Below are 223,049 nucleotides of genomic sequence, written 5' to 3' on the forward strand. Positions count from 1 at the left end.
AGGCTCCCAGTAGACGACTGGGTTGATAGGCCGGATCTGGAAGCCAGGTAACTGGTGGAGGTGACCGGTACTAATAGGCCGAGGGCTTGTCCTCAGTTGCTCGCGTCCACTGTGTTGGTTCTGAAACCACGAACAGCCCCACGTTGCCACAGCGTGGACGGTTGTCAGTTTCATAGTGTTTCGGTGGTCATAGCGTGAGGGAAACGCCCGGTTACATTCCGAACCCGGAAGCTAAGCCTCACAGCGCCGATGGTACTGCAGGGGGGACCCTGTGGGAGAGTAGGACGCCGCCGAACTCCTTTTACAGCTCCGGCTCTTGGGCACTGCCCAGGGGCCGGAGCTTTTTTGCGTTGGGGTAGGGTCGGGGAGCATCGTTTCGCTCGTTACAGCACAGGAGGCCCCCGGGTGGAGGTCCAGGAGACCCGTGTCCAGACGGACCGGGTGCTCACCATCCCCAACATCCTCAGCATGGCTCGGCTCGCCGGCGTCCCGCTCTTCCTGTGGCTCATCCTCAGGCCGGAGTTCGGCGGCCCCAAGAGCGACGGCTGGGCCCTTCTTGTGCTCGCTCTGAGCGGGATCAGCGACTACCTGGACGGAAAGCTCGCCAGGCGCTGGAACCAGATCAGCAACCTCGGCCGGCTGCTCGACCCCGCGGCCGACCGGCTGTACGTTCTCACGACGCTGCTGGGCCTCACCTGGCGTGAGATCCTCCCGCTCTGGCTGACCGCCCTTCTGCTCGCACGAGAGCTCGTTCTGCTGGTGATGGTCGGCATCCTGCGGCGCCACGGCTATCCGCCGCCCCAGGTGAACTTCCTGGGGAAGGCCGCCACCTTCAACCTGATGTACGCCTTCCCGCTCCTGCTGCTCAGCGACGGAAACGGATGGATCGCGTCACTGGCCGCTGTTTTCGGATGGGCGTTCGCAGGTTGGGGTACAACCCTCTATTGGTGGGCAGGAGTGCTCTACGTGGTACAAGTCCGCCGCCTCGTCCGCGCGGATGCCACGGCCGATTGAGCCCCCTGATTGTCCGGACATAGTGGTCCGATGGCCCGCCGCGCCGAAGTGCGGGACAATCTGGACGGGTGAAGTCGGCTAGACCGTCGTCTCTTTAGGAGGACGCTTCCGACATGAAGGCCGTCGTGATGGCCGGTGGCGAAGGCACTCGCCTTCGCCCTATGACCTCCAGCATGCCCAAGCCGCTCCTGCCTGTGGCCAACCGCCCGATCATGGAGCATGTGCTGAGGCTGCTCAAAAGGCATGGGCTCAACGAGACCGTTGTCACCGTGCAGTTCCTGGCATCGCTCGTCAAGAACTACTTCGGCGACGGCGAAGAGCTCGGAATGGAGCTCACATATGCCAACGAGGAGAAGCCCCTCGGTACCGCCGGAAGCGTCAAGAACGCCGAAGAGGCGTTGAAGGACGACGCCTTCCTCGTCATCTCCGGTGACGCCCTCACGGACTTCGACCTCACCGACCTGATCAATTTCCACAAGGAGAAGGGCGCGCTGGTCACCGTTTGTCTGACCCGGGTGCCCAATCCGCTGGAGTTCGGCATCACCATCGTCGACGAGGAAGGCAAGGTCGAGCGTTTCCTCGAGAAGCCGACCTGGGGGCAGGTCTTCTCCGACACGGTGAACACGGGCATCTACGTCATGGAGCCCGAGGTCTTCGACTACGTCGAGGCCGACGTCTCCGTCGACTGGTCCGGCGATGTCTTCCCGCAGCTCATGAAGGAAGGCAAGCCGATCTACGGCTATGTCGCCGAGGGCTACTGGGAGGACGTCGGCACCCACGAGAGCTACGTCAAGGCGCAGGCCGACGTCCTCGAGGGCAAGGTCAACGTCGACCTCGACGGATTCGAGATCTCCCCGGGCGTCTGGGTGGCCGAGGGAGCCGAGGTGCATCCCGACGCGGTGCTCCGCGGTCCGCTCTACATCGGCGACTACGCCAAGGTGGAGGCCGGCGCGGAAATCCGCGAGCACACCGTCGTCGGCTCCAATGTCGTCGTCAAGAGCGGTGCCTTCCTGCACCGGGCCGTCGTGCACGACAACGTGTACGTCGGTCAGCACAGCAATCTGCGCGGCTGTGTCGTCGGCAAGAACACCGACATCATGCGGGCCGCCCGGATCGAGGACGGCGCGGTCATCGGTGACGAGTGCCTGATCGGTGAAGAATCGATCGTTCAGGGCAATGTGCGGGTCTACCCGTTCAAGACCATCGAGGCCGGCGCCTTCGTCAACACCTCGGTGATCTGGGAGTCCAGAGGACAGGCCAACCTGTTCGGCGCCCGCGGTGTCTCGGGCATCCTCAACGTGGAGATCACGCCCGAGCTGGCCGTACGGCTCGCCGGTGCCTACGCGACCACGTTGAAGAAGGGCTCCACGGTCACCACGGCCCGTGACCACTCCCGAGGCGCCCGCGCACTCAAGCGGGCGGTGATCTCCGCCCTGCAGGCCAGCGCCATCGACGTACGGGACCTGGAGAACGTCCCCCTGCCCGTGGCCCGGCAGCAGACCGCGCGCGGAAGCGCCGGCGGCATCATGATCCGGACCTCGCCGGGTGTGCCGGACTCCGTCGACATCATGTTCTTCGACGGGCAGGGCGCGGACCTCTCGCAGGGCGGCCAGCGCAAGCTGGACCGTGTGTTCGCACGGCAGGAGTACCGCCGGGCGTTCCCCGGTGAGATCGGCGACCTGTACTTCCCGGCCAGCGTCTTCGACTCGTACACGGGGTCGCTGCTGCGGAACGTCGACACCACGGGCATAGCGGAATCGGGCCTCAAGGTCGTGGTGGACGCGTCCAACGGCAGCGCCGGCCTGGTGCTGCCCAGCCTCCTCGGCAAGCTCGGCGTGGACTCGCTGACGATCAACCCCGGTCTCGACGAGTCCCGGCCCACCGAGACCGAGGAGATGCGGCGCAAGGGCCTGGTGCGCCTCGGTGAGATCGTGGCGTCGTCCGGGGCCGCGTTCGGTGTGCGGTTCGACCCCGTCGGCGAGCGGTTGTCGCTGGTGGACGAGAAGGGCCGGATCATCGAGGACGACCGGGCGCTGCTCGTCATGCTGGACCTGGTGGCCGCGGAGCGGCGCAGCGGCCGGGTGGCGCTGCCGGTGACCACGACCAGGATCGCCGAACAGGTGGCCGCCTACCACGGCACCCAGGTCGAGTGGACCACCACCTCTCCCGACGACCTCACGCGCGTGGGACGCGAGGAGGGCACCATCTTCGGTGGGGACGGCAAGGCCGGCTTCATCGTCCCGGAGTTCAGCAGCGTCTACGACGGCACGGCGGCCTTCGTACGGCTGATCGGGCTGGTGGCCCGTACGCAGCTCACGCTGAGCCAGATCGACGCGCGGATTCCGCGGGCGCACGTCCTCAAGCGGGACCTGGCGACCCCGTGGGCAGTCAAGGGCCTCGTCATGCGACGGGTCGTCGAGGCGGCCGGGGACCGGTCCGTCGACACGACCGACGGTGTGCGGGTCGTGGAGACCGACGGGCGCTGGGTGATGGTGCTGCCCGACCCGGCCGAGGCCGTCACCCATCTGTGGGCCGAGGGGCCGGACGACGCCTCGGCGCAGGCCCTGCTGGACGAGTGGGCGGCCGTGGTGGACAGCGCCGGGCGGTAGTGCCGGCGGCTCCGGACGGCGAAAGCGGTCGCACGCGAGCGTGCCGGACCGGTGTCCCCGAGGGGGCCTGTCCGGCACGCCGGTGGGGCCATTCGGAGGTACTGCTCGCGACATGCGACGATGTGCGGCATGCCGCAGCAATCCCCCGTTCGGAGCAGCCTCCCGCGGTCGTCGCGCCCGGACGCGTCCATGTCGCTGATCACCAACGTCATGGACCACAGCCTCGACGACGGCTACGCGGAGGCCGCCGCCCGGCGGGCGGCGCAGGGTGAGGCCGGAGGGCTGCCGAAGACGCTCAGGGCGAAGCTGGGCCTGGCCGCGGGTCTGGTCCTCGCGGCCCTGGTGGTCACCGTGGGAGCGGCGCAGGCGAGGATCGCGGCGCCCGTGGTGGCCAAGGAACGCCAGGAGCTGATCGACCGCATCGACCGGGAGACCGCGGACGCGGACCGGCTCGAGAGCGATGTCGACAAATTGCGCGACGATGTCGACACGCGCCGGCGGGAGGCACTGCGCCACAGCGGCGGAGGCTCCGAGGCCGACGTGGTGGGCGTGCTGTCGGGCGCGACCGCGGTGCACGGCCCCGGCATCAAGCTCGTGGTGAACGACGCCAAGGAGGCCAGCGCCGGCGGCGACGGCTCCAATCCGCGCGAGACCTCCGGTTTCTCCGACACCGGCCGGGTGCGTGACCGGGACATGCAGCGGGTGGTGAACGGACTGTGGGCCTCCGGGGCCGAGGCCGTCTCCATCAACGGGCAGCGGCTGACGGCCCTGTCCGCGATCCGGGCCGCCGGTGACGCGATACTGGTCGACAACAGGCCGCTGGTGCCGCCGTACACGGTGCTGGCGGTGGGGGACGGGCAGCGGCTGAGCACCAGGTTCCAGGACAGCGCCGACGGGCTGTATCTGCACGCCCTGGAGGAGAACTTCGGCATCCGGGCCACCATCTCCACCGAGGGGGACGTCCGCCTGCCCTCCGCGCCGAGTGTGATCGTACGCACAGCACAGCCGAACGACGAGAAGACTGAGAAGGGCACATCGTGATCGCCGTACTGGGCCTCATCGTGGGAGTCGTGGCCGGCCTGTTGGTCCGGCCGGAGGTTCCGGCGGTCGTCGAGCCTTATCTGCCGATCGCCGTCGTGGCCGCGCTGGACGCGGTGTTCGGCGGTCTGCGGGCCATGCTCGACGGCATCTTCGACGACAAGGTCTTCGTGGTGTCGTTCCTGTCCAACGTGGTCGTGGCCGCGCTGATCGTCTTCCTGGGCGACAAGCTGGGCGTCGGGGCGCAGTTGTCCACCGGTGTCGTGGTCGTCCTCGGTATCCGTATCTTCTCCAACGCCGCGGCGATCCGGCGACACGTCTTCCGGGCTTGAGAGCGATGAGCAACCAGGACGAGCGGCCGGAGAACAGGCTGCGCAAGGAACTGCCCGACGAGGTCCCGGCCCCGGCCGCCGAGCCGGAGCGAACCCCCGTCGGGCCGGAGCGGACGCCTGCGGGGCCGCGGCCGACTCCCGCCGAAGGGACCGAAGGAGCGGAGGGCGCCGAGCCCCCGCTCACCGGCCGGCAGCGGCTGCTCAAGGGGGTGTGGCCGCCGCGCGTCACCCGGGCCCAACTCATCGTCGCCGTGCTGCTGTTCGGCCTCGGCTTCGGGCTGGCCGTGCAGGTGGCGTCGAACAGCGACAGCGACAGCGCGCTGCGCGGGGCACGTCAGGAAGATCTCGTTCGCATCCTCGATGAACTGGACGACCGGACTCAGCGTCTTGAGGACGAGAAGCAGGGACTCGACAAACAGCGCCAGGAGCTGCAGAGCAGCTCCGACCAGGCCGCTGAGGCGCGCAGGCAGACGGCCGAGAAGGAGAAGCAACTCGGCATTCTGGCGGGCACCGTGGCGGCGCAGGGTCCCGGCATCACGATGACGATCGAGGACACGAAGGGGACGGTCAAGGCGGACATGCTGCTCGACGCGATCCAGGAGCTGCGCGCGGCCGGTGCCGAGGCTATTCAGGTCAACGGCGTACGCGTGGTCGCGAGCACCTACTTCACCGACTCCGGCAAGAGCGTGAGTGTCGACGGGAACAAGATCAACGCACCGTATCGTTTCCAGGTCATCGGCAAGTCACAGGATCTTGAACCGGCTCTGAACATTCCGGGAGGCGTGGTGCAGACTCTGGAGAAGGAGCAGGCCACGGTGACCGTCGAGCGGTCCGGCAAGATCGTCGTGGACGCCTTGCGACAGGTGAAGCGGCCTGACTACGCTCGGTCGTCCTCCCAGTGAACCGGCGGTGCATGGGGGACGTCCGGCAGGGGCATGAGGTTGCGGGGGGTCGGCGCACCGAAGAAGTGGCGCGTGGTGGAAACTGTCTGGTGGATACGGACGTTGTGAGGATGTCCGGGTCGACCGGTGTAGGCAATCAGGGTTCGTCCTGCCCCACGGGCGGGTCTGTTTCGGTCAAGGGGAATCGCCCGTGAAGTTGTTTGCGAAGTTGTTCGGCAAGAGCGCGCGAGAAGGCAGCGACAACGCGACCGCTCGCCATCGCGCACAGCCTGACGCAGAGGGCCAGCGCCCGCTGTTCCGTGACCAGGTCGCTGGTCCGGGCGGTGACATTTCCGGAGGCCAGGGCGCGGCGTCTGTTGACCCTGCCCAGTCCGGCGGCATAGGTTTCGGGCAACCGTCAACCTCAAGTGCGGGTGGAGGGTTTGCCTCCGACCCCTATGCGTCCAACGCCCCCGCGGGGCAACCGCGGCAGGAGGATCCGTCCATGTCCGTCCTGGTGTGTACGAGGTGCGGTAACCGCAACGCGGAGAACGCCCGCTTCTGCTCCAACTGTGGTGCGCCGCTGCGGCCCGGTGTGGCGCCGGAGCGTGCCTCGGAGACCACGTCCACCATCTCCATCTCCGGCATCGAGGCCTACGACGCCGAGGTGACCGGGCAGACGCAGGTGCCGATGCTCTCGCCCGAGGCGCAGGCCGCGGTCGACGCGCTGCCGCTGGGCTCGGCGCTGCTGGTGGTGCGCCGGGGGCCGAACTCGGGCAGCCGCTTCCTGCTGGACAGCGATCTGACCACGGCCGGCCGGCACCCGCAGAGCGACATCTTCCTGGACGACGTCACGGTCTCCCGCCGGCACGTGGAGTTCCGGCGCTCCCCGGACGGCTCGTTCACGGTGGCCGACGTGGGCAGCCTGAACGGCACGTACGTCAACCGCGAGCGGATCGACCAGGTGCCTCTGTCGAACGGCGACGAGGTGCAGATCGGCAAGTACCGGCTGGTCTTCTACGCGAGCCGGCAGGGCATCTGACCCCCTGGATTCCGTCCGGGGGAACCCAGGGGAAGGTCCATGCTGCACACACCGAGCGGCGGTGCCCGAAGCGGTACCGCCGCCACGGACGGACTGATGAGCATCGGCACGGTGCTGAACGCGCTGCGTGACGAGTTCCCCGAGGTCACCATCTCCAAGATCCGCTTCCTGGAGTCCGAGGGGCTCATCGAGCCGCAGCGGACTCCGTCGGGATACCGGAAGTTCGGCCCCGGGGACGTCGACCGCCTCGCGCACGTCCTGAGGATGCAGCGGGATCACTACCTGCCGCTCAAGGTGATCCGCGAGCACCTGGACGCCATGGAGCGCGGTGAGGCCGTGCAGCTGCCCGTGGTCGGGCGCCAGCGCACCGGGGACGAGCCGCCGGAGCCGTCCGAACGGCCCACGGTGGCCCGGGTCGGGCGTGCCGAACTGCTGGCGGCGGCGGGCATCGGTGAGGACGACCTCGCGGAGTGGCAGTCGTACGGGCTCATCGCTCCACTGGAGGACGGTGTCTACGACGTGGCGGCCGTCACCGTGGCCTCGCTCGTCGCCGAGCTGGGCCGGTTCGGCATCGAGCCGCGCCATCTGCGGGTGATGAAGGCCGCCGCCGACCGGGAGGCGGGCCTGGTTGACCAGGTCGTGGCCCCCCTGAAGCGCCACCGCAACCCGCAGACCAGGACTCACGCCGAGGCCCGCGCGAAGGAGCTGGCGGCGCTCACGATGCGGCTGCACGCGGCGCTGGTGCAGACCGCTCTCGGCGTGCGTCTGCCCTGAACGGCGGGGAGCCCCGGGCGGCCGGATCGGGCACCTGTTCCCGGCCCGACTACCCAAAGGTCCCGGGCACGGCCTAGGGTTGCTGTGTGAACGAGCTCGATGTCGTAGGTGTCCGGGTCGAAATGCCCTCCAACCAACCGATCGTGCTCCTGCGCGAAGTGGGGGGCGACCGCTACCTCCCCATCTGGATCGGGCCGGGGGAGGCGACGGCGATCGCCTTCGCCCAGCAGGGCATGGCCCCCGCGCGACCGCTGACCCACGACCTGTTCAAGGACGTGCTGGAGGCCGTCGGCCAGGAGCTGACCGAAGTGCGCATCACGGATCTGCGTGAGGGCGTCTTCTACGCGGAGCTGGTCTTCGCCAGCGGGGTCGAGGTGAGCGCGCGTCCCTCCGACGCCATAGCGCTGGCCCTGCGTACCGGGACGCCGATCTACGGCAGTGACACGGTGCTGGACGACGCCGGCATCGCGATCCCGGACGAGCAGGAGGACGAGGTGGAGAAGTTCCGCGAGTTCCTCGACCAGATCTCGCCGGAGGACTTCGGCACCAGCAGCCAGTGAGGTGCGGCGGTTCGGCGGCGGTGAGGTGCGAGCCGGTTCCCGGCGCCGCGGCAATTGCCACCGGCCATCCAGAGCGTCATGCGGTCTTCCGCGAGAGCATTCGGCTAGCCTTTCCCCGCGGTGGGGCACGAGAAACCACTCTTAGGGTGATTATCACCCGGCGTGGCGAGTGTGGCGATCGTTGACGCACCCCTGGTGACTGCCTACCGTCGAGAAGGCAGTTCAAGGACGGAGGTCGGCGTGAGAACGAGCGGCGACGGTACGGCTGGGGGTGCCCCCGGACGCGGTTTCGGGGAGAGCGGTCCGTACCCTCCCCCGAGTTCCCAGCCGCGTTCCAGCGGGCAGTACGCATATCCCGGCGGCGCGGTCGACCACGCCCCACAGCGGCCGACGGCGGTGCCGAACGGCGGAGGGGTGGCGTCCATGGCGTCCGAGGAGATCGGCTACCGGGGTCCCACGGCCTGTGCGGCCGCCGGCATCACCTACCGGCAACTGGACTACTGGGCCCGCACCGGACTGGTCGAGCCGAGCGTGCGGCCCGCCTACGGGTCGGGCACCCAGCGCCTCTACAGCTTCCGGGACGTGGTCGTCCTGAAGATCGTCAAGCGGTTCCTGGACACCGGGGTCTCGCTGCAGAACATCCGCACGGCCGTGCGGCACCTGCGGGAACGCGGCTTCCAGGACCTGGAGCGCATGACCCTCATGAGCGATGGCGCCACGGTGTACGAGTGCACCTCGCCGGACGAGGTGCACGCCCTGCTCCAGGGCGGCCAGGGCATCTTCGGGATCGCCGTCGGGGTGGTCTGGCGGGACGTGGAGAGCGCGCTCTCCCAGCTGCACGGCGAGCGGGTCGACACGGGGGAGACCCTGGTCGGGCACAACCCGGCGGACGAGCTGGCACGGCGGCGCAACCGGGCCGTCTGAGCACGCCCCACCGGATCCCACGGGCCGTGCGCCCGGGTTGTCAGTGGTGTGGTGCAGCATCGGAGATGTGAGAAACGCGCCCACGATCCTGCATCTCGACATGGATGCCTTCTACGCCTCGGTGGAGCAGGCGTCCAAGCCGAGCCTGCGGGGCAAGGCCGTGATCGTGGGCGGACTCGGACCGCGCGGTGTGGTGGCCACCGCGTCGTACGAGGCCCGGGTGTTCGGGGTGCACTCGGCGATGCCGATGGCCCAGGCGCGCCGACTGGCGCCGAACGCCGCGTACCTGGTGCCGCGCTTCAACGTCTACCGGTCCGTGAGCGAGCAGGTGATGACGCTGCTGCGGGAGCTGTCGCCGCTGGTGGAGCCGCTGAGCCTGGACGAGGCGTTCGTCGACCTCGAGGCCCTGGAGGCGGCCTGGGACGCGGACTCGGCGCGGCGGGTGGGGACGAAGCTGCGCACCGACATACGGGTGGTCACCGGGCTGACGGGGTCGGTGGGACTCGCGGCCTCCAAGATGCTCGCGAAGATCGCTTCGGAGGAGGCCAAACCCGACGGACTCGTCCTCGTCGAACCCGGCACCGAGCGGGCGCTGCTCGGGCCGATGCCGGTGCGGACCCTGCCCGGGGTGGGGCCGGCGACCGGGGACCATCTGCGGCGGGCCGGGATCACCACGGTCGAGGAGCTGGCCGAGGCCGGCGAGGACGAACTCGTACGGCTGCTCGGCAAGGCGCACGGGCACGCGCTGTACGCGATGGCGCTGGCGCGCGACGACCGGCCCGTGGTCGCCGAGCGGGAGGCCAAGTCGGTGTCGGTCGAGGACACCTACGACGTGGACATCCACGACCGGCTGCGGGTCGGTCTCGAGGTGGGGCGGCTCGCCGACCGGTGCGTGCGGCGGCTGCGCGGGGCCGGGCTGTCGGGGCGGACCATCGTGCTGAAGGTCCGCAGGTACGACTTCTCGACGCTGACCCGGTCCGAGACCCTCAGAGGGCCCACGGACGACCCCGCGGTGATCCGGGAGGCGGCCGAGCGGCTGCTGGACTCCGTGGACACCACGGGCGGGGTGCGGCTGCTCGGTGTGGGCGTCACCGGGCTCGCCGACTACACCCAGGAGGACCTGTTCGCGCAGGCGGCACAGCCCTCGCGGGAGGCATCGGTGCCGGAGGAGGCCGTGGCCGAGACCGTGCCGGAGCGGCCGGAGCCCGTCGAGCGGCAGTGGCGGGCCGGGCAGGACGTGCGGCACGCCGCGTGGGGCCACGGCTGGGTGCAGGGCAGTGGCCTGGGCCGGGTGACCGTGCGCTTCGAGACGCCCCAGTCGGAGCCGGGGCGGGTGCGGACCTTCGGCGTCGAGGATCCCGAACTGGAACCGGCGGATCCGCTGCCGCTGGTGCTGGGCACGGATCCGCTGCCGCGGGTACCGGACGCGGATCCGCCGCCGCGTCTGTCTGGTGCTGTCGACGCCGATCTGTAATAGGTGCCTGTGGTCTGTGTGTGTGGGCTCCGTCGTGGTCGTTCGGGCGGTCCTCCGCGCCCCACGGGGCCGGCGGCGGAGCGGGCTCAGGGTTCCTCGGTGCCCGCGAGCTTGCCGAAGTCGTGGTCCGCGAACGGGGAGGGCGCCGCCACGTCCAGGCCGTAGTGGTGGTAGAGCTGGAGTTCCTGTTCGGGGGAGAGATGGCGGCCGACACCGAAGTCGGGCGCGTCCTTGATGAGCGCACGGTCGAAGGGAACCCGCAGGGCGCCCTCGACGATCTCGCTGGGCTCCAGGGGTACGAAGGCGTCCCGGGAGAAGAGACCGGTCCGTATGGCCGCCCACTCCGGCACTCCGGTGGCGTCGTCGAGGTACACCTCGTCAATGGTGCCGATCTTGGTGCCGGTGCGGTCGAACGCCTTGCGGCCGATCAGGTTGCGCGGATCGATGTCGGTCTGCACGGTCCCTCTCCCTCCACGTGGTCGCAACTCATCCGTAAGCACTACGAAAGAGCACAATCAGGGCGGCGGCCACTCGAAGGCCCGGGCGTTGACCTCGCTGGTAGGCTGACAGCGGCTGCTGACCCCGTGCGGGAGAGTCCTCCGATCACCTCGGAGGCGCCGAAGGAGCAAATCCTCCCCGGAATCTCTCAGGCCCACGTACCGCACGGACGAGGTCACTCTGGAAAGCAGGGCGGATGTCGACGGCGTCCGCCCTCACCGACGGTGAAAGCCGGCGCCCCCGGGCCGCCGGTGAAGCTCTCAGGTCGAGATGACAGAGGGGGAGGCCGTCGGGGTATCCGTACCGGGGTGCCCCTCGAAGGTCGTGTCAGACCAGGAGGCCTCCGCAATGACCGCCCATCGCACCCCGCTCTCCGAGCTCGAAGCGGGTATTCCCTTCGAGCAGCGCCACATCGGGCCCGACCAGGAGGCGCGGGCCAAGATGCTCGCGCACGTCGGCTACGGCTCGCTCGACGAGCTGACCGCCGCCGCGGTCCCGGATGTGATCAAGAACGCCGACGCCCTGGACCTGCCGGGCGCCCGCACCGAGGCCGAGGTGCTCGCCGAGCTGCGCTCGCTCGCCGACCGCAACCAGGTCCTCGGCTCCATGATCGGCCTCGGCTACCACGGCACCTTCACCCCGCCGGTCGTCCTGCGCAACGTCATGGAGAACCCCGCCTGGTACACCGCCTACACGCCGTACCAGCCGGAGATCTCCCAGGGCCGGCTGGAGGCCCTGCTGAACTTCCAGACCATGGTCGCCGAGCTCACCGGGCTGCCGACGTCCGGCGCCTCCCTGCTCGACGAGGGCACGGCCGCCGCCGAGGCCATGGCGCTGTCGCGGCGCATGGGCCGGAACAAGAAGGGTCTGTTCCTGGTCGACGCTGACGCCCTGCCGCAGACCGTCGCCGTCATCGAGACGCGCGCCGAGCCGACCGGTGTCGAGGTCGTCGTCGCCGACCTCTCCGAGGGCATCCCCGCGGAGATCGCCGAGCGCGAGATCAACGGTGTGCTGGTCCAGTACCCGGGCGCCTCCGGTGCCGTCCGCGACATCAAGCCGCTCATCGACCAGGCGCACGAGCTGGGCGCCCTCGTCACGGTCGGGGCCGATCTGCTCGCGCTCACCCTGCTGACCTCGCCGGGCGAGCTGGGCGCGGACATCGCCGTCGGCACCACCCAGCGCTTCGGCGTGCCGATGGGCTTCGGCGGGCCGCACGCGGGCTACATGGCGGTGCACGAGAAGTTCGCGCGCAGCCTGCCCGGCCGTCTCGTCGGTGTGTCCGTCGACGCCGACGGGCACAAGGCCTACCGCCTGGCGCTGCAGACCCGCGAGCAGCACATCCGCCGGGAGAAGGCCACCAGCAACATCTGCACCGCCCAGGTGCTGCTCGCCGTGATGGCCGGCATGTACGCCGTCTACCACGGCCCCGAGGGACTGCGGACCATCGCCCGCCGCACCCACCGCTACGCCACGATCCTCGCCGAGGGCCTGAAGGCGGGCGGGATCGAGATCGTCCACGGCGCCTACTTCGACACCCTCACCGCGCGCGTGCCCGGCCGGGCCGCCGAGGTCGTGGCCGCCGCCCGGGCGGGCGGCGTCAACCTGCGTCTCGTCGACGCCGACCTCGTCTCGCTGGCCTGCGACGAGACCACCAACCGGGCCCAGGTGGAGGCGGTCTTCGCCGCCTTCGGCGTCGACGGCGACATCGAGGCGCTGGACGCGGCGGCCGGTGAGGCCCTGCCCGAGGCCCTGCTGCGCACCGACGACTACCTCACCCACCCGGTCTTCCACGAGCACCGCTCCGAGACCGCGATGCTGCGCTACCTGCGCCGGCTCGCCGACCGCGACTACGCGCTCGACCGCGGCATGATCCCGCTGGGCTCCTGCACCATGAAGCTCAACGCGACCACCGAGATGGAGCCGGTCACCTGGCCCGAGTTCGGCCGGCTGCACCCCTTCGCGCCCGCCGAGCAGGCCGAGGGCTACCTCACGCTCATCCACGAGCTGGAGGACCGCCTGGCCGAGGTCACCGGCTACGACAAGGTGTCCCTCCAGCCCAACGCCGGTTCCCAGGGCGAGCTCGCGGGCCTGCTGGCCGTGCGCGGCTACCACCGGGCCAACGGCGACGAGCAGCGCATCGTGTGCCTGATCCCGTCCTCCGCGCACGGCACCAACGCCGCCAGCGCCGTGATGGCGGGCATGAAGGTCGTCGTCGTCAAGACCGCCGAGGACGGCGAGATCGACGTCGCCGACCTGCGGGCCAAGATCGAGCAGCACCGCGCCGAGCTGGCGGTGCTGATGATCACCTACCCGTCGACGCACGGTGTCTTCGAGGAGCACGTCGCCGACATCTGCGCCCAGGTCCACGACGCCGGCGGCCAGGTGTACGTCGACGGTGCCAACCTCAATGCGCTGGTCGGTCTCGCCAAGCCGGGTCACTTCGGCGGCGACGTCTCGCACCTGAACCTGCACAAGACCTTCTGCATTCCGCACGGCGGCGGCGGTCCCGGCGTCGGCCCGGTGGCCGTCCGCTCGCACCTGGCGCCGTACCTGCCGAACCACCCGCTGCAGCCGGCGGCCGGCCCCGAGACCGGCGTGGGCCCGATCTCCGCCGCGCCGTGGGGCAGCGCGGGCATCCTGCCGATCTCGTGGGCGTACGTCCGTCTGATGGGCGGCGAGGGGCTCAAGCGCGCCACCCAGGTCGCCGTGCTCTCCGCCAACTACGTCGCCAAGCGCCTCGAGCCGCACTACCCGGTGCTCTACAACGGCCCCGGCGGCCTGGTGGCGCACGAGTGCATCATCGACCTGCGCCCGCTGACCAAGGCGACCGGTGTGAGCGTGGACGACGTCGCGAAGCGGCTCATCGACTACGGCTTCCACGCGCCGACCATGTCCTTCCCGGTGGCCGGCACGCTGATGATCGAGCCGACCGAGTCCGAGGACCTGGCAGAGCTGGACCGGTTCTGCGACGCGATGATCGCCATCCGCGCGGAGATCGAGAAGGTCGGCTCCGGAGTGTGGCCGGCGGAGGACAACCCGCTGCGCAACGCGCCGCACACCGCGCGGGCGCTCGGCGCGGACTGGGACCACGCCTACAGCCGCGAGGAGGCCGTCTTCCCGGGCGGTGTCTCGGTCGCGGACAAGTACTGGCCGCCGGTGCGCCGCATCGACCAGGCCTTCGGCGACCGCAACCTGGTGTGCTCCTGCCCGCCGCTGGACGCGTACGAGGACTGAGCCAGCCGTACGTGTGAGCCCCGCCCGTGGACCGGGCGGGGCTTCCCGCTTTTCCGCGCCTCTCAGACCGTGTCCAGCGACACCTCGGTCGCCTTGATCAGGGCGACCACGTCGGACCCCACGAAGAGGCCGAGGTCCTCGGCCGCGTCCCTGGTGATCGCGGCGGTCAGCTCGCCGCCGGTCACGGCCACCTTCACAGAGGCCATGACCTCGCCCCGGGTGAGACGGGTGATCGCGCCGGGAAGCTGGTTGCGGATCGACAGGCCCTCGATCCTGCTCGTCGAGAGGGAGACCTCGGTCGACTTCACCAGGGCACGGACGGCGGTGCCGGGGGCGAGGGCGAGTTGCTCGGCGGCCTCCCGGGTGACGGCGGCCGTCAGCTCCTGGCCGCCGTCCAGGCGCACCTTGACGATCGCCATGACCTCGCCGGGGTGGACCTCGGTCACGTCGCCGGGGAGCTGGTTGCGGATGCTCAGTGTCATGATGACCCACCGTAGAGCTGCCGCCCGGTCAGGCTGGGTATGCGTGGGTCTGCGCCGCCTTCACTGTCGCCCAGACCGACGCACCCGGATGCAGGTCCAGCTCGGCGGCGGCCACTGTGGTGAGGTCGGCGACCAGGGGAAGTTCGCCGGTGAGGTCGGCGCGGATCTGGTCGCCGTGGGACTCCAGGCCCGCGACCTCGCACGCCCACAGGTTGCGGGCGCTGGCGCCGGTGGGCCGGTCCCGGAAGAGGGCGACGGCGGTCGGCGGGAAGGCCACGAAGACGGGGCCGGACAGGTCCTCCGTCGTCGTCACCGAGGGGCCCGCGTCCAGCCGTACGGTGTGCCCTGCGGCCTGTCCGCGGTAGAGGTTGAGGCCGACGAGCCGGGCGATGTAGTCGGTGCGCGGCCGGCGGGCGATCTCCGCGGGGGTGCCCTGCTGGACGACGTGGCCGTGCTCGACGACCACCAGCCGGTCCGCGAGCACCATGGCGTCCAGCGGGTCGTGTGTGACCAGCACGGCGACGGCCTCGAACTCGGCGAGGTGGCGGCGGAGCTGGGCCCGGACCTCCAGGCGGGTGCGGGCGTCCAGCGCGGCGAGCGGTTCGTCCAGGAGCAGCAGCCTGGGCCGGGTGGCCAGGGCGCGGGCGAGCGCGACGCGCTGGGCCTGGCCGCCGGACAGACGGCGGGGCTTGGCCCCGGCGTGCCCGGCGAGGCCCATGCGGTCCAGCCAGGCGGCCGCCTGCGCGCGCGCCTCGGCCTTGCCCGCGCCGTGACAGCGCGGCCCGAACGCCACGTTGTCCAGGGCGGACAGGTGCGGGAAGAGCAGATAGTCCTGGAAGACGACGCCGACCGGCCGGGACTCCGGCGGGGTGCGCTTTAGCGAGGTGCCGTCCAGTCGCAGGTGGCCGCCGGTGAGCGGGAGCAGCCCGGCGAGGGCACGCAGTGCGGTGGTCTTGCCGGCGCCGTTCGGGCCCAGAAGCGCGATGACGTCGCCGGGGGCGGCGGTCAGCGCCACGTCGAGCCGGAAGTCCGCCCGGTCGACCACGAGCCGGGCGTCGAGCCCCTGTTCGCCACCGGTCCTCGGGCCGGTTCCGGCGGGGGCGCCGGTTCCGGCCATGGCGGCCGGCTTTGCCGCCGGAACCCGCGTGGGGTCGGCTTCGGTCCTCACCTCGCCCTCCATGCCCACCTCGCCCGGCCTCCTCACCTGGTCCTCCGTCCCCATCGTGCCCTCATGCCCCCGTCATCCACCGGTCGCGCAGTCCCGCCAGCACCGCGATCGACACGGCCAGCAGGACCAGGCTCAGGGAGATGGCCGCCTCCGGGTCGTTCTGCAGGGCGAGGTAGACGGCCAGCGGCATGGTCTGGGTACGGCCGGGGAAGTTGCCCGCGAAGGTTATCGTCGCGCCGAACTCGCCGAGCGCGCGGGCCCACGCCAGCACCGCGCCGGCGGCGACACCGGGGGCGATCAGCGGCAGGGTGACCCGGCGGAACGCGGTGAACCGCGAGGCGCCGAGCGTGGCCGCCGCCTCCTCGTAACGCGGGTCGGCGGCACGCAGGGTGCCCTCGACACTGATCACCAGGAACGGCATCGCGACGAAGGCCTCCGCGATCACCACACCGGCGGTGGTGAAGGGCAGGGTGATCCCGAACCACGCGTCCAGCCACTTGCCGACCACCCCGTTGCGGCCGAGGGCGAGCAGCAGGGCCACGCCGCCCACCACCGGGGGCAGGACCAGCGGCAGGGTGACCAGGGCCCGTACGAGACGGCGGCCGGGGAAGTCGGTGCGGGCGAGCAGCCAGGCCAGCGGCACGCCCAGCACCAGACTGACCCCGGTCGCCGCCGTGGCGGTGACCAGGGACAGCTGGAGGGCCTGCCACACCTCGGCGCTGGTCAGCTGATCGGGCAGGCTGCCCCAGGGGGCGCGGACGAGCAGTGCGAGAAGGGGCAGCAGCAGGAACGCCAGGGCCACGACACCGGGCACCAGCAGAGGCAGCGGCACCCCGCGCGCGCGTCGGCGCCGCGGCCCGCCCGTGCGGGGGCCGGCCGCGGTGCCGGGCTCGGCGGGCGGGGTCACGGCTGGAGGAACCCGGCCCCGCCCAGGACCCGGCGGCCCTCGGCGGACCGCACCAGCGCGATGAACGCCTTGGCCGCCGCGGCGTTGCCCGCGTTCTTGAGCAGGGCGATCGGGTAGTCGTTGACGGCCTCGGCCGACTCGGGGAACTCCACGCCCTCGACCTTGTCACCCGCCGACTTCACATCGGTCTTGTAGACCACGGCGGCGTCGGCCTCCTTCAGCTCCACCTTGGTCAGTGCGCTCTTGACGTCCTGCTCGTAGGAGACCGGCGTCAGCTTGAGCTTGCTCGCGTCGAGGGCCTTCTGGGCGGCCGCGCCGCACGGCACCGTCCTGTCGCACAGCACGACCTTGAGGCCGGACCTGGTGAGGTCCTTCAGGGAGGACACCTTGCCGGGGTTGCCCGGCAGCGTGGCGATCTCGAGCTGGTTGCGGACGAAGGTGGCGGGGGTGCCCACCGCGTCCTTCTTGTCCGTGACGATCGCCATGGTCTTCGGGCTGGCGGCGGCGAACACGTCGGCCGGCGCGCCGCTGGTGATGCTCGCGGCGAGCGTGTCGCTGCCGCCGAAGTTGAAGCTGACCTTGGTGCCGGGGTGCTGCTTCTCGAACTCCTTGCCGAGGGTCGTGAAGCTCTCCTTGAGGGAGGCGGCTGCGAACACGGTGACCGAGCCGGACAGCTTCGGGGACGCGGAGCCCGAGGTGTCCGAACCGCCGGCCGGCGAGTCGTCGGAGGAAGAGGAGCAGGCGCTGAGCGATATCAGGGCGGCGGCTCCCGCACCGGCCAGCTGCAGCGTCCGCCGGGTCCGGCGCACGGAACGGGTCATCACGGATCTACTCCTCGAGTCCTCGGACGAGCTGTCGCACCCTGCCACGGCCGCTGCCGGCCATGCGTCGATGATACTGCCGCATCTGCAAGGCGTAAGTCTGCTGTCTCTTCGCATGAGCAAGAGAGTTTCGCCGATGAGCTGGCATGTGCGTTTGTACGGAGGGGACGGCTGGGTACGGTCATCCGGGAGGTGGTCGCAGGTGACGCTCGCGGAACTCGCCCTGACCGGTGATCTGTCGCGCCCCACCAGGCTGACCGTGCCGGATCTGCTCGGCCGGCCGCAGCACCGGGTGGCGGTCGGTTTCGAGTGCGCCACCAGTGGCGTCCAGCGTCACCGGTTCAGCGGCCCGCGCCTCCACGACGTCCTGGCCGACGCCGGTCCGTCGTTCGACCCGGCCCGGCGCAAGGACCGGCTGCGCTTCCTGATCGCCGTCACCGGCAAGGACGGCCACCACGCCGTACTGTCCTGGGCGGAGATCGACCCCGACTTCGCCGGGGCCGCCGTACTGCTCGCCGTCACGATCGACGACACCCCGCTGGACGCGGCCGGCCCTCAGCTGGTGCTGCCGCAGGACCGGTGCGGGGCCCGGCACGTCAGCGGCATCACGGCGATCCGGGTCGACGGGGGGTACGGCTTCGGCGCGCCGGGACCGGTCCCGGCCGGTCGCACGCGCACCGGGTGAAGGCGAGGGGGCCGGACGCGCGCGGTGGGATCCGGTCAGACCCGGTCGATGTGCACGTTGGTGGACTTCACGCGCGCGGTGGCCTCCACGCCGACCTCCAGGCCCAGTTCCTCCACGGCCTCACGGGTCAGCAGCGACACCAGCCGGTGCGGGCCCGCCTGGATCTCCACCTGGGCGGCGACGTCGCCGAGCTTGATGGCGGTGACGATGCCGGGGAAGGCGTTGCGGACGGAGGTGTAGGGCGCGTCGTCCTCGCCGCCGCCCGTCCCGGCGAGTTCGACCGAGAACGCGGCGAGGTCCTTGCCGTCGATGAGCCGCCGCCCGGCCTCGTCGCGGTGGGTCGCCACCCGGCCGGCGTCCGCCCAGCGGCGGGCGGTGTCCGGGCTCACGCCGAGCAGCCGCGCGGCCTGGCCGATCGTGTAGGACTGCATGCCGGTCACGATAGGGCCATCACGCGGGAGCCGCGGACATCGGGTCACCCGCCCTGCCTGCCGTACCGCCGGCGGGCCGGTCCTCAGCCCGTGTGCACGCGCGGGCGGCGGGCGCGGTCCGGTTCCGCCTCGCGCAGGACCTCACGGGTGACCGGGGCGACCTCGCCCTGGCCGAAGAGGAAGAACCGCAGGAAGTTCGCGAACGGGTTGCCCTCGGTCCACTCGAAGTAGATGTGCGGGGTGCAGCCGGTCACGTCGCGTATGTGCAGGAGGAGCGCGGCGAGGGCGTTGGGGATGGAGGAGGACTCCACGGTCAGCACGCGGTAGCGGTTGTGCAGGACCTCGCCGCGTACCGTCAGGCCCGCCTCGAACTCGGAGGGGTCGGTGACGGTCACCTCGACGAAGACGAAGTCCTCCTGTTCCGGCATGTCGTTGTCGGCCCGGATCTGCTCGACCTTGTCGCGGTACTCGGCCTTGTCCCGTCCGTCGGGCTGGTTCGCGATGAACCGCATCTTGCGGCTGGCCATGTCCCTGACGAAGCGCTCCGCCATCGGGTCCATGACCACGCTGGTCACGCGCAGCTCGAAGGCGCGGGCCAGCCGGGACAGGAAGGAGACGAGGATGATGCCGGCGATGAAGCAGGCGCCGATCTTCACACCGTCCGGGCGTTCGATGACGTTCACGACGGTCGTGTAGAGGAACACCACCGAGATGACCGCGAAGGCGATGCTCCAGCGATGCTGCCCGGCCCGGCGCGCGGCGATGGTCACCGCGATCGCCGCGGAGCTGATCAGCACCAGCACGCCGGTGGCGTAGGCGCCGCCCTGCTTGTCCACGTTCGCGTCGAAGAGCCAGGTGACCAGGAAGGCGACCAGGGTGAAGACGATGACCATCGGGCGCACCGCCCGGGCCCAGTGCGGGGCCATGCCGTACCGGGGGAGATAGCGCGGCATCAGATTGAGCAGTCCGGCCATCGCCGACGCGCCCGCGAACCACAGGATCGCGATCGTCGAGATGTCGTAGACGGTGCCGAAGGCTCCGCCCAGGTACTGGTGCGCGAGGTAGGCGAGGGCGCGGCCGTTTGCCTGCCCGCCGGGCTTGAACTCGTTCTCCGGGATCAGCAGCGTGGTGATGAAGCTGGTGGCGATCAGGAAGCAGCTCATGATCAGGGCCGCGGTGGTCAGCAGCTTCTTGGTGTCCCGGATCCGGCCGGCCGGCCGCTCCTCGGTGTCTCCCTGCTCGCCCTGCACGTGCGGCATGACGGCCACACCGGTCTCGAAGCCGGACAGGCCGAGCGCGAGCTTGGGGAAGACGATCAGGGCGACACCGATCATCACGAACACGTTGCCGTGCTCCGCGGTCAGGGCACTGCTCCAGTCGGCCACCACGTGCTCGGCGGTGAGCACGTGCCAGAGGCCGTCGGCCACGACGACCAGGTTGAGCCCGAGGTAGATGCCGACCAGGGCGACGGCGACGCCGATGGCCTCGAGGAAGCCCTTGAGGAACACGGCGCCGAGCAGGGCGACCAGGAACAGCGTGATCACCATCTGGTGGCCTTGCAGCGCGCTGTTCAGGTGCGGATTCTCGACCAGGTGGGTGGAGGCGTCGGCGGCCGACAGGGTGATGGTGATCAGGAAGTCGGTGGCCGCGAAGCCCAGCAGGGTCAGCACGAACAGCTTGCCCTTCCAGAACGTCAGGAGCCGTTCCAGCATGGCGATGGAACCCTCGCCGTGCGGGCTCTCCTCGGCCACCCGGCGGTAGACCGGCAGGGCACCGGCCAGGGTCACGATCACCAGGACGATCGTCGCGATCGGTGACAGCAGGCCGGCCGCGAGAGCGGCGATGCCGGGCTGGTAGCCGAGGGTGGAGAAGTAGTCGACACCGGTCAGGCACATCACCCGCCACCAGCGCTGGCCCCGGTGCGGAGCCTCCGGCACGGCATGGGGCCCGGTATGGCCGCCGTGCTTGCCCATGTCGGACAGCCCCTCCAGCATCCAGGCGCGCAGGCGACTGGGAGGCGGGTGCTCGGTCGTGGCCATCGGCGTGCTCCAGGTGTGTGGCTCAGTGGTTTCCGGCCATCACGCGGACGGCGGCACCAGCGTAAGCAGAGAGTGACGTCGTGGCCTCTGGATCGAGGGTCGGGAGGCGTCAATCTTGCGTTAAGACTGGCCCGGCGGGAGCGGGCGAAGCGTCAAGAAGCGGAGGCCGGAGGCCGATGGAGGGGCATGGGAAGGTAGGGGGAGGGATGGCCGCAGGCCAGTGGGTGGCGGCCACCGAGCGTCATCTCGTACGACCCCTCCATGCTGCTCCCGCGCAACAAGATTCGCAGCCGCAGTGAGGTGTCACCCGGCCTCACAAGTCTCTGGTGTCCATGCGCCTGTGCCACGCGTTGCGCCGGTGGACGGCCACCAGGTCCGACTCGAGCGGCGACGGGGGCACCGCCAGCACCGGGCAGCAGGCGTGGGTGAGGCAGTGCCGGCAGACGTGGCCCGAGAAGGCCCGCTGCAGGCCCCGCCTGCCGGCGCCCACGACCAGCAGGTCGCTCTCGCGGTCGGCGGTCGCCACCAGCGCCCTGCCGGGGGTGCCGCGCACGATGACCGCGCGCATCGGCACCCCCGGCCCCTCCTCGCCGAAGACCTCGCCGAGCACCGAGGCCAGCCGCTGCTTGGCCAGCCGCTGCCACTCCTCGACCAGCAGGGCGGCGGCGGGGGAGCGGCGCGCGGTGGCGTCGCCCCCGGGCGGCTCCCAGGCGAGCACCGGCCATAGTTCGGCTCCCAGCCTCCGGGCCAGCGCTGTCGCCCGGCGCAGGGCCGTGACGCTGCCCAGGGAGCCGCTCACGCCGACCACCACACGGGCCGCCGCCGAGGTGTCGTAACCGGACATGACTCCACCGTTCCTCACGGATAGCCGCGGGCTCCGGCGCCGGCCGGGGCCGCGTGCAGGGCCTCCCTTCCATCCCACTCCCTGGTGCGTGACGAGACCAGCCGTACGGACCCTCCGGGCGGCGCCGTCTCAGTAAAATTCGCCGCCAGGTTCGAAACTTTCGACACCGAACTCCCGTGACCCTGTGAGGCGTGCATGCGGACGTACGACAACCCGGTCGTCCCCGGTTTCCACCCGGACCCCAGCGTCTGCCGGGTGGGTGACGACTTCTACCTGGTGTGCTCGAGCTTCGAGTACTTCCCCGGCATACCGCTGTTCCACAGCCGGGACCTGGTCCACTGGCGTCAGGTCGGCAACGTCCTGGACCGGCCGGGGCAGTTGGCGCTGCCCGACGACGTGCCCGCCTCCGGCGGTGTCCACGCGCCGACCGTCCGGCACCACGACGGGCTCTTCCACGTCATCACGACCGCCGTCGGCGCCGGGGGCACCTTCCTCGTCACCGCCGAACGCCCCGAGGGACCCTGGTCGGACCCGGTGTGGATCGACCTGCCCGGCATCGACCCCGACCTGGCCTGGGACGAGGACGGCCGGTGCTGGTGCGCCATGGCCGGCGTGACGGTCGCGCGGATCGACCCCCGCACCGGCGAAGTGCTGGAGGGACCGCTGCCGATGTGGTCCGGCACCGGCCTCAGGGACCCCGAGGCACCGCACCTGTACCGGGTCGGCGACTGGTGGTACCTGCTGATCTCCGAGGGCGGCACCGCGCTCGGCCACGGTGTCTCTGCCGCCCGCGCCCGCTCGCCGCGCGGCCCCTGGGAACCGGCGCCCGGCAACCCGTTGCTGTCCCATCGCGGCACCGGGCTGCCGGTCCAGTGCACCGGTCACGGCGACCTGGTCCGGGCCGCCGACGGCAGTTGGTGGATGGTGCTGCTGGGAACCCGGCCGCGTGGCCACTTCCCGGAGTTCCACGTACTCGGCCGCGAGACCTTCCTCGTGCCCGTGGAGTGGGTGGACGGCTGGCCCCGGCTCGGACCGGTGCGGGAGCGGCATCCGGCGCCGGCCGCCCGGGCGCCCGTCCGACAGCTCCCGGCACGGGACGACTTCACCGGCACGGCGCTGGCGCCGCACTGGATCTCACCGCGCCGCCGGCCGGACGGCTGCTGGTCGCTGACCGAGCGACCGGGCTGGCTGACGCTCGCGGCCACCGGAGACAGCGCCGATCTGCCCGGGCGCACCTTCGTCGGCCGCCGTCAGCAGCACCACGACTGCCGGGCCGCGGTCCTGCTGGACGCCGGGCCGTCGGCGCGGGCCGGGCTGTCCGTCCGCCTGGACGAGGCCCATCACTACGACCTGGAGGTGGCCGGGGGAGTGGCGTCCGTGATCGTGCGAATCGGCCCGGTGCGGCAGCGCGTCGCCGAGCACCCGGTGCCGGCGGGCCCGGTCATCCTGGCCGTCGACATCCGGGCGACCCGGAACGCCCGGCCCCTGAGCGGCCCCGACACCATCGCCTTCTCCATCGAAACTTCCGAAGGGCTCGTCCGGCCGGCCGGACTCGACGGCCGCTACCTGTCCACCGAGGTGGCCGGCGGGTTCACCGGCCGTGTCCTCGGCATGTACGTCACCGAGGGGCGGGCGGCCTTCGACTGGTTCTCCTACGAGCCCGTCAGCTAGTGCGCAACACCTTGACGCTCTTCACGTGCCTTTCTAGAGTCGCGGATCGGAACGTTCGGGAATTGGACCGAATGTTTCGGTCCACCGGAGTGTGCCGAACGAGGTGAGCGCCTGTGGTGGTCCCTGCTTTTTCGCGTCTGGAACCTCTCCGAAGCACTTCCGAAAGTTTCGAAGGAGCGCATGATGGGCGACCCCGCACTGTCCCGCCGCGGCTTCCTGGCGGCCTCGGTCGCCGCCGGCCTCGGGGTGACCGCACTCAGCGGCTGCGGCGGCGACTCGGACGGAGGGTCGTCCTCGGGGACGACCACGATCGAGTGGTGGAACATCTCGACCACCGAGCCGACCAAGACCGTCTGGGCCGGCCTCGCCAAGAAGTTCGAGGCCCAGAACCCCAAGGTGAAGGTGAAGATCGTCCAGCTCGAGAACGACGCCTACAAGTCGAAGATGACCGCGCTGACCGCCTCGGGGAAGCTGCCGGACATCTTCCACACCTGGGGCGGCGGCGTGCTCCGGCAGCAGGTCGACGCCGGTCTGGTCGAGGACCTCACCGACACCACCAAGGCCTGGGCCGACGGACTGCTGCCGGTGGCCAGGCAGCCGTACCTGCTGGACGACAAGGCGTACGGCATCCCGTTCGACATCGGCATGATCGGGTTCTGGTACAACAAGGCGCTCTTCAAGAAGGCCGGTATCAGCACACCCCCCACCACCTGGAACGGCTTCCTCGACGCCGTACGGAAGCTGAAGTCCGCCGGCGTCACCCCGATCGCCCTCGCGGGCAAGGAGAGGTGGCCCGGGATGTACTACTGGGCGTACCTCTCGATGCGGACCGCCGGCGCCGGGGCACTGCGGAAGGCCGGTGACAGCAAGGACTTCACCGGTGCCGACTTCGTCGACGCGGGGCGGCACCTGAAGGAACTGGTGGCTCTCCAGCCGTTCCAGAAGGGCTTCCTCGGAGCCGCCTACTCCACCCCGACCGGCCAGGCGGCCACCGTCGGCAACGGCAAGGCCGCGATGGAGCTCATGGGCCAGTGGGCCCCGGTCGTGGAGGCGGACGCGGGCAAGGGACTCGGCGCGGATCTCGGATTCTTCCCGTTCCCCGAGGTCGAGGGAGGCAAGGGGAAGATCACCGAGGTGTTCGGCGGCGGCGGTGGGCACGCGCTGCGCAAGGGCGCCCCGCAGGCCGCCGTGGACTTCCTGAAGTTCTTCGCGAGCGAGACCACCGACCGCGAACTGGTCAAGAAGACCGGGGTGCTGCCGGTCGTCCCGGCCGCCGAGAGCGTGCTCACCGACGCCAACCTCAAGGCCGTGCAGACCCAGCTGAAGGCCGCCACCGGCTTCCAGCTCTACCTCGACCAGGCCTACGCGCCCGCCGTCGGGCAGGAGGTCAACGACAGCGTCGCCGCGCTCATCGCCGGGTCCAAGTCGCCCGAGCAGGTCGCCCAGTCCATCACCAAGACGGCCAAGGAAGAGCAGTAGCCGCCGATGACCTCCACCTACCTCCCCGACCGGCGCAGCGGCCCGGCCGCCGACCGCCCGCCCCCGGCCGCGAGCGCGGTCCGCGGGCGGGCGCGACGGCGCACGCTGAACTGGCTCACCGCGGTCGGCTTCCAGCTCCCCGCACTGGTGCTGTTCACCGGACTGGTGCTGCTGCCGATGCTGTTCGCGCTGTACGCCGCCTTCTTCCGCTGGGGCGGATTCGGCATGCCCTCCGACTACACGGGCGCGGGCAACTTCAGCCGCCTCTTCCAGGACCCGGTCTTCCTGGGCGACCTGTGGCGCTGCCTGGTCCTGGTCGTGCTCTCGCTCGCCCTGCAACTGCCGTTCGCCCTCGCCATGGCGGTGCTGCTCAACCAGCGGCTGCGTGGCCGGGCGGTGTACCGGATGCTGTTCTTCGCGCCGTACGTCCTGTCCGAGGCCATCACCGGCGTGCTGTTCAGCATGATCTTCGCCCCCGACGACGGGCTCGCCGACCATGTCCTCGGCGCCGTCGGCCTCGGCGCGCTGGGCGGCGAGTGGTTCGCCGATCCCTCCTACGTCATGGCCACACTCTTCCTCGTCATGACCTGGAAGTACTTCGGCTTCCACATGATGCTGTACCTGGCCGGACTCCAGTCGGTCCCGGCCGAGTTGAACGAGGCGGCGCTGATCGACGGCGCCGGGCCCTGGCAGCGCTTCCGCAATGTCACCCTGCCGCTGCTCGCGCCCACCCTGCGCATCAGCGTCTTCCTGTCCGTCATCGGGTCGATCCAGCTCTTCGACCTGGTCTGGGTGGTCACCCAGGGCGGGCCCGACCACCACTCCGAGACGATGGCCGTGACGATGTTCCAGTACGGCTTCAAGCGCTACCAGGTCGGCTACGCCAGCGCGATCAGCGTGGTCATGTTCGGCATCTGCCTCGTCTTCGCCCTCGCCTACCAGCGGTTCGTGCTCCGCCGCGACCTGCAGGGGGCCACCACGACGATGAGGGGAGCCGGCACGTGAGACACCGGACCGTACGCACGCTTCCGCTGCACGTGATCCTCGTCGCGGTCGGCGCGATGATGGTCGTGCCCCTGCTGTACGCGATCCTCTCGGGCTTCAAGTCCACCGACGAGCTGTCCCGCAACCCGTTCGGTCTGCCCGACCGGTGGCTGACCGGCAACTACACCGGCATCCTGCGCTCCGGCGACTTCTGGCGGCTCCTCGGCAACAGCACCCTGATCGCAGTGGCGACGGCCGCGCTGGTGGTCGCGGTGTCCGCGCTCGCGGCCTTCTCCTTCGCCCGGTTCGCCTTCCGGGGACGGGAGTTGCTGTTCACCCTCTTCACGCTGGGGCTGATGTTCCCCTTCGCGGTCGCCGCCCTGCCGCTGTTCCTGCTGCTGCGCTCCCTCGGCCTGCTGGACAACCCGCTCGGCGTGATCCTCCCGCAGGCCGCCTTCGGGCTGCCGATGACGATCATCATCCTGCGCGGCTTCTTCCGGCAGATACCCGGCGAGCTGGAGGAGGCGGCCACGTTGGACGGCTGCAGCGCCTTCGGGTTCCTCTGGCGGGTGCTGCTGCCCATGGCCCGGCCCGCGCTCGGCACCGTCTCGGTCCTCGCCGTGGTCACGAGCTGGAACAACTTCCTCCTGCCACTGCTCGTGTTCACCGACAGCACCTGGTGGACGCTGCCCGTCGGCGTCCAGCAGTTCCAGGGCCAGTACTCGGCGGAGTACGCCCGTGTCTTCGCGTACCTCGTGCTCGCCATGGTCCCCGCCCTCGCCTTCTACTCGGTCGCCGAACGCCAGCTCGTCGGCGGTCTGACCGCGGGCGCCACCAAGGGCTGAGCCGCATCCCCTCGACAGACAGGAGTCGCACCATGCCCAGGACGCGCCTCGGACTCGTCGGCGCCCTCGCCGCCGTCCTCGTGGCCGCCGGTCTCGCCACCGGGCCCGCCGCCGAGGCCCACGAGCGGCAGCCCACCCTCGCCGGTCTCGCCGAGCGGCACGGCCGCTATTTCGGCAGTGCCACCGACAACCCCGAACTCGCCGACAGCGCCTACACGAGGATCCTCGGCAGTGAGTTCGACATGATCACCCCGGGCAACGGGATGAAGTGGTACGCCACGGAGCCGGAGCAGGGTGTCTTCGACTGGACCGACGGCGACCGGATCGTGAGCCTGGCGCGCCGGCACCACCAGCGGGTCCGCGCCCACACCCTCGTCTGGCACAGCCAGCTTCCCGACTGGCTGACCTCGAAGGAGTGGACGGCCGGCGAGCTGCGCGCCGTACTCAAGAAGCACATCACCACGGAGGTGCGGCACTACCGGGGCAAGGTCTACTCCTGGGACGTCGTCAATGAGGCGTTCAACGAGGACGGCAGCTACCGCGAGACCATCTGGTACAAGACCCTCGGCCCCGGCTACATCGCCGACGCGCTGCGCTGGGCCCACCAGGCCGATCCGCACGCCAGGCTCTACCTCAACGACTACAACATCGAGGCCGTCGGCCCGAAGAGCGACGCCTACCACCGGCTGGCCGCGGAGCTGAAGGCGGAGGGCGTCCCACTCGACGGCGTCGGCCTGCAGGCCCATCTGGCCCTGCAGTACGGCTATCCCGCCACCCTGGAGGAGAACCTCCGCCGTTTCTCGCGCCTCGGCCTCGACACCGCCCTCACCGAGGTCGACGTACGTATGCAACTGCCCGCGACCGACGGGAAACTGGCCGAGCAGGCCGCCTGGTACCGGGACCTGACCGAGGCGTGCCTGGCCGTCCGCCGCTGTGTGGGCGTGACGATCTGGGACTACACCGACAAGTACTCCTGGATCCCGGCCTTCTTCCCCGGTGAGGGTGCGGCCCTGCCCTGGGACGAGGAGCTGAACCCCAAGCCCGCCTACTCCGCGCTGCTGGAAGCGCTGCGGCAACGGGCGGTCACCTGACGTAGCCGGCCCCGGACACGGGTCGGGGCCGGTGCGCACCGTATGTGTGCGGCCGGCCCCTCAGGTCACCGGGCGGTGCGGCGGAACCGCCCGGAACGCTCGCCTAGGCGGCGGTCATCACCTGGTCCGCGCCGAGCGGGCGGTGCGGGGCGATGACGCGGCCGTCGGGCAGAAGCTCACCGGTGTCCTCGAAGAGCAGGACGCCGTTGCACAGCAGACTCCAACCCTGCTCCGGGTGGTGCGCCACGAGGCGGGCGGACTCCCGGTCGGCGGACTCGGCTTGCGGACACGGTGGCTGGTGCTGGCACATGGATGGGATCTCTCGCTCTGTCGTGGTCATGTCCGTCCCCCGTGGTGAATAGGTCGGTCGGAACCCAGTGTTGCCCTCCGGGCGTCAATCCGCAGGGATTTCGCGGCACCGCTTCTCACAGGTTCATGACGCGTCACCCGTGCGGACGGTTCATTCCAACTGCACTGTCAGTTCGGGTGGTTCTGGGGGGCCGGATAGGGCTAGTCCGGACGGCAGAGATCCTTTTCCGGCTCGTAGGAGCGGTTTATTGCTCGTACGAGCGAGCGGCTTCCGGAAAAACAGTCGTACCCCGCTTCCCTTCCGGGGAACGGGGTACGCGCGCGTCGTTCAGACAGGGATGGAACCGAGCAGCGGTACGGGAGTCGCCCGATGGGTCAGCACCGGAAGCAACTCGGCGACGCGGTGCGGCCGGTGGGCCGGGATACCGGGTGGCGCCGGGGCCAGTGGTACGAGCAGGTCGGTGGCGGCCGGATGCCCCTCGGCGGCGTCGGCGGTGACGTCGCCGTGCAGCCACAGGGTGAGCATGTACAGGCCGGGCACGGACAGCAGACGCGGCTGGTACGGCTGCGTCAACGCCTCGGCCTGCTGCAGGGCGCGCTCGGTGGAGGCGATCCAGGGGCCCTCGAAGAAGTGCGAGAAGGCCCATCCGTCCGGGGTCAGCTTGGTGTCGGCGGCGGCCACCGCGCGATCGCCCGCGCGGATCACGAAGCGCCAGCCGGCCGGCCTCGTCGCGGACATGCCCTGGGCGGTGATCCGGTCCAACACATGTACCGGGAGTGGGAGTTCGGGCGTCGTGGGTCCCTGAGCGGCGCGCAGGGAAGGAGTTCGGGCCTCGCGGACCGCGGTGGGGGAACCGAGGGCCGTGAGGACGGAACGGAGTGCGGGCGCGGGTGCGGCGGGCGCGTGCAGGGGCATGGTGGGTCGCCTCTCGTTCGACAGGCGCGGCGGCGCGAGGAGGGTGGGGCGGACGGCGCTGTCAGCTCACGGGTGGCCTGAGAGGTGGGGCCCGGTTCGATGAACGAGGGTGCGGCTGTGGTCTGCCGCTGAATCTACGGCAGGAACACGACAGAAACCTGGACCGCGGGCACCAACCTTAGGCCTTGTTCGCGAAGTTTATACGACGCGTGTTCAGACGATGTTTCGTCTACCGCATTCCGGCCGACCCGGCAAGGCGTCATTCAGCCGCTGATTCGCATGCATACATCCCGCTTTTCGCTCCCAGGAGGCCTCGCTGACCTCGCTGTACGCCGTCATCGCGGTCGGCCGATTGTCGTCGGCGTTTTTCACGAGGCGATCGGGGCACACGAACGTGCGTGATGCGGCATGCCCCGTGAATGTGCCGCCGGGAACATTCCGACAGAGTAGCGGGCGCCGGTCCCGCGCGGGACGTTATCGATCGCTTCCGCTGGGCATCATCCAGACCCGGGACCCCGGCGGCCGGTCTGCGGCCCGCCCATCCGAGGAGGGAAACCCAGATGGGGGAGAAGGTCGTGGCAGGGCAGTTCGACCTGTCCGATCGCCAGCGCTACCGCGAAAAGCTCCAGAAGTGCCTGACAGGACTCGAGCGGCTGCTGGACGAGAAGCGGTTCGACCGCGCCAAGAACCTCATGGGCGTCGAGATCGAATTGAATCTCGCCGGCCGTGACGGCATGCCGAAAATGTTGAACGGGCAGGTACTGGAGCGCATCGCGAGCCGCGATTTCCAAACGGAACTCGCGATGTTCAACCTCGAGGTGAACATCGCCCCGCACCGGCTGGGCGGCCGGGTTTTCGACCGGCTCGCCGAGGAACTGCGGACGTCGCTGGCGTACGCCGACCGAAAGGCCGGCGAGGTGGACGCCGGCATTGTGATGATCGGCATTCTGCCCACGCTCGACCGCGACGACCTCGTCTCCTCGAACCTCTCCGAGGTGGACCGCTACACGCTGCTCAACGACCAGATCGTGGCGGCGCGCGGTGAGGACTTCCGGCTCGACATCGATGGCGTGGAGCGCCTGAGTTGCACCTCGAAGTCCATCGCCCCCGAGGCGGCCTGCACCTCCGTGCAGCTCCACCTCCAGGTCACCCCGGCCCGCTTCGCCGATGTGTGGAACGCCGCCCAGGTGGCGTCCGCGGCACAGATCGCGGTCGGTGCCAACTCACCGTTCCTGTTCGGGCGCGAGCTGTGGCGCGAGTCCAGGCCGCCGCTGTTCCTGCAGGCCACCGACACCCGCCCGCCGGAACTCCAGGCGCAGGGCGTACGGCCGCGCACCTGGTTCGGCGAGCGGTGGATCTCCTCCGCCCACGACCTGTTCGAGGAGAACCTGCGCTACTTCCCGGCGCTGCTGCCGATCTGCGACGACGAGGACCCGCTGGAGGTCCTCGACGCCGGGGGCATACCGAAGCTCGCGGAACTGGTGCTGCACAACGGCACGGTGTACCGCTGGAACCGGCCCGTCTACGACATCGCGGACGGCGTGCCGCACCTGCGGGTGGAGAACCGGGTGCTGCCGGCCGGGCCGACCATCACCGACGTGATCGCCAACGCTGCCTTCTACTACGGCCTGGTGCGCGCCCTCGCCGAGGAGTCGCGCCCGGTATGGACCCGGCTGCCGTTCGAGGCGGCCGAGGCCAACTTCGACGCGGCCTGCCGGGACGGCATCGACGCCCGCTTCGTCTGGCCGCGCCGGGGCCGCTACGGCGGTACGGGCGAGGTCGACGCCGTCACCCTGGTCCGGGACGAACTGCTGCCGCTCGCCTCCGCCGGGCTCGACGCGTGGGGTGTGGAGGCCGCCGACCGCGACCTCTACCTGGGCGTCATCGAGGAGCGCTGCCGGCGCCGGGTGAACGGGGCGGCCTGGCAGTCGGCCACCTTCCACCGGGCCCTGGAGCAGGGCCTCGGCCGCGGGGCCGCGCTGGCCGCGACGACACGCCGCTACGCCGAGCTGATGCACGTGGGCGAGCCGGTGCACACCTGGCCGGTGGGGCTTCCGGAGCCGGTGCCGCTGGGCTGAGGAGAGGGCACGGCCGTCCGCTCCCGCGTCGAGCCGGGCCCGGCCAAGCGCTCCACGAGGCGATCCGGCATGCTGTGAGCTCGCACGGCCGGAGCGACGACAGGAGTGCACGTGGAGGCGGACCCGGCGGCCTACGGCCCTTCGCGGGGGCGGTTCCCGCGGCGGATCTTCCGGGACGAGACACTGCTCGTGCTGGCGCTCTCGCTCGGCGCGAGCGGGGTCTCCGCGCTGATCAGCTTCGTCGGGTCGGTCACGAAACCGGGCGGGCTCAAGGACCAGGCGGCCACCCTCAACGCGTCGGCCGCGCCGGGGCGTCCCTGGCTCGACCTGGCCTGGCAGCTCTTCGGCATCGCCTCCGCGCTGGTGCCCGTGGCCCTGGTCGCCCACCTGCTGATGCGCGAGGGCGAGAGCCTGCGCACGCTGGGCTTCGACCGCAGCCGCCCCTGGCCCGACCTCGGCCGGGGCGCGGGCGTCGCCGCGGTGATCGGCAGCACCGGGATCGCCTTCTACCTGGCCGCCCGCGGCCTCGGCTTCAACCTCACCGTGGTGCCCGAGGCTCTGCCCGAGGTGTGGTGGAAGTACCCCGTGCTCATTCTGTCCGCGGTGCAGAACGCGATCCTCGAGGAGGTCATCGTCGTCGGCTATCTGCTGCGCAGGCTGGGGCAGCTCGGCTGGACGGCGGGGACCGCGCTGGTGGCCAGCGCGATCCTGCGCGGCTCGTATCACCTCTACCAGGGCATCGGCGGCTTCATCGGCAACATGGTGATGGGTGTGGTCTTCGTCTGGCTCTACCGCCGCTGGGGCCGGGTCGGGCCGCTGGTGGTCGCCCACTCCCTGCTCGACATCGGCGCGTTCGTCGGATACGCCCTGCTCGCAGGCAAGGTGGACTGGCTGCCGACGGCCTGAGGGCGGGCCGGCCCGGGCCGGTCAGGCGAGCAGTTCACCCTCGATGACGGTGACCGCGCGGCCGGTCAGCAGGGTGCGGTCGCCCCGCAGACCGGTGCGGACCAGGCCGGAGCGACGGGAGGCCTGCAGCCCCGTGAGATCGTCCCGGCCGAGGCGGGCGGACCAGTGCGGGGCCAGCGCGGTGTGGGCGCTGCCGGTGACCGGGTCCTCGTCGATGCCGACGTTCGGGAAGAAGCAGCGCGAGACGAAGTCGTGTCCGAGGGACGGGTCGTCGGCGCGGGCGGTGGCGATGATGCCCCGCGTGGAGTGCGCCATCAGGGCCTTGTGGTCGGGGGCGAGGCCGAGCACCGTCCGCTCGTCGGCCAGCTCCACCAGCAGGTCGCCGACGTGGGGCCCGGTGTCGTAGGCGGCGAGCGGGTCGGCGCCCAGCGCCTTGCCGACGCCGTCCGGGATCTCCACCGCGGTGAGCGGGGCGGTCGGGAAGTCCATGGTGATCCAGCCGTCCGGGCCCGGCGTGGCGACGAGGACACCGCTGCGGGTGGCGAACCGGACCGGCCCCTCGTGAGCACCGGTGGTGTGCAGGACGTGCGCGGTGGCGAGCGTGGCGTGTCCGCACATCGCGACCTCGGCGACGGGCGTGAACCAGCGCAGCGCCCAGTCCGCCTCGCCGCCCGCGGGCAGCCGGTGCGCGAACGCCGTCTCGGCGTGGTTCACCTCCATGGCGACGTTCTGGAGCCGGTCGTCGTCCGGGAAGACGTCGTCCAGGAGCAGGACGCCGGCCGGGTTGCCGGCGAAGGGGCGGTCGGTGAAGGCGTCGACGATTCGGATGCGCATGGCGCAGACGCTAGGGCCGTGGCAGGCGGGTCACCAAGGCCAATCCGCGAGTCCTGGACCGATTTCGGCCGGGGGGCGCGGGCGGCGGACCCGTGGGACGCCACTTTTCGGACGGGTGCGGGAGGGCCTTGTCGTCCGATCGGTTCCGATATATCGTTGAGGCATCGCGTAAGAACGCGATGCGAACGTGACAGATCAGCGATGGAATGGAGTGATCACGATGCGCGGCCACGGATTTGAGCGTGGACATCGTCAGGACGGCCCGGGCCGGCACGGCCGGGGCGGGTTCGGCGGCTTCGAGGGGCGGCGGGCCGCCTTCGGGCCCTTCGGCCCGGGTGGCCCCGGCTGGGGACCCGGCGGGCCCGGCTTCGGACCGGGACAGTGGGGGCCGCGAGGGCGCGGCGGACCGAGGGGGCGGGCGCGGCGCGGTGATGTGCGCGCCTCGATCCTGGCCCTGCTCAAGGAGCGGCCCATGCACGGCTACGAGATGATCCAGGAGATCGCCGAGCGCAGCGGCGGCGCCTGGAAGCCCAGTCCCGGCTCGGTCTACCCCACCCTCCAGCTGCTGGAGGACGAGGGTCTGATCGTCAGTGAGAGCGAGGGCGGCAAGAAGCTGTTCGCCCTGACCGACAGCGGCCGCACGGCCGCCGAGGACGGCCCGGAGGCTCCCTGGGAAGAGGCCTCGCGCGGGGTCGACTGGGAGGCCCTCGGTGAGATCAGGCAGGCCGGCATGGGGCTGATGCAGGCCTTCGGGCAGGTGTGGAACACCGGGACCAAGGAGCAGCGCGAGAAGGCGCTGGCCGTCGTCACCGACGCCCGGAAGAAGCTCTACCTCATCCTCGCCGACGAGGACTGAGCCAGGTACGGCACCGGGGCGCCCCGCGGAACCTCCGCGGGGCGCCCCGGTGTCGACGGCTTGATCTCCTCCCTGAGGATGAGATCCCGGCGGGGGATGTCCACTCCGTGCGGGACGCGAAGATGGTTCCCCTCGCGGATGACCGGGCCGCCCGGGACTGATGAGGTGGCGGTGTGCATCCCCGTACAGCCCGCTGGAGCATCCCCGAGCAGGGAGTCCCGCACACGGACGACGATGCCGGGCTCGGTGCCGAGCTGGCGGCGGTGGTCGCCGGTGCCCGCCGCCGCGCGGTGCGAGACGGGGACCGCCAGATCGACACCGCCCACCTGCTGCACTCGCTCCTGGAGCACGACCCCGAGGTGCGGGCCGCCGTCGGAGGGGCCCCGCGGCTCGCCCGGCTGTTCGGCTACCTCGTGCAGCGCAGCATCGGCTACGGGCTGCGCTGGCAGAACGCCGTGGAGGGCTCCGGCGCGCTCGCCGTCGTACCCGGTCCCGCCGCGCGGGGCGGCGAGCGGGCGGGCGGCGGCGCGCACCGCGACACCGGTCACTGGTCGCCCGTCGCGGCCGTCGCCGTCGAGGAGGCCCGGCGGCGCGCACGGCGGCGCGGGGCGGCCCGGACCGGCGGCACCGACCTGCTCGCCGGGCTCGTCGTGGACCCGCGGTCCCGGGCGGTCGAGGTCCTCGAGCGCGCCGGCGTCCGGACCCGCGAACTGAGCGCCCGGCTCGACGGCCGGGCGGCGGACGTCGGGCCGTGACACCGTCCACTCGCTGAGACAGGTGTCAACGGGGGTGACGCTCATGTCAACGCCTGTCATCATGTGCCGGTGCCTATATCTGCAAGCAGCCGGGGCAGCCACGGCAAGGGCGTCGGGCTGGGTCTCGCGCTCCTTTCCGCGCTGGCCTTCGGCGGGTCCGGAGTCGCGGCGAAGCCGCTGATCGAGGCGGGGCTCGACCCGCTCCACGTGGTGTGGCTACGGGTGGCGGGCGCCGCCGTGGTCATGCTGCCGCTCGCCGTGCGGCACCGCACGCTGCCGCTCCGCCGTCCCGCGCTGCTCGCCGGGTTCGGGCTGCTGGCCGTGGCCGGCGTCCAGGCCTGCTACTTCGCCGCGCTCTCCCGCATCCCGGTCGGCGTGGCGCTGCTCGTCGAGTACCTGGCCCCCGCCCTCGTGCTCGGCTGGGTCCGGCTCGTGCAGCGGCGGCCGGTGACCCGCGCCGCCGCACTCGGTGTGGTCCTCGCGGCCGGCGGTCTCGCCTGCGTGGTCGAGGTGTGGTCCGGGCTGAGCTTCGACGCGTTCGGCCTGCTGCTCGCGCTCGGCGCCGCATGCTGCCAGGTCGGCTACTTCGTCCTGTCCGACCAGGGCAGCGAGGCGGGCGAGCAGGCGCCGGACCCGCTCGGCGTCATCGCCTACGGCCTGCTCGTCGGCGCCCTCGTGCTGACCGCCGTGGCCCGCCCGTGGACGATGGACTGGTCGGTGCTGACCGGCTCCGCGCGGATGAACGGCACCACCGTCCCGGCCGTCGCCCTGCTGGCCTGGATCGTCCTCGTGGCCACGGTCGTCGCGTACATCACCGGCGTGCTGTCCGTGCGCCGGCTGTCCCCGCAGGTCGCAGGGGTCGTCGCGTGCCTCGAAGCGGTCATCGCGACGGTGCTGGCCTGGGTGCTGCTCGGCGAGCACCTGTCCGCGCCGCAGATCATCGGCGGAGCGGTGGTCCTCCTCGGCGCGTACATCGCCCAGTCCTCCGCCCCCGCGAAGGGCGCGGGGGAGCCGGTGGCCGCGGGCGGTGGCGCGGAACGGGAGTTGTCGGCACGCGGAACGGCTGCCTAGAGTGCTGGTCATGACGTCCTACGCGCTCGTCCTTTCGCCGCCCGCCGCCTGAGGCGGGCCTCCGGAACGCACGCCCGGCGCGCAGCGCCGGGCGGGACGGTGCTGCCCGCAGACGAAGTCCGCGCGCCCCGCTGAGCCGGGCCGCCTTCCGAACTTCCGCACTCCGGTGCGCTTCTGCGGAGAGAATCCTCGTGTCGAACCCTGTCTCGGGCCTGCCCGTCGGGCGTGGCCTGCTCTATCTGATCGTCACCGGTGCCACCTGGGGCACCGCGGGCGCCGTCGCCTCGCTGGTCTACCGGACCAGCGAGATGGGTGCCTTCACCCTCTCCTTCTGGCGCTGCGCCGTCGGACTCGTACTGCTGCTGGCCGGCCGGCTGCTGCGCGGCCGCACCCGGGCGGCCGCGCCCGAACCGCTGCGCCGCAGGGCCGCGAAGGCCGCCGCCACCGGCATCGGGCTGGCCGTGTTCCAGACCGCCTACTTCGCCGCCGTGGGGTCGACCGGGCTCGCCGTGGCCACGGTGGTCACCCTGGGCGCGGGCCCGGTGCTGATCGCGCTCGGCGCCCGGCTCACCCTGGGGGAGCGCCTCGGCGCGGGCGGCGCCCTCGCCGTCGCCGGAGCGCTCACCGGGCTGGCCGTGCTCACCCTCGGCGGCTCCGCCGCGACCGTCCGGCCGCTCGGTGTGCTGTACGCGCTGGCGTCGGCGGCGGGCTACAGCGGCATGACGCTGCTGACCCGCCGCTGGGGGCGCGACGGCGCCGCCGACGCCTCCGGCACCACCATCGGCGCCTTCGCCGTCACCACCCTGTGCCTGCTGCCGTTCGCCCTGGGTGAGGGGCTGTTCCCGCACACCGGACACCCGGTGCGGCTGCTGGTCCTGATCGCGTACATCGCGTCCGTGCCCACCGCCCTCGCCTACGCCCTGTACTTCGCGGGCGCCGCCGTCGTCCGGTCCGCCACCGTCTCCGTGATCATGCTGCTGGAGCCGGTGACCGCGGCCGTGCTCGCCGTGGCACTCCTCGGCGAGCACCTCACGGCGGCCACCCTGGCCGGCACGCTGCTGATGCTCGGCGCCGTCGCGGGCCTGGCACTGGGCGAGGCCCGCGAGGCCGGTCGCCGCGAACCGGTCCCCCTGACCTCCTAGCTCACTGCGTCAGATAGTCCGGGAGCCCGATGCCGGGGGCCAGGTCCGGGTTGGGGACGGGGGCCTCGTAGCCCTTGCGGAGCGGCACTACCCCGGCCCAGTGCGGCAAGGACAGGTCCTCGGGCTCGTCGTTGGCCCCGCCGGTGCGGATCTTCGCGGAGACCTCGTCGAGGTCGAGGCGGATGACCGCGGTGGCGGCCAGCTCCTTCTTGTTCGCGGGCCGGGAGTCGGCGGCCCGGCCCGGTACGACCTGGTCCACCAGCGCGTCCAGGGCCAGCCGCCGCTCCTCGGGGTCGGTGACCTCGTGGGCGGTGCCGTGCACCACCACCGAGCGGTAGTTCATCGAGTGGTGGAAGGCGGAGCGGGCCAGGACCAGCCCGTCGACGTGGGTGACCGTCAGGCACACCTCGAGGCCGGGATCCGCCTCGCCGGTCATCCGCAGCGGGCGCGAACCGGTGGACCCGTGGACGTACAGCCGTTCGCCGACCCGGCCGTACAGGGTCGGCAGCACCACCGGCGCGCCGTCGCGGACGAAGCCGAGGTGGCAGACGTAGCCCTCGTCGAGTATCGCGTGCACCACGTCCCGGTCGTACGACGCCCGGTTCGCGGAACGCGTGGGCACGGTCCGGTCGGTCGGCGTGTACGCGACGGACGGCGACGAGGCTTCCCGGGTCCCCTGCATGGCGGTCTCCATTGCACTAGTGCATACTTGGTTTTGTGCTAGGAGAGTATCCGATCCAGGGCCGGGGCGCAGCGGAGATCGCGGCCAGTGTCGAGCGGGCGGTGGGCGCCGGGGAGCTGGAGCCCGGCCGGCATCTGCCGCCCATGCGGGACTTGGCGACCCGGCTCGGGGTGAACCCGAACACGGTCGCGGCCGCCTACCGCACCCTGCGCGAACGCGGGGTGATCGAGACCGCCGGTCGGCGCGGCAGCCGGGTACGCCCCAAGCCGGCCACGACGGGACGCGAGCAGATCCGGGTGGAGGTGCCGGCGGGCGTGCGGGACGCGGCCGACGGCAACCCGGACCCCGCGCTGCTGCCCCGCCTTGCGGCCGCATTCGCGGCGGCCGCCGCGCACGGCGACCGGGAGCCGGTCCTCTACGGGCACGATCCGGTGGAGCCGGAGCTGGCCCGGCTGGCCCGCGCCGCCCTGGACGCCGACGGGGTGCCGGACGGCCCCGTGGCCGTGGCCTCCGGTTCCCTGGACGTCATAGAACGAGTGCTAGCGGCCCACCTCAAGCCGGGCGACCGGGTGGCGGTGGAGGACCCCGGCTGGGGCAGCGTGCTGGACCTGGTGCCGGCGCTCGGCCTGCGGACGGTCCCCGTCGGCGTCGACGACGAGGGGCCGCTTCCCGGCGACGTCCGCGGCGCGCTGGAGTCCGGGGCGCGGGCGCTGATCGTCACCGACCGGGCGCAGAACCCGACCGGCGCCGCGCTGACCGCTACGCGCGCGCGTGCGCTGCGCGCGGTCCTCCGGGACCACCCCGCGACCCTGCTGATCGAGGACGACCACGGCCACGGCATCGTGGATGTGCCACTGCGTCCGCTGGCCGGTGCCACCCGCCACTGGGCCTTCGTCCGCTCCGTCGCGAAGGCCTGGGGGCCGGACCTGCGGCTCGCGGTTTTCACCGGGGACGCCGTCACCGTCGACCGGGTGCGCGGGCGCCAGCGGCTGGGCCCCGGCTGGGTGAGCCTGCTCGTGCAGCGGGCCGTGGTCGAACTGTGGCGCGGCGGCGCGGTGGACCCCCGCGAGGTGGCGGCCTCGTACGGCGCCCGCCGGGAGGCCCTCGTCGAGGCGCTGGCCGCGCGCGGGGTGGCGGCGCACGGCCGCAGCGGCATGAACGTCTGGGTGCCGGTCCCCGACGAGACGGGCGTGGTGGCCCGTCTGCTGCACGCGGGCTGGGCGGTCACCCCGGGCGCGCGGTTCCGGCTGGGCTCGCCGCCGGGCATCCGCGTCACGGTCTCGGCCCTCGCCCAGCGGGACATCGTCCCGCTGGCGGCGGCGGTCGCGGCGGCGGTACGCCCTTCCCCGGCCCGCTCCTACGGCTGAGGACCGCGCCGGGGGCCGGGTGGCGGCGGCTCAGGCCCTGGGCCTGACCTGGGTGAGCGCGGCCCCGGCGAGCACGACCACCGCACCGACCGGAGTGGTCCAGCGCAGCGACTCCCCGAGGATCGCCACGCCCGCCGCCGTGGCGATGACCGGGATGAAGTACGTGACCATCTGCGCCGTGGTGGGCCCGACCTCGGCGACGAGGCCGTACTGGATGAGCACCGCCAGCCCCGTGCCCAGAGCGCCCAGCGCGGCCACGGCCAGCAGCGGGACCACCGGGAAGTGGTCCGGGAACGGGGTGAACAGCGGGGTCACGACGGCCAGTTGCACCGTCGCCAGCAGGAGCTGGGCCCCCGTCATGGACAGATGCGAGTTGCCGGTCCCGGCCAGGGTGCGACGGACGTAGATCCAGCCGATCGGGTAGCTCAGCGAGGCGAGCAGCGCCATCGCCGTACCCGTCGCGTCCAGCCCGTGGAAGCCCTGCCAGGCGCCCAGCACCGTCAGTACACCGAGGAAGCCGAGGCCGAGCCCCGCGACGCGCACCCGGGTGGGCCGGTCCTCGGAGAGCGCGACCATCGACAGGGCCATGCCCCACAGCGGCGAGGTGGCGTTGCAGATGCCGGCCAGCGTGGAGGGGATGGTCAGCTCCGAGTACGCGAAGAGGGAGAACGGCAGGGCGTTCAGGAAGAACGCGGCGACCGCCATGTGACCCCACAGCCGGGCCCCGCGCGGCAGCCGCTCCCGCTTCACGGCCATCGCCGCCGCCAGCACCGCCGTACCGAAGACCAGCCGGCCGAGGGTGACCTGGAACGGCGCGTAGCCGTCCGTGCCCACCTTGATCAGCAGGAAGCTGAAGCCCCAGATCAGCGAGAGGGCGCCGAAGCGCAGCCGCCAGTCGAGGCGGGCGCGGGGCGGGGCGGGAGTTTCGGGGGACTGCGTCCGGGGTGAGGTGACCGTGCTCATGGCGTCAACGATGCGGTACCCAACCTCGTAGCACAATCGAGAATTTTCACCGGGTACCTCTTAGAATCCCTTACATGTTGAACCTGGAGCGCCTGCGCACCCTGGACGCCCTCGCCCGGCACGGTTCGGTCAGCGCCGCCGCCGACGCCCTGCACGTCACGACGTCCGCGGTCTCCCAGCAGCTCCGCAAGCTGGAGCGGGAGGCCGGGCAGCGGCTGCTGGCGAAGAACGGCCGGGGTGTCCGCCTCACGGACGCCGGGCGGCTGCTGTCGGAGCACGCGGCCCGCATCCTGTCCCAGGTCGAACTCGCCCAGGCCGATCTCGAGGCGCACCGCGGCCAGGTCGCCGGCGAGCTGCGTGTCTCGGCGTTCCCGACCGCGGCCCGCGGCCTGTTCCCCGCCGCGCTCGCCGACCTGCGCGGCCGGCACCCGGGCCTGAGGGTGCGCTCCAGTGAACTGGAGCCGGAGCACGGCATCGCCGCCGTCGTGCGCGGCGACCTCGACCTGGCCGTGGTCCTCGACTGGTACAACAAGCCGATGCCTGTGCCCGACGGCCTGGTCAAGGCGCCTCTGCTGGACGATCCGGCAGATGTCGCCATGCCGGCCGGGCATCCGCTCGCGGACCGGGACGAGGTGGACCTCGCCGAGTTCGCGGAGGACGAGTGGATCACCTGGGGCGAAGGCGAGTTCTGCCACGAGTGGCTGATGTTCACCCTGCGCTCCAAGGGCATCGAGCCGATCGTCGGGCACCGCGCCGGCGAGACCCACACCCAGCTCGGGCTGGTCGCCGCCGGGCTCGGCGTGTGCATCGCGCCGCTGCTGGGCCGGCACCCGGTGCCGCCGGGCGTCGTCATGATCCCGCTCAGTCAGCGGGTGCGGCGGCACGTCTACGTCGTCTGGCGCGCGGACGCCGACCGCCGCCCCTCGATCCGCGCCGCGGTCGAGGCGCTGCGGGCGGCGGCCGAGCGGGTGAGCGAGGTCTAGGGCCTCGCTTTCGGACCAGGCCGAACGAAAGACCCTGGGTCCGTCCCGGCGCCCCCATGTCCTGCCGGGTTCCGGACCTCACAGACCGCCGAGCTTGCGGAAGTCCCAGGAGACGATCTTGTCCGGGGTCAGCCGGGCCCAGGCGTGCCGGCCGTCGTGCGGCATCTCGTCCAGGCCGAAGTACTTGCGCGCGAACACCGTTTCCGGCGTGTCGAGTTCGGCGCGCAGTTCCCCGGTCCGGGGTACCTCGCCCACGAACTCCACCCGCCCGGACAGCTCGGCCCCGCGCAACTGGTCGTACTCCTCGCCCGAGTCGACCACGACCGCCACCCGGGGATCGCGGCTCAACTGCGCCCAGCGCCTGCTGCGCACCACGGAGTACAGCCACAGCGAGGTCCCGTCCCAGGCGAACCACAGCGCGCTGACGTGCGGTGTGCCGTCCGCCGAGACGGTCGCGACCCGGCAGGTGCGCCGGCTGGTCAGGAAGTCGTCCAGCTCCCCGGGCGTCATCATGATCTTCCGGCCCCGACGCTGCTGCGTCACGGTCATACGGCCCCCTCTTCTCCCACGTCGAACCGGCGGAACCCGCCCCTGGCGTGATCCTCCGAGATCGCACCGGGAAAGGGAACAGGACGGGTCCGCCTGCCTCGTCCGCCCCCGCCTCAGGCCAGCTTGATCTCGTCACCCGAGACGGTGATCTTCCGGGCGGCCAGCGGCTGGGTCGCGGGTCCCTGCTTCACGCTGCCGTCCTCCACGGAGAAGTGGCTGTTGTGACACGGGCAGACGATCGCGCCGCCCGAGATGCTGGACACGGCGCAGCCCTGGTGGGTGCACTTGGCGGAGAACGCCTTGTAGGTGCCCGCCGCCGGCTGGGTGACCACCACACCCCGGTCCTTGAAGATCTTGCCGCCGCCCTCCGGGATGTCCGAGGTCCGGGCCAGGGCCGCGCCACCGGCCGAGTCGCCGGAGCCCGCGGAACCCCCGTCCTGCGACGAGCCGGTGGACCCGGTCGTGCCCGCGGTCCCGGACCCGGTGTCGACGGTGTCCGAGGAGTCGTCGCCCGAACCGCAGGCGGTCAGCGCGGCGGCGAGCCCGGCCGCTCCGGCCGCCGCCACGACGGTACGGCGGGCCGGTCCCGTTTCGGGCTTGAACGATGCGCTGGTCATGACGTGGTTCCCTTCCGCGGAGCGTCTCGTGATCCGTCCAGGGGTACGGTCCCCGGCCGCCGCCTGTTCAGAGGGGCGACCGGATCCTTGCCCTCCGGAGGTCTGGCGGGCATGAAACCACGGCCGCCGGCCGGAAACCGGGAACACCGCCGCGCACCGGCCGCCCGCCCGTCGGCCGGACGGGCCCCCGCCCCAGTAGCCTGGGGCGATGCTCAAGGAAGTCACCGCCACCCGCTACATCACCCCTTTGCGTGAGGGCGGCTCGCTGCCGGGACTCGTCGAGGCCGACGACTTCGGTATGTACGTCATGAAGTTCACCGGTGCCGGACAGGGCCGCAAGACCCTGGTCGCGGAAGTGGTGTGCGGTGAACTCGCCCGCCGGCTCGGCTTCCGGATGCCCCGGCTGGTGACGGTCCGGCTGGACCCCGTACTGGGCCTGGGCGAGCCCGAGCAGCAGGTGCAGGACCTGCTCAGGTCCAGCGGCGGCACCAACCTCGGCATGGACTTCCTCTCCGGCGCCCTCGGTTACGACCCGCTCGCCTTCCCGGTGAGCCGCGCCGAGGCCGGGCGGATCGTCTGGTTCGACGCGCTGATCAACAACGTCGACCGGTCCTGGCGCAACCCCAACCTGCTGATGCACCGCGGCGAACTGTGGCTCATCGACCACGGCGCCACGATGATCTGGCACCACAACTGGCCCTCCGTCGAGGCCTCCGCGGCCCGTCCGTACGACGCCGCCGACCACGCCCTCGCCCGCTTCGCGCCGGACGTCACGGCCGCCGCGGCCGAACTGGCACCCAGGGTCACCGGGGACCTCCTCGCCGAGGTCACCGCCGAGATCCCCGACGCCTGGCTGGCCGACGAGCCGGGCTTCGCCACCCCGGACGAACTCAGGGACGCCTACGCGCGGCCGCTGCTCGCCCGGGCGGCCGTCATCGCCGAGCGCATCACCGGTATCGAGGAGGGCAAGTGAGCGAGCGTCACATCCACATGGCCGGCCATGTGACCGAGCGCCACATCACCCGGGCGGGCCAGGGCGGTGACCGGGACGTGTTCGAGTACGCCCTGCTGCGGGTCGTCCCGCGCGTCGAGCGCGGCGAGTGCGTCAACGCCGGCGTGGTGGTCTACTGCCGCGCCCAGGACTATGTCGGCGCCCTCACCCACCTGGACGAGGCCCGGCTGCTCGCCCTGGACCCCGGGGCGGACGTGGCGGGAGTGCGGGCCGCGCTCGGCGCCGTCGAACGGGTCTGCGCCGGCGGTGAGGAGGCCGGGCAGGCGGCCCGCGACGACGCCGGGCGGCGCTTCCGCTGGCTGATCGCGCCCCGCTCCACCGTCGTGCAGCCGGGGCCCGTGCACACCGGGCTCACCACCGATCCGGCGGCCGAGACCGAGCGTCTGCTGGGCCTCCTGGTGAGGTAATGGATCACACCGGCCCGGTGTCCCGTTGACACCGGGTGCCAGGGCTTCTAGCGTCGCGGGTGCTGAAGGTACTAAGCGGTCGCTCACCGCACCTGCCGGCTCCGCCAGGAGCGGGCACAGGGTTCTCTCAAGGGCGAGGAGAAGCAGCAATGTCCACCACTGAACAGCGGGTCGCGGTAGTCACCGGCGCGGCACGCGGCATCGGCGCCGCCACCGCCGTACGGCTGGCCGCCGAGGGTCGCGCGGTCGCCGTGATCGACCTCGACGAGGCCGCCTGCAAGGACACCGTCGAGAAGATCACCGCGGCAGGCGGCCGGGCGATCGCGGTCGGCGCGGACGTCTCCGACGAGGCGCAGGTCGAGGCCGCCGTCGCCCGGGTCGCCGAGGAGCTGGGCGCCCCGACCATCCTGGTCAACAACGCCGGCGTGCTCCGCGACAACCTGCTGTTCAAGATGAGTGTCTCCGACTGGGACACCGTCCTGAACGTGCACCTGCGCGGCTCATTCCTGATGACCAAGGCGGTCCAGAAGCACATGGTCGACGCGGGCTTCGGCCGGGTCGTCAACCTGTCCTCGTCCTCCGCGCTGGGCAACCGCGGCCAGGCCAACTACTCGGCCGCCAAGGCGGGTCTGCAGGGCTTCACCAAGACCCTCGCCATCGAGCTGGGCAAGTTCGGCATCACCGCCAACGCCGTCGCCCCCGGCTTCATCGCCACCGAGATGACCAAGGCCACCGCCGACCGGGTCGGCATGGGCTTCGACGACTTCAAGAGCGCCGCCGCCACCCAGATCCCGGTCCAGCGCGTGGGCGAGCCCGAGGACATCGCCAACGCCATCGCCTTCTTCACCGGCGAGGCGGCCGGCTTCGTCTCCGGCCAGGTGCTGTACGTCGCAGGCGGACCGCTCGACTAGGAAGTCTGGGGAATCACGGACATGACTGAACTCCCGGAGCTCTCCGGCAAGACCGCCCTCGTCACCGGCGCCAGCCGCGGCATCGGTTACGGCGTCGCCGAGGCGCTCGTCGCCCGCGGCGACCGCGTGTGCATCACCGGGCGGAACGAGGACGCCCTGAAGGAGGCCGTCGAACGGCTCGGCGCCGACCGGGTCATCGGCGTCGCCGGCAAGGCCCACGACCTCGGCCACCAGGCGGAGGCCGTCGAGCGGACCATGGAGGCCTTCGGCCGCGTCGACTTCCTGGTCAACAACGCCGGCACCAACCCCGTCTTCGGGCCCATCGCCGACCTCGACCTGGACGTCGCCCGCAAGGTGTTCGAGACCAACGTGATCTCGGCGCTCGGCTTCGCCCAGAAGACCTGGCACGCCTGGCAGAAGGACAACGGCGGCGCGATCGTCAACATCGCCTCGGTCGCGGGGCTCGCGCCCTCGCCGTTCATCGGCGCCTACGGCGTCAGCAAGGCCGCGATGATCAACCTGACCCAGCAGCTGGCGCACGAGTTCGCGCCCCGCGTGCGGGTCAACGCGATCGCCCCGGCCGTCGTGAAGACCAAGTTCGCCGAGGCGCTCTACGAGGGCCGCGAGGCCGAGGCGGCCGCCTCCTATCCGCTCGGCCGGCTCGGAGTGCCCTCCGACATCGGCGGGGCCGCGGCCTTCCTCACCTCCGGGCAGTCCGACTGGGTCACCGGTCAGACGCTCGTCGTGGACGGCGGCATCTTCCTCAACGCCGGCGTGGGCTGACCGGTACCGTCCGGCCGTCTTTTTCGGGCGCCGTTTCCCAGCGGAACGGCGCCCGAAACGCCGTACAAAACGCGCACAGCGGATTGACAACGTAGTCATCGCGCAATCGATCAAGAAGGCCTGCTCCAGGGGAGGTTCACGGGGCCGGACGCTGCGGTATGGTCTGCCGACCCTTGGTATGGCAGATCGAGGAGCGTGCGCGTGTTCAACCGGAACCGATTCCTGCGGAGAGTCGCGGCGATCGCGTCCATATCCCTGGTGGCCGGCTGCGGCCTGTTCTCGGACGGGGATTCCGACGGCAAGGGCCCGATCGTCGTCGGGACCACCAGCGCGCCCAGCACCCTGGATCCGGCCGGCGCCTGGGACGGCTCCTGGGAGCTCTACCGGAACATCTACCAGACGCTCCTGGCCTACCCGAACGGCGCCACCACGCCCCAGCCGGACGCCGCGCAGAGCTGCTCCTTCACCGGGACCGACAGCCGCACCTACCGCTGCAAGCTGCGCCCGGACATGAAGTTCGCCGACGGCGACCCGCTGAACGCGGAGGCCGTCCAGCACTCCATCAACCGCATCCGCACCATCGACGCGCCCGGCGGCCCCGCCGGACTGCTCGGCAGCCTGGACAGCGTGGAGGCCGTCGGCGACAACGAGGTGGTCTTCCGCCTCAACCAGTCCGACGCCACCTTCCCGTTCGTGCTCGCCACCCCGGCCATGTCCATCGTCGACCCCGACGACTACCCGGCGAACTCGCTGCGCAAGGACAACAAGGTCTTCGGCTCCGGGCCGTACACGCTGCAGTCCTACGAGGAGGGCAAGCAGGCCGTCCTGGCGCGCAACGACCACTACCAGGGCTTCGCCAAGCGGCAGAACAGCGCGGTGACCATCCGGTACTACCAGGACTCGGCCACCATGGTGAAGGCGCTGCGCGACAAGCAGATCGACGTCACCTACCGAGGCCTCGCCGCCGACGACATCCTCACCCTGCAGCGGGCCGGCACCTCCGACCTGCAACTGGTGGACGGCACCGGCACGGACATCAGCTACCTGGTGTTCAACCCCAAGGACTCGTGGACCAAGCAGCCCGCCGTGCGCAAGGCCGTCGCCCAGGTCGTCGACCGGGGCGCGATCGCGCACAAGGTCTACAAGGACACCGTCGTCCCGCTGTACTCGATGGTCCCGGCGGGCCTGACCGGCCACGCCACCAGCTACTTCGACGACTTCGGCGACCCGAGCGTGTCCAAGGCCCGCAGGATCCTCACTGACGCGGGCATCACCCAGCGCGTCCCGCTCACCCTCTGGTACACCACCGACCGCTACGGCTCCGAGACGGCCGTGATGTTCCAGGAGCTGAAGCGGCAGCTCGACGCCTCCGGGCTGTTCAGCGTCACCCTCAAGAGCCGACCCTGGAAGACCTATGTGGTCGGCTACCAGAAGGGTGAGTACCCGGTGTTCGGCCGCGGCTGGTTCCCGGACTTCCCCGACGCGGACAACTTCATCGCCCCGTTCGTCGGCGAGCACAACGCCCTGGGGACGCCCTACCCGTCCAAGCAGATCACCAATGTGCTGCTGCCCCGCTCGCGTGCCGAGAGCGACCGCGGCAAGGTGGTCAAGGACCTGGAGGCCGCCCAGCAGCTCATGGTGAACGACGCCCGGCTGATCCCGCTGTGGCAGGGCCGGCAGTACGTCGCGGCGAACGACGACATCTCGGGCGGCGAGCGCGCCCTCGACCCGTCGACGATCATGATGATGTGGGAGCTGCACCGCAAGACGAGCTGGTGACGGTCCTCCAGCACCCGGCTGTCAGTGGTCGCCTGTAGGTTTCTGAAACCTGAAGTGACCGCACATCGTGAGGACGTTGACGTGACCGACATCGCCATGCTGCCCGAGTCCTGGCGCGGGGTTCTGGGCGACGAACTGCAGCAGCCCTACTTCAAGGAGCTGACCGAGTTCGTCGAGGACGAGCGGGCGAGGGGTCCCGTCTACCCGCCGCGCGAGGAGGTCTTCGCCGCGCTGGCCGCGACGCCGTACGACAGGGTCAAGGTCCTGGTCCTCGGCCAGGACCCGTACCACGGCGAGGGCCAGGGCCACGGTCTGTGCTTCTCGGTCCGTCCCGGTGTGAAGACCCCGCCCTCCCTGCGGAACGTCTACAAGGAGATGAAGGAGGAGCTGGGCCTGCCCGTCCCGGACAACGGCTATCTGATGCCCTGGGCCGAACAGGGCGTGCTGCTGCTCAACGCGGTGCTCACGGTCCGGGCCGGGGAGGCGAACTCGCACAAGGGCAAGGGCTGGGAGAAGTTCACGGACGCGGTGATCCGCGCCGTGGCCTCCCGTCCCGACCCGGCGGTCTTCGTGCTGTGGGGCAACTACGCGCAGAAGAAGCTCCCGCTGATCGACGAGACCCGCCACGTGGTGGTGAAGGGCGCGCACCCCTCGCCGCTGTCCGCGAAGAAGTTCTTCGGCTCCCGCCCCTTCACTCAGATCAACGAGGCCGTGGCCGGTCAGGGGCACGAGCCCGTCGACTGGCGGATCCCCGACCTGGGCTGACCCGATCGGCTCGCGCGGCCCCGTGTCGTACGGGGCCGCCTGCCCCGGATCTCCGGTGCCTGCGGTTAGCGTCGGTGCGGACGGTGACCCGACAGCCGACGACGGCCGGAGGACGCGGTGGCGGAGCGACAGGAGCAGGCGGCGCCGGACGCCGTGCTGACGCGGATCGGGCAGGTCGTGATGCTGCATCACGGCGGCGACCGTGAGGAGGCCCGACGTCGCCTCCTCCTGCTGTGGGCGGAGATCGGCGAGGACGGCGCCCCGCTGCACCGCTGCACCCTGGCCCACTACCTGGCCGACACCCAGGACGATCCGGCCGACGAGCTGGCCTGGGACCTGCGGGCGTTGTCCGCGGCCGAGGAGCTGACGGACGGCCGGGGCGCCGGTGACCCGGTCAGCGTCCTTGCCTTCCTGCCCTCGCTCCACCTCAACCTGGCCGCTGACTACGCCAGACTGGGCCGCGGCGAGGCCGCCCGCAGCCATCTGGGCCGGGCCCGCCGCACCGCCGGCTCGCTGTCCGACGACGGCTACGGCGACGGGGTGCGGGCGGCGATCAGCCGCCTGGAGCTTCGGCTGGGGGACGAGGGCACCCCGGGCGACTCCTGGGGACCGCCGCGGCAGCGGCCCACCGGCTAGCCGGCCCGATGACCGCAGGGATCAGTGACCGTAGGCCTGCTCGCAGATCTCCGACTCGGGACTGCCGCCGTGCCAGCCGCCGTACTGCCTGCCCAGGGCGCACAGGTCCGGGGCCTGCGGCACCGGCTGCGCCGCGCCCGGCAGGCCGCCGCCCCGCTGCCGTGGGCGCTCCCGGTGCGGAGCGGCGGGTGCGGGCGGGGCGGCCGGGCGGTGCGTGACCGGCGGTGCCGCGGGCGTCCGGCGCGGGGCGGCCGGCTCGCCGTGCCGCGGCCGCCGGGACGGGCCGACCATCTCCAGCGCCTCCCGCGCCGGTGCCTGCACCACCCGTGGCACGGCACTGCCGTCCGGGCGGGGCCCCGTCCGCTGCGAGGACACGGTGTCCGACGGGGGGCCGGGGGTCGCCTGGCGCTGTACCGTGACACAGCCGGAGAGGGCCGAGACGGCCACGGTGACCAGAAGCGCTGCGGTGGTCGTCGTTCGATGCACCCGTGCAACTCTGCTGGTTCGGCCGCCGAGTTGACACCGCGTACGGGGGGTTGATGCCCCGCACGGGTGATCTCGTGCCCCGTACGGAGGGCCCCGGCGTCCCCAGGGTGACGCTCAGTCGCCGGTGGCGCCGTCGATCCGCTCGCGGACCAGGTCGGCGTGGCCGTTGTGCCGGGCGTACTCCTCGATCATGTGGGTGTAGATCCAGCGGAGGCTGTGCCGCTCACCGGTGTGCCGGTGCCTGGCCCGGGACGGGTCGTCCAGGGCGAAGCCGGCGGCGTGACGGCGGGCCGCGTCGATCTCGGCCTGCCAGGTGGCGTAGGCCTCGGCCCAGGTGTCCGCCTCGGTGAGCCGGAACTCGCCGTCCGGGTCCGCGTCGCTGTAGTGGAGCGGCTTCGCGTCCTCGTCCGCGAGGACCCTGCGGAACCAGGACCGCTCCACTTCCGCCATGTGCCGCACCAGCCCCATCAGGGACAGCGTGGACGGCGGCACCGAAGCCGTCCGCAACTGCGCGTCGGTCAGACCCTCGCACTTCCATGCCAGGGTCTTCCGGTGGTAGTCGAGCCAGCCCTCCAGCATGGTGCGTTCGTCGGCGTCGGTCGCGGGTTCCCGGCGTTCATCGGTCATTCCCGCATCCTCACCCGACGGCGGCCTTCGCCACCAGGGAATTTCCGGCCCCGGAGCGCTCGCGCCGGAGGGGCGCGGGCCGCCCCCGTATGCTTCCGGCAGGGCATCCGCAGGCAACCGGTAGGGGAGAGCACGTGAAGGTCGGCTGCATCGGACTCGGGGACATCGCGCAGAAGGCGTACCTGCCGGTGCTGGGCACCCGGCCGGGCGTCGAACTGCACCTGCAGACCCGGACGGCCGCCACCCTCACCCGTGTCGCCGACTCGCTCCACCTGCCTGCCGGGCAGCGGCACACCACCCTGGACTCCCTGCTCGCGGCCGGCCCGGACGCGGCCTTCGTGCACGCGCCGACCGCCGTCCACCCGGACATCGTCACCCGGCTGCTGGAGGCGGGCGTGCCCACCTACGTGGACAAGCCGCTCGCCTACGAACTCGCCGACTCCGAGCGGCTGGTGGCGCTCGCCGAGCGCCGGAACGTCTCGCTCTCCGTCGGCTTCAACCGCCGCCACGCCCCGGCGTACGCGCAGTGCCTGGACCATCCGCGCGAGCTGATCCTCATGCAGAAGAACCGGATCGGGCTGCCCGAGGAGCCGCGCTCGCTGATCCTCGACGACTTCATCCATGTCGTCGACACACTGCGTTTCCTGGTGCCGGGCGTGGTCGACGACGTGACCGTGCGCGCCCGCGTCGAGGGCGGGCTGCTCCACCACGTGGTGCTCCAGCTCGCCGGGGACGGCTTCACCGCGCTCGGCGTGATGAACCGGCTCAGCGGCTCGGCCGAGGAGATCCTCGAGGTCTCCGGGCAGGACACCAAGCGCCAGGTGCTCAACCTGGCCGAGGTGATCGACCACAAGGGGCAGCCGACGGTGCGCCGGCGCGGCGACTGGGTGCCGGTGGCCCGGCAGCGCGGGATCGAGCAGGCGGTGCTCGCCTTCCTCGACGCGGTGCGCGCCCGGAAGGTGCTCAGCGCCCGTGACGCACTGGCGACCCATGAGCTGTGCGAGCGCGTGGTACGAGCGGTTCCGGACCGGTCCGCCGGAGCCTGAGCGCCCGGACACCCTCACCCACGCACAGCGCGGCCAGCACCAGCAGCGCGCCGTGCACCGGCCAGTCGCCGTAGCGGGCGTACGGGGTGACCCCGTGGGCCAGCGGTATCTCGTAGACCTGGGCGGTGCTCGCGCCGGTGCCGAGCCACGGGCCGAGGCGCTGCCCGGCCGGGCCGTAGACCGCGGAGACACCGGTCAGGGTCGAGTGCACCATCGGGCGGCCGGTCTCGGCGGCCCGGAGCGCGGCCAGCGAGGCGTGCTGCTCCGGGGCCCAGCTGCCCTGGAAGGACGACGTGGAGGACTGGCCGAGCAGCACGTCCGCGCCGTCCCCGGCGAGCCGCCGGCTCATGTCGGGGAACGCCGTCTCGAAGCACACCAGCGGGCCGACCCGCAGGCCGTGCCCGACGTTCATCACGACCTGCTCGGTGCCGCGCCGCCGGTCCTCACCGGCGGCCCTGCCCACCGAGGTGGCCCAGCCCAGCACGGAGCGGGCCGGTATGTACTCGCCGAAGGGGATGAGCCGCATCTTGTCGTAGCGCTGACCCGTCGGGCCGTGCGCGCCGACGAGGACGGAGCTCTTGTAGATACCGGGCCGGTCGGAGCGGCGTGCGTCCACGTTGACCAGCAGGTCGGCGCCGGTCCGCCGGGACAGCGCGGCGATCCGCCGGGCCAGGTCGGGCCGGTCGTCCAGATCGAAGCCGACGCTGCTCTCGCCCCACACGATCAGGTCGACGCCCTGCCCGGCGAGTCGCCTGGTCAGTTGCTCCTCCCGGTCGAAGCGCCGGTCGGCGCTGTCCGTCCCGCCGACGACGCCCGGCTGGACGACGGCGATCCGCGTCCCGCCGTCGACGTCCGGGCGGGGCGCCCATGCCCAGGCGGCCGACGTGGCGGCGGCGGTGGCGACCAGGGAGGCCACCGCCGGCATCCGCGACTCGCGCACCGACACCAGTACCGCCACCGCCACGTTGACGGCCACCACCAGGAAGCTGAGCAGCCACACCCCGCCCACCGACGCCAGTCGCAGCGCCGGCCCCACCTGCCACTGGCTGGAGCCGAGCATCCCCCAGGGGCCGCCGAGGCCCTGCCAGGAGCGGACCAGCTCCACCGCCAGCCATGCCGAGGGCAGCACCAGCAGCGCGACCGCGCCCCGGCGCGGTGACGCGACGCCGCCGAGGAAGCGGCGGATCAGCCAGCCCCAGGGTGCCCAGAGCACGCCCAGCAGTCCGGCTATCAGGAAGATGAAGACGTGCAGGCTCGGCAGCAGCCAGTGGTGCACGGCCACCATGAACCCGAAGCCGCCGCACCAGCCGTCGTACGCCGCCCGCCGCGCGGTCGGCGCGGAGCGCGCCAGCAGGATCCAGGGCACCAGGGCCACGTACGCGAACCACCACAGCGCGGGCGCCGGGAACGCGAACACGGGTACGGCGCCCGCCAGGGCGGCGACGCCGGAGCGCCGCCAGGGGGAGGTGAGCCAGTGGTCGATCGTCCTCATAAGGAGTCTCCCTACCCAGCACTGCCTCCAGTGTGCGCGCCGGAAGCGATCTCCGACAGGGCGCGCCGGGGCCCGCGGCTCAGCCGGGAACGGCCGCCGGGCCGGGCACGGGCGTCCGGCGCCACTTCTCGTGCGCGACGACCCGGCTCAGCCGCCAGCCGTCCGGCGTGCGCAGCAGCCCGAACTCGTACCGGCCGCCGCACACCAGGTCGGGGCCGCCCGAGCCGCCGTCGCCGGTGAGGCGCATCGGGTTGACGTAGTCGGCCCGCACCCGGGCGGTGTCCCCGGTGTCGTGCTCGTGGATCCCGAACCGCACCCGGCGGTTGACGATCAGATGCTGGCGCGTCCCGAACGACTCCAGGCTCTCGGCGAGCCACCCGGCCACCCGGCCGGCCTCGCCCTCGATGCCGCCGGCGGAGCGGTAGTCGGCCCGCCCGTCCGCCGTGAACAGCCCCTGGTAGGCGGTCCAGTCCCCGTCGTCCACGGCCACCGCGTACTCGGTGACCGTCTCGTCCACGGCCAGCCGGTCCATCACGGTCGCGAGCTCCACACGCTGCGTCATCGGCACAGTGTTGGCCAAGGGAGGCCGGGTGCCAAGTGCGCGGACGATATTGAGGGTGCGCACATATGGTCGAGAGGCGCACCTGGGAGCGGCCCGGCGGACGCGGCGCTCAGTGCAGGAGCGCCAGGGCCGCGGTCAGGTTATGCTCGGCGATCCCCGCCATGGCGGCCCGGTCGGGGAAGTCGCCGTCGAGCAGCCGCAGCGGGCCCGCGACCAGCGAGAGGCGCATCGCGAGGGCGTAGAGGTCCATCCGCCGGGGGTCGAGGCCGGGGCGGGACAGCACGGGGTAGCGGTCGCCGAAGCGGAGCCGGAGGAAGACGTGCTCCCACTCGACGTCGAAGTGCATGACGCCCTCGATGTCGATCAGCACCGCGCGGCCGTCGGCGTCCACCAGGACGTGGTCGGGGCCCAGCTCTCCGTGGATCAGCCCGTACTCGGCGCGCGGCGCCACCCGTGCGGCCAGGTGGTGGAGACGGTCGCGCAGGCGGTCCGCCTCCGCGGCGATCCGGCGATCGCGGCCCGAGGCCTCCGCCAGGTCGGCCAGGGCGCGGTCGAGGACCAGCCGCTCGCAGGAGACCCCGCTCGCGGTGCCGTCCTCCCGCGGCAGGTCCAGCCGGCCGTACCGTGGGGCGCGGTGCCGGTGCATGGTGTCCGTCGCCGCGGCCAGGTCGTCCAGGGCGGCCGCCGCGCGGGCGGGGTCGGCCTCGAAGAGCCTTTCGAGGGTGTCCTCGGAGACGTCCTCGACCACGGCCACGTCCGCCGGGTGCAGGCGTCGTCCGCCGTCCGCCAGCAGCACCCGCGGAACCCGTACGCCCAAGTCGTCCAGAGCGCGCCGGGCGGCCAGGAACGGGACCAGGCCCGAGGCCGGGGCGAACGGGTCGCCCGGGTCGGCACGGGCCTGTCCCGGCCAGAAGTTCTCCGCCTCGGCCCAGCTGTAGACGATCACCCGGGTCACCGGGGCGCCGTCGACCCGGACCCGGTACACGCCCTTCTTGCTGCCGCCGCGCAACCGCTCCACCGAGACCGCGCGGGAGCCCGGCCCGAGCGCCTCACGCACCAGCCCCGACAGGTCCTCGATCTCCGTGAGCCTTCGCATCCGCAGAACATACCGGGGTCGGCGGCGGCGCCCCTCCCGGTCCCGGGCCGTCGCCTCAGGCGGCCTCGATGACGCGGCCGCGGACGGCCTGGGCCCACTCGACCACCAACAGCTCGTACTCCGCGCGTTCCTGAGGCGACAGGGTGCCGCCCGCGCGCAGCCAGAGCGCCCGGATCCGCTCGTTCAGCTCGGCGGCGGAGCGCACGGAACCACGGGGCATGAAATCGGGGGACATGCGGCCCAGCCTAGGGGCAAACACTGACGCTGCGCTACCGAACGGCTACTCATGCCGCGGAGGTTGGCCGGTGCCCGGTGTGCTCAGCTCGCGGATTCGGCCGCGTGCGGGCTCAGTGCACCCGCCGTCACCAGCGCGATGATGACGATGCCGAGGGCGATCCGGTACCAGACGAACGGCATGAAGCTCTTGCTGGAAATCCACTTCATGAACCAGGCGATCACCGCGTATCCCGACGCGAAGGCGATCACCGTCGCGAACAGGGTGGGGCCCCAGGCCACTTCGCCGCCGCCCACCGAGTCCTTCACCTCGAACACGCCGGACGCCAGCACCGCAGGGATGGCCAGCAGGAATGAGTAACGGGCCGCGGCCTCACGCCGGTAGCCCATGAACAGGCCGCCGCTGATGGTGGCGCCGGAACGGGAGACACCGGGGATGAGGGCGCAGGCCTGGCAGAGGCCGAAGATCAGGCCGTCCCTGACGCCCAGGTTCTCCAACGTCTTGCGCTGCTTGGGCGCGCGGTGCCGGCCGCCCTGCTCGTCACGGGCCGCCAGCCGGTCGGCTATGCCTATGACCACGCCGACGACGATGAGCATCGTCGCGGTGATCCGCAGATCGCGGAACGGCCCCTCGATCTGGTCCTTCAGTGTCACGCCGAGCAGGCCGATCGGGATCGAGCCGACGATCACCAGCCAGCCCATCTGGGCGTCGTGGTCCCGCCGCATCGACTTGTCGGACAGCGACCGGAACCAGGCGGAGATGATCCGGCCGATGTCCTTGCGGAAGTAGATCAGTACCGCCGCCTCCGTGCCGATCTGGGTGATCGCCGTGAAGGCCGCCCCCGGGTCCTCCCAGCCCGAGAAGGCCGCGGTCAGCCGCAGGTGCGCGCTGGAGGAGACGGGGAGGAACTCGGTCAGCCCCTGGACGAGTCCGAGGACGAGGGATTCAAACCAAGACATGGAGGTGAGGCGTCCAAGTGCTGAGGGGGTACGTGGTGATCATGTGACGAGGGCAGCGTAGCGGGCGCCGGTGACCGGCAGGGCACAGGGGCTCGGCAGGCGTCCCGGAACCGGGTGTTGACCCGCCAGGGCGCCGCCGCTTACGTTGCGGCAGGGGAGAAAGCGCTTGCTGCGGTCTGTGCGAGGCGCCCGGAACCCGCCGTGTCCGCCGCCGTACCGAGGAGTGCCGAACCCGCCCATGCCCCGCTCTTCTCGCCCGACAGCCCCGTTCACCGGCCGCCCCCTGCGGACCGCCGTCGTCGGCACCGGCGCCATCGCGCGCGGCTCCCATCTGCCCGCCCTGGCCCGCCTCGCCGAGGAGGGCGAGACGGAGGTGGTCGCCGCCATCGACATCGACGCGGACTCCGTGGCGGCGTTCTGCGCCGGCGCCCGGATCCCGCACGCCTACACCGACCTCGACCTGATGCTGGCCGAGCGGCGGCCCGACCTGGTCACCATCTGCACCCCGCCGACGCTGCACCGCGCGCAGACGGTGGCCGCGCTGCGCGCGGGGGCCTGGGTGTGGTGCGAGAAGCCGCCCGTGCCCTCACTGGCGGACTTCGACGCGATCGAGGCGGAGGAGGGCGCCGACGGCGGCCCGTACGCGGCCATCGTCTTCCAGCAGCGCTCCGGCTCCGGGGCGGAGCACGTGCGGCGGCTGATCGCCGGACGGGCGATGGGGCGCCCGCTGGTCGCCCACTGCCAGACCACCTGGTACCGGGACAGCGCCTACTATGCCGTGCCCTGGCGGGGCCGCTGGCACACCGAGGGCGGCGGTCCCGCCATGGGGCACGGCATCCACCAGATGGACCTGCTGCTGGACCTGCTCGGCCCGTGGAGCGAGGTGCACGCCATGGCGGGCCGGCTGGTGCACGACGTGGAGACCGAGGACGTCTCCACCGCGCTGGTCCGTTTCGCGGGCGGGGCGCTCGCGACCGTCGTCAACAGTGTGCTGAGCCCCGACGAGGCCAGCCGCATCCGTGTCGACTGCGAGCGGGCCACCGTGGAACTGACCCACCTCTACGGGCACGCCAACGACGACTGGCGCATCACCCCGGCCCCGGACGTGCCCGCCGCGCAGGCCGCCGCCTGGCGGGACTTCGGTGCCGACGTGCCGAGCTCGCACCTGCCCCAGTTGCGCGAACTCGTGGCGGCGATGCGCGCGGGGCGACGGCCGCGCAGCAGCGGGCCCGGCGGGCGCACCAGCCTGGAGCTGATCACCGCGCTGTACAAGTCGGCGTTCACCGGCACGACCGTACGGGCGGGCGACATCGGGCCGGGCGACCCCTACTACACGGCCCTGCACGGCGGCGCGCCCGGCTGGGCCCCCGCGACGGCCGAGGAGGTCCCGGCGTGAGCGGCGCCCTGCGACTGGTCCACACCCACGGCGACCGGATCACGGTGAGCGAACCGGCCACCGGCGTCGAGCTGTTCGCCTACGTCTACCGCCCCGAGGCGGCCTGGGAGGCGCCCAAGCCGTATCTGCACCCGGTCCGGACCCTCGCCGGAGCCGTGGTCACGGACTACCGGCCGAACGACCACCGCTGGCACAAGGGCCTGTCGCTGACCGCCTCGCACCTGTCCGGCGCCAACCTCTGGGGCGGCAACACCTATGTGCACGGCCAGGGGTACCTCGAACTCCCCGAGCGGGTCGGCTCGATGCGGCACGCCGGCTTCGACGGGGTCCGCGCCGCCGACGGCCGCGCGGTCATCGCCGAGCGGCTGACCTGGCACCCGTACGACGGTGAGGTGTGGGCGGCCGAGGAGCGCCGGATCGAGGTCCACGACGTCGACCCCCGGGCGGGTACCTGGGCGCTGACCTGGACCAGCGCGGTCACCAACCGGCGCGCCGAGCCGCTGCGCCTCGGCAGCCCGACGACCGCCGGGCGTGAACTGGCGGGCTACACGGGGCTGTTCTGGCGCGGGCCGAGGTCCTTCCGCGGCGGCCGGATCCTCGGGCCCGAGGGGGAGGGGACGGAGCTGATGGGCACGAAGGCGCCCTGGCTCGCCTTCTCCGGGGAGCACGACGGCAGGGACGGCCACGCGACCCTCGTCTTCGCGCACGCCCCCGAGAACGACCACGTGGGTGCCCGGGGCGGCCATCCGGCCCACTGGTTCGTTCGTGCCGAGCCGTTCGCCGCGGTCGCCCCGTCCTGGGCCTTCTTCGACGAGCTGGAACTCGCCCCCGGCGCCACGCTGCGGCGCCGCTACCGGGTCGTCGTGGCCGACGGCGCCTGGGACCGGGAGGACGTGGCCCGGTATCTGGAGGCGCATCCGTGGTGAGCGCCGGGGAGTTCACGGGTCTGCCGGGCGTGGCCGCCGGCGCGCGGCGGCCACGACCGGCCCGCCGGCGGAACCCGGCAGGCGCTCCGGGCGCCCCGGCCGCCGCCCGGTCCGGGTGTCTCACACGGTGACCGGTCCGGCGACCGTCCAGCCGGGGGACTGCGGGTGGGCCGTCAGGTCCTCATGCCGGACCGGGTCGCCGCAGGCCCGGCACGTCACCTGGGGGACCAGTTCGCTGCCGCAGCTGTGCTCGACGACCATGGGGAGGTCGACGCCGTCGCGCAGATGGCGGTCGCCCCACTCCTTCAGGGTCATCAGGACCGGTTCAAGCTCCAGCCCCGCCCGGGTCGGCCGGTACTCGAAGCGTTGCGGGCGCTCGCTGTAGACGCGCTTGGTGAGGATCCCGGCGTCCACGAGCCGGCGCAGCCGGGTGGCGAGGATGTCGCGCGGCGCGCCGATGTTGCGCACCAGTTGGTCGAAGCGGCCGTTGCCCAGGCACACCTCCCGCAGCACGAGCAGCGAGTACTTCTCGCCGACCAGCGCGAGGGCGTCGGCGATGGAACAGGGGCGCGGATCCTTCGTGGCGGCCATGCGGCCCAGTCTAGGTGAGGGTTTGATTTTCCAACGTGCCGAGCTATGGTGAGTTGGAAATTCCTACTCACCAGTAGTCGAGCGTGCGAACGCTCAGCCATCGCGGGAGGCCCGCACCATGCGCGACGCAGTCATCGTCGAAGCCGTACGCACCCCCATCGGCAAGGGCAGGCCGAACGGCTCCCTCGCCCACGTCCACCCGGTCCAGCTCCTCGCCCACACCCTGCGCACCCTGGTAGAGCGCTCAGGCGTCGACCCGGCCCTGATCGACGACGTCATCGGCGGCACCGTCGACCAGGTCGGCGAGCAGGCCATGAACACCACGCGGTACGCCGTCCTCGCGGCCGGCCTGCCCGAGACGGTCCCCGCGACCACGGTGGACCGCCAGTGCGGTTCCTCCCAGCAGGCCGTGCACTTCGCCGCGCAGGGCGTCATCTCGGGCGCGTACGACCTCGCCGTCGCCTGCGGCGTGGAGTCGATGAGCCGGGTGCCGATGTGGTCCAACGTGCCGGCCGGCAAGGACCCGTTCGGGCCGGGTGTCGCCGAGCGCTTTCCGGAGGGCCTGGTCCCGCAGGGCATCAGCGCCGAACTCATCGCCGCCAAGTGGTCCCTCACGCGCGCGCGGATGGACGAGTTCGCGGTCTCCTCGCACCACAGGGCCGCCGCCGCGTGGCAGGCCGGCCTGTTCGACGCCGAGGTGGCGCCCCTGGACGGCGTCGCCCGCGACGAGTGCGTACGGCCCGGCAGCACCCCGGAGATCCTCGCCGGTCTCAAGCCCGCCTACTACGACGCCGCCTTCGCCGAGCGCTTCCCGCAGATCGAGTGGAACGTCACCGCGGGCAACGCGAGCCCCGTCAACGACGGCGCCTCGGCCGTGCTGATCACCTCCAGTGAGACCGCCGCCCGCCTCGGCCTGCGCCCGCTCGCCCGGCTGCACAGCTTCGCCGTCACCGGCTCCGACCCGCTGCTGATGCTCACCGGGGTCGTCCCGGCGACCGAGAAGGTGCTGCGCCGCGCGGGGCTCGGCCTGGACGACATCGACCTCTTCGAGGTCAACGAGGCCTTCTCCAGCGTGGTCCTGGCCTGGCAGCAGGAGACGGGCGCCGATCTCGCCCGGGTCAACGTGCACGGCGGCGCCATCGCCCTCGGCCACCCGCTCGGCGCGAGCGGCACCCGGCTCACCACGACGCTGGTCCACGCCATGCGCGAGCGCGGCGCCCGCTACGCCCTGCAGACCATGTGCGAGGCGGGCGGACTCGCCAACGCCATGATCCTGGAGGCCGTCTGACGGCCCCCGCGTCGGCTCAGCCGGCGCGCAGCTGGTGGCGCTTGCGCCAGGCCACCACCGTGCCCACCAGCGCCGGGAAGGCGATGCAGGCCATCGCGATCAGGAAGGCCGGGGAGGTCGGCGCCGAGGCACGGGCGCCGGCCACCGCGTAGGCGGCGGTGTTCGGGATCGAGCCGAGCGCCGTCGCCAGCAGGAACGGCAGCCAGCCCATACGGGAGACGGCGGCACAGTAGTTCGCCGCCCAGAACGGCACGCCCGGGAAGAGCCGGGCCACCATCATGGACCGGAATCCGTGCCGGCTGAGCTGCCCGTCGGCGGCCTTCAGCCAGCGCCCCCGCAACAGCGGCCGCAGCGCCTCCTGCCCGAGCAGCCGGCCGAGCCCGAAGGCCAGCCCGGCCCCGAGCACCGTGCCCGCCAGCGCCGTCGTCACCCCCAGCCCGGAGCCGAACAGCGCCCCCGCCGCGAGGTTCAGCAGCGGCCGCGGCACGAACGCCACCGTGCACAGCCCGTACGCCGCCGCGAACACCACGGCTGCCGCCGCCCCGCCGAGGTGCGGCGGCCAGCCGTGCGTCAGGAGCCGCTGCGGCTCGAACGCCAGCACCCCCGCCGCGGCGCCCGCGAGCAGCACGAGCAGCAGGGACAGACGGGCGTACGGCGACAGCGCCGCGCGGGTGCAACGGACGGCGAACCCCGTGCGGGACAGGGACGGTACGGCTGCGACCGCGGGGACGGCGAGCTCCGTGGCGGCGGCCCGGGGAGAGACCGTGGCGGTGCCCCCAGAGCGGTTGGTGGCATCGAGCATCCGGCGACACTAACCGACGGACACATGTGATCGCCGTATGGTCCGTCTCACCGGCGGCGGGACAGCCGGGTGGCGCAACCCGCCACGCACGACGCGCCGCGCCCCCGCCCGCCGTCGCCACCGCCCCGTCCCGGCCGCGGCGACCGCCGTATCGTTCGGCCCATGACCGCAGCCCCGCCCGCCCCGCCGCACGTGCCGCGCAGCGCCCTGGCCGACGCCGTGCTGGAGCGGCTGACCGCCACCTACGCCGCCGCGGCCGACCCGGAGCGGGCGGCGGCGATGCGGGCGTACATGAAGGACGTGGCGCCCTTCCTCGGCATTCCCACCCCGGACCGCCGCGCGCTGTCGCGCACCGTCCTGGCCGGCACCCCCCGTCCCGACGAGTCCGACTGCGCCGCGATCGCCCTGCGCTGCTGGCGGCTGCCCCAGCGCGAGTACCACTACTTCGCGGTGGACTACCTGCGCCGGCACGCGGCCCGCTGCTCCTCCGCGTTCCTGCCGGTGGCCCGGCACCTGGTCACCACCGTCCCGTGGTGGGACACCGTCGACGCGCTCGCCGCGCACCTCGTCGGCGCCCTGGTCGCGGCCGACCCGGCGCTCACCGCCGACATGGACGACTGGATCGCCGACGCCGACCTCTGGGTGGTGCGCACGGCCCTGCTGCACCAGCTCCGGTACAAGGAGCGCACCGACGCCGTCCGGCTGTTCGCCCACTGCCTGCTGCAGTCCGGGCATCCCGACTTCTTCGTCCGCAAGGCCATCGGCTGGGCACTGCGCGAGTACGCCAAGACCGACCCCGGGGCGGTACGGGACTTCCTGGCGCGGGAGCGGGGCCGGTTCGCCCCGCTGACGGTCCGTGAGGCGCTGAGGAACATCGGGCCCTGACGACCTGGCCTCGCGAGACATCGTGCCCCGAAGGACATCGCGCCCTGACGGCGGCGAGGTTCGCGCGGCACGGAAAACCATTCGACGCCGGACGAACCGTCGGCGATGATCGTCGTCATGTTCCGGTACGCCTTCCTCCTCGCAGCATCCGCCGTCGCGGATGCGCCGAAGGCTGCCGTCCCGCTCCTCGTGGCCGCTGCCGACGGCGCCCGAAGCTGACCCTCTCCGGATCGACCGGCGGACCCCGCAGGGGGAGGGTCGGCCGGTTCCTCGGGGTCCCGGACTCCCTTACGGCTGAGAGGCTTCGAGGTACAGCCATGTCCAAAACGGCATACGTGCGCACCAAGCCGCACCTGAACATCGGCACGATGGGCCACGTCGACCACGGCAAGACCACCCTGACCGCCGCCATCACCAAGGTCCTGGCCGGGCGCGGCACCGGGACGTTCGTCCCCTTCGAGCGCATCGACCGCGCCCCGGAGGAGGCCGCCCGCGGTATCACCATCAACATCGCGCACGTCGAGTACGAGACCGACACCCGGCACTACGCCCACGTCGACATGCCGGGCCACGCCGACTACGTCAAGAACATGGTGACCGGCGCCGCGCAGCTCGACGGGGCGATCCTCGTCGTCTCCGCGCTCGACGGGATCATGCCGCAGACCGCCGAACACGTACTGCTGGCCCGGCAGGTGGGCGTCGACCACATCGTCGTCGCCCTCAACAAGGCCGACGCCGGCGACGAGGAGCTCACCGACCTGGTCGAGCTGGAGGTCCGCGAGCTGCTCAGCGCGCAGGGGTACCCGGGTGACTCGGTACCCGTCGTACGGGTCTCGGGACTGCGGGCGCTGGCGGGCGACCCGCGCTGGACGGCGTCCGTCGAGGCGCTGCTCGACGCGGTGGACACCTATGTGCCGATGCCCGAGCGCTATCTCGACGCGCCGTTCCTGCTGCCGGTGGAGAACGTGCTCACCATCACCGGCCGGGGCACGGTCGTCACCGGAGCCGTGGAACGCGGGACGGTCCGCCTGGGGGACCGGGTGGCGGTGCTCGGCGCGGACGTGGAGAGCGTGGTCACCGGGCTGGAGACCTTCGGCAGGCCGATGGAGGAGGCGCAGGCCGGGGACAACGTGGCGCTGCTGCTGCGGGGCGTGCCCAGGGACGCGGTGCGGCGGGGCCATGTCGTGGCGGCGCCGGGAAGCGTGGTGCCCGCGCGCGCCTTCGTGGCGCGGGTGTACGTGCTGTCGGCGCGGGAGGGCGGCCGTACGACCGCGCTGTCCACGGGCTACCGGCCGCAGTTCTACATCCGCACCGCGGACGTGGTCGGGGACGTCGACCTCGGGGAGGCGGCGGTCGCCCGGCCCGGTGAGACGGTCGAGATGACCGTGGAGCTGGGGCGGGAGGTGCCGCTGGAGCCCGGGCTCGGGTTCGCCATCCGTGAGGGCGGCCGGACGGTGGGCGCCGGTACCGTCCTCTCCGTAGGCCCGTAGGCCCGTAGGAGCCATGGGTCGCGGGGCCCGCGGACCGGTCGTGGCCGGTCGCGCGGCGCCCCGCGGCCCCTCGCGCCAGGGGGTGCCCCGCACCGGTGACAATGGTGGCGTGAGTGAAGCCATACCCGTGACCCGGACCGTCGATCACGGCACCGCCAAGCTGATGCCCGACGTCGACCGGGAGCGGGCCTGGCTGCTGACCGTGGACGGGGCGCCGCAGTCGTACGTCGATCTCGACGAGCCCGGTCACCTGGAGTTCGAGTACGCGCGGCGGCTCGGGTTCGCCCTCGACCTGGTGGACGGGCCCGGGCACCCGGTGGACGCGGTGCACCTCGGCGGGGGAGCGCTCACGCTGCCCCGCTACCTCGCCGCCACCCGGCCCGGCTCCCGGCAGCATGTCGTCGAGGCCGACCGGGCGCTGCTGGAGCTGGTCGTCGAGCGGTTGCCGCTGCCCGAGGGCTCGGGGGTCACGCTGCACCCCGCCGACGCGCGGGCCTGGCTCGAGGCCGCGCCGGACGACTCGGCCGACGTGATGGTCGCCGACGTCTTCGGGGGCTCGCGGGTACCGGCCCACCTCACCTCGCTCGCCTACGCGCGCGAGGCCGAGCGGGTGCTGCGGCCCGGCGGGGTCTATCTGGCCAACCTGGCCGACGGAGCGCCGTTCGCCTTCCTTCGGTCCCAACTGGCCACGTTCGCGGCCGTGTTCGAGCAACTCGCGCTGATGGCCGAGCCGGGTGTGCTGCGCGGGCGGCGGTTCGGCAACGCCATCCTCGTGGCCTCGCACCGGCCCTTCGACACGGCCGGACTGGCCCGTCGGGCCGCCGCCGACGCGTTCCCGGCCCGCGTCGAACACGGCGCGGCACTGCGGGACTTCACCGGTGGCGCGCGGCCGGTCCAGGACGCCGAGGCCGTCGCCTCACCCGAGCCCCCCGACGGGGCTTTCGGCATCGGCTGAGGGAAACCGGGGCGTGCTCGTCCGCGCGGTGCGCCGGGTCAGCGTGCGCACGTCCGGGACCAGCAGCACCAGCGCGGTGACCACGACGACCAGGCCCGCGCAGCCCCACAGCGAGGCCGTCCGGCCGAAGGCGGCCTCCGCCGGGCCGGCCAGCGCGGTGGCCAGCGGCACCAGGGACACCGAGCCGAACCAGTCGTACGCCGAGACCCGGGAGAGCTTGTCCTCGGGGATCTCCTGGTGCAGCGCGGTCATCCAGGAGACGCCGAACACCTCCACGGTCGCACCCGCGACGAACATGACCACGAACAGGACGCCCACCGGCACCGGTACGGCCAGCGCGGCCGAGGGCAGGGCCAGCGGGAACACGCACAGCGTGCCGGCCAGCAGCAGGCGGCGCGGTCTCCAGCGGGTCATCAGCAGGGCGCCGGCCACCGTGCCGGCGCCGAACGCGGCCAGCGCGAGTCCCCAGGGCCCCGCCCCGCCCAGGCTGTCGCGGGCGACCAGCGGGCCGTAGACGGCGTCGGCGGCGGCGACGACCGCGTTGGCGATCGAGAACTGCACGACGATGCCCCACAGCCAGGGCCGCCCCACGAACTCCCGCCAGCCCTCCCGGAGATCGGCCAGCAGGCCCTCGCCCGGCGTGCGCGGCGGAATGTGACCGACGTCGAGGAAGGCGCGCAGCGCTCCGGCGAGGGCGAAGGCCGCCGCGTCGATGGCGAGGACCCAGCCCGGGCCGACGGCCGCGACCAGGGCGCCGCCGAGGGCCGCGCCGCCCAGGGCCGCACCCTGGGTGGCCATGCGGAACAGGGCGAATGCCCGGCCCGCCTGTTCCCCCTGCACGGAGGACATCAGCATGCCCTCGGCCGCCGGGGCGAAGAACGCCTGACCGGTGCCGCCGAGCGCGGTGAGCAGCATCATCTGCCACAGCCGGGGCTCACCGGTCAGCACCAGCACCGCGAAGGCCGCCTGGGAGAGGCAGTTGAGCGCGTTGGCGGCGACCATCACCCGGTGCCGGGGCAGCCGGTCCGCGACCGCGCCGCCGATGAGCAGGAACACCACCAGCGGCAGCGTCCGGGACGCGGCCACCAGACCGACGTCGCCCCCGTCCCCGCCCGCGTCCAGCACCGCGAACGCGGCCGCGATCAGCGACCCGTTGGCGCCGAGGCTCGTCACGATGGCCGCGGTGGTCAGCAGCGAGTAGTTGCGGCCGGCCCAGGCGGGTCTGCGAGTAGGGGTGGTGGAGCCGTCGGCGGAGTTCACCGGGTGACTATCGCCGCTCGCCACCCGGCTTGCCAAACGGATTCCCCGCCCCCGACCGCCGCCGGGGCCGCCGGCTCAGCCCCCCGTCGGGTCGCCGTGCAGCCGCACCGTGCTGAGGATCTTCATGATCGTCTTGGTGTCGACCTCGCCGTTCACGCCCTTGGCGCCGTAGAAGTCGAACGACACGATGTCGTCGGCCGAGTTCTTGAAGGCGAACGACAGTGCCTTGCCGTCGCTCGCGCACTTGCCCTTCTGCGGACTGCCGCTGGAGCGCGCCCACGCGTAGGCGCCCTCGACCCCCGACGCGGTCTTGTACGCCGTGGCCTTCTTGTCGTAGGTGATGGTCTTCTTGTCCGGCTGGGTGTAGCCGCCGTAGACGTACCAGGGCACCCGGGTGACCGCCGCCTGCTCCGGGCTCTTCGCGCCGCTCTCGCCGCGGGTGCCGGCGACCGCCAGCGCGGAGTCCTCGGTCTTGCCGTCCTTGTCGCTGTCGGTCGTGCACCACTTCGACTTGTACGAGGCCGGAGCGGACACGGAGGTGATCAGCTTGTCGTCGTCGGCGTGGTCCTCCATGAAGATGGAGACGTCCGTGGACTCGAGCTCCCAGTCCGCCGGGACGTCGAACGCCGTGCCGAACTTCGGGTTGACGACGACCTTCCACCCCGCGACGGTGGGCTTCTCGGTCGCGTCGCCGCGCGGGTTGTCGTCCGGCGCGGACGAGGACACCGACGGCTCGGGGGCCGGTGACTGGCTGGTCTTCTGCGTGCCCTTGCCGTTGCCGGCCTCGTCGTCCTTCGAGCCCCCGAGGACCAGGTACCCGGTGACGCCGGCCGCGACGACCACGGCGGTGGCCGCGACGATCGCGATCAGCTTCGTCCGGCCGCCACCGCCGCCGCCCTGCGGGGGCTGCGGCTGCGGTGCTCCGGCGGGCCCGGGCTGTCCCCACTGCGGCTGCTGCCCGTACGGGTTCGCCTGCGGGTACTGCTGGTACCCGGGCTGCTGGTACGGATTCGGCTGCTGGTAACCCGGCTGCTGATAAGGGTTGTTCTGCGGGTTCTGCGCGCCCCCGGGCGGCTGCTCTCCTGGCCACATGGCCAGTAACCCTAGTGGGCCGACGGAAACGATTCGGTCACCGGCCCTTGTCAGGGACGTACCGAAACCGCGGCGCCCCTACTCCTTGTAGAGCCGGACCGTCGCCATGATCTTGCGCACGGTCGTGTCCGGGACCTCCTCCGAGACGCCGGCCGCACCGACGAAGGACCACGCGAGGTACGCGCCGTCCGCGTCCTTGAAGGCGAACGTGGTCGCCTTGCCGTCGTAGTCGCACTTGCCGTGCTTCGGCACCCCGGACGAGCGTGAGGTGGCGACGCTGCCCGTGACGCCGGACGCGGTGGTGTACCAGGTGACCGGACCGGTTCTCACCGTCTTGCGGTCCGGCTGGGTGTACCAGCCGTAGACCCAGTTCGCCGACTCCTCGCGGGCCATCTTCGCGGTGCCCGTGGCGTCCTTGTCGCCGCGCGTGCCGACGTTGGCCAGTGGGTCGTAGTCGGTCCGGCCGTCCTTGTCGTCGTCCGAACCGCACCACTTCTCCTTGAGCACGGCGGGGGCCTTCATTCCGGCCAGCACCTTCTCGTCCGGGTCGGAGTCGTCGGTGACGTAGGTGACCCAGGTCTTGGCCCGCACCTGCCACTCGGGGGGAACGTCGAAGGCGACGCCCGTGTCCGGGTTCACCACGACCTTCCAGCCGGCGACGGCCGGCTTCTCGGCGCTGCCGGCCGAACGCGGGTCGTCCTCCCCGGAGGGCGAGGCGGAGGCCGTGGGAGAGGCGGAGGACGCGGCCGGGCCGGGGCGGGCCTCGTCGTCCTTCGAGCCGCCGAGCAGCAGGAACCCGGTGACGCCGGCCGCGACGACCACGGCGGTGGCCGCGACGATCGCGACCAGTTTCGTCCGGCCGCCACCGCCGCCGCCCTGAGGGGGCTGCGGCTGCGGTGCTCCGGCGGGCCCGGGCTGTCCCCACTGCGGCTGCTGCCCGTAGGGGTTGGCCTGCGGGTACTGCTGGTATCCCGGCTGGTGGTACGGGTTGTGCTGCTGGCCGCTTCCTGGCGGCTGTTCCCCTGGCCACATGGGCCGCAACGATACAGCGGTGATCACCACGGCACTGGCCAGCCCTGCTACTCGTGAGTAACATGCCCGCATGAGCGCAGACCAGATGTCGATCGGCGAGATGCTCGCCGCCACCGTGCCGATGGCCCGGACGCTGAACCTGGAGTTCCAGGAGACCTCTCCGGAGCGGGCCGTGGTGCTCCTGCCGGACCAGGGCGACTACCACAACCATGTGGGCGGTCCGCACGCCGGCGCGATGTTCACGCTCGGGGAGTCGGCCAGCGGCGCCATCGTGCTGGCCGCGTTCGGCGACCAGCTCTCGCGCGCCGTGCCGCTCGCCGTCCGCGCCGAGATCGCCTACAAGAAGCTGGCGATGGGCGCCGTCACCGCGACCGCCACCCTGGGCCGCCCGGCCGTCGAGGTCGTGGCCGAACTCGACGCGGGCAAGCGGCCCGAGTTCCCGGTGACGATCGAGATCCGGCGCGCGGACGGGGCCGTGACCGGCGAGATGCAGGTCGTGTGGACCCTGCGCCCCAACCAACAGGACTGATCGGGCACTTGGGGGAGGGGCCCAAGACGTCGGCCGTGGCCCGGTCCGTCCGAACCCCTCTCCTCCCGCGTCGTCTCAGGCCGCCCGGCGCCGCTCCCGGCCGCCGGCCCGGACGGCCCCCCGGTCCGCGCAGTCCTCCAGCGCGGCCACGAACTCCCTGAGCCAGGACCGGAATCCGGGACCGAGGTCGGGGCGGGCGCAGGCCAGGCGGACCACCGAACGCAGATAGTCGGCCTTGTCGCCGGTGTCGTAGCGCGCGCCGTCGAAGACGACTCCGCGCACCGCGCCGGCCGCCGCCAGCTCCCGCAGGGCGTCGGTGAGCTGGATCTCGCCGCCGCGGCCGGGCCGGGTGCGCTCCAGGACGCCGAAGACGGCCGGGTCGAGGACGTAGCGGCCGATGACCGCGTACCGGCTCGGCGCCTCCTCGCGCGACGGCTTCTCGACCAGGCCGGTGACGCGCACGACGCCGTTCTCACCGGGCTCCTCGACCGCCGCGCAGCCGTAGAGGTGGATCTGCGCCGGGTCGACCTCCATCAGCGCCACCACGCTGCCCGCGTACCGGTCGCGGACGTCCAGCATCCGGCTGAGCAGCGTCTCGCCCGGGTCGATCAGATCGTCCCCGAGCAGCACGGCGAAGGGCTGGTCGCCGACGTGGTGGCGGGCGCACAGCACCGCGTGGCCGAGACCGAGCGGGTCGCCCTGCCGGATGTGGTGGATGTCGGCGAGCCGCGCGGGGTCGCGGACGGCGTCCAGGCGCACGGTGTCGCCCTTGGCGGCCAGGGTCTGTTCCAGTTCGAAGGCGTGGTCGAAGTGGTCCTCGATGGCCCGCTTGTGCCGGCCGGTGACCATCAGGATGTCGTCGAGCCCGGCCGCGGCGGCCTCCTCCACGACGTACTGGATGGCCGGCTTGTCGACCACCGGCAGCATCTCCTTCGGCGTCGCCTTGGTCGCGGGCAGGAACCGGGTGCCGAGCCCGGCGGCCGGGACGACCGCCTTGCGCACCGGGCGGGGGGAGGCGGGGGCGGCTGGGGGATGGGGGGCGATCATGCGGCCATGCTGCGGTACGAGGATGAGAGCGCGCCCGGAGAAATCTCGGAGCCCGCTGTGAGTGGCAGTCCGCGGACTGCTGGGGAGCCGGAGATTCGGTGTGTCATCGTCCCTTAGACGCACGGAAGTTGACCGTTGTGCGACCCGGGCTTCACCCATGTCTGTGGATACCGCGGGTAACTAATGTTCATTTCCCGGCCGTTGCCGTCGGGTCCATTCGAACTCCTTGTTTCCTGTGACGCGATTGTGTCAAGGTGAGCCCTCCCTCGAGGGGTAAGGGCCGGAGCCCGAGGCGCGGCCGGACCCTCCAGGTACGCACCGCTACGGTGCCGCTTTCCGACAGGACGCCAATCCGTATGCCGCCGTCCCGCGGCTGGAAAGGAATGGGTTCCGTGCACTCCCCCCACCCCCCGCACCCGCAGTTCCCGTCCCGTCCCGGTTCCCCGTCCGGGGAGTCCGAGTCCGACCACACCCTCGCCGCCCGGCTGGGCGGCCCCCCGGCCGGCCGTCACGATGCCGTCGCCCTGCTGCTGGCGCGGCACTGGCGGGCCACCTTCGACTACGCCGTCGTCTGCCTGGCCGCCGCCGGCCCGTCGGCGCGACTGGTGGCCTCCGCCGCCTTCCAGCAGGTCCTCGGCCGGCCCGCGACCGCAGCGGCCGGCGGCGCCCTGCGCCCGCGACTGCTGGCGGCCGTCCGGGACACCGTCCGCGCCTGGGCCGCCGACGAGGCGGCGTGCGTGGTCCTGCCGGAACTGCGCAAGCCCGCCGGCGGCCGTGGTCTGCGCGCGACGGCGCCCCGCACGCCCGAAAGGCGACGGGTCGCCGAACGCGCTTTCCACGCCCTTCCCGTAGCTTCCCAATGCCTTCTGTGGCATACCGAGGTCGAGGCGGAATCCATAAACATACCCGCTGGTCTGCTGGGTATGGACACGGCCACCGCGGCGACCGGGCTGCGCTCGGCCCGGGCGGAATTCCGGGCGGGCTGCCTGCGCGCACACCGGGAACTCGCGCCCTCCGCGGAATGCCGTTTCTACAACCGTCTGCTGGACGGTTCCCTTCACGAGGGCGGAGCCCCGCTCCCGGATGCGCGGCGGCATCTCACCGCCTGCTCCCACTGCCGGCACGCCGCCGAGCAACTGAGCGCTTTCGAGGGCGGACCCGGCGCCCTGATCGCCGAGAGCGTGCTCGGCTGGGGCGCCCGGCGCTACCTCGACTCCCGTCCCGGCCGCGCCGCCCGCGAGGAGCCGCGAGCGCCGGCGCGGCGCCCGGCGGCGACGATCGGCCGGCCCGGCGCCGCAGCGCGGAGCGGACGCCGTACCACCCTCGCGGTCGGTGTCGGCCTCGCCTCGCTGGGGCTGCTCGCCTCCGTCCTAGTGGCCATGGGCCGGCCCGACGACAACGGTGTCCCGCACCCCGCGGCCACCCTGGGTGCCCCCGCCGGGCGCCCGGAGAGCCCGGCCGCAGCCGGCACACGGCCACGCGTCACTCCCTGGGCCGCCGCCCCGGTCCGGATCGCCCACGGCAACCTGCGCGACCGCCCCACCGGGTCGTGCCCGCGGACTCGCGGGACCACCGGGGTCCAGTCAGGTGCCGGCGTACGGGACCTGCCCAGAACCGCCGTGCTCGCGACGTGCCGGTGCCGCGCTCACAGCGCCTCGGCGCGGATCAGCGCCGACAGCGTCAGGGCGCCCGGCAGCAGCGGCAGCCAGTCGTTCAGCACCCGGTAGCCGATCACGCTCGCGGCGGCCACCGCCGGCACGGCGCCGAACGACACCAGCGTCCAGACCAGGGCCGCGTCCACCGCCAGGCCTCCCGGCGCCGGCACGGCCCCCACGGCGGTGCCCGCCGCGAGATGGGCGAGCACCACCTGCTCCCAGGGCAGCCCGACATTCAGCGAGGTCCCGACACAGACCAGCGTGCCCGCCTGGACCAGCGGCATCGCCACCGACCCGCCCCACAGGGCGAGCACCCGGCAGGGCCGACCGTGCACCGCCCGGACATCGGCGAGGGCGGCCCGCACCAGGCCCGACACCGGCCGCCGCACCGGCCGTACGACCGTCAGCAGCACCCCGGCGACGGCGAGCGCGCCGCCCGCGGCCGCGGCGGCGGGCACCGGCACCGGCCCGTCCGGGACCAGTTCACCGAGCCGGCGGCGGGCCGGGCAGGCCGCCAGGAAGGCCAGCAGTACCAGCGTCCTCGCCACGGACCGCGCCAGCGAGTACAGGCCGATCGACGCGGTCGCCCGGTCCAGGGGCACACCCCGGGTGCGCAGGAAGCGCAGCGTGACGGCGTGCGCGCCGAGGCCGCCGGGCAGCACGTGGTTCGCCGCGCCCCCGGCGAACTGCGAGGCCAGCAGCAGCCCGGGTGGCAACCGGTCCGGCAGCGCGCCCTGCCGTACACAGGCGGCCGCCACCCAGGTGAGGCAGGTGAGGCCGGCCCCGGCCAGCAGCCATCCCGGGTCGGCGGCGGCCAGCCGGGCGGCCCCCTCGGACGCCACCGGCCGGTTGGCCAACGCCCAGCACCCGGCGAGCAGCACGGGGGACAGGCACAGGGCGAGCCGGACGGGCCCGGCCGCGAGCGGGCCGGCGCCGCGCGCGGGAGGGCGCGGCGGCGGGCAGGAGGGCGGAGAGAGAGGCGGGAGCGGGGACGGTGAGGACACGGGGACGACGTCCTTCCGCATCGGGCCCGGCGGAAGAGCGGCGAGGGCCAGGGGGAGGCGGACCGGCAGAACCTCGGGGAGCCTTTCCCTCCCGCGTGACACCGCAGTGGCCGGGAAGCGACGGGGCGAGGGCGCGGTGGTGCCGTGCGGCCCCTGCGCGCAGGCCGCCGTTCACCGCCGACCAGGTAGCCTTCCCATGGGGCGCGCTGCGCAAGCCACGCCCCGCGTTCGGACAGGGAAAGCGACTCGGGAGGAACCGGCGGTGCACGTCCAGGAATGGCTCGACACGGTGCCCGCGGCCGCCGTCTACGCCGTGGTGGCCCTGGTGATCGGTCTGGAGAGCCTGGGCATCCCGCTGCCGGGCGAGATCGTCCTGGTCTCGGCGGCGCTGATGTCCTCCCAGCACACGGGCGTCGACCCGGTCGTGCTCGGCGCCTGCGCGACCGCCGGCGCCGTCATCGGCGACTCCATCGGCTACGCCATCGGCCGCAAGGGCGGACGCCCGCTGCTGGCCTGGCTGGGGAGAAAGTTCCCGAGGCACTTCGGCGAGGGCCATGTCGCCACCGCCGAGCGGTCCTTCGAGAAGTGGGGCATGTGGGCGGTGTTCTTCGGCCGCTTCATCGCCCTGCTGCGCATCTTCGCCGGGCCGCTCGCGGGCGTGCTCCACATGCCGTACTGGAAGTTCCTGATCGCCAACGTCCTCGGCGGCATCTGCTGGGCCGGCGGCACCACCGCCGTCATCTACTACGTGGGCGTCGTCGCCGAGGACTGGCTGAAGCGCTTCTCGTACGTGGGCCTGGCCGCGGCGGTCCTGATCGGGCTGGCGTCGATGCTGGTCATCAAGCGCCGCGCCAAGAAGGCCCAGGCCCAGGCGCAGGAGCCGGTGCCGGCCGGGGACTGAGCCGCCCGGGACCCGTCTACTCGTGCACCCCGCGATGGGTCTTCGCCAGCTCCGCGTACAGCGTGCCGTTGAGGGTGACCCCCTGCCGTTCCTCCTCGGACAGCTCCCGCCTCACCTTGGCGGGCACCCCCGCCACCAGTGACCCCGGCGGCACGACCATCCCCTGCGGGACCAGCGCCTGGGCCGCGACCAGCGAGCCCGCCCCGATCACCGCCCCGTTCAGCACGGTCGCCCCCATCCCGACCAGGCAGTCGTCCTCCACGGTCGCCCCGTGCACCACCGCGTTGTGCCCGATGGAGACCCGCTCCCCGACGGTCACCGGGAAGCCGGGGTCGGCGTGCAGCGTGACGTTGTCCTGCACGTTCGCGTCGGCGCCCACAGTGATCCGCTCGACGTCGCCGCGGACCACGGCGCCGTACCAGACACTGGCCCCGGCGCGCAGCGTGACGTCCCCGATCACCGAGGCCGTGGGCGCCACGAACGCCTCCGCGTCGACCTGCGGTTCCTTCCCTGCGATGCCCACGATCAGCGCCTTGTGCGTCATCACCGTCTCCTCGTCCGCCGTAGTACTGCGCACGGTACGTCAGGACTGGGGCAAAGATCACAGCGGCCCACGCCCTCGCCCGGGGCCCCCGCTGAGTAACGTGAGCCCGTGCCGAAGCGCAAGAACACGTTCTCATCCCGGCGTCGGGGCCTCGCCCAGCGCGCCGTCCACGCGGCCTGGGCGTGGGCGCAGCGCGCCGGGTCCGTCAGCGCGGAGCACCCCGGGCGGTTCCGCTTCGGCTCGCTGGGTCCGGTCACCAGGCTGGCCTTCCCGCTCGGCACCGTCTTCGGCGAGCCCTGGATTCACATCGGCTCGCACTGCATCATCGCCGAGCAGGTCACGCTGACCGCCGGCCTGATGCCGGACCTCGACCTCGGTCCCGACCCGATCCTGCGCATCGGCGACGGGGTCGTCCTCGGCCGCGGCAGCCACGTCATCGCCGACACGAGGGTCACCATCGGCAGCGACTGCTACTTCGGGCCGTACGTCTACGTGACCTCCACCAACCACTCCTACGACGACCCGCACGAGCCCATCGGCAGGCAGTGGCCGCGCATGGAGCCGGTGGAGATCGGCCCGGGCTGCTGGATCGGCACCGGCGCGGTGATCCTGCCCGGTGCGCGGATCGGCCGGAACGTGGTGGTGGCGGCGGGCGCGGTGGTGCGCGGCACGGTGCCCGACCACGCCGTGGTGGCGGGGGCGCCCGCCCGCGTCGTACGGCGCTGGACGCCCGACGGAGGCTGGCAGCCGCCGCTGCGGACCCCGGCCCCGGTGCCGCCTCCGGAGGGGATCACCGCCCAGCAGCTGCGCGTGCTCGCGGACCTGGACGAGGAAGGGGTCGAGGAGCTGGCGCGGCTGGAGGCCGAGGGCTGACGCGACGGGTCGCCGGGAGATACTGCTCAGTACAGTTTGCTGAACCCCGGACATTGGACGGATCGTGTCGGACCTCGAACTCCTGACCCAGTCCCTGGCCCGCAACGTGCGGCACTGGCGCGCCGTGCGCGGCTTCACGCTGGACGTCCTCGCCGCCCGGGCCGGTGTCAGCCGCGGCATGCTCATCCAGATCGAGCAGGCCCGCACCAACCCGAGCATCGGCACCGTCGTCAAGATCGGCGACGCGCTCGGCGTGAGCGTCACCACCCTCCTCGACTACGAGCGGGGCCCGAAGGTCCGTGTCGTCCCCGCCGAGCGCGCCGTACGGCTGTGGCACACCGAGGCCGGTAGCTACAACCGGCTGCTCGCCGGGACCGAGGCGCCCGGGCCGCTGGAGATCTGGGACTGGCGGCTGATGCCGGGCGAGAGCAGCCCCTCCGAGCCGCACCCCGCCGGAACCGTGGAGCTGGTCCATGTCACCGCGGGCGAGCTGACGCTCACCGTGGACGGCGAGGAGTACCGCGTCCCGGCCGGCGCGAGCGCCTCCTTCGAGGCCAATGTGCCGCACCTGTACGGCAACCGGGGCGACGTGCCGATGGAGATGATGATGGCCGTCTCGGTGCCGCCCGTCCTCTGAGACACGGGCACACCGGCCGGGGGCGGCTTGTTAGCGTGCGGCCATGCGCGCACCCATCGGAGACTTCGAGACCGCCGTTCCCGCCCCGGACTGCCTGGACGAGCTCACGGCGCCCGTCGCCGACGCCGTACGCCACTGGCGGGGCAGCGTCCCCGCCGACCGGATCGTCTGGGTGGACACCGACCCGCGCTGGGCCGACACGGCCGTCTTCGTGGAGCACTACGGGCGCGACCTGCTGGAGCGGTCGGCGAACTGCGTGGTGGTCGCGGGCAAGCGGGGCGGTGGGACGACCCTCGCCGCCTGCCTGGTGCTCTCCACCACCCGGGTCGACGTCAACGGTGTGGTGCGCCGGCAGCTCGGCGCCCGCAAGGCCTCCTTCGCCGCGATGGACATCGCGACCGGCGAGACAGGCATGGAGTACGGCGGTATCACCCCGGTCGGACTGCCCGCCGGCTGGCCGGTCCTGATCGACGCGGCCGTGGCCGACCTGCCGTACGTCCTGGTGGGCAGCGGACGCCGGCGCGGCAAGCTGCTGGTGCCGGGCAAGGCGCTCGCGGAACTGCCCGGCGCGGTGGTGCTCGAAGGACTCGGCACCGCCTGAGAAGGGGACGGGCCGGCGTCCGACGCGGGCCCGGTGCCGCCCGTCCCCGCGCTCAGAACGTGCCGGCCGAGCCCAGGTACTGCTCGGCGAAGGCCGCGGCTGCGGCGGGCGAGCCGAACAGCCGGCGCAGCCGGGCCAGCGTGGTGCCGGCCCGGAACGGATCGCCGGACGCCACCCCGTGGTAGATGTCCGACAGCCACTGCGAGAACTCCTGGTAGTCCCACACCCTGCGCAGCGCCGCCGCCGAGTAGCCCGCCAGGCCGCTCCCGTCGCCCCGGGTGACGTACGCGGCGATCGCGTCGCCCAGCAGGAACGCGTCGTGCAGGGCCAGGTTCATGCCCTTCGCGGCGATCGGCGCCGTGAGATGACCGGCGTCACCGGCCAGCAACAGCCGCCCGTGGACCAGGGGTTCGACGACGTAGTGGTGCATGTCCAGCACCCGCTTCTCGATCAGCCGCCCCTCGGTGAGCGGTGGTGCCCCGGCCGCGCCGAGCCGGGTCCGCAGCTCGGCCCAGACCCGGTCGTGCGGCCAGTTCTCCGGATCGTCCCCGGGCGGGCACTGCAGGTAGTAGCGGGTGACCTCGGGACTGCGGGGCATGTGCCCGGCGAAACCGCGCGGATGGACGCCGAACACGACGCAGTCGGCGGAGGGCGGGGTCTCGGCGAGCAGCGCCAGCCAGCCGATGCCGTCGTCCTGCCGGGCGATCCGGGCCCGCTCCGGGGGTATCGCGTCCCTCGTCACCCCGCGCGCACCGTCGCAGCCGGCGACGAAGTCGCAGCGCAGCAGCAGCCGTTCACCCGTCCGCGGGCACTGGTACGACACGGCCGGCCGGTCCGAGTCAAGGTCGTGCAGCGTCACGTCGCTCACTCCGAAGCGGATGTCACCGCCGCGTACGTCGGCGTACTCCCGCACCAGGTCCGTCACCAGCATCGGCTGCGGGTACACGTAGTGGTGATGACCCGTCAGTTCGCCGTAGGGGAAGCGGTACCGCTCGCCGTCGAAGCGGAACTCGCAGGCTTCGTGCGACTCGGCGCGCTCCAGCAGGCGTTCCGCCAGGCCCCGCCGCCCGAGTTCGCGGACCGCCCATTCCTCGATGACGCCCGCCCGGGGCCGGGTCTCGACGAACCGTCTGCTCTCGGTCTCCAGGACCACGCAGTCGACGGAAGCGGCCCGCAGCAGGGCGGCGACGGTGAGCCCGGCGGGCCCGGCACCCACGACGACGACCGTACGGTTTTCCGTACGGCCGTCGCCGGGCGCGGAGTTGAGGTGGGGGGAAGGGTCTGTCACCTCCGCATTATGACGGTGTCCCGCGAGTGGTCAGTGCGCCGGAGCGTCCGTGACCACGACCTCCTCGATGCTGCGCTCGATCGCCTCGGTCTTCGACGCGGTGGCCTTGGCCCAGTAGTAGACGCCGAGCGAGAACGCCGCGACGACCGCGATGTCCCACCACAGACCGATGTAGCCACGGCCGCCGAAGCCGCCCAGCCAGGAGATCGCACCCAGGCCCAGCAGATAGCCGGGGAGCCACTGCGCGGCCTTGAAGTCCAGCCGGGGCGCGTCGGGCAGGTTCTTGCGGATGGCGTACCAGGCGTAGGAGCCGAGCAGCACGTAGCCGAGCAGGATCGCGAAGCCCAGCCGCCACAGGGTGTCCCAGCCGGCCCAGTAGATGATGAGGTTGGCGACCACGAACGACAGCGGCGAGATCACCTTGCCGAAGGGCAGCCGGTAGGGGCGCTCGTGGTGCGGCAGCCGGTCGGCGAAGACGCCGTACGCCAGGGGCGCGCCCGCGTACATCAGCACGCTCGCCGAGGTGATGAAGCCGACCAGCTCCTGCCAGCTCGGGAACGGCAGGAAGCAGACCACGCCGGTCACGAAGGACATGATGAGGCCGAACCACGGCACGCCGCGCGCGTCGGTCTTCGCGAACGCCTTCGGCGCGTAGCCGTTCTTGGCCAGGCCGTAGGAGACGCGCGAGGTGGCGGTCGTGTAGATCAGGCCGGTGCCGCCGGGGGAGATGATCGCGTCGACGTAGAGCACCCAGCCCAGCCAGCCCAGGCCCACCAGGGTCGCCAGACCCGCCCACGGGCCGCTGATGCCGGCGAAGTCCAGCTTGGCCCAGCCGTGCGCGAAGGAGGTGTGCGGCAGCGCGCCGATGAACACGACCTGCAGCAGGATGTAGATCACGGCGCCGATCGCCACCGAGCCGAGGGTCGCCCGCGGCAGGTCGCGCTTGGGGTTGCGGCTCTCGCCCGCGAGCTGGATCGCCTGCTCGAAGCCGAGCAGCGCGAAGATGATGCCGCTGGAGCTGATCGCGCCCAGCACACCCTTGGCGCCGAAGGGCGCGAAGCCCTCCGAGGTGAAGTTGCCGGGGTGGAAGTTGCCCACGGCGATGATGAAGATCGCTCCGAGCGGGACCGCGATCTTCCACCAGGTCGCGGCGCTGTTGGTGTGGGCCAGGGCCCGGACGCCGAAGAAGTTGACGCCGACGAAGACGGCCATGAGGACGACGGCGGTGACGAGACCGCCGGTCGTCAGCGTGCCGTCGGCGTGCTGCAGGCCCTGGGCCCAGCCCCAGTGACCGGCGTAACCGATCATGGCCTCGACCTCGATCGGGGCCACGGTGGCCGCCTGGAGCCAGGCGAACCAGCCGAACGACATGCCCGCCAGGCCGCCGAAGGCGTAGTGCGGGTAGCGGGCGGTGCCGCCGGCGACCGGGAACATGCCGCCGAGTTCGGCGTGCACGAGCGCCAGCAGGACGATGGCGACCGCGCCGATCACCCACGAGACGATCGCCGCGGGGCCGGCCACGACCACCGCCTTCTCGGCTCCGTACAGCCAGCCGGACCCGATGATGGAGCCCACCGAGGCCCACATCAGTCCGATCAGCCCGACGTCCCGGCGCAGACCGCCGCCGGAGTCCGTCGTGGCCTGTGGCACGGCATGGTCGACTTTCACCATGTCTGGTGGCCTCTCAGATCGTGAACGTGGAAATAACGAGCAAGGAGGCCACAGGCTAGGAACGCGTTGCGCCGCCGCAAAAGACTGTTTCCCAAAACTTGACCCGGGATCTTGACTGTCTTGGCAGGAGTCTTCCCGCAGGTCAAGGCCCAGGTGGAATGTCAATATTCAGCGGTGAATTGTGAGAAGAAGGTGAGACAGCTCAATGCAGGCGGGGAATCTCGATCGCCGGGCAGCGGTCCATTACCATGTCCAGCCCAGCGGCCCGGACCCGCCCCCCGGCGTCCTCGTCGACGACGCCGAGCTGGAACCACACCGCCTTCGCGCCCTTCTTCACCGCCTCGTCGGCGACCGCGCCGGCCAGCTCGCTGTTGACGAACACGTCCACGACGTCGACCTCGAAGGGGATCTCCGCGAGGGAGGCGTAGCCCGGCTCGCCGTGCACCGTCTCCGCCTTCGGATGCACTGGCACGATCCGCTTGCCGAACCGCTGCAGCACCTGGGCCACCCCGTAGGCGGCCCGCCGCTGGTTCGCGGACAGGCCGACCACGGCCCAGGTGTCTCCCAGTCCGGTCAGGATCCTGCGGATCGTCGCTTCGTCGCCGTACAAGGCCGCCTCCTCGGGCCGCGGGGAACTGTCGTCCAGGCAACAGCACCCACCCGGTGCTGATTCCCCCCGGTTCCCCGCCACGGTGTCCGGAATCGGCGCAAGGTGCCCGCGTACGGCCGCCGGCGCGCCTACGCTCGGGCCGTGCTGCGCATCCTCGACGCCCGAACCGGTGAGCCCGTCTCCGCCGCCCCCGCCCGCCGCGGCCTGACCCGGATCGAGGCCTACGCCTCCGGCCTGGACCTGACGGCCCTGCGGGTCCTGCTCACCGCCGATGTCCTCGTCCGCGCCCTGGAACTCGGCGGCACCCCCGTCTGGACCATCCTCACCGCGCCCCACCGGCTCGCCGAACTCCGCGCGGCCGCCACCACCCTGTCCATCCGCCCCTTCGAGGACGGCCGCGACCTGGCGTCGGGCCTGGGGGAGTCCCAGGTCCTGCATGTGACGGGGGAGCGGGACGGGGCGCCGGGCGGGGGAACGGTGGTGGCCGTCGCTCCGGTGACCTGGGCGGGGGAGCCGCCGGGGCGGGCCGTGACGGCGCCGTCCGACGCTCCGGCCTCCGACGCGGCGCTGGGTGCCCTGCTCTCCGCCGACGCCGACGCCGACTCCGGCGCCCTCCGCCTGGCCCTCCTCTCCGTCCCGCGCCGCGCGCCCGCGTCGCTGGACGCCGAAGGGCTGAGTGAGGCCGCGCGGACGCTCGCCCGGTGGCGGCGGGCCGTGGCCGGGTGGGCGCGGCAGCCCTCGCGGCCGGTGCCGGAGGAGGTGCGGACCCGGTTGCGGGCCGCCTGGGAGGACGATCTCGACCTGCCCGGAGTGCTGGCCGTGCTGCGCGATGTGGAGCAGGCCCCGGACATCCCGGACGGCGCCCGCTTCGAGACGTACGTGTACGCCGACCGCCTGCTCGCCCTCGATCTCCCGCGGGACCTCGGGAGCCTCGGGTGATCGAGCGGGCGGGCGCGGGCCCGCTGCGGCGGCTGGTCGTGCTGCGGCACGCCAAGTCCGCCTGGCCGGAGGGGGTCGCCGACCACCGGCGTCCGCTGGCGCCGCGCGGTCTGCGGGACGCCCCGGCCGCCGGCCGCGCGCTCGCCGAGGCCGACTGCCTGCCCGACCTCGCCCTGTGCTCCACCGCCCTGCGGGCCCGCCGCACCTGGGAGCTGGCCTCCGCCCAGTGGGGCACCCCACCGCCGGTCCGCCACGACCCGAGGCTGTACGGGGCCGCCGTACCGGACCTGCTGGAGGCCGTGCGCGAGACGCCGCGCGAGGTGGAGACCCTGCTGCTGGTCGGGCACAACCCGGGACTGGAGGAACTGGTCCTCGAACTGGCCGGAGACGGTCTCGACGACACCCTCGAGCGGGTGCGCGCCAAGTTCCCGACCTCCGCGCTCGCCGTGCTGGCCTGGCGCGGCACCGGCTGGCCGGCCCTCGTCCCGGGCGCGGCCCTGCTGACGTCGTTCACCGTGCCGCGCGGGAAGAAGGGGAGGAAGCGGTAGCCCGGAGCGCGCGGCCGGACACCGCGAGCAGGGGCGCGGCGCTGCTCGCATAGGCTGGCGGGATGCAGGACGAGTACCGCACAGTCGCCCGCGCGGGCGTGCACGAGACCGAGGTCAACCGCTCCCGCTTCCTGTGCGCCCTCGCCCCGGCGGCCGACGAACGGGAGGCCCAGGAGTTCCTCGCGGCCGTCCGCAAGGAGCACGCCGACGCCACGCACAACTGCTGGGCGTACGTCATCGGCGCCGACGCGGCCGTCCAGAAGGCGAGCGACGACGGCGAACCGGGCGGCACGGCCGGCGTCCCGATGCTGCAGATGCTGCTGCGCCGCGACATGCGGTACGTGGTCGCCGTCGTCACCCGCTACTACGGCGGCGTCAAACTCGGCGCCGGCGGTCTCATCCGGGCCTACGGCGGCGCCGTCGGCGAGGCCCTGGACGCGCTCGGCACGATCACCCGGCGCCGGTTCCGGCTCGCCACGGTAACCGTCGACCACCAGCGCGCGGGCAAGGTCCAGAACGACCTGCGCGCCACCGGACGCGAGGTCCGGGACGTCCGCTACGCCGAGGCCGTCACCATCGAGATCGGCCTGCCGGACGCCGATGTCGACGCGTTCCGCGCCTGGCTGGCCGACGCGACGGCGGGCACGGCCGTCCTCGAACTGGGCGGGGAGGCCTACGGGGACGCGTGACGTTCACCGCCCTCATAACGGAAGTTCATCCCCAATCGGACATGACGCCCGCCGACGGGGCGGGTAGTGACGGGCCGATACGGGAGTAACCGCCCGTGATGTCAGACCCGGCCGTTAGTCTCGGGGATCATGCGACTCCTGCACACGTCCGACTGGCACCTGGGCCGGGCCTTCCACCGGGTGAACATGCTCGGCGCCCAGGCCGGGTTCATCGGGCACCTCGTCGACACCGTGCGTGAGCACGCGGTGGACGCGGTGGTCGTGTCCGGTGACGTGTACGACCGCGCGGTGCCCCCGCTCGCCGCGGTCGAGCTCTTCGACGACGCCCTGCACCGCCTCGCGGAGCTCGGGGTGCCCACGGTGATGATCTCAGGCAACCACGACTCGGCCCGCCGCCTCGGCGTCGGCGCCGGTCTCATCGACCGCGCGGGCATCCACCTGCGCACCGAGCCGTCCGCCGTCGGCACCCCGGTGGTGCTGCGTGACGCCCACGGGGACGTCGCCTTCTACGGCCTGCCCTATCTCGAACCCGCCCTGGTGAAGGAGGAGTTCGCGGTGGAGAAGGCGGGCCACGAGGCCGTGCTGGCCGCCGCCATGGAGCGGGTCCGCGCCGACCTCGCCGGCCGCGCGCCGGGCACGCGTTCCGTCGTCCTCGCCCACGCCTTCGTCACCGGCGGCCGGGCCAGCGACAGCGAACGGGACATCACCGTCGGCGGGGTGGCCGCCGTGCCGGCCGGGGTCTTCGACGGCGTCGACTACGTGGCGCTCGGGCACCTGCACGGCTGCCAGACCCTCACCGAGCGCGTGCGCTACTCGGGCTCCCCGCTCGCCTACTCCTTCTCCGAGGCCGGCCACCGCAAGAGCATGTGGCTCGTCGACCTGGCCGCCGACGGCTCCGTCACCGCCGAGCGCCTCGACTGCCCGGTCCCGCGCCCGCTGGCCCGCATCCGGGGCACCCTGGAGGACCTGCTCGCCGACCCCGGCCTCACCCGCCACGAGGACGCCTGGATCGAAGCCACCCTCACCGACCCGGTCCGCCCGGCCGACCCCATGGCCCGCCTCGCCGAGCGCTTCCCGCACACCCTCAGCCTGGTCTTCGCCCCCGACCGGGAGGCCGACGACCCGCGGGTGTCGTACGCCCGGCGGCTCGCCGGCCGCGGTGACCAGGAGATCGCCGAGGACTTCGTCGCCCATGTGCGCGGCGCCGGACCCGACGAGCGGGAGGCGGCCGTGCTCCGCGACGCCTTCGACGCGGCGCGCGCCCACGACGCGGTACGGGAGGTGGCGCGGTGAGGCTGCACCGGCTCGACATCACCGCCTTCGGGCCCTTCGGCGGCTCCCAGAGCGTCGACTTCGACGCGCTCTCCGCCGCCGGGCTGTTCCTGCTGCACGGCCCCACCGGCGCGGGCAAGACCTCCGTCCTGGACGCCGTCTGCTACGCCCTCTACGGCACCGTGCCCGGCGCCCGGCAGACCGGCCAGGGCATGAACCTGCGCAGCGACCACGCCGAACCCGGCACGCGCACCGGGATCCGCCTCGAACTCACCGTCGCCGGACGGCGGCTGGAGATCACCCGGCAGCCGCCGTGGGAGCGGCCCAAGCTGCGCGGCACCGGCACGACCGTCGACAAGGCGCAGACCTGGCTGCGCGAGTACGACGCCCCGGCCGGTATCTGGAAGGACCTCAGCCGCTCCCATCAGGAGATCGGCGAGGAGATCACCCAGCTCCTCGGCATGAGCCGCGAGCAGTTCTGCCAGGTGGTCCTGCTGCCTCAGGGCGACTTCGCGCGCTTCCTGCGCGCCGACGCCGAGGCCCGGGGCCGGCTGCTCGGCCGGCTCTTCGACACCCAGCGCTTCGCCGACGTGGAGAAGCGGCTCGCGGAGCGCCGGCGGGCGAGCGAGGCCCGGGTGCGCGACGGCGACGCCGCGCTGCTCGCCGACGCCCACCGCATGCAGCAGGAGGCCGGCGACGCCATGGAGCTGCCCGAGCTGAGCCCCGGGGATCCGGGTCTCGCCGAGGCCGTGCTCGAAGCCGCCGCCCTGGCCCGCAGCACCGCGCGCGAGCGCCTCACCGTCGCCCGGTGCCGCCTCCTCGCTGCCGAGTCCGCCCACGACGCGGCCCGGCACGCCCTGGACGAGGCACGTGAACTCGCCCGGCTGCAGAGCCGGTTCGCCGAGGCCCGGCAGCGGGCGGAACGCCTCCAGGAGGGGGCCGGCGCGCACCTGGAGGCACAGGAGCGGATGGCGCGTGGGCGCAAGGCCGAGACGGTGGCGCCCGCGCTGGACCTGCGGAACGCGGCAGAGGACGAGCACCGCCAGGCCGCCGGAATCGAGGCACGCGCGCGTGTCGGCCTGCCCGGCTCCCACGCCGGCGACGGACCCGCGGGCCTCGCGGCCGCCGCCCGCCGGGCCAGCGAGGAGCTCGGCGGCCTGGAGTCGGCGCGGCGCGCCGAACGGCGGCTCACCGAGGCCGCCGAGGAGCGGGCCGGTCTCGACCAGCAGGAGCGCGCCGACGAGGACGTGCTGCGCGAGGCCGACGCCTGGCTCGCCGACTGGGACACCACCCGCGCGGCCCTGCGGTCCCGCGTCGAGTCCGCCCAGGAGGCGGCCACCCGTGCCGAACAGCTCGCCGTCCGGCGCGAACCCGCGCAGCGGCGCCTCGCCGCGGCACGCACCAGGGACGGACTCGCCTCCGAGCTGGAGCGGGCCCGGGACCGGGCACTGGCCTCACGGCAGCAGGCCGTGGACGCCCGCGCCCACTGGCTCGACCTCAAGGAACAGCGCCTCAACGGCATCGCCGCCGAGCTGGCCGCGCAGCTCACCGACGGCGAGCCCTGCGCCGTCTGCGGAGCCACCGAGCACCCCACACCCGCCGGCAGGGTCGCCGGACATGTCGACCGCGAGACCGAGGAGCGCGCCCTCACCGACTCCCGGCGGGCCGAGGAACGGCACGCCGAGGACGAGCGGCGCCTCGGCGCCGTCCGCGAGGCGCTGGCCGCAGCCACCGCCGAGGCCGGCGACACGCCCACGGAGCGGCTCGCCGCCGAGGCCGACGACCTGGAGCGCGAGCACACGAACGCCCGCCGGGACGCCTCCGCCCTGCACTCCGCCCACGAGGAGCTGCGCCGGGCCGAGCAGGAGCGCGAGCGGCGCCTCGACGAGCGCCAGCGGGCCGCCGTACGCACCGCCGCACGCCTGACCCGGCGCGAGACCCTGGAGCGCGAACAGGCCGCACTGGAACAGGAGTTGATCCAGGCGCGCGGGTCCGCGTCCAGCGTGGCCGCCCGGGCCGCGGAGCTGGAGCGGCTGACGGCCCGGCTGACCGAGGCCGCCGACGCCGCCCGCGCGTCCGAGGACGCCGCCCAGCGGCTCAAGGACGCCGACGCCCGCCTCGCCGACGCCGCCTACCGCGCCGGCTTCGAGACCCCTCGGGCCGCGGCCGCCGCCCTCCTCGACGACGCGGCCCACCGCCGACTCCAGCATCGGCTGGACGCCCGGCAGACCGAGGAAGCGGCGGTACGCGCCGTCCTGGCGGAGGCCGGCACCGCTGCCGCCGCCCAGCGACCCCCCGCCGATCCGGACGCCGCGGAGCGGACGGCGGCCGAGGCGGCACGGCGGCTGCGCGAGGCGGCCTCGGCGCGGGACGCGGCGGACCGCCGCCGCACCGAACTGGACCGGCTCTCCGCCCGTGCCGCCGATTCAGTGCGCCGGCTCGCGCCCCTGCGCGAGGAGTACGACCGGGTGGCCCGCCTGGCCGCGCTCACCGCGGGCACCTTCGCCGACAACGAACGCCGGATGCGTCTGGAGTCGTACGTGCTCGCGGCCCGCCTGGAGCAGGTCGCCGCGGCCGCGACCGTGCGCCTGCACCGCATGTCCTCCGGCCGCTACACCCTGGTCCACTCCGACGACCGCACCGGACGCGGCCGCAGCGGCCTCGGCCTGCACGTCGTCGACGCGTGGACCGGCCGCGAGCGCGACACCGCCACCCTGTCCGGCGGTGAGACCTTCTTCGCCTCCCTGGCCCTCGCCCTCGGCCTCGCCGACGTCGTCACCGACGAGGCGGGCGGCGTCCGGCTGGACACCCTCTTCATCGACGAGGGCTTCGGCAGCCTGGACGACCAGACTCTCGACGAGGTCCTGGACGTCCTGGACACGCTCCGCGAACGGGACCGCAGCGTGGGCATCGTCAGTCACGTCGCCGACCTGCGCCGCCGCGTCCACGCCCAGCTCGAGGTGGTGAAGGGCAGATCGGGGTCCTCGCTGCGGCAGCGCGGCGGCTGACCCCGTCAGCGGCCGAGCGGACGCCGGGGGAGCGGAGAGGAGTACACCACGCTCGTGGTCACCGAGCCCAGCCCGCCGATCCTTCCGGAGATCTCCTCCAGATGCGGCATCGACCGCGCGGCCACCTTGATGACGAAGCAGTCGTCACCGGTCACGTGATGGGCCTCCAGGATCTCGGGCGTCGCCGCCACCAGGTCGTGGAACGGCTTGTAGTTGCCGTGCGGGTAGCGGAGCCGGACGAAGGCGAGGATCGGCAGTCCGAGCCGCTCGGGGTCGACGATCGCCGCGTACCCCTGGATCACGCCGGCCTCCTCCAGCCGGCGCACCCGCTCGGTGACGGCGCTCGGTGACATCGAGACGGCCCGGGCCAGCTCCGCGTAGCCGGCCCGGCCCTCGCGCTGCAGGACGTCCAGAATGCGCCAGTCGGTGGCGTCCGGGGAATACACGGTCATGCCGGATGGATAGCAGGGAAAACACCGGCCGATCAAGCGGAACCCCGGGGATCGTGCCTTCGCCGGACGGGCGCGCGGCCATAGATTTCCGGCATGATCACCGACACCGCGAACCCCGTCCTGCGCGTCGCCCCCGCCGCCCCGGCCGAGGCCGCCGCCCACTTCCGGGCCTCACTGGCCTTCCACGCCGACGTCTCCGACGTCGCCGCCGCACTCGCGGCCGGCGGCGACCCCGGCTTCGTCCTGGTCGACTCCCGCTCCGCCGAGTCCTGGGACCAGGGGCACATCCCCGGCGCCGTCCACCTGCCCACCGCGCTCGTCCCCGAGCAGGCCGAGCGGCTCCTCGACAAGGCCGTGCCCGTGGTGACCTACTGCTGGGGCCCCGGCTGCAACGGCGCCACCCGCGCCGCCCTCGCACTCGCCGAACTCGGCTACCGGGTCAAGGAGATGCTCGGCGGTTTCGAGTACTGGGCGCGGGAGGGCCTCCCCTACGAGACCTGGCAGGGCGGAGCCCGGCGTGACACCGACCCGCTGACCGCGCCGGCCGAAGGCGAATGCGGCTGCTGACCCCGGCGGGTGATCGCCGTGCGTGTAGGTTCTGCCCATGTCTCGAAACGCGGATCCAGGCGCACTGCAGTGGGTGGAGTCGGGCGGAGGGCCCCTGATAGCCGTGCCGGAGACGGTCCTGCCGTTCTGGGCGGGCGCCGACAGCGAGGAGTTCGCCACCGACTACGACCGCGCGTGCGAGGTGGACGGCTACGCCGGCCTGCTCCCGGTCGGCGACAGCGCGGCCCTCGTCCTCGGCGACGAACCCGCCGCCACCGCCTACCTGCCCGGTGAGGGCGTCTTCGTGCGCTGGTCCGCCGCGCACTCCGAGCGCGAACTGCTCGCCCACGTCCCCGCCGCGCTCGGCACGGCGGTGTGGGAACCCGAGGTCCGCTGGCAGGTGCCCGGTCCGGTGGTGCTGTTCGACGCCGCCCGGCCGGGCGGGGCGGTGGACCGCGCGGCACACCTGCGCGTCCCGCTGGCACCGGGCCCGTACGCGGTCGCCGCCGCCTACGCCCAGCCGGGCCCGGAGACCTGGCTCGGCCTGGTCCGGCTCAGACTGCTCGCCCCCTGACCCGGCGGTCCACGGGTCAGCGCCGGTCGTCGAAGGCGATCCGCAGGTGGCGCGGGCCGCGCAGCACGGCGTTCTGCCGGTAGGGCGGCGGATCCTCGACCAGACGGGGGTTGTCCAGCCGCCGGGCCAGTTCGGACAGCGCGATCTGCGCCTCCAGACGGGCCAGCGGAGCGCCGAAGCAGCTGTGGATGCCGCTGCCGAACCCGAGGTGCTGGATGTCGCCGCGGTCCGGGTCGAACCGCTCGGGGTCCTTGAACCGCTCCGGGTCCCGGTTGCCCGCGGCGAGCATCAGCCAGATCCGCGAGCCCTTGGGGATGGTCACCCCGCGCACCTCGATGTCGGCGATGCAGGTGCGCTGCGGCACGATCTGCACCGGCGGCTCGTACCGCAGCAGCTCCTCCACGATGTTGGCCGCGAGGCCCGGGTCCTCCCGCAGCCGCCGCAGGACGTCCGGGTGGCGCAGCAGGGTGAGCATGCCGTTGGTGATGAGGTTGACCGTCGTCTCGTGACCGGCGATCAGCAGCAGCACCGCGGTGCTCATCACCTCCATCATCGTCATCGCGCCTTCCGGTCCCCGGCTGTCCGCGAGGTCGGACAGCATGTCGTCCTGCGGATCCTTGGTGCGCTGCTCGACCAGCCCGGCCAGGTACATGCCGAGCTGCATCCGGGCCTCCTGCGCCGTCTTCACGAACTCCTCGTCCGCGCTCTCGCGTGTCTCGGGGTCCAGGCTGGCGACGAGCGGATCGACCCACGAGCGGAAGCGCGGCTCGTCCTCGCGGGGCACGCCCAGCAGCCGGCAGATGACGGTGACCGGGAACGGGTAGGCGAACTGGTCCACCAGGTCGATCTCGCGCGCCTCTCCGAAGCCGTCGATCAGCCCGCCGACGATCTCGTGCAGCTCACCCCGCATGGACTCGATCCGGCGCGGCTTGTGGGGCGGCCCGAAGGCGCTGTTGGCGATCCGCCGCAGCCGGTCGTGCTCGGGCGGGTCGAGCCGGAGGAAGGACGGGGGCAGTCCGGTGCTCTGCGCCTCGGCCAGCTCGTCCCCGGCAGCGGCCAGGTTGGCGGCGTCGGAGCTGATCCGCGGGTCGTGGAGCAGGCCCTCGATGTCCCAGTACGAGCTGATGACGTACGGGCCGTCCTCCTCCTCGTGCAGCACCGGAGTCCTGCGGAGCTCCTCGTACAGCGGATACGGGTCGGCGCGGTTGGCGAAGTCGGTGATCCGGCGGAACAGGGAGGCCTGCGTCATGACAAGTCCTTGGGGCGTCGGGGCCACGGCGGCGTTCAGTGGTGGGCCGGGGTGAACACCAGCTGCTGGTCGGCCGGTGAGTAGCCGCTCAGGGTCACGGTGGGGCCGTGCGTCGGCAGGGACGGGTCGGGGAAGTCGGCGTCGAGGGGCTGGCGGCCCTCGGGGCGCCGGTCCACCGTCGGGTACTCCACCGGGAACGGCGCGCCCCGCTCGATCTGCCGCTGGTAGAACTCCAGCCAGCGGGTGTTGTCGAAGCTGACGGCGGCGACCACCCGGCCCTTGTGGCCGTAGACGCCGACGAACCGGCGCTCGGCCAGAGAACCCTGCGTGATCATGATCTGGTCGCCCATGGGAGGCACGCCGACGGACTTGATGTTCACCCGGAACTGCGAGGACCAGAAGGCCGGCATCCACAGGTGCGGGCGCCGGTCGGCGCCCCGGCAGATCATGTTGTGCGCGGCGGTGTCCGCCTGGGCGACGGCGTTGCCCCAGTGTTCGAGTGAGAGGAACTGGTAGCCGAACAGCGCGTGCGGCGACCGTGCGACGTCACCGGCGACGAACACGTCGTCGGTGACGATGCCCCGGAAGTCGAAGGCCCGGCAGCCGGCGTCGCAGGCGATGCCCCGCGGTCCCGCGCCGAGTCCGGACCCGGTCAGCCACTCGGTGTTGCGCAGTGAACCGAGCGAGACCACCACGACATCCGCCTCGACCTTGCCCCCGTCGGACAGATGGACGGCACGCACCCGGCCGGCCGGGTCGCCCTCCAGCGCGGTGACCGTGACACCGGTGCGCAGGTCCACGCCGTTCTCGGTCTGCAGCTCGGCGGCGACGGCGCCGATCACCCCGCCGAGCGCGCCCACCAGCGGGGCTCCGGCCCGCTCCGCCAGGGTGACGGCGAGGCCCATCTCCCGGCACGCCGAGGCGACCTCACAGCCGGCGAACCCGGCGCCGATGATGAACACCCGGCGCGCCGACCTCAGCCGCTGCAGCAGCCGGGCCGCGTCGTCGCGGGTGCGCAGCAGGAAGACGCCGTCCAGGCTGCCCTCCTCCTCCTTGAACCACGGCCGGGCCCGTACTCCGGTGGCGATCAGCAGCCGGTCGTACTCCACCTCGTCCCCGTCGGCCAGCCGCACCCGCTTCGCGGACAGGTCGAGGCCGGTCGCCGCCACGCCGAGCCGCCACTTGGCGTCGATCTCCCGGCGGTGGGGCAGGTCGGTGCGGTGCGGGGACGCCTTGCCCAGCAGCACCGCCTTGGACAGTGGCGGCCGGTCGTACGGCTCGTACGGCTCGTCACCGATCATCGTCAGCGAACCGGTGAACCCCTCGGCGCGCAGCGTCTCGGCGGCCCGCAGTCCGGCCAGCGAGGCGCCGACGATCACGATCCGGCCCTCGCGCCGCAGCAGGTCCACGTGGTCAGCGGCCATCGAACGCACCACCCACGGACGCGTCCGCACCGCCGACCGGGCCGTCCAGGCCGTCGGCCGTGATCGCCTGGACCGGACAGGCGGCGACCGCCCGGGCCAGCCGCTCGCGCTGTCCCTCGTCCGCCCGGGGGTTGTAGACCAGCGACTCCTCGCCGTGCATGGCGAAGACGTCGGGCGCCAGGAACGCGCACTGCGCGTACCCCTGGCACTTGTTGAGATCGACGACGAGCCGCATCGATGCTCCCGCCCTTCCGGTGGCCAGGTCCGGTGCTCACCACCCGCCCAGTGCGGGCGCTTCCGGACGGCGGTCATGTCCCGCTGGCCAGCATGGAAGCCGTGCGGGGGCGCCGCGCGCCGGGCAGGCCGTTCGGGTGAGCGGGCTGCCCGGCGCGCGGCGGTTCGGCCGCCGCCTCTCACGCGGCGGCGGGAGCACGGGTCCTCGTGCGCCGGCTGCCGAGGATGTACAGGCTCAGCACCAGCGACCAGGCGGGAAAGGCCAGTTCCGCCCAGGGAACGTTCGACGAGACGAACAGCAGCGTGAACGCGGTGAGGACACCGAGAACCATGAGCCAGCGCGGCAGGACCCCGAGCCGGTGCCCGATCACCGACAGGGAGGACACGAAGACGGCCGCCATGCGCATCGCGTACCCGGTCAGCAGCGAGTAGGCGAGATCGCGGCCGAGGTCCCACGCGGCCATGCCGGGCGTGCCCCCGGAGGAGCGGCCGATCTCCAGCACCGCGGCGGCCGCCGCGGCGCCGCCGAACATCGTGGCGGTGAAGACCAGCCCGCTGCCGAGCAGCACCGTGGCGAGGAACCTGTCCTCCACCTCACCCACGTGAGCCCGTACGGCACCGAGGAACCACAGGAAGAAGATCCCGGCGAACGGGATCAGGTCGAGCGCCCACTGCACCGCGTCCCGCTGCCCGGAGTCGGCGGCCGCCTGCGCGGTGACCGCCTCGGTCCCTTCCGGCATGGCCAGCCTGACCAGCACGATCGCCGCCGCCAGCAGCACCGCGAACACCACTCCCGCCAGCCCGGCGGCCCGCGCCGTCTCCAGCGCCTTCTGCCTCGGTCCCACGTCCCGCATGCCGGCCCGCCTCCCGTCGCACAGCCCGGGCACCAGCAAGCGGCCTCACCGCGGCCCGCGCCACCGGGGACGTCCGTACGGCCGAGCCGGCCGCACGGGACGTGACCGGTGCCCGCGGGCCGGGCCGGCGGGCACCGGAAGGGGGGTCGCGGACGGGAGGCGGGTGCGGGTCAGAGCCGGGAGAGCTCGTCCAGCAGGTCGTCCAGGCCCAGGGAGCCCTGGGACAGGGCGGCCATGTGCCACGCCTTCAGGTCGAAGGCGTCACCGTGCCGCGCACGGGCGTTCTCACGGCCCAGCAGCCAGGCACGCTCGCCGAGCTTGTAGCCGATCGCCTGGCCCGGGATCGTCAGGTACCGGGTCAGCTCGCTCTCCACGAAGTCCGCCGGACGGCTGCTGTGGGAGCCGAAGAACTCCTGCGCCAGCTCCGGGGTCCAGCGCTCACCGGGGTGGAACGGCGAGTCCGCCGGGATCTCCAGCTCCAGGTGCATGCCGATGTCGACGATCACCCGGGCCGCGCGCATCATCTGCGCGTCCAGGTAGCCGAGCCGCTCCTCCGGGTCCGTCAGATAGCCCAGTTCGTCCATCAGGCGCTCCGCGTACAGGGCCCAGCCCTCCGCGTTGGCGCTGACCCCGCCGACCGTGGCCTGGTAGCGGGAGAGGTCCTTGGCCACGTGCGCCCACTGCGCGAGCTGCAGATGATGCCCGGGCACGCCCTCGTGGTACCAGGTCGACACCAGGTCGTACACCGGGAACCGGGTCAGGCCCATGGTCGGCAGCCAGGTCCGGCCCGGACGTGAGAAGTCCTCCGACGGAGCGGTGTAGTACGGGGCGGCGGCACCGCCGGGCGGGGCGATGTGCGACTCCACCTTCCGCACCCGCTCGGCGAGTTCGAAGTGCGTGCCGTCCAGGTCCGCGATGGCCCGGTCCATCAGGCCCTGAAGCCACTCGCGGACCTCGTCCACGCCCTCGATGTGCCGGCCGTGCTCGTCCAGGTGCGCCAGCGCCACCCACGGCGTCCCGGCGCCGGGCAGGATCCTCTCCGCCTCCTGCTTCATCTCGCCGAGGATGCGGTGGAACTCCGACCAGCCGTACGCGTACGCCTCGTCCAGGTCCAGGTCGGTGCCGTTGAAGTAGCGGGCCCAGCGGGCGTACCGCTCGCGGCCCACCGTGTTCGGCGCTCCCTCGACGGCCGGCGCGTACACGTCCCGCATCCAGTCCCGCAGCCCGGCCAGCGCGGCCGTCGCCGTGCGGGCCGCCTCGTCCAGCTCCGCGCGCAGCGCGTCCGGACCGGCCGCGGCGAAGTCCTCGTACCAGCCGCGTCCCTTGCCGTCGGTGTCCGTCCACTCGGAGAGCTGCCCGATGTACGTCGCGGTCGGCCGGGGCGCCGCGTACAGCTTGCGCTCCAGGCCCAGCTCCAGGGACTCCCGGTAGCCCGCGACCGCGGCCGGCACCGCGCGCAGCCGCTGCGCGATCGCCGCCCAGTCCTCCTCGGTCTGCGCCGGCATCACCGTGAACACCTCCCGCACCGAGTGCCCGGGCGTGCTCATGTTGCCGACCGCACGCAGGTGCTCGTCGGCCTCGTGCACGGCCAGCTCGGCGGTCAGCCGCTCCCGCAGCAGCCGGCCGCAGCGGCGCTCCACGTCACTGTCCGCACCGGGCTGCCGCTCGGCCTCGTCGAGCCGCGCGAGCGTCGTCCGCATCAGCTCCGCCAGGGCCTCCTGGCCGGCCGGGGAGTAGTCGGGCAGCCTGGCCGAACTCTCCTTCACACCGAGGTAGGTACCGGTGACCGGGTCGAGGGCGATGAGGTCGTCCACGTATGCGTCGGCGACCTGACGGGGCAGCGGGATCTGGATCTCAGACATGGCGCCCATCCTCATACGCGGACAGTGCCTGCGTCACCCATGCATCCCGGATTCAGCCGGGGGCAGAAGCGGCCCGCAGTCCCACTGCTGGAAGATCAGCCGGGTCTCCACCCGGGCCACCTCCCGCCGCGCGGTGAACCCGTCCAGCACCAGCCGCTGCAGATCGGCCATGTCCGCCACGGCCACGTGCACCAGGTAGTCGTCGGGACCGGTCAGATGGAACACCGTCCGTGACTCCGGCAGCGCGCGGATCCGCTCCACGAACGGCCCCACCAGCTCCCGGCGGTGCGGCCGCACCTGCACCAGCAGCAGTGCCTCCAGGCCGCGTCCCAGCTTGGCCGGGTCGAGGCGCAGTTGGTGGCCGAGGATCACGCCCGCGCGGCGCAGCCGGGTCACCCGGTCCAGGCACGTCGACGGCGCCACCCCCACCTGGGCGGCGAGATCGCGGTAGGTGGTCCGGGCGTCGTTCTGCAGCAGTCGCAGCAGATGAAGATCCACCGGATCCAGTGCGACAGATTCGGCCATGCGCCGAACGTAGCACGGCGTCTCGCCCCCAGGGCCCGTCCAGTGTTCAACCTTCCGCCCATGGACACATCGAGCACCGGTGCCTACGACGCCCTACGCACCGCATCGAGAGCACTGGCCACCGAGGCCGTGCACGCCGGCCGCGACGACCTCGCCCGCCAGGGGCTGCACGCCCCGCCGATCGACCTGTCCACCACCTACCCCTCCTTCGACAGCCGGGGCGAGGCCGCCCGCATCGACGCCTTCGCCACCGACGGCGCCGACCCCGAGGGCCCGCCGATCTACGGCCGCCTCGGCAACCCGACCGTGGCCCGTTTCGAGACCGCCCTCGCCCGGCTGGAGGGCACCGAGTCGGCCGTCGCCTTCGCCAGCGGCATGGCCGCGCTCAGCGCGGTCCTCCTGGCGCGGTCCGCGGCGGGCCTGCGCCATGTGGTCGCCGTGCGCCCGCTGTACGGGTGCAGCGACCACCTGCTGACCGCCGGGCTCCTCGGCACCGAGGTCACCTGGACCGACCCGGCCGGGATCGCCGACGCGCTGCGCCCCGACACCGGTCTGGTGATGGTCGAGTCACCGGCCAACCCGACCCTCGCCGAGGTCGACCTGCGGGCCGTGGCCCACTCCTGCGGCTCGGTCCCGCTGCTCGCCGACAACACCTTCGCCACGCCGGTGCTGCAGCGTCCCGCAGAACACGGCGCACGGCTGGTGCTGCACAGCGCCACCAAGTACCTCGGCGGCCACGGCGACGTCCTCGCCGGTGTCGTGGCCTGCGACGAGGAGTTCGCCGGGCAGCTCCGGCAGATACGTTTCGCCACCGGTGGTGTCCTGCATCCGCTGGCCGGCTACCTGCTGCTCAGGGGCCTGTCCACGCTGCCCGTGCGAGTCCGGGCCGCCTCCGCGAGCGCCGCCGAACTGGCGGGCCGGCTCGCCGCCGACGCCCGGGTGGCCCGTGTCCACTACCCGAAGCTGGGCGGCGCGATGGTCGCCTTCGAGGTGCACGGCGACCCGCACGAGGTGATCGCCCGGGTCGGCCTGATCACCCCGGCGGTCAGCCTGGGCAGCGTCGACACCCTCATCCAGCACCCCGCGTCCATCAGCCACCGCATCGTCGACGCCGACGACCGGCGCGGCGCCGGGGTCAGCGACCGGCTGCTGCGCATGTCCGTGGGCCTGGAGGACGTCGACGACCTGTGGGCGGACCTGGACCGGGCACTGGGGGAGCGGACCCGCACGCCGGTCCCGCTGCGGGACGCCGCCCCCCTCCGGGAGACCGTGGGCTGAACGGGCCCGCACCGACGACGGCGGCCCGGGACGGGGGGGCAGGGCCGCCGTTCCCGACGCGGCCTCAGTCGCGGCGGGCCGCCTCGCCGAGCCGCCCCCCGCGGCCCTCGTGCGACGCCCGGGCGGCGGCGACGGCAGCGCTGTCCAGACGTGCCGTGACGACCAGGGTGCCCTCCTCGATCTGGTAGTCGAGGGGCAGCCCGAGGCCGCGCATCGCCGCGACCATCCCGGTGTTGGAGGCCTGCGTCACGGCGTACACGCTCTCGCAGCCGGCATCCACCGCCATCGCCACCAGTCGGCCGAGCAGTTCGGCGCCGATGCCGCGCCGCTGCCAGGCGTCCTCGACGAGCAGCGCGACCTCGGTCTCGTCGCCGTCCCACAGCAGATGGCCGAGGCCGACGATGCGCCCGGAGGCGGTCTGTGCGGCCAGCGTCCGGCCGAAGCGGGGGCTGAGCAGGTGGTTCAGATAGCGGTCGGCGTCCCCGACCGGCCCGTGGTAGCGCAGGCCGAGGGTGCGCCGCGAGCACCGCTCGTGCATGTCCCTGGCCGCCGCGAGATCGCCGGTGTCCACCCGGCGCACGGTGATGTCGGCGCCCTCGGGCAGCGTCAGCACGTCGTGGCCGTCCGGGATCCGCGGGCCGAGCCGGCTGTCCAGCTCCACCAGCGCCCTGGCCCGCGCGAACTCGGCCGGGGTGAACGGCAGATACGCCCGCTCCACGGTGAGCACGCCACCCTCGGGCGCCCGCAGCCGGATGACGGTGTCCTCCAGAACCCCCTCCGCGGGCACCGGCTCCGGCCCGCGGCCCCCGCCGAAGGGCGTGGAGGGCAGCGAGCGGATCGTGCACCGGCCCAGCAACTGCCTGAGTGCCAGCGGGAGTTCCGCCGTGTCCAGCGCGGTGCGCGCCGCGAGGGCCAGAACCCGGGTCGGGGCGTCCACCAGGTCGTGGGCGTCGGCCCGCTCGATCCAGGTGGACGTGCCGCCGGCCAGCGACACCGTCCGGGTGAGCTCGGTCGCCGTGAGCGCCTCGGGCGCCCGCAGCAGGAACTCGTCCACGGTGCCCTCGGCCAGCGGGTGCGTCTGCAGGCTCAGGATGTCGACCCGCTGTCCGGCCAGCGCCGTGCACAGCGCGGCCAGCGAGCCGGGCTCGTCCCGCACGGTGGTCCGCATCCGCCACAGCGCGCTCGCCCGGGCCGTGCCCGGTGCCGACGCGTCCGGGCCCTGCGCGGGCCCGGCCGGCCGCACCTCGGCGGCCGGCCGGGCACCGGTATGCCCGGCCGGCGGCGCGTGCCCGTGGCGGCGTGCCCACCAGGTGTGGAAGCCCGCCGTCGCGGCCAGCACGACCGCCGAGATCACCAGCAGCGCGGGACCGTCGGGGCCGTGTCCGATCAGGTTGGCCACGCCGTCCGCCACCGCCACCGCGGTGAACAGGGCGGCGAGTTCGACGAGGTCCCGCCGCCAGTGGTGCACGGGCCGGCCGTGCTTCGTCCGGGTCGCTCGAGACATGTCTGAAGTCATGCAGCCACTGTGAAGGAACGGTGTTGCGTGATCACGAACGACTTGTGACCGATGGGTAAAGCATGCTTCCGTCCTTTTTGTTGGATTTTCCAGTACCGGCGCCGGCTCAGGCGGCCGATTCCAGGGCCAGGGCGTCCCGCAGCCGCCCCGCCTGGGTGACCAGACGGGAGGAGCCACCGCGCGCGGCGGTCTCCGCCAGATGCGGCACCTCCCCGCGTGCCCCGGACCGCTCGGCGCACTCCGCCGCCACCTCCAGCAGGTCACCGAGGCCCCGGGCGGCCACGGCGGCCGCCTCGGGACGCGCGGCCGTGAGGCCGGCCAGCGGAACGGGCAGGGCGTGCCGGAGCGTCTCCCATATCGTCGCGTCGGCGCCCGTCGACGCCGCCGTCCGCGCCGAGTCGGCCAGCCGCCGCGCCTTCACGGCTCCGCTCGCCACCAGTTCGCCCAGGTCCGTGCCCAGCCGGACCGCGTCGAGCTGCCCCCGCGCGGCCAGCGCCAGCAGGGCGTCCACGGCGGCCAGCCGGTCCTCCTGATGCCGTGCGCCGAGCCCGTACGCCACGCACAGATGTACGGCGTCGCCGGCCTCGCCGCCCGCCTCGGCGAGCAGTGGCAGCACACTCGCACCCCGGCCGTCCTCCACCGCCGTGTCCGCGAGGTCGGGCAGCAGTCGTGCCGCGACCAGTTCGCGCCGCTCCGGCAGCACGGCGAGCCAGTGCGGACGTATCGAGTCGTCCCAGTGGTGGCAGTGCCGGCGGACGGTGAAGACGGAGACCGGGCGGCCGAGGCCGTGGAACTCCTGCGGGAACCCCTGCTGCAGCTCGGGGACTTCGGCCGTCTCCACCAGAATCCTCGGACCCGTGGTCCGCCGTCCGGCCGCCACCGGGGCGGTGGCGCCGGTACGCAGCCAGCGGGCGAGCCGCGCTCCGGAGGACTCCGTGCCGGCGCCCAGCCGGCGGGCGAGCCGGGCGCCCTCCCGGGTCCCCAGCGCCTTCGCCCGGGCCGCCGCCTCCCGGGCCGCCGCACCGTCGTCCCTGCGCACCCGCAGCAGGGCCTGGCCGAAGTCGGTCGGGCACACCCGCGCGTCCAGACGCCGGTACTCGGCGAGCCGGTCCACCAGGTCACCGGGCTCCAGCAGGCCCGTGCTCCAGGTGGGCGTGGCGAGCAGCAGCGGCAGCGGCTCCGCGCGCAGCCGGTACGCCAAGGCGTGCAGCCTGGCGTCGAAGACCCGGGCGAGAGCGCTGTGCGCGCACCCGCGTTCGCTCGGACCGCGTCTCACGGCATCGAGGAGATCGGCCGTGCGGACCCTGTCGTGCAGGGCCGCGAGGAGCAGGTCGAGGCCTTCCTGGGCGTTGCAGTGGCCGTAGCGGGTGTCGACGGCCAGGTGGTCGCGGCCCGGCCGGTTCGCGGCGGCCCACCAGCGCTGGGCGACCACCGGCGCGAGCGCCTCGCGCAGGGCGTCCGGGTCCCGGTACACGTGGCGCGCCAGGCCGTCGAGGGCCCGCTCGAAGGTGGCGACGTCACCGCCCGTGGCGAGCAGCGCGCCCAGTTCCTCGGCCAGTTCCTCGGCCGTCGCCGGCGCGGATGCGAGCCGGACCGGCTCGGGCACGGGCGGCAGCACCTCCTCGTACGCCGCCCGCGACTCCACCGCGACGTCCAGCAGGACCGCCGCCCGGGTGCGCAACGCCGGTGTCAACTGAAGTGCGGCAGCGGAGAGTCCGTCCCGCAGAACCGGGTCGCCCAGCTTCGCAGGGTGCCGTTCGACCAGCCTGAGCGCCCGTTCCTGCACCTGGGTGTCCTCGTGCCCGAACACCTGCGCCACGACAGGCAGCAGTTCCGCCGCCGCGCCCGGGTCACGCGCGAGGACCTTGCCGAGCAGCACGAGCTGGGCCCGGACCAGCTTCTTCTCACCGCGGAACAGCAGCCCCTCGGAGGCTTCGGTGAGCTGCCGCACGGTCAGCTCGCCGTCCAGCGCCAGCGCGCCGAGGACCGTCTGCGCATGCGTGGCGACGGGGGAGGCAGCGTCCCGCGCGAGCGCCGTCCAGTCGGGGATCCGGGCCCGTTCCTCCTCCCGGGTGAGCCCCAGCCCGGTCAGGACCGGCAGGAGGATCCGGTGGTCGGTGCCGCCGGCGCCGCGCAGCAGCCGGGCCACACAGGCGTCGACGAGGAGCGCGCGGTCCAGCAGTCCCTCCCGGGCCAGCGTCGCGAGCGCGCTCGGCCAGGAGTCCGGTCCGTCGCCCAGCAGCCGGCGGACCTCGGCCAGATCCGTGAGCGTGAAGAGACCGGCGACCAGCGGAGCGAGATTCGGCTCGCGGCGCAGCCGGTCGAGGACCTTGCCGCCGCTCCAACCGCCGCCGATGTGCCGGACCCAGCCGGTCACATAGGCGTCCGTCGCCGGCACCTCGCATCCCGACCGGCTCACCAGCCCGGCCATCAGCTCGTACGGCACGTCAGCGGACACGGGCCGCTGCGCCAGCCGGTGCGCGACATCGGCCAGCCAGCCGGCGGCCCGGGTCTCCAGGGCGCGCAGCAGGGCATCGGCGGGCGCGTGCTGCCGGCGCAGGTCGCCCGCTCCGAGCCAGGCGGCGGCCGCGGCGGCGCCGGTGTGACAGGCGGCCCCGGCCAGGTGCAGCGCCGGACGGACGCGCTGCGAGCGGCTGTCCCACGGGGAGAGCTCCCGCAACTCCTTGCGCAGCGCCTTCAGCCCGGGCAGGCACGCCCGCCGCTCGGCGTCCGTCATGCCCCGCACCACGCACAGCGTCTGCGCCGTCCGCCCGGCCCGTACGGCCTCCAACAGCGCGCTCATCGCAGACCCCCGTCGATTACGGCCGGCGCCGGCTGCGCCGCGGCGCCCCGCCGCGCCATCCGCACCGCCAGCGCGTGCTTGCACGGACCACGCCCGCCCCGGTACTTCGCCCACCAAAGACAGCTGCAGCTGAGCACCCCCGCCGCGTCCCGCACCCGGTGCGCGTGTCGGTCCTCGGCGGTCACCGTGGCCACCGTGCCGTCCAGGGTCACCGCGCCGGCCGCGACCAGCGCCCGGGCCGAGCGCAGCCGTGGGTTGTGCTTCTCGACGCGCCCGGCGTCGTAGGGCAGCTCCCGGTGGAAGTAGGCGGCCTCCGCCGTGTCGTAGCCGACGCGGCCCGAGGTGCCGAGGCGGACCAGGGCCGCGCGAACCCGGTCGGCGGTGAGACCCGAGGCCGCAGCGAGGTCGGCCACCTCGATCCGGGGCTCCCACGCCAGCAGAACCGCGATCAGCTCGGCGTCCCCCGCGGCCTCCTCGGTCGCGAGCGCGTCCAGGACGCCGCCCTCGCCGGAGAAGCCGCGCGAGGCGTCCGGCGACAGGGTCAGCGTGAGCCGCATGCCCGGCAGGACGACCTCCCAGGCGGCGGCCGCACCGGCCGTGCCCGCCGTGCCGCCGACCGCGGGGCCGTACACCCGAAGTGCCGTCGCGTGCCGCAGCATCCGCCGCAGCGCGCCCAGCCGCTCAGGACCCGGCAGGCACACGGCGCCCGGCACCGGCCGGGTCGTCGGCCGGAGCCCGCGGCCTACCGGCACCACCCAGCGCGGCCCGCCGGCGGCCCGCCGCCCCGCGCCCGCGCCGGGCAGCCCGCGCAGGAAGCGCACCGCCTCGCCGGCCGGGAGCTCCGCCCGCAGCTCGAACGCGGCCGCGATCACCTGGGCCTCGGCGAAGCCGCGCAGCCACCGGTCGGGCAGCGGGACCTTCTTCTCCACCACCGGGCCGTCCAGGGTGGTGACCCTCAACTCCTCGGGGCCGACGCGCAGATGCAGCGGATCGTCCGAGCCGATCCGGGACAGGGCCTCGCGCAGCGGGTCGTTGACGTCGACGTTCGTCGTGCCGTGCCCCACCTCGCCGCCGTCCAGGCCGGGGGTGAGGACGTCCAGCCGGGCGTACACCCCACCGCAGCCCGAGAAGGACTCGAAGCGCAGCCGGTCGCCGTTGCCGGTCACCACGGGGTCGAGCGAGGCGCGGGACTGCGGCTGGTAGTAGCGCGCCGCTGCCACGTCCGCCACCGCCAGCAGGGCCGCGGCGCCCGCCTGAGGCGCGGTCAGGAAGCCCGAGAAGAACCGCGGATGGTCCTCCGCGCCCGCGGGCGTCGCGCCGCGGGACGTTTCCAGCCCGAGGCGGCGTCCGTCCACCGCGGACTCCAGCGCGGAGGGTCGCCGGTAGGCCACGGCCTGCAGTGATCGCGTCATGGAAGAACCGTAGAGGCGACCACTGACAACGGGTCTGAGCTGGGAAAACGCTGCCGCGGCGGGGAGTTGGCGGGAGCTCGTGAGCGTGCCGCGCTCCGGGGGATGACGCCGGTGCGCGGCACGACATCGAGGGTACGGGACCCGGCGGCTCCGGTGGGGCCCTACTGACCGACCCGGCCCGGCTGCAGCGTCCGTGTGAACAGCACCGTGCCGTCCTGCTCGCGCAGCCGTACCGTCAGTTCGCCGCTGCCGCCGTCGATGTCGACCTCGCCGAAGAACTGGTAACCGCCGGCGGGCGAGACGTTCGACGCGGTCGGCGCCTTCACGAACACCCGCTCCGGGCCGAACGTGGCGTCCAGCGCGCTGGCCGGGAAGGCGCCGGCGTTCAGCGGGCCCGAGACGAACTCCCAGAACGGCTCGAAGTCGGTGAACGCCGCCCGCGACGGCTGGTAGTGCTGTGCCGAGGTGTGGTGGACGTCCGCCGTCAGCCACACCGTGCCGGTGATCCGGCGGTGCTTGACGAAGCGCAGCAGCTCGGCGATCTGCAGCTCCCGGCCCAGCGGGGCCCCCGGGTCGCCCTGCGCCACCGCCTCGAAGTTCGGCCGGCCCTCCGTGGTGTCGGGCACCACGAGACCGATCGGCATGTCCGCGGCGATCACCTTCCACACCGCCCGCGACCGTGCCAGCTCCCGCTTCAGCCACTCGAGCTGCTCACGGCCGAGGATGCCCTGCGGATCCGTGACCTGGTCGTCGGGCGAGTTGGCGTCGCGGTAGGTGCGCATGTCCAGCACGAACACGTCCAGCAGCGGGCCCTGGCGCAGCACGCGGTGGACCCGGCCCTCCTTCGCTCCCGGCCGCAGTGTAGAGAGCGGGAAGTACTCGCCGAACGCCCGCCGGGCGCGTGCCGCCAGCACGTCGATGCTCTTCTCCGTGTACCGGGTGTCCGAGGAGGCGATCACCTCGCCCGGGTACCAGTTGTTGCGCACCTCGTGGTCGTCCCACTGCACGATGGACGGCACCTGGGCGTTGAACCGCCTGAGGTTGTCGTCCAGCAGGTTGTAGCGGAAGTTGCCACGGTATTCGGCGAGGGTCTCGGCGACCTTCGCCTTCTCCTCGGTGGTGACGTTCCGCCAGGTGCCGCCGTCGGGCAGGGCCTGGGTGGCGGCGATGGGGCCGTCGGCGTAGATGTTGTCGCCGCTGCACAGGAAGAAGTCGGGGTTCAGCTTCGCCATCGCGTCGTAGATCCGGTAGCCGCCGCGGTCGGGGTTGATGCCCCAGCCCTGCCCGGCCAGGTCGCCCGACCAGAGGAACCGCACGCCGTCCCGGCGGTGCCGGGAGACGGTGCGGAAGGTGCCGGTCACCGGCTCGCCGGTGCGGCGCGGGTCGTCCGGGTCGGCGAGCAGCACCCGGTAGTGGATCTGCTTGCCGGAGGGCAGGCCGTGCAGCCGGGTGGTGCCGGTGAAGTCCGTGTCCGGGCCCAGCAGCGGGCCGTGCCACCGGCGCGGGTCGCGGAACGACTCGGTGGCCGAGGTCTCCACGATCATCCGGGCCGACCGGTCCGAACGCACCCACACCAGACCGGAGTCGGTGGTCACGTCGCCTGTCTGCACGCCCCAGTCCGCCGAGGGGCGCCCGGAGCGGGCGAAGGCGGGGGCCGCGCCGAGGCCCACGGGCAGGGTCAGGGCCGCCGACGCGGCGAGGGAGCCGCGCAGCACGCCGCGGCGGCCCGGGAACGGACGGTGGGACATGGCTGTGCCTCCAAGGACGGGATCCGGCCAGTGTGCAGAGCCACACCTACTGGTACGCCGCGGCGCGCGCGCGAACCGCAGGTGAACAATGGGCCGTCCCTGGGGCGTTCAGCCGGTCAGCGGCTGCCGTCGAGGATGACGCGGGCGACCAGCGCCGGGTCGTCGTTCATCGGGACGTGCCCGCAGCCCGGCAGCCGTACGAGACGGGCGTGCGGGATGATCGTCTTCGCCCGGACGCCCTGGCGGCGCATCAGGAGCCGGTCCTGGGCGCCCCAGGCGACGGTGACCGGCAGCCCCGGCAGATCGTCGGTGAACTGGACGGTGGTACCCGCCCGCAGGGTCGCGCCGAAGCCGGTGGCCCCGGCCAGCGCGAGCGTCTCGGCGACCACGGCGTCGGGGGAACGGCGGCCGGGGCGGCGGTAGATGGTGCTGGTCAGCGCGGTGCGCCCGGCCGCGGAGCGCGACAGCCGCTCAACCATCGGCAGCGGCAGCCGCTGGGCCACGCCCCGCATGGTCTGCAGCATCGCGAAGGCGTAGCGGCGTTCGGCCTGGGTCCAGAACCCGGCGGGGGACAGGGCGGTGACGGACCGTACGAGCTTCTCGCGGCCCAGTTCCAGGGCCAGCAGGCCGCCGAGCGAGTTTCCGGCCACATGCGGGCGGTCCAGTTCCAGTGCCTCGAAGAGGGCGGCGAGCACGGCGTTGGTCGTGGGCAGGTCGTAGGGCAGGCCGCCGGGCAGGCCGGGGGACGCGCCGAAGCCCGGCAGATCCACCGCGATCACCTCGCGCTCGGTGGCGAGGATGTCGACCACCGGGTCCCAGGCCTGCCGGTGGTGGCCGATGCCGTGCAGCAGGACGAGTGGCGCACCGCGTCCCACGCGCGCGTAGGAGACGGTCACGTCCCTCGGGCCGTGCGGAGTCGGGACCGGGAAGGTGGCGGTGGCGGACATGGAGTGCTCCTCGTCTGGGCTGCTGACGGACGCCGTAGACAGCTTGTCAGCAATTGCTACCGACGGGTAGCCCTTTGCTCGCTCCCGAAGCCGGCGCGGCCGCTCGCGCCGAGGGTCGCGGCGCGACCGGCTTCTGCGTGCTTCTCCGGGACGTCACACCCGCCCACGTGTGCGAACGCCGCGTGAACGCTGCGCGGTGCCGCCCCTGTGCGTTGCCCCAGGGATCGAGGATTGGTCTTGACCAAGGGTGTGGGCCGCCTTATGGTCGCAGATAAGTGCAACAACCTTTAATAAACAAGGGCGCTAAAAACCGCCGGACCACGGCACTTGCGGAGGACAGGGTGGGGACCACGCAGCTGGAATCGGTGCCGGAGCCGAAGTACTGGCATCTCAAGACCGTGCTCAGTGAGGCACTCGACTCGGAGTTCTCGGTCGGCGAGATCCTGCCCAACGAGCGCGATCTGGCCGCCCGCTTCGGCGTCGCCCGCGCCACGCTCCGCCAGGCACTCGAACAGCTGGAGCTGGAAGGCCGGCTCCAGCGCCGGCGCGGCGTCGGCACGACCGTCGCGCCCCCGCGCGTGGGCGTGGCCGTGGGCACCCGGCAGCACACCTGGCCGGGCTCCGGCGACGACGCCTGGCAGCCCGTGGACTGCGTCCGCTCCGCGCCGCCCGCCGCGGTGGCCGCCGCCCTGGAGACCGGCTCCGGGGAGCCGGTGCACATCGTGCGCCGCTCCCGGATGTCGGGCGGTCAGCGCGTCGCCACCGAACTGCTCCACATCCCCGACGCCGCGGTACCCGACCTGACCGCCATAGACGCCCCGTCCGGCGCGGCACGCGCGCGTGCGGTGCTGCGCGAGCTGCAGCGCCTGGAGCTGGAGGGCCAGGACCGTGCCGTCGAGCTGGGCTCGGCCCGCGCGGACGACGCCAAGGACCTCGACCGGCTGCCCGGCGCGCCCGTCCTCGTCGTCACCACGCGTTTCTTCGCCGAGGGCCGCACCGCCGCGCTCTCCGTGGCGACCTACCGCGCGGACACCTGCCGGCTGACCTTCGGAGACTCGCCCGACGTGGAGATACACCACGACCCCGAGCGGCGCGCCTCCTGAACGACGCACCTCCGCGCGCCCCGGAACTCCACCGGGGCGCGGTCCGGCGTCGGCCTCGCCGGTGGCCGTCGCCGCCGCCCCGACGATCAGGTGCCCGGTCTCACCGCCGCGCGGTGACCGTTCCCTCCACCGCGAACAGCTCCGCCTCGACGTGGTCGAGAGCCAGCCGCAGCGCACCCGTGGCCACGGCCGCCCCGCCGAGCGCGGACAGCGCCACCCTGGGCGGGCGCAGGCAGTAGCGAGCGAGCTCGCGGCGCAGCGGATCCAGCACACCGTCCAGGCCGGCGGCCCAGCCGCCGATCACCACCAGCTCGGGATCGAGGGCCAGCACCAGCGCGGCCACGTCGTGGACGAGCCGCTGGATGAACCGTTCGACCGCCGCCCCCGCCCGCAGGTCGCCCTCCCGGGCGAGCGCGAACACCTCGGCGACGGCCTGCTCGTCCAGCGGGTGCAGCGGCTCGTCGGTGGTGGACAGCAGCGTCTCCGGGGTCACCTCCCGGCCCAGCAGATGCAGTGCGCCGATCTCCCCGGCCGCCCCGCCGTACCCCCGGTGCAGCCGCCCGCCGATCAGCGCGCCCGCGCCCGGGCTGAGCCCGGCCAGGACGAACACCAGGTCGTCGGTCTCCGTCGCCGCGCCCTTCCAGTGCTCGGCGACGGCCGCCGCGTTGGCGTCGTTCTCCACCAGCACCGGGCACTTGAAGGAACGGCCGAGCCGTTCGCCGAGCCGCAGGCCCGTCCACCCGGGCAGCGCCGTGCCCAGCCGTACCGTCCCGTCCGCCTCCACGATCCCCGGTGAGGCCACGCCCACCGCCCGCAGCGAGCCGCGTGCCACCCCGGCCCGGCGCAGCAGTTCGGCGACCGCGCCGCGCAGCCGGTCCAGACGCTCGTCGGCCGGCGCCGTCTCGGCCACCTCCTTGGCCTGCGTGCCCAGCACCCGTCCGTCCAGGTCGGACAGGAGTGCCGCGACCCGGTGCGGGCCGATCTCCAGGCCCAGCAGATGCCCGGCCTCGGCCCGGAACCGGAACCGGCGGGCGGGCCGCCCCTGACGGCGCGCTGTGCCCTCGTCGGCGGCCTTCTCGACCACGAGCCCCGCCTCGATGAGCCCCTCGACGACGCCTTCGACGGTCGGCCGGGACAGACCGGTGACCCGGGTGACCTCGGTGAGCGTCGCGCAGTCCGTGGCCCGCAACGCGTGCAGCACCACCGCGGAGTTGATCCTTCGCAGCAGCGAGGGATCGCCGCCGGTAAGCTGCCCCACCGTCCGTCCTCCCAGCTCGCGGGCGTGTTGGGCGGATCGTACTCGGCCCGGCCCACCCCTGCGAGTGCCGGGCCCCGCCAACCCCGCGGCCCCCCGGGGTCAGCCGGGCGCGACGAACCCCGACTCGTAGGCGGCGATCACCGCCTGTGTGCGGTCCCGCGCCCCCAGCTTGGCCAGCACGGCGCTCACGTGCGACTTCACCGTCTCCGTCCCGACGACCAGCCGGGCGGCGATTTCCGCGTTCGACAGCCCCCGTGCCATCAGCCGCAGCACCTCCGCCTCACGTTCCGTCAGAGCGGCCCCGGTCAGCGGGGCGCCGGCCGCGTGCCGCTCCCCGAACCGGGCGGCGAGGCGCCGCACGGACGCCGGGAACAGCAGCGACTCGCCGTCCGCCACCAGCCGCACCGCGTGGACGATCTCGGCCGGCCGGGACCGCTTCAGCAGGAACCCGTCGGCGCCGGCGCGCAGCGCCTCGTACACGAACTCGTCGTCCTCGAAGGTGGTCACCACGATGATCTTGGGCGGCGCGTCCACCGTGCGCAGCACCGCGCGCGTGGCCTCGATCCCGTCCATCAGCGGCATCCGGACGTCCATCGCGACCACGTCCGGCCGAAGCCGGCGCACGAGCGGGATGACCGCCGCCCCGTCGGCGGCCTCGCCGACCACCCGGATGTCAGGCTGCGCCTCCAGCACGGCGCGCAGACCCGCGCGCACCAGGGGCTCGTCGTCGACCAGGAGTACGGTGACCGGCATCCGGCCAGCGTAGATCAACCGAGCGGCAGCTCCGTACGCACCTGCCAGTCGCCCTCGTCGGGGCCGGTGCGGGCACTGCCGCCGAGCAGCGCGGCGCGCTCCCGTATCCCGCGCAGCCCGCTGCCCCGCCCGGTCCCGGGCGGCCCGGCCGGCAGCGGACTGCGGACCTCCAGGGTGAGCGCGTCCGCGCGCACGGACACCCGGACCCGTACCGGGACGGCTCCCGCGTGCCGCAGCACATTGGTGAGCGCCTCCTGCAGGATCCGGTATCCCTCACGCGAGACGGGCCCCGGTACGGATGCCACCGGGCCGGTCACCTCTGCCTCGACCTTGGCGCCGGAGGCGCGTGCCGACTCCAGCAGGCGGTCGGCGTCGGCCAGGGTGGGCCGGGCGCTCGCCGGCCGCTCCGACTCGCGCAACACGCCGAGCACCCGCTCCAGATCGTCGAGCGCGGCCCGTCCGGTCTCCTCGATGGCCTCCAGCGCCCGGTCGGTGAACTCCGGATCGCCCGCCGCCCGCGCCGCGCCCGCCTGCACCACCGCCACCGTCAGGGCGTGCCCGATGGAGTCGTGCAACTCCCGTGCGATGCGCGTGCGTTCCAGTAGCCGTTCGGCGCGCTCCTCCAGTGCGGCCAGCCGCTCCGCGGTGGACGGCCCGAGCAGCCGACGGGCGCACACGGTGATCAGCTCGCCGAGTCCGACGACGGCCCCGTACAGGGCGAGCAGCGGCACCGGCGCCAGCAGGGCCCACGCCCGATCCGGCGGCAGCAGGTCCAGCAGGGGCACCCCCGAAGGAGCCCGCCCCCAGGCGGACTTCGCCAGCTCGTACGCCGCGATCGGCATCCACACCGAGAAGAACGCGGTCACCCAGCCGAGGAGGATCCGCAGCTCCAGCCACAGCACCACGCGGCCGCGGTCCCGCCAGCCCGTCGACGCGGTGGCGGAGATGCCGGGATTCTCCGCGCCGGGCGTCAGCAGCAGCCGGCCCTGGACGCCCTCGCCCACGCGCACGGCCGGCACCAGGCCGACCGGGACGAGCACGAGCGCGGGCACCCAGGGCTTCGACTCGTCGACCAGCATCCACACGCTCTGCACCAGCATGGGAACCCACAGATGCAGCAGACGCGTGTACGTCGTCCCGCGCGACAGCGGGCGCAGGAAGCGGACCATGGGCCCATCCTCGCAGGGGCCCCGGCGGCGGACCTCCCCCGTGCGGGGGAGACGCTCTCCACCGGCGGGGGAGGAGCCGACGCCCGTTCCCCGCAAGGCTGTTGCCATGACCAGCATCGACGTACGAGACCTCACCAAGGAGTACGGCGGCCGGCGCGCCGTGGACCGGCTCACCTTCGGCGTCCGTCCCGGCCGCGTCACCGGATTCCTCGGTCCCAACGGCTCCGGCAAGTCCACCACCATGCGGCTCGTCCTCGGCCTCGACCGGCCGACCTCCGGGACCGCCACTATCGGCGGCCGCGCCTACGCCGAACTCCAGGACCCCCTGCGCCGGGTGGGCGCCCTGCTGGACGCCGGGGCCGCGCACGGCTCCCGCAGCGCGCGTGACCATCTGCGGGCCCTGGCGGTGAGCAACCGCATCCCGGCCCACCGGGTGGACACCGTCCTGGAGCGGACCGGACTCGCCGCGGTGGCCCGCCGCCGGGTGCGGACGTACTCCCTGGGCATGCGCCAGCGGCTCGGCATCGCCGCCGCCCTCCTCGGCGACCCGGAGGTGATCCTTCTGGACGAGCCTGCCAACGGCCTCGACCCGGAGGGCATCATCTGGATCCGCACCCTGCTGCGCGGCCTCGCGGACGAGGGCCGCACGGTCCTCGTGTCCAGCCATCTGATGAACGAGACCGCCGCCTTCGCCGACCACCTGGTGATCCTCGGCCGGGGCCGCCTCCTCGCCGACACACCGGTGCAGGAGTTCATCCACGCGCGCGTGCGGCCCCGGGTCAGGGTCCGCACCACCGACGCCGCCGCGCTCGGCGGCCTGCTCGCCCGCCACGGCCACGACGCCTCCCAGGACGAGGACGGCACCTGGACCGTGCGGCACGCGCGCGTGGACGACATCGGCCGCCTGATGTCGGAGGCGGGCGTGCCCGTGCTGGAACTGACCGCCCAGGAGGCCACTCTCGAAGAGGCCTACCTCGATCTGACGGCCGCCGAGGCCGAGTTCACCGCTCAGCCCCAGGAGGTCTGACCATGCCGTTCACCCCGGTCCTGCACGCGGAGTGGATCAAGATCCGCACCCTGCGCTCGCTCGTCGGCAGCCTGGCCGCGGTCCTGCTCGCCACCGTCGCGTTCTCCGCGCTCTCCTCCGCCGACGCCGATGACACGGACCCGCTGTTCTCGGTGTTCTTCGGGATCAACTTCGGTCAGATCGCCGCGATCGCCTTCGGTACGACGGCGGTCTCCTCCGAGTTCCGGGGCGGCGCGCTGCGGCTGACGCTCGCGGCCGTTCCGGACCGGCGGCGGTGGTTCGCCGCGAAGGTGACGGCGATCGCCCTGCCGGTGCTGGCGACGGGGCTGCTCACCGGCCTCGTGACACTGCTGGTGGGCAAGGCCGTGCTCGGCGACTCCGGGCCCGCCTGGCCCGAGGGGCTGCGCGGCGCCGTCGGCTGCGGTCTCCACCTCACGCTGATGGCGCTGTTCGCCGCCGGACTCACGGCCGTCTCGCGCAGCGGCGTCGCGACGCTCTCCGTGCTCATCCCGTTCCTGCTGATCGTGTCCTTCGTCATCGGCGACATGTCCTCGGGCGTGGCCGACCTGCTGCCCGACCGGGCCGGTCAAGTCGCCCTGCACAGCACCCATGACGGAGCCCTCGGTCCGTGGACCGGGCTCGCGGTGGCCGCGCTCTGGGCGGCGGCGGCCCTCTTAGCGGGGGCCCGGAGCGTGCGGCGCAGGGATGCCTGACGGCACGCCAATTGTCAGTGGGGCCGGTTTTACTGGATCACATGGACATCGCGAACTGTCTCGCTCTGATCGAGCGGCTGTGCGGGCGGGAGTTCCCGCCGGAGCACGGCAGGACGGACGTCGGCACGGGCGGGCCCGGTTACCTGATAGCCGCCATACAGACCAGCGGCGACTTCCACGAGGACGACGGCACCGAGCGGGAGACGGTGGAGGCGCAGTACGAGGCCGACCGGGACGCGCTGGGCGAGCGGCTCGCCGAACGGTGGGGGCCGGCGGACGTGTTCGGTCTGGCCGGCGTGCTGCTGCGGAGCGCGGAGGGGGAGGAGGCGGCGGAGCCGTGGGGGACGCTGGCCGCGCACGTACCGGATCTGCACCTGTGGCGCGCGGAGTCGGGCCGCTGGGTCGCCCTGGGGGTGTCCCGGTGGGACGGCGAACCGCCGTTCCAGCTGCTGGCGGTGGTCACGGAGACCGACCCGCCCTGACCCCTCAGGCCTCCTCCGCGGCCTTCCGCAGCCGCGCGAACTCCTCCGCCATCGTCGCCGCCGTCCAGTGCGCGTTCAGCCCGCTGGGGTTGGGCAGCACCCACACCCGGGTGTCACCGATGGCTCCCTCCTGCGGACCCACCCCGGCCCTGCGGTCGCCGAAGGCGGCCCGGTACGCGGTCACGCCGACCACGGCCAGCCACCTCGGCCTCAGCCGCGTCACCCTGGCCGTCAGCGACTGCCCGCCCGCCACGTACTCCTCGGCGGTCAGCTCGTCGGCGCGGGCCGTCGCCCGCGCCACGACATTGGTGATACCGAGCCCGTACGTCAGCAGCTCCCGCTGCTCCGCGGGCTTCAGCAGCCTCGGCGTGAAGCCGGACAGATGCAGCACCGGCCAGAACCGGTTGCCCGGGCGTGCGAAGTGATGGCCCGTCGCAGCGGACATCAGACCGGGGTTGATGCCACAGAAGAGCACCCGGAGGCCGTCCGCGACCACGTCCGGGACGAGACGGTCGCGGGCGGCCTCCAGTTCCGCCGGGGTGAAGCGGGTCAGAGGATCGCTCCGGGGGTGTAGCCGGCCGCCTCGGGGTGCTGCTTGACGATCTCCTCGATCCGGCCGACGACCACACCGACCTGGGCGGCGGCCGCACCGGTGAAGGACAGCTTGTCGGCCATCAGCGCGGCCAGCTCCTCGCGGCCGAGCGGCAGCCGCTCGTCGGCGGCGAGCTTGTCGAGCAGGTCGTTGCGCTCGGCACCCTGCTCACGCATCGCGAGCGCGGTGGCCACGGCGTTCTCCTTGATGGCCTCGTGCCCGACCTCGCGGCCCACGCCCGCCCGGACGGCGCCCATGAGCACCTTCGTGGTGGCGAGGAACGGCAGGTACCGGTCCAGCTCGCGGGCGACGACGGCCGGGAAGGCGCCGAACTCGTCGAGCACGGTCAGGAAGGTCTCCAGCAGGCCGTCCAGGGCGAAGAACGCGTCGGGGAGGGCCACCCGGCGTACCACCGAGCACGAGACGTCGCCCTCGTTCCACTGGTCGCCCGCCAGCTCGCCGGTCATCGAGGCGTAGCCGCGCAGGATCACCATCAGGCCGTTGACGCGCTCGCAGGAGCGGGTGTTCATCTTGTGCGGCATCGCCGAGGAGCCCACCTGGCCCGGCTTGAAGCCCTCGGTGACCAGCTCGTGCCCGGCCATCAGCCGGACCGTCTTCGCCAGCGACGACGGCGCCGCGGCGAGCTGCACCAGCGCGGTCACGACCTCGTAGTCCAGCGAGCGCGGGTACACCTGGCCGACCGAGGTGAACGCCTGCGAGAAGCCCAGGTGCCGCGCGATGCGGTCCTCCAACTCGGCGAGCTTGGCCGCGTCGCCGCCGAGCAGGTCCAGCATGTCCTGGGCGGTGCCGACCGGGCCCTTGATGCCGCGCAGCGGGTAGCGGCCCAGCAGCTCCTCGACGCGGCCGTGGGCGACCAGCAGCTCGTCGGCGGCGGTCGCGAACCGCTTGCCGAGGGTGGTCGCCTGGGCGGCCACGTTGTGCGAGCGGCCCGCCATGACCAGCTCGGCGTACTCGCCCGCCAGCTTGCCGAGCCGGGCCAGGACGGCCACGGTGCGGTCGCGCATCAGCTCCAGGGAGAGCCGGATCTGGAGCTGCTCGACGTTCTCGGTGAGGTCACGGGAGGTCATGCCCTTGTGCACGTGCTCGTGCCCGGCGAGGTCGTTGAACTCCTCGATCCGGGCCTTCACGTCGTGCCGGGTGACCTTCTCGCGCTCGGCGATCGAGGCCAGGTCGACGGTGTCGAGGACGCGCTCGTAGTCGGCGATCGCCTCGTCCGGCACCTCGATGCCGAGGTCCTTCTGGGCGCGCAGCACGGCGAGCCAGAGCTGCCGCTCCAGCCTCACCTTCTGCTCGGGCGACCAGAGCGTGGCGAGCTCGGCGGAGGCGTAGCGTCCGGCGAGGACGTTCGGGATGCGGGGCTTGGCGGGAGCGGAAGTCACGTGTCCAGATTCTACTGGCGGTTCGTGCAGGCCAGCGCCACGGTCCCGTTCGGCGGAAGCTACGAGAGCCACGTCACGCCGAGAGGCGGGCCGGCCCGTCGCCGGGACCCGGCGCGCGGGCCTAGGCCCGCCCCTCGTACGGCAGCAGCTCGGGACGCTTGGCCGGGCGGCCGTCGCCGGAGGAACGGCCGGTCAGCCGGCGGCCTATCCACGGCAGCAGGTACTGCTGGGCGAACCGCGCGTCGGCGATCCGCCGGTGCATCCAGCCGGGCGGCAGCGTGGCCGGAACCGGGACGCGCCACTCGGTGTCCTCGGGCTCGTAGCCGAGCGCCTGCCACACCGCCTCGGCGACCCTGCGGTGCCCCTCGTCCGTCAGGTGCAGCCGGTCCACGTCCCACAGCCGGGGATCCGCCAGTGACGGCGCCCCGTACAGGTCGACCACCAGCGCGCCGTGCTTGGCGGCCAGCTCGTCGATGCAGGCGTACAGCTCCTCCATGCGCGGCCGGAACCGCTCCAGCACCGGGCCCTGCCGGCCGGGGCTGCGCATCAGCACGAGCTGTTCGCAGTTCGGCGCCAGCCGCTCCACGGCCTCCGTCAGCAGAGCCCGCACCCGGACCATGTCGCACTTGGGCCGCAGCGTGTCGTTGAGCCCGCCGACGAGGGTGATCACATCGGCGCCCATCGCGGCCGCCACGTCGACCTGCTCGTCGACGATCTGCTTGATCAGCTTGCCGCGCACCGCGAGGTTGGCGTAACGGAATCCGGGGGTGCGGACGGCCATCCGCGCGGCGAGCAGATCGGCCCAGCCCCGGTAGGAGCCGTCGGGCAGCAGGTCCGACATGCCCTCGGTGAAGGAGTCGCCGAGGGCGACCAGGCTGGTGTGCGCGGGCGGTATGGAATTCGTGTGCATGGCGTCAGCGATGGTAACCCGGCTCCATACCCGTCGGTCGGTCGCCCCCGGCCCGCTCGGGGCGGGCCGGGGACGACGGGGCCGGGCGGGCCGGGCGGCCCGTCGGGCGTGGGCTCAGGCTGGCTGCCCGAACAGCTCCCGCAGGACGTCCTCCATGGTCACGAGGCCCGCCAGCCGGCCGTCGTCGCCGAGCACGCCCGCCACGTGCGTACGGCTGCCGCGCATGGCGGTGAGCACGTCGTCCAGCGGTGTGCTCTCCCGCACGCGCGCGATGGGCCGCATGTCCCGCAGCCGGAACGGCACATCCCGCGGCAGGGCGTCCAGCGCGTCCTTCACGTGCAGATAGCCGACGATCCGGCGGCCCTCGTCGACCACGGGGAACCGGGAGAAGCCGGACTCGGCCGACAGCCGTTCCAACTGCTCGGCGGTGACGCCCACGCGCGCGTAGACCACCCGCCGGAGCGGGACGACCACGTCCCGGACCGGGCGGCGGCCCAGCTCCAGGGCGTCGTGCAGCCGCTCCTGCGCCCGGTCGTCGATCAGCCCCGCCTCGCTGGCGTCCTTGACGATCTCGGCGAGCTGGGTGTCCGTGAAGGTCGCCGACACCTCGTCCTTGGCCTCCACCCTGAGCAGCTTCAGCAGCCCGTTCGCGAAGGCGTTGATCGCGAAGATCACCGGGCGCAGCGCCCGGGAGAGCGCGACCAGCGGCGGGCCGAGCACCAGCGCGCTGCGCACGGGTTCGGCGAGCGAGATGTTCTTGGGCACCATCTCGCCCAGCAGCATGTGCAGATAGGTGGCCAGGGTCAGCGCGATCACGAAGGACACCGCGTGGCCCACACCCGTGGACACGCCGACCGCGTGGAACACCGGTTCCAGCAGATGCGCGATCGCCGGCTCGGCGACCACACCGAGGACCAGCGTGCACAGCGTGATGCCCAGCTGGGCGGCGGCCAGCAAAGCGGACACGTGCTCCAGGCCCCACAGCACGCTCTTCGCGCGCCGGTCGCCCTCCTGGGCGAGCGGCTCGATCTGCGAGCGGCGCACCGAGATCAGCGCGAACTCGGCACCCACGAAGAAGGCGTTGACGACGAGCGTCGCCAGGCCGATCAGCAGCTGTACGGCGGTCATCGCGCCCCCTCCTTCCGGCGGTCGTGCTCCTCGTCGTCCAGTGGCGCGTGCAGCAGCACCCGCGCGGCGCGGCGCCCCGAGGCGTCCACCACGTCCAGCCGCCAGCCGGCCACCTCGACGGTGTCCCCGACGCTGGGTATACGGCCCAGTTCGGTGGCGACGAGGCCGGCCAGCGTCTCGTACGGCCCCTCGGGTGCCCGCAGGCCCACCCGGGCGAGCTGGTCGGTGCGGGCGGCGCCGTCCGCGGAGTACAGGGCCCGGCCCTCGGTGTCGGCGCCCGCGGGGGCCAGGTCGGGCGTCTCGTGCGGGTCGTGCTCGTCACGCACCTCGCCGACGACCTCCTCGACGATGTCCTCGAGCGTGGCCACACCGGCCGTACCGCCGTACTCGTCGATGACGACGGCCATGGTGCGCCTGCCGGACAGCCGGTCCAGCAGCCGGTCGACGGTGAGGGACTCCGGCACCATCAGGGGTTCGCGCATCACCTGGCCGACGGAGCGGCGGGTGCGCTGGTCGGCGGGCATGGCCAGGACGTCCTTGATGTGGGCGACGCCGACGACCGAGTCTAGGCTGCCGCGGTAGACGGGGAACCGGGACAGGCCCGTCGCCCGGGTCGCGTTCGCGACGTCCTCACAGGTCGCCTGGGCGTCGAGGGCGACGACCTGGACGCGCGGGGTCATCACGTTCTCCGCCGTCAGGTCGGCCAGGTTCAGTGTCCGGACGAACAGCTCCGCGGTGTCCGCCTCCAGCGCGCCCGCCTTCGCGGAGTGCCGGGCGAGGGCCGCCAGTTCCTGCGGCCCCCGTGCGGAGGCCAGCTCCTCGGCAGGCTCGACACCGATCCGGCGCACCACCCGGTTGGCCATGTTGTTCAGGTGTGTGATGAAGGGGCGGAAGGCGGCGCTGAACCAGCGCTGCGCGTTGCCCACCCGTTTGGCCACGGCGAGCGGCGAGGAGATCGCCCAGTTCTTCGGCACCAGTTCGCCGACCACCATCAGGAACACCGTGGACAGGGCCGTGCCCAGCACCAGCGCGACGGTACTCGCCGTGGTGGCGGACAGGCCCAGCGCCTCGAAGGGCCCGGCGAGGAGCTTGGCGATGGAGGGCTCGGCGAGCATGCCGACCACCAGGTTGGTGACGGTGATGCCGAGCTGTGCGCCGGAGAGCTGGAAGGTCAGGTTCCGTACGGCCTTCAGGGCGCCCGCGGCGCCCCGCTCGCCGCGTTCGGCGGCCCGTTCCAGCTCTCCGCGCTCGACGGTGGTCAGCGAGAACTCGGCCGCCACGAACGCGCCGCAGGCCACGGCGAGCAGGATCGCCAGCAGGAGGAGCAGCACTTCGGTCATCGGGTCACCCCCGTCCCATGATCGGGCAGGGCCGGGCGGGGCGCGCGGTGTCGCGGACTGGGAGGATCGCCCATGGGCGGACTCTCACAACCTTTCATGGAGGGCCGAGTGCTCGCTCAATGGTAAAGGATGGGCAAAGAGTCCTGTGGATTCGGTCGGTGAACGGCGGGACACCGGTCCGTGCGGGGGCAGGATCCGGGCTGTGCGGCGGCGGGATCCGGTCCGTGAGCGGCCTGAGGTCGTTCCGTGAGCGGCCCGGGGTCAGTCCGTGAGCGGCTTCACCCAGCGCCGCCACCGCTCCTCGGGCCCGTACCCGGCGGCCCGCCACGCGTGGTGCGCGCTCTCGTTGCGGACCAGCACCATCGCGTCCGCGCGCCGCCCGCCGAGCGCCGCGAACCGCTTCTCGGCGGCGGCCAGCAGCGCCGAGCCGACGCCCTGCCGCCGCCGTCCGGGACACACCGCGAGCCGGTACAGATGGCAGCGCCAGCCGTCGAAGCCCGCGATCACCGTGCCGACCAGCTCGCCCTCCGCCTCGGCGAGGATCAGCGCCCCGGGATCGCGGGCGACCAACCGCTCCACCCCCTCGCGGTCGTCACTGATGCTGGTGCCCTCGGCGGCCGTCCGCCAGAACGCGAGGACGGCGTCCAGGTCGGCGGGCAGGGCGGGGCGCAGTCGGAGTTCGATCATGCGAAGACCCCATCACGCGAGGATTTTTCCGCCCGGGAATTCCATCATGCGGACTCCTCGCGCAACCGGGCCAGCACCGGGGCGAACTCCTCCATCGACGGCTCCAGGACCGTCAGATACGAGAACCCGAACCGCTCCCGCTGCGCCCGCACCCGCTCCACGAGGTGATCGAGCGGGCCGACCAGCACGATGGGCAGGGCCAGGGCCGCCTCCAGAGTGAGCTGCGGCCGGCGTTCGAGCAGGGGCCCCAGGACGGGCTCGGGATCGTCGGTGACGGCGACGATCTGGATTAGCAGGTTCAGCTCCGCCTCCTCGGGCCGGCCCGCCGCGTGCTCCCGGTACCGGGCCACCCGCTCGTCCAGCTCCCCGGCCGTCAGCGGCTCCAGCGTCCCGGCGGTGCGACCGGGCCGGGCTCCGGTGAACGCCGCGATGTCCGCGTGTTCGGCGGTCAGCCGCAGCATCCGGTCCCCGTTGGCGCCGATCAGCAGGGGCACCCCGCGCTGCTCGGGCTTCGGCCGGTGCTCCTGCGAGCCGAGCAGCCGGTCCAGCTCCTCGACCGTGCGCCGCAGATGATCCACCCGCTCGCGCGGGGAGCCGTACGGCAGCCCGGCCGTCTCGTGCTCGGCCTCGACGTAGCCCGTGCCGAGGCCGAGTTCGAGCCGGCCGCCGGTCAGCGCGTCGGTGGTCGCGACCTCGCGGGCCAGCAGCGCGGGGTTCCAGAAACCCGCGTTGAGCACGAAGGTGCCGAGGCGCGGCCGCTCGGTCGCCTCGGCGGCCGCCACCAGCGCCGGGAACGGCGCGACCATGCCGAGGTGGTCGGGGACCAGGATCACGTCGTACCCCAGCTCTTCGGCGCGGCGGCACGAGGCCCGCCACTCGGCGGCGGGCGAGGGCGTGAGCAGATTGACCCCGAAGCGGAACGGGCGCGGCATGAACTCTCCTCGACAGCAGGTGACTTGAGCCTGGCCCCACGATTCCATCACGCCTCCGCAGCGCCTCGCGGCAGCCCGTGCCGTCCCGTACAGAGGGCCACGATCGCGAACGCGCGGCCCGCGGACGCGCCACGCGCAGCCGGCGTCACACCACGCGTGGCCCGCGCCGCGGCTCGCGGGACGCCGGCCACGCGCCGCGCGGAAGCCCGTGCCGTCCCGTACAGAGGGCCACGATCGCGAACGCGCGGCCCGCGGACGCGCCACGCGCAGCCGGCGTCACACCACGCGTGGGCCGCGCCGCGGCGCGCGGGACGCCGGCCACGCGCCGCGCGGAAGCCCGTGCCGTCCCGTACAGAGGGCCACGATCGCGAACGCGCGGCCCGCGGGACGCCGGCCACGCGCCGCGCGGAAGCCCGTGCCGTCCCGCGGAGGCGACCGGCGTCACTCGTGCGCGATCGCCGCCAGCACGTTCATCCGGGACGCCCGCAGCGCCGGCAGCAGGGCCGCCACGATGCCGACCACCGCCGCGCCGATCACGACCGCGACGACGGTGCCCCACGGGATGGCGAGCGCGGTCATGCCCTGCAGGGCCAGCACCCGCTGCATGCAGACACCCCACACCAGACCGAGCCCCAGTCCCAGCACCGCCCCGAACACCGCGATCACCACCGACTCCAGCCGGATCATCCGGCGCAGTTGCCGCCGGCCCAGCCCGATCGCGCGCAGCAGCCCGATCTCCCGGGTGCGCTCCACCACCGACAGGGCGAGGGTGTTGACCACGCCGAGCACCGCGATGACGATGGCGAGCCCGAGCAGCGCGTACACGAGGTACAGCAGCACCGCGATCTGGTCGTGCACGAGCTTCTTGTAGTCGGCCTGGTCGCGCACCTGGACCTGAGGGAACGGCTTGAGCGACCGCTCCAGGGCCGAGCGCAGCTCCTGGGCGCCGGTGCCAGGGGCCGCGTTGACGTAGAGCGCGGAGTCCTGGCCGTCCGGCACGTGCTTCTGGAGCGTCGCGAGGCCGAGGAAGACACCGCCCTGCGAACCGAAGGCCTGCGATCCCTCCTGGTCGGTGAGGGCCCCCACCGTCAGTTCCGCCCGGCGGCCGCCCTGGAACTCGACCGGGAGCACGGTGCCGACCCGCACCCGGTGGTCCCGGGCGAAGCCGGCGTCGAGGGCGAGGTGCCCTGCCGCCAGCGCCGCGGGCGAGCCGCCCCGGGCGTAGGTGAGGTGGGCGACCTCGTCGAGCCGGGGGCCGTACCCGGCGGCCGTGGTCTGGACGCGCCTGCCGTCGGGCAGCCGCAGGGCGATCGGGGCGATCCGCTGCCGCACGACCAGCCCGGCGCCCGGGGTTCCGGTCACGGCGTCCGTGACGTCCCTGTTGAACGGCCTGAACTCGGTGCCCTGCACGATGAAGTCGGCGCCGAGCGTCCTGTCGATCTGCCGGTCGAACGACGCCGACATCGACGCGCTCGCCACGGACATGCCGCCGACCAGCGCCAGGCCCACCATCAGCGCGGCGGCGGTGGCACCGGTGCGGCGCGGGTTGCGCAGCGCGTTGCGCTGGCTCATCCGGCCGACCGGCCCGAACAGCGCGGGGAAGGCACCGCCGAGGACCCGGATCACGGGCCGTACCAGCAGCGGGCCCGCGATCACGGTGGCGACCAGCGTCAGCACCACGCCGAGGCCGAGCAACGAGGACGCCGGGGCGGTCCGCGTGGCCGCGGCGCAGCCGGCCAGCGAGGCCGCACCGGCCGCCCCGACCACGGCGCCGACGATCGCCCGGGTCCGCAGCGGCCTGCCCACGCCGGCGACCTCGGCGTCCGCCAGCGCCGCCATCGGGGAGACGGCCGCCGCCCGCCGCGCGGGCAGGTACGCGGCTACGAAGGTGACGCCGACACCGACCACGTACGCGGCGACCGGGGTGCCCCAGCCGATGACCATCTCGGTGGCCTTCAGGTTCATCCCGAACGCGGCCATCAGCCGGATGAGGCCGAACGCCAGGCCGATCCCGGCGGCGAGGCCGAGCGTGGAGCCCACCACTCCGAGCAGCACCGCCTCCGTGAGCACCGACCGCCGCACCTGCCGCCGGTCCGCGCCCAGCGCCCGCAGCAGCCCCAGTTCGCGGGTGCGCTGGGCGATCAGCATGGAGAAGGTGTTGACGATCAGGAAGACGCCGACGAGCACGGCGATGCCGGCGAAGCCCAGCATCACGTACTTGATCACGTCGAGGAAGCCGCCGAGGTCGGCCGCGGCCGACTTGGCCTGCTCGTCCGCGGTCCTCAGGTCGTACGTCCCGGTGCCGATCGCCGAGCCGACCCGGTGCTTGAGCTCCTTGTCGGTCACACCCTTCGCCGCGTCCACCGAGATGTCGGTGGCCCGGCCGGCGGAGCCGAGCAGCACGCGGCCGGCCACCGCGGGGTCCAGGAACACCCGGGCGGCACCCGGATTGGTGGTGGTGAACGTGGCGATGCCGACGACCCGGACCGGGAACGAACCCGGCTGCGCCTGCACCGTCAGCGTGTCGCCGATCCGTACGTGCTTCTCGCCGGCGGTGTCCGCGTCGAGCAGCGCCTCGCCCGCGCCGTGCGGGGCGTGGCCGGAGGTCAGCTTCACCGGGCTGCGCCGGGTGGCGTACCAGGAGCCGGCGACGGTCGGGGCGCCGGTGGTCGGCCCGACGGACCGGTTGCGGCTGTCGACCACCACCACGTTCCGCACCGAGACGTCCGCGTACACGGCGGCGACCCCGCCCACCTTGGAGATCCGGTCCGTCAGCTCCGCGGGGAGCGTCCGGACCACGCCTCCGGGCACGGCGGACTTCAGGTCCTCCTTCGGTTCCACGGTCACATCGGCGGCGGTGGAGGCGAAGAGCCGGTCGAAGGTGCGGCCGACGGTGTCGGAGAAGATCAGACTGCCCGCGACGAACGCCACGGACAGGACGACGGCCAGCGCGGACAGCGCCAGCCGGCCCTTGTGGGCGAGGAAACCGCGCAGGGTCGCCCTGAGCACCGGGTCAGCCCTCGTGCGCGGTGACGTCGTCGCCGAGCCGTCCCCGCACCACGTCGAACGCCTTCATGCGCTCCAGCACCGCGTCCGCCGTCGGCCGCGCCATCTCGTCCACGATCCGCCCGTCGCCGAGGAAGAGCACCAGGTCGGAGTGGGCGGCCGCGCCCGGGTCGTGGGTGACCATGACGACCGTCTGCCCGAGGTCGTCCACGGCGCCGCGCAGGAAGCCCAGCACCTCCAGCCCGGCCCGCGAGTCCAGGTTGCCCGTCGGCTCGTCGGCGAAGATCAGCTCGGGCCGGGAGGCCAGCGCCCGCGCGCACGCCACCCGCTGCTGCTGACCGCCCGAGAGCTGCGCGGGCCGGTGGGACAGGCGCCCGCGCAGACCGAGGGTGTCGATGACCCGGTCCAGCCAGGCCTGGTCGGGCCTGCGGCCCGCGATGTCCATCGGCAGCGTGATGTTCTCGGCCGCGCTCAGCGTCGGGATCAGGTTGAACGACTGGAACATGAAGCCGATCCGGTCCCGCCGGAGCCGGGTCAGTTCCCGGTCCTTCATACCGGTGATCTCGGTGTCGCCGAGCCAGACCTGACCGGCGGACACGTCGTCCAGGCCCGCCAGGCAGTGCATCAGTGTGGACTTCCCGGAGCCCGAGGGGCCCATCACGGCGGTGAAGCGGCCACGGGCGATGTCCACGTCCACCGAGTCGAGGGCGAGCACCGCGGTCTCGCCCGAGCCGTACGCCTTGGTCAGGCCGCGCGCGCGGGCCGCGATCCCGCCGTCCGGCGTCAGGCCCGGCGCGTGCTCCGCAGCAGGTGTGGACAAGACCGCCTCCCGGTCGTCGACTCCCTCGTTCCGACCGAGCCTAGTGTGACCGGCCCCACAGCCGGTATCCCTCCAGGGGCCGACGACACGCACACCGTGTAAGGGACACCGTCCCCGGGACGGCCCAGCGGGCCCGCAGCCGCGAGTGCGGGCGCCCGGTGCCGGGCGGCCCGCGGCGGTCAGCGCTCGGCCGGTTCCCCGGGCCGCCAGGCCGTGCCCAGCGCGCAGTACGACGTGGGCAGCCTCGGTCCCCGCTCCGGCAGCAGCACCCGCCGCTGCGGCCCGAGTTCGAACCCGGCGTCACGCAGCCCGGCGACCGGGTCACGGGCCAGGTGGCAGCCGCCGCTCAGGGCCGGCCAGAGCGTGCGGTCCAGGGTGCGCTGGGTCAGCACCATCATCCGGCCGCCGCCCCGGCCGTGCTCGAAGAACCGCACCTCGCCACCCGGTCTGAGCACCCGCCGCACTTCGCCCAGCGCCCGTGCCACGTCCCGCACACTGCACAGCACCAGCGACAGCACGGCCGCGTCGAAGGCCTCGCTCTTCACCGGCAGCGCCTCCGCGACTCCCGGCACCACGTCGACCGGCACCTGGGCGCGCAGGGCCGACTCCAGGGCCAGCTTCCGCAGCAGCGGCTCGGGTTCGATCGCGACGACCTCCGCGACCTCCCCGGGGTAGTGCCCGAAGTTCAGCCCGTTCCCGGCACCGATCTCGATCACCCGCCCGGACAGCCCGGCGAGCAGCCGCTCACGTATCCGGGCCATCCCGAGCCGGGTCTCGGCGCCCACGCTGAGCCGGGCGTAGTAGCGGGCGAAGAGCGGGTGGTGGACGGAGCTCCGCGCCACCGTGCCGGAACCGGCCGACGACAACCGCATGGCAACCTCCCGGGCAGGGCCTAGGGTGATTCTCCCCCGGGGAGCCCCGGCACACCCCCGCCGCGTCCAAGGTCATGAGCGGCGGCCGAGCCGTGCGGGGCCGTCCCTCAGGGCGCCTGCCGGATGCGGAACGCCTCCGCGTCCCATGTCCCGTCCAGCCGCCCGGCCAGCCAGCCCGGCGCGGCGGCCCGGAACGCGGCGGGCGGCAGCGCGCCCGCCCCGGCGGGCAGCGCGCCGAGCAGCGGGGCGCCCGCGACCTCCGGCAGGTCCACGACGTTGCAGCGGCAGGCCAGGTCCGGGTCGTCGGGCCAGCTCCCGATCACGACCCCGGCGAGATCCAGCTCGCGGGCCCGCAGTTCACGTGCCGTCAGCTCGGTGGTGTTGAGCGTGCCGAGGCCGGCCGAGGCGACGACCAGCACCGGCGCGTTCAGCAGCCGGGCCGTGTCGGCCAGGGTGCCGCCCGCCGCGTCGAACCGGACGAGCAGCCCGCCCGCCCCCTCGACCAGCACCAGATCGTGCTCGGTGGCCAGCTTGGCCGCCGCCTCGGCGACCTCGTGCGGATGCACCGGGGCCATCCCGGCCCGCCGGGCCGCCGTACCCGGCGCCAACGGCTCGGGAAAGCGGGCCAGTTCGGCGGCGGTGACCGGTCCGGCCAGCCGGGCCACCTCGTCCGCGTCGCCGCGCTCGTCCGGCCGTACGCCCGTCTGCGCGGCCTTCAGCACCGCCACCGAACGCCCGGCCGCGAGCGCCGTGGCGGCGACGGCCGCGGTCGTGACGGTCTTGCCGACCTCCGTGCCCGTCCCCGTGATCACCAGTACCGGCATCTCAACCCTCCCGCGCCGCGGCGCACACCGCGCGCGCGATCCGTGCCACGTCCGCGTCCGAGGTGACGAACGGCGGCATCGTGTAGACCAGGTCGCGGAACGGGCGCAGCCACACGCCCTCCCGCACGGCGGCCCGGGTGGCCGCGGTCATGTCGACCTCGTGGTCGAGCTGCACCACGCCGATGGCGCCCAGGACGCGGACGTCCCTCACCCCCGGCAGCGCGGCGGCCGGTGCCAGGCCCGCCCGCAGGCCCGCCTCGATCCGCCGGACCTCCGCCCGCCAGTCCTGCCCGAGCAGCAGGCCGATCGAGGCACAGGCCACGGCCGCCGCCAGCGGGTTGCCCATGAACGTCGGGCCGTGGGCGAGCACCGGCACCTCGCCCCGCGAGATGCCGTCCGCCACCCGCGCCGTGCACAGCGTGGCCGCCATGGTGAGATAGCCGCCGGTCAGCGCCTTGCCCACGCACATCACGTCCGGGGTGACGCCCGCGTGGTCCGCCGCGAACAGCGCGCCGGTGCGCCCGAATCCGGTGGCGATCTCGTCGAACACCAGCAGCACGCCGTGCTCGTCGCACGCCTCGCGCAGCACCCGCAGATACGCGGGGGAGTGGAACCGCATCCCGCCGGCCCCCTGCACCACCGGCTCCACGATCACCGCGGCCAGCTCGTCGGCGTGCCGCCCGATCAGCTCACGCAACCGCAGCGCGTACGGCTCCTCGTACTCGGCCGGCGGAGTGTCCGCGAACACCTGACGCGGCAGCACACCGGTCCACAGGTCGTGCATCCCGCCGTCGGGGTCGCACACCGACATCGGGTTCCAGGTGTCCCCGTGGTAGCCGCCGCGCCAGGTCAGCAGCCGCTGCTTGGCCGGGCGGCCGAGCGAACGCCAGTACTGCAGGCACATCTTCACCGCGACCTCGACCGACACCGAGCCGGAGTCGGCGAGGAACACATGCTCGAGCCCCTCCGGAGACATGTCGACAAGGAGCTTCGCCAGCCGGACGGCGGGCTCGTGCGTGAGCCCGCCGAACATGACGTGGCTCATCCGCCCGAGCTGCTCACGGGCCGCCTCGTTGAGGACGGGGTGGTTGTAGCCGTGGATCGCCGACCACCACGAGGACATGCCGTCGACCAGCTCGCCCGAGCCGTCGGCCGGGCGCAGTCTGACCCCGCTCGCCGACTCCACGACGAGCGGTTCGGCGCGCCCGGGCATCGGACCGTACGGATGCCACACATGCCGCCGGTCCAGCTCCAGCAGCTCGGGCACGCTCAGGCCGGGCAGGTCAGGCATTGGGCGCGAGATCCGTTCCGGCGCCCCGGCGGCGCACGGCGACCAGGTCGGTGCGCGCCTCGTTCGCCGCGGGCTCCGGTGCGGACGCCGTACCGCAGACACCGCCGCCCTCGTGCGAACCGCAGCCGGCCTCCGCGTGCGAACCGCAGCCCGCCTCCGCACCCGACCCGCACCCGGCGCTCTCGTGGGAGCCGCAGCCGCCGGCGGCGGCCGCCCGGTGCTCCGGCAGGGTCACCTGCTCGGCGCCCTCCACCTCGAACCCGGCGTCCGCGATCATCTCCAGGTCGGCCTTGCCCGCCTGGCCCTCACTGGTCAGGTAGTCGCCCAGGAAGATGGAGTTGGCCAGGTTCAGGGCCAGGGGCTGCATGGTGCGCAGGTGGACCTCGCGGCCGCCCGCGATGCGCACCTCGGCGTCCGGGCAGACGAAGCGGACCATGGCGAGGATGCGCAGACAGCGCTGCGGGGTGAGGTTCCACTCCTTGCCGAGCGGGGTCCCCTCGAACGGGATCAGGAAGTTCACCGGAACGGAGTCCGGGTCGAGCTCGCGCAGCGAGAAGACGACGTCCACCAGGTCCTCGTCGCTCTCACCCATACCGGCGATCAGCCCGGAGCAGGCGGACAGCCCGGCGGCGTGCGCCTTGTTCACCGTGTCCACCCGGTCGGCGTACGTGTGGGTGGTGGTGATGTCCCCGTACGTGGCCTCGGAGGTGTTCAGGTTGTGGTTGTAGGCGTCCGCGCCCGCCTCGCGCAGCCGTTCGGCCTGGCCGTCGGAGAGCAGGCCGAGACAGGCGCACACCTCGACGTTCTCGTGCTGGTCCTTGATGGTCCGGATGGTCTCGGAGACCCGGTCCACGTCCCGGTCCGTGGGGCCGCGCCCGGACGCCACCAGGCAGACCCGCTTGGCGCCGCCCGCGAGGCCCGCGGCGGCGGCCTCGGAGGCCTCGCCGGGCTTCAGCCAGGTGTACTTGAGGATGCCGGCCGTGGAGCCGAGCCGCTGGGAGCAGTAGGAGCAGTCCTCGGGGCACAGGCCGGACTTGAGGTTGACCAGATAGTTGAGTTTCACGCGCCGGCCGAACCAGTGCCGGCGCACCTTGCCGGCCGCGGCCACCACATCGAGCAGGTCGTCGTCGGAGGTGGCGAGCACGGCGAGAGCCTCGTCGCGGGTCGGCGACTCGCGCCGAAGCCCCTTGTCCACCAGCGTGTTCAGCAGGTCCATGAGGCACGATCCTGTCCTACGGGACCGCCTCGGGCCAAGGAGAGTTTGCACAACGGAGACGGTTCACCGTGTGGGTATTGCCACACCCTGGGTGGAGGGCCGTACGGCTAGTGTCTGTCCGCTACCTACAAAAGCCCCGGAGGACCCATGGCGTTCGGCTGGATCGACGAGCAGGCCGAGGCGCGCCGTCGCGCCGGACTCGTACGGACCCTGCGCCCGCGCCCGGCCGACTCGCCGCTGCTGGACCTGGCGAGCAACGACTACCTGGGTCTCGCCCACCATCCCGAGGTCGCCGAGGGAGCGGCCGGGGCCGCCCGGACCTGGGGCGGCGGGTCCACCGGTTCCCGGCTGGTCACCGGTACCACCGAGCTGCACACCGAGCTCGAGCGGGAACTGGCGGACTTCTGCGGCTTCGAGGCGGCCCTGGTCTTCTCCTCCGGCTACGCCGCCAACCTGGCCGCGGTCACCGCGCTGGGCCCGCACGGGTCCCTGATCGTGTCCGACGCGGGCAACCACGCCTCGCTCATCGACGGCTGCCGGCTCGCCCGGGGCACCACCCAGGTGGTCGGGCACGCCGACCCGGAGGCCGTGGGCAAGGCGCTCGGCACACACCCGGGACCGGCGATCGCCGTCTCCGACACGGTGTTCTCCGTCGACGGCGACGCGGCACCGCTGGCCGCCCTGGCCGAGGCGTGCCGTGAGCACGGCGCGGGCCTGGTCCTGGACGACGCGCACGGGCTCGGGGTGCTCGGTGACGGCGGCCGGGGCGCTCCGTACGCCGCCGGGCTGGCGGGCGCCGCGGACGTGGTCGTCACGGCGACACTGTCGAAGTCGCTCGGCAGCCAGGGCGGTGTGGTGCTGGGGCCGGCCCGGGTCGTCGCCCACCTGGTCAACGCCGCCCGCACGTTCATCTTCGACACCGGTCTCGCCCCCGCGGCCGTGGGCGCCGCGCTCGCGGCGCTGAGGCTGCTGCGGCGCGAGCCGTCGCGGGCGCAACGGGCCCGCGCGGTCGCCGCCGAACTGCACGCACGGCTGACCGCCGCGGGTCTGGAGGCGGTACGACCGGACGCCGCGGTGGTCTCCGTGCGGGCTCCGTCCCCGGAGCAGGCCGTGCGCTGGGCGGCCGACTGCCGTACGGCAGGCCTGGCCGTGGGCTGCTTCCGTCCTCCTTCCGTGCCCGACGGCATCTCGCGGCTGCGGCTGACCGCCCGTGCGGACCTCTCCGGGGCCGAGATCGAACGCGCTGTACGTGTGATTCGCGAGGCGCGACCATGAGTCGGCGTGACACGGCCGCACATCTGGCGAAAGTGATCGGATCTGATCAGTAGGGGTCGGCCCGCCGGCCGGTGGTCAGGTCGGGTTCGACCCGGTCACCGGAGCGTTGCCACGAAGCCCGCCCAGCTCCCGGGGGAGAAGAGCAGCGCGGGTCCGGCCGGAGCCTTGGAGTCGCGCACGGCGAGCAGTCCGGCCCACGGGCCGGAGTGCGGCCGGGCCGTCTCCACGCAGTTGTTCGCTCCGGTGCTGTAGCTGCTGCGCAGCCACCGCACGTCGTGCAGATCGGTACTGGCTGGGACGTTCCGAGGCAGTGCTGTCATGGTGCCTCCTTACGCGCCGTCACCTATCCCGGCGATGTAGTCCAACGATTCCTCGGGTGAAAGGGCGTGGAACTGAAGGGTGTCGAAGGCCTCGGCGTAGGCCATGAGGTCTTCTTTCCGTTCCAGGTAGAGGCTACTCGTCAACTGGTCGAGAACAACCACGTCCAGATCAGAAGTGCTCGGAAATGAGAAGATAACGAAAGGCCCGGTGAGGCCGATATGCGCCCCCGCCGCGAACGGCAGTACCTGGAGCCGAACCTGGGGCAGCCGGGCGGCCTCCATCAGCCGTTCCAGTTGCCGCGCCATCACCTCGGGGCCGCCGACCTCCCGCCTGAGCACCGCCTCGTCCAGTACCGCGGTCAGCTTCAGCGGCGGCTCGGACCGGAGCACGTCCTGCCTCGCGAGCCGCACCTCCACCAGGGCGTCCAGCCGCTCCTCGTCCACTCCCTCCACCGCCGCCCGGGTCACCGCGCGAGCGTATTCGGGCGTCTGCAGTAGGCCGGGAACCACCGTGGTCTCCAGGGTGCGCATCCCGCTCGCCTGCGACTCCAGACTGATGAAGTCGCGGTAGGTGGGCGGCAGGACGCCCCGGTACGCGTGCCACCAGCGGTTGCGGCCGCCCGCGTCCTTCGAGCCCGTCAACATCAGCAGCAGGTCGCGCAGTTGCCGGTCCCGGACGTCGTAGGCGTCGAGGAGTAACCGTACGTCCGCCGGCCTCACCCCGCTGGCGCCGGTCTCGATGCGGCTCACCTTCGACTGGTGCCAGCCCACCAGGAGGGCCGCCTCGCCACTGGTGAGCCCGGCCCCGGTGCGCAGCGCGCGCAGTTCGGCGCCCAGCTTGCGGCGCCGGACCGCGGGACCGTTCTGCATGGGAACTCCTTACTCCTTCCGGGCCGCCCGGATACGGTCTCGCGTCGCAGAGTTCACCGCTTCGGGCGACAGATATATGCATATCTTGGTGGATCGCTCCCCTGACCGGCCCGGTGATGGCAGTCTGGCGAAGAAGCACCAGTCCGGGACCGTACTCGAACCATCCGCTCCTCGTCGGACTGCGGTCCCGTGGGAAAGGGACGACGTCGCCATGGCAGACCACCTGGAAGCATCCGTCACTCTGCCGAGCGATCCCGCCTCGGTCTCCGCGGCCCGTTCCTACGTGGTGGGCACCCTCGCGGAGTGGGGCCTGCCGTCGGACACCGACGTGGCCGACACCGTGCGACTCATCGTCTCCGAACTCGCCACCAACGCCGTGCAGCACACCTTCGGTCAGTCACCCACCTTCACGGTCGACATCGCGCTGGACCGTGACGAACACCTGCGCATCGGTGTCACGGACAGCCATCCGCGCTTTCCGAAGAGACTGCCCGCCGCCGTCCAGCAGGACAACGGGCGCGGCATGGTCATCATCCGCTGGCTCACCGCCGAGTGCGGCGGCAGACTCCGCGTCCGCCCCACCCGCGAGGGCGGCAAGACGGTGTCGATCGAACTGCCGTGGACGCCCCAGGGGGAGCAGCTCACGACGGCCGGGCAGCAGGAACCCTAGAAGAGGAACTGCGGAAGCCGGGGGACCGCGGCCCGGCGCGCGGCCCTGCGGCCGCCTCGGTGGCCCGTCACGGAGCCGGACGCGGCCGCGCCGCCCCGGGGCCGCCCGCGTGCTTCAGGCGGGCGCCGGGACGGCGCCGACGGTCAGGGGGAGCGGCCCTGCTGCTGGAGCCGCTCCGGGGGCTGGGCCGGGTCAGCTGACCCGGCCGTACCAGACGCTCCGTGTCCAGATCTTCTCGAGCCGCACCACGGCCCCGGTCTTCGGGGCGTGCCAGATCTTGCCCTTCCCGGCGTAGATGCCGACGTGGTAAACGCTGGATCCGGAGTGGAAGAAGACCAGGTCACCGGCCCTGCGGTGGCCGGCGGAAATATGCCGGGTCCGGTTGTACTGCTGGGCTGCCGTACGCGGCAGCTTCTTGCCCGCCTTCTTGAACGAGTAGAGCGTCAGACCCGAGCAGTCGAATCGGCGCGGACCGGTTGCCCCGTACTGGTAAGGAGAGCCCTTCTTGGAGGCGGCGATGTGCAGAGCCTTCGTCGCCAGCGTGGCGGCCGAGGCCTCACCGGCCAGGCCGGGCACGGCGATGGAGCCGCCCACCGCGGCAAGCGTAAGAGCCGAGGCCGTACCGGCCCGGGCCATCATCGACGGGACACGATTCAGCGCAGTCATGCGCAACCCTTCGTCAGCCGCCTGTGAAGGATGACCTGTCGGATTCGGGCTGGCGAAGTGGCCCGGCCGCGTTGCCGCGGCTTCACCCCAAGGGCTGCTCGGCACGACCGTCCGTCTGCGACGAACGTCCGTCCCGGCGACCCGTCTTGCCTGGGTCCTCCACTCCTGCCGATCCACTCCTGTCGACCGGTCATCCGGGCGGCGGCAGGACTCGGCGTCCGCACGGATCGCCCCGCCGCGGTGGCGGGGTCTTGTCGTCAGACAGGGATCTTCACTCACAGGTGTCCGAAAATCCCAATGGAACCGGGGATTTGTGGCGTTACTCACCACTCACCCGTTCGGGTGGACACTGCTCTGTTCGAGTCTCCGTCAACTCCCGGACGTAGCCCCGGACCTGGGAAAAAGCGTCTCCGCGCATCTCCCCGATCCGCCGATCGCGCAAGTCGGAGAGTCAGAAAAAAAGCCCGGAGATACTCCGGCCGGGGGTACGTCGTTCGGGCCGTTTCAACTCCACGCCGGGCGGACCGTCGACGATCGGGTCCACCCGGCGCGGGAACCGGCGTCCGGGTCAGCCCACGCAATCGGGCGGGAGCACGACGCGCGCGGTACGGCGCTCACCGTCGAGCACCCGCAGCGCCCGTGCCAGCGTGTCCCCGTGCAGCTCCGTCTCGCCCCGCCGGTGCATCAGGGCGAGCGCGTCGCGCAGCTCGGCCGCCTTGCGCACCAGGGCCTGCGCCGCGCGCAGCCCGCTGTAGGTGTCTCCCGGCCGCGCCGGGTTGATCCGGCCCAGCAGGTCGGCCGCCTCCAGGTAACGGTCGATCAGCTCGCCCTCGGCCCTGGTCAGCGCGGGCAGCGGCGGAAGCTCCGGCGGCAGCATCGGCGGGTCACTCCGCCCGCTCGGCGCCGGGAGCGGCCTTGCGGCTCGGGACGACACCGTCCACCAGTCCGTACGCCAGCGCGCCCCGCGCGTCCAGCACCAGATCCCGCTCCAGGTCCTGGCCGACCTGCTCCGGCGTGCGCCCGGTGTGCCGGACCAGCAGCCCCTCCATCAGCGCCCGCATCCGGGTCAGCTCCCCGGCCTGGATGAGGAGGTCGCTCGGCTGTCCCTGGGCCGGTTCGGGCAGCGCGGGCTGCTCGAGCACCACGCGCGCCCCCGGCAGGATGAAGCGCTTGCCCGGGGTGCCGGCCGCGAGCAGGACCGCGGCGGCGGAGGCGGCCTGGCCCAGGCAGTAGGTCTCCACGTCGCAGCGGACGTAGCGCATCGTGTCGTAGACGGCGGTCATGGCGCCGAACGAGCCGCCCGGGCAGTTGAGGTACAGCGTGATGTCCCGGTCCGGCGCGGTGTGTTCGAGTTGCATGAACTGGCTGATCACATCGGTCGCCGCGGTGTCGTCGAGAGGTGACCCGAGGAAGACGACCCGGTTCTCGAACAGCTTCGAGTAGGGATCGAGCGTGCGATGCCGGCCCGTGTCCGTGCGCTCGGTGAACTCGGGCAGGACGTGGCGGGCGGACGGTCGTGCCATGGGCGTACCCCTCCTCGCGACGGGACCTCCGGCGGCCCCGCGTCTGTACAAAATGTACAGGAAGTACGTGACGTTATGATGGGGGCATGGCCTACGAGATTCCGGTGACGCAAGCCAGGGCTGAGTTCGCCGACCTGATCAACCGGGTGGTGTACGGCGGTGAGCGCGTCGTCGTGACGCGACACGGCAAGCCGCTCGTCGCGCTGGTCTCGGCCGCCGATCTGGAGCACCTGGACGCCCTCGAGCAGCCGGACGGGGAGGAGGTCGTCAGCTCCGTGTCCAAGGTGCGTGAGGCCGCGCCCGCGGCCCAGGAGCGGCAGCGGTTCGGCATCGCCGCCGAGCACCGGGGGCCCGGCGTCTCCTAGCCCCGGCGCGCCGAGGGTCCGTCAGTGTCCGCATATGGAGGGGCCCATCGAGTGGTCATGGGCCGATCAAAGGCTGGTTAACGTCGCCGAAACTCCGGCGAACTAGTCTGCCGCTCCACGCCACCAGGGGTTTTTCTGCCCGCGTTGATCACCATCGGGGCAATTTGTCTGTGTGTTACATCTGTCCCCGTCGCGGTGGCTGCGGCAACCGGACCCCGCACGGTCCGGAGCGAGGACTGTGAGGTGGGACGTGCAACTGACCCCGCACGAGCAAGAGCGGCTGCTGATCCACGTGGCGGCGGACGTCGCCGAGAAGCGCCGGGCCCGCGGACTGCGGCTCAACCACCCCGAGGCGGTCGCCCTCATCACGTCGCACATCCTCGAGGGCGCCCGGGACGGCCGTACCGTCGCCGAGCTGATGTCGTCCGGACGGTCGCTCCTCACCCGGGACGACGTCATGGACGGCATCCCGGAGATGATCCACGACGTCCAGGTCGAGGCCACCTTCCCCGATGGCACCAAGCTCGTCACCGTGCACGAGCCGATCGTCTGAGGGGGCCGCGATGATCCCCGGAGAAGTCCTGTTCGCGGACGGCCCCGTCGTCTTCAACGAAGGCCGCGAGGTCACCCGGCTCACCGTCCTCAACGCCGCCGACCGGCCGGTCCAGGTCGGCTCCCACTACCACTTCGCCGAGGCCAACCCCGGCCTGGAGTTCGACCGCGCCGCCGCGCACGGCAGGCGGCTGAACGTCGCCGCCGGCACCGCCGTGCGCTTCGAACCCGGCATCCCCGTCGACGTGGAACTCGTGCCCCTGGCCGGCGCCCGGATCGTGCCCGGACTGCGCGGCGCGACCGGAGGTGCCCTGGATGCCTGAGATCTCCCGTGCCGCGTACGCCGACCTGTTCGGCCCCACCGCCGGCGACCGCCTCCGGCTGGCCGACACCGATCTGCTGATCGAGATCGAGGAGGACCGCTCCGGCGGGCCCGGACTCGCCGGGGACGAGGCGGTCTTCGGCGGTGGCAAGGTCATCCGCGAGTCCATGGGCCAGTCCCGGGCCACCCGAGCCGAGGGCACCCCCGACACCGTCATCACCGGAGTGGTCGTCGTCGACCACTGGGGCGTCGTCAAGGCCGACGTCGGCATCCGCGACGGCCGGATCACCGGTATCGGCAAGGCCGGCAACCCGGACACCATGGACGGTGTCCACCCCGATCTGGTGATCGGCCCGGAGACCGAGATCATCGCCGGCAACGGACGGATCCTCACCGCCGGCGCGATCGACGCCCACGTCCACTTCATCTGCCCGCAGATCGCAGACGAGGCGCTGGCCGCCGGCATCACCACCCTGGTCGGCGGCGGCACCGGCCCCGCCGAGGGCTCCAAGGCGACCACCGTGACGCCCGGCCCCTGGCACCTGGCCCGGATGTTCGCGGCGATGGAGCAGTACCCGCTCAACATCGGCCTGCTGGGCAAGGGCAACACCGTCTCGCACGAGGCGATGCTCTCCCAGGTCCGCGGCGGCGCCCTCGGGCTCAAGCTGCACGAGGACTGGGGTTCCACCCCGGCCGTCATCGACGCCTCGCTGACCGTGGCCGACCGGACCGGCGTCCAGGTCGCCATCCACACCGACACCCTGAACGAGGCCGGATTCGTCGGCGACACGCTCGCCGCGATCGCCGGGCGGGGCATCCACGCGTACCACACCGAGGGCGCGGGCGGCGGGCACGCGCCGGACATCATGACGGTCGTCTCCGAGCCGCACGTGCTGCCGAGTTCGACGAACCCGACCCGGCCCTTCACCGTCAACACCGCCGAGGAACACCTCGACATGCTGATGGTCTGCCACCACCTGAACCCGGCGGTCCCGGAGGACCTTGCCTTCGCCGAGTCCCGTATCCGGCCCTCCACCATCGGCGCCGAGGACGTCCTGCACGACCTGGGGGCGATCTCCATCATCTCCTCGGACTCGCAGGCCATGGGCCGGGTCGGCGAGGTCGTCCTGCGCACCTGGCAGACCGCCCACGTCATGAAGCGGCGGCGCGGGGCTCTGCCCGGCGACGGCCGGGCGGACAACCACCGGGTGCGGCGCTACGTCGCCAAGTACACGATCAACCCGGCGCTCGCCCAGGGACTCGCCCGGGAGATCGGGTCGGTGGAGACCGGCAAGCTCGCCGACCTGGTGCTGTGGGAGCCGGCGTTCTTCGGCGTCAAACCGCTCCTCGTCATCAAGGGCGGCCAGATCGCGTACGCGCAGATGGGCGACGCCAACGCCTCCATCCCCACCCCGCAGCCCGTCCTGCCCCGCCCGATGTACGGGGCGGTCGGACGGGCGCCGGCCGGGAACTCGTTCAACTTCGTGGCACCGCTCGCCGTCGAGGACGGGCTGCCGGAGCGGCTCGGGCTCGGCAAGCGGCTCGTCGCCATCGACTCGACGCGGTCGGTCACCAAGGCCGACATGCGGGAGAACGACGCGCGACCGCGGGTGCGGGTCGATCCGGACAGCTTCGCCGTGCACATCGACGGTGAGCTGGTCGATGCGACGCCGGCCGCGGAACTGCCCATGGCCCAGCGCTACTTCCTCTTCTGATGTCCAGGGCAGCACTGCTCGTCCTCGCGGACGGCCGGTTTCCCGCCGGAGGGCACGCGCACTCCGGCGGGGCGGAGGCCGCCGTCAAGGCGGGCCGGATCACCTCCGCCGCGAGCCTGGAGGACTTCTGCCGCGGGCGGCTGCACACCGCCGGGCTGGTCGCGGGCGCGCTCGCGGCGGCCGCCGTCCTGGGCGCCGAGCCGCGGGAGCTGGACGCGGCCGCGGACGCCCGTACGCCCTCACCCGCGCTGCGCGTGGCCGCGCGACGACTCGGCCGGCAGTTGCTGCGGGCCGCCCGGGCCTGCTGGCCGTGCCACGAACTCGACGCGCTGGCACGGGAGTTCCCCAAGGGAGCGCATCAGCCGGTGGTGCTCGGCCTCACCGCCCGCGCGGCCGGTCTCGAACCCGGGGACGCGGCGTACTGCGCGGCGTACGAGAGCGTCAGCGGGCCGGCGACGGCGACGGTGCGGCTGCTGAGCCTCGACCCGTTCGACGCGACCGGTGTACTGGCGCGGCTGGCGCCGGAGCTGGACCGGGTCGTGGACCGCGCGGTGACGGCCGCGCGGAGGGTCCCCGAGGAGGGGACCGACGCGCTGCCGGCCGGGTCGGGACCGCTGCTGGAGGCCGGTGCCGAATGGCACGCGGCCTGGCCCGTGCGGCTGTTCGCGTCCTGAGGAACCGCCACCCGCAACCTCTGCCGTCCGACAGGGGCGCCGCCCCCGGTCGAGGCACCCCAGACAGGAGCCGTCCATGCACCTCGACCACACCCACCACGGCCCCGCCGCCGTGAGCGCCGACGCCCACCGGCCCGACGGGGCCCGGCGCGCCCTGCGCATCGGGCTCGGCGGTCCCGTCGGGTCAGGGAAGACCGCCACCGTCGCCGCGCTCTGCCGGGCCCTGCGCGAGGAGTGGTCCCTGGCCGTCGTCACCAACGACATCTACACCCGTGAGGACGCCGAGTTCCTGCTCCGGGAGGCCGTGCTGCCGCCCGAGCGGATCACCGCCGTGGAGACCGGCGCCTGCCCGCACACCGCGATCCGCGACGACATCTCCGCCAACCTCGAGGCGGTGGAGGACCTGGAGGACGCGGTCGGGCCGCTGGACCTGATCCTCGTGGAGTCCGGCGGGGACAACCTCACCGCCACCTTCTCCAGGGGACTCGTCGACGCGCAGATCTTCGTGATCGACGTGGCCGGCGGCGACGACATCCCGCGCAAGGGCGGACCCGGCGTCACCACCGCCGACCTGCTCGTCGTCAACAAGACCGACCTCGCGCCGTACGTCGGCTCCGACCTGGCCCGGATGGCCGCCGACGCCAAGGCACAACGCGCCGAACTCCCGGTGGTCCTGCAGTCGTTGCGAGACGACACGGGAGTCTCGGACGTGGCCGCGTGGGTGCGGGGGCGGCTGGCCGCGTGGACGGCGTGACGGCGGCCGGGGTCCGGGCGGACGCACGGATCGTCGCCCGGAGCGACGGACGGGGCGGCACCGCTCTGCCCGTACTGGACGGCCAGGGCCCGCTCGCGCTGCGCCGCGTCCGGGCGAGCGGCGACGAGGCGCGGGTGATGGTCGTGGGCGCGATGAGCGGCCCGCTCGGCGGCGACCGCTTCCGGGTACGGGCACGGGTCGCCGAGGGCGCCCGGCTGCACGTCGGCTCGGCCACCGCCACCATCGCGCTGCCGGGCCAGCACAAGGGCGAGGCACGGTACGACGTACGGCTCGACGTCGCCGAGGACGCCGAGCTCAACTGGCTGCCGGAACAGCTTATTTCAGCCGGCGGCAGCGACCTGCACGTCACCACTCGGGCCGAACTCGCCGCCGGAGCACGGCTCGTGCTGCGCGAGGAGCAGGTGCTCGGGCGGGCCGGAGAGGAGCCCGGACGGCTGACCAGCCGGCTCACCGTGCGGCTCGCCGGCCGGACCCTGCTGGACCAGGAGCTGAGCTGCGGGCCCGGAGCACCCGGCGGCTGGGACGGCCCCGCCGTGCTCGGCGGCCACCGGTCCGTGGGGCAACTGGTCGTGGTGCGGCCGGAGTTCGCGGAGCAGCCGCCCGCCGCGCGGATACTGGGGGAGTGCGCGGCGCTGATGCCGCTCGCCGGACCGGCGGTGCTCGTCAGTGCCGTGGCCCCCGACGCGCTGAGGCTGCGGCGGCTGCTCGACGAGGCGCTCGCCCTGCTCAGCTAGCTGTTCCGCTCAGAAGACGCACTGATCCGTTTATCGGATTGGTAAAGAAGATCGGCCTCCCCTGTTCTCAGGTGGCTCACAGCCGCGAGGATCCCCGTCTGACCACTCGCAGCGATGTGCAATGGGAGTCCACTTGAGGGACAACAGACCGAAGAGCCGCCTGCTGGCGCTCGGTTCGGCCGGAGCGCTCGTCACGGCGACCCTGATAGCCGGAGCGGTGTCGGCGCCCGCGGCCAGCGCCGACAGCCGTCACGGACGGGACCGCGAGGCCGTCGGCGCCGAGATCGCCGCCGCCCGCGCCGCCAAGGCCGGCATCGACTGGCGGGACTGCCCCGCCGACTGGGGGCTGGAGAAGCCCATCCAGTGCGGCTGGGTCACCGTGCCGCTCGACTACAGCAAGCCCGACGGCAAGCAGATCGAGCTCGCCGTCGACCGCATCGGCAACACCGGAACCCAGAAGGAGCGCCAGGGCGCGCTCGTCTACAACCCGGGCGGCCCCGGTGGCTCCGGCCTGCGCTTCCCGCGCCGGGTCACCACCAAGAGCGCCGTCTGGGCGAACGCGGCGAAGGCCTACGACTTCGTCGGCTTCGACCCGCGCGGCGTCGGCCACTCGGCGCCCATCTCCTGCGTCGACCCGCAGGAGTTCGTCAAGGCGCCCAAGGCCGACCCGGTGCCGGACACCGAGGCCGACAAGACCGCCCAGCGGGGGCTCGCCCGCGAGTACGCGCAGGGCTGCGCCGAGCACAGCGGCACGATGCTGCCGCACATGACCACGCCGAACACCGCCCGCGACCTGGACGTCATCCGCGCCGCGCTCGGTGAGCGCAAGCTCAACTACCTCGGCGTCTCCTACGGCACCTACCTCGGCGCCGTCTACGGCACCCTCTTCCCGGGCCACCTGCGCCGCATGGTCGTGGACAGCGTGGTGAACCCGTCGAAGCGGAGCATCTGGTACCAGGCCAACCTGGACCAGGACGTCGCCTTCGAGGGCCGCTGGAAGGACTGGGAGGACTGGGTCGCCGCCAACGACGCCGCCTTCCACCTGGGCACCACCCGCGCCGCCGTCCAGGCCAAGTGGCTCGAGCTGCGCGCCACCGCCAAGAAGAGCCCGCTCGGCGGGGTCGTCGGCCCGGCCGAGCTGATCTCGTTCTTCCAGAGCGCCCCGTACTACGACTCCTCATGGGTGCCGGTCGCCTCGGTGTTCAGCAAGTACGTCGCCGGTGACACCCAGGCCCTCGTCGACGCGGCCGCCCCCGACATGGCGGACACGGCCGGCAACGCCGCCTCGGAGAACAGCAACGCGGTCTACACCGCCGTCGAGTGCGCCGACGCCAAGTGGCCCACCAGCTGGAGCAAGTGGGACCGGGACAACACCCGGCTCCACCGGGACCACCCGTTCATGACCTGGGCCAACGCCTGGATGAACCTGCCCTGCGCCACCTGGCCGGCCAAGCAGCACACGCCCGTCGAGGTGGGCACCCACCGCGGTCTCCCGCAGGTGCTGATCGTCCAGTCGACGCATGACGCCGCCACCCCCTACCAGGGCGCCGTCGAACTGCACAAGCGCTTCAAGGGCTCCCGTCTCATCACCGAGCGGGACGCGGGCTCCCACGGTGTGACGGGCCTGGTCAACCCCTGCATCAACGACCGGGTCGACGCCTATCTCCTCGGCGGCAAGCTGGACTCCGCCGACGTGACCTGCGCGCCGCACGCCACGCCCAAGCCGTAACCGGCGGCGGTTCGGACCACAGGGGCGGCCGGGCTTCCCGGCCGCCCCTTCGTCATGCCTCGGCCGACCAGGCGTCCTCGGCCGCGTAGTCGAAGGCACCGGGGTACGCCCGCGCCATGACCGGGAAGCGCTCCCGCCAGTCCCCGTCGCGCAGCGCACCGGTCAGCCACTCCACCGTCTCCGGCAGGCTGTCCGCGTACGACACCACCGGCCGGTAGCCCAACTCCCGCTCGGCGGCGGACATGTCGAGGACCACCGGCAGCGGCACCGACCACGGGCTCCCGCCCACGGTCCCGCCGGGCGGCGGACCGTCCAGCAGCGTCGTCTCCGTCTCCACGCCCATGACCGCGTCGATCGCCGTCCCGATCTCCGCCGCCGTCGGTGCCCCGCCGTCGCAGGCGTTGAGCACCCGGGCACCCGGCCGGGCCGCCGCCAGCCGCACCAGCTCCGCGATGTTCCGGGCGCTCGCCGGATGGAAGCGGCTCTCCCCGCGGTACGCGAGCACCCGGCGGCGCCTGCCGTCGAGGTTCCGCTTCACGAAGTACAGCTCCCGGGGGAGCGGACTGTGCGGGCCGTGCACCGCGCCCGCCCGCAGCACCGTCGTCGGCAACTCCGCCTCGGCCAGGCGGAGTTCTTGCTCCAAGGCCGCCTTGCGGGTGGAGTAGGACGCCGCGCCCGGCGCCACCACCGGCTGGGACTCGGGCACCGGCACCGGATACACCGGGAAGCCGTCCTGATCGCCGGCGGTGTCGAAGCCCCGCCCCTTGCCGTCCTCGTAGACCGACACACTGGAGACGACGACCGCGGAGCCGATCCGGTCCGCGAGGGACGTCAACTGCCGTGCGTGCGAGGCGTCGTACGCCACCATGTCGACGACGAGATCGCAGCCGTCGCCCACCACGGCGGCGAGCGCGCCGTCGTCGGACCGGTCCAGCCGTACCACCCGCACGCCGGTGTCCCACGACCCGTCCCGGCCGCCGCCCCGCGAGGCGGCCGTCACCTCCCAGCCGTCCCGTGCCAGCGCCGCCACCACCGGACGGCCGATCTGCCCGCTCGCCCCGATCACCACTGCCCTCTTCATGAGGCGAGCCTAGGCACGGAGCAGGCCCGGGGCCGAGCCGTTCTGCCGAGGGCAGAGATCAGCCGAACGGCGTCCGGGGGGACTTGCGTTCCTTCTTCGCGTCCGCCTGCTCCGCCTTGACGACGGCCGCGTACCGGTCGACGTACTCCTGCCCGGACAGCGAGAGGATCGCGTACATGATCTCGTCGGTGACGGCCCGCAGCACGGCCTTCTCCTTCTCCATGCCGGCGTAGCGCGAGAAGTCGAGCGGCTCGCCGAAGCGGATCATGACGGGGCGGATGTGGGGTACGACCCGGCCCGGCGGCTGCGCCTCGAACGTGCCGATCATCGCGCAGGGCACGACCGGCACCCCGGCCCTCAGCGCCATGACCGCGACGCCGACCTTGCCCTTGTACAGCCTGCCGTCGTGCGACCGGGTCCCCTCCGGATAGATGCCGAGCAGCTCGCCCTTGCCGAGCACCCCGAGCCCCTCGCGGATCGCGGTCTGCCCCGCGTCCTTGCCCGAGCGGTCCACCGGGATCTGCCCGGCGCTGCGGAAGAAGAAGGCGGTGAGCCGGCCCTTGACGCCCGGCCCGGTGAAGTACTCGGCCTTGGCGAGGAAGGTGATCCGTCGCTTCAGGATCGCCGGCATCAGGAAGTGGTCCGAGAAGGAGAGATGGTTGCCCGCGACGATCGCCGGACCCGACGCCGGCACATGCTCCAGCCCCTCGATCCGGGGCCGGAAGACCAGCCTGAGCAGGGGGCCCAAGAGGACGTACTTGAGCACGTAGTAGAACAAGGGGCCGCTCCTCACTCCTGGCGGACTGGCTCAACCACCGCGTTCTCGCTCGTCATTCGGCCTGTCGTGGGATGTCAGTGTAGGTGCAGGCGCGGCCGTCCGGCACCGGTCCGGACCGTGTCGGGTCCGGCCCCGACCGGCTGCCCCGGACGGGTGCTGCCCGAACGCCGGAAGGCCGCGGGGCTGCTTATAGTCGGGCGGGTGACCAACTCAGCGGACCGGCGGGCACAGGCGTCGGCCAAGCGGCAGCGGCTCACCGCGGCGGCGGCCCGGGTGCTGCACGAACAGGGGGTCGAACGCACCACCCTCGCCGACATCGCGCGCGCCGCCGGCGTCCCCGTCGGCAACGTCTACTACTACTTCAGGACCAAGGACGACCTGGTCCGGGCCGCGCTGGCCGAGCATGGCGCGCGGCTGGACGAGCTCACCGGGCGGCTGGAGCGGGAGGCCGGCCCGCGCGACCGCCTGAAGGCGCTGGTCGAGTCCTGGATCGGGGAGCGGGACGTCGTCGCCCGCCACGGCTGCCCCACCGGCACGCTGGCCGCCGAACTCGGCAAGCGCGCCGACGACACCCTCGGCACGGAGGCCGGGGCGGTGCTGCGGCGGCTGCTGGACTGGGCCGCCGGCCAGTTCCGCGAGCTGGGCCTGCCCGGCCCGGAGGACCTCGCCCTCACCCTCGTCTCCGGCTGCCAGGGCATGTCGCTCATGGCCCACGCCCTGCGCGACCCGGACGTCATGACCCGCGAGGGCGCCCGGCTGCTGCGCTGGCTGGACTTCCTCGGTACTCAGGGCGCGCCCGTCGCGGGCAGTTCCAGACGCAGTTCGTAGCCGCCGTCCGTGGTCGGTCCGGAGGTGATGGTGCCGCCGAGGAGCGAGGCGCGCTGGCCCAGGCCGACCAGGCCGTAGTGCGAGCTGGGCAGGGGGAGCGCGGGCCGGGTCGGCGCGGAGTTCGTCACCGTGACGCGCACGGTGCCGTCCTGGTGGCCGAGGCAGACGGTCGCGGCGGCGCCAGGGGCGTGCTTACGGATGTTGGTCAGGGCCTCCTGGATGGTGCGGTAGACGGCGCGCTGCACGGTCGGCGGCAGGTCCCGCGGCAGATCCATACGCAGCTTGGTCTCGATGCCGCTGCCCTCGACGAGCTGCTGGAGATCGGCCAGGGACGGCTGCGGGGTCAGCTCGGTCGGGCGGCCGCCGGAGGCCCGCAGGACGTTGACCATGTGCCGCAGCTCGTCCAGGGTCTGGACGCTCAGCCGCCGGATGGTGGCCGCCGCCTCCTTGGCCTCCCGGTCCCGGCTGCCCACCTGCAGCGCGCCCGCCCGTACCGCGATCAGGCTCACCTGGTGGGAGACCACGTCGTGCATCTCGCGGGCGAGCTGCGCGCGTTCCTTGGACAGCGCGGCCTGGGCGGTCAGCAGCTGTTCGTGGTCGCGCGCCTCGGAGATCTCGGTGAGCCGCAGCGACAGATCGCGCCGGGTCTGGACGAGCTGGCCGAGGAACACGGGAGCGGCGGCCATCGCCGCGGTGTAGGTCAGGGTGATCAACGTCGACGTGCCCAGCAGGTCTATCGCGGGCGACGGCCATCGGGTGACGTCGCTGAACGTGAACGTCAGCGCGCACAGGGCCAGCAGGACTCGGCGGCGGGTGAGCGAGGCCAGGGTGTACAGCGCGGCCAGCGCGGCGAAGACGGCGTCCGAGAGCAGGACGGAGGGCAGGGTGAGCAGGAACGTCAGCAGCGGCAGGCGGCGGCGCAGCAGCAGCGCGAAGGCGGCGATGAAGGCGAAGGTCATGCGCAGCGGCTCGTCGCTGTCGAAGTGCACCCAGACGTCGAACAGCGAGCAGACGACGACGGCGGCGTCCAGCAGCGGCGCGGGCAGGCGGCGGGGTGTCATCCCTCCCCCTTCTCGAGGAGCCCGGCCCGTTGGGCGAGCAGGGCGGCCTGGACCCGGCCGCCCACTCCCAGTTTGGTCAGGATGGCGCTCACATGGTCCTTGACCGTCCCGGTGCTCAGATGCATCCGGGTGGCGATGTCGCCGTTGGACAGCCCTTCCGCGACCAGGAGCAGCACATGGCGCTCGCGGTCGGTCAGCCGTTCGATGGTGTGGGCGGCGGCCTCCTGCGAGCCGGCGCCCAGGAAGCCGTCCACGACCGTCCGGGTCACCTTGGACGACAGGACGGTGCCGCCGTCGGCCAGGGCCCGCACCAGGAAGGGCAGTTCCTCGGGGTCGGTGTCCTTGAGCAGGAAGCCCGCCGCACCCGAGCGCAGGGCCGTCTCCACGTACTCGTCCATGTCGAACGTGGTGAGCATGGCCACGACCGGGGGGTGGGGCAGTCGGCGGAGCTCCGCCAGGACCGTCAGCCCGTCCACGTCCGGCATCCGGATGTCCAGCAGCACGACGTCCGGCCCCGCCTCCCGCACGGCGGTGAGCGCCCGGCCGCCGGGCACCGCCGCCACGACCTCGATGTCGTCCGCCGCGTCGAGGATGTGCTGGAAGCCCGTGCGGATGAGGGCCTCGTCGTCGACCACCAGTACCCGGATCACGTGTGCTCCACTCGCTGCCGGTTTCCAGTCTCATCCGTACCGCGCCGAGCGGCGCGCCGGGCCGGTACGGCGGCGGGTTCAGCCGGGCGGCGGGGCAGTCCCAGCCGGTCGGCGGGGCGGTTTCCGGACATCCGCCGGATGGTCGTGGCCGGGGGTGGCCACGGACCCTGGTACGCATGAGCCCGGAGCCGGTCCGCGCCCTGTCTTCCCTGACCGAGAGCCGTGCCGGTGCACGAAGGAGGTCAGTCGCATGACGATCCGCCTCACGTTCCTGAGCACGAGCGGCGGGGAGCCCACCCCCGGCACCCGTTTCGGTGACGCTCCACCGACCGGACGCGAGCTGGCTGCGGCACGCGCCGCCCGGGCGGACCTGCCTTCCCACACCCGGGCCGTGCGGGCACCGTCCCTGCGCTGCCGGTGGACCGCCGAGGCCCTGGGCCTGACGGCGGCTGTCGAGCCCGCGCTGCGCGACCTCGACCTCGGCACCTGGCGCGGCCGTACGGTCGGCGAGATCGCCGCGGCGGACCCGCACGCCCTCACCGCCTGGCTGACGGACCCGGACGCGGCACCGCACGGGGGCGAGTCGGTCCGCCGGTTCTGCCGGCACACCGCGAACTGGCTCGGTGTCGTCGCCGAGGAGCCGGGCCACGTGCTGGCCGTCACCGAACCGGCCGTCGTCCGGGCCGCGCTCGTACACGCCCTGGCCGCGCCGGCGAGAGCGTTCTGGCGCCTCGACGTGCCGACCCTGTCCCCGGTGTCCCTCACCTGGCAGCGCGGCCACTGGGACGTCAGTTTCGGCTCCGCCGCCTTCGAGGCGGCCCGGCGGTTCACCGTGATCCACCGGTACCCGCACCAGCACGCCGGCCGGGACGAGGCCGCCCACGCCCTCGTCCCGTCCGCCGGGACCTGGGCCGAGCCCCTGCGGTACCCCCGGGTGGACGGAGCCGACTACGCCGCCACGCGCCCGTAACGGCGCCCCGCCCTGGCCGCCGCCGCGGCCGTGACGCGAGTCCCGTCGCCGCTCGCGCCGCCCGCCCCGTACGATGTCCGCGATGCCCGGCAACCAGCAGCGCGCCCCGCGACCGCCTCGACGGTCCCGTCGTGCGCTGCTCGTGCTTGCGGTGCTGGCCGGCCTGCTGGGCATGCACGCCCTGGCGCCCGGCGGCGGCACCGGGCACCCGGCACGGGCCCGGGCCCAGCACCGCGCGGTCGTCGTCATGGCCCAGGACGCCTGTCCGGACGGTCACTGCGGGGGCGGCCACCTGCACCACGCCGACCCGTCCTGCGCGTCCGGCGCCGTCAAGGACGGCCTTCAGCCGCCCGTACTGGTGCCCGGCCCGGTGACCGCCCGGCCCCCGGCCGGCGCCCGCCGCTCCCTCGTTGCCGCCGCACCGGACGACGCCCGAGCACCGCCCACCCTGGCCGAACTGCAACTCCTGCGGATCTAGAGGCACCGACGACCGCCCGCACGGCGGCCGTCCACCCACGCGTGCCCGAAATCATCTCTCCGACAGCAGGAGTTCCAGCATGACCATCCGTACCCTGACGCGCCGCGCCGCCCTCCTCGCGGTCACCGTGACCGCCTCACTGGCTCTCGCCGCCTGCGGCGGCAGCGACGACGGCGCGGCCCACGCGGGACACGGCGGCCCGGCGTCGGCCGCCGCGTCCGCCACCGCCGCCGGCCCCCACAACGCCCAGGACGTCTCCTTCGCCCAGGGCATGATCCCGCACCACCGGCAGGCCCTGGAGATGGCGAAGCTCGCCGACGGCCGGGCCTCCTCGGCCCGGGTGAAGGACCTCGCCGCCCGGATCGAGAAGGCGCAGGACCCGGAGATCCGGACCATGACCGGCTGGCTGACCGCCTGGGGCGAGCAGGTGCCCATGGCCGGCATGGACCACTCGGGACACACCGGCACGACCGGCATGGCCGGGATGATGAGCGACGACGACATGGCGGCGCTGAAGAAGGCCACCGGCGCGGACTTCGACAGCAGGTTCCTGTCGCTGATGGTCGAACACCACCGGGGCGCCGTCGAGATGGCCGGCACCGAGAAGTCCAGGGGCGCCTACGGCCCCGCCAGGACCATGGCCGGTGACATCGTCCGGGCGCAGAACGCCGAGATCCAGGAGATGGAGCGGATCCTCGGCGGGAGCTGACACGAAGCGGGGGGCCGGCACCGGTCCGGCCCCCCGCCTCCCTCAGCCCAGCACCTTCTCCAGGGAGCCCAGCGCCGAGCGCAGCTCCTCGGCCGTGATGGTCAGCGGGGGCGCCAGCCGGATCGTGGAGCCATGGGTGTCCTTGACCAGGACGCCCTCCCGCATGAGCCGCTCGCTGATCTCGCGGCCGGTGCCGATCGCTGGGTCGACGTCGACGCCCGCCCACAGCCCGCGCGCCCGGAACCCGGTCACGCCCCTGCCGACCAGCTCGGTCAGGCCGTCCCGCAGGACCAGGCCCAGCTCGGCCGCCCGGCGCTGGTACTCGCCCGTCTCCAGCAGCCCGAGGACCGCCGAGCCGACCGCCGCGGCCAGCGGATTGCCGCCGAACGTGGAGCCGTGCTCACCCGGGCGCAGCACGCCCAGCACCTCGCGCCGGGCCACCACCGCCGACACCGGCACGATGCCGCCGCCCAGCGCCTTGCCCAGCAGCAGCACGTCGGGGACGACGTCCTCGTGCTCGACGGCGAGGGTGCGGCCGGTGCGGCCGAGGCCCGACTGGATCTCGTCCGCGACGAACAGGCAGCCCTTGCGGCGGGTCAACTCACGGACACCGGTCAGATAGCCGTCGTCCGGGATGACGACCCCGGCCTCGCCCTGGATCGGCTCGATCAGCACCGCGGCGGTCGTCTCGTCGACCGCCGCCTCCAGCGCGGCCAGGTCGTTGTACGGCACGACCCGGAAGCCGGGCGTGAAGGGGCCGAAGCCCGCGCGGGCCGACTCGTCCGTGGAGAAGCTGACGATCGTCGTCGTACGGCCGTGGAAGTTCTCGGCCGCCACCACGATCGTCGCCCGGTCGGCGGGGACGCCCTTGACGTCGTACGCCCACTTGCGCGCCACCTTGACGCCGCTCTCCACCGCCTCGGCGCCGGTGTTCATGGGCAGCACCATGTCGAGCCCGGTCAGCGCGGCGAGCCGCTGCGCGAACCCGGCCAGCCGGTCGTTGTGGAAGGCGCGGGAGGTCAAGGTCAGGCGGTCGAGCTGCTCGTGCGCGGCCTCGATCAGCTCCGGGTGCCGGTGGCCGAAGTTGAGGGCCGAGTAGCCGGCCAGCATGTCGAGGTAGCGGCGGCCCTCGACGTCCTCCACCCAGGTGCCCTCGGCCCGGGCGACGACCACCGGCAGGGGGTGGTAGTTGTGCGCGAGGACCGGCTCCTCCGCCCGGATCAGGTCCTCGGACGTACGGGTGCGCGCGGGTGCGGTCATCAGCGAATCTCCTGGGTGCAGCACTTGATGCCACCGCCGGCCTTGTGGAACTCCGACAGGTCGACGGGGACGGGAACGTAGCCGTGGCCGGCCAGGCGCTCGGCCAGCGCCTCGGCCTTGGGTGCGATGAAGACGTGCCTGCCGTCGGACACGGAGTTCAGGCCGAACGCCATCGCGTCGTCGCGGGTGGCGAGCACGGCGTCCGGGTACAGGCGCCGCAGCACTTCCCGGCTGCCCGGGGAGAACGCCTCCGGGTAGTAGACGATGTTGTCGTCGTCCAGGACGAACAGCGCCGTGTCCAGGTGGTAGAAGTACGGGTCCACCAGCGTCAGGCCGATCACCGGGTGGCCGAGGAACTCCTGGGCCTCGCGGTGGGCCTCGCGGGTGGTGCGGAAACCGGTGCCGGCCAGCACGTACCGGCCCGTCCACACCAGGTCGCCCTCACCCTCGGTGACCGCCTCGGGGCGGTGGACGTCGAACCCGGCCGCCTTGAACCAGGTGTCGTAGTGGACCGACTCGGGACGCCGCTCCGGGGCGTGGAACAGGGACCCGAAGACCCGGCCGCCCACCACGAACGCGGCGTTGGCGGAGAAGACCATGTCGGGCAGGCCAGGGACCGGATCGACCGCGTCCACGGTGTGCCCGTGGGTCCGGTAGGCGCCGATCAGGGCCTGCCACTGCTCCCGGGCCAGGTCGACGTCGACCGGCTTGTCGGGATGCATCCAAGGATTGATCGCGTACTGCACGGCGAAGTGTCTGGGTTCGCAGACGAGGAAGCGCCGATGGCGCGGCACACGGCTTTCGGGCACAGAGGGTTCCCTCCGCTTTCCTGTGTGTCACTGAAGGATGACACCACGGTAGAAAGCGACGGAGACGGACGACAAGGAACAAGGGCTGCGCACATGTGCAGCATCGCTGCGTTCGTGACGGCGTTAACGCATCATCACTGCGTGAAAAGGGGTTTGCCGCGCGCTCATTCGGGCGCCGCCTGGGTTGCGCCCGCCTCCGGGCTCTCGGGGAGCAGATGGGAGAGCACCATCACGCTGATCGTCTTCCGGATGAAGGGTTCGGCGCGGATCCGCTCCAGCACCTCCTCGAAGTGCTCCACGTCCCGCGCCCGCACGTGCAGCAGCGCGTCCGCGCCGCCGGTCACCGTCATGGCCGCCGCGATCTCCGGATGGTTGCGGACGACCTCCGCCAGGCGCCGCGGCGGGGCCGCGCCCTCGCAGTACACCTCGACGTACGCCTCCGTGCGCCAGCCCAGCGCGGAGGGCCGCACGGTCGCCGTGAACCCGGTGATCACCCCGGTCTCCCGCAGCCGGTCCACGCGCCGCTTGACCGCCGTGGACGACAGCCCGACCGCCGCGCCGATCTCGGCGAAACTGGTCCTGGCGTTCGCCATCAGCGCGGTGACGATCTTGCGGTCGAGGTCGTCGAACGACGCGGCCCTGCTGTTCATGCGGGCACTGTAGCCAGCCGTACCCGCGACCGGGCCTACGGCCGGGTGACGACCATGGCGAGTGTCAGCAGCCCGAGGACCACCCAGCCGAACCACAGCCAGCCGTTGCCGCCGAGCGCGACGGTGTACGCCGTCACGACGACGAGCCCGCCGACCGTCATCGCCCCCATGGCCTTGGTGGAACCGTTCGTGGAACCGGGCATCGCGACACCCTCCTCATGGTCCGTCCATCACCATAGTGCCCCGGTTTCCGCCCGGAAGGCATACCGCGTACTCAGCCCTCGCGCGCGTTGAGGGAGGCCAGATAGGCGTTGTACGCCTCCAGCTCCTTGTCGCCGTCGCGGTCCGCGGCCCGGTCCTTGCGCCTGGCCTGCCGCTGCTCGGAGCCGTACCACTGGAACAGCAGCGCGATCAGCACCAGCACGGACGGGATCTCGCTGAACGCCCAGGCGATGCCGCCGGCCGCGTTCTGATCGGCGAGCGCGTCGATGCCGAGCGAGGCGGGCGGGTTCCGGAACGTCGCCACCATCGGCGTGGACCCCATCATCAGCGCGATGCCGAAGAAGGCGTGGAACGGCATGCCCGCGAACAGCTCCAGCATCCGCATCAGGTAGCCCGGCCGGTGCGGTCCGGGGTCCACGCCGATGATCGGCCAGAAGAACACGACGCCGACGGCGAGGAAGTGCACCATCATCGCGGCGTGCCCGGTCCTGGAGCCCATGAGGAAGTCGAACAGCGGGGTGAAGTACAGGGCGTACAGGCTCGCGATGAACAGCGGGATGGTGAAGACAGGGTGCGTGATCACCCGCATGTAGCGGCTGTGCAGCAGCATCAGCAGCAGCTCGCGCGGGCCCTTGCGGCCCCGGCCGGCGGTCGGCAGCGCGCGCAGCGCCAGGGTCACCGGGGCGCCGAGCAGGACGAGGATCGGCGACAGCATGCTGATCACCATGTGCTGCACCATGTGCACGCTGAACATGACCATGCCGTAGTCGTTCAGTCTGGTGCACATCATCAGGGCGATGGTGAGGACACCGACGACGTACGACACGGTCCGGCCGGCCGGCCAGGAGTCCCCGCGCCGCCGCAGCCGCACGACACCCCATCCGTACAGGGCCAGCCCGGCCAGACAGGCCACGAGGAAGAACGGGTCGGCCGACCAGTGCAGCCCCCGGGCCAGCGTGAACGGCGGCAGGTCCATCGTCATGCCGTGGCCGCTGTGATCCATCCGCCGGCTCCTGATTCGTGGGGGTTGTACGCGTCTGTCCGCCCACAAGAGTAGAACCGCCCCCGGTCAGCGCCGTGACCGGGGGCAGGTGGTTCCGAAACGGACTACAGGACGCACTCCGCCTCGTCGTACCGCTCGGCGGGCACCGTCTTCAGGGTCTCCACCGCCTCCGCCAGCGACACCATCACGATGTCCGTGCCCCGCAGCGCGGTCATCCGCCCGAACTCGCCCCGGTGCACGGCCTCCACCGCGTGCCATCCGAAGCGCGTGGCCAGCACCCGGTCGTACGCCGTCGGCGTGCCGCCGCGCTGCACGTGGCCGAGGATGACCGGCCGAGCCTCCTTGCCGAGCCGGTGCTCCAGCTCGACCGAGAGCTGCCGCGCGATGCCCGCGAAGCGTTCGTGGCCGTAGATGTCCTTGCCGCCCTCGTCGAACTCCATGGCGCCGGGCCGCGGCTTGGCCCCCTCGGCGGCGACCACGATGGCGAACCGCTTGCCCGCCTCGAACCGCGCGCCCACCTTCCGTGTCAGCTCGTCGATGTCGAACGGCCGTTCCGGGACGACGATGGCGTGGGCGCCGGCCGCCATGCCCGAGTGCAGCGCGATCCAGCCGGTGTGGCGGCCCATGACCTCCACGATCAGCACCCGCTGGTGGGACTCGGCGGTGGTCTTCAGCCGGTCCAGCGCCTCGGTGGCGACCCCGACCGCCGTGTCGAAGCCGAACGTGACGTCCGTGACAGCGATGTCGTTGTCGATGGTCTTCGGCACGCCCACGATGGGCAGCCCGTTGTCCGACAGCAGCCGGGCCGCCTTCAGCGTGCCCTCACCGCCGATCGGGATGATGGCGTCCAGGCCGAGTTCCGCGACATGGCCCCTGGCCCGCTCGACACCGTCGCGCAGATGCTCGGGGCGGACCCTGGAGGAGCCGAGGATGGTGCCGCCGCGCGCCAGGATGCCGCCCACGGCATCGAGGTCGAGCTTCATGTAGTCGCATTCCAGGAGGCCCTTCCAGCCGTCCCGGAAACCGATGACCTCGTCACCGTGGTCGGCCACGGCACGGTGCACGACGGACCGGATGACGGCGTTCAGGCCGGGGCAGTCGCCGCCGGACGTGAGGACACCAATGCGCATAGCCCGAAATACCTTCTCAACGTGGGCCGGGAAACCGGACCACGTCGTCCGGCGGATTCCCGGTCACCCTACCGGCGTGAGGGGGTCGCTCCGTAGCAGGCGTCCGCCTGCTGGACGCGCCCGCACATGTGAGCGGACGAGCCGTCAGGCGGGCCCGTCACGAGCCTGCCGGAGAACGCTGAGAGCCCCCTGACGCGCGCCTTACGCGAGTCTCACGCGGGCTGCTGCGCGGACGCGATGCGCTCGTTGCGCAGCGCCTCGTACCAGCGGTCGTCGACCGGCGGCAGCGCGTTCACGTCGAGCGCCAGCTTCAGCAGCAGATCGGCGATCTGCGGGTTGCGGGCCAGGACCGGGCCGTGCATGTACGTGCCGAAGACGGTTCCGTTGTACGCGCCCTCGGTGCCGTCCCCGGTGCCGTTGCCCCTGCCGATCCGGGTGCGGGCGAAGGGGCGGGCGCTGGCGCCGAGGTGGGTGACGCCCTGGTGGTTCTCGAAGCCCGTCAGCGACGGCAGGCCGAGCTGCGGGTCGATGTCCGCGAGGACGTCACCGACGCACCGCTCGCCCTCGCCGCGCACCGACGTCACGTCGAGCAGGCCGAGGCCCGGCTCCCGCTGGCCGAGGTCGTTGATGAACTCGTGGCCGAGGATCTGGTAGCCGGCGCAGACCGAGAACACGATCGCGCCGTTCTCCACGGCCCGGCGCAGATGGCCGTCGCGCCGCAGCCGCTCGGCCGCGAGCCGCTGCGGCCGGTCCTCGCCGCCGCCGATGAGGTAGATGTCACCGGACGTCGGGATCGGCTGGTCGCTGCGCACGTCCAGCCGGGCCACGTCCAGGCCGCGCTGGCGCGCCCGGCGCTCCACGACGAGCGCGTTGCCCTGGTCGCCGTAGGTGCTCAGCAGGTCGGGGTAGATCCACACCAGCCGCAGTTGGTTGTCGCTCATGAGGTGATCGCCTTTCGAAGATCAGTTGCCGACGCGGCGGCGCAGGTCCTGGAACGCGGTGTAGTTCGCGATGACCTCGATGCGTCCCGGCGGGGCCGCCTGGACGGCCTGGTCGAGGTTGTCGCACACCTGGAACTGCTGGTTCGCGACTTCGAGGCGGACGGCGAGGTCCAGCTTGCGGTCGCCGATCACGAAGATCGGGTGGCCGGTCAGCCGCGTGTAGTCGACGTCCCACAGCCAGGAGGTGTCGGTGCCGTCGGCTCCGCGCGCGTTCACGGAGAGGATCACCGGGGTGGGCGGCGGGTCGATCAGGGAGAACGTCTCCAGCCAGCCGGCCGGGTTCTTGGCCAGCAGCAGCCGGAGGTCGCGGTTCATGAACTGGACGACGTCGTACCGGCCGGCCACGGCCTGCACCTGGTACATCCGCTCCAGGGCGACCTGCGGCGGCACTCCGAAGACGGCGGCGACGGCCGCGGAGCTGGCCGCGTTCGCCTTGTTGGCCCGGCCCGGCAGCTGGAGGTGGATCGGCCAGGCGGAGCCGTGCGGGTCGAGGACGTGGTCCCCGGACAGCGCCCAGCTCGGCGTGGGCCGCCGGAAGCCGCACTCACCGCAGAACCAGTCCTCGCCCGGACGCTGCATCACGCCACCGCAGGACGGGCAGGACCAGGCGTCGTCCTTCCACATCTGGCCGGCCGCGACCCAGATCACATTGGGGGAGGAGGACGCGGCCCAGACCACCAGCGGGTCGTCGCAGTTGGCGACGACGACGGCCTTGGAGCCGGCCAGGCCCTCGCGCCAGTTCTCGGCGAGCATCCGGGTCTCGGCGGCGCGGTCCAGCTGGTCCCGGGAGAGGTTCAGCAGGGCGATGCACTTCGGGCCGGTGTCCCGGGCCACCCCGGCCAGGTACTTCTCGTCGACCTCGATGACGCCGAACTTCGCGTCCGAGCCGCCGGCCAGCGCCGAGGTGATCCCGGCGGGCATGTTGGCGCCGAGCGCGTTCGACACCACCGGACCGGCGGCGCGCAGCGCCTCGGCGATCAGCCGGGTGGTCGTGGTCTTGCCGTTCGTGGCGGACACCAGGATGACGTCCAGGTTCTGGGCGAGCCGTCCGAGGAGGTCGGGGTCGAGTTTCAGCGCGACCCGGCCACCGATCACCGACCCGCTGCCGCGTCCAGCGGCACGCGATGCCGCGGCGACCGCCTTGCCCGCGGTCACGGCCAGCTTGGCCCGCGGCGAGAGCGGGTCCGAGTTGCCTGCCATCAGTTCTCGATCCTCCTTGCGTACGCGCCGCGCCTGGGGCCATCCGGCAGCGTGGTGTGGGCCTCAGCCTATCGAGATCCATTCGCACACCCGAATCGCGGCCCACGCCTCGCGGCGGGCAGGGGCCGAACGAACCGTACCCTTGCCGCCATGCGACACCGCCCGATCCGGGGCGCCCACGGGCGCGTCCGGCCCCTTTCCCTGCTCGGGGACCCCGTTCTGCACGGGCCCTGCGCGGACGTCACCGCCTTCGACCCCGAACTCGAGGCACTCGTGGAGGATTTGTTCGCGACCATGTACGCGGCCCAGGGGGTGGGCCTGGCCGCGAACCAGATAGGGGTGCCTTTGCGGGTGTTCGTCTACGACTGTCCCGACGACGAGGACGTCCGTCACCTCGGCCATGTGGTCAATCCGCGCCTGGTGGCGGCGGACGGTGTGGTGATCCGGGGTCCGGAGGGCTGTCTGTCCCTGCCGGGCCTGGAGGCGGGGACGCAGCGGTACGACCACGCGGTGGTCGAGGGCTTCACGGCGGCCGGGGAACCGGTCACCGTCCACGGCACGGGATTCTTCGCCAGGTGTCTCCAGCACGAGTGCGACCACCTGGCGGGCACGGTGTACGCCGACCGTCTGACGGGTCTGCGCCGCCGGCGGCTTCGGCGACGGATCGACCGGGCCGCCTGGCACCGGGCGGACCGCCCCTGAGGCCGAGCCGTCAGAAGCCCGGGCCGCCGACCCGGTCCCCGGCGGCCGCGAGCCTGCCCCACAGCAGGTCGGCGAGGGAGCGGACCAACTCGGCCCGGGAGCACGGCCGTTCGCCGAGCCACCAGTCGCCGGCCGCGTGCATCATCCCGACGATCCCGTGTCCCCAGACCCGGGCGAGCTGCTGACTGCCCGGTCCGAGGTCCAGCCGGTCCTCGATGACCTGGGCCAGTTCCTCACCCATCCGGCGAAGGAGCGGAGCGCTGTGCTTGCCGACGTCGAACCCCTGGTCGCCGCCGGTGCCGCTCTCCGCCGGGTGCATGAGGAACCGGTACACCTGGGGCCGGGCCTCGATCGCCGCGAGATAGGTGTCCAGGGTGGACTCCACCCGCTCGCGCCGCTCGGCGGGCGCGTCCAGGGCGGCGCGCAGCGAGTCCAGCAGCGCGTCCGTGTGCCGCTTGGCCAGAGCCGCGTAGAGGCCGCCCTTGTCGCCGAAGTGGCGGTACAGGATCGGCTTCGTGATCCCGGCCTCCGCGGCGATCGCGTTCATCGACGCCTGCGGGCCGTCGCGCAGCACCACCCGGTCGGCGGCCTCCAGCAGCTCGCGCCGTCGGCGGTCGGCGGTCCGCTGCTGATCGGTCCGCTGCGTGGTGTCCATGTGGTCTCCCCACCCGTGCTGATTCGGTGACGCCTGCGCAAACTAGCACTGTCCGCGCCTGTGACATCGAACGGGATGCCGAGGCGTCATCAGGAGTTGACTTTTACTACTGGTCGGTAACACACTCACGTTACCGCTAGTAACATCATTGGTAGGACCGTACGTACCGCCGCTGGAGGGGACATGGCCGAGTTCACCATGGAGCTCAACGACGAACAGAAGGAGGTCCGGGAGTGGCTGCACGGCTTCGCGGCCGACGTCATCCGCCCCGCGGCCGCCGAATGGGACGAGCGTGAGGAGACTCCCTGGCCGGTCATCCAGGAGGCCGCGAAGGTCGGCATCTACTCCCTCGACTTCTACGCGCAGCAGTACTTCGACCCCACCGGCCTCGGCATCCCGATGGCCATGGAGGAGCTGTTCTGGGGTGACGCGGGCATCGCCCTCTCCATTGTGGGCACCGGCCTGGCCGCCGTGGGCGTTCTCGCCAACGGGACCGAGGAACAGATCGGCACCTGGATCCCGCAGATGTACGGCGACCAGAACGACGTGAAGGTCGCCGCCTTCTGCTCCTCCGAGCCGGACGCCGGCTCCGACGTGGCCTCCATGCGCACGCGCGCGGTCTACGACGAGGCCAAGGACGAGTGGGTGATCAACGGCACGAAGACCTGGGCGACCAACGGCGGCATCGCCAACGTCCACGTCGTCGTCGCCGTCGTCGACCCGGAGCTGGGCTCCAAGGGCCACGCGTCCTTCATCGTCCCGGCCGGTACCCCGGGGCTCGCCCAGGGCCAGAAGTTCAAGAAGCACGGCATCCGCGCCTCGCACACCGCCGAGGTCATCCTCGACAACGTCCGGGTCCCCGGCTCCTGCCTGCTCGGTGGCAAGGAGAAGCTGGACGAGCGGCTCGCCCGGGCCCGGGAGCGGGCCAAGGCGGGCGGCGAGCGGGTGAAGAACGCGGCCATGGCCACGTTCGAGGCCTCGCGGCCCGCCGTGGGCGCGATGGCCGTCGGCACCGCCCGGGCCGCGTACGAGGTCGCCCTCGACTACGCGAAGACCCGCGAGCAGTTCGGCCGGCCCATCATCGACAACCAGGGCGTAGCCTTCCAGCTCGCGGACATGCGGACGCAGATCGACGCCGCGCGGCTGCTGGTGTGGCGGGCGTCCTGGATGGCGGTCAACGGCAAGCCGTTCACGGCGGCCGAGGGCTCCATGTCCAAGCTCTTCGCCAGTGAGACGGCGAAGAAGGTGACCGCGCAGGCCATACAGATCCTGGGCGGCAACGGTTACACCCGCGAGTACCCGGTGGAGCGGATGCACCGCGACAGCGCGATCTACACCATCTTCGAGGGCACGAGCGAGATCCAGCGCCTGGTCATCGCCCGCACCCTCGCCGGGATGCCGATCCGGTAGCGCTCCGGGACGCGCACGCCGGTCCGGTGAGGGCGAGGGGCGCGGGTGCCGTCACGGCTCCGGGCCCCTCGGCGGCCGTCCGCGGTCATCTGTGCCGCAGCGGTGTGAGCTGCTCGATGTCGTAGCGCCGCCGGAGCCGCTCGATGGCCTCACGGTCCGGTGGTCCGCCGTTGCCGAGGATCTCCAGCAGCTCCTCGAAGTAGCGCTCGTGGTCCGGCGGCGGGGACGCCTGGAAGAACATCCTCGCCGGCGCGTCCGTCGGGTTGGCGAACGCGTGGGGGCAGCCGGGCGGTACGACGATGACCGTGCCCGGCGTCGCCCGGACCACCCGGTTGCCCGAACTCGACTCCCAGCGCTGCCAGTTGTCGGGGGTGCGGATGCGGGGCTCGAAGGCGAGCACGTCCAGTTCGCCCTCGAGGACGTAGAACAACTCCTCGCTGCGCGTGTGCACATGGGCGCCGACGTCGAACCCCGGCGGCACGTCCACCTCGAAGGTGGAGGCCATCCGCGAGTGCGTGCCGGTGACCTTGAACGTCACCCGCTGGGCCGGTGTCTCTACGACCCGGCCGTGGCCCGGCGGCACCAGCAGCCCTTCGGCCTGGGCCGCCTCCTGGGCCGGCGGAACCGTCTGGGCCGGCGCGGCTCCACGTGCCGCGGGCCCTTCGGGTACCGCCAGCCCCTCCGTCGTCGTCATGGGCGGCTCACCACCTCACCGGCAGGGCCGCGGGCCCGCGGATCAACGCGCCCTTGCGGAAGGGCACCTGGGCCGGCGCCACGGCCAGCCTGAGACCCGGCACCCGGTCCAGCAGGGCGTCCACCAGCAGCTCCGACTCCAGTCTCGCCAGCATGCCGCCGGGGCAGTAGTGCGGGCCGAAGCCGAACGCCACGTGCGGATTGGGGCTGCGCGAGAGATCGATCGTCTCCGGGTCGGGGAAGACGTCCGGGTCGCGGTTGGCGGCCAGGTAGGAGACGTAGACCGCGTCCCCGGCCCGGACACGGACGCCGTGGATCTCGACGTCCTCCAGGGCGATCCTGGACAGCCCGACGGCGTTGCGGTGCGGGATGTAGCGCAGCAGCTCGTCGATGGCCCTCGGTCTGATCGCCGGGTCGGAGCGCAGCCGCGCGGCCAGTTCGGGACGGGTCAGCAGCAGGTAGAACATCTGCCCGCTGTTGTTGGTGACCGCCTCGCCGCCGATCTGGAGCAGGACCGCGAGGCCGACGGCCTCCTCCAGGGTGACCTCCTGGCGTCCCAGGGCGGCGCCGAGCAGCGAGGCCACGTCCTCGCCCGCGCTGTTCTCGCGCAGGGCGATGAGATCGGAGAAGTAGGCGCTCATCTCGCGCTTGGCCTTCTCGCTGAGCTCCTTGCCGTGCGCGGAGGACAGGATGAGCTGGGTCCACGTGTGCATGCTGTGCCGGTCGGCGGCCGGCACGCCCATCAGCTCGCAGATCACGGCGATGGGGAACGGGCTGAGCACCGCGCTGGTGAGGTCGGCGGGCGGCCCGTCCTGGAGCAGCTCGTCCACCAGCTCGTCCAGCATCACGCGTGCTCTGTCGCGGATCCGCTCCACGCCCCTGGCGGTGAACGCGGCCGCCACCGAGCGGCGCAGCCGGGTGTGGTCGGGCGGGTCGAGGAAGCCGACCGCGCCCCGGTCGGGGATGAAGTGCGGGGCGAGCCGGGTGACCTGCTTGTCCATGACGGCCTCGCGGCCGAAACGCGGGTCGTTGGTCACCATGCGCACGTCGTCGTACCGCGTGACCAGCCAGGCCCAGCCCTCGCCGTTGGCGAGCTGGACGCGGGTAACCGGGCCCTCGTTCATCAGGTCGGTCAGCACCGGGTCGAAGTCCGTCCCGGTCAGGTCGGCCGCCGGCCAGTGCCGGACCGGGGGCAGGGTCTCGGTGAGGGTTTCGGTGAGGGTTTCGGTGAGACTCTCGGTGAGTATCTCTTCGGTCATCGCGCCATCTCGCCGTCCTGGACCCAGCGGCCCACGGTCATCTCGGCGGTGATGCCGGGACCGAACCCGGCCAGCAGCCCGCGTGCCCGGTGCTCGGCACCGCCCTCGTCGAAGAGCCGGCGCAGCGCGTCCAGGACGACGGCGCTGGCGATGTTGCCGTACTCGGTGAGCGTCGACCGGCTGAACCGGAACGCGTGCGGTTCGACCTTCAGGAACTTGCTGAGGTCGTCGAGTATTCGGGGCCCGCCCGCGTGGATGATGTAGAAGTCCAGGTCGGAGGCGTCCCAGCCGTGGTTGCCCGCGAGGTCCTGGAGCGCCGGGGCGAGCGGCTCCATGGTGGTCGGCACCCGCTTGTCCAACAGGAAGTGGAAGCCGGTGGCCCGGACGTCGTACGCGATCCAGTCCTCGGTCTTCGGGATCAGGTACGAGCCGTTGCGCTCCAGTTGGACGCCCGTGCCGCCGCGGCCGCGCACCACGGCGGCGGCGATGCCGTCGCCGAACAGGCCGTTGGACAGCAGCGAGCCGACGCCCAGGTCGGTGGGCTGGTAGCACAGCGAGCAGAACTCGCAGGCCACGATGAGGGCGTTGCCCTCGGGGTAGGCCGAACAGAAGTCGTGGGCCCGGTTGATGGCCGCACCGCCCGCCGCGCAGCCGAGCTGGGCGATGGGAAGCTGCCGGGTGGTGCTCGAGAAGTCCATCTCGTTGATCAGCCACGCGGTGAGCGAGGGCATCATGAAGCCCGTGCACGACACGTAGATGATGACATCGATGTCGGTGGTCAGGAGCTCCGCGTCGTCGAGCGCCCGCTGGATCACCGCAGGGACGCGAGCCTTGGCCTCCGCCTCGTAGAGCTTGTTGCGGTCCTCGAAGCCCGGATGCTTCAGGGTTTCCTCGATGGGCTGCACGATGTGCCGGGTGCGGACGCCCGTGTTCTCGATCAGCCGGAGGGCCAGCGGGAGCTGGGGGTGGTCCGCGTGGTGCAGGCGCGCCAGCTCCAGCGTCTCCTCCATCGTGATCACATGCTCTGGTACGGACACCGAGGGTCTGCACAAAGTCGCCATGAGCCGTCCCTGCTTTCGCCGTCCGGCAGGCTCTCGCCCGCCGGTCAGAAGGTGGTCCACCCAGGTTCACCCGACGGGGCGACGATCTCGCGCCGGACTACTCCGAACCGGTGACAAGGGGTCAGGGACGACCACGCTGCGAAACCCCCCGGAGGGGTCACGGCGCCCCGCTGCTGTGGGCGATGCACGCCACGTCGATACGGTCCGCGAGCTTCGCCAGTTCGATGGTCAGCGCGGCCACAGTGTCCTCGTCGAGCCGCTCCCCGGCCTCGACGAGATGCAGCCACCGCCCGCCCACGGTCCGCAACAACTTGCTCACGTCGGCCGCTGCCACCTGCAAGGTACCGCGGTCGTCGACGATCAGAGGCAGGGTCACTTCGCGGTTCACAATCGGGATGGTAGCCGCGCGGTCCTCACGCACCCTGCCAAACCGTGGTGATGTTGCAGAACTCCCGGATTCCGTGCCCGGACAGCTCACGCCCGTAGCCGGAGCGCTTCACCCCGCCGAAGGGGAACGCCGGATGGGAGGCCGTCATCCCGTTCACGTACACGGCTCCGGCCTCCAGGTCCCGGGCGAACCGCTCCACCTCGCGCTCGTCCCGGGTCCAGACGTTCGAACTCAGGCCGAACAGCGAGTCGTTGGCGATCAGCACCGCCTCGTCGAGGTCACCGGCCCGGTACAGCGTGGCGACCGGCCCGAAGGCCTCCTCGCGATGGATGCGCATCTCCCGGGTGATGCGCGCCAGTACGGTCGGCGGGTAGTACCAGCCCGGCCCGTCCGGGCGCTCGCCGCCGCAGAGCACCTCGGCCCCGGCGCGCTTCGCGTCGTCGACCAGTTCCTCGAGATCCCTGCGCCCCTGCTCGCTGGAGAGCGGCCCGACCTCCGTGTCCTCCTCCAGCGGGTCGCCCGTGCGCAGCGCCTTCATGCCGGCGACGAACCTCTCCGCGAAGGCGTCGTACACGTCGGCGTGCACGATGAACCGCTTGGCCGCGATGCACGACTGCCCGTTGTTCTGGACCCGGGCGGTCACGGCCACCTGGGCCGCGCGGTCGAGGTCGGCGGAGGGCATGACGACGTACGGGTCGCTGCCGCCCAGCTCCAGCACCGTCTTCTTGATCATCTCGCCGGCGGTGGAGGCGACGGCCCGCCCGGCGGGCTCGCTGCCGGTCAGCGTCGCGGCCTTCACCCGCTCGTCGCGCAGGATGTCGTCCACCGCGGCCGAGCCGACCAGCAGCGTCTGGAAGCAGCCCTCCGTGAAGCCCGCCCGGTGGAACAGGTCCTCCAGGTACAGCGCCGTCTGCGGGACGTTGGAGGCGTGCTTGAGCAGGCCCACGTTGCCGGCCATCAGCGCGGGCGCGGCGAAGCGGATCACCTGCCACAGCGGGAAGTTCCAGGGCATCACGGCGAGCACCGGACCGAGCGGCCGGCAGCGGACCCGGACCCGGGAGGCGCCGGAGTCCCGCACGTCCTGCTCGGGCGGCTCCTCGTCGGCCAGCAGCCCCTCCGCGCGTTCGGCGTACCAGCGCATCGCCTTGGCACACTTGACGGCCTCCGCGCGGGCCTGCTTGACCGGCTTGCCCATCTCGGTGGTCATCACCCGGCCGATCTCCCGCTGGTCCTCGTCCAGCAGGTCGGCGGCCCTGTTCATCATCCGTGCGCGTTCGGCGAACGTGGTCGTCCGGTACGTGCGGAACGTGGCCTCGGCGAGCTGGAGCCGGCGCTCCAGCTCCTCCTCGCCCATGGCCTCGTACGTCTTGAGCGTCTCGCCGTTCGCCGGGTTCACCGTCGCGATGGGCATGGCTGACCTCCCTGGGAGCGGGCTTGCTTCGACCTTCGCGCGCGACACCGCCCGTCGCAACGCGTACGCCGCTGTTCAGACCGAGTGCTCCGCCAGCCGGTCGAGAAACGCCGTCTGCGCCTGGATGATCACCTCGCGGGCCCGGTCCAGGGCGAACCACGCGACCCGGTCCAGCTCCGGGAACTCCCGGGTGCGGCCGGACCGCGGCGGCCACTCCATGGTGAAGGTGCCCGGCTCGACGGTCTCCGGGTCCAGGTCCGCCTCCACCGCCCACGCCGTGACGACCTTGCCGCCCCGCTGCACGACCTCGCCCAGCGGTACGGCCTCGCCGTCGGGCGGCGCCAGCCCCAGCTCCTCCCGGAACTCCCGCCGGGCCGCCTCCCAGGCGGGCTCGCCGATGTCGTACTCGCCCTTGACCACGGTCCACGCGCCGGCGTCCTTCTTCGCGAAGAACGGCCCGCCCATGTGGCCGAGGAGCACCTGGAGTCCGTCGTCGGCGCGCCGGAACAGCAGCAGGCCCGCGCTGCGCCGCGTCGCCCCGGCCGTCACGGCCTGACCTCCGGGTGGGCCGCCAGCAGGGCCTCGACGGTGTCGGCCTCCTCGGGCCGCTTGTCCTCGCGGTAGCGGATCACGCGGGCGAAGCGCAGGGTGACGCCTGCCGGGTAGCGGGAGGAGCGCTGCAGGCCGTCGTAGGCGATCTCCACGACGAGTTCGGGGCGCACCCTGACCCCCCAGCCGCCGTCCTCGACGGCCAGTTCCCGCAGTCGCTCCGTCTGCCAGGCGAGCATCGCGTCCGTCATGCCCTTGAACGTCTTGCCGAGCATCGCGAAGCCGCCGTCCGGCGTCCGGGCGCCGAGGTGGAGGTTGGAGAGCTTGCCGGTGCGGCGGCCGTGTCCCCACTCGGCGGCCAGCACCACCAGGTCGAGGGTGTGCACCGGCTTGACCTTCAGCCAGGAGGCGCCGCGCCGGCCCGCGCTGTACGCGGCGTCCAGCGCCTTGACCACGACGCCCTCGTGGCCGCGGGCGAGCGTGTCGGCGAGGAACCGTTCCGCCGCGTCGGCCTCCTCCGGCCCGGACACCACCGTCCGGCGTACCCGCATGGGCTCGGGCACCAGCCGGGCCAGCTCGGCGTGCCGCTCGGCGAACGGCAGGTCCAGCAGGTCGCGGCCGTCGACCGACAGGGCGTCGAAGAACACGGGGGAGACCGGGACCTCGCCGGCCGCCCGCGCCACGTCCGTGCGCGAGCCGACCCGGCCGGCCGTCTCCTGGAAGGAGCGGGGCCGGCCGTCCGCGTCGAAGGAGATCACCTCGCCGTCCAGGATGAACCTCTCGCCCGCGAGAGCGAGCGCGGCGGCGGTCACCTCGGGCAGCCGGCCGGTGATGTCGTCCAGCGTGCGGGTGTGGATCCGGACCGCGCCCCCGTCCCGGTGGACCTGGACGCGGATGCCGTCCAGTTTCTCCTCCACCGCGCACGAACCCAGCTTCTCCACCGCCTCGGCGACCGAGGAGGCGCTGTGTGCGAGCATCGGATGGACCGGACGGCCGACGGTCAGCCGGAACCGCTCCAGCGCCCCGGGCCCCTCGGCCAGCAGTGCCTGTGCCACCGTCTGCAGCGATCCGGCGAGCATCACCGCCCGCCGGACGTCCGCCGGGTCCGCGCCGGTCGCCCGGGCGAGCCCCTCCACCGCCACCGCGTCCAGGGCGCCCTGCCGGACCTCGCCGGTGAGCAGACCGCGCAGGAAGCGCTGTTCGGCCTCGGTGGCCGCGCCCATCAGCTCGCCGACGAGCCGGACCCGTTCCGCCTGGGACCCGGGCCCGGACACCTCGCCCAGCTCGCTGAGCCGGGCGTCGACCTCCCGCACCGTGAGGGCGGGTGCGCCGGCCGGCGGGACGGGACGGCTCAGCACCTTCCAGCCGACTCCGAGCCGGCCCTGGGGGAGCCGTCCGGCCAGGTAGGGGATGACGATCGGCACGTCGTCCGGCTCCGCCTCCCGGAACAGCTCCGCGAGCAGGGCGGTCTTACGGGATCTGGCCGCCGTCGCGGCGACCTCCCCGGACACCTCGGCCAGCCGGGTCAGCAGCATGCAGTCATGGTGCACCGCGGGGGCGGGGTCTACACCTGCGCGGCCGCGTCGAGGTCGGCGAAGAGCAGTTCCCCGTTGATCGCCGCCCCGGCCCGGTAGCCGCGGCTCGCCGCGTTCACCACCTGCTCGGCGAAGCCGCTCGCGTTGCCCGCCGCCCACAGCCCGGGCACGCTCGTCAGGCCCCGCTCGTCGATCACCGGGTAGCTGCCGAACGGCGTCTCCTGGAGCTCCGCGCCCAGCCGCACGAACAGCTCGCCCCGCGGGACCGCGCGCGGGGCGACGTAGAGCACCTCGCGCGCGTGGACCGCGCCTCCCCCGGAGGAGCCGTCCCCGGCGAGCCGGACGCCGGTGAGCCGGTCCCCCTCGACCAGCACCTCGGCCACCTCGCCGGGGACGACCTCGACCCCGGCGGTGGCCAGCCTGCGCCGGTCGACGTCCGTCAGCTCCGCCTCCCGCACGTGGTGCAGGAAGAGCCGCACGTCCTTGGACCACTGGGTGACCATCAGCGCCTGGTGCACGCTCAGCGGACTGCTCGCCAGCACGCCGGTCGTCAGATCGCGGACCTCCCAGCCGTGGCAGTACGGGCAGTGGACGACGTCCCGGCCGAACCGTTCGGCGAGGCCCGGGACCGGCGGGAGCTCGTCCTGGAGCCCGGTCGCGACGACCAGGTGCCGGGCCCGGACGCTTCCGCCGCCCGCGAGCGTCACGGTGAAGTCACCCTCCCGCGTCGCGTCCACCACCCGGTCCCGGACCAGTTCCACGCCGTACCGGGCGATCTCCTCGCGTCCGGTCGCCAGGAACTCCGCGGGGGACATCCCGTCCCGGGACAGATAGCCCTGCATGTGCGCGGACGGCGCGTTGCGCGGCTCGCCCGCGTCGACGACCAGCGTGCGCCGCCTGGCCCGGCCCAGCACCAGCGCGGCGGACAGTCCGGCCGCGCCGCCGCCGACCACGACGACCTCACAGCTCTCGGTCATGTGACCACCTCCGCCGCCGACGGTCGCGCGCGGACTGCCGGGTTGACAAACTTCTTTGCCGATTCTGCAATGAGGTCATGAGCGGCGAACGAACCGGGACCACCGAGAGCGGCCGGGTCGCCGAGGACACCGACGGCGTTCTGGCGGGCGTCGGGCCCAGGCTGCGGCGGATCCGCAAGGAGCGGGAGGTGACGCTGGCGGCGCTGTCCGAGGCCACCGGCATCTCCGTAAGCACGCTGTCCCGGCTGGAGTCGGGCCTGCGCCGGCCCAGTCTGGAGCTGCTGTTGCCCATCGCGCGGGCCCACCAGGTGGCGCTGGACGAACTGGTCGGCGCCCCGCCGGTCGGCGACCCGGTGGTGCGGGCGAAGCCCGTCGAGCGGGGCGGCCGGGTCTTCTGGCCGCTGACCCGGCAGCCCGGCGGGCTGCAGGCCTTCAAGATCCTCGAACCGCGGCGCAGACAGGAGCCCGACCAGCGCACCCACGAGGGCTACGAGTGGCTGTACGTGCTCTCCGGGAGGCTGCGGCTCGTGCTCGGCGAGCACGACGTGGTGCTCTCGGCGGGCGAGGCGGCGGAGTTCGACACCCGGGTGCCGCACTGGTTCGGATCGACGGGGGAGGGGCCGGTGGAGTTCCTCAGCCTGTTCGGGCCGCAGGGGGAGCGGATGCACGTTCGGGCACGGCCGACGCGCAAGTGACGCGGTCCACTGTTCCCTGATGGGCAAGCGACCGCTTAGTATGCCGTCGGAACCCGGTCAGACGAAGCAGTCCCGTGGAGGCCCCGCATGCAGGCATGGCAAGTGCACGAGAACGGTGAGCCGCGCGAGGTGATGCGCCTGGCGGAGGTGGAGCGGCCCACGCCCGGTGACGGCCAGGTGCTGCTGCGCGTGCGTGCCGCCAACATCAACTTCCCGGACGCCCTGCTCTGCCGGGGCCAGTACCAGGTGCGGCCCCCGCTGCCGTTCACCCCGGGTGTGGAGATCTGCGCCGAGACCGAGGACGGCCGCCGGGTGATCGCCAACCCCGCGCTGCCGTACGGCGGCCTGGCCGAGTACGCCGTCGCCGACGCCCGGGCGCTGCTGCCCGCGCCCGACTCCCTGGACGACGCCGAGGCCGCCGCGCTGCACATCGGCTACCAGACCGGCTGGTTCGGGCTGCACCGCCGGGCCCGCCTCGAGGCGGGGGAGACCCTGCTGGTGCACGCCGCCGCCGGTGGGGTCGGCAGCGCCGCGGTCCAGCTCGGCAAGGCCGCCGGTGCCACCGTGATCGGCGTGGTCGGCGGCGCGGAGAAGGCCGCCGTCGCCCGGGAACTGGGCTGTGACGTGGTCGTCGACCGGCGCGCGGAGGACGTGGTCGCGGCCGTGAAGGAGGCCACCGGCGGCCGGGGCGCCGACGTGATCTACGACCCCGTCGGCGGTTCGGCCTACGCCCAGTCCGCCAAGCTCGTCGCCTTCGAGGGACGGATCGTGGTCGTCGGCTTCGCCAGCGGCACCATCCCGAGCCCCGCCCTCAACCACGCCCTGGTGAAGAACTACGCCATCCTCGGCCTGCACTGGGGCCTGTACAACACCAAGAACCCCGAACTGGTCCTGCACTGCCACGAGCAGCTCACCGAAATGGCCGCGCGCGGCGCGATCAGGCCGCTGGTGAGCGAGCGGGTGCCGCTGGACGGTGCCGCCGACGCCGTGCAGCGGGTCGCCGACGGGGTGACCACCGGCCGGGTGGCCGTGGTCCTGGACAAGGGAGCCGCCGCATGACCGACGCAGCGGAACTGCGCCACCGTACGCAGGAGTTGCTGGCCGCCCACCCGCCGGCCGGGACCGGCAGCCTGGAGTTCTTGCGCGCCCGGTTCGACGCGGGCCTGGCCTGGGTGCACTTCCCGGAGGGTCTCGGCGGACTGGACGCCCCGCGTTCCCTGCAGGCCGTCGTGGACGCCGAACTCGAGGCCGCCGGCGCCCCGGACAACGACCCCCGGCGCATCGGCATCGGCCTCGGCATGGCCGCGCCGACCATCCTCAAGTACGGCACGGAGGAGCAGAAGCGGAGCTTCCTGCGGCCCCTGTGGACCGGGGAGGAGGTCTGGTGCCAGCTCTTCAGCGAGCCGGGCGCCGGCTCCGACCTGGCCGCGCTCGGCACCCGGGCCGTACGCGAGGACGGGGGAGACTGGGTGGTCAACGGGCAGAAGGTGTGGACGTCCAGCGCCCACCTCGCCCGCTGGGCCATCCTCATCGCCCGCACCGACCCGGACCTGCCCAAGCACCGGGGCATCACCTACTTCCTCTGCGACATGACCGACCCGGGCGTCGAGGTGCGGCCGCTGCGCCAGATCACCGGTGAGGCCGAGTTCAACGAGGTCTTCCTGACGGACGTCCGCATCCCCGACAGCCGGCGCCTCGGCGAGGTCGGCGACGGCTGGCGGGTCGCGCAGACCACGTTGAACAACGAGCGCGTCGCCATCGGCGGCATGCGGCTGCCCCGCGAGGGCGGCATGATCGGCCCGGTGTCGAAGACCTGGCGCGAGCGCCCGGAACTGCGCACCCACGACCTGCACCAGCGGCTGCTGAAGCTCTGGGTCGAGGCCGAGGTCACCCGCCTCACCGGCGAACGCCTGCGCCAGCAGCTCGTCGCCGGGCAGCCGGGGCCCGAGGGCGCCGGCATGAAGCTCGCCTTCGCCCGCCTCAACCAGGAGATCAGCGGCCTGGAGGTCGAACTCCGCGGCGAGGAAGGGCTGTTGTACGACGACTGGACCATGCGCCGCCCCGAACTGGTGGACTTCACCGGCCGCGACGCCGGATACCGCTACCTGCGCTCCAAGGGCAACAGCATCGAGGGCGGGACCAGCGAGGTCCTGCTGAACATCGTCGCCGAGCGCGTCCTGGGCCTGCCGGCCGAGCCGCGCACCGACAAGGACGTCGCCTGGAAGGACCTGGCCCGATGAGCACCCAGCCGGATCTCCTCTACTCCGAGGAGGAAGAGGCGCTGCGCGCCGCCGTCCGCGATCTGCTCACGGACCACTGCGACGCGGCCGGCGTGATCGCCCGCACCGAGTCCGGCGCCCCGCACGACCTCGCGCTGTGGAAGTCCCTCGCCGACGGCATGGGCCTGGCCGGGCTGCTGGTGCCCGAGGCGCTGGGCGGCCAGGGTGCCACCCACCGCGAGGCCGCCGTCGTCCTGGAGGAGCTGGGGCGTGCCGTCGCCCCAGTGCCCTACCTCAGCAGCGCGGTCGTCGCCACCGAGGCCCTGCTGGCCTGCGGCGACGAGGAGTTGCTGGGCCGTCTGGCGTCCGGCCGGGCCATCGGCGTCCTCGCCGTGGGACTGCACGCGGCCCCGGGCGCCGGCCATCGCACCGCACGGCTGGAGAACGGCTCGCTGCACGGTGAGCTGACCGGCGTGGCGGACGCCGCCGCGGCCGACGTCCTCCTCGTCCCGGCCGACGACGGCGGGCTGTACGCCGTGCCCGCCGAGGCGGCGGCCGTCACCCCGCAGGTCTCCTTCGACCTGACCCGCCCGGTCGCCACCGTCACGCTCGACGCGGCACCCGGCCGCCGGGTCGGCGACGCGGAACCGGCCGTACGGCGGGCCCTGCGGGCCGGCGCCGGACTGCTCGCCTCCGAACAACTGGGCGTGGCCGACTGGGCGCTGACCGAGACCGTGCGGTACCTGAAGGAACGCAAGCAGTTCAACCGGCCGGTCGGCGGTTTCCAGGCGCTCAAGCACCGGCTCGCCCAGCTCTGGCTCGAGGTCGTCAGCCTGCGGGCCGCCGCCCGCGCCGCCGCCGACGCCCTCGCGACCGGCGCGGACACCGACGTCACGGTGGCCGTCGCGCAGGCCTACGCCGGCCCGGTCGCCGTGCGCGCCACCGAGGAGGCGGTGCAACTGCACGGCGGCATCGGGATGACCTGGGAACACCCCGCGCACCTGCACCTCAAGCGGGCCAAGGCCGACTCGATCGCCTACGGCACCGCGGGCGCCCACCGGGAGGCGCTGGCCGCACTGGTCGACCTCCAGGCGCCCTGACACACCGCGTGTGAAGCCCGCCCCACCCGGGGCGGGCTTCTTCGTGCGCGTGCTGACATCACACGATCGGAGGACACGTCAGCCACCCGGACAAACCCTCCGCTACGCCACACTTACGGCCGAACGCCGTTCAAGGGGGCGTGGCGGAGGAGGTTGACGATGGCCATTTCCATCTCTGTGGTGCTGCTGCTCCTGATCCTGGCGGTGGTGTTCATCCGCAACGGCGCGCTGAAGATGTCGCACGCCCTGGTCTGCATGCTGCTCGGGTTCTACCTGGCCAGCACCAGCATGGCGCCCACCATCCACAGCGGGCTCACCGCGACGGCCGACCTGGTGAGCAGCCTGCGGCCGTGAGCCGCGAGGTCAGCCGGAGAAGACCCCGATGCCGTTGGGCACCGGGCGTTCGGCGCCGCCGCTCGGGTGGTTGCGGACCGTCACCCCGCTCGCGCCCGCGTCGCGGGTGACCATCTCGCTCGACCCGCCGCCGTCGAGGTTGAACGCGTCGGAGGCGCCCAGGCCGCGCATGGTGGCCGCCTCCTCGGCGATCGTCAGGCCGCTGCGGGAGTCGTCGGCGCCGTCGAGCGCGAGCAGCAGCAGCTGACGGCCGCCGCCCTTGAGACCCGCGACGGTGCGTACGGCGGAGGCGGTGTGGTCGAGTCCGGACAGCGGTGTGCCGTGGCGGAGCACCGGGTAGCCGCCGACCGCGAACGCGTAGGGGACCTTGGCGGTGGCCGCCACCAGTCCGTGGGTGACGGTCACCGCGTCGCCCGGGGCCAGCTCGCGCAGCTCCCGCGCCCCCTGTTCGCGGCCCACCAGGACGGTGGTGCCCGAGGGGATCGGACCGCCGCCCGGGGCGCCGCCGCCGACCACCCGGCCGTGACGCACCTTCACCTCGTAGGTGTCAGTGCCGCAGCCCGCCGCCCGGTCGGTGTCCGTGCCGCAGATGGCGCGCACCCGGGAGGCGCCGCCCCACCGGGAGGTGAAGGCGCCCACGGAGTTCTGCGGCAGCGCGTACTGGTTGAGGCCGCCCAGCGGGAGCTTCCCCCGCCGTGTGGTCACGGAGCCGGTGAGGGAGAGGCGGTCCATCCGCGCCCGCCGGTCGGTGCCCACGCCCAGCACCTCCCGCGTGCTGGTCCCGGGCGGCAGCGCCGGCCCGAACCGCTGGCCCTCGGGCACCGCCGCCTTGAGCACCTGACCGCCCGCGACCGCCGGCCCGACGGTCGCCCCGGTGGCCTCGACGCCCGGGTGCTGGGTCTCGGTGATGTCGAAGAAGTCGCCGTTGACACCCGCGACCGCGCCGGCCGTGTCGGCCAGCCGGGACACGGTCGCCCGGGCCGCCACCGCCCCGGGATACAGCAGGTCGGTCCGGACGTGCGGATCGGCCAGGTCGACGGTGAGCAGATGGGCGTGGGTCCGCCCGGCCGCCGCCGTGATGTCGAACTCCCGGTACGTGACCCCGGGAGCGATCCGCCTGCCGGGTCCGCCGGCCGGCACGGCACCGGCCGGCGCCGCCCCGGCCAGGGCCGCGCCGGCCAGTACGCCGAACGCCGTGAGAACCGTGAGAACCGATCTGCCCGCCGCCGCCCGCCGCCCGTCCCGATTCATCGCGCCCCCTGATGCCTCGTCAACTGCCGTCAGTGCTCGGGGGAAGTGCACCAGACGACGGTGACGTGCGGGGCGGCTAGGCGTCGACTACGCGAGAACGGGTGAGAAAACGCACCCCCTCGGGTGCCTCCAGTGAGAAACCGCTGCCTCGTCCGGGTACGACGTCCACGATCAGCCGGGTGTGGCTCCAGGCCTCGTACTGGCTCCGCGACATCCAGAAGGTCACGGGCTCCTCGACGCCGTCCACCGCCAGCTCGGCCAGCAGCACGTCCGAACCGCCGGTGCGGAACTCGCCGTCGGGGTAGCACATGGGCGCGCTGCCGTCGCAGCAGCCGCCGGACTGATGGAACATCAGCGGTCCGTGTTCCGCTCGCAGCCGGCGTACCAACTCCGCTGCCTGTGGGGTGAGTTCGACGCGGGGCAGTTCCTCTTGCATGGTCACCGTCCTGGAGAGCCGGGGGCGTCGGACCCGGCCCAGTCTCACGGCCGGCCGCAACGGCGTCCAGGGGGCGGTGGCGTTCCTCAGCGGTCGGGGGCGCCCTCCGGCGTGCCGCTCGTCCCGCCCAGGACGGTGGCCGGCGTGAGGTTCCAGCGTCCGGCCCGGCCGGTGAACCCGGCGGCGGTCAGGGGCGGTACGTCGATCCGCCAGAAGGCGGCCTCCGGAGCGCCGAGCACCCGCACGGTCACGGCGCGCACGACCTCCGGCTCGACCACCGCCACCGTGCGGCCGGCGGACCGGGCGGCCTCCTCCAGCCAGCCCCCGACCCGGGCGCACAGCAGGCGCACCGACTCGCCGCCGTGCGGGCTCGCCGCCGGGTCGGCCAGCCACCGGGCCAGCGCCTCCGGCTCCGCGGCGCCGACCTCCTCCAGTGTCCGCCCCCGCCAGCGGCCCATGCCGAGCCCGGCCAGGGCGGGTTCGGCACGTGCGTCGAGACCCAGCGCGGCCGCCGTCTCCCGGCAGCGGGCCGTGGGGGAGACGAGGGCCACGGCGGCGGGCCGCAGTCCGTCCGCGGCCGACCGGGCGCGCGCGGCGCCCGCCGCGTCGAGTGAGCATCCGTCGTCGAAGCGGGCCTCCCGCAGGGCCGGGTTCATCGCCGGTGAGATCAACATCACTCGGGTCGTCATGAGGTCGCCTGCATGGTCAACGGCCCTTTCGGCACAGGGGTTCCACAGCGTACGGCGGCCGCGGGGCGCACCGCCCCGCACCCGTGCGCCCTTGGCCGCACCCGCGCTTCGCGGTACCTTCTCGGCGATATCGACGACGGAATGCGGAAGCCGGTGGGAATCCGGCACGGTCGCGCCACTGTAAGCCCCGTTCACACCATTCCTGGTGCGGACCGGGCAAGTCAGACCCGCCCGTCGTCCCGTGCACCACCGAGCAGGGACGCGAGTTCCCCAGGAGGTCCTGCCATGGCGCAGTCCGCCGTTCAGCCCAGCACCAACCCCACCGCCCTCCCCGCCAAGCTGCCGATCGGCGCCATCGCCCCCTGGGCGGTCTTCTTCGGCGTCCTGATGCTGGTCCTGCTGTACTTCGTCGGCGCCGAACAGGGCGCGACCTCCGTGATGTCCGGCGAGAACGTGCACGAGTGGGTGCACGACGCCCGGCATCTGCTCGGCTTCCCCTGCCACTGACCGGGGCGAGGAAGCGCACGAGCTCATGAACTCGGCAACTGTCCGGAACCTGTTGGTGCGTGGCATGCTCGCGGGACTCGCCGCGGGCCTGCTCGCCCTCGTCGTCGCCTACTTCCTCGGTGAGCCGCGTGTCGACTCGGCCATCGCCTACGAAGAGGCGCACTCCCACGAACACGGCGTGGAGGCGGTCTCCCGCACGATGCAGTCGACCGCCGGCCTGTCCACCGGCGTCCTCCTCTACGGCATCGCGTTCGGCGGCATCGCCGCCCTCGCCTACTGCTTCGCGCTGGGGCGCATCGGCCGCTTCGGGCCGCGCGCGAGCGCGCTGCTCCTGGCGGCCGCCGGCCTCGTCGCCGTCTACGTCGTGCCGTTCCTGAAGTATCCGGCCAACCCGCCGTCCGTCGGTGACCCCGACACGATCGGTAAGCGCACGACGCTGTACTTCCTGATGATGGTCCTGAGCGTGCTGCTGGCGGTCGCCACGGTGATCCTCGGCAAGCGGCTGGCCCCCCGCCTGGGCAACTGGAACGCGACCGTGGCCGCGGGCGCGTTCTTCCTGCTGGCCGCCGGGCTCGCCTACGCGTTCCTGCCGGCCGTCGACGAGGTCCCCAAGGACTTCTCCCCGAGCCTGCTGTGGCGGTTCCGCCTGGCGGCACTGGCCGTCCAGGCGACCCTGTGGACCGCGTTCGGGCTGGTCTTCGGCGTCCTCGCGGAACGTGTGCTCACCGCCGAGCGCACGGCCGGTGAGCGGCAGGACGCCGGTCCGCGCGCCCCGGCCGCGCACCACTGAGGCACCCGGCACTCCGGCGTGAGGCACCGGCCCGCTCGCGGGCCGGTGCCTCACGCGTCGTGGCGGACTCCGCGGCCGGCGTCAGAGGCGGTCCGCGGGGCCCGGTTCAGAAGGCGTACCGGATGCGCAGCCAGGGAGCGTGCGCCGCGACGAGCCCGCGCAGGTCGTCCAGGGCCCTCGCTTTGACCAGGTGGTCGTAGCGCACGTTCAGCGCCCCGTTCTCGGAGCGTTTGCCCTGCTGGATGCCGGGCTGCCAGAGCACGTCCTCGGCGCGCGGATGCCAGCCGAGGTTGACCTCGTGCAGTTCCCGGTTGTGGGTCAGCGTGATCACCTCGGCGGCCGCCTGCCGCTTGACCCGGGCCGGGAGCACGTCGTCGAGCTGCCGGAGCAGTTCGGCCCAGGCCTCCTGCCACCCGGGGCGCAGCACCACGGGGGAGAGGTTGAAGTGCACCTCGTACCCCGCGTCCAGGAAGTCGGCCGCGGCGGCGACGCGCTCGGCCACCGGTGACGTCCGGATGTCCAGCAGCCGGGAGTCCTCGCCCGGCATGACCGAGAACCGGACGCGGGTGCGGCCCCGCGGATCCAGTGCCAGCAGATCCGGGTTCACGAACTTGGTGGCGAAGGACGCCTTGGCGGTGGGCCACTGCCGGAAGGCGTGCACGAGATCGGCGGTGTTGTCGCAGATCAGCGCGTCCACCGAGCAGTCGCCGTTCTCGCCGATGTCGTAGACCCAGGCCCGTTCGTCGCACTGGTTGGGTTCCCGCTTGGGCCCCTGCCGCGCGATGTGGCGGCCCAGGTGGCCGATGATCCGCTCGATGTTGGTGAAGACGGTGACGGGGTTGGCGTACCCCTTGCGGCGCGGCACGTAGCAGTACACGCAGGCCATCGCGCAGCCGTTGGACGGGCCGGGGGCGATCCAGTCGGCGGACCGGCCGTTGGGCCGCGTGGTGAGCGTCTTGCGTTCGCCCAGCACCAGCGTCTCGCCCTTCACCCGCACCCAGCGCCCGACGTTCCCCTCGTCGCCGTGCAGCTCGGGAATGCGCCAGTGGGAGTCCACCTCGACGACACGCGCGGCGGGGTGGCGGGCGAGGATCTGGCGGCCGCGGGGCGAGGCGGCGGCAGCGGGCTCGGCGTAGATCGTCCGCACGGGAAGCAGCCGCCGGGCGGCGTCGGAGTCACGGAACAGCGGGCCTGCGGCCTGCGTCCGTCGCGGCTCGTCCCCCAAGGACGCGACGCCGGGCAGGGCGTCGAGCCCGAACAGCGCGCCGTCGTCCGGCGCGGCGGAGGAGTCCCTCATGTGTGGTTGGCCGGGTTTCCTGACTGACGTCGCATACGGCCCACTGTACGCAGGCGTGACACGCCGGTGTGAAGGCCGTCAGCGGTTGAGCCGGACGATGGAGGCGTTGAGGGCGGCCGCGAAGGCGCACCAGGCGGCGTAGGGCAGCAGGGCTCCGGCCGCGGCCCGGTCGGTGCGGGCGATCTGCCGGATGAGCTGCGCGTTGCCGATGTTCAGCAGCACATTGCCGGCGAGCGCCGCCTTCGGGGCGCGGTGGGCGAAGAACAGCCGGCTCCATGCCGCGTTCAGTGCCAGGTTCGCCGCCAGGTCGCGAACGATCCCGGCCCGCCGGCGCCGGTCCGGGGTGCGCCCGAGGGCGTGGCCCGCCGCGCAGGCGATCGACGCGTACAGCGGGGTCCACACCACGCCGAACGCCCACGGCGGTGGCTGCCAGGACGGCTTGCGCAGCGAGGCGTACCAGGTGCTGTCCGGATCGGTCGCCGCGGCGCCCACGGCGGCGGTGACGGCCACCGCCGCCGTGGCCGCGCCGTACCGCTGCCAGGGACCGGGCCGCCGGGTGCCTCCGCGTTCGCTGATCACCTTCATGTCCTCACGTCTTCCCGGGCCTCGCCCGATGTCACCGGTCAGGGTCAGTCACCGCGCAGCAGCTCCGCCAGGATGTCGTCCCACCGCAGGAGGGAGCTCTCGGTGCCCGCGGGCACCGCCTCGAACGTCTCGGCCAGCCAGCCCTCGAACGGGTCCGCCGGTATGTACAGCACGGCGGCCCCGCCCGCGCCGCGCAGCACGATCCGCAGGGTGGTGGACCCGTGGCAGCGGCAGGGCGGCCAGACGCGCACGGATCCCTCGCCGGACGGAACGCGCAGGCCGGCGTGGAGCAGATCGCGTGAGAACAGCCAGGGCGCGACGTTCTCGGGGCCGTCGCGGAAGTCCATGCGCACGGCGAACGGATCGGCCGGGTCGTAGCTGAAGCGGACCTCGAGCCGGAGGGCTTCCGCTTCGCTGAGGACCAGGTGGATGTCCAGGTCCGTGTGGAGACGCTTGGCGGAGTGCATGACACCTCCCGGATGAGGTGGGTCGTGGGCTCTGCCCTGTGCGAAGCCCCGCACTCCACACTTCCGGGCGGGGGCCGGGGGTGGATGCGGGCGGCCCGCGGCGATCGCGGGGCGCACGGGGATTCCGTCCCCACCGGGGTGCAACCGTTTCGCACGCGCCGCCGGAAGAGTCGGCGACGTGGGTGGGAGGGCGGTCGGGCCCGCTCCACCCCTGGGGGGCCTGGCACGCATCGGAAAGGATGTGTCATGAGGCTTCGCGACGAATGGCCGGTGGACCACGGGCTGGCGACGGTCTACCGGTACGGCGCCGGACTCTGCGGTGGTGTCCTGCTGCTGTTCGGCTGTCTCGGCTTCGCCGACGAACTCAGCCCCTTCGGCACGGACGGCACCCGCATCGCCGGTATGTCGACGAACGGAGTGCTGAGTCTGATCTCGGTGCTCTTCGGGCTGCTCCTGATCGGCGGCGCCGTGGTCGGCGGCAACTTCGCCTCCACGCTCAACATGGCCGTGGGGACGCTGTTCCTCGTCAGTGGATTCGTCCACATCTTCGTCCTCGACCGGAGCGCCAACGTCCTCGACTTCGGCATGACGAACGTCATCTTCACCTTCGTCATGGGCCTGCTCATCCTCACCTTCGGGATGTACGGCCGGGTCACGGGCGGCCTCCCGCACGACAACCCGTACTGGCGCCGACGCCACCCGAGGGAGGCGGCGAGGGAGTCCCTGGCCGCCCGGCGCCGGGAGCGGGCCCGCGCCGTCCTGGCCCCGGCACCCGACGCCTCGTCCCGGTTCCCGGCCACCCGGCCGCACGGCTGAACCCGCGTCCCGCCACGACGACGTACGGCACGACAGGCCGGCACGACAGATGCCGGGCTCGACGGTTTCCCGGCACGACAGGGGCGGCACCGCCACTCGCGGTGCCACCCCGCACGACGGGAGCCCTGCCCCGACGGTTCACAGATCGATCATCCGCACCACGAAGAACGCGGCGACCAGCAGGCAGCCGATCACGATCAGGGCCATCCAGACACCCGGATGCTCCCAGATGCCGCCGTCCGGCCGCTCGGGGTGCGCTTCCGCCGTCGATCCCTCGACGGGCGGAGTCTCTCCGGGAGGGCGCAGGGGATCGGTCATCGTCTCCACCTCCAGGGTTCGGGCGGGGGAGCCACTCGCCGGGGCCGTGCGCGCACCTCGGCGAACCGGCTCCCCTCGAACTCTTCCGAGCCGGCCGGACCACCGGATGCGGCGGGCGCGCCCCGACCGGGACGCACGGCGCGGTGCCCGGCGCACGACCGCGTTCGATCTTCGGAGGCACGACATGGACATGGAACTGGCCGGTTCACGCGTACTCGTCGCCGGAGCCACCGGGGAGATCGGTTCGGGCCTCGCCCGTGACCTGCACCTGCGGGAAGTGTCTGTCGCGGTCCGACGCGATCCGCACGGTGACGGAGGCGCTGGCCCACGCGGACGGCGTCGTCAGGCACGCGGCGGAGGCACCGGCCGCCGGGGCGGACGGGGCCGGCCGGTGACGCGGGAGCACGCCGCGGGAGCGCCCTCCGGGCCTCGGCCCCTACGCCGCCCCCCTCCCACTCATCCGCCGCCCCCCGCCCGGGCCGCCGCCCAGCGCAGGGCGGCGAGCCGGCCCCGTCCGGGCACGGTCCACAACGCGTGCCCGCGCAGGCCCCAGCGCCGCAGCAGCGTGTTGGCGGCCAGGAAGCCGCTGGTGGCGGCCCGTTCCATCAGGGCCACCGGCAGACCGGTGCGGACCGTGTCGCCCGCGACGACCAGACCCGGCGTCGGCGTCGTGACCGTGGGCCGGTCCACGTGGCCACCCACCGGGAACAGGGGGCAGTCGGCCCGCCACTCGTGACGTGCGTCCACCACCCGGGCCCGGGCCGTCTCCGGGTAGAGACGGTGCAGTTCGCCGAGCAACTCCTTCTCCGTGGTCTCCCGGCCGGCGTCCTCGGGCACGGCGTAGGCGTGCAGTTCGACGACCGAGCCGCCGGTGCGGGCCGCCCACCGGGCCGCCTCGCCCTCCCAGCCGCTGAGCACACTGACGTTGTCCAGGGCCCCGAAGCCGCTCGTGCCGAGGAAGCCGGGCCGGTCCGCGCGCACGGGCCGGTCCAGCCACAGCCGGGACACCAGGAAGGGCGGGGCGGTGCGCAGCCGCGCCACGCGCTCGCGCCATCCGGCGTCCCCGAGACCGTCGCAGCGGCCCACCAGGGAGCGCAGGCCCGCCGGATCCAGGGCGAGCACCACGGCGTCGTACGGCTCCTCGCCACCCGTGGCGGTCACGGCGAAGCCGCCCGACGGCGGGACGGAGACGCCCTCCACCGCGGTGCTCGTGCGCACCCGCGCGCCAAGCCGCTCCAGACGCGCGGCGATCGGGTCCCACAGCGCCTGCGGGAAGGGTTCCCGGGGCACGTCGAACAGCAGGCCCTCGGCCGAACCGAGGAAGTAGATGTGGAACATCAGCGCCATCTCCGCCGCCGACAGCTTCCGGGGATCGGCGAAGAAGCTGCGGGAGAACACCTCGAAGGCCAGGTGCCGCGCCGCCGGCGGGAACCGGATGTCCTCCAGGAAGTCGTGGGCGCTGACATGGTCGAGCCGTTCGTACACCTCGGGCACCCGCACGTCGAGCAGCGGCAGGGCCGCGCGCGGGCGCATCCGGGCCAGGTCACGCACCGAGAACGACTCGCTCAGCGCCACGAAGCCGAGCGCGCTCAGCGGCGGGGTGCGCGGCACGTGCCGGAAGCTGTCCCGCGGGCCGCCGCCGTGCCGCAGCGGGTAGTCGGGCAGGCCGGTCAGACGGGTCAGGGCCGGATCGGTCCGGCGCAGCAGCGCGCGCAGGTTGTAGTACTGCCGGAAGAACGCGTGGAAACCCCGGCTCATCGTCACCGTCGTACCGTCGGCCAGCCGCGTGGACCATCCCGCCAGCCGGCCGCCGAGCTGCGCGTCGCGTTCGTACACGGTGACCCGCACCCCGCGCTCGGCCAGCGCGGTGGCCGCCGTCAGCCCGGCGATGCCGCCGCCCACGACCGCCACCCGCGGCGCGGTGGCCTCCTCGGCACTACTGGCGCCGGGCGGTGCGGGCAGCAGCCGGGCCAGCCGGTCCCGGCCGGGACGGGGGCTGCGGACGCCGGACACGGCGGTACGGCGTGGCCCGGTCATCGCCCCGCCTCCCCGCCGCCGTCGAACGGGCGGCGGGCGACGACGGTGTGGGTGATGCCGGTCTGCCAGCCGGGCAGCGGCAGTACCCGCACCCGTTCGAACCCCGCCCGCTCCACCCGCCGCGCGAGCTGCCCTGCGGTGTCGAAGGAGACGACACTGCGCCACAGATGCCGGTAGAGCGGGCCGTCGCCGAGCAGCGTGGCGACCGGCAGGACGACCCCGCCGCACACCGCGTTCCACACCGCGCGGTGCGCCGCCCGCCCGCTCAGCGCGTACTCGTGCACCGCCAGCCGGCCGCCCGGCGCCAGCAGCCGGTACGCGTGGGCGAGCACCGCGTCCGGGTCGGCGGTGTTGCGCAGCAGGTACGCGGCGAAGACCGCGTCGAACGGGCCGCGCACCCCGGCCGCCGCCAACCGCTCCACCGGCGCCTGCACGAAGCACACCGGCCTCGGCCAGGGGCGCCGGGCCGCCCGCCGCAGCATCCCGGCCGACGCGTCGACGGCGGTGATGTCCGCGCCGGGCAGTGCGGCGGCCAGAGCCGCGGTCGAGGCACCGGTGCCGCAGCCGAGGTCCAGCACTCTCGGGCCGGGAACACCGCCGGGAAGGCCGAGGCGCCGGGCGGAGCGGCGCAGGTGGGCGTGGTAACCGGGATTCGCCGCCACGAGCGTGTCGTAGCTCCGGGCGGCGTGGTCGAACGCGGTCGCCAGCTCGGCGTCGCGCAGCAGGGGCATGCCATCTCCGTGAGAGGTCGTCGGGTCCGGGGTCGTCGGGTACGAGGGCGGGTGCGGGCCCGTACGGCCACGGGGGCCGGGACGGGCTCGTTCGGTCACGGGGGCCGGGACAGGCTCGTTCGGTCGATGGGGCGGCGGATGAGGCGGTGACGAGGGGTCAGGTGGCCGGAGTACTCCGGCGCGGGGCGAACGGCAGGGCGAGGGCCGAGCCGAGCATCGCGGGTACGGGCACGTGCAGCCCGATGGACAGGTCCTCCGCGAGTCCGGTGCGCCCGTCCAGGAAACGCAGCAGGCGGGGCGCGGGTACCCGGGTGAACAGGCGGGTGAAGAAGGCCGGACCGTCCACCCGGCCGTGGTCGAGGGCGTGCAGCAGCACCGCGTCCATGAGCCGGGAGCGGGCCGAGTGGGCGCGCGGCGGAACGGGCCGGCGCCCGGCGTGCAGGGCGGCGGCCACCGCGCCGGTCTGGCGCTGCACGGCGCTGAAGGTGTAGCCGGTCGCGGGACGGGTGGCCCCGGCCGCGGCCCCGATGCGGAACACGGACGCGGCGGTCCGCCGGGGGAAGTCCGCGTCCGTCATCGGGATCACCCCCTGTTCGCAGTCCAGCACCTCGTGGTCGCCCGCGCCCAGGACACCGGTGACGTAGTGCCGCAGCGCGCGGTCGTACGCGTCCCGGCCGAGCGGGCTGCGGGAGAACTCGGTGTACTCCACCAGCGCCTCCCGGGGCCCGGTCGGCAGCACGTACCCGAAGGACAGGCCGTGCGCGGGCTGCGGGGTGCGGAAGTCCATCAGCTCCACGACGCCGGGATCGAACACCGGGCGGCGGCTGCGCACGAACCAGCCGCGGAAGTGCTGCAGCAGCGTCGTGCGGGCCGGTGGCAGCCGTTCGGGCGGCCGTGAGTCGAACACCCAGCGGGCGCGCACCGTCACCGGGGCGCCGTCGGCCCGGCGGGCGTGCACCACCGCGCCGCCGGGCGCGGACTCGACCCGCTCGGCGACCGCCTCCACGGTCGTCACCCACGGACTCCGCGCGAGCACTTGACCGGCCAGGTCCTCCAGCGCGTCGGAGCGCAGCATCTTGTAGCGCAGCGGCTCGATGGCCGCGTCCACCGTCCGTCCGTCGCCGGAACGCACCCGCAGCCGCCGCCAGGAGGCCGTCAGCGCGTCGTCGTACGGCCCCGCGCCCGCCTCCCAGAAGCACCAGGTGCGCCGTGCCGCGCGGAACGGTCCCGGCGGTGCCGCCAGCAGCACCGCCGTCACCCGGCGTCCGTCCGCGGGTGGGCGGGCCAGCCGCAGCGCCAGCGACAGCCCGGCGGCCCCGGCGCCCACGACGGCGACGTCCGACTCCACCTGCACGGCGGCTCCCTCCACGGCGGCTCCCTCTGCGGACCGGCGGATCCGGCCAGTCTTCCCGCGCACCGGCGCCGGCGGATGCAGCGGGGAGCGTGTCGTGCGGGTGGGTACCCAGGGCGCCGGCATGTCCACCGAATGGCGCATCCGGCGGGGCCACCCGCGCGGAATGTGTCACGACGACGCACCGGTCGCGACGGTGCCGGCACCGGGCGCGACCGGTGCGGCACAACGACAGCGCGACTCGGCCGGCTCACCGACAGGTGGTCCGGCTCACCCGACCGGCGAGAGGATCCGCGATGCGTTCCACCCAGGCGCTCGGCCGTCTCACGGCAGACCCGCCGCGCAGGCCGCCCGCCGTGGCCGGCCCCCATGACACCGGGGAACCGGCCGCCCCCGGCCGCGCCCGAGCCGTCGACGAGGACGTACCGGGCGCGGTCGGCCGGGAACTGCGCGAACTGCTCGCCGACCGTCTCGCGGGCTGCCACGGGCTCGACCCGGTGTTCGCGCGGGACGTCGCCGAGCGGACCGCCCGCTTCACCCGGCGCGGCGGCCGCCGTGTCCGCCCCCGGCTCCTGTGGTGGTCGCTGCGCGCCTGCGGCGGCGGGGACCCGGCCCAGGTGCGCGTGGCACTGCGGACGGCGGCGGCGCTGGAACTGCTCCAGACCTGCGCCCTGGTCCACGACGACCTGATGGACCAGGCGCCCACCCGCCGCGGCGCGCCGGCGCTGCACGCCGATGTGGCCGCGCAGTACGCCGGTGCCACGGCGGACCCCGCCGCCCAGCGGCTCGGCGAGTCCACCGCCGTGCTCGCCGGTGACCTCGCCCTGGCCTGGGCGGACGACGCCCTGTCCGGACTGCTGCTGGACCCCGGGCTGCCGCGCGACACCGCGCACCGGCTGCACGAGGTGTGGCGGGTGCTGCGCACGGAGATGGTGGCGGGCCAGTACCTCGACGTGCGCAGCCAGGCCGTGTCCTCCGGCACCCCGGCCCGGTCGATCCGGGCCGCGTGCCTCAAGAGCGCTCTGTACACCGTGGAACGGCCCCTGCAACTGGGCGCGGTACTCGCCGGAGCCGACGACCTCACCACCAGGACCCTGCGCCGCGCGGGACGCTGCGCGGGCCTCGCCTTCCAGTTGCGCGACGACCTCGACGACCTCTTCGCCGACTCCCGGGTCACCGGCAAGCCGTCCGGGGGCGACGTGCGCGAGGGCACCCCGACCTATCCGCTGGCCGTGGCCCGGGCCACGGCCACCGCCACCGGCGACCAGCACGCGCTCGGGGTGCTCGAGCACGCGACGGGCCGCGCCGACCTCACCGAGGGCGAACTGGCCGGAGTACGCGAGGTCCTCGTCGCCACCGGAGCCCGCGACCACGTCGAGGCGCGGATCGCCCGGCTCGTCCGGCGCGGCCTGCGCCACCTCGGCGAAGCCTCCCTCGAACCAGGCGCGGCCGCCCGATTGCGGGGCCTGCTGGCGGAGATCACCGGTACGGCCGGCCAGGTGCCCGAACCGGCCGCGGCTCCGCGCGCCGCCGCCCTGGCCGCCGCCGGAACGGAGGCGGGCCGGTGACCCGGAGGACCATCACCGGACCCACCGATCACGTGGTCGTGGTCGGCGCCGGACTGGCCGGCCTGTCCGCGGCCCTGCACCTGCTCGGCGCCGGCCGCCGCGTCACCGTCGTCGAACGCGACCACCAGCCCGGCGGGCGCGCCGGCCGGATGGAGCTCGGCGGCTATCTGATCGACACCGGACCCACCGTGCTCACCATGCCGGAGATCGCCGACGAGGCGTTCGCCGCGGTCGGCACCTCACTGCGCGACCGTGTCGACCTGATCGAGCTCCACCCGGCCTACCGGGCGCGCTTCGCCGACGGCAGCACCCTCGACGTGCACACCGACGCCGAGGCGATGGAGGCGGAGGTCGAGCGGTTCGCCGGCGGCGCCGAAGCGGCGGGCTACCGCCGGCTGCGCCACTGGCTGGGACAGCTCTACCAGGCCGAGCGGGGCCGCTTCCTCGACGCCGACTTCGACTCACCGCTGCACCTGCTCACCCCCGACCTGGTCCGGCTCGCCGCGCTCGGCGGCTTCGGCCGCTGGGAGGCGCAGGTCGCCCGTCATGTGCGCGACGAGAGGCTGCGCCGCGTCTTCTCCTTCCAGGCCCTGTACGCCGGTGTCCCGCCCGAGCGGGCGATGGCCGCCTACGCGGTGATCGCCTACATGGACACCGTGGCCGGGGTGTACTTCCCGCGCGGCGGCATGCACGCCCTGCCCCAAGCCATGGCCGGCGCGGCGGCCGAGGCCGGGGCGCGGTTCCACTACGGGCAGCGGGTGACCCGCCTGGAACGCTCCGGTGAGCGCGTCACCGCCGTGGTGACCGACGACCAGCGCATCCCCTGCGACGCCGTGGTCCTCACCCCCGACCTGCAGGTGACCTACCGTCTGCTGGGCCGCTCCCCGCGCCGCCCCGTGCGGCTCAGGCACGCCCCGTCGGCGGTGATCCTGCACGCCGGCTGCGACCGCACCTGGCCCGAACTGGCCCACCACACCCTGTCCTTCGGCCGGGCCTGGCGGCGCACCTTCCGTGAACTCACGCACACCGGCGAGCTGATGAGCGATCCCTCCCTGCTGATCACCCGGCCCACCGCGACCGACCCAGGACTGGCCCCGCCGGGCCGCCATCTGCACTACGTCCTCGCCCCGTGCCCCAACACCGACATCGGGCCGGACGGCGCCGACTGGCCCGACCTCGGCGCGCGCTACCGCGACGGCCTGCTGCGCGAACTCGACCGCCGCGGCCTCGCGGGCATCGCGTCCGCCATCGAGGAGGAGTGCCTGGTGACCCCCGCCGACTGGAGCGCGCAGGGACATGCCGCCGGCACGCCGTTCTCCGCCGCGCACACCTTCGCCCAGACCGGCCCCTTCCGCCCGCGCAACCTGGTGCGCGGCACCGCCAACGCCGTCCTCGCCGGCTGCGGCACCACCCCCGGCGTGGGCGTCCCGCCCGTGCTGCTGTCCGGGAAGCTGGCCGCGGCCCGCGTCACCGGCGGCACCCGCCCGCGCACCACCTCCCGCCGGGCCGCCCGGCCGACCGCCGAAGGAGTACGGCCATGACCACCCGCGAGCTGGACGCCGCTCGCATCACCGACCCGGGCCTGCGCGCCGCCTACACCCACTGCCGGGACCTGAACGCCCGGCACGGCCGCACCTACTTCCTCGCCACCCGCCTGCTGCCCCCCGACCGGCGTCCCGCGGTGCACGCCCTGTACGGCTTCGCCCGCCGGGCCGACGACATCGTCGACTCGCTCGAGGACGGCCCCGGCGCCCCCACCGGCGACGAGGCGGCCCGGCGGGCCGCCGCCCTGGACCGCCTCGGCGAGGACCTGACCCGGGGCCTGGCGGGCGGGCGGGGCGCCGAGCCGGTGGTCACCGCCCTCGCCGACACCAGCGGCCGCTACGCCATCGACCGGAGCCACTTCACCGACTTCCTGGCATCCATGCGCAGCGACCTGACGGTCACCGAGTACGCCGACTACGCGGCGCTGCGCGGCTACATGCACGGCTCGGCGGCGGTGATCGGCCTGCAGATGCTGCCCGTCCTCGGCACCGTCGTGCCGCGCGAGGAGGCCGCCCCGTACGCGGCCGAACTGGGCGTCGCCTTCCAGCTCACGAACTTCCTGCGGGACGTCGGCGAGGACCTCGACCGCGGCCGCGTCTACCTCCCCCAGGACCTGCTCGGCGCCCACGGCGTCGACCGTGTACTGCTGCGCCGCTGCCGGGACGAGGGCCGCGCCGACCGCCGGGTCACCGCGGCCCTGCGCGCCTTCGCCGACCTCACCCGCGCCGCCTACCGGCGCGCCGCGCCCGGCGTACCGATGCTCGACCCCGTCGCCCGGCCCTGCATCCGTACGGCGTTCGTGCTCTACGGCGGCATCCTGGACGCCGTCGCCGACGACGGCTGGGCGGTGCTGAACCGCCGCGCGGCGGTTCCCCGCAGGCGCCGCGCCCTGGTCGCAGCGGACGGCCTGCTGCGGGTGGCGGCGGCGCGTCTGACCGCCCGCCGCCGGTCCGGCCGCGCCCCGTACCCGTCCTTGACCTGCGAGGAGGCCGCATGACGCACGGTCGTCCGTCGCGTCGCCACGGTCCGCGTCGTCGTCAGCGTGGCGGGGCGGCCGGCTGTCGCGCTGTGGTGCCGCGTGGGTGCCGGGCGCCGGTCGCCGCTGATGGCCTGCCGCGGGGGGCGGTGGGCGGCCTGGGCGCCCGCCGTGGTTCCGCCCGTGCCCTGTATTCGTCCGCACCCTGCGAGGAGGCCGCATGACGCCCGATCGTCCGTTCCGCCGGGCCCGGCTGCCCCTGCGCCTGCGCCGTGATCCCGTCGCGTGGGAACGCCAGCGGCCGACATGGCGCGAGGCCCGGCCCGCGCTCATCGCCGAGGCGCTCAAGCGGGCGCAGCAGCGGCCCAGCGGCAACTGGTACGTCGTCGGGGCCTCCCGCGACCTGCCGCGGGACCGCCCGCTGGCCGGGACCGTCGCCGGCCAGGAGGTGGTGCTCTGGCGCGACGGGCGGGGCCGCCTGGTCGCCGGCCCCGGCATCTGCCCGCACCTGGGCGCGCCGCTGCGCGACAGCCCGGTGCGGTGCGGCACCCTGGTCTGCCACTGGCACGGACTCGCCCTGGACGGCGGGCCGTTCGGCGGCTGGGAGCCGTGGCCCGCGTACGACGACGGGGTACTGCTGTGGGCGCGGCTGGACGGCGTCGGCGGCGAGGAACCCACCAGCAGGCCGCCGGTACCGGACCGGCCCCCCGTGGCCGGCGCGCTGACCGCCGTCTACACCGGGCAGGGCGTCTGCGAGCCGGCCGACGTGGTCGCCAACCGCCTCGACCCCTGGCACGGGGCCTGGTTCCACCCGTACTCCTTCGTCGACCTCACCGTCGTGGACTCCCCGGGCCGGGACGACGGCGAGGACGCGTTCACGGTCGACGTCTCCTTCAAGGTCGCCGGCCGGCTCGTCGTCCCGGTCCGCGCCGTGTTCACGGCCCCCGGACCGCGCACGGTCGTCATGCGGATCACGGGCGGCGAAGGCGAGGGCTCCGTCGTGGAGACCCATGCGACACCGCTCGGCCCGGACGGCCGGGGCAGGCCGCGCACCGCCGTGGTGGAAGCGGTGCTGGCCACCTCCGAACGCCCCGGCTTCGCCGTCGCCCGCCGGACCGCTCCCCTGCTCCGCCCCGTCATGCGCTACGCGGCGGGCCGTCTCTGGCGCGACGACCTGGCCTATGCCGAACGGCGCTGGGAGCTGCGTTCCACCGGGCGATTTCCCGGGTGAAGACCCGTCGACGGCCCGGGATCCGCTGTCCCGCGGCTCCGGATCCGCTCCGTCACGGGGAACGCGTCCCGCGCGTCGCCCTCCCACGGGCTCGGCGTGGCGCCTGCCCCGCCCCGTCGGCGACGCGTGCCCGGCGCGGTGTGTGACGCCCGGCGGCAGCGATACATGGCGGGGAGCGGGCCCGGGGGAGCGGGCCGCCGGCCGAGCGGCGTCATCGGGGCGCGGGGAGGTGTACGCGCAGGCGGGCGGCGAACCGCGCCCGCTCGGCGGCGGGGGCGGACACGGGGACGACCACCCGCGACCGTTCCGCCGCGGTCACGTCGACCCGCGCCCGGGGGAACGAGCAGCGACCTCCGCGCCGTACAGGCCGCTCAGGGTCCGCACCGCGTCCCGCAGACCACCGCACCGCGGGAAGTCGCCGGCCGCTCTGCGGTCCCAGCCCGGCCCCACGGGCAGGACGAGGGCCCGTCGGCGGGCCCCCGCCGAGCCCCACTGCAGACCCGCCACATGCCGGGCCAGCGGCCCCGACGCCGTCGACCGGGTCTGCGCCCAGAGCACGACGGCGACCGGACCGGTGCGCCGGACACAGGCCAGCAGCGCCTCCACCGGTACGGCGGCGCCCAGCATGCGCGTCGGCACGCCCCGCTCGGCCAGCGCCGCTTCCAGCGCCTCCAGCGGCAGCGAGTGCTGCTCGCCGGGCGCGCAGGCCAGCACCACCGGCTCGGTGCCGAGGGCGTCCGCGGGGTGCGGCAGCACCAGCGGCGCACGGCGCAGCGCGGTGGAGATCTGCCAGGAGAGCAGGTGCTCGACCTCCACGTAACGGTCGCCGGACGATTCCCACTTGCGGCCCACCGCCCGCAGCGTCGGCACCATCACCTCCTCCCACGCCGTAGTCAGCCCGTGCTGCCGGACCGTGTCCAGCAGGCGGCTCTCCAGCTCCGGCGCGTCCAGCCGCACCGCGGCCCTGGCCAGCCCCCGGCACTCCTGGCGTACGTCACCGAGCGGGAGCCCGCCGCCGGCGCCGCCACGGCGGATGGCGGTGCCGGGCGGCTGGACCACCGGCAGGTCGCCGGCAGGGCCGGCCGGGGTCGCCGCGGACGGAGCTCCCTCACCGTGCGTGGAGCGGGCCACCCGAGCCGCCTCGGCCGGGGCGACACCCGCCGCCGCCAGCCGGCACATCTCCTCGACCATCGCCACGTCCCGCGGACTCCAGCGCCGATGCCGTCCCTGCGACCGCGAGGCGGGCCCCAGACCGTAACGGCGGTCCCAGGAGCGCAGCGTGGTGGGGGAGACGCCCAGGCGGCGAGCCACCGCGCCCGTGGTCAGCCCGGCCGGCTCCGCCACGTCCACATCACCCATGACCGTCCGCCCCGTCGCTCCGAGGGCCCGTGGGCCCGCTCGCTCCGCTTCCGCCGCTGCTCTCAGGCTACTCGATGCGATATCGATGCGAGTTGTCGAGTCATGGATGCCCGGCGCAGGGTGGATACACGGACAGCGGAGGACGCGGACACGGTGGAAATCCACGGGCCGGGTCGCCGACCGGAGGGGCGCCGCGGGACACCGGCGACGCGCACCGGGCTCACAGGGAGAGACGTGGTCATGAACCGTATCGCGGCTGTATCGGGCTCCGTCGCCACCGCCGGCCCCCGCCCCGTCCACCCGTCGCCGGCCGTCGGGGACGGCCTCACTCCGGCCACGGACGACGCGTCCTGGTCCGAGATCCATAGGCGTTGGGGCGGGCTGGTCCACGGGCTGGCCCAGCAGGCGCTCGGCGACGCGCGGGACGCCGAGGACGTGGCCCAGCAGGTGTTCGCCGACGCCTGGCGCGGCCGGCACGGGTACGACCCGGAGCGCGGGACACCGGCCGCCTGGCTCGTGGGCATCACCCGGCGCAAGGTGGCCGACGCGCTCGCCGCCCGTGCGCGCCGCGCGCGACTCGCCGCGGCGGCCGCCGAACAGCCCCCGGCCCAGGGGCGCGACGACACCGGCGAGCCGGAGGCCGCGCTGGACCGGATGGTCGTCGGCCGGGCCCTGCGGCAGCTCAGCACCCCGCAGCGCCAGGTGCTGCACCTGGCCTACTACGAGGACCTGACCCAGACGCAGATCGCCAGCGTCACCGGCTGGCCGCTCGGCACCGTCAAGAGCCACACCCGCCGCGGCCTCGACCGCCTCCGCCACTGCCTGGAGGACGAGGGCGTCGTGACCGCATGGCGCGCACAAACGATGCAAGTATGAACGACGGCGTCGGGTGACCGCCGATCGAGCTGCCGAAGTGACCGATCGGGCTGCCGAAGCGACCACCGACCGGACGGCAGGAGCGACCGCCGATCGACCTCAGGGCGAGCCGGTCAGCCGGCGACGTGGCGGCCGCCGTCCTGCCGGGCACGGGGCGACAGCGGGCCGGAGGCCGTACGCCGGCCGGGAGCGACCTGCTGTGCGAACGCCTGCATGGCCACATCGCTGTTGGCCGGCAGGACGGCCATAAGCCCTCGGTCCTGAGCCTCCGCGACCGCGGGGGCGGCGACGCTTCCCTCGGGCACGAAGGCGAGACGGACGTGCCCGTCCCCGGAGCCACGCCGGTCCAGCGGCGCGACCGCGCCATGGGTGCCGTCAGGCAGCGTCACCCACAGCTGGAAGTCGTCGTACCGGACGAAGTCCGCGCCCTTGACCGGCCAGGGGTAGTGGTGCTCGCCGGGCACGCTGGGCAGGATGCCCTGGTGGTTGCCGTGGCTCAGCGGCACGCAGGAGTTGAACAGGGAGTCGGTCCACGCCTCGACGGCGTCGGCGTCCTCGATGGGCGTGCGCAGCAGGTCCTCGGCCCGCTCGTAGCCCAGCTCCGCCAGGGCGGGCAGCGTGAGCGGGAAAGCGTCGACCAGTTCGGCGGCGTCCTGCCGGAGCCGGTCCACCTTCGCCGGGTCGGCGCAGAACTGCATGCTCCACTCGATGCCGACCCGCGCGCGGTACATCAGCCAGCCGCGGGCTCCCATGACCCACAGACTGCCGCCGTGGTGCATCTCCCACCGTTCGGAGTTCGCCGGTCCCTCCTTCGCCTCCAGGGGCCGGGGCCCGTAAGGCAGGTCGGCGTCGTCCATGACGTGGAGGATCTTGCGGGCCGTCGCTTTGGCGGCCCGGAAGTGTGACGATTCAAAGCGCTTCGGATGCTCGACGAGGCGGATCTTCCACGGATGGTTCTCCGATTCGATGCCGCCCAGCCGGATTTCGGGCTGGCCCATCGCTGATCTCCTTGGCTCGGCCTCACGGGCCGGCCCCCGGCTCGCGGGGCGGAGTCCCCCTGATTCGTCCCCCCTGATCTCCCCCTGATTCCATCGTGCGCCGCGAACCGGCAGGTCGCGACCCCAGCGGGCACCGGACACGCGGGACACTCAACAGGGCTCGGACACAGCCCTGTTGACGAGGCGTCGCCTTCCCTTGCCGCGCGGGGTGCGCCGGGCCGTGATCCGGTTGCGGGGCATTCCGGGCAGAGTAGCCTGAAAGTTGATCGGTCCTGCCTGATCCTGGAGGTGGGCGATGTTTCACCGATTGCTGCGGCGTCGTAAGCCGCACCGGCTGGTCCTTCTCGGCAACGGCCGTCTGATCCGGGGCTTCAGCGGCGGGATGTACGACGGTCACGGGTACCAGCCCTGACACCGTTCGCGGTTGAATCCTGGAGGAAGTGCGGTGACAGAGGACACCTACGCCCTGGCGGCCATGGCAAGGCTTCTGTCACCGCACTGCCGTGTCACCGCCATGTCCAACGGAGCGCTGATCGCGGACTGGAAGCGGACCCGTTTTCTCGGCATGGCGGCGGCGGACGTCCGGAAGCTGGCCGAGGGAAGCCCCGAGGAACGTGCCGAGCTCATCGGCGCACTGAGAAGCGCCGGGTGCGCGACGGACCGCCGGACGCCGCGGACGGACGCGGTCGCCGGGATCTGGCTGCGTGGAGTGCACCTGCTGATCCGGACCGCCGGATTCGGGCGCGTCCTGCGCCTGCTGGCCCTGGCCGCGCCGGGTTACGCCCGAGCGGACGCCCCCTCCGCCGACGAGGTCGCACGGCTGAAACAAGCGGTGCGGACCCACAGCCGCGGCAGCTGGCTGGTCAACGGCGACTGCAAGTCCGAGGCGGTGACGGCCTTCGTCCTGTTGCGGCGGTGCGGCCTCGAGGCCGTTCTGCACGTCGGTGTGCGTGAGCATCCGTTCGCCATGCACGCCTGGACGGAGTCGGCGGGCCTGTGCATCCCCGACGCCGATCCGCGCGGCCACGCCTTCACCCCGGTGCTCTCGATCGACTCCTGGGGACGGTGACATGGACGCGCTCCGCCTCGACTGGGCCGGCGGCGCACCGAGGCTCCGGACAGCGGGCACCATGACGCGCCAGGGACTCGTGACGACGGTCTCCTCGCCGGCCGGTACCGCGGCTGTCGTCGGCTGGGCCGGCTCGGCCCGCGACCGCGAGACGGGCGCGCGTGGCCTCCTCGACGCCCTGGGCCGGCCGGGAGCCGCCGCGCCGTTGCCGCCCGGCGACTACGCGGCCGTCCTGGTGTACCGCGACCGCGTCCTCCTGCTGCGCGACGCCCAGGCACGCGTTCCGCTGTTCTTCCGTGAGTCCGCCGGCCGCGTGAGCGCCGTGAGCACCTCGGCGAGCGGCCTCGGGAGCGCCACCGAGCTGGACCCCCGCTACTTCTGCCGGTACCTCACCGGAAACATGGCGCAGCCGCACACGGACCTCACCCCCTTCACCGGCGTCCACCGCGTCCTGGGCGGAGAGGTCGTGGAACTCTCCCGCACCGGCCGGATGCGCGGCCGTACGCCGCGCCGAGTCCACCGGGTGACCGGGCCGCCCGAGCCGGCGGCCGACGGACTCACCCGCGCCCGGGCCGCGCGAGAGCTCCGGCTGGCGCTGGAGAACGCCGTCCGCAACCGTATGGGCACCTCGACGGCATGCCATGTCTCGGGCGGCACCGACTCCACCAGCGTCGCGCTCCTCGCCGCACGCCTGCTGGCCGGTGAAGCCGACCACCCGGGGGAACTGGTCCTGCTCGCCGGGCGTTTCACCCACGGCGAGCTGGCCGCGGAACGGTCCTACCTGGACGTGGCGATGGAGGAGATCCGCCGTCACGCGCCCACGGCCCGCCCGCTGATCGTCGACGCCGACGACGTGGCCGACTTCGACGACTTCGCACACCACGCGGGAGACGCGGACGAGCCGCATCCGCACGCCTTCCGCGCTCCGTTCTGGAGCAGGCTCCACGCCGCGGCAGCACGGCTGGGCTGCGACACGCTCCTGACCGGCTGCGGGGCCGACCCGATCGCCGACGCCAACCCGTACGTCCTGCACAGGCTGGCCCGTACGGGCCGGCTCCGGCAGCTGACCCGGCAGGCACGGGCCTGGGCCGCGGGCAGCGAGCGGGGTCTGCGGGACGTCGTCCACGCCTACGTGGTCCAGCCGGCTCTTCCCCTCACGGCCGAGCGTGTCACCGCGCTGGCCCGCGGCGGCACGGTGCTCGGCGGACTCGGCACCTTCAACCGCCCCGGCTGGCTGCGGCCCGGGTTCGCGCGGGCCCACGGCTACCGGGAGGCCGGCATCGCGGAGAGCCGCTTCGTGTTCGGCAGCAGACCGGAACAGTCGCTGTACGCCGCCGCGAACTACGCGGCCGCTCCCGACCCGCTGTCCTGGCAGCGGGCGCCACGGGACGGGTTCCTCCTCTCGCACCCCTTCCTCGACCCCGACGTCATCGCCACGATGAGCGGGCTGCCCGCCTCGGTCACGTTCGAGCCGGGCCGTCCCAAAGCCGTTCTGCGCGCGGCCATGGCGGACCTGCTCCCCGCTCCGATCGCCGGCCGGGCGCTCAAAGTCCCCTTCGACGACCTCTACGCCCGCGGCCTGCGGGCACACGGCGACGAACTCATCGCGCTGTGCCGGTCCGCCCGGCATCCGCTGGTCCGGGAGATGTTCGACGTGGAGACGCTGTGCCGGGCGGTCCGGGAGGCCCGGCTCGGCACGGGCGACTCGTACTCCTGGGACCGGATGAACAGCTCCCTCGCCCTGGTGGCCTGGCTGGAGCGGCTCAACGCTGGCTCTTGATGTCCCACAGGTTCTTCACGTGAGGACCCGTGCTCAGGGTGGTGAGACCGTACCGGCTCGTCATCTCACGGTCTTCCGTCGCCGTGAGGACGCGCCCCTCCTCGCCCTCGCGCGCAATGGACGCCGCCACTGACGCGCCGTGCGTGCCGAATCTCCAGTAGACGGTGACGTAACGCGCATCCCTGGTGTACTCATCGATCGCGTCGTCCTCGCGCACCCTGGCACGGTAGACGAGGAAGTCGTAATCCTTGTTCTGTTGTTTCTTCACCCATTCGGGTACTGCTTTCGCCCCCCAGGATTTCGTCAGGAAGTTGAGCGGTGGCTGCAGCACGAGCCGATCCTTGCGTGCCAGGTTCGCGGAGGCGTAGAACGTCACCTGGTCGTACGGCGTGTTGAGGGGCAGTTGTACTACCGTCCGAGTGGTGAAGGTGTCGTTCGACTCGATCCATATTCCGGGGTCGACCCACGGTTTGGCCGCCACCAGTTCGCCGGGCTGGTGGATCTCTCTACGCGAGAGCGGGTTCACTTCCGAGGGTTTGGACCACTGGTCGGCATCGGCTCGCCACTGCTCCTGAAGCCGGTCCCTGGGGCTGAGCGGCACCTGTTGCGCCATCGCATGGAATTCGGAGCCGAGTACATAGAAGCTCCTGTCGCCGCGGTTCGCGAGGGTGACGTCGACCGGTACGGCGAAGGCCTTGCGGTCCTTGCTGAACACCGGTTTCCCGACGGACAACGCGATGACGGGGCTTGTTTCACGCTCGTACGGCTGCCAGAGGTTCTGGTAGCCGTAATTGGCGACCGCGATGACCGAGGGAACGATCACCGCGGCGGCCACCCGCTTGGGAGTGGGGATCATGACCGACGTGCGCCAGACCAAGAAGGCGGCCAGCGCGGAGCCCGCCGCGAGCACGCCGAACAGCACCTTGTAGAAGAGGGAATCGCCGTCGTGCCACGTCGTGACCAGGAGCAGGACATTGGCCAGCAGGGCCGCGAACGCGCCGACCAGCGCGACCAGGCCGGAGTAGGCGAAGCAGTGCCGGGTCCAGTGGTCGAGAACGGCAGCGGAGCCCACCAGCGTGGTGAGTGAGACCGCGAGAAGAACCGCGCCGGTCAACCGGCCTGGGAAGTTCAGGGCATGGAAGAAGTTCTGGCGGCCGAACCGGGCCAGCACCACTGTCGTCGCGAGGAGGACGAGCCCGATCAGCGTCAGGGCCGCCCGCGACCGCCAGGTGTTCAGTGAGGGCCGTCGCACTTTCGGCCGGAAGCCGGCCCGCGGCTTGGGGGGAGTCCGCACCCGATCACCTCCTGATGCTCCGTGCCGGGACACACGTGTGCGGCGCGGCAGCGCTTGACCGCCGCCGCGCCGAGGGTTCGTCATCATCCTCCGTGGTGATCGACCGGGCCGCCATCCGGCGCCCCCGGACGTGGGACGTCCGCTGCCGCGGCGTCACCAGGTGGGATCCCCGACCATGCCGTAGGACCAGTGGGAGCCCTTGGACATCTCGAAGTGCAGATGCGGTCCGGTGGCGTTGCCCGTGGCCCCGACCGCGCCGAGCCGCTGCCCGGCGGTGACCTTCTGGCCGTCGGTCACCCGTCGCTGTGACAGGTGGCAGTAGGTGTAGATGTGCCCGTTGTCGGCGCTCAGCCCGATCCACTGGCCGTACGCGCCGCCCTTGCCGTTCGACCAGGCGATGGTCCCGTTGCGTACGGCGACCACGGGGGTGCCCGTCGGCGCGGCGAAGTCCTCACCCGTGTGGCGGCTGACGCCGTCCGGCTTCCAGGCGTAGGGGCCGCGTGCGTAGAACGGGAAGGTGACTTTGTGGCCGGGCACCGGAGACGGGACCCGCCCGGCGCGGGCGGTGCCGGGGCTGTCGACGGTGAAGCCCGCACGCCGGCCGAGCGCGCTCAGGGAGGCGAGACCGGGGATGCCGTCGGCGTCCGCTCCGGTGAAGCCCTGGGCGAGCTGTTCGGCGCGGTAGGCGGCCCTGGTCTGTGCGCCGAAGAAGCCCGTGGGGCCGTCGGGGATCCGGTGGCCCTGGGCGATCAGGGCCTTCTGCACGGTACGGACGTCGTCGTTGCTCGCGCCGAGGCGCACGTTGGACAGTGAGACCATGACGGTTGGTTCCTTTCGGGTCGTCAGTGCCAGGAGGTCACGGTGAGCCGGATCCGCGCGTCCTCGCCGAGGATCGGTGCCGCGGTGGCGGGCAGCGGGATTCGGCCGACCCAGGCGCCGGGGGTGGGATCCTCGTCGCGGAGAGCGTGGCTGTCCGGCTCGTAGGAACTGATCGGGCCGGTGATCTCCGAGTTCCAGGTGGCCGTGATCGCGGGCACGGGGGCGGCCGGGTCGGCGCGGACGTCGATGACGAGGATGTCGTCGAAGTCGGCGGTCTGTTCCAGATGGTCGTCGAAGCTCAGCAGCCCGTCACGGCGCCGCAGCGACAGGATCCGCAGATGCAGCGCGTACCGCATGGTTCCGGTTTCGTCCGGACGCAGGCCGCTGCACAGGAACGTGTCCACCAGCGGGACGGTCGCCGCCTCGTCCGACGCGCCGTCCGTGCCGCCGTCGGGCAGCTGGACGGGGCACCAGTGGGCGCTCGTCCGCTCGTGCGTGACGATGCGCAGCCCGCGGACCGACAACCGGACCTCGGCCTGCCACGCCGTGTCGGCCCGCCGCGGCAGCCGGACGCCGACCAGCTCGGCCTCGGCCCTGCGGTCCCCGAACAGGAAGCGCCGCAGGTTCTGGTAGCCCTCCTCGGAGTTGACCAGTCCGTAGCGTCCGCTGTGACTGCGGTGCACATACGCCTGGTGCGCGCCGGGGACGTACGCGTTGTCGATCCGCACCAGACCGTCGCTGCGCGGCCCGACCGTGGCCGCGGACAGGCCGAGCGCCACGTCGTAGTCGGTCGGGTCGGTGCCGATCAGGCAGAAGACCCGCTCCCTGGGGAAGGGGAACTGCCCGTCCTCCGGCATCGCGCGGGCGTCCCACGCCGGTGGCGGCCCGTCCGGGTCCGTCTCCGACTTCGGCGTCAGGTACTCGTACATCCGCTCACGCCCGAAGATCTCCGCGCCGTTGACGCCGGTGGCGTCACGCAGCCTCTCCAGCAGGCCGAAGCCGACGTCGAACGCTATGCCGCCGTGCGGGGTGCCGTACGTGAAGAGCTTGCCCACGCAGTCGTCCGGATCGCGGCCGAGGTCCGGGAGGATCTTCTGGATCAGGCAGCGGCACACCAGCCCACCCATGGAGTGGGCGACCAGATGCACCCGCTCCGCTCCGGACTTGGCCCGGACCGTGTCGATCAGCCGCAGCAGGTCCGCCGCGGCCGTCTCCAGCCGGAACTCCTGGGGGCGCGTGCCCCAGGTGCTCGCGGAGGGGTCGTAGAAGCGGTGGATCCAGATGGTGTCCGGCGGGATCGTGTCGTGACCGGCCAGATAAGGGGCCTGCCCGCCGTCGACGAGGATGCGGTAGCCCTCGTCCAGGTGCAGACGGAGCAGAGGGCTCTCGAACTCGTAGAAGTACGCCGCGTCGTCCGGTCCGATCCGGATGTGCGTGGAGCCCTCGTTGAACCCGTAGAACGGGTCCGCCACCGCCTTGTCGATCGCGGCGGTGCCGCCGGCGTATCCCCGGACGTAGACGATCGGCAGTTTCGGGGTCGGTGTCATGAGTCCTCCAGGCGCTCCAGAAGGATCGGCTGCCTCGAAGGCACGCCGTCGAGGCTACGGACGGGCCGTCAGCCCGATGTCAGTCCGGCGTCACCGGCCCGGGGGAAGCAGCCGTGGCCGACCAGCATCCGCGAGAACCGGGGGGTCGGTTCGACCCTCAGCTCTTCCCACAGCAAGCGCCGGAAGGACCGGTAGTGACGTACCGCTTCGATCAGGTTGCCTTCCGCGAGGTGCGCGGCGACGGCCGCCCGGTGCGCGCTCTCCCTGAGCGGCTCCGTGCGCACGCTCTCCCACGCCGCCTCCAGGGCGAGCGCCGGCCGCCCCTCGTGCACCAGCGCCTCGGCCAGCGCGTCGAGGGCGTGCAGTCGCAACTGCCGCAGGCGTTCGCGCTCCAGCAGGACCCACTCCTCGTCCCAGCCCGGCAGCAGGTCCTCGCTTCCCAGGAGCCCCTGGGGGAGCCGGCCGGCGAGTGGCGGGCCGCAGCCCTGGACCACGTTCAGGGCCGTCCGGGTGAGAGCGTGCACGTCGACGCGCAGGCCCTCGGCGGTGACGAGAGAGTCTCCGGAGCACCGGACCAGCGGCTGATCACCGTGCGGAAGTTTCCACAGAGTGGTGCGCAGGCTGCCCCGGGCGTGATCCTCGGTGACCTCGGGCCACAGCGTCCCGGCGAGGACCGTTCGGGACACGCGTCCGCGCAGCGCCACGAAGGCCAGCAGGCGCTGACCGTTGCGGCACAACTCGACTGGCCCGGCGTCACACTCCAGCCGGAAGTGGCCGAGCAACCGAAGTTCGGACGGGGAAGACACCTTGCGCCTCTCGTTCTCAGTCTCGGCCGGTGCGGACGGGCGCCGCAACTTCGTGGAACGGCGCATGATCGTGACGGCTGATGTGACGTCACATTCATTTGAAGCGTCACTGGTTGACCGTGAAACCGCCTGCCGCGGTGTCCCGGCTCCAGTGGCAGGGATACGTCACCAGGGTGAAAATCGGGGGAGAGGTGAGCGGCGCCGTCGCGCGTCGCCCTCTGTTCTCACGCCCTCGAAGATCTTCACGACCTCGAACTCGAACGAGGCGTTCACCCATGGCTCTCCACACGACGCGTCCTGTGGTCCTGAGGCTCTACCACGACCTGCGTCACCATCCCGTCGAGGGCCGTCACGGTGGCGGCGGTGGCGGCTCCCGCGGAGGCTGGGGCCGGCGTTCCGGCGGCGGCCGGGACTCCGACGGCGGCCGGCACTCCGACGGCGGTCGGGACTCCGACGGAGACAGGCCCCGCGTCCCGCGCGGACCGGGCCCGGACAGGCCCCCGGACCCCGGTCCGGCGCACACCGAGGACGCCGCCGAGGGTCCGTTCCGGGTGGTACGGCCGGCGGACATGCTCGTCGTCGACATCAGCCTGATCAATCTGCGCCGGGACGGAAGCCGTCTGGTACCCCGGATTCAGGGTGAACCGGCGTTCGTCGTGGCCGTGCTTCCACCGCAGCACGTCCTGGAGCAGGTCTTCCCGGCGGAGACCCCGTTCCCGTCCACCTCGGTCAAGGCCTTCACCGCCGGCCCGACGACGCTGTCCTTCTCGGTGCCGACCGGCCTGAACGGTCTGGACCTTTCGCTGGAGGCGTTGCTCGACTGGGAGCGACTCGTGCCGTTGACGGATCTGTCCGGCCTGCCCACCGGCACCGCGGGGGCGGACGCGGCGCAGGGAGCTCCCTCGAGCGTCCTCGAATTTCCCGCCCGCCTGCTGATCACCTACGACGGGCCGGTGGACTGGCTGAGCAGACCTCAGCCCCACCGGGCCGACGGGCGCACCGCGTTGTGGCACGCGCGGCTGCACGCGAATCGGGGCGGAGACGTCGAGCTACGGGCCTTCGCCAGGCTCCGGGACGGCAGTACGAACCTCGGGAACGGCTCCCTGAGTGACAGGAACCGGGAGGACATCGTCACCCTCACCAGCCGCGCCGAACTCGTGCCACCGGGCGGCCCGCCCATCCAGGTTCCGAGCGATTCGCTGCACTCGGAACAGTTCATCGTCACGCCGCTCGGCGCGTCGGCCCATCTGCACGGCGCCTGGGAGGCACCGCTCAAGGACGACGGGGAACGGTACCGGGCGGCCGGGCGGCGCTTCCCCACTCTGGCGATGTACGACCACATCACCGGTCTGGGACGCGACCAGTACGTACGCGTCGTCACCCGCGGCCGCCTGTGCACCAAGCACCGGGCATCGCACGTGACGGAGTTCCGGCGGGTGTTCGTCACGGACGCGGACGGCGGAATCGTCGCCTACCTGCGACGGGAGGACCGCATCATCGTCAAGGAGCCGGAGGTCGAGTACAAGGCGGACGACTACCCCCACGCCGGGCGGGAGATGCCCTTCACCACTCTGCGCATCACCGACCGTGTCACACCGCTGATCAAGCCGCCGACCCCGGCTTCGACACAGCCAAATCCGGACGAGCCGATCGTCGACAACGTCGCCTTCTGGGTGAGGCTCGCCCGTAGCGGACAGGACTACCGGTTCACTCTGATCGGCACGGACCGCGAGGGCAGGAAGGTCAGCTTCCAGATGCCGCTGATCTATGTGCCCGACGGGCAGCTCGTCAATCCGGTCGCGGGGGCGGACGACCGGCACGCGGACATCGACACCGAACAACTGGTGCGGAGCCTGCTCAATGAAAATCCCAGGCGCATGACGGTCGATCTGAACGGCCAGGTGATGGCCATGGCGCAACCGCCACCGGGAGCGCCCGGCAGCACCAGCCATGCGGTCGAGGACCTGACCTTCGAGTTCTACGCGGTCGGTAAGCCCTACGTGCGGACGGCGCATGTACGCGTCCCCGCCGTCGAGCAGTTCACCGGCAACGCCGGTTACCGGGGGGTCAAGTTCAATACCGTCTACCTTGAGAGGGCCATCGAGAACCATCCTGCGGGCGCCTACCTCGATCTCGATCCCACGGTCCCGGTCGCGATCGGAGCCGAGCAGGCCGGTGGCCTCGCCAGGCCCCGGAGCGAGCTCCAGTTGATCACGGCTCAGGCGGGTGTCGTACCGGACGTCTACCAGGCGAAGGACATCAAGTCCTTCCAGAACCTGTTCGCAGGAGCCAAACTGCTCGGCAAGATTTCCCTGGACGAGTTCCTTCCGGAAATCCCGAACGTCGGCACGGCGCAGAACCTGGACGACGAGCAGATCCAGAACATCCTGAGTGCCACGGACGGTGTGCTGCCGGCACCGGTCCTGCGCGTCCGCGACCTGCGGGACGGCCAGGGCAGGGAATTGCGCTACGTGTGGAAGACCAAGCTGGGCCACCCGAAGCCCGACGGACTGCTGATCGTGGAGAATTCCACGCTGACGCTGGACGCCCGGACCGTCCGCTCGCAGGACAACGTCGACAAGTCCACCGTGCAGGGCACACTGACCGACTTCGCGCTGAACTTCTTCGAGATCGCCCAAGTGCATTTCGATGAGCTGCGGTTCAGGTCCGGCCCGGGGAAGAAGCCTGACGTCACCGCCGACGGCGTGGAGCTGAAATTCGCGGGCGACCTGGAGTTCATCAACACCCTGCGCAGCGCGCTGCCCGCCGATGTCTTCGGGCCCGGCGCCTATGTGGACATCGACGCGAACGGTGTGCGGACGGGCCTCAAGATCCAGGTCCCGACCCTCGCGATCGGTGCCTTCATGCTGTCCAACCTCTCGCTGGCCGCCGAGGTGAGGATCCCCTTCGACTTCGACAAGTCCGTCTCCTTCACCTTCTCCGTCGCCGAGCCGCAGCATCCTTTCCACCTCACCGTGTCACTTCTCGGTGGCGGCGGCTATTTCTTCATGGAGGTCGACACCACCGGTCCGCGGCGGATAGACGGGGCGCTGGAGTTCGGCGGCGCAGCCGAACTGAATCTGGGGGTCGCCAGCGGCGGAGTCTCGATCATGGCGGGGATCCGCTTCACACTTGAGAAAGGCAAACCGAAAGAGGGAGAAAAGTCGGCGACGCAGGACAGCGTCTCGCTCACCGGCTACCTGCACTGCAGCGGCTTCCTGTGCGTGCTGGGCATCGTCACGGTGTCCGTCGAGTTCAACCTCGAGCTCAGCTACGAGAAGCACGGGCAGCAGTCCGTGGTGCGCGGCCGGGGCACGCTCACGGTCAGCGTGCGGATCGCCTTCTTCAGCAAGTCCGTGGCGCTCGAACTCGAACGGAGTTTCTCGGGAGCCCCGGGCGACCCGTCCTTCGCCGACTGCGTCCCGCTGGAACCGTACTGGCGAGAGTACTGCGCGGCGTACGCTCCTCAACCCCGCGGGTGATGTCCATGCCCCTCGAACAGCGCGTCAACTGGACGGTCCTGCCGGCCGGGCTCTCGGAGGACGGCACCCGGGCACGGCTGTCGGTGTTCGTGACGCCTCGGCTGTACCCGTCCTCCGACGATCCGAAGCCGACGCTGCGCGATTTCACCGACTTCCACGACTGGCCGCGGACGGTCAAGGCGGCCACCTTCACCTTCGCCACCACCAGCGTCCCCGGGGCGCCGCCCGTGCCCTTCACCGATCCGCTCCAGCCGCAGATCCCCGAACCGAACACAAGCCTGTGGACAAGCCTTTTCGATGCCAACACCCGGCTGGAGGCCTACCCCGCTCCGCCCGAGCGGAAGTTGACCAGCTACTCGTCTCAAGAGGTCCGCACGTACACGAAGGCCGTCTACGCCACGGCGGCGAAGGACCACTCCGAGGCGCCGCCCCCGACAAAGGCACTGCTGCGCTCACAGTCCCCGGTCCTCGCCGGCTCCCAGACGAAGCTCCGCCGCGAGGGCGAGGGTGGCGCCGCCGACATGGACGCGGTTCCCCCGGAGCTGGCGGCGCTGCGGGAGTTCTACCTCCCCTCGAAAGCCGCCGGGCCCGCGGCCGGCGGGTCGTCGGCCGGGTCGGGGGCAGCGATCGCCGCGGAGCCTCCGGCCGCTGAACCACCCGCGGCCGGCAGGAAGAAGCCACTCCCGCCACTCCCGCCACCGCCGCCTCCCGACTTCCACTCGATCCTCGGTTCACTCGGCGACCACCCCGTACTGCTCCAGCACCTTGGGCTGATACTGACCTTCGAAGTGCCGGCGCTCCCTCCGTCCGGGCTCCCCCTTTCCACGCCTGCCATGGGCGAACGCTTCCTGACCGTCATCCCGGGCTGGAAACCGGCACAGGGCGTTCCGTCGCACGACGTCGCCTGCCTCACCCGCTACTACTTCGGTGTCGACCCCCTCTCTCCGGACCCGGCCACCCCCGGCCGCCGCATCTTCCTCGCCGCGCAGCCACCTCCCACCAAGCCCCCGTCTGCCGACGGCATGCCTGCCGACGACATACCTGCCGCCGGCACGCCTGCCGACGGCACGTCTGCGGCTCTGGCAGCACCAGCCCGTGGCCTGGAGGAATTCTCGGCGGACTTCTCCGTCGAGCAGGCGGACGTCGACGGTGCCGCGCTGAACATGGTGGGAATGCCCGAGGACGCCACGGGACTGTCCCCGGTGCGCAACCCCGGTATCTCGCTGGTTTGGAACGGGCGCATGGCCTGTTTGCAGCCGGAGTTGGAGAAGGCCCGAACTCACAACGGCGACTTCGACCGGCTGGTCGAGTACCAGAGGAAGCAGGAAGGGCAGGCGCCCCGGAACCTGGACAACCCCCCTGCCGGCCAGGACCAGTCGCCCCCTCGCCCGCCCGTGCTCTCCGCCCGGGACCTGGTCCGCGGCCACCGGATGGACATCTGGGACGAGCAGCGGAACGCCTGGTTCTCGCTGCACGCGCGCGACGTGGAGTACCGCAAGCCCCGGGGCGGGCCGCTGCTGCTGACGGCCTCGGACGAAGGCTTCTTCCAGACCCACGCGGTCTCACTGCCGGACGCTTCCGCGCTGCACGTACCCGAACCGCTGGCGGTCTGGCGAGGATGGTCCCTGTCCGCTCCCTTCCCGGGCCTCGTGCTGGGCACCGGCGAGGGCGATCCCGGCAGCCACGAGCCCCCCAACCCTCCGGTGCCACTCGGGAACGAGGCGCCGCCCGGAGTGCCGCTGGAGATCACGGTCAAGGCGGGGCGCGGTTCACTGCCGGCACTGCGGTACCGCCACGGATACCGGGTGCGGCTGCGTACCGTCGATCTGGCCGGCCACGGCCTCGACCTCGAACAGGCCAATGCCCTGATGCACCTGCCCGGCGTGGCGATCCCCGGTCGGCCGCTGGTCTTCCAGCGGTTCGAGGCCGTGGCGGCGCCGGCGGTGGTACCGAGACTGCCACTCACCGAGGGCGCCTCCGCCTTCCGGATGGTCATCCGCAGCAGCCCGGGTGACCGGCCGCCACTGGCCGCTCCGCCCGGCCCGGCCGGGAGCGGGACGAGGATCTCCCTCGCCAACGTCAAGCCCGGCCTGACCAACCCCGACATCGAAGTCGTACAGAAAGCACTCATGGCCCTGGGCTACGACGTCCCGGGCGGCGCGGACGGCTTCTTCGGGGAGCAGACGAGAGCCGTCTACGCCGCGGAGCAACGCAAGCAGGGTTTCTCCGGGAGCGCCGCGGACGGCGCACCCGGCTGCGAGACTCTCACCGAGCTGGGCCGCAAGGGCGGCTTCACCGTCGACTGCGGCCCCGGCTCGCGGCCACCCCCCGACACCGCCAGCACGGCGGAGCAGTACGCCGAGACGTTCAACCGCTCGCCGCTCGTCGTGGAAAAGGGACACCGCCCCTACCAGGGCGTCGACGAACGCCACCTGGTGGCACCGAAAGTGGCGCTGCAGTTCGTGGAACGGCACGCGCTGCTGGACGAGGCCATCGGCTCCACCGATCCCTCCGTGCAGAACGCGGTCTACGAACTGGCCGTACGCGAGAGCGATTCCCTGGACGACCCCGGTCCGGACGTACGGCTGGAGCCGGTCGACTCACCGGCGGCCGACCCCGAGCACCCGGCGGTGATCGCGCTGCACACGGGTGAGAAAGTCGACATGTGCGGTCTGCCCGATCCGCTGGCCCGGGCGGCCGCCCTCTTCGGCCTGCCGGGAGCGCCGGCCGGTGAGCCGTTCCTCGTCCCCTGGGACGGCGATGTCTGGCACCGCCCGAAATCCTTCCGGCTGCGGCTCGTCGAGGGAACCGCGCCGTCCCGTTTCGACGAGGCGTCCCGGGTGCTGACCGTGTCGCTGCCCAAGGGGGCCGTGGCCACCGTCCGCGTGTGCTCCGGCATCGACTTCGACGAGAACCTCATGGGCATGGCTTCCTGGTGCCGTGAGGCGACGACCCCGGCAGCGCCGGGAATCGCGCCGCAGTCGCACGAGCAGGCCGAGGCGTCGAGAGCGGTGGAGTCGCGGAAGGCGGACCGCGCGCTGGAACTGGCCGCGGCAGGCCGCCACTGGATGTTCACTCCCTGGCACGAGCTGACTCTCGTCCACGCGGTCGAGAAACCCCTGAGGACGCCCCTCCTCGACGTGTTCCCGCCCACGACCCCACGCCCCGCGAAGGCGACGGCGGAGCATCTGGCCGGCACCATCGCGCTGGACGAGGGCAGCACGGGCCGGATCGATCTGGTCGCGGAGTGGACCGAGGTGACGGACGCGGGCCCCGACGGACGTGCCACCCAGGTCATGACCGCGCCGGTGTTCGGGGTTCTGACGGCGAGAGTCGGCCCGGACGGCCCTGCTGGTCAGGACGGTGCTGCTGGTCAGGACGGTGCTGCCGGTCGGGACGGTGCTGCTGGTCAGGGCGGTGCTGCCGGTCGGGACGGTGCTGCTGGTCAGGGCGGTGCTGCCGGTCGGGACGGTGCTGCTGGTCAGGGCGGTGCTGCCGGTCGGGACGGTCCTGCTGGTCAGGGCGGTGTTGCGGGTCAGGACGATGCCGCGGGCAGGAAATCCGCCGTCCTCAAGAACGGCGTCCTCGCCTTCGACACTGAGGCGGCCGAGCGCGAGGCCGCGGAACAGGCCGCGAAGCAGGGGATGAAGGAAGCCACGCCCCTCATCGGGAAACACGAGTTCGGCGACACCAAGTACCGCATGGTGCGCTATCACCCGCTGGCAGGCAGCCGGTTCGGCGACTGCTTCCCGCCGGACTTCGCCGGGCCCGGCGCGAGCGAGCTGACCGTACCGGGCACCGCGCAGGAGCACCCGGTGCTCAGCAGCGCGGAGCCCATGGCTCCGCGGGTCCTGTACTGCGTTCCCACGCTCTCCCTGGAGCAGGACCACGGGACGCCCGGCGTCATCGTCCGGCGCCGGCGCGGCGGAGGCATACGTGTGTACGTGGCCCGCCCCTGGTGGTCCTCCGGAGACGGCGAACTGCTCGGCGTGGTCATCGGCGAACCGCCCGGCGGCGACCCGGAGTCCCTGCGCGACGCCAAGGTCAGCCTGATGGGCCGTGATCCCCTCCACAGTTCCGCACCGGTCGTGGCCCCGACCCCGGAGATGTTCACCAACGCGGTGGGGGAGCCCAAGCCGGTCGTCCTGGAGCCGCCCCCCGACCTCCTCCGTGCGACGGTCCTGGGCTTCGTCCCGCAGTTCGACGCGGAGGGCAGGGACGAGACGAACGACAAGAAGGACAGCGACAAGACGGACAAGGACGGCAAGAACGAGGGGAACGGCCGCTGGTTCTTCGACCTGGACCTGGACACCGGGGACACCTGTCTCCCCTTCGTCCGCCTCGCCCTGGTCCGGTACCAGCCCCACTCGATCGACGGCGCCGCGATCTCATCGGTCGTCCTCGCCGACCTGGTCCGCACCCTGCCCGACCGGGAACTCACGGTCCGGCCCGGCCCGCCGCTCACCGTCACCCTCACCGGCCCTTCCTGGAACCCGACCAATTCCCCGCGACCGCAGATCACCGCCACCCTGCAGCGCCGGCACGACGTCATCAGCGACCAGGATCTCGGGTGGGTGACCCTCGACGGCACCGCCACCCCGCTCCGCTCGGCCGAGGCGGAGTCGTCCGACAGGCCGACCTACACGGGCCACATCGAGGTGCCGCCCGTACGACGCGGGGTCCCGCTGCGCCTGCTGGTGATGGAGACCGAGGGCATCCCGCCCGACGGCCCCACCCCGCCCACACCCGCCGGGCCGGTGATCTACTGCGACACCGTCGACCTCCCACCCCTGGACGACGGCCACGGCGGCCACGACGGCGATCGCGACGGCCACGACGGCGATCGCGACGACCACGGCGACGATGACGGGCGTGGCCGACATGACCGGTCGGACGACGACCATGACGACCACGACGGTCACGGCCGGCGTGGTTCCGGCGGCGGCTTCCGCCACCGCTGAGTCCCATGAGCAGGTACTGCGAACCGAGGAGGAGACCGCCATGCCCGACGAAACACTGCAGGACACACTGCCCAGTCCGCAGACCGACGCCACCGACCGGTTCGAGGCGGCCCCCGACCCGGACGGAACGCTGATTCCGATACCGAGGGAAGCGCCCGCCGGTAACCCGGTCCGCGACGACGCCACGATCAGTGTCAGCCCGCTCCAGGGCAGCGGCTACTACGTGACGATCTACAACGGTCCTCCCGAAAGCTCGGGGGAGGTGGACGACTTCATCGCCGAACTGCTCACCGAGGCATCGCTCGCGCGTCTGGAGCAACTGTTCGCCGAGACCGCGGCCGGAGGCGTCATCAGATTCCTGGCGGCACCGGTCGGAGTGCTCATCTCGCTGCTGACCTCGACCCCCACGTTGAACGAGCAGTTCATCCGCACGAGGCTGGACGACGGCACTCAGGTCACCTACGCGGTCCTCTCCCCGGGGGAGTGAGCACCGAGCCACGACCGCGGCGGTGTCCGGTTCTCGCCGTTCCGCGTTAAATGCCTGGACTGAGATCGTCCCCTGACGGGACACTTCCGACTTCTCCGAATCTCCGGGAGTGTGATGGGGACAACAGATACGCGAGGGCCGACGCCGGGCAGGGGCGCGGTCGTTCTGGCACTGCGCCGCTACGGCCGGGAACTGCTGCGACTGCGACGGCTGGCCCTGCCCGCACTGCTGCTGCCGGCCGTGGGCAACATCGGCATTCGCTACGTCGCCCCCCTGCTGATCGCCAAACTGGCCGGGCAGGCCGCCGACGGCAGCGGTCTCACCCTCGGCTCGGCGCTGCCGTACGTGCTGGGCTTCGGGGTGACGCTGTTGCTCGCCGAGGCCGTGTGGCGGGTCGGGCAGCACTGCCTGAACCGCGTGGACGCCCTGGGGATGGAACACCTGTACGTGACCGGTATGGACGAACTCCTCGCCAAGGACGCGGCGTTCTTCCACGACAACTTCGCCGGCTCCCTGACCAAGCGGGTGCTGAGTTTCGGCAAGCGCTTCGAGGACTTCGTCGACACGGTGACGTACCGGATCGTGGGCAGTCTCGTCCCCCTGGTGTTCGGTGCCGTGGTTCTCTGGAGCTACGAACCGATGCTCGTCGTCGGACTCCTGGCGATGATCGCGTCGACCGTGGTGGCCGCGACGCCTCTGATCCGTCGCCGGCAGCGGCTCGTCAACGACCGTGAGGCGGCGATCGCCCGGGTCTCCGGGCACGTCGCCGACAGCCTCATGAACATGGAGACCATCCGCGCGTTCGCGGCCGAGCGGCGGGAGGCCGCCGAGCACCGCAGCCGTGTCGCGGACTCCCGGCGCCTGACGCTGAGGTCGTGGGACTACGGCAATCTGCGCGTCGACACCCTGATCGCCCCTCTGTCCGTGCTGACCAACGTGCTGGGCCTGTTGATCGCCGTTGCCTTCGGTGGCCCGGGTCAGGGAGTGGAGGAGGTCGTCGTCGCTTTCACCTACTACTCCAACGCGACCCAGATCATGTTCGAGTTCAACCAGATCTACCGGCGTCTGGAAAGCTCGATGACCGAGGCCGCGCAGTTCACGGAGCTGCTGCTGGATCCGCCCACCGTGCTCGACCTGACGGAACCCGAACCGCTCGCCCCGAGGGACGCGGGCGTCCGCTTCGAAGCGGTGACTTTCGCCCACACGGGCGCGAAGCCCATCTTCCAGGGGCTCGACCTGGACGTGCCGGCAGGCGCACGCATCGGTCTGGTCGGCAGGTCCGGCGGCGGCAAGACCACACTCACCCGGCTCCTGCTGCGGATGTCGGACATCGACGAGGGACGCATCCTGATCGGTGGTCAGGACATCAGCCGGCTGCGCCAGACCGACCTGCGCTCGCTGATCGCCTACGTCCCGCAGGAACCCGCCATGTTCCACCGCAGCCTGCGGGACAACATCGCCTTCGCCCGGCCCGGTGCCACCGACGAGGAGATCCACGCCGCGGCCGCGGCCGCGCACGTCACGGAGTTCGCCGACCAGCTCCCCGACGGCTTCGGCACCCTGGTGGGGGAGCGGGGGGTGAAACTCTCGGGTGGTCAGCGCCAGCGCGTCGCCCTCGCCAGGGCCATCCTGCGCGACGCCCCGATCCTGCTGCTCGACGAGGCGACCAGCGCGCTGGACTCGGAGAGCGAACTCCTCGTCCAGGACGCCCTGTGGCGGTTGATGGACGTACGTACGGCCCTCGTGGTCGCCCACCGTCTGAGCACCGTCGCCGGCATGGACCGTCTCGTCGTCCTCGACCGCGGAAGCGTCGTCGAGCAGGGCACCCACGAGGAACTGCTCGCGGTGAACGGTGCCTACGCCAAGCTGTGGCAGCACCAGTCGGGCGGCTTCCTCGGCGAGAGCGCCGAGCCGGCCCCCGGGCGCCCGGCCGCGGTCCCGGTCCCGGGCATGCAGGCGGTCGTCGACGTCGGTCCGCTGGGCGAGCAGTGAGCCGGGGGCTCGTGTGTGCAAGGTCAGGGGCTGATCGGTGTGGGCGTCTTCGTCAGGATCCGGGGCTGGCCGGAGTGCGATGACCGGCAGCTCGCCCAGGTCGGAGAGATCGTCGAACCGGACGATCCCGACCGGGCTGCCGGTGAGGAGTGGACGGATGACGGCGCCGTCGTCCGTCCACTACGGCGAGGTGGGCGCGTGCGGGGAGCGGAGCACGAGCAGGGTGATCTCGCTGGGGGCGAAGACGCGGAACGGCGGGCCCCAGAAGCCGGTGCCGCGGCTGGTGTAGAGGAGGGTGCGGGCGCCGTGGTGGCTCAGGCCGGCGAGGGCGGGCTGGTCGAGGCGGACCAGGTGGTGGAAGGGCCAGATCTGGCCGCCGTGGGTGTGGCCGGAGAGCTGGAGGTCGATGCCGGCGGCCGCCGCCCGGTCGACGAACTTGGGCTGGTGTGCCAGGAGCAGGACGGGCAGGTCGGGGTCGGCGCCGTTCAGGGCTCCGGCGAGGTGGGCGCGGTGGCCTGCGAGGCCGGAGGACTCGGCGGTGACGTCGTCCACGCCGGCGACCACGAGGGTGTCGCCGCCGCGTTCGAGCAGCAGATGGCGGTTGCGCAGCGGCTCCCAGCCCAGTTCGTCCATCAGGTCGACCCAGCCCTGGGCCTCGCTGTAGTACTCGTGGTTGCCGGTGACGTACACACGGGCCCGGGTCGCCCGCACGGTACCGAGCGGGACGGCCTGGGCACGGCGGCGTTCGGCCGTGCCGTCCGCGATGTCGCCGGTGTGGCAGACCAGGTCGGCTTCCAGGGTGTTCACCGTCTCGCACACCCGTGCCGACCAGCGGGCGCGATCGAGTGGGCCGTAGTGGGTGTCGGTGATGAGGGCGACGCGGAGGCCGTCCAACCCGGCGCCCAGTCGCGGAAGCACCACGTCGAGCCGGCGCACGCGGGGCACGCGGCGAGCCTCGGCGTGCCCCCAGCCGAGCAGTACGGCGGTCACGCCGAGGACCGCCCAGGTGACGATGCGGGCCCGGTCCTGGCTCTCGCCGACGCCGGCCACGGTCAGGGCGAGCCTCAAGAAGACGCCGAGCAGGACGGACCAGGTGAACAGTATCCAGCTGGTGCCCAGCAGGGTGACGCCGATGATCGCCGCCCGGTCCTGCTGGCGCCGGCCGTGGCCGCGCACCATCGCGAGCGGCATACCGACGAGGCCGAGGGCGAACAGGGCGGTGCCGGCCGGCGTGACGGGCAGCGGCGAGTGCTGGCCGGTGTACAGAAGCACCCAGCACGGCACGGCCCACAGCAGGACGGGGGCGATCAGGGGGACGTAACGCATCAGGCGGTGCAGTCGGCTCCGCCTCGGCGCTCGCGCTTCGCCCTCGGCGGGCCGGGTGTTGCTGGTGTCGGTCACGCTTCCCCTCCCCGACCGGGCTGCTGTCTCGCGCACTGTATCCGGTCGACTTCGGGCCGGCCGGACCGGCGTTCACGGGAGCGGCCCCCTGGGGCGAAGGGACTCCACGAGATGGCGGGACTCCGCCGCGGAGTCGTCGTGCCGGGTTGCCCGGAGGGCACCAGCGCCTCCGGGCAACCCGCGCGAAGCTCTAGAAGAAGCCGAGTTTCTGAGGGCTGTAGGAACACAGCATGTTCTTCGTCTGCTGGTAGTGGTCCAGCATCATCCTGTGCGTCTCGCGGCCGATTCCGGACTGCTTGTAGCCGCCGAACGCGGCGTGCGCCGGGTAGGCGTGGTAGCAGTTCGTCCACACGCGGCCCGCCTGGATCGCGCGGCCCGCGCGGTAGGCGGTGTTGACGTCGCGGGTCCACACGCCCGCGCCCAGGCCGTACAGGGTGTCGTTCGCGATCTTGATGGCGTCGCCGAAGTCGTCGAAGGAGGTCACCGAGACGACCGGTCCGAAGATCTCCTCCTGGAAGACCCGCATGCGGTTGTCGCCCTCGAAGATGGTCGGCTGGACGTAGTAGCCGCCCTTGAGTTCGCCGTCGTACTCGACGCGTTCGCCACCGGTGAGGACCTTGGCGCCCTCCTGCCGGCCGATGTCCAGGTAGGAGAGGATCTTCTCCAGCTGGTCGTTGGAGGCCTGTGCGCCGATCATCGTGTCGGTGTCGAGCGGGTGCCCGGGCTTGATCAGCCTGGTGCGGGCCACGGCCGCCTCCAGGAACTCGGCGTAGTGGCCACGCTGGACGAGCGCCCGGGAAGGACAGGTGCACACCTCTCCCTGGTTGAGCGCGAACATCGTGAAGCCCTCGAGCGCCTTGTCCCGGAAGTCGTCGTCGTGCGCCCAGACGTCGTCGAAGAAGATGTTCGGCGACTTGCCGCCGAGCTCCAGCGTGACGGGCTTGATGTTCTCCGAGGCGTACTGCATGATCAGCCGCCCGGTCGTGGTCTCCCCGGTGAACGCCACCTTCGCCACCCGCGGGCTGGAGGCCAGCGGCTTGCCCGCCTCCACGCCGAAGCCGTTGACGATGTTGAGCACGCCCGGCGGCAGCAGGTCGGCGATCAGGCTCACCCAGTAGTGGATGGACGCCGGCGTCTGCTCGGCCGGCTTGAGGACGACCGCGTTGCCCGCGGCGAGCGCCGGCGCGAGCTTCCAGGTGGCCATCAGGATCGGGAAGTTCCACGGGATGATCTGCGCGACCACGCCGAGGGGTTCGTGGAAGTGGTACGCCACCGTGTCGTCGTCGATCTGGCTCAGCGAGCCCTCCTGCGCGCGGATGGCGCCCGCGAAGTAGCGGAAGTGGTCGATGGCGAGCGGGATGTCCGCCGCCAGCGTCTCACGCACCGGCTTGCCGTTCTCCCAGCTCTCGGCCACCGCGAGAGCCTCGAGGTTCGCCTGCATGCGGTCGGCGATCCGCAGCAGGACGTCGGAGCGCTCCGCCACCGCGGTGCGGCCCCATCCCGGAGCGGCCTCGTGCGCCGCGTCCAGCGCCTGCTCGACGTCCTCCGCGGTGCCGCGCGCGATCTCGGTGAACGGCTGCCCGTTGACCGGCGAGGGATTCTCGAAGTACTGCCCGCGCACCGGCGGCACGTACTCGCCGCCGATGAAGTGGTCGTAGCGCGCCTGATAGGAGACGATCGCGCCCTCGGAGCCGGGCGCCGCGTAACGGGTCATGCTGGTCTGCCTCCCGGTGAAGCGCTGCCCGCCGTTGGGCAGCTCTCGGCGCGAGGCTAGGCGCGCGGACGTTGCGAGTACGTTGCGCCGCGGCCCGGCGGCTGCACGGGCACCCGGCGGGGCGGTGCCGCGGGCAGGGCAAGTTCGCCCTCCAGCGCCGCGAGCCGCGCCCGTACCGGCGGCGACGGCCGCACCGCCGCCAGGGCCCGCCACACCTCCAGATCGTCCTCGCCCCACGGGGCGCGCGCCCAGCCGGCGAGCAGGTCCGGGTCGCGGTGGGCGATCAGCGCCGACCGCATCCCCGCGGCCAGGCGCCGCCTGAGCCGTACGACCGCCGGGGCCTGCGAACCCGGGAGCAGCGGACCGGTGTACGCCGCCACCGCCCCGGTCAGCGCGCCCGCCTCCAGCCGTCGCTCGACCACGGTGACATCGGCTTCCACCGGCACCGTCAGCCGGTACGGCCGTGAAGCGAGCAGGCCCGGCCCGATCAGGCGGCGCAGTCGTGCCAGTTCGGCACGGAGTGTCACGGGAGTCACCGCCTCGCCCTCGTACAGCGCGCAGAGCAGTTCGTCCCCGGTCAGTCCCTCGGGATGGCGGGCCAGCAGCACGAGGATCTCGCTGTGCCGGCGGCCGAGGCGGACCCGCCGTCCGCCCAGGCGGAGTTCGGCCTCGTCCCGGCCCAGCGCGCTGAGCAGGGCCGTGTCATCGGCGCGTCGGGGCGGCGCCAGCAGCGCGAGCTGCGACTCGGCGGCCCGGGCCACCGCCTGCACGAAGCCCAGACTGTGCGGGTGCGCCAGCCCGTCGCCCCCGGTGATGTCGACGGCACCGAGGACCCGCCCGGTGTGCGGGTCGTGCACCGGCGCGGCCGCGCAGGTCCACGGCTGCACCCGCCGTATGAAGTGCTCCGCCGCGAACACCTGCACCGGCCGGTCCAGCGTGACGGCCGTTCCCGGCGCGTTGGTGCCGACCGCGGCCTCCGACCAGAGCGCGCCCGGCACGAAGTTCATCCGGTCCGCCAGGCGCCGGGTCGCCGGGTGCCCCTCGACCCACAGCAGTCTGCCGTGCGCGTCGCACACCGCCAGCAGATGCTCGCCGTCGGCGGCGAACGAGCCCATCAGCTCCCGGAACAGCGGCATCACCCGGGCCAGCGGGTGCTCGGCCCGATGGGCGCCGAGATCGCCGTCGGTCAGCTCCACGTTCGCCGTGCCGTCCGGCCCCACACCGGCCCGCGCGCTGCGCCGCCAGGATTCGGCCACCACCGAGCGCACCGGGCGTGGCACCGTGCCCGCCGTGGTGAACGTCTCGTGTGCGCGGCGCAGCGCCCGGACGCGCTCGGCGGGATCGGCCCCCGGTTCCAGGGCCACCCAGGGATCGGTCAACTAACCCTCCCGGACGGTGAAACGGCTTCGCACCATCGTCACTCGCCGTGTCGGTGGGGACAACCGGTCCGACAGCCGCCTAGGCGAAATTGACCAGCCTGATGTACCGCACCCAGTCCCACAGCGGTCCGGGATCGGAGTGGTTGCTGCCCGGCACCTCGTAGTGGCCGATGATGTGCTGTCTGTCCTTCGGGATGCCGTAGCGGGTGCAGATCGCCGCCGTCAGCTTCGCGGACTGCTCGTAGAGGGCGTTGGTGAAGTAGGCCGGCTGGTCCACCCAGCCCTCGTGCTCGATGCCGACGCTGCGCGTGTTGTAGTCCCAGTTGCCCGCGTGCCAGGCGACGTTCGCCTCGCGCACGCACTGCGCCACATGGCCGTCCGCCGAACGGACCACGTAGTGGGCGGACACCTGCTTGTCGGGGTTGCGGAAGATCGCCAGCGTGTCGCTGTACGTCTCCTGGGTGACGTGGATGATCACCCGGTCGACGGAGTAGCTGCCGGGGCGGTTCGACGCCGTGTAGTTGGTGGAGATCGCCGGCTGCCATTCGGCGGAGGGGTAGTCCACGGCCGCCTGCGCTCCCGCGCGGGCGTCGGGGAGCAGCACGGAGGGAACAGCGGCGAGTGCCGCGCCCATCAGGATCCGTCGCCTGCTGAGCTGGAGTCCGGGCCGGTTCGTGTCCATCGTCGGCTGCCTTTCGGGAGCGGGTGGGGGGATGGGGGCCGTGCCGTGGGTGACTGACGCGAAGTCAGGGGTGAGGGAGACGTACGGCTTCGCGCGGACGCGCGGGCGTGCCGCGCACCAGCCACCGCACCAGGTCAAGCTGCGACATCCGGAAGGCGTCCTCCAGCGGACGCGCCGAGCCGGTCGAGATCGGCGGCGTGTCTGACTCCAACCGGGGCCGAGGTGCGGTGGCATCCTGAGGATGGCCGACGATCACCACGGTGTTCGGCGCGCACTCCACGTCCACCCCTCCCCGTGCGTGTCGGTGCCTCTCCCGATGGGTGCCGGCCGGCCCCACTCGATGTGTGTGCGTTCCTTGTCGCGCGAGGCACCGCCGCGAGGGCACCGGCGGGATGGCCCGGCGGCTGTGTCTCGTGCGAATCACGTTACGGCGTGGGGGAGTTGGTCAGAAGAGTGCGCCGCTGATCGGTGGACAGCGAGCGTTGTGTGAACAACTCGGCCACCCGATCGGATGAGGCCGGGCCGCCCGGTACGGTCCGTCGGACCCGGTTCGCCGAAGGACGGTCCGTCAGACCGATCCATCAGACCCGGATTGCCGGGCCCGACGTCGGGCAGCAACGGCGCCCTGGCCCGGCCGTTTCGCCTCAGCCCGTCAGCCCGTCAGCCCGTCAGCCCGTCAGCCCGTCAGCCCGTCAGCCCGTCAGCCCGTCAGCCCCGTTCCGCCACGGGCCGTTCCGCGACCGTCGCCGGATCGTCGAGCACCGCGCGGACGACGTAGTGGGCGGCGCCCAGCAGCGGACCCTGGGGGCCCAGCGTGGACACGGACACCGGGCAGGCCGGTCCGGCCGTACGGCCCGTCAACTCCGCCTCCAGCGAGGGCAGCAGCCAGGGGGAGAGGCCGGCGAGCGCCCCGCCCAGGACGACCGTCTCGGGGTCGAGCAGATTGACGGCCCCGGTCAGGGCTGTGCCCAGAGCCGTACCCGCGTCCCGCAGGGCCCGGCGTACGGCCTCGTCGCCCTCTTCGGCGCGCTCCGCGAGCAGCCCGGCCAGGTCCTCGCGCGGCTCGAGGCCGGCCGCGCGCAGCACCGCCTCCTCGCCGGCGTACTGCTCAAGGCAGCCGCGCCCGCCGCACGGGCAGGCGGGGCCGTCGGGGTGGACGGGCACATGGCCCAGCTCGCCCGCGAAACCGCGGGTGCCGCGCAGCAATTGCCCGTCCACGACCACCGCGGCGCCGATGCCGATCTCGGCCGACACGTGCAGGAAGTCGCGCGGTGCGCAGGCGCCCAGCCACAGCTCCGCCAGGGCGCCGAAGTTGGCCTCGTTGTCCACGGTCAGCGGCGGCCCGCCGGGCAACAGGGAACCGAGGTCCACCTCGTGCCAGTCGAGGTTCGGGGCGCGTACGACGGTGCGGCCGTCCCGCGCCACGAGGCCCGGTACGGCGACTGCGAGTCCGGCGGGCCACAGGCCTTCCCGCTCGGCCTCCGCCAGGACCCGGCCGACCAGCTCCGTCAGCTCCTCCAGCACGGGCACCGGGGCCCGGCCCCGGTTAGCGCCGTACCGCACGGCACGCGCGCGGACGGTGCCGCGCAGGTCGACCGCGCACACCGCGAGGTGATCGACGCCGATCTCCGCCCCGATGCCGGCCGGTCCGCGTCCGCTCACCGCGAGAGCCGAACCCGGGCGGCCCACCCGGCCCGGCCGCTCCGGGCCCAGTTCCTCCAGCAGCCCCCAGCGGATCAGCTCGTCCACGAGGGTCGACACCGCCGCCCGCGTCAGACCGATGCGCGAGGCGACCGCCGCCCGGGACAGTGGGCCCGCCGCGCTGACGGCGTGCATCACCCGGGCGAGGTTGCGCCGGCGCATACCCTGCTGGGTGTCCGGCAGGGAGCGTCCGGGACCGCGCGAGCGGCCTTCGTGCAGTGGTGCGGTCATGCCCTTCGTCGATCCTCGGTGTCTGCGGCCGGTCCGGTCCCGCGCCCCGGGGCCGGGCCCGGGTTCAGTGCGATTCCGTCCCCCGCTCCAGCAGCGGGGCCGCGTCGGAGAGTACCCCGCTGATCCGCGCCAGTGTCGCCTCGTCCCGCTCCACGGCCTCCAGCACCGGGCCCGCAGCCGTGTCCCAACGGCGTGCCACCGCGCCCGGATCCTCACCGGTCAGCAGGCCGGCGGCCTGTGCGGCGGCCCCCAGGGCGACCAGTTCCCCGGCCCGGGGAATCCGGACCGGCCGTCCCGACAGCCGTCGTACCGTCTGCTGCCAGGCGGTGCCCCGGGCTCCGCCGCCGATCAGCAGCAGCGGAGTACTGCGGTCCGCGTCCTCGTCCAGGACCAGTTCGAGCGCGCCGAGCAGGGCGTGTACCGCGCCGTCGTAGGCCGCCTGCAGCAACTGACCGGCGGTCGTGTCGTGACGCAGTCCGTGCAGCAGGCCGGAGGCGTGGGGGAGGTTCGGGGTGCGTTCGCCGTCCAGGTACGGCAGCAGGGTGACGGAGGTGCCGGCCTCCACGGCCTCGCGGTCCAGGCCCAGCAGTGCCGCGACCCGGTCCACGGCGAGGGTGCAGTTCAGCGTGCACGCCAGCGGCAGCCAGTCCCCGTGCGCGTCCGCGAATCCGGCCACCGTTCCCGTCGGATCGGCGGGACGACGCCGGGCCACCGCGTACACGGTGCCCGACGTGCCGAGGCTCAGCACCGGCGTGCCCGGCCTGAGCCCGAGACCCAGCGCGGCGGCGGCGTTGTCACCGGTGCCCGGTGCCACCAGAGTGCCCTTGGAGAACGGCAGGTCGTGGCCGTCGCGCACGGTGCCTGCCACCTCGCCGGGCCGCACCACCCGGGGCAGCAGCGCGGGGTCCAGCCCCACGTGGGCCAGCGTCTCCTCGTCGTACGCCTCCGTGCCGGCGGCCCACCAGCCCGTGCCGGACGCGTCGCCGCGGTCGGTCGTGCCCTGTCCGGTGAGCCGCTCGGTGAGGTAGTCGTGGGGGAGCCGTACCGCCCTGGTGGCGCGGACGGCCTCCGGCTCGTGCTCGGCCAGCCAGGCCCACTTCGTCACCGTGAACGACGCCCCGGGCACACTGCCGGTCCGCTCCGCCCACGCCTTCGGACCGCCCAGCTCCTCCACGAGCCGGCGGGCCTGCGGCGCCGAGCGGACGTCGTTCCACAGCAGTGCGGGGCGCACCGGTTCGCCCCGCTCGTCCAGCGTCACCAGGCCGTGCTGCTGGCCGCCGATCGACACCGCGGCGGCCTCGTGCGCCGGCTCGCCGCACTGGCGCAGCGCCTCACGAAGCGCTTCCCACCACTGGCGCGGATCACTCTCCCGGCCCACCCCCGAGGACACGGTGTGCGGCGCCTGGCCGCTCGCCACCACCTCGCCGGTGGCCGAGTCGACGACCAGTGCCTTCGTGGACTGGGTGGAGGTGTCCACGCCCACCACGAGCGGACCCTCGGCTGCTGACATCGGGCTCTCCCTCTTTCCGCGGCTCCGCGGGTGTGCTGTGACCGGCAGGACATCCGTCCGCGGCGGCGGTGGAATGGATTCCCCGCCGTCGAGGACACACCTTGTCTCTTCCCAGAGGTGCGTGCGCATACTAATTTGTAAACGGCCATGACGAAATACTCGTACCAAGCAAGGAGCCGCGGCATGAGTTACCAGCCCACCCCCGAGGACAGGTTCACCTTCGGCCTGTGGACCGTTGGCTGGCAGGGCAGGGACCCGTTCGGCGACGCCACCCGCCGTGCCCTCGACCCGGTCGAGACGGTGCGGCGCCTGGCGGAGCTCGGCGCCCACGGAGTGACCTTCCACGACGACGACCTGATCCCCTTCGGGTCCTCGGACACCGAGCGCGAGTCCCACGTCAAGCGCTTCCGCCAGGCCCTTGACGCCACCGGCATGACCGTGCCGATGGCCACCACCAACCTCTTCACGCACCCGGTCTTCAAGGACGGCGCGTTCACCGCCAACGACCGCGACGTCCGCCGCTACGCCCTGCGCAAGACGATCCGCAACATCGACCTCGCCGCCGAACTGGGCGCGAAGACCTACGTCGCCTGGGGTGGCCGCGAGGGTGCCGAGTCCGGAGCCGCCAAGGACGTCCGTGCCGCCCTCGACCGCATGAAGGAGGCCTTCGACCTCCTCGGCGAGTACGTCACCTCGCAGGGGTACGACCTCCGCTTCGCCATCGAGCCCAAACCCAACGAGCCGCGCGGCGACATCCTGCTCCCCACGGTCGGCCACGCGCTGGCCTTCATCGAGCGCCTGGAGCGCCCCGAGCTGTACGGCGTCAACCCCGAGGTGGGCCACGAGCAGATGGCCGGCCTCAACTTCCCGCACGGCATCGCGCAGGCCCTGTGGGCGGGCAAGCTCTTCCACATCGACCTCAACGGCCAGTCCGGCATCAAGTACGACCAGGACCTGCGGTTCGGCGCCGGTGACCTGCGGGCCGCCTTCTGGCTCGTCGACCTGCTGGAGAGCGCCGGCTACGAGGGCCCGCGCCACTTCGACTTCAAGCCACCGCGGACCGAGGACCTCGACGGCGTGTGGGCGTCGGCGGCCGGCTGCATGCGCAACTACCTCATCCTGAAGGAGCGTGCCGCCGCGTTTCGCGCCGATCCGGAGGTCCAGGAGGCGCTGCGCGCCTCGCGGCTGGACGAGCTCGCCCAGCCGACCGCGGCGGACGGCCTGCGGGGCCTGCTCGACGACCGCGCGGCCTTCGAGGACTTCGACGTGGAGGCGGCCGCCGCACGAGGCATGGCCTTCGAGCGGCTCGACCAGCTGGCCATGGACCACCTGCTGGGCGCCCGGAGCTGAACCAGGGTCCCGCCGGGGGCATTCCGGATCCGCCGTGCGGCTTCGGAACGCCCCCTGAGGCCGTGCCGGTGAACCCGTTCGGGGACGCCCTGATCCGCTGCCGACGGGCCGTCCCGCCGGCCGTGGCGGCCGTCAGGCGCCTCGGGGCACCGGGGCCTGCGGGGCCGGTCGTGCCGCGGCCAGCGCGGTCGCCGGGTTCCGGTCCGGGGCACCCGCCGGAACCCAGTGGCCGCCTTCCGTCCGGAACGGCCACCAGCGGCCGTCCGGCCCGAGGCGCAGCTGTACCCCTTCGTCCGGGACCGTCCACAGGTTGCCTTCCCGCCGGAACGACGGCCGTTCTCCCGTCTCCCAGGCCGCGTCCAGGGCGGCACGCGCGCGTGCGAGCGCCGCGCCCTGGACCGGCCACTCCCCATCGAGGACGGCCAGGGCCGCCGGCCCTCCCAGACGCCAGGCGCGAACGGCGGTCGCCAGCCCCTCGCGGCCCCGCCCCGATCCCTCGGCGAGCCGCTCGGCCACGGCATCGGGAACCGCGCCGTCGGCGAGCCGTACGACGTCCTCGGCCGCCGTCGGCGCCCGGTGATCCGGCTCCCCGGGACCGCCGTTGCCGAGGGCCTGCCCCAGCAGCCGGTGGACCTCCCGCGCCGTCCTCCCGGCCAGGTACCGCAGCGCCACCGGATCCACCGCCGGCGTCGGTGCCGTCCCGGCGTCGTAGGACGGTGGTCCGCCGGGCGCCTCCGGAACGGCGGGCAGCGCGGGGAGAGCGGGGACGATGTCCGCGGCCGCCCACGCCTCCGCGGCATCCACACCCTCGGCCTCGTACGGCTCGCCCGGCGCCGCCGGCTCGTCCGGGGGCGCGGTGCTCCGCTGGTGCAGTTCCCGCAGGAACGTGCTCTCTCCCCGGCCGCGCATGAGCAGCAGCACGAACGGATCCTCGTCCAGCAGCCGTGCCACCTGATGGCACAGGGCGGCGGTGTGCCCGCAGTGGTCCCATGCGCCGCAGTCGCACTCGGGTTCCAGCTCCCCGAGACCGGGCAGCAGTTCGATCCCCCTGATCGCCGCGTCCTCGATCAGGTGCGACGGCAGGTCCCCGTCGAGGAGCGCGGCCAGGTGCCCCGCCTGCTCGACGGCCAGGCCCACGAACCGGTCCCACTCCTGCTCGGACAGCTCGGGCAGCAGGACGTCGGCCCGGTGAGCGGTGCCCTTCGGCTCCCGGACGACGGCGGTCACCCGGCCCGGCCGCACGGTCAGCGCGCCCACCTCGCCCGCGCGCGCGAGCCGGCGCCCCGCCTTCACCGCGGTGGCCTCCAGCGCCGCGTCCTCCAGCGCCGCCAGCCAGGCGCGGCCCCACCAGGTCCATGCGAACCCCCGCCCGCGCGCGGGCGGCAACGCGGCGAACGTGCGCTCCGGGCCGCCCTCGGGTCCGTGCTCGTAACGGCTCATCGCGCCTCCCCGCGCAGTTCCACCAGCGCGGCGAGTTCCGCGTCCGTCAGCTCCGTCAGTTCAGCCGGCGCGGACCCGCCGGTGCCCAGCACGGCGTCCGCGAGTGCGCGCTTGCGCCCGAGCATCTCCGCGATGCGGTCCTCGACGGTCCCCTCGGCGATCAGCCGGTGCACCTGCACCGGGCGGGTCTGCCCGATCCGGTACGCCCGGTCGGTGGCCTGGGCCTCGACCGCCGGGTTCCACCAGCGGTCGTAGTGCACCACGTGGTCGGCCCGGGTGAGGTTCAGGCCCGTCCCCGCGGCCTTCAGCGACAGCAGGAAGACCGGCACCTCGCCGTCCTGGAAGCGGCGCACCAGCGTCTCGCGCTCGCCGACGGGGGTGCCGCCGTGCAGGAGCTGCGAGGGGACCCCGCGGGCCGTCAGGTGCCGTTCGAGCAGACGGGCCATGCGCACGTACTGCGTGAAGACGAGCACCCCCGAGCCCTCCGCCAGGATGGTGTCGAGGAGTTCGTCCAGCAGCTCCAGCTTGCCGGAGCGTCCCACGAGCGCGGGATCGTCCTCCTTGAGGAACTGCGCCGGGTGGTTGCAGATCTGCTTCAGACCGGTCAGCAGCTTCACGACGAGGCCCCGGCGGGCCATGTCGTCGGCGTCCGCGATCAGGCCGAGGGTCTCGCGGACGAGCGCCTCGTAGAGACCGGTCTGCTCGTGCGTCAGTGCCACGGGACGGTCGGTCTCCGTCTTCGGCGGCAGTTCCGGTGCGACGCCCGGGTCCGACTTGCGGCGCCGCAGCAGGAACGGCCGTACGAGCCGTGCCAGCCGCTCCGCCGCGGCGGGGTCCCCGCCGGCCTCGACGGGCCGCGCGTACCGCGCGCGGAAGGTGCCGAGGCGGCCGAGCAGCCCCGGGGTGGTCCAGTCGAGGATCGCCCACAGTTCCGTGAGGTCGTTCTCCACCGGTGTCCCGGTGAGCGCCACGCGCGCGCGTGCGCCGATGGAGCGCAGGGCGCGCGCGGTCGCCGCGTAGGGGTTCTTCACGTGCTGTGCCTCGTCGGCGACGGCCATCCCCCAGGGCACCTCGGCGAGCCGTTCGGCGTCCAGCCGCATCGTGCCGTACGTGGTGAGCACGAACTCGCCGTCCGCCAGGGCTTCGAGAGCGCGCCCCGGCCCGTGGAACCGGCGTACCGGGACACCGGGCGCGAATCGTTCGATCTCGCGCTGCCAGTTGCCGAGCAGGGAGGCCGGGCAGACCACCAGCGTGGGACCGGCCGACGAGGGGTCCGCCTGCCGGTGCAGATGGAGCGCGATCAGCGTGACCGTCTTCCCCAGCCCCATGTCATCGGCCAGACAGCAGCCCAGTCCGAGGGCCGTCGTCCGGGCGAGCCAGCCCAGACCGCGCAGCTGGTAGTCGCGCAGGGTGGCGGCGAGCCCCGGCGGCTCGCCCATTGGCTCGGAGGCCTCCGGGTCGGCGAGCCGCTCCCGGAGCTGCGCCGGCCACCCCGTGGGCCGTACGTCGACCCGGAGGCCGTCGGCCTCGGCGGAGCCCGTCAGGGCGGCGGCCAGGGCCTCGACCGGGGTGATGGAGCGATCCTCGCGGCCGCGCGCGCGGTCCGCCTCGCGGGGGTCGACGAGCACCCAGCGGTCGCGCAGCCGGACCAGGGGACGCTTGGCCTCCGCCAGCAGATCCAGTTCCTCCCGCGACAGCTCGCGCCCGCCCAGCGCGAACGACCACCGGAACTCCGGCCGGGCGTCCGCGGAGAGGAACGAGGGCAGCGCTTCGCTCCGCCCGTCCGCCGGGCCGACGGACGCGTGCGCGCTCAGCCCGCGTGACAGGTCCTTGGGCCAGTGCACGTCGACGCCGGCGGTGGCCAGAGCACGGGCACCCTCGCCCAGGAGGTCGGCGATCTCGTCGTCGGCCAGGTGCACCACATCGGGAACGGCGGCGGTGAGCAGCGGAGTCAGCGGCGGCCACGCCCGGGCCGCCCGGCGCAGGGCCAGCAGCGTGTCCGCGCGTGCGCGCGGACCGAACGCCTCGCGCGTGACCGCCGGGCCGGACCAGAGTCCGGCGGCGTCGGCGACGCCCACCGTCCCGCTCGCGCCGTGCACCTGGAGCACCGCACGGAACCGCACCGCGGCGTGACCCTCGCCATCGGCGTCGTGGAGGCCCGTCGCCTCCACCCGCAACGACAGCCGGACGCCCGTGTCGTGCCCGGCGGCGATGTCGTCGGCCCACGCGCGGAGGCCGGGCAGGTGCTGGGGCTCCGGCGCGGCGAACGCGGCGCCGCCCGTCACGAGCGCGGCGGCGGGGGAACGGGGGAGGGTGTCGGCGACCGCGTCCAGGAAGGAGCGCAACAGACGTTCCGGGTCCGGCAGGCGTGGCCGGCCCTCCACGGCGAGAGGCGTGGCGTGGGCCTCCGGGGGCATGGCGGCGGCGAGTTCACGGACCAGCTCGGCATCGCGCGCGGACAGCGGCCCCACCCGCCATGTGTCGTGACCGGCCGGCGACAGGCCGGGCAGGAGCAGACCGCGCGCCAGGAACCGCAGGGCGAGCAGGCCGGCCGTGCCCCAGAACTCGACGGCTCGGTGCCGTCCTTCCTGCCCCGGCCGGGTGAGCACCGGGAGCGCCGCCCCGACCGGCAGCAGCGCGGCGGGCAGCCGTACCCGCCGCACGTCACCGCCCGGCGCGGGCAGCACCAGGTCCAGCTCCGCGACGGAGCCCCGGGCGACGGTGGGTGGAACGTCGCCGTCCGGCTGCCAGAAGGCCATGGTGCCGGTGCGGGGCGGATCGGACGGGACGAAGACCGCGCGGCAGCGGTTCAGCCAGGACGGATCGGACGGGGCGGACGGGGCGGACGGGTCGGGGAGTTGCGACGGCTCGTGCGATTCGGCCGCGTCGCACTGCTCAGGGTGCTCGGACGGTTCGGGGTGCTCGGACGGTTCGGTGGGCGGTGCGGTGGAGATCCTCTGCACGACTCTGCCCGCGCTCCTCAAATTTGACTACTGAGACTCGAAGTCGCCGAGGGTACAGCACCGCGGAGGTCCGGTCCGAGCGACCGGCCTGTGACGTGGGCCACTAGGGGGCGGGCGTCGGGGAAGTCTCAGGGTCGGGCCCCGGAACCGCGGGAAGCGTACGGCCGTTCTCAGGGCAGAGAGCGGCAAGGGCTGCCGCGGAGGAGGCGACGCTCATGTCCAAGAACGCGAAGATCGCCGCAGGGGGCGTGGCGGTCGGTCTGATCCTGCTGATCTGGCTGCCCTGGTGGGTGGCGTTCCTCGTCGTGGTGGGAGTCCCGGTCGCCGCCTACCTGGCCCTGGACCCCTCGCAGCGGCGCAGACTGCGTCGTGTCACGCGCAAGGAACTGGGCCGCTGAGGGGCCGGTGACCGGCCCGAGCGGACGGGGCTCACCGGCCGGCCGGAACCCGTTCGGCGAGGAGCCGTGCCGCTACGGGCGCGGCACGGCTCCACCGACTCACAGGGGCCGCACGGCCAACTTGTCGAGCGCCTCCAGCAGGCCGGGCAGCTCGGGGCCCCGGCCCACCGGCAGCACCTCCCCCGGCTCCTCGTCCAGCAGGACGAACGCGATGTCGTCGGTGCGCGCCACGATCGACCAGCCGGGGCCGTCGGCCCGCAGCGTACGGGCGTCGCCCGGGGCGAACGAGGAGCGGACCCGGCCGAGCGGCGGCGGCGAGTCGACGTAGGCGCGAGCCTCCGCCAGTACGCGCCGTACGCCCTGGTGCCCGGACCTGGGTGCACCCTTGGCGTCGTCCGCCGGCGACTCCGCCGCTTCCGGCCGCGCGCCGGGGGAGGGCGAGTAGCCGTCGCCGATCTGCTCCCGCCAGACCGCCCACTGCAGCGCGATCTCGTCGGCGCCCAGGCGACGCTGGGCCGGCCCCCAGGAGCTTGTGTCCGGCGGGGTCAGCGCGGGCCCGTCCGCGGCGTCCGGAGTGGGATCGTGAGGTGCGGGCACCCCCGGCGCGGCCACGGCGACCGCCAGCGGCCAGCCCGGCAGAGCGGCCACCACGGTGTTCTCGTCCGGCGACAGCTCGTACTCCATGCCGCAGTCCCAGGACGCGATCGCCACGGCGACCAGGGACACGTCGTCGATGGCGACCGTCCAGCGGGCGCCGTCACCGTCCTGCCCCAGCACCAGGCCGTACCCGTCGGCGTACGGCGCCAGTCCCAGCGCCGCGCAGGCCTCCGGATAGTCGTCGCCCAGCACGCTCGGGAACTGTGCGGGCGTCAGCAGCACCGCCGTGAGCACATACAGCGCCTCGTCCGCGGCGGCGACGGCCTGCTCGTCCGTCCCGGCCATCACAGCCCTCCCAGTGGTTCGTCCCTTCGGCGCGCACCCTAGTGCGAGTGGAAGGTACTTGTCACGACTCCACACACCACGCGGAGCTGCAGGTTTCCACCTGGACGGGGGCGAAACGGCCGCCCGGCGGAAGGCCGCGGCCCGGGGCCGGCCCCGTCCGGCTCAGGCGGCCGGGAGACCGAGGAGGTCGCGGGCGACCGTCCGGGGCGACTCGTCGCGTTCCCGGGCCAGTGCGATGACCGCCCGGCACGCCAGTTCGCTCACCCCGAAGGACAGCGCCTCCGGCGATACCCACGCCGACGCCTCGTCGATGCCGTCCTGGTCGTCCTCCGCGCGGGCCGCCACATAGGCCGCCGCGGCCTCGAACAAGTTGTGTGGACGCCGTTCCCGGCCGCCCGTCGCCGCCGGGCGCGGGGAGGTACGGAACCTGGAGGCATACTTGCGCATCGCGTCGAACACGTGACCCGCCTTCCTCTGTACGGGGTCGTCACCGACCACTCATCCGGCACTGTTCAACGTAGAGTTGAAGCTCCGGCGGTAAAAGGGGGCAGTGACGGTGCGCTTCGACCGGCTCAGGCGGATCCAGCGGATGGACCCCGTGGAGGACGCTCACGAAATCTACCGGCTCAGCACCGCGTTCGAATTCCCGTGGGACTACACACGGGCCCTGGAATTGGCCCTGTACCGCACCTACGCCGTCCCCTCCATCGGGCGGCTGCTCGCACGGACGGGGGAGCTGACCGAGCGCGCGCAGAAGCGGTACGACGACACCGCCCTGCTGCTGGACACCGTGGTGGAACACGGCTTCGCCGCACCCGAGGGCCGCACCGCGATCCGCCGCATCAACCGGATGCACCGCAGCTACGACATCAGCGACGACGACATGCGGTACGTGCTGTCCACGTTCGTGGTGGTGCCCCGGCGCTGGATCGACACCTACGGCTGGCGCCGTCTGTCCCGGCACGAGATCGTCGCAGCCACCGAGTACTACCGCATCCTCGGCCGGCATCTGGGCATCCCCGATGTCCCGGCGACCTACGAGGAGTTCGAGGCGCTGCTCGACGCCTACGAGCAGGCCCACTTCGGCTGGGACGAGCAGGCCCGGCGGGTCTCCGACGCCACGCTCGACCTGATGGCGTCCTGGTATCCGCGCCCGCTGGCATCCCTGCTGCGCACGGCCACGCTCGCACTGCTCGACGAACCCCTGCTGCGCGCCTTCCACTACGAGCCGCCGGGCCCTGTCTCCTCGGCGCTCGTGCGCCGCGCGGTCCGAGCTCGCGGCCGGCTTGTCCGCCTGCTCCCGCCCCGCCGCGCACCGCACTTCGCCCGGCAGAACCGGGAGATCAAGAGCTACCCGGGCGGCTACCGCCCGGCCGACCTGGGCACCCGCCCGGTTCCGGGGATGGGCGGCTGCCCGGTGCGCCACCTGGACGCCTCAGCGGGCGACGTCCCCGAGTGAGGCCAGGGTGTCGCGCAGCCAGGCGAGTTCGGCCCGGCTGGTGGCACGCGCGATGGTGAGGACGCCACGCCGGAACGGATCGTCCAGTTCCTCGGCGCGCAGCGGCCGGTCACCGTCGTAGAAGAAACTCGCCGGCTCTTCCAGGAAGGCCAGCCGGCGCCGCAGCACGGTCGCCTGAGCGGCCGGATCGTCGAGGTGCCGCAGGAACGCGAGCACGGTGAACCAGTGGTTCTCGTCGGTGATCTCGCGCTGCCCGGGCTCGGCCAGCCGGCGGCGCAGCTCCTGCCTGCCCTCCTCGGTGAGGGTCAGGACGTGACGCGGCGCGGCCACGGCGCCGGGCTCGGTGGTCCGCGCCAGCAGTCCCGCCTTCTCCAGCCGCTTGATCGCGGGGTACAGCGTGCTCTCGGCCACGGGCCGCACATGCCCGGTGAGCGCGGCGATGTGCCTGCGCAGGACGTAGCCGTGGAGCGGGACGTCGTAGAGGAAGCCGAGGATGGCGAGTTCCAGCATGACCGCATTCTCTCGCAAGGGCGCTGTACATCAAGACGCGCATATTCTTGTGGCGCAATACATCGGTGTCGAAGTATGTTGGGATCGGCGGAGTCGAGCCGCGGTGACGCGGGAACCGTAGTGACGCAGGAGGGGCGACGTGGAGCAGGCCGTATTCGACGACAAGGGAAGCCGGATCCGGTGGACGGAGGTGTCCGGTGCGGAGCCCGCGCGCGTGTATCTGCACGGACTCGGATCGGTCTCCTCCGTGTGCCACGCGCATGTCGCGGCCCGTCCCGAACTGGTCGGCAGGCGAAGCCTGTTCGTGGACCTGCCCGGGCACGGCATCAGTGACCGTCCCGAGCATTTCGGATACACGCTGGAGGAGAACGCCGACGCCCTGGCGGCCGCGGTGGACCAGGCGGGCGTCACCGGTGCCGAACTGATCGCGCACAGCATGGGCGGAGCCGTCGCCATCGTGCTCGCCCACCGGCGGCCCGACCTGGTCTCACGGCTGGTCCTCACCGAGGCCAACCTCGACGCCTTCCCGCCGCCCACGGCAGGAAGCAGCTCGATCGCCACCTACGAGGAGGACGAGTTCGTCGAGAGGCGGTACGCGCGCGTGCTGGACGCCGTCGGCCCGCTGTGGGCGGCCACGATGCGGCTGGCCGACCCCCGGGCGCTGCACCGCAGCGCCGTCGGCCTCCGCCGCGGCTCGGACCCTGTCATGCGCACGATTCTTCAGGGCCTGGAGGTCGACCGCGTCTACCTCCAGGGCGAACACAGCGGCGAACTCCTGGGCCGGAAGGACCTGGAAGCCGCAGGGGTGCGCGTTCTCACGGTGCCGGGCGCCGGGCACAACGTGATGTTCGACAACCCCGACGCCTTCGTGGCGGCCGTGGCCGGACAGGTCTGACACGACGTGGCGCTCAGCCCTCGCGCGTCGCCAGCGCGAGGAAGCGCGCGTCCTCGTCGGCGTACGAGGTCATGCGCCACCCCGAGCCGTCCAGCAGCGGGCGGAGGTTGGCCTCGGCGCGGAGGTCGTCCGGGGTGAGCCGCCGCCCCTGACGCGCCGCCAGGGCCGCCCGGCCGATGGGATGGAACAGCGCGAGCCTGCCGCCCGGACGCACCACACGGGCCAGCTCCCGCAGGTTCTCGACGGGCTCCGGCAGATGCGCGATCAGGCCGGCGGCGAACACCGCGTCCAGGGCGCCCCCGCGCAGCGGCAGCGCGGCGACGTCCGCGAGCAGCAGGAGGCCCTCCTGGTCCCGGCCGGCCCGCACGGCGGCCTGGAGCATCGCCGGGGTCAGATCGACGCCGACCACCACGCCGACGGGCCCGACCGCGGCACGCAGCGGCCGCAGAGCGCGGCCCGTGCCGCATCCGGCGTCGAGCACGCGGTCGCCCGGACCCAGTCCCATCTCCGCCACGGCGGCCGCGAAGGCGGGGCCGTCATCGGGGAACCTGCTGTCCCACCCGGCCGCACGGGGGGCGAAGAACTCCTGGACGTGTGTGTGGTCGTCGCTCATGTCCGGCATGATTCCTCACCGACACGAGGGACACTCCTGCGCGCACGTTCGAGCGCGACCCGATCGTTCCGCCGCATCTCTGCGCCATATTCCAACACCTTTCGAAACGCGCCCCCTTCGTGCGCCCCTGCCCCGGCTAGCGTCCCGGGGCCATGGGACACCTGGACCACGCCGCCTTCGGCTGGCTGACCCCCGCGCTGTCGTATCTGATGGCCTGCACGGGCGCCGCACTGGGACTGCGCTGCACCGTCCGCGCGCTCGCCGCCACCGGCCGGTCGCGACGCAACTGGCTCCTCACCGCGGCCTCCGCGATCGGCACGGGCATCTGGACCATGCACTTCGTGGCCATGCTCGGCTTCCGCGTCAGCGGTACCGGCATCCGCTACGACGTACCGCTGACCATCCTCAGCCTGGTCGTCGCCATGGCCGTCGTCTGCGCCGGCGTCTTCGCCGTCGGCTACAGCCGGGACCGCAACCGCGCCCTCCTGCTCGGCGGGCTCACCACCGGGCTGGGCGTCGCCAGCATGCACTACCTGGGCATGGCGGCGGTACGGCTGCACGGCGAGGTGACCTACCGGCCCGTACTCGTCGGCCTCTCGGTGCTGATCGCCGTCGTGGCCGCGACCGTGGCGCTGTGGGCGGGGCTCAACATCAAGTCGCCTCTCGCGGTCACCCTCGCCTCCCTCGTCATGGGAGCGGCGGTCAGCAGCATGCACTACACCGGAATGTTCGCGGTGAGAGTGCGCGTCAGCCCATCCGGCGACGTCCTGCCCGGGGCCACGGCGATGCAGTTCATCTTCCCCCTCGCCGTCGGCCTCGGGTCCTACCTGTTCCTCACCTCGGCCTTCGTCGCCCTCTCGCCCTCGGCCGGCGAGCGCGAGGCGTCCGCCTCCGCCCAGCGGCCCGTCCAGAACGCCGCCCGCTAGCGGGATCCCCTTCCCGGACCCCCGTCCCACGTCCCGAGCGAGGAGGCCATGCGCCCACCCCGTGACACCCCGCATGCCGGCTCACCCGGACGGGTCCCGGCCCCGCGCGGACGCCGCGCGCACGCCGGACCACCGGCCGACGAGGGCACGAATCAGCCCCTGGACCTCCCTCCGCTCGGCCCTCCCGCGCGCGTGGGACGCCGGCGCCTCCGCCCTCGAACGGTGCGCGCCAAGGTGATCTGCCTGCTGATGGTGCCCGTCGTCTCCTTGCTCGCCCTGTGGGCCTACGCCACCGTCAGCACCGCCCAGGACATCGCCCGGCTGCGCCAGTCCCAGAGCGTCGACACCGAACTGCGCGCCCCGGTGGCCGCCGCCGTCACCGCGCTGCAGAACGAGCGGGCCGCGGCCGTTCGCTACGCCGTCGAGCCCGGCGCGGCGCGCGGCGACGACCTGCGGAGCACGGCCGCCCGCACCGACCACGCACTGACCGGACTGCGGCTCGGCGACGACAGTACGGTCGCCGACAGCCAGGAACTCCCGGGCCGGGTCGCCGAGCGGCTGGACGCGTTCGTGACCGGTGCCGAGCGCCTGCGCGCGCTGCGGACCGCCGTGCTCGACCGCAGAACCGGCTGGAGCCAGGCCTTCGACCAGTACACCAGGACTATCGGTACGGCCTTCACGGTGGACGGCGCCCTCACCGGCATCCAGCAG

Annotated in this window: 213 protein-coding genes, 2 rRNA genes, 1 pseudogene and 3 riboswitches (1 of these 219 running past the window's edge); of the genes and pseudogenes, 100 read left to right on the forward strand and 116 right to left on the reverse strand. The window is 72.9% G+C overall.

Annotated features, from left to right (window positions below):
* From ABZ478_RS14905 to ABZ478_RS14960, 12 genes are all read left to right on the forward strand, one after another.
* Positions 1 to 94, forward strand: a 23S ribosomal RNA gene (locus ABZ478_RS14905); the annotation flags it as partial.
* 85 nt (positions 95 to 179) lie between these two features.
* A 5S ribosomal RNA gene (rrf, locus tag ABZ478_RS14910) occupies positions 180 to 296 on the forward strand.
* A gap of 109 nt (positions 297 to 405) precedes the next feature.
* Complete coding sequence (locus ABZ478_RS14915; protein ID WP_359549015.1) at positions 406 to 1,014, forward strand: CDP-alcohol phosphatidyltransferase family protein; 609 nt, start codon at positions 406 to 408, stop codon at positions 1,012 to 1,014.
* 113 nt (positions 1,015 to 1,127) lie between these two features.
* The gene (locus tag ABZ478_RS14920) at positions 1,128 to 3,623 is read left to right on the forward strand and encodes a mannose-1-phosphate guanyltransferase (RefSeq protein WP_359549017.1); all 2,496 of its coding nucleotides are present in this window, start codon (positions 1,128 to 1,130) and stop codon (positions 3,621 to 3,623) included.
* A 120-nt stretch (positions 3,624 to 3,743) separates the two neighbouring features.
* Positions 3,744 to 4,664 carry a DUF881 domain-containing protein gene (locus tag ABZ478_RS14925; protein ID WP_359549020.1) on the forward strand — a complete coding sequence of 307 codons (921 nt, stop codon included), beginning with the start codon at positions 3,744 to 3,746 and terminating at the stop codon, positions 4,662 to 4,664.
* Positions 4,661 to 4,993 carry a small basic family protein gene (locus tag ABZ478_RS14930; protein ID WP_006134295.1) on the forward strand — a complete coding sequence of 111 codons (333 nt, stop codon included), beginning with the start codon at positions 4,661 to 4,663 and terminating at the stop codon, positions 4,991 to 4,993. The genes ABZ478_RS14925 and ABZ478_RS14930 overlap by 4 nt, the downstream gene beginning before the upstream one ends.
* A gap of 5 nt (positions 4,994 to 4,998) precedes the next feature.
* Positions 4,999 to 5,895 carry a DUF881 domain-containing protein gene (locus ABZ478_RS14935; RefSeq protein ID WP_359549023.1) on the forward strand — a complete coding sequence of 299 codons (897 nt, stop codon included), beginning with the start codon at positions 4,999 to 5,001 and terminating at the stop codon, positions 5,893 to 5,895.
* Between the two features lie 190 nt (positions 5,896 to 6,085).
* On the forward strand, positions 6,086 to 6,916 hold the full coding sequence (locus ABZ478_RS14940; protein WP_359549026.1) for an FHA domain-containing protein: 831 nt from the start codon (positions 6,086 to 6,088) through the stop codon (positions 6,914 to 6,916).
* 39 nt (positions 6,917 to 6,955) lie between these two features.
* Entirely contained in the window at positions 6,956 to 7,690 is a 735-nt protein-coding gene (locus tag ABZ478_RS14945) for a MerR family transcriptional regulator (RefSeq protein WP_359549028.1), read from the forward strand.
* A gap of 86 nt (positions 7,691 to 7,776) precedes the next feature.
* Entirely contained in the window at positions 7,777 to 8,250 is a 474-nt protein-coding gene (locus ABZ478_RS14950; protein ID WP_026253112.1) for a bifunctional nuclease family protein, read from the forward strand.
* 240 nt (positions 8,251 to 8,490) lie between these two features.
* Positions 8,491 to 9,174: a MerR family transcriptional regulator gene (locus ABZ478_RS14955; protein ID WP_358929861.1), complete on the forward strand. Its 684-nt coding sequence runs from the start codon at positions 8,491 to 8,493 to the stop codon at positions 9,172 to 9,174.
* Positions 9,175 to 9,241: 67 nt separating this feature from the next.
* The gene (locus tag ABZ478_RS14960; RefSeq protein WP_359549031.1) at positions 9,242 to 10,648 is read left to right on the forward strand and encodes a DNA polymerase IV; all 1,407 of its coding nucleotides are present in this window, start codon (positions 9,242 to 9,244) and stop codon (positions 10,646 to 10,648) included.
* An 86-nt stretch (positions 10,649 to 10,734) separates the two neighbouring features.
* Here the strand turns inward: ABZ478_RS14960 and ABZ478_RS14965 are convergent, their stop codons facing one another.
* On the reverse strand, positions 10,735 to 11,106 hold the full coding sequence (locus ABZ478_RS14965; RefSeq protein ID WP_358929865.1) for a PRC-barrel domain-containing protein: 372 nt from the start codon (positions 11,104 to 11,106) through the stop codon (positions 10,735 to 10,737).
* A 119-nt stretch (positions 11,107 to 11,225) separates the two neighbouring features.
* Positions 11,226 to 11,320: riboswitch (glycine riboswitch) on the forward strand.
* 174 nt (positions 11,321 to 11,494) lie between these two features.
* Between ABZ478_RS14965 and gcvP the strand changes: the two genes are divergently transcribed.
* Entirely contained in the window at positions 11,495 to 14,380 is a 2,886-nt protein-coding gene (gene gcvP / locus ABZ478_RS14970; protein ID WP_359549032.1) for an aminomethyl-transferring glycine dehydrogenase, read from the forward strand.
* Between the two features lie 62 nt (positions 14,381 to 14,442).
* On the opposite strand, the gene ABZ478_RS14975 is transcribed toward gcvP, so the two are convergent.
* From ABZ478_RS14975 to modA, 4 genes are all read right to left on the reverse strand, one after another.
* Positions 14,443 to 14,862, reverse strand: coding sequence for a TOBE domain-containing protein (locus tag ABZ478_RS14975; RefSeq protein WP_359549035.1), 420 nt, complete (start codon positions 14,860 to 14,862; stop codon positions 14,443 to 14,445).
* A gap of 28 nt (positions 14,863 to 14,890) precedes the next feature.
* Positions 14,891 to 15,979 carry an ABC transporter ATP-binding protein gene (locus tag ABZ478_RS14980; protein ID WP_359549564.1) on the reverse strand — a complete coding sequence of 363 codons (1,089 nt, stop codon included), beginning with the start codon at positions 15,977 to 15,979 and terminating at the stop codon, positions 14,891 to 14,893.
* Between the two features lie 112 nt (positions 15,980 to 16,091).
* Complete coding sequence (locus tag ABZ478_RS14985; protein ID WP_359549036.1) at positions 16,092 to 16,937, reverse strand: ABC transporter permease; 846 nt, start codon at positions 16,935 to 16,937, stop codon at positions 16,092 to 16,094.
* Positions 16,934 to 17,758: a molybdate ABC transporter substrate-binding protein gene (gene modA, locus ABZ478_RS14990; protein WP_359549038.1), complete on the reverse strand. Its 825-nt coding sequence runs from the start codon at positions 17,756 to 17,758 to the stop codon at positions 16,934 to 16,936. Before modA ends, ABZ478_RS14985 begins: the two co-directional genes overlap by 4 nt.
* A 202-nt stretch (positions 17,759 to 17,960) precedes the next feature.
* Between modA and ABZ478_RS14995 the strand changes: the two genes are divergently transcribed.
* Positions 17,961 to 18,443 carry a molybdopterin-dependent oxidoreductase gene (locus tag ABZ478_RS14995; protein ID WP_359549041.1) on the forward strand — a complete coding sequence of 161 codons (483 nt, stop codon included), beginning with the start codon at positions 17,961 to 17,963 and terminating at the stop codon, positions 18,441 to 18,443.
* Positions 18,444 to 18,478: 35 nt separating this feature from the next.
* Here ABZ478_RS14995 and ABZ478_RS15000 read toward each other — a convergent pair whose 3' ends face one another.
* The 3 genes from ABZ478_RS15000 to ABZ478_RS15010 form a co-directional block, all read right to left on the reverse strand.
* On the reverse strand, positions 18,479 to 18,874 hold the full coding sequence (locus tag ABZ478_RS15000; RefSeq protein ID WP_359549044.1) for a helix-turn-helix transcriptional regulator: 396 nt from the start codon (positions 18,872 to 18,874) through the stop codon (positions 18,479 to 18,481).
* 83 nt (positions 18,875 to 18,957) lie between these two features.
* A complete protein-coding gene (locus tag ABZ478_RS15005) occupies positions 18,958 to 20,913 on the reverse strand; it encodes an amino acid transporter (protein ID WP_359549046.1) in 1,956 nt (651 codons plus the stop codon).
* 313 nt (positions 20,914 to 21,226) lie between these two features.
* Positions 21,227 to 21,757, reverse strand: a complete 531-nt coding sequence (locus ABZ478_RS15010; protein WP_359549048.1) for a universal stress protein — start codon at positions 21,755 to 21,757, stop codon at positions 21,227 to 21,229.
* Between the two features lie 195 nt (positions 21,758 to 21,952).
* On the opposite strand from ABZ478_RS15010, the gene ABZ478_RS15015 reads away from it, so the two are divergent.
* The 5 genes from ABZ478_RS15015 (at position 21,953) to ABZ478_RS15035 (ending at position 27,827) form a co-directional block, all read left to right on the forward strand.
* Positions 21,953 to 23,428, forward strand: coding sequence for a glycoside hydrolase family 43 protein (locus ABZ478_RS15015; RefSeq protein ID WP_359549051.1), 1,476 nt, complete (start codon positions 21,953 to 21,955; stop codon positions 23,426 to 23,428).
* Positions 23,429 to 23,611: 183 nt separating this feature from the next.
* A complete protein-coding gene (locus ABZ478_RS15020) occupies positions 23,612 to 24,907 on the forward strand; it encodes an extracellular solute-binding protein (protein WP_359549053.1) in 1,296 nt (431 codons plus the stop codon).
* A gap of 6 nt (positions 24,908 to 24,913) precedes the next feature.
* Positions 24,914 to 25,912, forward strand: coding sequence for a sugar ABC transporter permease (locus tag ABZ478_RS15025; protein WP_359549055.1), 999 nt, complete (start codon positions 24,914 to 24,916; stop codon positions 25,910 to 25,912).
* Between the two features lie 56 nt (positions 25,913 to 25,968).
* Positions 25,969 to 26,736 carry a carbohydrate ABC transporter permease gene (locus tag ABZ478_RS15030; RefSeq protein WP_359549566.1) on the forward strand — a complete coding sequence of 256 codons (768 nt, stop codon included), beginning with the start codon at positions 25,969 to 25,971 and terminating at the stop codon, positions 26,734 to 26,736.
* A 32-nt stretch (positions 26,737 to 26,768) separates the two neighbouring features.
* Entirely contained in the window at positions 26,769 to 27,827 is a 1,059-nt protein-coding gene (locus tag ABZ478_RS15035) for an endo-1,4-beta-xylanase (protein WP_359549057.1), read from the forward strand.
* A gap of 103 nt (positions 27,828 to 27,930) precedes the next feature.
* Here the strand turns inward: ABZ478_RS15035 and ABZ478_RS15040 are convergent, their stop codons facing one another.
* On the reverse strand, positions 27,931 to 28,137 hold the full coding sequence (locus ABZ478_RS15040; protein ID WP_094214367.1) for a DUF5999 family protein: 207 nt from the start codon (positions 28,135 to 28,137) through the stop codon (positions 27,931 to 27,933).
* Between the two features lie 327 nt (positions 28,138 to 28,464).
* Positions 28,465 to 29,052 carry a hypothetical protein gene (locus tag ABZ478_RS15045; protein ID WP_359549060.1) on the reverse strand — a complete coding sequence of 196 codons (588 nt, stop codon included), beginning with the start codon at positions 29,050 to 29,052 and terminating at the stop codon, positions 28,465 to 28,467.
* A gap of 560 nt (positions 29,053 to 29,612) precedes the next feature.
* Between ABZ478_RS15045 and ABZ478_RS15050 the strand changes: the two genes are divergently transcribed.
* Positions 29,613 to 31,130, forward strand: a complete 1,518-nt coding sequence (locus tag ABZ478_RS15050) for a glutamate--cysteine ligase (protein WP_359549063.1) — start codon at positions 29,613 to 29,615, stop codon at positions 31,128 to 31,130.
* A gap of 111 nt (positions 31,131 to 31,241) precedes the next feature.
* On the forward strand, positions 31,242 to 32,036 hold the full coding sequence (locus ABZ478_RS15055) for a type II CAAX endopeptidase family protein (RefSeq protein WP_359549066.1): 795 nt from the start codon (positions 31,242 to 31,244) through the stop codon (positions 32,034 to 32,036).
* A gap of 21 nt (positions 32,037 to 32,057) precedes the next feature.
* On the opposite strand, the gene ABZ478_RS15060 is transcribed toward ABZ478_RS15055, so the two are convergent.
* Positions 32,058 to 32,870 (reverse strand): PhzF family phenazine biosynthesis protein, encoded by an 813-nt coding sequence (locus ABZ478_RS15060; protein WP_359549068.1) that lies wholly within the window; start codon positions 32,868 to 32,870, stop codon positions 32,058 to 32,060.
* 220 nt (positions 32,871 to 33,090) lie between these two features.
* Between ABZ478_RS15060 and ABZ478_RS15065 the strand changes: the two genes are divergently transcribed.
* The 4 genes from ABZ478_RS15065 to ABZ478_RS15080 all read left to right on the forward strand — a co-directional run bounded on the left by ABZ478_RS15065 (position 33,091) and on the right by ABZ478_RS15080 (position 36,694).
* Positions 33,091 to 33,726, forward strand: a complete 636-nt coding sequence (locus ABZ478_RS15065) for a PadR family transcriptional regulator (protein ID WP_359549071.1) — start codon at positions 33,091 to 33,093, stop codon at positions 33,724 to 33,726.
* A 173-nt stretch (positions 33,727 to 33,899) separates the two neighbouring features.
* Positions 33,900 to 34,481, forward strand: a complete 582-nt coding sequence (locus ABZ478_RS15070) for a Clp protease N-terminal domain-containing protein (RefSeq protein WP_359549074.1) — start codon at positions 33,900 to 33,902, stop codon at positions 34,479 to 34,481.
* 63 nt (positions 34,482 to 34,544) lie between these two features.
* Positions 34,545 to 35,552 (forward strand): EamA family transporter, encoded by a 1,008-nt coding sequence (locus tag ABZ478_RS15075; RefSeq protein WP_359549075.1) that lies wholly within the window; start codon positions 34,545 to 34,547, stop codon positions 35,550 to 35,552.
* 191 nt (positions 35,553 to 35,743) lie between these two features.
* Entirely contained in the window at positions 35,744 to 36,694 is a 951-nt protein-coding gene (locus ABZ478_RS15080) for an EamA family transporter (RefSeq protein ID WP_359549077.1), read from the forward strand.
* A gap of 1 nt (position 36,695) precedes the next feature.
* On the opposite strand, the gene ABZ478_RS15085 is transcribed toward ABZ478_RS15080, so the two are convergent.
* Positions 36,696 to 37,376 carry a pyridoxamine 5'-phosphate oxidase family protein gene (locus tag ABZ478_RS15085; RefSeq protein WP_359549079.1) on the reverse strand — a complete coding sequence of 227 codons (681 nt, stop codon included), beginning with the start codon at positions 37,374 to 37,376 and terminating at the stop codon, positions 36,696 to 36,698.
* Positions 37,377 to 37,411: 35 nt separating this feature from the next.
* On the opposite strand from ABZ478_RS15085, the gene ABZ478_RS15090 reads away from it, so the two are divergent.
* Entirely contained in the window at positions 37,412 to 38,743 is a 1,332-nt protein-coding gene (locus ABZ478_RS15090) for an aminotransferase class I/II-fold pyridoxal phosphate-dependent enzyme (RefSeq protein ID WP_359549081.1), read from the forward strand.
* 30 nt (positions 38,744 to 38,773) lie between these two features.
* On the opposite strand, the gene ABZ478_RS15095 is transcribed toward ABZ478_RS15090, so the two are convergent.
* Positions 38,774 to 39,706, reverse strand: coding sequence for a DMT family transporter (locus ABZ478_RS15095; protein WP_359549084.1), 933 nt, complete (start codon positions 39,704 to 39,706; stop codon positions 38,774 to 38,776).
* A gap of 74 nt (positions 39,707 to 39,780) precedes the next feature.
* Here ABZ478_RS15095 and ABZ478_RS15100 point away from each other — a divergent pair, with 74 nt between their 5' ends.
* A complete protein-coding gene (locus ABZ478_RS15100; RefSeq protein WP_359549086.1) occupies positions 39,781 to 40,689 on the forward strand; it encodes a LysR family transcriptional regulator in 909 nt (302 codons plus the stop codon).
* 78 nt (positions 40,690 to 40,767) lie between these two features.
* Here ABZ478_RS15100 and ABZ478_RS15105 read toward each other — a convergent pair whose 3' ends face one another.
* Positions 40,768 to 41,238, reverse strand: a complete 471-nt coding sequence (locus ABZ478_RS15105; RefSeq protein ID WP_359549088.1) for a pyridoxamine 5'-phosphate oxidase family protein — start codon at positions 41,236 to 41,238, stop codon at positions 40,768 to 40,770.
* Positions 41,239 to 41,351: 113 nt separating this feature from the next.
* Positions 41,352 to 41,855: a Rieske (2Fe-2S) protein gene (locus ABZ478_RS15110; RefSeq protein ID WP_359549091.1), complete on the reverse strand. Its 504-nt coding sequence runs from the start codon at positions 41,853 to 41,855 to the stop codon at positions 41,352 to 41,354.
* A gap of 208 nt (positions 41,856 to 42,063) precedes the next feature.
* On the opposite strand from ABZ478_RS15110, the gene ABZ478_RS15115 reads away from it, so the two are divergent.
* From ABZ478_RS15115 to ABZ478_RS15145, 7 genes are all read left to right on the forward strand, one after another.
* Entirely contained in the window at positions 42,064 to 42,828 is a 765-nt protein-coding gene (locus tag ABZ478_RS15115; RefSeq protein ID WP_359549092.1) for a HipA family kinase, read from the forward strand.
* Complete coding sequence (locus ABZ478_RS15120; protein WP_359549095.1) at positions 42,825 to 43,274, forward strand: DUF3037 domain-containing protein; 450 nt, start codon at positions 42,825 to 42,827, stop codon at positions 43,272 to 43,274. Before ABZ478_RS15115 ends, ABZ478_RS15120 begins: the two co-directional genes overlap by 4 nt.
* 149 nt (positions 43,275 to 43,423) lie before the next feature.
* Positions 43,424 to 44,185, forward strand: coding sequence for a 3-oxoacyl-ACP reductase FabG (gene fabG, locus ABZ478_RS15125; RefSeq protein WP_359549097.1), 762 nt, complete (start codon positions 43,424 to 43,426; stop codon positions 44,183 to 44,185).
* A gap of 21 nt (positions 44,186 to 44,206) precedes the next feature.
* On the forward strand, positions 44,207 to 44,968 hold the full coding sequence (locus tag ABZ478_RS15130) for an SDR family oxidoreductase (RefSeq protein WP_359549099.1): 762 nt from the start codon (positions 44,207 to 44,209) through the stop codon (positions 44,966 to 44,968).
* Positions 44,969 to 45,169: 201 nt separating this feature from the next.
* Positions 45,170 to 46,747 (forward strand): ABC transporter substrate-binding protein, encoded by a 1,578-nt coding sequence (locus ABZ478_RS15135; RefSeq protein WP_359549101.1) that lies wholly within the window; start codon positions 45,170 to 45,172, stop codon positions 46,745 to 46,747.
* 81 nt (positions 46,748 to 46,828) lie between these two features.
* Positions 46,829 to 47,512, forward strand: coding sequence for a uracil-DNA glycosylase (gene ung / locus ABZ478_RS15140; protein ID WP_359549103.1), 684 nt, complete (start codon positions 46,829 to 46,831; stop codon positions 47,510 to 47,512).
* A gap of 117 nt (positions 47,513 to 47,629) precedes the next feature.
* Entirely contained in the window at positions 47,630 to 48,148 is a 519-nt protein-coding gene (locus ABZ478_RS15145; protein ID WP_359549106.1) for a hypothetical protein, read from the forward strand.
* Positions 48,149 to 48,169: 21 nt separating this feature from the next.
* Here ABZ478_RS15145 and ABZ478_RS15150 read toward each other — a convergent pair whose 3' ends face one another.
* Entirely contained in the window at positions 48,170 to 48,634 is a 465-nt protein-coding gene (locus tag ABZ478_RS15150; protein ID WP_359549109.1) for a hypothetical protein, read from the reverse strand.
* 114 nt (positions 48,635 to 48,748) lie between these two features.
* A complete protein-coding gene (locus ABZ478_RS15155) occupies positions 48,749 to 49,261 on the reverse strand; it encodes a DinB family protein (RefSeq protein ID WP_359549111.1) in 513 nt (170 codons plus the stop codon).
* 134 nt (positions 49,262 to 49,395) lie between these two features.
* Between ABZ478_RS15155 and ABZ478_RS15160 the strand changes: the two genes are divergently transcribed.
* A complete protein-coding gene (locus ABZ478_RS15160; protein ID WP_359549112.1) occupies positions 49,396 to 50,307 on the forward strand; it encodes a Gfo/Idh/MocA family oxidoreductase in 912 nt (303 codons plus the stop codon).
* On the opposite strand, the gene lnt is transcribed toward ABZ478_RS15160, so the two are convergent.
* From lnt to ABZ478_RS15185, 5 genes are all read right to left on the reverse strand, one after another.
* Positions 50,225 to 51,799: an apolipoprotein N-acyltransferase gene (gene lnt / locus ABZ478_RS15165; protein WP_359549115.1), complete on the reverse strand. Its 1,575-nt coding sequence runs from the start codon at positions 51,797 to 51,799 to the stop codon at positions 50,225 to 50,227. The two genes, ABZ478_RS15160 and lnt, sit on opposite strands and share 83 nt — an antisense overlap.
* 79 nt (positions 51,800 to 51,878) lie before the next feature.
* Complete coding sequence (locus ABZ478_RS15170; protein WP_359549116.1) at positions 51,879 to 52,361, reverse strand: nuclear transport factor 2 family protein; 483 nt, start codon at positions 52,359 to 52,361, stop codon at positions 51,879 to 51,881.
* Positions 52,362 to 52,470: 109 nt separating this feature from the next.
* Positions 52,471 to 53,457 carry a phosphotransferase gene (locus tag ABZ478_RS15175; protein WP_359549118.1) on the reverse strand — a complete coding sequence of 329 codons (987 nt, stop codon included), beginning with the start codon at positions 53,455 to 53,457 and terminating at the stop codon, positions 52,471 to 52,473.
* Positions 53,458 to 53,512: 55 nt separating this feature from the next.
* Complete coding sequence (locus tag ABZ478_RS15180; RefSeq protein WP_358929948.1) at positions 53,513 to 53,692, reverse strand: hypothetical protein; 180 nt, start codon at positions 53,690 to 53,692, stop codon at positions 53,513 to 53,515.
* Between the two features lie 83 nt (positions 53,693 to 53,775).
* Entirely contained in the window at positions 53,776 to 54,651 is an 876-nt protein-coding gene (locus ABZ478_RS15185) for an undecaprenyl-diphosphate phosphatase (RefSeq protein ID WP_359549120.1), read from the reverse strand.
* 238 nt (positions 54,652 to 54,889) lie between these two features.
* Here ABZ478_RS15185 and ABZ478_RS15190 point away from each other — a divergent pair, with 238 nt between their 5' ends.
* Complete coding sequence (locus ABZ478_RS15190; protein ID WP_359549123.1) at positions 54,890 to 56,047, forward strand: Gfo/Idh/MocA family oxidoreductase; 1,158 nt, start codon at positions 54,890 to 54,892, stop codon at positions 56,045 to 56,047.
* Complete coding sequence (locus ABZ478_RS15195; RefSeq protein ID WP_359549125.1) at positions 56,044 to 56,973, forward strand: PmoA family protein; 930 nt, start codon at positions 56,044 to 56,046, stop codon at positions 56,971 to 56,973. The genes ABZ478_RS15190 and ABZ478_RS15195 overlap by 4 nt, the downstream gene beginning before the upstream one ends.
* 120 nt (positions 56,974 to 57,093) lie before the next feature.
* Here the strand turns inward: ABZ478_RS15195 and ABZ478_RS15200 are convergent, their stop codons facing one another.
* Complete coding sequence (locus ABZ478_RS15200) at positions 57,094 to 57,564, reverse strand: helix-turn-helix domain-containing protein (RefSeq protein ID WP_358929952.1); 471 nt, start codon at positions 57,562 to 57,564, stop codon at positions 57,094 to 57,096.
* A 118-nt stretch (positions 57,565 to 57,682) separates the two neighbouring features.
* Between ABZ478_RS15200 and ABZ478_RS15205 the strand changes: the two genes are divergently transcribed.
* Positions 57,683 to 58,852: a thiolase family protein gene (locus ABZ478_RS15205; protein WP_359549127.1), complete on the forward strand. Its 1,170-nt coding sequence runs from the start codon at positions 57,683 to 57,685 to the stop codon at positions 58,850 to 58,852.
* 16 nt (positions 58,853 to 58,868) lie between these two features.
* On the opposite strand, the gene ABZ478_RS15210 is transcribed toward ABZ478_RS15205, so the two are convergent.
* Positions 58,869 to 59,654: a VTT domain-containing protein gene (locus ABZ478_RS15210; RefSeq protein ID WP_359549130.1), complete on the reverse strand. Its 786-nt coding sequence runs from the start codon at positions 59,652 to 59,654 to the stop codon at positions 58,869 to 58,871.
* A gap of 162 nt (positions 59,655 to 59,816) precedes the next feature.
* Between ABZ478_RS15210 and ABZ478_RS15215 the strand changes: the two genes are divergently transcribed.
* The 3 genes from ABZ478_RS15215 (at position 59,817) to ABZ478_RS15225 (ending at position 62,984) form a co-directional block, all read left to right on the forward strand.
* Positions 59,817 to 60,539 (forward strand): DNA alkylation repair protein, encoded by a 723-nt coding sequence (locus tag ABZ478_RS15215; protein WP_359549131.1) that lies wholly within the window; start codon positions 59,817 to 59,819, stop codon positions 60,537 to 60,539.
* Between the two features lie 317 nt (positions 60,540 to 60,856).
* Entirely contained in the window at positions 60,857 to 62,029 is a 1,173-nt protein-coding gene (gene tuf, locus ABZ478_RS15220) for an elongation factor Tu (RefSeq protein WP_359549133.1), read from the forward strand.
* 109 nt (positions 62,030 to 62,138) lie between these two features.
* Positions 62,139 to 62,984, forward strand: a complete 846-nt coding sequence (locus tag ABZ478_RS15225) for a fused MFS/spermidine synthase (RefSeq protein ID WP_359549135.1) — start codon at positions 62,139 to 62,141, stop codon at positions 62,982 to 62,984.
* Here ABZ478_RS15225 and ABZ478_RS15230 read toward each other — a convergent pair.
* The 3 genes from ABZ478_RS15230 to ABZ478_RS15240 form a co-directional block, all read right to left on the reverse strand.
* Complete coding sequence (locus tag ABZ478_RS15230) at positions 62,946 to 64,244, reverse strand: MFS transporter (RefSeq protein WP_359549138.1); 1,299 nt, start codon at positions 64,242 to 64,244, stop codon at positions 62,946 to 62,948. The two genes, ABZ478_RS15225 and ABZ478_RS15230, sit on opposite strands and share 39 nt — an antisense overlap.
* Before the next feature lie 75 nt (positions 64,245 to 64,319).
* Positions 64,320 to 65,336 (reverse strand): hypothetical protein, encoded by a 1,017-nt coding sequence (locus tag ABZ478_RS15235; protein WP_359549141.1) that lies wholly within the window; start codon positions 65,334 to 65,336, stop codon positions 64,320 to 64,322.
* A 78-nt stretch (positions 65,337 to 65,414) separates the two neighbouring features.
* On the reverse strand, positions 65,415 to 66,368 hold the full coding sequence (locus tag ABZ478_RS15240; RefSeq protein ID WP_359549144.1) for a hypothetical protein: 954 nt from the start codon (positions 66,366 to 66,368) through the stop codon (positions 65,415 to 65,417).
* Positions 66,369 to 66,438: 70 nt separating this feature from the next.
* Between ABZ478_RS15240 and ABZ478_RS15245 the strand changes: the two genes are divergently transcribed.
* Complete coding sequence (locus ABZ478_RS15245; protein ID WP_359549146.1) at positions 66,439 to 66,897, forward strand: DUF4442 domain-containing protein; 459 nt, start codon at positions 66,439 to 66,441, stop codon at positions 66,895 to 66,897.
* A gap of 75 nt (positions 66,898 to 66,972) precedes the next feature.
* Here the strand turns inward: ABZ478_RS15245 and galU are convergent, their stop codons facing one another.
* On the reverse strand, positions 66,973 to 67,944 hold the full coding sequence (gene galU / locus ABZ478_RS15250) for a UTP--glucose-1-phosphate uridylyltransferase GalU (RefSeq protein WP_359549148.1): 972 nt from the start codon (positions 67,942 to 67,944) through the stop codon (positions 66,973 to 66,975).
* Between the two features lie 392 nt (positions 67,945 to 68,336).
* Between galU and ABZ478_RS15255 the strand changes: the two genes are divergently transcribed.
* Positions 68,337 to 69,671 carry a hydrolase gene (locus ABZ478_RS15255; protein ID WP_359549150.1) on the forward strand — a complete coding sequence of 445 codons (1,335 nt, stop codon included), beginning with the start codon at positions 68,337 to 68,339 and terminating at the stop codon, positions 69,669 to 69,671.
* On the opposite strand, the gene ABZ478_RS15260 is transcribed toward ABZ478_RS15255, so the two are convergent.
* Positions 69,590 to 70,603 (reverse strand): lysylphosphatidylglycerol synthase domain-containing protein, encoded by a 1,014-nt coding sequence (locus tag ABZ478_RS15260; protein WP_359549153.1) that lies wholly within the window; start codon positions 70,601 to 70,603, stop codon positions 69,590 to 69,592. The genes ABZ478_RS15255 and ABZ478_RS15260 overlap by 82 nt on opposite strands.
* A gap of 262 nt (positions 70,604 to 70,865) precedes the next feature.
* On the opposite strand from ABZ478_RS15260, the gene ABZ478_RS15265 reads away from it, so the two are divergent.
* On the forward strand, positions 70,866 to 71,504 hold the full coding sequence (locus tag ABZ478_RS15265) for a DedA family protein (protein WP_359549156.1): 639 nt from the start codon (positions 70,866 to 70,868) through the stop codon (positions 71,502 to 71,504).
* A gap of 16 nt (positions 71,505 to 71,520) precedes the next feature.
* Here the strand turns inward: ABZ478_RS15265 and ABZ478_RS15270 are convergent, their stop codons facing one another.
* Entirely contained in the window at positions 71,521 to 72,048 is a 528-nt protein-coding gene (locus tag ABZ478_RS15270; RefSeq protein WP_358930231.1) for a gamma carbonic anhydrase family protein, read from the reverse strand.
* 108 nt (positions 72,049 to 72,156) lie between these two features.
* Here ABZ478_RS15270 and ABZ478_RS15275 point away from each other — a divergent pair, with 108 nt between their 5' ends.
* The 3 genes from ABZ478_RS15275 to ABZ478_RS15285 all read left to right on the forward strand — a co-directional run bounded on the left by ABZ478_RS15275 (position 72,157) and on the right by ABZ478_RS15285 (position 74,159).
* Positions 72,157 to 72,921 (forward strand): acyltransferase, encoded by a 765-nt coding sequence (locus tag ABZ478_RS15275; RefSeq protein ID WP_359549158.1) that lies wholly within the window; start codon positions 72,157 to 72,159, stop codon positions 72,919 to 72,921.
* A 64-nt stretch (positions 72,922 to 72,985) separates the two neighbouring features.
* A complete protein-coding gene (locus ABZ478_RS15280; RefSeq protein WP_359549161.1) occupies positions 72,986 to 73,558 on the forward strand; it encodes an XRE family transcriptional regulator in 573 nt (190 codons plus the stop codon).
* A 43-nt stretch (positions 73,559 to 73,601) separates the two neighbouring features.
* Positions 73,602 to 74,159, forward strand: a complete 558-nt coding sequence (locus ABZ478_RS15285) for a YbaK/EbsC family protein (protein ID WP_359549164.1) — start codon at positions 73,602 to 73,604, stop codon at positions 74,157 to 74,159.
* A gap of 52 nt (positions 74,160 to 74,211) precedes the next feature.
* On the opposite strand, the gene ABZ478_RS15290 is transcribed toward ABZ478_RS15285, so the two are convergent.
* The 3 genes from ABZ478_RS15290 to ABZ478_RS15300 all read right to left on the reverse strand — a co-directional run bounded on the left by ABZ478_RS15290 (position 74,212) and on the right by ABZ478_RS15300 (position 77,728).
* Positions 74,212 to 75,447: a 4-hydroxybenzoate 3-monooxygenase gene (locus tag ABZ478_RS15290; protein ID WP_359549166.1), complete on the reverse strand. Its 1,236-nt coding sequence runs from the start codon at positions 75,445 to 75,447 to the stop codon at positions 74,212 to 74,214.
* 30 nt (positions 75,448 to 75,477) lie between these two features.
* The gene (locus ABZ478_RS15295; protein WP_359549168.1) at positions 75,478 to 77,118 is read right to left on the reverse strand and encodes an APC family permease; all 1,641 of its coding nucleotides are present in this window, start codon (positions 77,116 to 77,118) and stop codon (positions 75,478 to 75,480) included.
* Between the two features lie 202 nt (positions 77,119 to 77,320).
* Positions 77,321 to 77,728: a CoA-binding protein gene (locus ABZ478_RS15300; RefSeq protein ID WP_359549171.1), complete on the reverse strand. Its 408-nt coding sequence runs from the start codon at positions 77,726 to 77,728 to the stop codon at positions 77,321 to 77,323.
* A 141-nt stretch (positions 77,729 to 77,869) separates the two neighbouring features.
* Here ABZ478_RS15300 and ABZ478_RS15305 point away from each other — a divergent pair, with 141 nt between their 5' ends.
* From ABZ478_RS15305 to ABZ478_RS15325, 5 genes are all read left to right on the forward strand, one after another.
* On the forward strand, positions 77,870 to 78,667 hold the full coding sequence (locus tag ABZ478_RS15305; RefSeq protein WP_359549172.1) for a hypothetical protein: 798 nt from the start codon (positions 77,870 to 77,872) through the stop codon (positions 78,665 to 78,667).
* Entirely contained in the window at positions 78,664 to 79,215 is a 552-nt protein-coding gene (locus ABZ478_RS15310; RefSeq protein ID WP_359549174.1) for a histidine phosphatase family protein, read from the forward strand. The genes ABZ478_RS15305 and ABZ478_RS15310 overlap by 4 nt, the downstream gene beginning before the upstream one ends.
* A gap of 62 nt (positions 79,216 to 79,277) precedes the next feature.
* Positions 79,278 to 79,904: a YigZ family protein gene (locus ABZ478_RS15315; protein ID WP_359549176.1), complete on the forward strand. Its 627-nt coding sequence runs from the start codon at positions 79,278 to 79,280 to the stop codon at positions 79,902 to 79,904.
* A 129-nt stretch (positions 79,905 to 80,033) separates the two neighbouring features.
* Complete coding sequence (locus tag ABZ478_RS15320) at positions 80,034 to 81,197, forward strand: exonuclease SbcCD subunit D (protein ID WP_359549179.1); 1,164 nt, start codon at positions 80,034 to 80,036, stop codon at positions 81,195 to 81,197.
* A complete protein-coding gene (locus ABZ478_RS15325) occupies positions 81,194 to 84,184 on the forward strand; it encodes an SMC family ATPase (protein WP_359549182.1) in 2,991 nt (996 codons plus the stop codon). The genes ABZ478_RS15320 and ABZ478_RS15325 overlap by 4 nt, the downstream gene beginning before the upstream one ends.
* A gap of 5 nt (positions 84,185 to 84,189) precedes the next feature.
* Here ABZ478_RS15325 and ABZ478_RS15330 read toward each other — a convergent pair whose 3' ends face one another.
* A complete protein-coding gene (locus ABZ478_RS15330) occupies positions 84,190 to 84,636 on the reverse strand; it encodes an Lrp/AsnC family transcriptional regulator (RefSeq protein WP_359549183.1) in 447 nt (148 codons plus the stop codon).
* 93 nt (positions 84,637 to 84,729) lie between these two features.
* On the opposite strand from ABZ478_RS15330, the gene ABZ478_RS15335 reads away from it, so the two are divergent.
* Positions 84,730 to 85,203 carry a rhodanese-like domain-containing protein gene (locus ABZ478_RS15335; protein ID WP_359549186.1) on the forward strand — a complete coding sequence of 158 codons (474 nt, stop codon included), beginning with the start codon at positions 84,730 to 84,732 and terminating at the stop codon, positions 85,201 to 85,203.
* Positions 85,204 to 85,240: 37 nt separating this feature from the next.
* The gene (locus tag ABZ478_RS15340) at positions 85,241 to 85,756 is read left to right on the forward strand and encodes an immunity 21 family protein (RefSeq protein ID WP_359549187.1); all 516 of its coding nucleotides are present in this window, start codon (positions 85,241 to 85,243) and stop codon (positions 85,754 to 85,756) included.
* 16 nt (positions 85,757 to 85,772) lie between these two features.
* Here the strand turns inward: ABZ478_RS15340 and ABZ478_RS15345 are convergent, their stop codons facing one another.
* From ABZ478_RS15345 to ABZ478_RS15370, 6 genes are all read right to left on the reverse strand, one after another.
* Complete coding sequence (locus ABZ478_RS15345) at positions 85,773 to 87,005, reverse strand: cytochrome P450 (protein WP_359549190.1); 1,233 nt, start codon at positions 87,003 to 87,005, stop codon at positions 85,773 to 85,775.
* A gap of 35 nt (positions 87,006 to 87,040) precedes the next feature.
* Positions 87,041 to 88,429 (reverse strand): FAD/NAD(P)-binding oxidoreductase, encoded by a 1,389-nt coding sequence (locus tag ABZ478_RS15350; protein WP_359549192.1) that lies wholly within the window; start codon positions 88,427 to 88,429, stop codon positions 87,041 to 87,043.
* On the reverse strand, positions 88,419 to 88,664 hold the full coding sequence (locus ABZ478_RS15355; RefSeq protein ID WP_359549195.1) for a ferredoxin: 246 nt from the start codon (positions 88,662 to 88,664) through the stop codon (positions 88,419 to 88,421). The genes ABZ478_RS15350 and ABZ478_RS15355 overlap by 11 nt, the downstream gene beginning before the upstream one ends.
* A gap of 178 nt (positions 88,665 to 88,842) precedes the next feature.
* A complete protein-coding gene (locus tag ABZ478_RS15360) occupies positions 88,843 to 89,517 on the reverse strand; it encodes a hypothetical protein (protein WP_359549197.1) in 675 nt (224 codons plus the stop codon).
* Between the two features lie 170 nt (positions 89,518 to 89,687).
* The gene (locus tag ABZ478_RS15365) at positions 89,688 to 91,379 is read right to left on the reverse strand and encodes a DUF885 domain-containing protein (RefSeq protein WP_359549199.1); all 1,692 of its coding nucleotides are present in this window, start codon (positions 91,377 to 91,379) and stop codon (positions 89,688 to 89,690) included.
* A gap of 33 nt (positions 91,380 to 91,412) precedes the next feature.
* The gene (locus ABZ478_RS15370; RefSeq protein WP_359549201.1) at positions 91,413 to 91,904 is read right to left on the reverse strand and encodes an Lrp/AsnC family transcriptional regulator; all 492 of its coding nucleotides are present in this window, start codon (positions 91,902 to 91,904) and stop codon (positions 91,413 to 91,415) included.
* Between the two features lie 60 nt (positions 91,905 to 91,964).
* On the opposite strand from ABZ478_RS15370, the gene ABZ478_RS15375 reads away from it, so the two are divergent.
* Positions 91,965 to 93,182, forward strand: coding sequence for a PLP-dependent transferase (locus ABZ478_RS15375; RefSeq protein WP_359549203.1), 1,218 nt, complete (start codon positions 91,965 to 91,967; stop codon positions 93,180 to 93,182).
* A gap of 64 nt (positions 93,183 to 93,246) precedes the next feature.
* On the opposite strand, the gene ABZ478_RS15380 is transcribed toward ABZ478_RS15375, so the two are convergent.
* From ABZ478_RS15380 to ABZ478_RS15400, 5 genes are all read right to left on the reverse strand, one after another.
* Entirely contained in the window at positions 93,247 to 94,686 is a 1,440-nt protein-coding gene (locus ABZ478_RS15380) for a GNAT family N-acetyltransferase (protein WP_359549205.1), read from the reverse strand.
* A gap of 118 nt (positions 94,687 to 94,804) precedes the next feature.
* Entirely contained in the window at positions 94,805 to 97,501 is a 2,697-nt protein-coding gene (locus ABZ478_RS15385; RefSeq protein ID WP_359549207.1) for a DUF6493 family protein, read from the reverse strand.
* Positions 97,498 to 98,913: an SWIM zinc finger family protein gene (locus tag ABZ478_RS15390; RefSeq protein WP_359549209.1), complete on the reverse strand. Its 1,416-nt coding sequence runs from the start codon at positions 98,911 to 98,913 to the stop codon at positions 97,498 to 97,500. Before ABZ478_RS15390 ends, ABZ478_RS15385 begins: the two co-directional genes overlap by 4 nt.
* A 161-nt stretch (positions 98,914 to 99,074) precedes the next feature.
* Positions 99,075 to 100,661, reverse strand: a complete 1,587-nt coding sequence (locus tag ABZ478_RS15395) for an alkaline phosphatase D family protein (protein ID WP_359549212.1) — start codon at positions 100,659 to 100,661, stop codon at positions 99,075 to 99,077.
* 116 nt (positions 100,662 to 100,777) lie between these two features.
* Complete coding sequence (locus ABZ478_RS15400; protein ID WP_359549213.1) at positions 100,778 to 101,608, reverse strand: alpha/beta fold hydrolase; 831 nt, start codon at positions 101,606 to 101,608, stop codon at positions 100,778 to 100,780.
* 341 nt (positions 101,609 to 101,949) lie between these two features.
* On the opposite strand from ABZ478_RS15400, the gene ABZ478_RS15405 reads away from it, so the two are divergent.
* Positions 101,950 to 102,711 carry a GntR family transcriptional regulator gene (locus tag ABZ478_RS15405; RefSeq protein WP_359549215.1) on the forward strand — a complete coding sequence of 254 codons (762 nt, stop codon included), beginning with the start codon at positions 101,950 to 101,952 and terminating at the stop codon, positions 102,709 to 102,711.
* Positions 102,712 to 102,811: 100 nt separating this feature from the next.
* On the opposite strand, the gene ABZ478_RS15410 is transcribed toward ABZ478_RS15405, so the two are convergent.
* The 3 genes from ABZ478_RS15410 to ABZ478_RS15420 all read right to left on the reverse strand — a co-directional run bounded on the left by ABZ478_RS15410 (position 102,812) and on the right by ABZ478_RS15420 (position 105,891).
* Entirely contained in the window at positions 102,812 to 103,969 is a 1,158-nt protein-coding gene (locus tag ABZ478_RS15410; RefSeq protein ID WP_359549218.1) for an ROK family transcriptional regulator, read from the reverse strand.
* 99 nt (positions 103,970 to 104,068) lie between these two features.
* On the reverse strand, positions 104,069 to 104,722 hold the full coding sequence (locus ABZ478_RS15415; protein WP_359549221.1) for a response regulator transcription factor: 654 nt from the start codon (positions 104,720 to 104,722) through the stop codon (positions 104,069 to 104,071).
* Positions 104,723 to 104,736: 14 nt separating this feature from the next.
* The gene (locus tag ABZ478_RS15420; RefSeq protein ID WP_359549223.1) at positions 104,737 to 105,891 is read right to left on the reverse strand and encodes a histidine kinase; all 1,155 of its coding nucleotides are present in this window, start codon (positions 105,889 to 105,891) and stop codon (positions 104,737 to 104,739) included.
* Between the two features lie 106 nt (positions 105,892 to 105,997).
* Between ABZ478_RS15420 and ABZ478_RS15425 the strand changes: the two genes are divergently transcribed.
* Genes ABZ478_RS15425 through ABZ478_RS15435 form a run of 3 tightly spaced genes read left to right on the forward strand, consistent with a single transcriptional unit; the run spans position 105,998 to position 108,113 of the window.
* Positions 105,998 to 106,918, forward strand: coding sequence for an ATP-binding cassette domain-containing protein (locus ABZ478_RS15425; protein ID WP_359549225.1), 921 nt, complete (start codon positions 105,998 to 106,000; stop codon positions 106,916 to 106,918).
* 2 nt (positions 106,919 to 106,920) lie between these two features.
* The gene (locus ABZ478_RS15430) at positions 106,921 to 107,631 is read left to right on the forward strand and encodes an ABC transporter permease subunit (protein ID WP_359549228.1); all 711 of its coding nucleotides are present in this window, start codon (positions 106,921 to 106,923) and stop codon (positions 107,629 to 107,631) included.
* A 41-nt stretch (positions 107,632 to 107,672) separates the two neighbouring features.
* Positions 107,673 to 108,113 (forward strand): hypothetical protein, encoded by a 441-nt coding sequence (locus tag ABZ478_RS15435; protein WP_359549230.1) that lies wholly within the window; start codon positions 107,673 to 107,675, stop codon positions 108,111 to 108,113.
* A 4-nt stretch (positions 108,114 to 108,117) separates the two neighbouring features.
* On the opposite strand, the gene mug is transcribed toward ABZ478_RS15435, so the two are convergent.
* The 13 genes from mug to bioB all read right to left on the reverse strand — a co-directional run bounded on the left by mug (position 108,118) and on the right by bioB (position 123,131).
* A complete protein-coding gene (mug, locus tag ABZ478_RS15440; protein WP_359549568.1) occupies positions 108,118 to 108,666 on the reverse strand; it encodes a G/U mismatch-specific DNA glycosylase in 549 nt (182 codons plus the stop codon).
* Entirely contained in the window at positions 108,663 to 110,105 is a 1,443-nt protein-coding gene (purB, locus tag ABZ478_RS15445; RefSeq protein WP_358930045.1) for an adenylosuccinate lyase, read from the reverse strand. The genes mug and purB overlap by 4 nt, the downstream gene beginning before the upstream one ends.
* Positions 110,106 to 110,226: 121 nt before the next feature.
* Positions 110,227 to 111,015, reverse strand: a complete 789-nt coding sequence (locus ABZ478_RS15450) for an SGNH/GDSL hydrolase family protein (RefSeq protein WP_359549232.1) — start codon at positions 111,013 to 111,015, stop codon at positions 110,227 to 110,229.
* A gap of 114 nt (positions 111,016 to 111,129) precedes the next feature.
* On the reverse strand, positions 111,130 to 112,143 hold the full coding sequence (locus tag ABZ478_RS15455) for a hemolysin family protein (RefSeq protein ID WP_359549234.1): 1,014 nt from the start codon (positions 112,141 to 112,143) through the stop codon (positions 111,130 to 111,132).
* Complete coding sequence (locus ABZ478_RS15460) at positions 112,140 to 113,483, reverse strand: hemolysin family protein (protein ID WP_359549236.1); 1,344 nt, start codon at positions 113,481 to 113,483, stop codon at positions 112,140 to 112,142. Before ABZ478_RS15460 ends, ABZ478_RS15455 begins: the two co-directional genes overlap by 4 nt.
* A 261-nt stretch (positions 113,484 to 113,744) precedes the next feature.
* Positions 113,745 to 114,170: a GNAT family N-acetyltransferase gene (locus ABZ478_RS15465; RefSeq protein WP_359549238.1), complete on the reverse strand. Its 426-nt coding sequence runs from the start codon at positions 114,168 to 114,170 to the stop codon at positions 113,745 to 113,747.
* 44 nt (positions 114,171 to 114,214) lie between these two features.
* Positions 114,215 to 115,102 (reverse strand): LLM class F420-dependent oxidoreductase, encoded by an 888-nt coding sequence (locus tag ABZ478_RS15470; protein WP_359549240.1) that lies wholly within the window; start codon positions 115,100 to 115,102, stop codon positions 114,215 to 114,217.
* Between the two features lie 441 nt (positions 115,103 to 115,543).
* Positions 115,544 to 118,111: an ABC transporter permease gene (locus ABZ478_RS15475; RefSeq protein WP_359549243.1), complete on the reverse strand. Its 2,568-nt coding sequence runs from the start codon at positions 118,109 to 118,111 to the stop codon at positions 115,544 to 115,546.
* Between the two features lie 4 nt (positions 118,112 to 118,115).
* Positions 118,116 to 118,928 carry an ABC transporter ATP-binding protein gene (locus ABZ478_RS15480; protein ID WP_359549246.1) on the reverse strand — a complete coding sequence of 271 codons (813 nt, stop codon included), beginning with the start codon at positions 118,926 to 118,928 and terminating at the stop codon, positions 118,116 to 118,118.
* A gap of 179 nt (positions 118,929 to 119,107) precedes the next feature.
* On the reverse strand, positions 119,108 to 119,800 hold the full coding sequence (locus ABZ478_RS15485; protein WP_359549249.1) for a class I SAM-dependent methyltransferase: 693 nt from the start codon (positions 119,798 to 119,800) through the stop codon (positions 119,108 to 119,110).
* 107 nt (positions 119,801 to 119,907) lie between these two features.
* Positions 119,908 to 120,624 (reverse strand): dethiobiotin synthase, encoded by a 717-nt coding sequence (gene bioD / locus ABZ478_RS15490; protein ID WP_359549251.1) that lies wholly within the window; start codon positions 120,622 to 120,624, stop codon positions 119,908 to 119,910.
* Position 120,625: 1 nt separating this feature from the next.
* Positions 120,626 to 121,915: an adenosylmethionine--8-amino-7-oxononanoate transaminase gene (locus ABZ478_RS15495; RefSeq protein WP_359549253.1), complete on the reverse strand. Its 1,290-nt coding sequence runs from the start codon at positions 121,913 to 121,915 to the stop codon at positions 120,626 to 120,628.
* The gene (gene bioB / locus ABZ478_RS15500) at positions 121,908 to 123,131 is read right to left on the reverse strand and encodes a biotin synthase BioB (RefSeq protein WP_359549255.1); all 1,224 of its coding nucleotides are present in this window, start codon (positions 123,129 to 123,131) and stop codon (positions 121,908 to 121,910) included. The genes ABZ478_RS15495 and bioB overlap by 8 nt, the downstream gene beginning before the upstream one ends.
* A gap of 147 nt (positions 123,132 to 123,278) precedes the next feature.
* Here bioB and ABZ478_RS15505 point away from each other — a divergent pair, with 147 nt between their 5' ends.
* Positions 123,279 to 124,406, forward strand: coding sequence for an 8-amino-7-oxononanoate synthase (locus ABZ478_RS15505; RefSeq protein WP_359549258.1), 1,128 nt, complete (start codon positions 123,279 to 123,281; stop codon positions 124,404 to 124,406).
* 95 nt (positions 124,407 to 124,501) lie between these two features.
* On the opposite strand, the gene ABZ478_RS15510 is transcribed toward ABZ478_RS15505, so the two are convergent.
* Together ABZ478_RS15510 and ABZ478_RS15515 are read right to left on the reverse strand one after the other, a co-directional pair.
* Entirely contained in the window at positions 124,502 to 124,726 is a 225-nt protein-coding gene (locus ABZ478_RS15510; RefSeq protein ID WP_359549260.1) for a DUF397 domain-containing protein, read from the reverse strand.
* A 9-nt stretch (positions 124,727 to 124,735) separates the two neighbouring features.
* Positions 124,736 to 125,596, reverse strand: coding sequence for a helix-turn-helix transcriptional regulator (locus tag ABZ478_RS15515; protein ID WP_359549263.1), 861 nt, complete (start codon positions 125,594 to 125,596; stop codon positions 124,736 to 124,738).
* Between the two features lie 211 nt (positions 125,597 to 125,807).
* On the opposite strand from ABZ478_RS15515, the gene ABZ478_RS15520 reads away from it, so the two are divergent.
* Positions 125,808 to 126,266 (forward strand): ATP-binding protein, encoded by a 459-nt coding sequence (locus tag ABZ478_RS15520; protein ID WP_359549265.1) that lies wholly within the window; start codon positions 125,808 to 125,810, stop codon positions 126,264 to 126,266.
* A 192-nt stretch (positions 126,267 to 126,458) separates the two neighbouring features.
* Here ABZ478_RS15520 and ABZ478_RS15525 read toward each other — a convergent pair whose 3' ends face one another.
* The 3 genes from ABZ478_RS15525 to ABZ478_RS15535 form a co-directional block, all read right to left on the reverse strand.
* Positions 126,459 to 126,932 carry a C40 family peptidase gene (locus ABZ478_RS15525; RefSeq protein ID WP_358930081.1) on the reverse strand — a complete coding sequence of 158 codons (474 nt, stop codon included), beginning with the start codon at positions 126,930 to 126,932 and terminating at the stop codon, positions 126,459 to 126,461.
* A gap of 3 nt (positions 126,933 to 126,935) precedes the next feature.
* A riboswitch (cyclic di-AMP (ydaO/yuaA leader) is annotated at positions 126,936 to 127,159 on the reverse strand.
* 341 nt (positions 127,160 to 127,500) lie between these two features.
* Entirely contained in the window at positions 127,501 to 127,809 is a 309-nt protein-coding gene (locus ABZ478_RS15530; protein ID WP_250400192.1) for a hypothetical protein, read from the reverse strand.
* 7 nt (positions 127,810 to 127,816) lie between these two features.
* Positions 127,817 to 128,455, reverse strand: coding sequence for an ATP-dependent Clp protease proteolytic subunit (locus ABZ478_RS15535; protein ID WP_359549269.1), 639 nt, complete (start codon positions 128,453 to 128,455; stop codon positions 127,817 to 127,819).
* Between the two features lie 86 nt (positions 128,456 to 128,541).
* On the opposite strand from ABZ478_RS15535, the gene ABZ478_RS15540 reads away from it, so the two are divergent.
* The 8 genes from ABZ478_RS15540 (at position 128,542) to ABZ478_RS15575 (ending at position 135,321) form a co-directional block, all read left to right on the forward strand.
* On the forward strand, positions 128,542 to 128,820 hold the full coding sequence (locus ABZ478_RS15540; RefSeq protein WP_359549271.1) for a type II toxin-antitoxin system Phd/YefM family antitoxin: 279 nt from the start codon (positions 128,542 to 128,544) through the stop codon (positions 128,818 to 128,820).
* A 250-nt stretch (positions 128,821 to 129,070) separates the two neighbouring features.
* Positions 129,071 to 129,373 carry an urease subunit gamma gene (locus tag ABZ478_RS15545; RefSeq protein ID WP_359549274.1) on the forward strand — a complete coding sequence of 101 codons (303 nt, stop codon included), beginning with the start codon at positions 129,071 to 129,073 and terminating at the stop codon, positions 129,371 to 129,373.
* A gap of 10 nt (positions 129,374 to 129,383) precedes the next feature.
* The gene (locus tag ABZ478_RS15550) at positions 129,384 to 129,695 is read left to right on the forward strand and encodes an urease subunit beta (protein WP_359549277.1); all 312 of its coding nucleotides are present in this window, start codon (positions 129,384 to 129,386) and stop codon (positions 129,693 to 129,695) included.
* Positions 129,688 to 131,409, forward strand: coding sequence for an urease subunit alpha (locus ABZ478_RS15555; protein WP_359549279.1), 1,722 nt, complete (start codon positions 129,688 to 129,690; stop codon positions 131,407 to 131,409). Before ABZ478_RS15550 ends, ABZ478_RS15555 begins: the two co-directional genes overlap by 8 nt.
* On the forward strand, positions 131,409 to 132,083 hold the full coding sequence (locus tag ABZ478_RS15560; RefSeq protein ID WP_359549282.1) for an urease accessory UreF family protein: 675 nt from the start codon (positions 131,409 to 131,411) through the stop codon (positions 132,081 to 132,083). Before ABZ478_RS15555 ends, ABZ478_RS15560 begins: the two co-directional genes overlap by 1 nt.
* A 76-nt stretch (positions 132,084 to 132,159) precedes the next feature.
* Complete coding sequence (gene ureG / locus ABZ478_RS15565) at positions 132,160 to 132,837, forward strand: urease accessory protein UreG (RefSeq protein WP_359549285.1); 678 nt, start codon at positions 132,160 to 132,162, stop codon at positions 132,835 to 132,837.
* Entirely contained in the window at positions 132,825 to 133,592 is a 768-nt protein-coding gene (locus ABZ478_RS15570; protein ID WP_359549287.1) for an urease accessory protein UreD, read from the forward strand. The genes ureG and ABZ478_RS15570 overlap by 13 nt, the downstream gene beginning before the upstream one ends.
* Positions 133,593 to 133,725: 133 nt before the next feature.
* A complete protein-coding gene (locus ABZ478_RS15575) occupies positions 133,726 to 135,321 on the forward strand; it encodes an alpha/beta hydrolase (RefSeq protein WP_359549290.1) in 1,596 nt (531 codons plus the stop codon).
* Positions 135,322 to 135,373: 52 nt separating this feature from the next.
* On the opposite strand, the gene ABZ478_RS15580 is transcribed toward ABZ478_RS15575, so the two are convergent.
* Both ABZ478_RS15580 and ABZ478_RS15585 read right to left on the reverse strand, forming a co-directional pair.
* Positions 135,374 to 136,390: an NAD(P)-dependent oxidoreductase gene (locus ABZ478_RS15580; protein ID WP_359549570.1), complete on the reverse strand. Its 1,017-nt coding sequence runs from the start codon at positions 136,388 to 136,390 to the stop codon at positions 135,374 to 135,376.
* Between the two features lie 70 nt (positions 136,391 to 136,460).
* Positions 136,461 to 137,180, reverse strand: coding sequence for a lysophospholipid acyltransferase family protein (locus ABZ478_RS15585; protein ID WP_359549292.1), 720 nt, complete (start codon positions 137,178 to 137,180; stop codon positions 136,461 to 136,463).
* 201 nt (positions 137,181 to 137,381) lie between these two features.
* On the opposite strand from ABZ478_RS15585, the gene ABZ478_RS15590 reads away from it, so the two are divergent.
* Complete coding sequence (locus tag ABZ478_RS15590) at positions 137,382 to 138,008, forward strand: helix-turn-helix domain-containing protein (RefSeq protein WP_359549295.1); 627 nt, start codon at positions 137,382 to 137,384, stop codon at positions 138,006 to 138,008.
* Here the strand turns inward: ABZ478_RS15590 and ABZ478_RS15595 are convergent.
* Complete coding sequence (locus ABZ478_RS15595; RefSeq protein WP_359549297.1) at positions 137,966 to 139,069, reverse strand: histidine kinase; 1,104 nt, start codon at positions 139,067 to 139,069, stop codon at positions 137,966 to 137,968. The genes ABZ478_RS15590 and ABZ478_RS15595 overlap by 43 nt on opposite strands.
* The gene (locus ABZ478_RS15600; RefSeq protein WP_359549300.1) at positions 139,066 to 139,719 is read right to left on the reverse strand and encodes a response regulator transcription factor; all 654 of its coding nucleotides are present in this window, start codon (positions 139,717 to 139,719) and stop codon (positions 139,066 to 139,068) included. Before ABZ478_RS15600 ends, ABZ478_RS15595 begins: the two co-directional genes overlap by 4 nt.
* Positions 139,720 to 139,969: 250 nt before the next feature.
* On the opposite strand from ABZ478_RS15600, the gene ABZ478_RS15605 reads away from it, so the two are divergent.
* The 3 genes from ABZ478_RS15605 to ABZ478_RS15615 all read left to right on the forward strand — a co-directional run bounded on the left by ABZ478_RS15605 (position 139,970) and on the right by ABZ478_RS15615 (position 141,876).
* The gene (locus tag ABZ478_RS15605; protein WP_359549302.1) at positions 139,970 to 140,689 is read left to right on the forward strand and encodes a histidine phosphatase family protein; all 720 of its coding nucleotides are present in this window, start codon (positions 139,970 to 139,972) and stop codon (positions 140,687 to 140,689) included.
* A gap of 82 nt (positions 140,690 to 140,771) precedes the next feature.
* Positions 140,772 to 141,167, forward strand: coding sequence for a DUF6153 family protein (locus ABZ478_RS15610; protein WP_359549305.1), 396 nt, complete (start codon positions 140,772 to 140,774; stop codon positions 141,165 to 141,167).
* A 79-nt stretch (positions 141,168 to 141,246) separates the two neighbouring features.
* Entirely contained in the window at positions 141,247 to 141,876 is a 630-nt protein-coding gene (locus ABZ478_RS15615) for a DUF305 domain-containing protein (RefSeq protein ID WP_359549307.1), read from the forward strand.
* Between the two features lie 42 nt (positions 141,877 to 141,918).
* Here ABZ478_RS15615 and rocD read toward each other — a convergent pair whose 3' ends face one another.
* From rocD to ABZ478_RS15655, 8 genes are all read right to left on the reverse strand, one after another.
* On the reverse strand, positions 141,919 to 143,136 hold the full coding sequence (rocD, locus tag ABZ478_RS15620) for an ornithine--oxo-acid transaminase (RefSeq protein ID WP_359549308.1): 1,218 nt from the start codon (positions 143,134 to 143,136) through the stop codon (positions 141,919 to 141,921).
* Positions 143,136 to 143,945: a dimethylargininase gene (gene ddaH / locus ABZ478_RS15625; RefSeq protein ID WP_359549311.1), complete on the reverse strand. Its 810-nt coding sequence runs from the start codon at positions 143,943 to 143,945 to the stop codon at positions 143,136 to 143,138. Before ddaH ends, rocD begins: the two co-directional genes overlap by 1 nt.
* 164 nt (positions 143,946 to 144,109) lie before the next feature.
* On the reverse strand, positions 144,110 to 144,595 hold the full coding sequence (locus ABZ478_RS15630; RefSeq protein ID WP_359549315.1) for an Lrp/AsnC family transcriptional regulator: 486 nt from the start codon (positions 144,593 to 144,595) through the stop codon (positions 144,110 to 144,112).
* Between the two features lie 35 nt (positions 144,596 to 144,630).
* The gene (locus ABZ478_RS15635) at positions 144,631 to 144,798 is read right to left on the reverse strand and encodes a hypothetical protein (protein WP_359549317.1); all 168 of its coding nucleotides are present in this window, start codon (positions 144,796 to 144,798) and stop codon (positions 144,631 to 144,633) included.
* 71 nt (positions 144,799 to 144,869) lie between these two features.
* Positions 144,870 to 145,820 carry a cytochrome c oxidase assembly protein gene (locus tag ABZ478_RS15640; RefSeq protein ID WP_359549318.1) on the reverse strand — a complete coding sequence of 317 codons (951 nt, stop codon included), beginning with the start codon at positions 145,818 to 145,820 and terminating at the stop codon, positions 144,870 to 144,872.
* 104 nt (positions 145,821 to 145,924) lie between these two features.
* A complete protein-coding gene (locus ABZ478_RS15645; RefSeq protein WP_359549319.1) occupies positions 145,925 to 146,950 on the reverse strand; it encodes a 6-phosphofructokinase in 1,026 nt (341 codons plus the stop codon).
* 212 nt (positions 146,951 to 147,162) lie between these two features.
* Positions 147,163 to 147,891, reverse strand: a complete 729-nt coding sequence (locus tag ABZ478_RS15650) for a glutamine amidotransferase (protein ID WP_359549322.1) — start codon at positions 147,889 to 147,891, stop codon at positions 147,163 to 147,165.
* 21 nt (positions 147,892 to 147,912) lie between these two features.
* Positions 147,913 to 149,151, reverse strand: coding sequence for a MurT ligase domain-containing protein (locus ABZ478_RS15655; RefSeq protein ID WP_351668589.1), 1,239 nt, complete (start codon positions 149,149 to 149,151; stop codon positions 147,913 to 147,915).
* Positions 149,152 to 149,301: 150 nt separating this feature from the next.
* Between ABZ478_RS15655 and def the strand changes: the two genes are divergently transcribed.
* On the forward strand, positions 149,302 to 149,853 hold the full coding sequence (gene def, locus ABZ478_RS15660) for a peptide deformylase (RefSeq protein ID WP_359549324.1): 552 nt from the start codon (positions 149,302 to 149,304) through the stop codon (positions 149,851 to 149,853).
* A gap of 10 nt (positions 149,854 to 149,863) precedes the next feature.
* Here the strand turns inward: def and ABZ478_RS15665 are convergent, their stop codons facing one another.
* Positions 149,864 to 150,508: a TetR family transcriptional regulator gene (locus ABZ478_RS15665; RefSeq protein WP_359549325.1), complete on the reverse strand. Its 645-nt coding sequence runs from the start codon at positions 150,506 to 150,508 to the stop codon at positions 149,864 to 149,866.
* Positions 150,509 to 150,691: 183 nt separating this feature from the next.
* On the opposite strand from ABZ478_RS15665, the gene ABZ478_RS15670 reads away from it, so the two are divergent.
* Complete coding sequence (locus tag ABZ478_RS15670; RefSeq protein ID WP_351660216.1) at positions 150,692 to 151,918, forward strand: acyl-CoA dehydrogenase family protein; 1,227 nt, start codon at positions 150,692 to 150,694, stop codon at positions 151,916 to 151,918.
* An 85-nt stretch (positions 151,919 to 152,003) separates the two neighbouring features.
* Here ABZ478_RS15670 and ABZ478_RS15675 read toward each other — a convergent pair whose 3' ends face one another.
* The 8 genes from ABZ478_RS15675 to ABZ478_RS15710 all read right to left on the reverse strand — a co-directional run bounded on the left by ABZ478_RS15675 (position 152,004) and on the right by ABZ478_RS15710 (position 159,791).
* On the reverse strand, positions 152,004 to 152,501 hold the full coding sequence (locus ABZ478_RS15675) for a cupin domain-containing protein (protein ID WP_359549573.1): 498 nt from the start codon (positions 152,499 to 152,501) through the stop codon (positions 152,004 to 152,006).
* Between the two features lie 118 nt (positions 152,502 to 152,619).
* Positions 152,620 to 153,870, reverse strand: coding sequence for a cytochrome P450 (locus ABZ478_RS15680; RefSeq protein WP_359549329.1), 1,251 nt, complete (start codon positions 153,868 to 153,870; stop codon positions 152,620 to 152,622).
* Positions 153,867 to 154,931, reverse strand: coding sequence for a type III polyketide synthase (locus ABZ478_RS15685; RefSeq protein WP_359549332.1), 1,065 nt, complete (start codon positions 154,929 to 154,931; stop codon positions 153,867 to 153,869). Before ABZ478_RS15685 ends, ABZ478_RS15680 begins: the two co-directional genes overlap by 4 nt.
* Positions 154,932 to 155,088: 157 nt before the next feature.
* On the reverse strand, positions 155,089 to 155,319 hold the full coding sequence (locus tag ABZ478_RS15690; RefSeq protein WP_199209628.1) for a DUF6213 family protein: 231 nt from the start codon (positions 155,317 to 155,319) through the stop codon (positions 155,089 to 155,091).
* Between the two features lie 25 nt (positions 155,320 to 155,344).
* Positions 155,345 to 156,730: an NADP-dependent succinic semialdehyde dehydrogenase gene (locus ABZ478_RS15695; protein ID WP_359549335.1), complete on the reverse strand. Its 1,386-nt coding sequence runs from the start codon at positions 156,728 to 156,730 to the stop codon at positions 155,345 to 155,347.
* A 75-nt stretch (positions 156,731 to 156,805) separates the two neighbouring features.
* Positions 156,806 to 157,279, reverse strand: coding sequence for an NUDIX domain-containing protein (locus ABZ478_RS15700; protein ID WP_359549338.1), 474 nt, complete (start codon positions 157,277 to 157,279; stop codon positions 156,806 to 156,808).
* Entirely contained in the window at positions 157,276 to 158,814 is a 1,539-nt protein-coding gene (locus ABZ478_RS15705) for an ATP-dependent DNA ligase (protein WP_359549341.1), read from the reverse strand. The genes ABZ478_RS15700 and ABZ478_RS15705 overlap by 4 nt, the downstream gene beginning before the upstream one ends.
* Before the next feature lie 29 nt (positions 158,815 to 158,843).
* A complete protein-coding gene (locus ABZ478_RS15710; RefSeq protein ID WP_359549344.1) occupies positions 158,844 to 159,791 on the reverse strand; it encodes an NAD(P)/FAD-dependent oxidoreductase in 948 nt (315 codons plus the stop codon).
* 77 nt (positions 159,792 to 159,868) lie between these two features.
* On the opposite strand from ABZ478_RS15710, the gene ABZ478_RS15715 reads away from it, so the two are divergent.
* The 5 genes from ABZ478_RS15715 to ABZ478_RS15735 all read left to right on the forward strand — a co-directional run bounded on the left by ABZ478_RS15715 (position 159,869) and on the right by ABZ478_RS15735 (position 164,159).
* Positions 159,869 to 160,486 carry an XRE family transcriptional regulator gene (locus ABZ478_RS15715; RefSeq protein WP_359549346.1) on the forward strand — a complete coding sequence of 206 codons (618 nt, stop codon included), beginning with the start codon at positions 159,869 to 159,871 and terminating at the stop codon, positions 160,484 to 160,486.
* A gap of 87 nt (positions 160,487 to 160,573) precedes the next feature.
* Complete coding sequence (locus ABZ478_RS15720; protein ID WP_359549349.1) at positions 160,574 to 161,545, forward strand: NADPH:quinone oxidoreductase family protein; 972 nt, start codon at positions 160,574 to 160,576, stop codon at positions 161,543 to 161,545.
* Complete coding sequence (locus ABZ478_RS15725; RefSeq protein WP_359549352.1) at positions 161,542 to 162,726, forward strand: acyl-CoA dehydrogenase family protein; 1,185 nt, start codon at positions 161,542 to 161,544, stop codon at positions 162,724 to 162,726. Before ABZ478_RS15720 ends, ABZ478_RS15725 begins: the two co-directional genes overlap by 4 nt.
* Positions 162,723 to 163,805, forward strand: a complete 1,083-nt coding sequence (locus ABZ478_RS15730) for an acyl-CoA dehydrogenase family protein (protein ID WP_359549354.1) — start codon at positions 162,723 to 162,725, stop codon at positions 163,803 to 163,805. The genes ABZ478_RS15725 and ABZ478_RS15730 overlap by 4 nt, the downstream gene beginning before the upstream one ends.
* Before the next feature lie 159 nt (positions 163,806 to 163,964).
* A complete protein-coding gene (locus tag ABZ478_RS15735; protein WP_199209621.1) occupies positions 163,965 to 164,159 on the forward strand; it encodes a hypothetical protein in 195 nt (64 codons plus the stop codon).
* Positions 164,160 to 164,168: 9 nt separating this feature from the next.
* Here the strand turns inward: ABZ478_RS15735 and ABZ478_RS15740 are convergent, their stop codons facing one another.
* From ABZ478_RS15740 to ABZ478_RS15750, 3 genes are all read right to left on the reverse strand, one after another.
* Positions 164,169 to 165,410 (reverse strand): phosphodiester glycosidase family protein, encoded by a 1,242-nt coding sequence (locus ABZ478_RS15740; RefSeq protein WP_359549357.1) that lies wholly within the window; start codon positions 165,408 to 165,410, stop codon positions 164,169 to 164,171.
* Positions 165,411 to 165,486: 76 nt separating this feature from the next.
* Positions 165,487 to 165,846, reverse strand: a complete 360-nt coding sequence (locus ABZ478_RS15745) for a DUF779 domain-containing protein (protein ID WP_351660253.1) — start codon at positions 165,844 to 165,846, stop codon at positions 165,487 to 165,489.
* A gap of 86 nt (positions 165,847 to 165,932) precedes the next feature.
* On the reverse strand, positions 165,933 to 166,535 hold the full coding sequence (locus ABZ478_RS15750) for a histidine phosphatase family protein (RefSeq protein WP_359549360.1): 603 nt from the start codon (positions 166,533 to 166,535) through the stop codon (positions 165,933 to 165,935).
* A gap of 105 nt (positions 166,536 to 166,640) precedes the next feature.
* Positions 166,641 to 166,785, forward strand: a riboswitch (cobalamin riboswitch).
* Positions 166,786 to 166,820: 35 nt separating this feature from the next.
* Here ABZ478_RS15750 and ABZ478_RS15755 point away from each other — a divergent pair.
* On the forward strand, positions 166,821 to 167,042 hold the full coding sequence (locus ABZ478_RS15755) for a CbtB-domain containing protein (protein WP_359549362.1): 222 nt from the start codon (positions 166,821 to 166,823) through the stop codon (positions 167,040 to 167,042).
* A gap of 25 nt (positions 167,043 to 167,067) precedes the next feature.
* A complete protein-coding gene (locus ABZ478_RS15760) occupies positions 167,068 to 167,832 on the forward strand; it encodes a CbtA family protein (protein ID WP_359549364.1) in 765 nt (254 codons plus the stop codon).
* 106 nt (positions 167,833 to 167,938) lie between these two features.
* On the opposite strand, the gene ABZ478_RS15765 is transcribed toward ABZ478_RS15760, so the two are convergent.
* From ABZ478_RS15765 to ABZ478_RS15775, 3 genes are all read right to left on the reverse strand, one after another.
* The gene (locus ABZ478_RS15765) at positions 167,939 to 169,129 is read right to left on the reverse strand and encodes a spore photoproduct lyase family protein (protein ID WP_359549367.1); all 1,191 of its coding nucleotides are present in this window, start codon (positions 169,127 to 169,129) and stop codon (positions 167,939 to 167,941) included.
* A 78-nt stretch (positions 169,130 to 169,207) separates the two neighbouring features.
* A complete protein-coding gene (locus tag ABZ478_RS15770) occupies positions 169,208 to 169,714 on the reverse strand; it encodes a TspO/MBR family protein (protein ID WP_359549370.1) in 507 nt (168 codons plus the stop codon).
* Between the two features lie 44 nt (positions 169,715 to 169,758).
* Complete coding sequence (locus ABZ478_RS15775) at positions 169,759 to 170,181, reverse strand: SsgA family sporulation/cell division regulator (protein ID WP_359549372.1); 423 nt, start codon at positions 170,179 to 170,181, stop codon at positions 169,759 to 169,761.
* A 246-nt stretch (positions 170,182 to 170,427) separates the two neighbouring features.
* On the opposite strand from ABZ478_RS15775, the gene ABZ478_RS15780 reads away from it, so the two are divergent.
* A complete protein-coding gene (locus ABZ478_RS15780; protein ID WP_359549374.1) occupies positions 170,428 to 170,997 on the forward strand; it encodes a DUF4383 domain-containing protein in 570 nt (189 codons plus the stop codon).
* Between the two features lie 138 nt (positions 170,998 to 171,135).
* Here the strand turns inward: ABZ478_RS15780 and ABZ478_RS15785 are convergent, their stop codons facing one another.
* The 4 genes from ABZ478_RS15785 to ABZ478_RS15800 all read right to left on the reverse strand — a co-directional run bounded on the left by ABZ478_RS15785 (position 171,136) and on the right by ABZ478_RS15800 (position 175,437).
* Entirely contained in the window at positions 171,136 to 171,315 is a 180-nt protein-coding gene (locus ABZ478_RS15785) for a DUF6480 family protein (protein WP_199209613.1), read from the reverse strand.
* A gap of 456 nt (positions 171,316 to 171,771) precedes the next feature.
* Positions 171,772 to 173,352 carry an FAD-dependent oxidoreductase gene (locus tag ABZ478_RS15790; protein ID WP_359549376.1) on the reverse strand — a complete coding sequence of 527 codons (1,581 nt, stop codon included), beginning with the start codon at positions 173,350 to 173,352 and terminating at the stop codon, positions 171,772 to 171,774.
* Entirely contained in the window at positions 173,349 to 174,083 is a 735-nt protein-coding gene (locus ABZ478_RS15795) for a methyltransferase (RefSeq protein ID WP_359549379.1), read from the reverse strand. The genes ABZ478_RS15790 and ABZ478_RS15795 overlap by 4 nt, the downstream gene beginning before the upstream one ends.
* A 157-nt stretch (positions 174,084 to 174,240) precedes the next feature.
* The gene (locus ABZ478_RS15800; protein WP_359549576.1) at positions 174,241 to 175,437 is read right to left on the reverse strand and encodes a lycopene cyclase family protein; all 1,197 of its coding nucleotides are present in this window, start codon (positions 175,435 to 175,437) and stop codon (positions 174,241 to 174,243) included.
* A gap of 293 nt (positions 175,438 to 175,730) precedes the next feature.
* Between ABZ478_RS15800 and ABZ478_RS15805 the strand changes: the two genes are divergently transcribed.
* The 4 genes from ABZ478_RS15805 (at position 175,731) to ABZ478_RS15820 (ending at position 180,754) form a co-directional block, all read left to right on the forward strand.
* On the forward strand, positions 175,731 to 177,002 hold the full coding sequence (locus ABZ478_RS15805; RefSeq protein WP_359549381.1) for a polyprenyl synthetase family protein: 1,272 nt from the start codon (positions 175,731 to 175,733) through the stop codon (positions 177,000 to 177,002).
* Positions 176,999 to 178,543 carry a phytoene desaturase family protein gene (gene crtI, locus ABZ478_RS15810; RefSeq protein WP_359549383.1) on the forward strand — a complete coding sequence of 515 codons (1,545 nt, stop codon included), beginning with the start codon at positions 176,999 to 177,001 and terminating at the stop codon, positions 178,541 to 178,543. The genes ABZ478_RS15805 and crtI overlap by 4 nt, the downstream gene beginning before the upstream one ends.
* The gene (locus ABZ478_RS15815; protein WP_359549386.1) at positions 178,540 to 179,544 is read left to right on the forward strand and encodes a phytoene/squalene synthase family protein; all 1,005 of its coding nucleotides are present in this window, start codon (positions 178,540 to 178,542) and stop codon (positions 179,542 to 179,544) included. Before crtI ends, ABZ478_RS15815 begins: the two co-directional genes overlap by 4 nt.
* Positions 179,545 to 179,743: 199 nt before the next feature.
* Positions 179,744 to 180,754, forward strand: a complete 1,011-nt coding sequence (locus ABZ478_RS15820; protein WP_359549388.1) for a DUF5914 domain-containing protein — start codon at positions 179,744 to 179,746, stop codon at positions 180,752 to 180,754.
* Positions 180,755 to 181,069: 315 nt separating this feature from the next.
* On the opposite strand, the gene ABZ478_RS15825 is transcribed toward ABZ478_RS15820, so the two are convergent.
* The gene (locus ABZ478_RS15825) at positions 181,070 to 182,113 is read right to left on the reverse strand and encodes a MerR family transcriptional regulator (RefSeq protein WP_359549391.1); all 1,044 of its coding nucleotides are present in this window, start codon (positions 182,111 to 182,113) and stop codon (positions 181,070 to 181,072) included.
* 240 nt (positions 182,114 to 182,353) lie between these two features.
* On the opposite strand from ABZ478_RS15825, the gene ABZ478_RS15830 reads away from it, so the two are divergent.
* Positions 182,354 to 182,989 carry a sigma-70 family RNA polymerase sigma factor gene (locus ABZ478_RS15830; protein ID WP_359549394.1) on the forward strand — a complete coding sequence of 212 codons (636 nt, stop codon included), beginning with the start codon at positions 182,354 to 182,356 and terminating at the stop codon, positions 182,987 to 182,989.
* 113 nt (positions 182,990 to 183,102) lie between these two features.
* Here the strand turns inward: ABZ478_RS15830 and ABZ478_RS15835 are convergent, their stop codons facing one another.
* Complete coding sequence (locus ABZ478_RS15835) at positions 183,103 to 184,137, reverse strand: DUF6424 family protein (RefSeq protein WP_359549395.1); 1,035 nt, start codon at positions 184,135 to 184,137, stop codon at positions 183,103 to 183,105.
* Between the two features lie 295 nt (positions 184,138 to 184,432).
* On the opposite strand from ABZ478_RS15835, the gene ABZ478_RS15840 reads away from it, so the two are divergent.
* Together ABZ478_RS15840 and ABZ478_RS15845 are read left to right on the forward strand one after the other, a co-directional pair.
* Complete coding sequence (locus ABZ478_RS15840) at positions 184,433 to 185,056, forward strand: lasso peptide biosynthesis B2 protein (RefSeq protein WP_359549398.1); 624 nt, start codon at positions 184,433 to 184,435, stop codon at positions 185,054 to 185,056.
* 61 nt (positions 185,057 to 185,117) lie between these two features.
* The gene (locus tag ABZ478_RS15845; RefSeq protein WP_359549400.1) at positions 185,118 to 186,836 is read left to right on the forward strand and encodes an asparagine synthase-related protein; all 1,719 of its coding nucleotides are present in this window, start codon (positions 185,118 to 185,120) and stop codon (positions 186,834 to 186,836) included.
* Here ABZ478_RS15845 and ABZ478_RS15850 read toward each other — a convergent pair.
* The 4 genes from ABZ478_RS15850 to ABZ478_RS15865 form a co-directional block, all read right to left on the reverse strand.
* Positions 186,820 to 188,130: a hypothetical protein gene (locus ABZ478_RS15850; RefSeq protein WP_359549402.1), complete on the reverse strand. Its 1,311-nt coding sequence runs from the start codon at positions 188,128 to 188,130 to the stop codon at positions 186,820 to 186,822. The genes ABZ478_RS15845 and ABZ478_RS15850 overlap by 17 nt on opposite strands.
* A 153-nt stretch (positions 188,131 to 188,283) precedes the next feature.
* Positions 188,284 to 188,949, reverse strand: a complete 666-nt coding sequence (locus ABZ478_RS15855; RefSeq protein ID WP_359549403.1) for a peptidoglycan DD-metalloendopeptidase family protein — start codon at positions 188,947 to 188,949, stop codon at positions 188,284 to 188,286.
* A gap of 23 nt (positions 188,950 to 188,972) precedes the next feature.
* Positions 188,973 to 190,496 carry an alpha/beta fold hydrolase gene (locus tag ABZ478_RS15860; RefSeq protein WP_359549404.1) on the reverse strand — a complete coding sequence of 508 codons (1,524 nt, stop codon included), beginning with the start codon at positions 190,494 to 190,496 and terminating at the stop codon, positions 188,973 to 188,975.
* 68 nt (positions 190,497 to 190,564) lie between these two features.
* Positions 190,565 to 191,368 (reverse strand): BTAD domain-containing putative transcriptional regulator, encoded by an 804-nt coding sequence (locus ABZ478_RS15865; protein WP_359549405.1) that lies wholly within the window; start codon positions 191,366 to 191,368, stop codon positions 190,565 to 190,567.
* A gap of 209 nt (positions 191,369 to 191,577) precedes the next feature.
* Here ABZ478_RS15865 and ABZ478_RS15870 point away from each other — a divergent pair, with 209 nt between their 5' ends.
* From ABZ478_RS15870 to ABZ478_RS15885, 4 genes are all read left to right on the forward strand, one after another.
* Positions 191,578 to 194,784, forward strand: a complete 3,207-nt coding sequence (locus tag ABZ478_RS15870; RefSeq protein WP_359549407.1) for a hypothetical protein — start codon at positions 191,578 to 191,580, stop codon at positions 194,782 to 194,784.
* Between the two features lie 5 nt (positions 194,785 to 194,789).
* A complete protein-coding gene (locus ABZ478_RS15875; protein ID WP_359549409.1) occupies positions 194,790 to 199,745 on the forward strand; it encodes a peptidoglycan-binding domain-containing protein in 4,956 nt (1,651 codons plus the stop codon).
* A gap of 40 nt (positions 199,746 to 199,785) precedes the next feature.
* Positions 199,786 to 200,232 carry a hypothetical protein gene (locus ABZ478_RS15880; RefSeq protein ID WP_359549411.1) on the forward strand — a complete coding sequence of 149 codons (447 nt, stop codon included), beginning with the start codon at positions 199,786 to 199,788 and terminating at the stop codon, positions 200,230 to 200,232.
* Between the two features lie 114 nt (positions 200,233 to 200,346).
* Complete coding sequence (locus ABZ478_RS15885; RefSeq protein ID WP_359549413.1) at positions 200,347 to 202,224, forward strand: ABC transporter ATP-binding protein; 1,878 nt, start codon at positions 200,347 to 200,349, stop codon at positions 202,222 to 202,224.
* 180 nt (positions 202,225 to 202,404) lie between these two features.
* Here the strand turns inward: ABZ478_RS15885 and ABZ478_RS15890 are convergent, their stop codons facing one another.
* From ABZ478_RS15890 to xylB, 7 genes and pseudogenes are all read right to left on the reverse strand, one after another.
* The gene (locus ABZ478_RS15890; RefSeq protein ID WP_359549415.1) at positions 202,405 to 203,625 is read right to left on the reverse strand and encodes a metallophosphoesterase; all 1,221 of its coding nucleotides are present in this window, start codon (positions 203,623 to 203,625) and stop codon (positions 202,405 to 202,407) included.
* A gap of 190 nt (positions 203,626 to 203,815) precedes the next feature.
* Positions 203,816 to 205,339: an aldehyde dehydrogenase gene (gene adh / locus ABZ478_RS15895; protein ID WP_359549417.1), complete on the reverse strand. Its 1,524-nt coding sequence runs from the start codon at positions 205,337 to 205,339 to the stop codon at positions 203,816 to 203,818.
* A 56-nt stretch (positions 205,340 to 205,395) separates the two neighbouring features.
* Positions 205,396 to 206,718: a GAF domain-containing protein gene (locus ABZ478_RS15900; protein WP_359549419.1), complete on the reverse strand. Its 1,323-nt coding sequence runs from the start codon at positions 206,716 to 206,718 to the stop codon at positions 205,396 to 205,398.
* Positions 206,719 to 206,797: 79 nt separating this feature from the next.
* Positions 206,798 to 207,400 (reverse strand): N-acetylmuramoyl-L-alanine amidase, encoded by a 603-nt coding sequence (locus ABZ478_RS15905; RefSeq protein ID WP_359549422.1) that lies wholly within the window; start codon positions 207,398 to 207,400, stop codon positions 206,798 to 206,800.
* 112 nt (positions 207,401 to 207,512) lie between these two features.
* Positions 207,513 to 207,689: pseudogene (locus tag ABZ478_RS15910) on the reverse strand (acetamidase); the annotation flags it as partial.
* A 419-nt stretch (positions 207,690 to 208,108) separates the two neighbouring features.
* On the reverse strand, positions 208,109 to 209,332 hold the full coding sequence (locus ABZ478_RS15915; RefSeq protein WP_359549424.1) for an ROK family transcriptional regulator: 1,224 nt from the start codon (positions 209,330 to 209,332) through the stop codon (positions 208,109 to 208,111).
* Positions 209,333 to 209,396: 64 nt separating this feature from the next.
* The gene (gene xylB / locus ABZ478_RS15920) at positions 209,397 to 210,842 is read right to left on the reverse strand and encodes a xylulokinase (RefSeq protein WP_359549427.1); all 1,446 of its coding nucleotides are present in this window, start codon (positions 210,840 to 210,842) and stop codon (positions 209,397 to 209,399) included.
* A gap of 183 nt (positions 210,843 to 211,025) precedes the next feature.
* Between xylB and xylA the strand changes: the two genes are divergently transcribed.
* Positions 211,026 to 212,192: a xylose isomerase gene (xylA, locus tag ABZ478_RS15925; RefSeq protein ID WP_359549429.1), complete on the forward strand. Its 1,167-nt coding sequence runs from the start codon at positions 211,026 to 211,028 to the stop codon at positions 212,190 to 212,192.
* A gap of 132 nt (positions 212,193 to 212,324) precedes the next feature.
* Here xylA and ABZ478_RS15930 read toward each other — a convergent pair whose 3' ends face one another.
* Together ABZ478_RS15930 and ABZ478_RS15935 are read right to left on the reverse strand one after the other, a co-directional pair.
* On the reverse strand, positions 212,325 to 213,632 hold the full coding sequence (locus ABZ478_RS15930; protein ID WP_359549431.1) for an SWF or SNF family helicase: 1,308 nt from the start codon (positions 213,630 to 213,632) through the stop codon (positions 212,325 to 212,327).
* A complete protein-coding gene (locus tag ABZ478_RS15935; protein WP_359549579.1) occupies positions 213,629 to 216,391 on the reverse strand; it encodes a DEAD/DEAH box helicase in 2,763 nt (920 codons plus the stop codon). The genes ABZ478_RS15930 and ABZ478_RS15935 overlap by 4 nt, the downstream gene beginning before the upstream one ends.
* A gap of 419 nt (positions 216,392 to 216,810) precedes the next feature.
* On the opposite strand from ABZ478_RS15935, the gene ABZ478_RS15940 reads away from it, so the two are divergent.
* The gene (locus ABZ478_RS15940; RefSeq protein ID WP_359549432.1) at positions 216,811 to 216,993 is read left to right on the forward strand and encodes a hypothetical protein; all 183 of its coding nucleotides are present in this window, start codon (positions 216,811 to 216,813) and stop codon (positions 216,991 to 216,993) included.
* A 99-nt stretch (positions 216,994 to 217,092) separates the two neighbouring features.
* Here ABZ478_RS15940 and ABZ478_RS15945 read toward each other — a convergent pair whose 3' ends face one another.
* Entirely contained in the window at positions 217,093 to 217,935 is an 843-nt protein-coding gene (locus tag ABZ478_RS15945) for a hypothetical protein (RefSeq protein WP_359549434.1), read from the reverse strand.
* Between the two features lie 162 nt (positions 217,936 to 218,097).
* Positions 218,098 to 218,382, reverse strand: coding sequence for a hypothetical protein (locus ABZ478_RS15950; protein WP_359549581.1), 285 nt, complete (start codon positions 218,380 to 218,382; stop codon positions 218,098 to 218,100).
* Between the two features lie 103 nt (positions 218,383 to 218,485).
* Between ABZ478_RS15950 and ABZ478_RS15955 the strand changes: the two genes are divergently transcribed.
* Positions 218,486 to 219,394 (forward strand): oxygenase MpaB family protein, encoded by a 909-nt coding sequence (locus tag ABZ478_RS15955; protein ID WP_359549436.1) that lies wholly within the window; start codon positions 218,486 to 218,488, stop codon positions 219,392 to 219,394.
* On the opposite strand, the gene ABZ478_RS15960 is transcribed toward ABZ478_RS15955, so the two are convergent.
* Positions 219,371 to 219,904 carry a PadR family transcriptional regulator gene (locus ABZ478_RS15960; RefSeq protein WP_358929450.1) on the reverse strand — a complete coding sequence of 178 codons (534 nt, stop codon included), beginning with the start codon at positions 219,902 to 219,904 and terminating at the stop codon, positions 219,371 to 219,373. The two genes, ABZ478_RS15955 and ABZ478_RS15960, sit on opposite strands and share 24 nt — an antisense overlap.
* Positions 219,905 to 220,043: 139 nt before the next feature.
* On the opposite strand from ABZ478_RS15960, the gene ABZ478_RS15965 reads away from it, so the two are divergent.
* The gene (locus ABZ478_RS15965) at positions 220,044 to 220,799 is read left to right on the forward strand and encodes an alpha/beta hydrolase (protein ID WP_359549438.1); all 756 of its coding nucleotides are present in this window, start codon (positions 220,044 to 220,046) and stop codon (positions 220,797 to 220,799) included.
* 13 nt (positions 220,800 to 220,812) lie between these two features.
* Here the strand turns inward: ABZ478_RS15965 and ABZ478_RS15970 are convergent, their stop codons facing one another.
* The gene (locus tag ABZ478_RS15970; RefSeq protein WP_359549441.1) at positions 220,813 to 221,412 is read right to left on the reverse strand and encodes a class I SAM-dependent methyltransferase; all 600 of its coding nucleotides are present in this window, start codon (positions 221,410 to 221,412) and stop codon (positions 220,813 to 220,815) included.
* Positions 221,413 to 221,564: 152 nt separating this feature from the next.
* Here ABZ478_RS15970 and ABZ478_RS15975 point away from each other — a divergent pair, with 152 nt between their 5' ends.
* Positions 221,565 to 222,338 (forward strand): MHYT domain-containing protein, encoded by a 774-nt coding sequence (locus ABZ478_RS15975; RefSeq protein WP_359549444.1) that lies wholly within the window; start codon positions 221,565 to 221,567, stop codon positions 222,336 to 222,338.
* A gap of 48 nt (positions 222,339 to 222,386) precedes the next feature.
* On the forward strand, positions 222,387 to 223,049 hold the 5' portion of the coding sequence (locus ABZ478_RS15980; RefSeq protein WP_359549446.1) for a nitrate- and nitrite sensing domain-containing protein. It continues 1,917 nt past the right edge of the window; only the first 663 of its 2,580 coding nucleotides appear in the window; the start codon lies at positions 222,387 to 222,389; its stop codon lies off the right edge, out of view.

The organism is Streptomyces sp. NPDC005706, assembly GCF_040631045.1.
In the GTDB taxonomy this organism is placed as follows: Bacteria; Actinomycetota; Actinomycetes; order Streptomycetales; family Streptomycetaceae; genus Streptomyces.

Coding starts and splice junctions, on each gene's coding strand:
- gcvP (WP_359549032.1), top strand. CDS start 11,495: ATGACCGCCCATCGCACCCCGCTCTCCGAGCTCGAAGCGGGTATTCCC.
- ABZ478_RS15680 (WP_359549329.1), bottom strand. CDS start 153,870: ATGACCGAAGAGATACTCACCGAGAGTCTCACCGAAACCCTCACCGAA.
- ABZ478_RS15555 (WP_359549279.1), top strand. CDS start 129,688: ATGCCTGAGATCTCCCGTGCCGCGTACGCCGACCTGTTCGGCCCCACC.
- ABZ478_RS15180 (WP_358929948.1), bottom strand. CDS start 53,692: ATGTCCCCCGATTTCATGCCCCGTGGTTCCGTGCGCTCCGCCGCCGAG.
- ABZ478_RS15505 (WP_359549258.1), top strand. CDS start 123,279: ATGGCGTTCGGCTGGATCGACGAGCAGGCCGAGGCGCGCCGTCGCGCC.
- ABZ478_RS15170 (WP_359549116.1), bottom strand. CDS start 52,361: ATGACGCAGCGTGTGGAGCTCGCGACCGTGATGGACCGGCTGGCCGTG.
- ABZ478_RS15640 (WP_359549318.1), bottom strand. CDS start 145,820: ATGGATCACAGCGGCCACGGCATGACGATGGACCTGCCGCCGTTCACG.
- ABZ478_RS15000 (WP_359549044.1), bottom strand. CDS start 18,874: ATGCAGTCCTACACGATCGGCCAGGCCGCGCGGCTGCTCGGCGTGAGC.
- ABZ478_RS15550 (WP_359549277.1), top strand. CDS start 129,384: ATGATCCCCGGAGAAGTCCTGTTCGCGGACGGCCCCGTCGTCTTCAAC.
- ABZ478_RS15390 (WP_359549209.1), bottom strand. CDS start 98,913: ATGACGCGATCACTGCAGGCCGTGGCCTACCGGCGACCCTCCGCGCTG.
- ABZ478_RS15215 (WP_359549131.1), top strand. CDS start 59,817: ATGACCGCAGCCCCGCCCGCCCCGCCGCACGTGCCGCGCAGCGCCCTG.
- ABZ478_RS15320 (WP_359549179.1), top strand. CDS start 80,034: ATGCGACTCCTGCACACGTCCGACTGGCACCTGGGCCGGGCCTTCCAC.
- ABZ478_RS15650 (WP_359549322.1), bottom strand. CDS start 147,891: ATGAGCGACAACCAACTGCGGCTGGTGTGGATCTACCCCGACCTGCTG.
- ABZ478_RS15340 (WP_359549187.1), top strand. CDS start 85,241: ATGTCTCGAAACGCGGATCCAGGCGCACTGCAGTGGGTGGAGTCGGGC.
- ABZ478_RS14925 (WP_359549020.1), top strand. CDS start 3,744: ATGTGCGGCATGCCGCAGCAATCCCCCGTTCGGAGCAGCCTCCCGCGG.
- ABZ478_RS15330 (WP_359549183.1), bottom strand. CDS start 84,636: ATGACCGTGTATTCCCCGGACGCCACCGACTGGCGCATTCTGGACGTC.
- ABZ478_RS15930 (WP_359549431.1), bottom strand. CDS start 213,632: ATGAGCCGTTACGAGCACGGACCCGAGGGCGGCCCGGAGCGCACGTTC.
- ABZ478_RS15210 (WP_359549130.1), bottom strand. CDS start 59,654: ATGCTCGATGCCACCAACCGCTCTGGGGGCACCGCCACGGTCTCTCCC.
- ABZ478_RS15115 (WP_359549092.1), top strand. CDS start 42,064: ATGCTCAAGGAAGTCACCGCCACCCGCTACATCACCCCTTTGCGTGAG.
- ABZ478_RS15875 (WP_359549409.1), top strand. CDS start 194,790: ATGCCCCTCGAACAGCGCGTCAACTGGACGGTCCTGCCGGCCGGGCTC.
- ABZ478_RS15870 (WP_359549407.1), top strand. CDS start 191,578: ATGGCTCTCCACACGACGCGTCCTGTGGTCCTGAGGCTCTACCACGAC.
- ABZ478_RS15245 (WP_359549146.1), top strand. CDS start 66,439: ATGAGCGCAGACCAGATGTCGATCGGCGAGATGCTCGCCGCCACCGTG.
- ABZ478_RS15715 (WP_359549346.1), top strand. CDS start 159,869: ATGAGCGGCGAACGAACCGGGACCACCGAGAGCGGCCGGGTCGCCGAG.
- ABZ478_RS15025 (WP_359549055.1), top strand. CDS start 24,914: ATGACCTCCACCTACCTCCCCGACCGGCGCAGCGGCCCGGCCGCCGAC.
- ABZ478_RS15360 (WP_359549197.1), bottom strand. CDS start 89,517: ATGCGGGACGTGGGACCGAGGCAGAAGGCGCTGGAGACGGCGCGGGCC.
- ABZ478_RS15485 (WP_359549249.1), bottom strand. CDS start 119,800: ATGCGGTTGTCGTCGGCCGGTTCCGGCACGGTGGCGCGGAGCTCCGTC.
- ABZ478_RS15770 (WP_359549370.1), bottom strand. CDS start 169,714: ATGAAGGTGATCAGCGAACGCGGAGGCACCCGGCGGCCCGGTCCCTGG.
- ABZ478_RS15805 (WP_359549381.1), top strand. CDS start 175,731: ATGCGTTCCACCCAGGCGCTCGGCCGTCTCACGGCAGACCCGCCGCGC.
- ABZ478_RS15880 (WP_359549411.1), top strand. CDS start 199,786: ATGCCCGACGAAACACTGCAGGACACACTGCCCAGTCCGCAGACCGAC.
- adh (WP_359549417.1), bottom strand. CDS start 205,339: ATGACCCGTTACGCGGCGCCCGGCTCCGAGGGCGCGATCGTCTCCTAT.
- ABZ478_RS14975 (WP_359549035.1), bottom strand. CDS start 14,862: ATGACACTGAGCATCCGCAACCAGCTCCCCGGCGACGTGACCGAGGTC.
- ABZ478_RS15385 (WP_359549207.1), bottom strand. CDS start 97,501: ATGAGCGCGCTGTTGGAGGCCGTACGGGCCGGGCGGACGGCGCAGACG.
- ABZ478_RS15745 (WP_351660253.1), bottom strand. CDS start 165,846: ATGCAAGAGGAACTGCCCCGCGTCGAACTCACCCCACAGGCAGCGGAG.
- bioD (WP_359549251.1), bottom strand. CDS start 120,624: ATGCCGGTACTGGTGATCACGGGGACGGGCACGGAGGTCGGCAAGACC.
- ABZ478_RS15395 (WP_359549212.1), bottom strand. CDS start 100,661: ATGTCCCACCGTCCGTTCCCGGGCCGCCGCGGCGTGCTGCGCGGCTCC.
- ABZ478_RS15020 (WP_359549053.1), top strand. CDS start 23,612: ATGGGCGACCCCGCACTGTCCCGCCGCGGCTTCCTGGCGGCCTCGGTC.
- ABZ478_RS15615 (WP_359549307.1), top strand. CDS start 141,247: ATGACCATCCGTACCCTGACGCGCCGCGCCGCCCTCCTCGCGGTCACC.
- def (WP_359549324.1), top strand. CDS start 149,302: ATGCGACACCGCCCGATCCGGGGCGCCCACGGGCGCGTCCGGCCCCTT.
- ABZ478_RS15760 (WP_359549364.1), top strand. CDS start 167,068: ATGAACTCGGCAACTGTCCGGAACCTGTTGGTGCGTGGCATGCTCGCG.
- ABZ478_RS15535 (WP_359549269.1), bottom strand. CDS start 128,455: ATGGCACGACCGTCCGCCCGCCACGTCCTGCCCGAGTTCACCGAGCGC.
- ABZ478_RS15015 (WP_359549051.1), top strand. CDS start 21,953: ATGCGGACGTACGACAACCCGGTCGTCCCCGGTTTCCACCCGGACCCC.
- ABZ478_RS15915 (WP_359549424.1), bottom strand. CDS start 209,332: ATGACCGCACCACTGCACGAAGGCCGCTCGCGCGGTCCCGGACGCTCC.
- ABZ478_RS15855 (WP_359549403.1), bottom strand. CDS start 188,949: ATGGTCTCACTGTCCAACGTGCGCCTCGGCGCGAGCAACGACGACGTC.
- ABZ478_RS15560 (WP_359549282.1), top strand. CDS start 131,409: ATGTCCAGGGCAGCACTGCTCGTCCTCGCGGACGGCCGGTTTCCCGCC.
- ABZ478_RS15060 (WP_359549068.1), bottom strand. CDS start 32,870: ATGCGCATCCGAATCGTCGACGCCTTCACCGACCGCCCCTTCGCCGGC.
- bioB (WP_359549255.1), bottom strand. CDS start 123,131: ATGGACCTGCTGAACACGCTGGTGGACAAGGGGCTTCGGCGCGAGTCG.
- ABZ478_RS15685 (WP_359549332.1), bottom strand. CDS start 154,931: ATGGCGACTTTGTGCAGACCCTCGGTGTCCGTACCAGAGCATGTGATC.
- ABZ478_RS15705 (WP_359549341.1), bottom strand. CDS start 158,814: ATGCTGCTGACCCGGCTGGCCGAGGTGTCCGGGGAGGTCGCCGCGACG.
- ABZ478_RS15100 (WP_359549086.1), top strand. CDS start 39,781: ATGTTGAACCTGGAGCGCCTGCGCACCCTGGACGCCCTCGCCCGGCAC.
- ABZ478_RS15030 (WP_359549566.1), top strand. CDS start 25,969: ATGATGGTCGTGCCCCTGCTGTACGCGATCCTCTCGGGCTTCAAGTCC.
- ABZ478_RS15945 (WP_359549434.1), bottom strand. CDS start 217,935: ATGGCCGGGACGGACGAGCAGGCCGTCGCCGCCGCGGACGAGGCGCTG.
- ABZ478_RS15725 (WP_359549352.1), top strand. CDS start 161,542: ATGACCGACGCAGCGGAACTGCGCCACCGTACGCAGGAGTTGCTGGCC.
- ABZ478_RS15530 (WP_250400192.1), bottom strand. CDS start 127,809: ATGCTGCCGCCGGAGCTTCCGCCGCTGCCCGCGCTGACCAGGGCCGAG.
- ABZ478_RS15375 (WP_359549203.1), top strand. CDS start 91,965: ATGGACACATCGAGCACCGGTGCCTACGACGCCCTACGCACCGCATCG.
- ABZ478_RS15110 (WP_359549091.1), bottom strand. CDS start 41,855: ATGACCAGCGCATCGTTCAAGCCCGAAACGGGACCGGCCCGCCGTACC.
- ABZ478_RS15630 (WP_359549315.1), bottom strand. CDS start 144,595: ATGAACAGCAGGGCCGCGTCGTTCGACGACCTCGACCGCAAGATCGTC.
- ABZ478_RS15740 (WP_359549357.1), bottom strand. CDS start 165,410: ATGAATCGGGACGGGCGGCGGGCGGCGGCGGGCAGATCGGTTCTCACG.
- ABZ478_RS15105 (WP_359549088.1), bottom strand. CDS start 41,238: ATGACCGTGACGCAGCAGCGTCGGGGCCGGAAGATCATGATGACGCCC.
- ABZ478_RS15765 (WP_359549367.1), bottom strand. CDS start 169,129: ATGAGGGACTCCTCCGCCGCGCCGGACGACGGCGCGCTGTTCGGGCTC.
- ABZ478_RS15495 (WP_359549253.1), bottom strand. CDS start 121,915: ATGCCTGACCTGCCCGGCCTGAGCGTGCCCGAGCTGCTGGAGCTGGAC.
- ABZ478_RS15420 (WP_359549223.1), bottom strand. CDS start 105,891: ATGGTCCGCTTCCTGCGCCCGCTGTCGCGCGGGACGACGTACACGCGT.
- ABZ478_RS15515 (WP_359549263.1), bottom strand. CDS start 125,596: ATGCAGAACGGTCCCGCGGTCCGGCGCCGCAAGCTGGGCGCCGAACTG.
- ABZ478_RS15655 (WP_351668589.1), bottom strand. CDS start 149,151: ATGGCAGGCAACTCGGACCCGCTCTCGCCGCGGGCCAAGCTGGCCGTG.
- ABZ478_RS15510 (WP_359549260.1), bottom strand. CDS start 124,726: ATGACAGCACTGCCTCGGAACGTCCCAGCCAGTACCGATCTGCACGAC.
- ABZ478_RS15050 (WP_359549063.1), top strand. CDS start 29,613: ATGGGGGAGAAGGTCGTGGCAGGGCAGTTCGACCTGTCCGATCGCCAG.
- ABZ478_RS15605 (WP_359549302.1), top strand. CDS start 139,970: ATGACGATCCGCCTCACGTTCCTGAGCACGAGCGGCGGGGAGCCCACC.
- ABZ478_RS15285 (WP_359549164.1), top strand. CDS start 73,602: ATGCGCGCACCCATCGGAGACTTCGAGACCGCCGTTCCCGCCCCGGAC.
- ABZ478_RS15065 (WP_359549071.1), top strand. CDS start 33,091: ATGCGCGGCCACGGATTTGAGCGTGGACATCGTCAGGACGGCCCGGGC.
- ABZ478_RS15670 (WP_351660216.1), top strand. CDS start 150,692: ATGGCCGAGTTCACCATGGAGCTCAACGACGAACAGAAGGAGGTCCGG.
- ABZ478_RS15085 (WP_359549079.1), bottom strand. CDS start 37,376: ATGCAGGGGACCCGGGAAGCCTCGTCGCCGTCCGTCGCGTACACGCCG.
- ABZ478_RS15860 (WP_359549404.1), bottom strand. CDS start 190,496: ATGACACCGACCCCGAAACTGCCGATCGTCTACGTCCGGGGATACGCC.
- lnt (WP_359549115.1), bottom strand. CDS start 51,799: ATGAGGACGATCGACCACTGGCTCACCTCCCCCTGGCGGCGCTCCGGC.
- ABZ478_RS15200 (WP_358929952.1), bottom strand. CDS start 57,564: ATGGCCGCCACGAAGGATCCGCGCCCCTGTTCCATCGCCGACGCCCTC.
- ABZ478_RS15595 (WP_359549297.1), bottom strand. CDS start 139,069: ATGACACCCCGCCGCCTGCCCGCGCCGCTGCTGGACGCCGCCGTCGTC.
- ABZ478_RS15450 (WP_359549232.1), bottom strand. CDS start 111,015: ATGCACACGAATTCCATACCGCCCGCGCACACCAGCCTGGTCGCCCTC.
- ABZ478_RS15750 (WP_359549360.1), bottom strand. CDS start 166,535: ATGACGACCCGAGTGATGTTGATCTCACCGGCGATGAACCCGGCCCTG.
- ABZ478_RS15400 (WP_359549213.1), bottom strand. CDS start 101,608: ATGTCCGCCACCGCCACCTTCCCGGTCCCGACTCCGCACGGCCCGAGG.
- ABZ478_RS15830 (WP_359549394.1), top strand. CDS start 182,354: ATGAACCGTATCGCGGCTGTATCGGGCTCCGTCGCCACCGCCGGCCCC.
- ABZ478_RS15780 (WP_359549374.1), top strand. CDS start 170,428: ATGAGGCTTCGCGACGAATGGCCGGTGGACCACGGGCTGGCGACGGTC.
- ABZ478_RS15240 (WP_359549144.1), bottom strand. CDS start 66,368: ATGTGGCCAGGGGAACAGCCGCCAGGAAGCGGCCAGCAGCACAACCCG.
- fabG (WP_359549097.1), top strand. CDS start 43,424: ATGTCCACCACTGAACAGCGGGTCGCGGTAGTCACCGGCGCGGCACGC.
- ABZ478_RS15885 (WP_359549413.1), top strand. CDS start 200,347: ATGGGGACAACAGATACGCGAGGGCCGACGCCGGGCAGGGGCGCGGTC.
- ABZ478_RS15825 (WP_359549391.1), bottom strand. CDS start 182,113: ATGGGTGATGTGGACGTGGCGGAGCCGGCCGGGCTGACCACGGGCGCG.
- ABZ478_RS15380 (WP_359549205.1), bottom strand. CDS start 94,686: ATGTCTCGAGCGACCCGGACGAAGCACGGCCGGCCCGTGCACCACTGG.
- ABZ478_RS15735 (WP_199209621.1), top strand. CDS start 163,965: ATGGCCATTTCCATCTCTGTGGTGCTGCTGCTCCTGATCCTGGCGGTG.
- ABZ478_RS15465 (WP_359549238.1), bottom strand. CDS start 114,170: ATGATCGAACTCCGACTGCGCCCCGCCCTGCCCGCCGACCTGGACGCC.
- ABZ478_RS15695 (WP_359549335.1), bottom strand. CDS start 156,730: ATGCCCATCGCGACGGTGAACCCGGCGAACGGCGAGACGCTCAAGACG.
- ABZ478_RS15430 (WP_359549228.1), top strand. CDS start 106,921: ATGCCGTTCACCCCGGTCCTGCACGCGGAGTGGATCAAGATCCGCACC.
- ABZ478_RS15525 (WP_358930081.1), bottom strand. CDS start 126,932: ATGACTGCGCTGAATCGTGTCCCGTCGATGATGGCCCGGGCCGGTACG.
- ABZ478_RS15635 (WP_359549317.1), bottom strand. CDS start 144,798: ATGCCCGGTTCCACGAACGGTTCCACCAAGGCCATGGGGGCGATGACG.
- ABZ478_RS15045 (WP_359549060.1), bottom strand. CDS start 29,052: ATGCCCCTGCACGCGCCCGCCGCACCCGCGCCCGCACTCCGTTCCGTC.
- ABZ478_RS14935 (WP_359549023.1), top strand. CDS start 4,999: ATGAGCAACCAGGACGAGCGGCCGGAGAACAGGCTGCGCAAGGAACTG.
- ABZ478_RS15315 (WP_359549176.1), top strand. CDS start 79,278: ATGCAGGACGAGTACCGCACAGTCGCCCGCGCGGGCGTGCACGAGACC.
- ABZ478_RS15470 (WP_359549240.1), bottom strand. CDS start 115,102: ATGCCGCGCCCGTTCCGCTTCGGGGTCAATCTGCTCACGCCCTCGCCC.
- ABZ478_RS15095 (WP_359549084.1), bottom strand. CDS start 39,706: ATGAGCACGGTCACCTCACCCCGGACGCAGTCCCCCGAAACTCCCGCC.
- tuf (WP_359549133.1), top strand. CDS start 60,857: ATGTCCAAAACGGCATACGTGCGCACCAAGCCGCACCTGAACATCGGC.
- ABZ478_RS15130 (WP_359549099.1), top strand. CDS start 44,207: ATGACTGAACTCCCGGAGCTCTCCGGCAAGACCGCCCTCGTCACCGGC.
- ABZ478_RS15155 (WP_359549111.1), bottom strand. CDS start 49,261: ATGACCGATGAACGCCGGGAACCCGCGACCGACGCCGACGAACGCACC.
- ABZ478_RS15370 (WP_359549201.1), bottom strand. CDS start 91,904: ATGGCCGAATCTGTCGCACTGGATCCGGTGGATCTTCATCTGCTGCGA.
- ABZ478_RS15235 (WP_359549141.1), bottom strand. CDS start 65,336: ATGTGGCCAGGAGAGCAGCCGCCCGGGGGCGCGCAGAACCCGCAGAAC.
- ureG (WP_359549285.1), top strand. CDS start 132,160: ATGCACCTCGACCACACCCACCACGGCCCCGCCGCCGTGAGCGCCGAC.
- ABZ478_RS15775 (WP_359549372.1), bottom strand. CDS start 170,181: ATGCACTCCGCCAAGCGTCTCCACACGGACCTGGACATCCACCTGGTC.
- ABZ478_RS15710 (WP_359549344.1), bottom strand. CDS start 159,791: ATGACCGAGAGCTGTGAGGTCGTCGTGGTCGGCGGCGGCGCGGCCGGA.
- ABZ478_RS14920 (WP_359549017.1), top strand. CDS start 1,128: ATGAAGGCCGTCGTGATGGCCGGTGGCGAAGGCACTCGCCTTCGCCCT.
- ABZ478_RS15540 (WP_359549271.1), top strand. CDS start 128,542: ATGGCCTACGAGATTCCGGTGACGCAAGCCAGGGCTGAGTTCGCCGAC.
- ABZ478_RS15270 (WP_358930231.1), bottom strand. CDS start 72,048: ATGACGCACAAGGCGCTGATCGTGGGCATCGCAGGGAAGGAACCGCAG.
- ABZ478_RS15905 (WP_359549422.1), bottom strand. CDS start 207,400: ATGGACACGAACCGGCCCGGACTCCAGCTCAGCAGGCGACGGATCCTG.
- ABZ478_RS15935 (WP_359549579.1), bottom strand. CDS start 216,391: ATGGCCTTCTGGCAGCCGGACGGCGACGTTCCACCCACCGTCGCCCGG.
- ABZ478_RS15845 (WP_359549400.1), top strand. CDS start 185,118: ATGACGCGCCAGGGACTCGTGACGACGGTCTCCTCGCCGGCCGGTACC.
- ABZ478_RS15415 (WP_359549221.1), bottom strand. CDS start 104,722: ATGCCGGTCACCGTACTCCTGGTCGACGACGAGCCCCTGGTGCGCGCG.
- ABZ478_RS15960 (WP_358929450.1), bottom strand. CDS start 219,904: ATGCTGGAACTCGCCATCCTCGGCTTCCTCTACGACGTCCCGCTCCAC.
- ABZ478_RS15820 (WP_359549388.1), top strand. CDS start 179,744: ATGACGCCCGATCGTCCGTTCCGCCGGGCCCGGCTGCCCCTGCGCCTG.
- ABZ478_RS15350 (WP_359549192.1), bottom strand. CDS start 88,429: ATGGCCGCTGACCACGTGGACCTGCTGCGGCGCGAGGGCCGGATCGTG.
- rocD (WP_359549308.1), bottom strand. CDS start 143,136: ATGACCGCACCCGCGCGCACCCGTACGTCCGAGGACCTGATCCGGGCG.
- ABZ478_RS15790 (WP_359549376.1), bottom strand. CDS start 173,352: ATGACCGGGCCACGCCGTACCGCCGTGTCCGGCGTCCGCAGCCCCCGT.
- ABZ478_RS14945 (WP_359549028.1), top strand. CDS start 6,956: ATGCTGCACACACCGAGCGGCGGTGCCCGAAGCGGTACCGCCGCCACG.
- ABZ478_RS15345 (WP_359549190.1), bottom strand. CDS start 87,005: ATGACGCAGGCCTCCCTGTTCCGCCGGATCACCGACTTCGCCAACCGC.
- ABZ478_RS15425 (WP_359549225.1), top strand. CDS start 105,998: ATGACCAGCATCGACGTACGAGACCTCACCAAGGAGTACGGCGGCCGG.
- ABZ478_RS15970 (WP_359549441.1), bottom strand. CDS start 221,412: ATGAGCGACGACCACACACACGTCCAGGAGTTCTTCGCCCCCCGTGCG.
- ABZ478_RS15205 (WP_359549127.1), top strand. CDS start 57,683: ATGCGCGACGCAGTCATCGTCGAAGCCGTACGCACCCCCATCGGCAAG.
- ABZ478_RS15175 (WP_359549118.1), bottom strand. CDS start 53,457: ATGCGAAGGCTCACGGAGATCGAGGACCTGTCGGGGCTGGTGCGTGAG.
- ABZ478_RS15610 (WP_359549305.1), top strand. CDS start 140,772: ATGCCCGGCAACCAGCAGCGCGCCCCGCGACCGCCTCGACGGTCCCGT.
- ABZ478_RS15295 (WP_359549168.1), bottom strand. CDS start 77,118: ATGGTGAAAGTCGACCATGCCGTGCCACAGGCCACGACGGACTCCGGC.
- ABZ478_RS15720 (WP_359549349.1), top strand. CDS start 160,574: ATGCAGGCATGGCAAGTGCACGAGAACGGTGAGCCGCGCGAGGTGATG.
- xylB (WP_359549427.1), bottom strand. CDS start 210,842: ATGTCAGCAGCCGAGGGTCCGCTCGTGGTGGGCGTGGACACCTCCACC.
- ABZ478_RS15950 (WP_359549581.1), bottom strand. CDS start 218,382: ATGCGCAAGTATGCCTCCAGGTTCCGTACCTCCCCGCGCCCGGCGGCG.
- ABZ478_RS15460 (WP_359549236.1), bottom strand. CDS start 113,483: ATGACCGAAGTGCTGCTCCTCCTGCTGGCGATCCTGCTCGCCGTGGCC.
- ABZ478_RS15040 (WP_094214367.1), bottom strand. CDS start 28,137: ATGTGCCAGCACCAGCCACCGTGTCCGCAAGCCGAGTCCGCCGACCGG.
- ABZ478_RS15010 (WP_359549048.1), bottom strand. CDS start 21,757: ATGTCCGGTTACGACACCTCGGCGGCGGCCCGTGTGGTGGTCGGCGTG.
- ABZ478_RS15755 (WP_359549362.1), top strand. CDS start 166,821: ATGGCGCAGTCCGCCGTTCAGCCCAGCACCAACCCCACCGCCCTCCCC.
- ABZ478_RS15520 (WP_359549265.1), top strand. CDS start 125,808: ATGGCAGACCACCTGGAAGCATCCGTCACTCTGCCGAGCGATCCCGCC.
- modA (WP_359549038.1), bottom strand. CDS start 17,758: ATGACCCGTTCCGTGCGCCGGACCCGGCGGACGCTGCAGCTGGCCGGT.
- ABZ478_RS15035 (WP_359549057.1), top strand. CDS start 26,769: ATGCCCAGGACGCGCCTCGGACTCGTCGGCGCCCTCGCCGCCGTCCTC.
- ABZ478_RS14980 (WP_359549564.1), bottom strand. CDS start 15,979: ATGGCCGGAACCGGCGCCCCCGCCGGAACCGGCCCGAGGACCGGTGGC.
- ABZ478_RS15645 (WP_359549319.1), bottom strand. CDS start 146,950: ATGCGCATTGGTGTCCTCACGTCCGGCGGCGACTGCCCCGGCCTGAAC.
- ABZ478_RS15355 (WP_359549195.1), bottom strand. CDS start 88,664: ATGCGGCTCGTCGTCGATCTCAACAAGTGCCAGGGGTACGCGCAGTGC.
- ABZ478_RS15730 (WP_359549354.1), top strand. CDS start 162,723: ATGAGCACCCAGCCGGATCTCCTCTACTCCGAGGAGGAAGAGGCGCTG.
- xylA (WP_359549429.1), top strand. CDS start 211,026: ATGAGTTACCAGCCCACCCCCGAGGACAGGTTCACCTTCGGCCTGTGG.
- ABZ478_RS15005 (WP_359549046.1), bottom strand. CDS start 20,913: ATGGCCACGACCGAGCACCCGCCTCCCAGTCGCCTGCGCGCCTGGATG.
- ABZ478_RS15785 (WP_199209613.1), bottom strand. CDS start 171,315: ATGACCGATCCCCTGCGCCCTCCCGGAGAGACTCCGCCCGTCGAGGGA.
- ABZ478_RS15190 (WP_359549123.1), top strand. CDS start 54,890: ATGCCCCGCTCTTCTCGCCCGACAGCCCCGTTCACCGGCCGCCCCCTG.
- ABZ478_RS15795 (WP_359549379.1), bottom strand. CDS start 174,083: ATGCCCCTGCTGCGCGACGCCGAGCTGGCGACCGCGTTCGACCACGCC.
- ABZ478_RS15435 (WP_359549230.1), top strand. CDS start 107,673: ATGGACATCGCGAACTGTCTCGCTCTGATCGAGCGGCTGTGCGGGCGG.
- ABZ478_RS15365 (WP_359549199.1), bottom strand. CDS start 91,379: ATGTCTGAGATCCAGATCCCGCTGCCCCGTCAGGTCGCCGACGCATAC.
- ABZ478_RS15665 (WP_359549325.1), bottom strand. CDS start 150,508: ATGGACACCACGCAGCGGACCGATCAGCAGCGGACCGCCGACCGCCGA.
- ABZ478_RS15335 (WP_359549186.1), top strand. CDS start 84,730: ATGATCACCGACACCGCGAACCCCGTCCTGCGCGTCGCCCCCGCCGCC.
- ABZ478_RS15455 (WP_359549234.1), bottom strand. CDS start 112,143: ATGACCGCCGTACAGCTGCTGATCGGCCTGGCGACGCTCGTCGTCAAC.
- ABZ478_RS15865 (WP_359549405.1), bottom strand. CDS start 191,368: ATGCGCCGTTCCACGAAGTTGCGGCGCCCGTCCGCACCGGCCGAGACT.
- ABZ478_RS15975 (WP_359549444.1), top strand. CDS start 221,565: ATGGGACACCTGGACCACGCCGCCTTCGGCTGGCTGACCCCCGCGCTG.
- ABZ478_RS15815 (WP_359549386.1), top strand. CDS start 178,540: ATGACCACCCGCGAGCTGGACGCCGCTCGCATCACCGACCCGGGCCTG.
- galU (WP_359549148.1), bottom strand. CDS start 67,944: ATGATCGCCCCCCATCCCCCAGCCGCCCCCGCCTCCCCCCGCCCGGTG.
- ABZ478_RS15940 (WP_359549432.1), top strand. CDS start 216,811: ATGTCCAAGAACGCGAAGATCGCCGCAGGGGGCGTGGCGGTCGGTCTG.
- ABZ478_RS15185 (WP_359549120.1), bottom strand. CDS start 54,651: ATGTCTTGGTTTGAATCCCTCGTCCTCGGACTCGTCCAGGGGCTGACC.